The 230,686-nt window shown below is 54.2% G+C and carries 205 protein-coding genes, 4 tRNA genes and 1 pseudogene (1 of these 210 cut by a window edge); 100 read left to right on the forward strand and 110 right to left on the reverse strand.

Features of this window, described 5'->3' with window-relative positions:
• The first annotated feature begins 100 nt into the window (after window positions 1–100).
• Window positions 101–550, forward strand: coding sequence for a hypothetical protein (locus tag IT971_RS12040; RefSeq protein ID WP_223305123.1), 450 nt, complete (start codon window positions 101–103; stop codon window positions 548–550).
• An 82-nt stretch (window positions 551–632) separates the two neighbouring features.
• Here IT971_RS12040 and upp read toward each other — a convergent pair whose 3' ends face one another.
• Together upp and IT971_RS12050 are read right to left on the reverse strand one after the other, a co-directional pair.
• Window positions 633–1,283, reverse strand: coding sequence for a uracil phosphoribosyltransferase (gene upp / locus IT971_RS12045; protein WP_007092206.1), 651 nt, complete (start codon window positions 1,281–1,283; stop codon window positions 633–635).
• Window positions 1,284–1,505: 222 nt separating this feature from the next.
• A complete protein-coding gene (locus tag IT971_RS12050) occupies window positions 1,506–2,594 on the reverse strand; it encodes an SPOR domain-containing protein (protein ID WP_063094928.1) in 1,089 nt (362 codons plus the stop codon).
• A gap of 677 nt (window positions 2,595–3,271) precedes the next feature.
• On the opposite strand from IT971_RS12050, the gene IT971_RS12055 reads away from it, so the two are divergent.
• Window positions 3,272–5,557: a methyl-accepting chemotaxis protein gene (locus IT971_RS12055; protein WP_223305125.1), complete on the forward strand. Its 2,286-nt coding sequence runs from the start codon at window positions 3,272–3,274 to the stop codon at window positions 5,555–5,557.
• 73 nt (window positions 5,558–5,630) lie between these two features.
• Here IT971_RS12055 and IT971_RS12060 read toward each other — a convergent pair whose 3' ends face one another.
• Both IT971_RS12060 and IT971_RS12065 read right to left on the reverse strand, forming a co-directional pair.
• The gene (locus IT971_RS12060) at window positions 5,631–6,779 is read right to left on the reverse strand and encodes an alpha-hydroxy acid oxidase (RefSeq protein WP_063094932.1); all 1,149 of its coding nucleotides are present in this window, start codon (window positions 6,777–6,779) and stop codon (window positions 5,631–5,633) included.
• A 4-nt stretch (window positions 6,780–6,783) separates the two neighbouring features.
• On the reverse strand, window positions 6,784–7,401 hold the full coding sequence (locus IT971_RS12065) for a helix-turn-helix domain-containing protein (RefSeq protein ID WP_065702207.1): 618 nt from the start codon (window positions 7,399–7,401) through the stop codon (window positions 6,784–6,786).
• 413 nt (window positions 7,402–7,814) lie between these two features.
• On the opposite strand from IT971_RS12065, the gene IT971_RS12070 reads away from it, so the two are divergent.
• The 5 genes from IT971_RS12070 (at window position 7,815) to IT971_RS12090 (ending at window position 13,202) form a co-directional block, all read left to right on the forward strand.
• A complete protein-coding gene (locus tag IT971_RS12070; RefSeq protein ID WP_063094936.1) occupies window positions 7,815–8,849 on the forward strand; it encodes a TRAP transporter substrate-binding protein in 1,035 nt (344 codons plus the stop codon).
• Window positions 8,850–8,980: 131 nt separating this feature from the next.
• Window positions 8,981–9,499: a TRAP transporter small permease gene (locus IT971_RS12075; RefSeq protein WP_063094938.1), complete on the forward strand. Its 519-nt coding sequence runs from the start codon at window positions 8,981–8,983 to the stop codon at window positions 9,497–9,499.
• Between the two features lie 8 nt (window positions 9,500–9,507).
• Window positions 9,508–10,812: a TRAP transporter large permease gene (locus IT971_RS12080; protein WP_063094941.1), complete on the forward strand. Its 1,305-nt coding sequence runs from the start codon at window positions 9,508–9,510 to the stop codon at window positions 10,810–10,812.
• 30 nt (window positions 10,813–10,842) lie between these two features.
• Complete coding sequence (gene dapA / locus IT971_RS12085) at window positions 10,843–11,742, forward strand: 4-hydroxy-tetrahydrodipicolinate synthase (protein ID WP_063094943.1); 900 nt, start codon at window positions 10,843–10,845, stop codon at window positions 11,740–11,742.
• A gap of 23 nt (window positions 11,743–11,765) precedes the next feature.
• On the forward strand, window positions 11,766–13,202 hold the full coding sequence (locus IT971_RS12090) for an FAD-binding oxidoreductase (RefSeq protein WP_063094945.1): 1,437 nt from the start codon (window positions 11,766–11,768) through the stop codon (window positions 13,200–13,202).
• A gap of 72 nt (window positions 13,203–13,274) precedes the next feature.
• Here IT971_RS12090 and IT971_RS12095 read toward each other — a convergent pair whose 3' ends face one another.
• Together IT971_RS12095 and pepN are read right to left on the reverse strand one after the other, a co-directional pair.
• Complete coding sequence (locus IT971_RS12095; protein WP_063094947.1) at window positions 13,275–13,577, reverse strand: cupin domain-containing protein; 303 nt, start codon at window positions 13,575–13,577, stop codon at window positions 13,275–13,277.
• Window positions 13,578–13,676: 99 nt separating this feature from the next.
• The gene (gene pepN / locus IT971_RS12100; protein ID WP_063094949.1) at window positions 13,677–16,304 is read right to left on the reverse strand and encodes an aminopeptidase N; all 2,628 of its coding nucleotides are present in this window, start codon (window positions 16,302–16,304) and stop codon (window positions 13,677–13,679) included.
• Between the two features lie 420 nt (window positions 16,305–16,724).
• Between pepN and IT971_RS12105 the strand changes: the two genes are divergently transcribed.
• The 4 genes from IT971_RS12105 to IT971_RS12120 all read left to right on the forward strand — a co-directional run bounded on the left by IT971_RS12105 (window position 16,725) and on the right by IT971_RS12120 (window position 20,559).
• Window positions 16,725–17,396 carry a response regulator transcription factor gene (locus IT971_RS12105; protein WP_063094951.1) on the forward strand — a complete coding sequence of 224 codons (672 nt, stop codon included), beginning with the start codon at window positions 16,725–16,727 and terminating at the stop codon, window positions 17,394–17,396.
• Window positions 17,397–17,529: 133 nt separating this feature from the next.
• Window positions 17,530–18,300, forward strand: a complete 771-nt coding sequence (locus IT971_RS12110) for an outer membrane protein (protein ID WP_063094953.1) — start codon at window positions 17,530–17,532, stop codon at window positions 18,298–18,300.
• Window positions 18,301–18,471: 171 nt separating this feature from the next.
• Window positions 18,472–19,644, forward strand: a complete 1,173-nt coding sequence (locus tag IT971_RS12115) for an AI-2E family transporter (RefSeq protein ID WP_063094955.1) — start codon at window positions 18,472–18,474, stop codon at window positions 19,642–19,644.
• Between the two features lie 57 nt (window positions 19,645–19,701).
• The gene (locus tag IT971_RS12120) at window positions 19,702–20,559 is read left to right on the forward strand and encodes an AraC family transcriptional regulator (protein WP_063094957.1); all 858 of its coding nucleotides are present in this window, start codon (window positions 19,702–19,704) and stop codon (window positions 20,557–20,559) included.
• 12 nt (window positions 20,560–20,571) lie between these two features.
• On the opposite strand, the gene IT971_RS12125 is transcribed toward IT971_RS12120, so the two are convergent.
• The gene (locus IT971_RS12125) at window positions 20,572–21,597 is read right to left on the reverse strand and encodes a sulfotransferase (protein WP_158526676.1); all 1,026 of its coding nucleotides are present in this window, start codon (window positions 21,595–21,597) and stop codon (window positions 20,572–20,574) included.
• 165 nt (window positions 21,598–21,762) lie between these two features.
• On the opposite strand from IT971_RS12125, the gene IT971_RS12130 reads away from it, so the two are divergent.
• The 3 genes from IT971_RS12130 to IT971_RS12140 all read left to right on the forward strand — a co-directional run bounded on the left by IT971_RS12130 (window position 21,763) and on the right by IT971_RS12140 (window position 23,191).
• Window positions 21,763–22,377 carry a LysE family translocator gene (locus tag IT971_RS12130; RefSeq protein ID WP_110252641.1) on the forward strand — a complete coding sequence of 205 codons (615 nt, stop codon included), beginning with the start codon at window positions 21,763–21,765 and terminating at the stop codon, window positions 22,375–22,377.
• 112 nt (window positions 22,378–22,489) lie between these two features.
• A complete protein-coding gene (locus IT971_RS12135) occupies window positions 22,490–22,792 on the forward strand; it encodes a type II toxin-antitoxin system HigB family toxin (protein WP_063094960.1) in 303 nt (100 codons plus the stop codon).
• Window positions 22,793–22,816: 24 nt separating this feature from the next.
• Entirely contained in the window at window positions 22,817–23,191 is a 375-nt protein-coding gene (locus tag IT971_RS12140; protein ID WP_063094962.1) for a type II toxin-antitoxin system HigA family antitoxin, read from the forward strand.
• A gap of 671 nt (window positions 23,192–23,862) precedes the next feature.
• Here IT971_RS12140 and IT971_RS12145 read toward each other — a convergent pair.
• Window positions 23,863–27,849 (reverse strand): NahK/ErcS family hybrid sensor histidine kinase/response regulator, encoded by a 3,987-nt coding sequence (locus tag IT971_RS12145; RefSeq protein ID WP_063114490.1) that lies wholly within the window; start codon window positions 27,847–27,849, stop codon window positions 23,863–23,865.
• 134 nt (window positions 27,850–27,983) lie between these two features.
• Here IT971_RS12145 and IT971_RS12150 point away from each other — a divergent pair, with 134 nt between their 5' ends.
• On the forward strand, window positions 27,984–28,376 hold the full coding sequence (locus IT971_RS12150) for a hypothetical protein (RefSeq protein WP_063096110.1): 393 nt from the start codon (window positions 27,984–27,986) through the stop codon (window positions 28,374–28,376).
• Between the two features lie 92 nt (window positions 28,377–28,468).
• Here the strand turns inward: IT971_RS12150 and IT971_RS12155 are convergent, their stop codons facing one another.
• The 3 genes from IT971_RS12155 to IT971_RS12165 all read right to left on the reverse strand — a co-directional run bounded on the left by IT971_RS12155 (window position 28,469) and on the right by IT971_RS12165 (window position 31,527).
• Window positions 28,469–29,563, reverse strand: coding sequence for a TRAP transporter substrate-binding protein (locus IT971_RS12155; protein ID WP_063096108.1), 1,095 nt, complete (start codon window positions 29,561–29,563; stop codon window positions 28,469–28,471).
• Window positions 29,564–29,814: 251 nt separating this feature from the next.
• Window positions 29,815–30,909, reverse strand: a complete 1,095-nt coding sequence (locus IT971_RS12160) for a TRAP transporter substrate-binding protein (protein ID WP_037989637.1) — start codon at window positions 30,907–30,909, stop codon at window positions 29,815–29,817.
• Window positions 30,910–31,050: 141 nt separating this feature from the next.
• A complete protein-coding gene (locus tag IT971_RS12165) occupies window positions 31,051–31,527 on the reverse strand; it encodes a hypothetical protein (RefSeq protein WP_037989678.1) in 477 nt (158 codons plus the stop codon).
• A 288-nt stretch (window positions 31,528–31,815) separates the two neighbouring features.
• On the opposite strand from IT971_RS12165, the gene IT971_RS12170 reads away from it, so the two are divergent.
• Window positions 31,816–33,141: a globin-coupled sensor protein gene (locus IT971_RS12170; protein WP_063114491.1), complete on the forward strand. Its 1,326-nt coding sequence runs from the start codon at window positions 31,816–31,818 to the stop codon at window positions 33,139–33,141.
• 10 nt (window positions 33,142–33,151) lie between these two features.
• On the opposite strand, the gene IT971_RS12175 is transcribed toward IT971_RS12170, so the two are convergent.
• Complete coding sequence (locus IT971_RS12175; RefSeq protein ID WP_223305127.1) at window positions 33,152–34,159, reverse strand: helix-turn-helix transcriptional regulator; 1,008 nt, start codon at window positions 34,157–34,159, stop codon at window positions 33,152–33,154.
• Between the two features lie 162 nt (window positions 34,160–34,321).
• Between IT971_RS12175 and IT971_RS12180 the strand changes: the two genes are divergently transcribed.
• The 3 genes from IT971_RS12180 to IT971_RS12190 all read left to right on the forward strand — a co-directional run bounded on the left by IT971_RS12180 (window position 34,322) and on the right by IT971_RS12190 (window position 37,925).
• Window positions 34,322–36,340 carry a TonB-dependent siderophore receptor gene (locus IT971_RS12180; protein WP_063095383.1) on the forward strand — a complete coding sequence of 673 codons (2,019 nt, stop codon included), beginning with the start codon at window positions 34,322–34,324 and terminating at the stop codon, window positions 36,338–36,340.
• Window positions 36,341–36,452: 112 nt separating this feature from the next.
• Entirely contained in the window at window positions 36,453–37,589 is a 1,137-nt protein-coding gene (locus tag IT971_RS12185; protein WP_063095384.1) for an ABC transporter substrate-binding protein, read from the forward strand.
• Window positions 37,590–37,634: 45 nt separating this feature from the next.
• Window positions 37,635–37,925: a DUF2218 domain-containing protein gene (locus IT971_RS12190; protein WP_063095386.1), complete on the forward strand. Its 291-nt coding sequence runs from the start codon at window positions 37,635–37,637 to the stop codon at window positions 37,923–37,925.
• A gap of 54 nt (window positions 37,926–37,979) precedes the next feature.
• On the opposite strand, the gene IT971_RS12195 is transcribed toward IT971_RS12190, so the two are convergent.
• The 10 genes from IT971_RS12195 to IT971_RS12240 all read right to left on the reverse strand — a co-directional run bounded on the left by IT971_RS12195 (window position 37,980) and on the right by IT971_RS12240 (window position 46,523).
• Window positions 37,980–38,921: an energy transducer TonB gene (locus IT971_RS12195; RefSeq protein ID WP_063095388.1), complete on the reverse strand. Its 942-nt coding sequence runs from the start codon at window positions 38,919–38,921 to the stop codon at window positions 37,980–37,982.
• 3 nt (window positions 38,922–38,924) lie between these two features.
• Window positions 38,925–39,341: a biopolymer transporter ExbD gene (locus IT971_RS12200; RefSeq protein WP_063095392.1), complete on the reverse strand. Its 417-nt coding sequence runs from the start codon at window positions 39,339–39,341 to the stop codon at window positions 38,925–38,927.
• Entirely contained in the window at window positions 39,338–39,727 is a 390-nt protein-coding gene (locus IT971_RS12205; RefSeq protein WP_063095394.1) for a biopolymer transporter ExbD, read from the reverse strand. Before IT971_RS12205 ends, IT971_RS12200 begins: the two co-directional genes overlap by 4 nt.
• A gap of 26 nt (window positions 39,728–39,753) precedes the next feature.
• On the reverse strand, window positions 39,754–40,635 hold the full coding sequence (locus IT971_RS12210) for a MotA/TolQ/ExbB proton channel family protein (protein ID WP_063095396.1): 882 nt from the start codon (window positions 40,633–40,635) through the stop codon (window positions 39,754–39,756).
• A gap of 266 nt (window positions 40,636–40,901) precedes the next feature.
• Window positions 40,902–40,977, reverse strand: a tRNA-Lys gene (locus tag IT971_RS12215).
• 229 nt (window positions 40,978–41,206) lie between these two features.
• Window positions 41,207–41,282, reverse strand: a tRNA-Lys gene (locus IT971_RS12220).
• A gap of 152 nt (window positions 41,283–41,434) precedes the next feature.
• Entirely contained in the window at window positions 41,435–41,965 is a 531-nt protein-coding gene (locus IT971_RS12225) for a peptidylprolyl isomerase (RefSeq protein ID WP_007091877.1), read from the reverse strand.
• 61 nt (window positions 41,966–42,026) lie between these two features.
• Window positions 42,027–42,554: a pantetheine-phosphate adenylyltransferase gene (coaD, locus tag IT971_RS12230; protein WP_007091878.1), complete on the reverse strand. Its 528-nt coding sequence runs from the start codon at window positions 42,552–42,554 to the stop codon at window positions 42,027–42,029.
• Between the two features lie 12 nt (window positions 42,555–42,566).
• Complete coding sequence (gene gyrA, locus IT971_RS12235) at window positions 42,567–45,368, reverse strand: DNA gyrase subunit A (RefSeq protein WP_063095874.1); 2,802 nt, start codon at window positions 45,366–45,368, stop codon at window positions 42,567–42,569.
• A gap of 192 nt (window positions 45,369–45,560) precedes the next feature.
• Window positions 45,561–46,523: a DMT family transporter gene (locus IT971_RS12240; RefSeq protein WP_063095872.1), complete on the reverse strand. Its 963-nt coding sequence runs from the start codon at window positions 46,521–46,523 to the stop codon at window positions 45,561–45,563.
• A 119-nt stretch (window positions 46,524–46,642) separates the two neighbouring features.
• On the opposite strand from IT971_RS12240, the gene IT971_RS12245 reads away from it, so the two are divergent.
• Window positions 46,643–47,038 (forward strand): hypothetical protein, encoded by a 396-nt coding sequence (locus IT971_RS12245; protein ID WP_063095870.1) that lies wholly within the window; start codon window positions 46,643–46,645, stop codon window positions 47,036–47,038.
• An 11-nt stretch (window positions 47,039–47,049) separates the two neighbouring features.
• On the opposite strand, the gene IT971_RS12250 is transcribed toward IT971_RS12245, so the two are convergent.
• Window positions 47,050–47,907 carry a DUF547 domain-containing protein gene (locus IT971_RS12250; RefSeq protein ID WP_063095868.1) on the reverse strand — a complete coding sequence of 286 codons (858 nt, stop codon included), beginning with the start codon at window positions 47,905–47,907 and terminating at the stop codon, window positions 47,050–47,052.
• A gap of 139 nt (window positions 47,908–48,046) precedes the next feature.
• Between IT971_RS12250 and IT971_RS12255 the strand changes: the two genes are divergently transcribed.
• The gene (locus IT971_RS12255) at window positions 48,047–48,841 is read left to right on the forward strand and encodes a putative metalloprotease CJM1_0395 family protein (RefSeq protein ID WP_223305129.1); all 795 of its coding nucleotides are present in this window, start codon (window positions 48,047–48,049) and stop codon (window positions 48,839–48,841) included.
• Window positions 48,842–48,874: 33 nt separating this feature from the next.
• Here IT971_RS12255 and IT971_RS12260 read toward each other — a convergent pair whose 3' ends face one another.
• Complete coding sequence (locus tag IT971_RS12260) at window positions 48,875–49,261, reverse strand: ester cyclase (RefSeq protein ID WP_063095864.1); 387 nt, start codon at window positions 49,259–49,261, stop codon at window positions 48,875–48,877.
• Window positions 49,262–49,338: 77 nt separating this feature from the next.
• Window positions 49,339–50,382, reverse strand: a complete 1,044-nt coding sequence (pyrC, locus tag IT971_RS12265; RefSeq protein WP_063095862.1) for a dihydroorotase — start codon at window positions 50,380–50,382, stop codon at window positions 49,339–49,341.
• 244 nt (window positions 50,383–50,626) lie between these two features.
• On the opposite strand from pyrC, the gene IT971_RS12270 reads away from it, so the two are divergent.
• Together IT971_RS12270 and IT971_RS12275 are read left to right on the forward strand one after the other, a co-directional pair.
• Window positions 50,627–52,087: an AAA family ATPase gene (locus IT971_RS12270; RefSeq protein WP_063095860.1), complete on the forward strand. Its 1,461-nt coding sequence runs from the start codon at window positions 50,627–50,629 to the stop codon at window positions 52,085–52,087.
• Complete coding sequence (locus IT971_RS12275; RefSeq protein WP_063095858.1) at window positions 52,065–52,646, forward strand: DUF4276 family protein; 582 nt, start codon at window positions 52,065–52,067, stop codon at window positions 52,644–52,646. Before IT971_RS12270 ends, IT971_RS12275 begins: the two co-directional genes overlap by 23 nt.
• A 41-nt stretch (window positions 52,647–52,687) precedes the next feature.
• Here the strand turns inward: IT971_RS12275 and IT971_RS12280 are convergent.
• Window positions 52,688–52,764 (reverse strand) — tRNA-His (locus tag IT971_RS12280).
• Window positions 52,765–53,082: 318 nt separating this feature from the next.
• Between IT971_RS12280 and IT971_RS12285 the strand changes: the two genes are divergently transcribed.
• Entirely contained in the window at window positions 53,083–54,084 is a 1,002-nt protein-coding gene (locus tag IT971_RS12285) for a Gfo/Idh/MocA family protein (protein ID WP_063095856.1), read from the forward strand.
• A 77-nt stretch (window positions 54,085–54,161) separates the two neighbouring features.
• Here the strand turns inward: IT971_RS12285 and IT971_RS12290 are convergent, their stop codons facing one another.
• Window positions 54,162–55,334 (reverse strand): aminotransferase, encoded by a 1,173-nt coding sequence (locus IT971_RS12290; protein WP_063095855.1) that lies wholly within the window; start codon window positions 55,332–55,334, stop codon window positions 54,162–54,164.
• Window positions 55,335–55,753: 419 nt separating this feature from the next.
• Between IT971_RS12290 and IT971_RS12295 the strand changes: the two genes are divergently transcribed.
• Window positions 55,754–56,092, forward strand: a complete 339-nt coding sequence (locus tag IT971_RS12295) for a P-II family nitrogen regulator (RefSeq protein ID WP_007091888.1) — start codon at window positions 55,754–55,756, stop codon at window positions 56,090–56,092.
• A 64-nt stretch (window positions 56,093–56,156) separates the two neighbouring features.
• Window positions 56,157–57,566, forward strand: a complete 1,410-nt coding sequence (gene glnA / locus IT971_RS12300; RefSeq protein ID WP_007091889.1) for a type I glutamate--ammonia ligase — start codon at window positions 56,157–56,159, stop codon at window positions 57,564–57,566.
• A gap of 237 nt (window positions 57,567–57,803) precedes the next feature.
• On the opposite strand, the gene IT971_RS12305 is transcribed toward glnA, so the two are convergent.
• The gene (locus tag IT971_RS12305) at window positions 57,804–59,480 is read right to left on the reverse strand and encodes a bifunctional diguanylate cyclase/phosphodiesterase (protein WP_063095853.1); all 1,677 of its coding nucleotides are present in this window, start codon (window positions 59,478–59,480) and stop codon (window positions 57,804–57,806) included.
• 156 nt (window positions 59,481–59,636) lie between these two features.
• Window positions 59,637–59,978 carry a hypothetical protein gene (locus tag IT971_RS12310; protein WP_007091891.1) on the reverse strand — a complete coding sequence of 114 codons (342 nt, stop codon included), beginning with the start codon at window positions 59,976–59,978 and terminating at the stop codon, window positions 59,637–59,639.
• A 197-nt stretch (window positions 59,979–60,175) separates the two neighbouring features.
• On the opposite strand from IT971_RS12310, the gene IT971_RS12315 reads away from it, so the two are divergent.
• The 3 genes from IT971_RS12315 (at window position 60,176) to IT971_RS12325 (ending at window position 63,021) form a co-directional block, all read left to right on the forward strand.
• Window positions 60,176–60,580 (forward strand): OsmC family protein, encoded by a 405-nt coding sequence (locus IT971_RS12315; RefSeq protein WP_063095851.1) that lies wholly within the window; start codon window positions 60,176–60,178, stop codon window positions 60,578–60,580.
• A gap of 140 nt (window positions 60,581–60,720) precedes the next feature.
• Window positions 60,721–62,025 (forward strand): carboxylesterase, encoded by a 1,305-nt coding sequence (locus tag IT971_RS12320; protein WP_063095849.1) that lies wholly within the window; start codon window positions 60,721–60,723, stop codon window positions 62,023–62,025.
• A 54-nt stretch (window positions 62,026–62,079) separates the two neighbouring features.
• Window positions 62,080–63,021 carry an alpha/beta fold hydrolase gene (locus IT971_RS12325; RefSeq protein ID WP_063095848.1) on the forward strand — a complete coding sequence of 314 codons (942 nt, stop codon included), beginning with the start codon at window positions 62,080–62,082 and terminating at the stop codon, window positions 63,019–63,021.
• A gap of 17 nt (window positions 63,022–63,038) precedes the next feature.
• Here the strand turns inward: IT971_RS12325 and IT971_RS12330 are convergent, their stop codons facing one another.
• Window positions 63,039–63,977, reverse strand: a complete 939-nt coding sequence (locus tag IT971_RS12330) for an AraC family transcriptional regulator (protein WP_063095846.1) — start codon at window positions 63,975–63,977, stop codon at window positions 63,039–63,041.
• Window positions 63,978–64,117: 140 nt separating this feature from the next.
• Between IT971_RS12330 and IT971_RS12335 the strand changes: the two genes are divergently transcribed.
• On the forward strand, window positions 64,118–65,101 hold the full coding sequence (locus IT971_RS12335) for a phytanoyl-CoA dioxygenase family protein (RefSeq protein ID WP_063095844.1): 984 nt from the start codon (window positions 64,118–64,120) through the stop codon (window positions 65,099–65,101).
• A gap of 40 nt (window positions 65,102–65,141) precedes the next feature.
• Here the strand turns inward: IT971_RS12335 and IT971_RS12340 are convergent, their stop codons facing one another.
• From IT971_RS12340 to IT971_RS12370, 7 genes are all read right to left on the reverse strand, one after another.
• Window positions 65,142–66,125 (reverse strand): adenosine deaminase, encoded by a 984-nt coding sequence (locus IT971_RS12340; RefSeq protein ID WP_063095842.1) that lies wholly within the window; start codon window positions 66,123–66,125, stop codon window positions 65,142–65,144.
• 65 nt (window positions 66,126–66,190) lie between these two features.
• Complete coding sequence (locus IT971_RS12345; protein ID WP_063095840.1) at window positions 66,191–67,084, reverse strand: DMT family transporter; 894 nt, start codon at window positions 67,082–67,084, stop codon at window positions 66,191–66,193.
• A gap of 110 nt (window positions 67,085–67,194) precedes the next feature.
• Window positions 67,195–68,061, reverse strand: coding sequence for an AraC family transcriptional regulator (locus tag IT971_RS12350; protein ID WP_063095838.1), 867 nt, complete (start codon window positions 68,059–68,061; stop codon window positions 67,195–67,197).
• A 146-nt stretch (window positions 68,062–68,207) separates the two neighbouring features.
• Window positions 68,208–68,924 carry a GntR family transcriptional regulator gene (locus IT971_RS12355; protein WP_007091900.1) on the reverse strand — a complete coding sequence of 239 codons (717 nt, stop codon included), beginning with the start codon at window positions 68,922–68,924 and terminating at the stop codon, window positions 68,208–68,210.
• A gap of 53 nt (window positions 68,925–68,977) precedes the next feature.
• Window positions 68,978–70,258, reverse strand: a complete 1,281-nt coding sequence (locus IT971_RS12360) for a TRAP transporter large permease (protein WP_063095836.1) — start codon at window positions 70,256–70,258, stop codon at window positions 68,978–68,980.
• The gene (locus IT971_RS12365; RefSeq protein WP_063095834.1) at window positions 70,258–70,710 is read right to left on the reverse strand and encodes a TRAP transporter small permease; all 453 of its coding nucleotides are present in this window, start codon (window positions 70,708–70,710) and stop codon (window positions 70,258–70,260) included. The genes IT971_RS12360 and IT971_RS12365 overlap by 1 nt, the downstream gene beginning before the upstream one ends.
• 89 nt (window positions 70,711–70,799) lie before the next feature.
• Window positions 70,800–71,780, reverse strand: a complete 981-nt coding sequence (locus IT971_RS12370; protein ID WP_063095832.1) for a C4-dicarboxylate TRAP transporter substrate-binding protein — start codon at window positions 71,778–71,780, stop codon at window positions 70,800–70,802.
• 444 nt (window positions 71,781–72,224) lie between these two features.
• On the opposite strand from IT971_RS12370, the gene IT971_RS12375 reads away from it, so the two are divergent.
• Window positions 72,225–73,256 (forward strand): EAL domain-containing protein, encoded by a 1,032-nt coding sequence (locus tag IT971_RS12375; RefSeq protein ID WP_065702210.1) that lies wholly within the window; start codon window positions 72,225–72,227, stop codon window positions 73,254–73,256.
• A gap of 321 nt (window positions 73,257–73,577) precedes the next feature.
• On the opposite strand, the gene IT971_RS12380 is transcribed toward IT971_RS12375, so the two are convergent.
• Window positions 73,578–74,186 (reverse strand): TetR/AcrR family transcriptional regulator, encoded by a 609-nt coding sequence (locus tag IT971_RS12380; protein WP_063095827.1) that lies wholly within the window; start codon window positions 74,184–74,186, stop codon window positions 73,578–73,580.
• 183 nt (window positions 74,187–74,369) lie between these two features.
• On the opposite strand from IT971_RS12380, the gene IT971_RS12385 reads away from it, so the two are divergent.
• Window positions 74,370–75,206, forward strand: a complete 837-nt coding sequence (locus IT971_RS12385; protein WP_063095825.1) for an NAD(P)H-binding protein — start codon at window positions 74,370–74,372, stop codon at window positions 75,204–75,206.
• A gap of 55 nt (window positions 75,207–75,261) precedes the next feature.
• Here IT971_RS12385 and IT971_RS12390 read toward each other — a convergent pair whose 3' ends face one another.
• On the reverse strand, window positions 75,262–76,155 hold the full coding sequence (locus IT971_RS12390; protein ID WP_065702211.1) for a helix-turn-helix domain-containing protein: 894 nt from the start codon (window positions 76,153–76,155) through the stop codon (window positions 75,262–75,264).
• A 210-nt stretch (window positions 76,156–76,365) separates the two neighbouring features.
• On the opposite strand from IT971_RS12390, the gene IT971_RS12395 reads away from it, so the two are divergent.
• Window positions 76,366–77,274 carry a DMT family transporter gene (locus IT971_RS12395; protein ID WP_063095821.1) on the forward strand — a complete coding sequence of 303 codons (909 nt, stop codon included), beginning with the start codon at window positions 76,366–76,368 and terminating at the stop codon, window positions 77,272–77,274.
• A 48-nt stretch (window positions 77,275–77,322) separates the two neighbouring features.
• Here the strand turns inward: IT971_RS12395 and IT971_RS12400 are convergent, their stop codons facing one another.
• Window positions 77,323–78,318 carry a D-2-hydroxyacid dehydrogenase family protein gene (locus IT971_RS12400; RefSeq protein ID WP_063095819.1) on the reverse strand — a complete coding sequence of 332 codons (996 nt, stop codon included), beginning with the start codon at window positions 78,316–78,318 and terminating at the stop codon, window positions 77,323–77,325.
• A gap of 161 nt (window positions 78,319–78,479) precedes the next feature.
• The gene (locus IT971_RS12405) at window positions 78,480–80,309 is read right to left on the reverse strand and encodes a GSCFA domain-containing protein (protein WP_063095817.1); all 1,830 of its coding nucleotides are present in this window, start codon (window positions 80,307–80,309) and stop codon (window positions 78,480–78,482) included.
• A gap of 1,214 nt (window positions 80,310–81,523) precedes the next feature.
• Here IT971_RS12405 and IT971_RS12410 point away from each other — a divergent pair.
• Complete coding sequence (locus IT971_RS12410) at window positions 81,524–82,000, forward strand: hypothetical protein (RefSeq protein ID WP_063095815.1); 477 nt, start codon at window positions 81,524–81,526, stop codon at window positions 81,998–82,000.
• A 60-nt stretch (window positions 82,001–82,060) separates the two neighbouring features.
• On the opposite strand, the gene IT971_RS12415 is transcribed toward IT971_RS12410, so the two are convergent.
• On the reverse strand, window positions 82,061–82,957 hold the full coding sequence (locus IT971_RS12415) for an SDR family oxidoreductase (RefSeq protein WP_063095813.1): 897 nt from the start codon (window positions 82,955–82,957) through the stop codon (window positions 82,061–82,063).
• 124 nt (window positions 82,958–83,081) lie between these two features.
• On the opposite strand from IT971_RS12415, the gene IT971_RS12420 reads away from it, so the two are divergent.
• Complete coding sequence (locus IT971_RS12420) at window positions 83,082–84,032, forward strand: AraC family transcriptional regulator (RefSeq protein WP_063095811.1); 951 nt, start codon at window positions 83,082–83,084, stop codon at window positions 84,030–84,032.
• Window positions 84,033–84,048: 16 nt separating this feature from the next.
• Here IT971_RS12420 and IT971_RS12425 read toward each other — a convergent pair whose 3' ends face one another.
• Window positions 84,049–84,504 (reverse strand): GNAT family N-acetyltransferase, encoded by a 456-nt coding sequence (locus IT971_RS12425; RefSeq protein WP_063095809.1) that lies wholly within the window; start codon window positions 84,502–84,504, stop codon window positions 84,049–84,051.
• A complete protein-coding gene (locus IT971_RS12430) occupies window positions 84,504–85,823 on the reverse strand; it encodes a diguanylate cyclase domain-containing protein (RefSeq protein ID WP_110252640.1) in 1,320 nt (439 codons plus the stop codon). Before IT971_RS12430 ends, IT971_RS12425 begins: the two co-directional genes overlap by 1 nt.
• Window positions 85,824–86,156: 333 nt before the next feature.
• On the opposite strand from IT971_RS12430, the gene IT971_RS12440 reads away from it, so the two are divergent.
• From IT971_RS12440 to IT971_RS12465, 6 genes are all read left to right on the forward strand, one after another.
• On the forward strand, window positions 86,157–86,345 hold the full coding sequence (locus IT971_RS12440; RefSeq protein ID WP_063095807.1) for a type II toxin-antitoxin system HicA family toxin: 189 nt from the start codon (window positions 86,157–86,159) through the stop codon (window positions 86,343–86,345).
• Window positions 86,346–86,406: 61 nt separating this feature from the next.
• The gene (locus tag IT971_RS12445) at window positions 86,407–86,775 is read left to right on the forward strand and encodes a type II toxin-antitoxin system HicB family antitoxin (RefSeq protein ID WP_063095805.1); all 369 of its coding nucleotides are present in this window, start codon (window positions 86,407–86,409) and stop codon (window positions 86,773–86,775) included.
• A 216-nt stretch (window positions 86,776–86,991) separates the two neighbouring features.
• Window positions 86,992–88,101, forward strand: a complete 1,110-nt coding sequence (locus IT971_RS12450) for a DUF4238 domain-containing protein (RefSeq protein ID WP_082822718.1) — start codon at window positions 86,992–86,994, stop codon at window positions 88,099–88,101.
• A gap of 215 nt (window positions 88,102–88,316) precedes the next feature.
• Entirely contained in the window at window positions 88,317–88,529 is a 213-nt protein-coding gene (locus IT971_RS12455) for a type II toxin-antitoxin system HicA family toxin (RefSeq protein ID WP_063095801.1), read from the forward strand.
• 39 nt (window positions 88,530–88,568) lie between these two features.
• Entirely contained in the window at window positions 88,569–88,994 is a 426-nt protein-coding gene (locus IT971_RS12460) for a type II toxin-antitoxin system HicB family antitoxin (RefSeq protein ID WP_063095798.1), read from the forward strand.
• A gap of 181 nt (window positions 88,995–89,175) precedes the next feature.
• Entirely contained in the window at window positions 89,176–90,351 is a 1,176-nt protein-coding gene (locus IT971_RS12465) for a hypothetical protein (RefSeq protein ID WP_063095796.1), read from the forward strand.
• Window positions 90,352–90,625: 274 nt separating this feature from the next.
• Here the strand turns inward: IT971_RS12465 and IT971_RS12470 are convergent.
• The 13 genes from IT971_RS12470 to cysE form a co-directional block, all read right to left on the reverse strand.
• A tRNA-Met gene (locus IT971_RS12470) sits at window positions 90,626–90,702 on the reverse strand.
• Window positions 90,703–90,884: 182 nt separating this feature from the next.
• Window positions 90,885–92,033, reverse strand: a complete 1,149-nt coding sequence (mnmA, locus tag IT971_RS12475; protein WP_063095794.1) for a tRNA 2-thiouridine(34) synthase MnmA — start codon at window positions 92,031–92,033, stop codon at window positions 90,885–90,887.
• A gap of 290 nt (window positions 92,034–92,323) precedes the next feature.
• Window positions 92,324–93,022: a thiaminase II gene (gene tenA, locus IT971_RS12480; RefSeq protein WP_063095792.1), complete on the reverse strand. Its 699-nt coding sequence runs from the start codon at window positions 93,020–93,022 to the stop codon at window positions 92,324–92,326.
• A 315-nt stretch (window positions 93,023–93,337) separates the two neighbouring features.
• The gene (gene iscX, locus IT971_RS12485) at window positions 93,338–93,535 is read right to left on the reverse strand and encodes a Fe-S cluster assembly protein IscX (RefSeq protein ID WP_007091921.1); all 198 of its coding nucleotides are present in this window, start codon (window positions 93,533–93,535) and stop codon (window positions 93,338–93,340) included.
• A 36-nt stretch (window positions 93,536–93,571) separates the two neighbouring features.
• Window positions 93,572–93,907, reverse strand: coding sequence for a ferredoxin family 2Fe-2S iron-sulfur cluster binding protein (locus tag IT971_RS12490; RefSeq protein WP_007091922.1), 336 nt, complete (start codon window positions 93,905–93,907; stop codon window positions 93,572–93,574).
• Window positions 93,908–94,022: 115 nt separating this feature from the next.
• On the reverse strand, window positions 94,023–95,924 hold the full coding sequence (gene hscA / locus IT971_RS12495) for a Fe-S protein assembly chaperone HscA (RefSeq protein ID WP_063095788.1): 1,902 nt from the start codon (window positions 95,922–95,924) through the stop codon (window positions 94,023–94,025).
• 26 nt (window positions 95,925–95,950) lie between these two features.
• Window positions 95,951–96,595: a Fe-S protein assembly co-chaperone HscB gene (hscB, locus tag IT971_RS12500; RefSeq protein ID WP_007091924.1), complete on the reverse strand. Its 645-nt coding sequence runs from the start codon at window positions 96,593–96,595 to the stop codon at window positions 95,951–95,953.
• 158 nt (window positions 96,596–96,753) lie between these two features.
• Entirely contained in the window at window positions 96,754–97,095 is a 342-nt protein-coding gene (locus IT971_RS12505) for an iron-sulfur cluster assembly accessory protein (RefSeq protein WP_007091925.1), read from the reverse strand.
• A 44-nt stretch (window positions 97,096–97,139) separates the two neighbouring features.
• Window positions 97,140–97,544 carry a Fe-S cluster assembly scaffold IscU gene (gene iscU, locus IT971_RS12510; RefSeq protein ID WP_007091926.1) on the reverse strand — a complete coding sequence of 135 codons (405 nt, stop codon included), beginning with the start codon at window positions 97,542–97,544 and terminating at the stop codon, window positions 97,140–97,142.
• 59 nt (window positions 97,545–97,603) lie between these two features.
• Window positions 97,604–98,827: an IscS subfamily cysteine desulfurase gene (locus IT971_RS12515; RefSeq protein WP_007091927.1), complete on the reverse strand. Its 1,224-nt coding sequence runs from the start codon at window positions 98,825–98,827 to the stop codon at window positions 97,604–97,606.
• A gap of 27 nt (window positions 98,828–98,854) precedes the next feature.
• Entirely contained in the window at window positions 98,855–99,985 is a 1,131-nt protein-coding gene (locus IT971_RS12520; RefSeq protein ID WP_063095785.1) for a cysteine desulfurase family protein, read from the reverse strand.
• A 57-nt stretch (window positions 99,986–100,042) separates the two neighbouring features.
• Window positions 100,043–100,525 (reverse strand): Rrf2 family transcriptional regulator, encoded by a 483-nt coding sequence (locus IT971_RS12525; protein WP_063095783.1) that lies wholly within the window; start codon window positions 100,523–100,525, stop codon window positions 100,043–100,045.
• Between the two features lie 135 nt (window positions 100,526–100,660).
• Entirely contained in the window at window positions 100,661–101,389 is a 729-nt protein-coding gene (cysE, locus tag IT971_RS12530) for a serine O-acetyltransferase (protein ID WP_040059877.1), read from the reverse strand.
• Window positions 101,390–101,633: 244 nt separating this feature from the next.
• Between cysE and IT971_RS12535 the strand changes: the two genes are divergently transcribed.
• Complete coding sequence (locus tag IT971_RS12535; RefSeq protein WP_007091931.1) at window positions 101,634–102,272, forward strand: alpha/beta hydrolase; 639 nt, start codon at window positions 101,634–101,636, stop codon at window positions 102,270–102,272.
• A gap of 38 nt (window positions 102,273–102,310) precedes the next feature.
• On the opposite strand, the gene IT971_RS12540 is transcribed toward IT971_RS12535, so the two are convergent.
• Window positions 102,311–103,426, reverse strand: a complete 1,116-nt coding sequence (locus tag IT971_RS12540) for an anhydro-N-acetylmuramic acid kinase (protein WP_063095781.1) — start codon at window positions 103,424–103,426, stop codon at window positions 102,311–102,313.
• 205 nt (window positions 103,427–103,631) lie between these two features.
• Between IT971_RS12540 and tyrS the strand changes: the two genes are divergently transcribed.
• The gene (tyrS, locus tag IT971_RS12545; RefSeq protein ID WP_007090264.1) at window positions 103,632–104,885 is read left to right on the forward strand and encodes a tyrosine--tRNA ligase; all 1,254 of its coding nucleotides are present in this window, start codon (window positions 103,632–103,634) and stop codon (window positions 104,883–104,885) included.
• 70 nt (window positions 104,886–104,955) lie between these two features.
• On the opposite strand, the gene IT971_RS12550 is transcribed toward tyrS, so the two are convergent.
• The gene (locus IT971_RS12550; RefSeq protein ID WP_063095779.1) at window positions 104,956–108,492 is read right to left on the reverse strand and encodes an AsmA-like C-terminal domain-containing protein; all 3,537 of its coding nucleotides are present in this window, start codon (window positions 108,490–108,492) and stop codon (window positions 104,956–104,958) included.
• A gap of 284 nt (window positions 108,493–108,776) precedes the next feature.
• Between IT971_RS12550 and IT971_RS12555 the strand changes: the two genes are divergently transcribed.
• The 5 genes from IT971_RS12555 to adhP all read left to right on the forward strand — a co-directional run bounded on the left by IT971_RS12555 (window position 108,777) and on the right by adhP (window position 115,479).
• Window positions 108,777–111,746 carry a bifunctional [glutamine synthetase] adenylyltransferase/[glutamine synthetase]-adenylyl-L-tyrosine phosphorylase gene (locus tag IT971_RS12555; protein WP_063095777.1) on the forward strand — a complete coding sequence of 990 codons (2,970 nt, stop codon included), beginning with the start codon at window positions 108,777–108,779 and terminating at the stop codon, window positions 111,744–111,746.
• Between the two features lie 130 nt (window positions 111,747–111,876).
• Entirely contained in the window at window positions 111,877–112,341 is a 465-nt protein-coding gene (bcp, locus tag IT971_RS12560) for a thioredoxin-dependent thiol peroxidase (RefSeq protein WP_007090267.1), read from the forward strand.
• A 241-nt stretch (window positions 112,342–112,582) separates the two neighbouring features.
• Window positions 112,583–113,353 (forward strand): hypothetical protein, encoded by a 771-nt coding sequence (locus IT971_RS12565; protein WP_007090268.1) that lies wholly within the window; start codon window positions 112,583–112,585, stop codon window positions 113,351–113,353.
• Window positions 113,354–113,497: 144 nt separating this feature from the next.
• Window positions 113,498–114,316 (forward strand): ferritin-like domain-containing protein, encoded by an 819-nt coding sequence (locus tag IT971_RS12570; protein WP_007090269.1) that lies wholly within the window; start codon window positions 113,498–113,500, stop codon window positions 114,314–114,316.
• 140 nt (window positions 114,317–114,456) lie between these two features.
• The gene (adhP, locus tag IT971_RS12575) at window positions 114,457–115,479 is read left to right on the forward strand and encodes an alcohol dehydrogenase AdhP (RefSeq protein ID WP_007090270.1); all 1,023 of its coding nucleotides are present in this window, start codon (window positions 114,457–114,459) and stop codon (window positions 115,477–115,479) included.
• A gap of 71 nt (window positions 115,480–115,550) precedes the next feature.
• Here the strand turns inward: adhP and IT971_RS12580 are convergent, their stop codons facing one another.
• From IT971_RS12580 to IT971_RS12620, 9 genes are all read right to left on the reverse strand, one after another.
• Complete coding sequence (locus tag IT971_RS12580; protein ID WP_196871063.1) at window positions 115,551–116,186, reverse strand: glutathione S-transferase family protein; 636 nt, start codon at window positions 116,184–116,186, stop codon at window positions 115,551–115,553.
• A gap of 85 nt (window positions 116,187–116,271) precedes the next feature.
• Window positions 116,272–116,799, reverse strand: coding sequence for a methylated-DNA--[protein]-cysteine S-methyltransferase (locus IT971_RS12585; protein ID WP_063095773.1), 528 nt, complete (start codon window positions 116,797–116,799; stop codon window positions 116,272–116,274).
• Window positions 116,796–118,325, reverse strand: coding sequence for a DNA-3-methyladenine glycosylase 2 family protein (locus tag IT971_RS12590; protein ID WP_063095771.1), 1,530 nt, complete (start codon window positions 118,323–118,325; stop codon window positions 116,796–116,798). Before IT971_RS12590 ends, IT971_RS12585 begins: the two co-directional genes overlap by 4 nt.
• An 82-nt stretch (window positions 118,326–118,407) precedes the next feature.
• Window positions 118,408–119,010 carry a nucleoside deaminase gene (locus IT971_RS12595; RefSeq protein ID WP_063095769.1) on the reverse strand — a complete coding sequence of 201 codons (603 nt, stop codon included), beginning with the start codon at window positions 119,008–119,010 and terminating at the stop codon, window positions 118,408–118,410.
• Between the two features lie 156 nt (window positions 119,011–119,166).
• Window positions 119,167–119,418, reverse strand: a complete 252-nt coding sequence (locus IT971_RS12600; RefSeq protein ID WP_007090275.1) for a hypothetical protein — start codon at window positions 119,416–119,418, stop codon at window positions 119,167–119,169.
• A gap of 242 nt (window positions 119,419–119,660) precedes the next feature.
• A protein-coding gene (gene prfB, locus IT971_RS12605) for a peptide chain release factor 2 (RefSeq protein ID WP_110252639.1) occupies window positions 119,661–120,789 on the reverse strand; the annotation gives its coding sequence in 2 pieces (ribosomal slippage) (window positions 119,661–120,719 and window positions 120,721–120,789; 1,128 coding nt in all).
• Between the two features lie 171 nt (window positions 120,790–120,960).
• Entirely contained in the window at window positions 120,961–122,544 is a 1,584-nt protein-coding gene (locus IT971_RS12610) for an alkaline phosphatase (RefSeq protein ID WP_063095765.1), read from the reverse strand.
• 213 nt (window positions 122,545–122,757) lie between these two features.
• Complete coding sequence (locus IT971_RS12615; RefSeq protein ID WP_063095889.1) at window positions 122,758–125,187, reverse strand: penicillin-binding protein 1A; 2,430 nt, start codon at window positions 125,185–125,187, stop codon at window positions 122,758–122,760.
• Between the two features lie 276 nt (window positions 125,188–125,463).
• On the reverse strand, window positions 125,464–126,759 hold the full coding sequence (locus IT971_RS12620) for an N-acetylmuramoyl-L-alanine amidase (RefSeq protein ID WP_007090279.1): 1,296 nt from the start codon (window positions 126,757–126,759) through the stop codon (window positions 125,464–125,466).
• Window positions 126,760–127,415: 656 nt separating this feature from the next.
• Between IT971_RS12620 and IT971_RS12625 the strand changes: the two genes are divergently transcribed.
• Window positions 127,416–130,424, forward strand: coding sequence for a ribonuclease E/G (locus IT971_RS12625; protein ID WP_063095761.1), 3,009 nt, complete (start codon window positions 127,416–127,418; stop codon window positions 130,422–130,424).
• 80 nt (window positions 130,425–130,504) lie between these two features.
• Here IT971_RS12625 and IT971_RS12630 read toward each other — a convergent pair whose 3' ends face one another.
• Both IT971_RS12630 and IT971_RS12635 read right to left on the reverse strand, forming a co-directional pair.
• Window positions 130,505–131,656, reverse strand: coding sequence for a pyridoxal phosphate-dependent aminotransferase (locus tag IT971_RS12630; RefSeq protein ID WP_063095759.1), 1,152 nt, complete (start codon window positions 131,654–131,656; stop codon window positions 130,505–130,507).
• Between the two features lie 75 nt (window positions 131,657–131,731).
• A complete protein-coding gene (locus IT971_RS12635; protein ID WP_063095757.1) occupies window positions 131,732–133,135 on the reverse strand; it encodes a gamma-glutamyltransferase in 1,404 nt (467 codons plus the stop codon).
• Here IT971_RS12635 and IT971_RS12640 point away from each other — a divergent pair.
• The 3 genes from IT971_RS12640 to IT971_RS12650 all read left to right on the forward strand — a co-directional run bounded on the left by IT971_RS12640 (window position 133,122) and on the right by IT971_RS12650 (window position 136,003).
• Window positions 133,122–134,468, forward strand: coding sequence for a M48 family metalloprotease (locus IT971_RS12640; RefSeq protein WP_007090284.1), 1,347 nt, complete (start codon window positions 133,122–133,124; stop codon window positions 134,466–134,468). The two genes, IT971_RS12635 and IT971_RS12640, sit on opposite strands and share 14 nt — an antisense overlap.
• Window positions 134,469–134,506: 38 nt before the next feature.
• Entirely contained in the window at window positions 134,507–135,154 is a 648-nt protein-coding gene (locus IT971_RS12645) for a hypothetical protein (RefSeq protein WP_223305131.1), read from the forward strand.
• Window positions 135,155–135,241: 87 nt separating this feature from the next.
• Window positions 135,242–136,003, forward strand: a complete 762-nt coding sequence (locus tag IT971_RS12650) for a DsbA family protein (RefSeq protein WP_063095753.1) — start codon at window positions 135,242–135,244, stop codon at window positions 136,001–136,003.
• Between the two features lie 112 nt (window positions 136,004–136,115).
• Here IT971_RS12650 and thiS read toward each other — a convergent pair whose 3' ends face one another.
• A complete protein-coding gene (gene thiS, locus IT971_RS12655) occupies window positions 136,116–137,111 on the reverse strand; it encodes a sulfur carrier protein ThiS (RefSeq protein ID WP_063095751.1) in 996 nt (331 codons plus the stop codon).
• A 243-nt stretch (window positions 137,112–137,354) separates the two neighbouring features.
• Here thiS and aroQ point away from each other — a divergent pair, with 243 nt between their 5' ends.
• Genes aroQ through accC form a run of 3 tightly spaced genes read left to right on the forward strand, consistent with a single transcriptional unit; the run spans window position 137,355 to window position 139,620 of the window.
• Window positions 137,355–137,801, forward strand: coding sequence for a type II 3-dehydroquinate dehydratase (aroQ, locus tag IT971_RS12660; RefSeq protein ID WP_037988093.1), 447 nt, complete (start codon window positions 137,355–137,357; stop codon window positions 137,799–137,801).
• An 11-nt stretch (window positions 137,802–137,812) separates the two neighbouring features.
• The gene (accB, locus tag IT971_RS12665; protein WP_007090289.1) at window positions 137,813–138,259 is read left to right on the forward strand and encodes an acetyl-CoA carboxylase biotin carboxyl carrier protein; all 447 of its coding nucleotides are present in this window, start codon (window positions 137,813–137,815) and stop codon (window positions 138,257–138,259) included.
• Between the two features lie 17 nt (window positions 138,260–138,276).
• The gene (accC, locus tag IT971_RS12670; protein WP_007090290.1) at window positions 138,277–139,620 is read left to right on the forward strand and encodes an acetyl-CoA carboxylase biotin carboxylase subunit; all 1,344 of its coding nucleotides are present in this window, start codon (window positions 138,277–138,279) and stop codon (window positions 139,618–139,620) included.
• Between the two features lie 84 nt (window positions 139,621–139,704).
• Here accC and IT971_RS12675 read toward each other — a convergent pair whose 3' ends face one another.
• Window positions 139,705–140,319 (reverse strand): LysE family translocator, encoded by a 615-nt coding sequence (locus IT971_RS12675; protein WP_063095749.1) that lies wholly within the window; start codon window positions 140,317–140,319, stop codon window positions 139,705–139,707.
• A gap of 156 nt (window positions 140,320–140,475) precedes the next feature.
• Between IT971_RS12675 and aat the strand changes: the two genes are divergently transcribed.
• The gene (gene aat, locus IT971_RS12680; RefSeq protein ID WP_007090292.1) at window positions 140,476–141,123 is read left to right on the forward strand and encodes a leucyl/phenylalanyl-tRNA--protein transferase; all 648 of its coding nucleotides are present in this window, start codon (window positions 140,476–140,478) and stop codon (window positions 141,121–141,123) included.
• Window positions 141,124–141,191: 68 nt separating this feature from the next.
• On the forward strand, window positions 141,192–141,674 hold the full coding sequence (locus IT971_RS12685) for a GNAT family N-acetyltransferase (protein WP_063095748.1): 483 nt from the start codon (window positions 141,192–141,194) through the stop codon (window positions 141,672–141,674).
• A gap of 67 nt (window positions 141,675–141,741) precedes the next feature.
• Here IT971_RS12685 and serA read toward each other — a convergent pair whose 3' ends face one another.
• Complete coding sequence (gene serA, locus IT971_RS12690) at window positions 141,742–142,983, reverse strand: phosphoglycerate dehydrogenase (RefSeq protein WP_007090294.1); 1,242 nt, start codon at window positions 142,981–142,983, stop codon at window positions 141,742–141,744.
• Window positions 142,984–143,211: 228 nt separating this feature from the next.
• Here serA and IT971_RS12695 point away from each other — a divergent pair, with 228 nt between their 5' ends.
• The gene (locus IT971_RS12695; protein ID WP_063095746.1) at window positions 143,212–144,360 is read left to right on the forward strand and encodes a GNAT family N-acetyltransferase; all 1,149 of its coding nucleotides are present in this window, start codon (window positions 143,212–143,214) and stop codon (window positions 144,358–144,360) included.
• 81 nt (window positions 144,361–144,441) lie between these two features.
• On the opposite strand, the gene IT971_RS12700 is transcribed toward IT971_RS12695, so the two are convergent.
• The 7 genes from IT971_RS12700 to IT971_RS12730 form a co-directional block, all read right to left on the reverse strand.
• Entirely contained in the window at window positions 144,442–146,124 is a 1,683-nt protein-coding gene (locus IT971_RS12700; protein ID WP_037988022.1) for a methyl-accepting chemotaxis protein, read from the reverse strand.
• Window positions 146,125–146,136: 12 nt separating this feature from the next.
• The gene (locus IT971_RS12705) at window positions 146,137–146,754 is read right to left on the reverse strand and encodes a hypothetical protein (RefSeq protein ID WP_007090297.1); all 618 of its coding nucleotides are present in this window, start codon (window positions 146,752–146,754) and stop codon (window positions 146,137–146,139) included.
• Between the two features lie 506 nt (window positions 146,755–147,260).
• Window positions 147,261–147,815, reverse strand: coding sequence for a hypothetical protein (locus IT971_RS12710; protein ID WP_007090298.1), 555 nt, complete (start codon window positions 147,813–147,815; stop codon window positions 147,261–147,263).
• Window positions 147,816–147,916: 101 nt separating this feature from the next.
• Window positions 147,917–150,238 carry an ATP-dependent Clp protease ATP-binding subunit ClpA gene (gene clpA, locus IT971_RS12715; protein ID WP_037988020.1) on the reverse strand — a complete coding sequence of 774 codons (2,322 nt, stop codon included), beginning with the start codon at window positions 150,236–150,238 and terminating at the stop codon, window positions 147,917–147,919.
• 3 nt (window positions 150,239–150,241) lie between these two features.
• The gene (gene clpS, locus IT971_RS12720) at window positions 150,242–150,568 is read right to left on the reverse strand and encodes an ATP-dependent Clp protease adapter ClpS (RefSeq protein WP_037988091.1); all 327 of its coding nucleotides are present in this window, start codon (window positions 150,566–150,568) and stop codon (window positions 150,242–150,244) included.
• Window positions 150,569–150,829: 261 nt separating this feature from the next.
• Window positions 150,830–152,038, reverse strand: coding sequence for a phasin family protein (locus tag IT971_RS12725; protein WP_063095744.1), 1,209 nt, complete (start codon window positions 152,036–152,038; stop codon window positions 150,830–150,832).
• Window positions 152,039–152,342: 304 nt separating this feature from the next.
• The gene (locus IT971_RS12730; protein ID WP_252724151.1) at window positions 152,343–153,221 is read right to left on the reverse strand and encodes a hypothetical protein; all 879 of its coding nucleotides are present in this window, start codon (window positions 153,219–153,221) and stop codon (window positions 152,343–152,345) included.
• Window positions 153,222–153,267: 46 nt separating this feature from the next.
• On the opposite strand from IT971_RS12730, the gene IT971_RS12735 reads away from it, so the two are divergent.
• A complete protein-coding gene (locus IT971_RS12735; RefSeq protein WP_223305133.1) occupies window positions 153,268–154,578 on the forward strand; it encodes a D-alanyl-D-alanine carboxypeptidase in 1,311 nt (436 codons plus the stop codon).
• 72 nt (window positions 154,579–154,650) lie between these two features.
• Here the strand turns inward: IT971_RS12735 and pgmG are convergent, their stop codons facing one another.
• The 6 genes from pgmG to IT971_RS12765 form a co-directional block, all read right to left on the reverse strand.
• Complete coding sequence (gene pgmG, locus IT971_RS12740; protein ID WP_063095735.1) at window positions 154,651–156,066, reverse strand: phosphoglucomutase/phosphomannomutase PgmG; 1,416 nt, start codon at window positions 156,064–156,066, stop codon at window positions 154,651–154,653.
• 9 nt (window positions 156,067–156,075) lie between these two features.
• Entirely contained in the window at window positions 156,076–157,392 is a 1,317-nt protein-coding gene (locus tag IT971_RS12745) for a UDP-glucose/GDP-mannose dehydrogenase family protein (protein WP_063095731.1), read from the reverse strand.
• Window positions 157,393–157,467: 75 nt separating this feature from the next.
• Window positions 157,468–158,355 (reverse strand): UTP--glucose-1-phosphate uridylyltransferase GalU, encoded by an 888-nt coding sequence (gene galU / locus IT971_RS12750; protein WP_063095727.1) that lies wholly within the window; start codon window positions 158,353–158,355, stop codon window positions 157,468–157,470.
• A 114-nt stretch (window positions 158,356–158,469) separates the two neighbouring features.
• Entirely contained in the window at window positions 158,470–159,180 is a 711-nt protein-coding gene (locus IT971_RS12755; RefSeq protein ID WP_063095887.1) for a DnaJ domain-containing protein, read from the reverse strand.
• A gap of 98 nt (window positions 159,181–159,278) precedes the next feature.
• A complete protein-coding gene (locus tag IT971_RS12760; RefSeq protein ID WP_223305134.1) occupies window positions 159,279–160,040 on the reverse strand; it encodes a VWA domain-containing protein in 762 nt (253 codons plus the stop codon).
• A gap of 52 nt (window positions 160,041–160,092) precedes the next feature.
• Window positions 160,093–160,992 carry a division plane positioning ATPase MipZ gene (locus IT971_RS12765; RefSeq protein ID WP_007090309.1) on the reverse strand — a complete coding sequence of 300 codons (900 nt, stop codon included), beginning with the start codon at window positions 160,990–160,992 and terminating at the stop codon, window positions 160,093–160,095.
• Window positions 160,993–161,201: 209 nt separating this feature from the next.
• On the opposite strand from IT971_RS12765, the gene IT971_RS12770 reads away from it, so the two are divergent.
• From IT971_RS12770 to IT971_RS12785, 4 genes are all read left to right on the forward strand, one after another.
• On the forward strand, window positions 161,202–162,236 hold the full coding sequence (locus IT971_RS12770; RefSeq protein ID WP_223305136.1) for a hypothetical protein: 1,035 nt from the start codon (window positions 161,202–161,204) through the stop codon (window positions 162,234–162,236).
• A 21-nt stretch (window positions 162,237–162,257) separates the two neighbouring features.
• The gene (locus tag IT971_RS12775) at window positions 162,258–163,391 is read left to right on the forward strand and encodes an NAD(P)/FAD-dependent oxidoreductase (protein ID WP_063095719.1); all 1,134 of its coding nucleotides are present in this window, start codon (window positions 162,258–162,260) and stop codon (window positions 163,389–163,391) included.
• Entirely contained in the window at window positions 163,388–164,578 is a 1,191-nt protein-coding gene (locus IT971_RS12780; protein WP_223305138.1) for a hypothetical protein, read from the forward strand. The genes IT971_RS12775 and IT971_RS12780 overlap by 4 nt, the downstream gene beginning before the upstream one ends.
• A 140-nt stretch (window positions 164,579–164,718) precedes the next feature.
• On the forward strand, window positions 164,719–165,312 hold the full coding sequence (locus IT971_RS12785; RefSeq protein WP_063095712.1) for a 2-hydroxychromene-2-carboxylate isomerase: 594 nt from the start codon (window positions 164,719–164,721) through the stop codon (window positions 165,310–165,312).
• Window positions 165,313–165,401: 89 nt separating this feature from the next.
• On the opposite strand, the gene IT971_RS12790 is transcribed toward IT971_RS12785, so the two are convergent.
• Window positions 165,402–165,635, reverse strand: a complete 234-nt coding sequence (locus IT971_RS12790; protein ID WP_007090314.1) for a hypothetical protein — start codon at window positions 165,633–165,635, stop codon at window positions 165,402–165,404.
• A 576-nt stretch (window positions 165,636–166,211) separates the two neighbouring features.
• Here IT971_RS12790 and IT971_RS12795 point away from each other — a divergent pair.
• A complete protein-coding gene (locus IT971_RS12795; protein WP_063095705.1) occupies window positions 166,212–167,258 on the forward strand; it encodes a Glu/Leu/Phe/Val dehydrogenase dimerization domain-containing protein in 1,047 nt (348 codons plus the stop codon).
• A gap of 109 nt (window positions 167,259–167,367) precedes the next feature.
• On the opposite strand, the gene IT971_RS12800 is transcribed toward IT971_RS12795, so the two are convergent.
• The 3 genes from IT971_RS12800 to putA all read right to left on the reverse strand — a co-directional run bounded on the left by IT971_RS12800 (window position 167,368) and on the right by putA (window position 172,460).
• A complete protein-coding gene (locus tag IT971_RS12800) occupies window positions 167,368–167,601 on the reverse strand; it encodes a bacterioferritin-associated ferredoxin (protein WP_065702021.1) in 234 nt (77 codons plus the stop codon).
• A 156-nt stretch (window positions 167,602–167,757) separates the two neighbouring features.
• Window positions 167,758–168,387: a BON domain-containing protein gene (locus IT971_RS12805; RefSeq protein ID WP_063095702.1), complete on the reverse strand. Its 630-nt coding sequence runs from the start codon at window positions 168,385–168,387 to the stop codon at window positions 167,758–167,760.
• 263 nt (window positions 168,388–168,650) lie between these two features.
• On the reverse strand, window positions 168,651–172,460 hold the full coding sequence (gene putA / locus IT971_RS12810; RefSeq protein WP_063095697.1) for a bifunctional proline dehydrogenase/L-glutamate gamma-semialdehyde dehydrogenase PutA: 3,810 nt from the start codon (window positions 172,458–172,460) through the stop codon (window positions 168,651–168,653).
• Window positions 172,461–172,645: 185 nt separating this feature from the next.
• Between putA and IT971_RS12815 the strand changes: the two genes are divergently transcribed.
• The 7 genes from IT971_RS12815 (at window position 172,646) to IT971_RS12845 (ending at window position 180,000) form a co-directional block, all read left to right on the forward strand.
• Window positions 172,646–173,119, forward strand: coding sequence for an Lrp/AsnC ligand binding domain-containing protein (locus IT971_RS12815; protein ID WP_007090318.1), 474 nt, complete (start codon window positions 172,646–172,648; stop codon window positions 173,117–173,119).
• A gap of 126 nt (window positions 173,120–173,245) precedes the next feature.
• Window positions 173,246–173,854, forward strand: coding sequence for a 2-hydroxychromene-2-carboxylate isomerase (locus IT971_RS12820; RefSeq protein WP_007090319.1), 609 nt, complete (start codon window positions 173,246–173,248; stop codon window positions 173,852–173,854).
• 261 nt (window positions 173,855–174,115) lie between these two features.
• Entirely contained in the window at window positions 174,116–175,726 is a 1,611-nt protein-coding gene (locus tag IT971_RS12825) for a carboxyl transferase domain-containing protein (RefSeq protein ID WP_063095692.1), read from the forward strand.
• Between the two features lie 7 nt (window positions 175,727–175,733).
• A complete protein-coding gene (locus IT971_RS12830) occupies window positions 175,734–176,555 on the forward strand; it encodes an enoyl-CoA hydratase/isomerase family protein (protein WP_063095687.1) in 822 nt (273 codons plus the stop codon).
• Window positions 176,556–176,557: 2 nt separating this feature from the next.
• The gene (locus tag IT971_RS12835; RefSeq protein WP_063095682.1) at window positions 176,558–178,561 is read left to right on the forward strand and encodes an acetyl/propionyl/methylcrotonyl-CoA carboxylase subunit alpha; all 2,004 of its coding nucleotides are present in this window, start codon (window positions 176,558–176,560) and stop codon (window positions 178,559–178,561) included.
• Between the two features lies 1 nt (window position 178,562).
• The gene (locus tag IT971_RS12840) at window positions 178,563–179,492 is read left to right on the forward strand and encodes a hydroxymethylglutaryl-CoA lyase (RefSeq protein WP_063095677.1); all 930 of its coding nucleotides are present in this window, start codon (window positions 178,563–178,565) and stop codon (window positions 179,490–179,492) included.
• A gap of 4 nt (window positions 179,493–179,496) precedes the next feature.
• Entirely contained in the window at window positions 179,497–180,000 is a 504-nt protein-coding gene (locus IT971_RS12845; RefSeq protein ID WP_037987999.1) for a GNAT family N-acetyltransferase, read from the forward strand.
• Here IT971_RS12845 and IT971_RS12850 read toward each other — a convergent pair.
• The 6 genes from IT971_RS12850 to IT971_RS12875 all read right to left on the reverse strand — a co-directional run bounded on the left by IT971_RS12850 (window position 179,997) and on the right by IT971_RS12875 (window position 187,509).
• The gene (locus tag IT971_RS12850) at window positions 179,997–181,664 is read right to left on the reverse strand and encodes a methyl-accepting chemotaxis protein (protein ID WP_063095667.1); all 1,668 of its coding nucleotides are present in this window, start codon (window positions 181,662–181,664) and stop codon (window positions 179,997–179,999) included. The genes IT971_RS12845 and IT971_RS12850 overlap by 4 nt on opposite strands.
• A gap of 150 nt (window positions 181,665–181,814) precedes the next feature.
• A complete protein-coding gene (locus IT971_RS12855; RefSeq protein ID WP_223305142.1) occupies window positions 181,815–183,194 on the reverse strand; it encodes an MATE family efflux transporter in 1,380 nt (459 codons plus the stop codon).
• A 34-nt stretch (window positions 183,195–183,228) separates the two neighbouring features.
• Window positions 183,229–184,578 (reverse strand): hypothetical protein, encoded by a 1,350-nt coding sequence (locus IT971_RS12860; RefSeq protein ID WP_063095665.1) that lies wholly within the window; start codon window positions 184,576–184,578, stop codon window positions 183,229–183,231.
• A 456-nt stretch (window positions 184,579–185,034) separates the two neighbouring features.
• Window positions 185,035–185,559 (reverse strand): DUF934 domain-containing protein, encoded by a 525-nt coding sequence (locus IT971_RS12865; RefSeq protein WP_063095663.1) that lies wholly within the window; start codon window positions 185,557–185,559, stop codon window positions 185,035–185,037.
• Window positions 185,546–187,201 carry a nitrite/sulfite reductase gene (locus IT971_RS12870; protein WP_063095662.1) on the reverse strand — a complete coding sequence of 552 codons (1,656 nt, stop codon included), beginning with the start codon at window positions 187,199–187,201 and terminating at the stop codon, window positions 185,546–185,548. The genes IT971_RS12865 and IT971_RS12870 overlap by 14 nt, the downstream gene beginning before the upstream one ends.
• Before the next feature lie 14 nt (window positions 187,202–187,215).
• Window positions 187,216–187,509 (reverse strand): DUF2849 domain-containing protein, encoded by a 294-nt coding sequence (locus tag IT971_RS12875; RefSeq protein ID WP_037987987.1) that lies wholly within the window; start codon window positions 187,507–187,509, stop codon window positions 187,216–187,218.
• A 163-nt stretch (window positions 187,510–187,672) separates the two neighbouring features.
• Here IT971_RS12875 and IT971_RS12880 point away from each other — a divergent pair, with 163 nt between their 5' ends.
• On the forward strand, window positions 187,673–188,143 hold the full coding sequence (locus IT971_RS12880) for a DUF1489 family protein (RefSeq protein WP_223305144.1): 471 nt from the start codon (window positions 187,673–187,675) through the stop codon (window positions 188,141–188,143).
• A 6-nt stretch (window positions 188,144–188,149) separates the two neighbouring features.
• Here the strand turns inward: IT971_RS12880 and IT971_RS12885 are convergent, their stop codons facing one another.
• Window positions 188,150–189,115, reverse strand: a complete 966-nt coding sequence (locus IT971_RS12885) for a transcriptional regulator GcvA (protein ID WP_007090334.1) — start codon at window positions 189,113–189,115, stop codon at window positions 188,150–188,152.
• Between the two features lie 139 nt (window positions 189,116–189,254).
• Between IT971_RS12885 and IT971_RS12890 the strand changes: the two genes are divergently transcribed.
• The 3 genes from IT971_RS12890 to IT971_RS12900 all read left to right on the forward strand — a co-directional run bounded on the left by IT971_RS12890 (window position 189,255) and on the right by IT971_RS12900 (window position 191,645).
• Window positions 189,255–189,488 carry a DUF1127 domain-containing protein gene (locus IT971_RS12890; protein ID WP_007090335.1) on the forward strand — a complete coding sequence of 78 codons (234 nt, stop codon included), beginning with the start codon at window positions 189,255–189,257 and terminating at the stop codon, window positions 189,486–189,488.
• Window positions 189,489–189,620: 132 nt separating this feature from the next.
• The gene (gene ppk2 / locus IT971_RS12895) at window positions 189,621–190,658 is read left to right on the forward strand and encodes a polyphosphate kinase 2 (protein WP_063095658.1); all 1,038 of its coding nucleotides are present in this window, start codon (window positions 189,621–189,623) and stop codon (window positions 190,656–190,658) included.
• Between the two features lie 117 nt (window positions 190,659–190,775).
• Entirely contained in the window at window positions 190,776–191,645 is an 870-nt protein-coding gene (locus tag IT971_RS12900) for an NAD(P)-dependent oxidoreductase (RefSeq protein WP_063095657.1), read from the forward strand.
• A 77-nt stretch (window positions 191,646–191,722) separates the two neighbouring features.
• Here the strand turns inward: IT971_RS12900 and IT971_RS12905 are convergent, their stop codons facing one another.
• The gene (locus IT971_RS12905) at window positions 191,723–193,240 is read right to left on the reverse strand and encodes a S41 family peptidase (RefSeq protein WP_063095656.1); all 1,518 of its coding nucleotides are present in this window, start codon (window positions 193,238–193,240) and stop codon (window positions 191,723–191,725) included.
• A 323-nt stretch (window positions 193,241–193,563) separates the two neighbouring features.
• Here IT971_RS12905 and IT971_RS12910 point away from each other — a divergent pair, with 323 nt between their 5' ends.
• The 7 genes from IT971_RS12910 (at window position 193,564) to rsmA (ending at window position 203,148) form a co-directional block, all read left to right on the forward strand.
• Entirely contained in the window at window positions 193,564–195,339 is a 1,776-nt protein-coding gene (locus IT971_RS12910) for an acyl-CoA dehydrogenase (protein ID WP_063095654.1), read from the forward strand.
• 195 nt (window positions 195,340–195,534) lie between these two features.
• A complete protein-coding gene (gene lptF / locus IT971_RS12915) occupies window positions 195,535–196,653 on the forward strand; it encodes an LPS export ABC transporter permease LptF (protein ID WP_223305145.1) in 1,119 nt (372 codons plus the stop codon).
• Entirely contained in the window at window positions 196,650–197,753 is a 1,104-nt protein-coding gene (gene lptG / locus IT971_RS12920; RefSeq protein WP_063095650.1) for an LPS export ABC transporter permease LptG, read from the forward strand. Before lptF ends, lptG begins: the two co-directional genes overlap by 4 nt.
• Before the next feature lie 4 nt (window positions 197,754–197,757).
• Entirely contained in the window at window positions 197,758–199,941 is a 2,184-nt protein-coding gene (locus tag IT971_RS12925) for an LPS-assembly protein LptD (protein ID WP_223305147.1), read from the forward strand.
• Window positions 199,942–199,953: 12 nt separating this feature from the next.
• Window positions 199,954–201,225: a peptidylprolyl isomerase gene (locus IT971_RS12930; protein ID WP_223305149.1), complete on the forward strand. Its 1,272-nt coding sequence runs from the start codon at window positions 199,954–199,956 to the stop codon at window positions 201,223–201,225.
• A gap of 20 nt (window positions 201,226–201,245) precedes the next feature.
• Window positions 201,246–202,277, forward strand: a complete 1,032-nt coding sequence (pdxA, locus tag IT971_RS12935; protein ID WP_063095644.1) for a 4-hydroxythreonine-4-phosphate dehydrogenase PdxA — start codon at window positions 201,246–201,248, stop codon at window positions 202,275–202,277.
• 4 nt (window positions 202,278–202,281) lie between these two features.
• Complete coding sequence (rsmA, locus tag IT971_RS12940) at window positions 202,282–203,148, forward strand: 16S rRNA (adenine(1518)-N(6)/adenine(1519)-N(6))-dimethyltransferase RsmA (RefSeq protein ID WP_063095642.1); 867 nt, start codon at window positions 202,282–202,284, stop codon at window positions 203,146–203,148.
• A gap of 21 nt (window positions 203,149–203,169) precedes the next feature.
• Here rsmA and gmk read toward each other — a convergent pair whose 3' ends face one another.
• Together gmk and IT971_RS12950 are read right to left on the reverse strand one after the other, a co-directional pair.
• Entirely contained in the window at window positions 203,170–203,802 is a 633-nt protein-coding gene (gene gmk / locus IT971_RS12945; RefSeq protein ID WP_063095640.1) for a guanylate kinase, read from the reverse strand.
• Between the two features lie 10 nt (window positions 203,803–203,812).
• Entirely contained in the window at window positions 203,813–204,697 is an 885-nt protein-coding gene (locus IT971_RS12950) for a YicC/YloC family endoribonuclease (protein WP_063095638.1), read from the reverse strand.
• Window positions 204,698–204,885: 188 nt separating this feature from the next.
• On the opposite strand from IT971_RS12950, the gene IT971_RS12955 reads away from it, so the two are divergent.
• A complete protein-coding gene (locus IT971_RS12955; protein WP_063095636.1) occupies window positions 204,886–205,710 on the forward strand; it encodes an SDR family oxidoreductase in 825 nt (274 codons plus the stop codon).
• Between the two features lie 19 nt (window positions 205,711–205,729).
• Here IT971_RS12955 and mltG read toward each other — a convergent pair whose 3' ends face one another.
• The 5 genes and pseudogenes from mltG to fabD form a co-directional block, all read right to left on the reverse strand.
• Window positions 205,730–206,704, reverse strand: a complete 975-nt coding sequence (gene mltG / locus IT971_RS12960) for an endolytic transglycosylase MltG (RefSeq protein WP_063095634.1) — start codon at window positions 206,702–206,704, stop codon at window positions 205,730–205,732.
• Between the two features lie 33 nt (window positions 206,705–206,737).
• Complete coding sequence (fabF, locus tag IT971_RS12965) at window positions 206,738–207,997, reverse strand: beta-ketoacyl-ACP synthase II (protein WP_037990093.1); 1,260 nt, start codon at window positions 207,995–207,997, stop codon at window positions 206,738–206,740.
• Between the two features lie 87 nt (window positions 207,998–208,084).
• On the reverse strand, window positions 208,085–208,321 hold the full coding sequence (locus tag IT971_RS12970; protein ID WP_007090351.1) for an acyl carrier protein: 237 nt from the start codon (window positions 208,319–208,321) through the stop codon (window positions 208,085–208,087).
• Between the two features lie 169 nt (window positions 208,322–208,490).
• Window positions 208,491–209,231 carry a 3-oxoacyl-[acyl-carrier-protein] reductase gene (fabG, locus tag IT971_RS12975; RefSeq protein ID WP_063095632.1) on the reverse strand — a complete coding sequence of 247 codons (741 nt, stop codon included), beginning with the start codon at window positions 209,229–209,231 and terminating at the stop codon, window positions 208,491–208,493.
• Between the two features lie 38 nt (window positions 209,232–209,269).
• A pseudogene (fabD, locus tag IT971_RS12980) lies at window positions 209,270–210,212 on the reverse strand (ACP S-malonyltransferase).
• Between the two features lie 531 nt (window positions 210,213–210,743).
• Here fabD and rpsF point away from each other — a divergent pair.
• The 12 genes from rpsF to IT971_RS13040 all read left to right on the forward strand — a co-directional run bounded on the left by rpsF (window position 210,744) and on the right by IT971_RS13040 (window position 221,926).
• Window positions 210,744–211,121 carry a 30S ribosomal protein S6 gene (gene rpsF, locus IT971_RS12985; RefSeq protein ID WP_007090354.1) on the forward strand — a complete coding sequence of 126 codons (378 nt, stop codon included), beginning with the start codon at window positions 210,744–210,746 and terminating at the stop codon, window positions 211,119–211,121.
• A gap of 22 nt (window positions 211,122–211,143) precedes the next feature.
• The gene (gene rpsR, locus IT971_RS12990) at window positions 211,144–211,377 is read left to right on the forward strand and encodes a 30S ribosomal protein S18 (RefSeq protein ID WP_007090355.1); all 234 of its coding nucleotides are present in this window, start codon (window positions 211,144–211,146) and stop codon (window positions 211,375–211,377) included.
• 47 nt (window positions 211,378–211,424) lie between these two features.
• Window positions 211,425–212,363 carry a DUF2232 domain-containing protein gene (locus IT971_RS12995; RefSeq protein ID WP_037990085.1) on the forward strand — a complete coding sequence of 313 codons (939 nt, stop codon included), beginning with the start codon at window positions 211,425–211,427 and terminating at the stop codon, window positions 212,361–212,363.
• On the forward strand, window positions 212,363–212,968 hold the full coding sequence (gene rplI, locus IT971_RS13000) for a 50S ribosomal protein L9 (protein WP_007090357.1): 606 nt from the start codon (window positions 212,363–212,365) through the stop codon (window positions 212,966–212,968). The genes IT971_RS12995 and rplI overlap by 1 nt, the downstream gene beginning before the upstream one ends.
• A 187-nt stretch (window positions 212,969–213,155) precedes the next feature.
• Complete coding sequence (locus IT971_RS13005; protein ID WP_007090358.1) at window positions 213,156–214,694, forward strand: replicative DNA helicase; 1,539 nt, start codon at window positions 213,156–213,158, stop codon at window positions 214,692–214,694.
• A gap of 43 nt (window positions 214,695–214,737) precedes the next feature.
• Window positions 214,738–215,859 (forward strand): alanine racemase, encoded by a 1,122-nt coding sequence (gene alr / locus IT971_RS13010; RefSeq protein ID WP_063095628.1) that lies wholly within the window; start codon window positions 214,738–214,740, stop codon window positions 215,857–215,859.
• 59 nt (window positions 215,860–215,918) lie between these two features.
• Complete coding sequence (locus tag IT971_RS13015; RefSeq protein WP_007090360.1) at window positions 215,919–216,692, forward strand: ABC transporter permease; 774 nt, start codon at window positions 215,919–215,921, stop codon at window positions 216,690–216,692.
• A gap of 9 nt (window positions 216,693–216,701) precedes the next feature.
• Window positions 216,702–217,478: an ABC transporter ATP-binding protein gene (locus tag IT971_RS13020; RefSeq protein ID WP_063095626.1), complete on the forward strand. Its 777-nt coding sequence runs from the start codon at window positions 216,702–216,704 to the stop codon at window positions 217,476–217,478.
• A 53-nt stretch (window positions 217,479–217,531) separates the two neighbouring features.
• Window positions 217,532–218,944 carry a DNA repair protein RadA gene (gene radA / locus IT971_RS13025; RefSeq protein ID WP_063095624.1) on the forward strand — a complete coding sequence of 471 codons (1,413 nt, stop codon included), beginning with the start codon at window positions 217,532–217,534 and terminating at the stop codon, window positions 218,942–218,944.
• Window positions 218,945–219,006: 62 nt separating this feature from the next.
• Window positions 219,007–219,693 (forward strand): CvpA family protein, encoded by a 687-nt coding sequence (locus tag IT971_RS13030; RefSeq protein WP_063095623.1) that lies wholly within the window; start codon window positions 219,007–219,009, stop codon window positions 219,691–219,693.
• Window positions 219,694–219,755: 62 nt separating this feature from the next.
• Window positions 219,756–221,216 (forward strand): amidophosphoribosyltransferase, encoded by a 1,461-nt coding sequence (gene purF / locus IT971_RS13035; protein WP_007090364.1) that lies wholly within the window; start codon window positions 219,756–219,758, stop codon window positions 221,214–221,216.
• Complete coding sequence (locus tag IT971_RS13040) at window positions 221,213–221,926, forward strand: SDR family NAD(P)-dependent oxidoreductase (RefSeq protein ID WP_063095622.1); 714 nt, start codon at window positions 221,213–221,215, stop codon at window positions 221,924–221,926. Before purF ends, IT971_RS13040 begins: the two co-directional genes overlap by 4 nt.
• A 74-nt stretch (window positions 221,927–222,000) precedes the next feature.
• On the opposite strand, the gene IT971_RS13045 is transcribed toward IT971_RS13040, so the two are convergent.
• Window positions 222,001–222,429 carry a c-type cytochrome gene (locus IT971_RS13045; RefSeq protein WP_230729418.1) on the reverse strand — a complete coding sequence of 143 codons (429 nt, stop codon included), beginning with the start codon at window positions 222,427–222,429 and terminating at the stop codon, window positions 222,001–222,003.
• 261 nt (window positions 222,430–222,690) lie between these two features.
• On the reverse strand, window positions 222,691–223,596 hold the full coding sequence (locus IT971_RS13050) for a LysR family transcriptional regulator (protein WP_063095619.1): 906 nt from the start codon (window positions 223,594–223,596) through the stop codon (window positions 222,691–222,693).
• 103 nt (window positions 223,597–223,699) lie between these two features.
• Here IT971_RS13050 and IT971_RS13055 point away from each other — a divergent pair, with 103 nt between their 5' ends.
• Together IT971_RS13055 and IT971_RS13060 are read left to right on the forward strand one after the other, a co-directional pair.
• Window positions 223,700–224,737 (forward strand): aldo/keto reductase, encoded by a 1,038-nt coding sequence (locus IT971_RS13055; RefSeq protein ID WP_063095617.1) that lies wholly within the window; start codon window positions 223,700–223,702, stop codon window positions 224,735–224,737.
• Window positions 224,738–224,866: 129 nt separating this feature from the next.
• The gene (locus tag IT971_RS13060) at window positions 224,867–225,451 is read left to right on the forward strand and encodes a TlpA disulfide reductase family protein (protein ID WP_063095615.1); all 585 of its coding nucleotides are present in this window, start codon (window positions 224,867–224,869) and stop codon (window positions 225,449–225,451) included.
• Between the two features lie 45 nt (window positions 225,452–225,496).
• Here IT971_RS13060 and der read toward each other — a convergent pair whose 3' ends face one another.
• The 3 genes from der to IT971_RS13075 all read right to left on the reverse strand — a co-directional run bounded on the left by der (window position 225,497) and on the right by IT971_RS13075 (window position 229,141).
• On the reverse strand, window positions 225,497–226,978 hold the full coding sequence (gene der / locus IT971_RS13065) for a ribosome biogenesis GTPase Der (protein ID WP_007090370.1): 1,482 nt from the start codon (window positions 226,976–226,978) through the stop codon (window positions 225,497–225,499).
• Between the two features lie 121 nt (window positions 226,979–227,099).
• Entirely contained in the window at window positions 227,100–228,440 is a 1,341-nt protein-coding gene (locus IT971_RS13070; protein ID WP_065702023.1) for a PQQ-like beta-propeller repeat protein, read from the reverse strand.
• Between the two features lie 50 nt (window positions 228,441–228,490).
• The gene (locus tag IT971_RS13075; RefSeq protein ID WP_007090372.1) at window positions 228,491–229,141 is read right to left on the reverse strand and encodes a tetratricopeptide repeat protein; all 651 of its coding nucleotides are present in this window, start codon (window positions 229,139–229,141) and stop codon (window positions 228,491–228,493) included.
• Window positions 229,142–229,595: 454 nt separating this feature from the next.
• On the opposite strand from IT971_RS13075, the gene IT971_RS13080 reads away from it, so the two are divergent.
• The 3 genes from IT971_RS13080 to IT971_RS13090 form a co-directional block, all read left to right on the forward strand.
• Window positions 229,596–230,021, forward strand: a complete 426-nt coding sequence (locus tag IT971_RS13080) for a hypothetical protein (protein ID WP_063095613.1) — start codon at window positions 229,596–229,598, stop codon at window positions 230,019–230,021.
• A 154-nt stretch (window positions 230,022–230,175) separates the two neighbouring features.
• Window positions 230,176–230,529 (forward strand): DUF2794 domain-containing protein, encoded by a 354-nt coding sequence (locus tag IT971_RS13085; RefSeq protein WP_063095611.1) that lies wholly within the window; start codon window positions 230,176–230,178, stop codon window positions 230,527–230,529.
• Between the two features lie 16 nt (window positions 230,530–230,545).
• Window positions 230,546–230,686: the beginning of a tetratricopeptide repeat protein gene (locus IT971_RS13090; RefSeq protein ID WP_007090375.1), read on the forward strand. It continues 621 nt past the right edge of the window; 141 of the gene's 762 nt are visible here — the first part of the coding sequence; it begins with the start codon at window positions 230,546–230,548; its stop codon lies beyond the right edge, outside the window.

Here is a 230,686-nt window from a genome sequence, read left to right on the forward strand (position 1 = left end):
AAGATGGACAAAAGGCAATATGTGAACCTTTCCTTTACATAATGACCTGATTATGGGGCGAGATAACAGTGCCTGAACGGCATTAGGGGACCGAAGGAAGATGATGAAACTGCGACATTCATTTATTTGTGCAGCCGCACTGGCAAGCCTTGCGCTTGCGGGGTGCTCCGGTTCGAACCTTGTTCCGAATGCTTCGTCAAACAACGGGTCGGATAGCAAGGGCGGCGGTCAGCCGATCCCGTCCTTTACCCAGTTCACCGACATTCCGATGCCGTCCAATTCCTCGCTGGATATGGATCGCAGCATCATTTTCGGGGCATCCGACGCGTGGCACGGGCGTCTTGTGATCAATGCCGGTGGCACACCCGCCCAGATGTATGATTTCTATGAACGTGAAATGCCCAATTTCGGCTGGAGCAAAGTCACCGTGGTCCGCGCCGATATATCGGTGATGGTTTATGACCGCGAAAGCCGCGTTGCCACGATCAAGCTGCAAGGCGGATCGTTTGCCGGATCAACGGTTGATATCACGGTATCGCCAAAAGGCTGATCACGGCACCGACGAAATCCGAATAGACCATACGAAAGGGCGCCGACGGCGCCCTTTCGTATTACGGTATCATGCGATCAGATCAGCGGGTGCCAAACAGACGGTCACCGGCATCGCCAAGGCCCGGCACGATATAGGCCTTTTCATTCAGCTTCTCGTCAAGGCCCGCAGTATAGACCGGTACATTCGGATGCGCGTCATGGAAGACCTTGACCCCTTCGGGGGCCGCGACCAGCGCCATGAAGCGAATGTCTTCGTCCTTAACGCCATATTTGTTCAGCGTATCAACTGCCGCCACTGCCGAATTCCCGGTTGCCAGCATCGGATCGACCAGGATGAAGGTCCGGCCTTCAACCTCGGGCAGCTTCACCAGATATTCGACCGGCATGTGGGTTTCGGGATCACGATACAGGCCGATATGGCCGATGCGCGCGGACGGCATCAGTTCGATCAGGCCATCGGCCATGCCAAGACCGGCCCGCAGGATCGGCACGACGGCCAGTTTGCGGCCCTGGATCATCGGTGCCTTCATCGGGCAGATCGGGGTGACGATATCTTCATAGCTGACCGGCAATTCGCGGGTGATCTCGTAGCCCATCAGCAGCGCAATTTCCTTCAGCAGCTGGCGGAAGGTCTTGGTCGAGGTATCAACCTTGCGCATATGCGTCAGTTTGTGCTGGATCAGCGGGTGATCGAGAATATGAAGATTGGGAAAATCGTTCTGTGTGGTCATGTTTCTGCCAACCATCCTGATGTGCAAAGCTGCCCGCGTGGCACGTCACGGCTTTGCTTTCCGAAAAACTCTGGCGTACCGCCTAAAGCCTTTGCCCTGTGAAGGCAAGTAGAATGCCGCAAAGATGGCGCAAAAACAAACCCGTTCATCAGAAAACAGAAAGGGCCGATGCAGCATCTGCACCGGCCCCGGTATCATATTGAGCGACACTATATATATGTGTCAGTTGACTTCGCGGTCATTGGGCTCGGCCCGGACCGGGAAACCGTCAAGATTCTGGTCCTTCTTGACCGCACTTGCCTTGTCGCGCGCTTCCTTCATGGTCGTAAATCTGCCAACCCGGACATAATACCAGGTGGCATCCCCTTCGGGGCCACGCGCAACAACCGCGACCTCAAGGCCAAGCTTGCGCAGTTCTTCGGCGCGCTGGCTGGCATTTTCATGCACCTTGAAGGCCCCCACCTGAACCGAGAACGGGGCGGCCGCCCCGGACGCGGTTGCTTTGGGCGCAGACGTCGCTGCCGGTTCGGTTTTCTTGACAACCGTCGTGTTTTCCGCCGCGGCGGCCGGAGCTTCGGGGATCGCGGGTGCCGCCGGTGCGGATGTAGATGCGGATGTGGTTTCTGATGACTTGGCTGCGGCATCATCGGATGATTTGATTTCCGGTGCCTGAAGCTTGCGCGGGGCATTCGCGCCCTGATCGGCCTGTTCCGCACGGGCCGCAGCCTTTTCGGCGTCGCTCATTTCCGGGGCGATCGGGGCATCCTTTGCGTCGGTCGTACCTTCATTGGCCGCCTCACCGTTTTCCGCGGCATTGCCCGCATCCTCGCCCTCGATCACGGCACTGCGTTCGGCAATCAGATCCCCCACCGGATCATCGGTCACAGCCGGTGCCGCCGGGGTTGAGGATGACGTTTCAGTCCCCGACAGAGTACCGGCATCGGGCATTTCGGCTGTCGGTGCCGGGTTTGATGTCGGACTTTCGGGCAGCGTTGCCAGAATTTCGGCCTGCCCTGCCGGTTTTTCGTTGGCTGCCATCTGTTCGTCAGGGTCCATGAACAGCCCAGCGCCGACCAGCATGCCGACAAAGAACAAGACCAGACCGAGCATGCCGGCACCGGTTGCGAGACCCAGTAAGGTTTTGCGATCCATTTCTGCTATCCGCCCATTTTGTGACTGTCGATGACGCCCGCCGTCCTCACCATGGCCATTGCGGCCATAAATAAACGCCGGTAAGGGCGCGTCTTTCTGCGGTTCCGGTTTCGGGTCCGCATGCAGGTCGGTGCGGTTGTTTTCGTCTTCGCCAGCCATTTTCTGCCGGTCCTTTACGACTGATTATCTGTAAATATCGCGCGTATCCGTCATGGCGATTGACCCCCGCCACAGGCTACCCTGCTTCTTTTAGGGCACAGGCCGTTTATAAAACGCTAAAAACGCTGGCCCGGTCGCACCCAAAATCGCGCGCCGATATGCAGATTGCAGATGTCATGAAACTTTGGCGATTTCAAAGCAGGACAAAAAAAGGGAGGCTGGTATATAGCCCGGAATTGTCCCGCACAATTTCCGGATACCAGCCCCCTCGAGTGAGAGAGATCGACCTTCGGGGAGAGAGAGTCCCGAAGAACAGTGACCATCAGGTACGCCATGTCAGCCTGATGGCCCGTCGCAAACGACGTTGCCGTCTGCATTTGACAAACACAGTCATAGATCATCAGAAATCTAATTGCAAACGATTATCACACTCGTTCGCAAGTTTTTTTGTGTTTTTTCAATAGCCATCCGAAATTCACGGGATTCCCGGCCCGGATTTCGCGCCCGTCACGAATATATAGAATACTGTATACCGCGAAAAACATGGGGTTTGGGGCAATAGCGCTATTGTGTTTGCCGCCAAGCTCTGTTTGGATCAAACCAATTACCCCCCAAGAGGTAGACCGGGAACGAAGCACCAAAAGAACCATAAAAAAACTGGCTCTGGAGTGTAATGAATGACGGGAGACAAAGCCGCGAAGACGGCTATTGCAGGGGGCGCTACGGGCCTCCTGACGTTACGACGCATCCTGCTTGTAACAGGTTTGCTTTTATCGGGTGCAGTCACATGGATGTTGCTGTGGACCGGTGACACCTATCGGAACTTTGCCGTTGATACGCTGAACAATTCGGTCGGCGGCACAGTCAATTTCTTTGTCCGTTCACGCGTGGCACAGGATTACGCAGACAAGGTCACACCGATTGTCAATGAATGGTCGCGCCTTGGCAGTCTGGTCAAAAGCTATCAGGATAACGATCGGGCCCGCATGAAGGCCGAACTTAACATCCTTTCCAATGCCAGCCAGGTCGTTCAGGGCGAACTGGTTCTGGTCGAAACCATCGCCTATGACACCGATTTCAACCAGCTTGCAACCTCGGATGCCAATCTGGGGGCCAGTGTCACCGATGATGCGGCGGTGATGGATTACCTTAAAACACGCGACAAGGCCGATGCCCGCAAACCGGTGACCTATATGTGGGCAACCCCAACCGGCAAACCGGTTTTCAGCACCATCGTTCCGGTTGGCGGTTTTCGTGCTGTCGGCTTTATGGAAGTCATCACCGATCCCCTGCCTACCCTTACAGGTATCGGCAAGGTGCTTGGCGGTAATTTCCGCATTCTTGGCAGCGACGGCAATGTGCTGTTTGAAAGCCTTGAAGACGGGGAAGCCAGCGAAGGCGGCGAAGCCCTGGCCCCAACGGCCGATAGCGAAGCCCCTGCCCCGGCGGAAGCAAAACCCACCGAAGCAGCGGGCGGCACCCATCGTGCCACGGTCGATATCGAAATCGGCAATGACCGTGGTGGGGTCTGGGCCACCGCCACGTTTGATCGCGATATTACCGACTTCTATTCCCAGACCGACGATCTTCGAACGCTCTCGATCGAAATTCTGGTCGCCGTCCTTCTGGTTGGCTGGATCGCTGGCTGGATATTGCTTCGAACCACGGTATTTCGCAATCTGCGCGCCTTTGCCGGGGCAATGACTTCGATCTCGAACGGGGATACCAATGTCCGCCTACCCCGGGTCGGGTCCGATGAAATCGGCGAAATGCGCAAGGCGCTGGTCGGCCTGCGCGAAGCCGTGCGCCAGGCCATGATCCTGCAAAACATGGTCGAAAATACCCCGACCATGACCGCCCTGATCACGCCTGAAGGCGAACTGACATATCTGAATGCCAGTGCGCAAACCTATGTCGGTGGTGATGCGGCTTCGGTTTCGGGCGACTTCCTCAAGGTCGGTGCGGAATTCCAGAACCGGCTTTCCAATCCGGCCAACCTGCCCTTTACCGAAGTGGTCAAAACCGAACGCGATCACCTTGAACTTCTGGCAGCCCCGGTGCGCGACAAGGACAATGTCCTTGTGGGCACCATGCTGGCCTGGAACGTCGTGACCGAACGCGAAGAAAGCCGCATCGCGGTCAGCGAAATGATGGCCGAGGTCGCCCGCGTGGCGCAATCGGTCACCGAACAGTCCGAAGGGCTTCTTGGCCTTGCCCGTGATCTAACCAGCCAGTCGGAAAACACGGTCGATCAGTCAGGCAGCGCGCTTGACGTCTCGCGCGAGGCGGCAAGCAACACCCAGAACGTCGCCACCGCGGTCGAGGAACTGTCATCCTCGATTGCCGAAATCAACCGTCAGGCATCCGAGGCCGCAAACGTGACCAACCGGGCACGTACCGAGGCAGAGGAAAGCCAGCGCAATATCGTATCGCTTGAAAAGGCAAGCTCGGAAATCGGATCGATCATTGATCTGATCAACGATATCGCGCATCGCACCAAGCTTCTGTCGCTTAATGCGACCATCGAAGCCGAACGGGCGGGCGAACTGGGGCGCGGCTTTGCCGTTGTCGCAAACGAAGTCAAATCGCTTGCCGATCAGACCGCGAGTGCGACCGGCCAGATAGGCGATCTGACTACTGCAATCCAGCAGGAAGTCCAGAAAGCCGCCCATTCCATCAGCACGGTGGGCGACGTTATTCATCAGGTCAACGATATCCAGTCGACCATCACCCATTCGGTGGATGAACAGCGCCGTGCCACCAGCGAGATTTCGGAAAACGTGCAACGCATTGCATCAGGCGCCGGATCGATGGACCAGATGATCCGGTTCGTGAATGACGGTGCACAAAGCACGGGCCGCTCGGCCCATGACCTCAACACTGCCAGCCGCGAACTTTCCGACATGGCACGCAATCTTTCCGAACGCATGAAGGAATTCAGCGAACGGATGAAACTGACCTGATCGTACCTGCCTGAAACAGGCCACGACACAAAAAGGCGGCACATATCGCGTGCCGCCTTTTCATTTGCCACCATCAGACAATTGCATTCCCTTTGAATTCTTCCACCCGGCCAATGCCAGCAAAGATCATATTGCTTTGCATTTCTTCGACAAGCATCGCAAGGACATCAATCGCGCCCTGCTCTCCGCCGGCGGCCAAGCCATAAAGCGGCAATCGGCCAATCAGAACCGAACGGCTGCCCAGCGCCAGATATTTAAGAACGTCACTGCCGCGACGAACGCCACTATCGGCCATAATTTCAAGCCTGCCACCGACCTTGGCTACAATTTCCGGAAGAACCGTCGCCGGTGCTGGCGCAAGATCAAAGTTCCGCCCTCCATGCGCGGACACCACAATGCCATCAGCACCGATCTGGGCGGCACGTTCGGCATCAACCGTCGACAATATGCCTTTAAGGATAAGCCGCCCCTGCCAGCGATCCCGGATTTCCGCAATGTCATCCCAGCTCAGGGTCTTTTCGATTTTGATATCGTGCGCCGCCGTTTGGCTGGTAATCGCAGTCCGATATTCGGGCGGGTAGTGCGCATAGCTCGGCATGCCCGTCGTCATCAGATACCGCAACATGACCGAACATAACCAGCCCGGATGACGCAGCACATCGGAAATGCCACGCACGGTTGGGACAAAGGGAATGGCAAATCCGTTGCGCTGGTTATAGTCGCGCTTGGGCCCCTGCGGCGTATCAACCGTCACAATCAGGGTTTCCGCATTACAGCCCTGTGCCCGATCCAGCAAATTCCACGTCAAAGCCCGGTTCTGCCACACGTAAAGCTGAAGCCACAATTCCGCATCGGGCGCCCCTTTGCGAATGTCTTCGATGGTCATCACGGACTGGGTCGAAACGCAGAAAGGTATGCCAAACGTTCCGGCAGCCCGGGCAAGCTTCGCCTCCCCGTCATGCGACACCAGACCGGCCAAAGCCGTCGGCGCAATGATCAGCGGGCAGGAATACTTGCGATCAAACAGCGAAACCGACAGGTCGACATTGTCATGCCCCGCCAGAACAGCCTGCTGCAATTTAATACGGTCAAGGGATTGGCGGATATCGGCCAAGGCCAGCTCGGCCTCGGTCCCGCGATCAATATATTCAAACAGCCCTTTGGGAAGCCGTTTGCGTGCTACCGCACGATAATCGTCGCCATTCAATAGCCCTGCTGCCATGCGCTCAACTCGTCAGAACCCAAAGGACAACCGCTTCTTCTGGGCCGCTTCGGGTCCAGACATGCTCTGCACTGGCGTCGTAATACATCGAATCGCCTTCATGAAGCTCCAGCGGTTCATAGATTTTGCTATGCACGATGACCGTTCCGCTCAGCACGGTCATGAAAATCTCGGCATCCGTCTTGGGCCAGACATCGTATTCCTCGACATCCCTGGCAACGACACGGGTTTTGATCGGCGTCATGCGCTTGTTTTTCAGATCAGAACACAGAAGCTTGTTATCGCAGCTTCCCGAAAGATGCGGTTTACCTTCGTTCGCACGTGTAACACTTCGACGTCCCAACAGGGATGGCTGTTCATCCGGATCAGCCAGAAGACTGATGACATCCATATCAAAGCCCCTCGCGATCCGCTGGATCGTCGAGATGGTCGGCGACAGTTCGCTACGTTCAATCTTTGAGAAAGCGGATGCCGAAATCCCAGAAGCCTTGCTGGCATCCTGTAATGTCCAGTTGCGCGCCTTGCGCAATTGATGCAATCGCGGACCAAACGCATCAGGCCGGTTACCCGAAGAACTCGTTTGTCGGCGGTTGGACTGGAAATCTTCCAGATCGACGTTCATGCCTTGATATTCCCCTTGTTCATAATCAATGCCCTTTCGTGTCAGAAGCAGCTGCCTGTTGAACAACCGAAGCCTGAACACCCCCTTCGCTTTTTACAGCATCAGTAGCATATACCATATCAGAAAATATGCCATATTTGACAAAAAATATACTATAGGAAATTTTTTATCGTATTTTATTGACTTCGATTGTATCGGATATATTCTGAATTCACCGGATGCATTTCGAACCTTGCGAAAACTTCTCGCCCAATCTTCGCAGCACAACCTTTCGCGATGCGTCCGGCACCAAACCGACTTTGCGGCCAATAAGAAACTCAACCAAACGCAAGTGTCTGAAAATTTATCAGGGAAATACCAGGCCGACATCAAAGCACCATTGCTCTGTGCGCTGCCCGGTATAAGGAGAAAATATGAACATCACTCGAAAGCTTCGGCATGTCACCCTCGCCGCCACCGTTGGCCTGAGTGCATTATTTTCTATATCTGCGCATGCTCAAACGATCGTCAAATTTGCCCATGTCGATGGCGAAGGCGACCTTCTTGATAACCCGTACTGGACCTTTACCGAGGTTTTTGACAACGTCCTTCAGACCCAGTCGGGCGGCCGTTTCAAGCTCGAAGTTTATCCAAACGGCCAGCTTGGGGACCTTGAATCCCTTGCCGAACAGAACTCCATCGGCCTTGTTGACATGGTTGGCGGTCTGAATGCCGGGCACCTTGCCGCATACTACCCGCCCGCCCAGATCCTCGAAATGCCCTACACCTTCCCGACCACCGAAGTCGCGCGCAAGGTGCTGAACGAAGGGCCATTTGGTAAAAAACTGTCCGACATGATTGCCGAAGGCAGCGGCGTGCGCGTGCTCAGCTATCTGACCGGCGCGTTCCGCAACTTCTCGAACTCGGTCCGCCCGATCCGCACCCCCGAAGACATGAAGGGTCTGAAAATCCGAACCCAGACCGTCCCGCTGCATATGGAAATGGTCAAGGCCCTTGGCGCATCCCCGACCCCGATTGCATGGGCCGAACTTTACAGCGCCTTGCAGACCGGCGTGGTCGACGGCCAGGAAAATGCGCCCTACACCATGCTTCTGACCAATCTGCAAGAAGTCCAAAAGTACTACACACTTGATCATCACCTGATCAACATGCCGCTCATCACCATTAATGATGACTTCTATCAAGGCCTGAATGCCGAGGATAAAGTCATCTTTGACACCGCGACGGCCAAGGCGACTTTCGCGATGCTCGGCATCATCGCCGCCAAGGAATCACAGGACCTCAAGGTCATTCGTGACGCTGGCGTCGAGATTTATCAGCCGACCCCGGCAGAATTCCAGAAATTCGTCGACGCCACCAAGGAACCGATTCGTGCCTTCATGGAAGAAAAGGTTGGTGCCCAGTTGATCGATGAACTCGAAGCTGCTGTCAAAGAAGCACAGAAATAAGATTACGGGCCCGGCTGGCTTCCGCCGGGCCTTTCTTTTCCTGCTTGTTCTGCGAATGCCATCTGGTCCATTCGCGTGACGTTCCGCGATCCGTGTCTCCCTTCCGAACACGATCCGAGAGAGGATTCTTCATGCTTCAGACCCTCGATAAACTCTCATCGACTGTCGCCCATACAACCTCGGTCCTGGCCCGATTGATGCTTGCATCCGTTGCGGTCATCCTGTTCGTACAGGTCGTTTTGCGATTTGGCTTCAACTTCTCCCTGCCGTGGCCCGAAGAAGCCGCACGCTTCCTGATGGTCTGGGTGGTGATGCTGGGCGGCAGCCTGCTTGTTCGTGATGAACAGCTCGTTTGTGTCGACTTCTTTGACAGCTTCTGGCCACGCCGCTGGCTGGGCTATCGCAATGCTTTCTTCCGTTTGCTGCTTGCTCTGCTGCTTGGCGTTCTTCTGGTCAAAGGCATTGATTCCGCCATCTTCGGTCTGCGACGCACATCTGCGGCACTGAACCTGTCATGGTTCTGGATCTATCTCTCTGTCCCGGTCGGCGCCGCCCTGATGCTGTTCCACATGGTCGTCCTTGCCATTCGCGACCTGTTCAGAGGCCCCGACACCGAACAGGAAGCCTCACTTCTGCGTGCCGAGCTCTAGGGGTTATTATGGATTACGCACTTCTTACCATGATCGGTCTGCTGCTGTTGCTGATGTTCCTTGGCAGCCCCGTGATCTTTGCGATTGGCTTTGCCGGCCTTTCCTATTTCTTCGTCAAGCCCGGCATGACCGACATGCTGCACATGTATTCCCACAAATTCTTCACCGGGATGGATGTGTTTATCTGGCTTTCGATCCCGCTATTTATCATTGCCGGTGAAATCATGACATCGGTGGGCATGACAGAACGGCTGGTGCAATTTTCCCGCCTTCTGGTCGGTCGCTGGCGCGGCGGGCTGGCCTATGTCAACGTTGTCGGCTCCATGATGTTTTCCGGCGTGTCCGGTTCGGCGCTGGCCGATATCTCCGCCCTTGGCCCTGTCGAAATCGACATGATGAAAAAGGACGGATACCGTGCGGACTTTGCCGCCGCTGTCACCGTCAGCTCAGCCATTCAGGGGCCGATCATTCCGCCCTCGATCCCGCTGATCATTTTCTCAAGCCTGACCAACACATCGGTTGCCGCTCTGTTCCTTGGCGGTGCCGTGCCCGGTGCGATGATGGGAATTGCACAGATCATCGTGATCTATTTCATCGCACGCAAAAACAACTTTCCGGCAAACCCGATCAAGGCCCTGACGCTCGGCCTGGCATTCAGGATTTTCTACAACGCCTTCTGGGCGCTGTTCATGCCGCTGATCATTATCGGCGGGATCATTTCGGGCATCTTCACCGCAACAGAAGCAGCATCAATCGCCGTTGCCTACGCCATTCTGGTCGGCATCTGTGCCTATCGCACCCTGTCGCTCAAACAGATATGGGGCATTCTTGATCGTGCGGTCCGCACATCGGCGTCGGTCTATCTGATTGTCGGTTTTGCCAGCGTGATCAGTTGGATTCTGGCTACCGAACGTGTGCCGTCCGAACTGACCATGCTGGTTGAAACGCTTGATATGCAGCCCTGGATGCTGCTGCTGTGCCTGAACATTTTCTTCCTGATCAACGGTCTTTGGATCGGCGATTCCGTTCAGCTTCTTCTGTTTGCGCCGCTTTTCACCCCGATTGTGGCTGCCATGGGTGTCGACCCGGTACAATTCGGTGTCATCATGGTGGTTAACGTGATGATCGGGCTCATGACACCGCCCTACGGGCTGGGGCTTTACCTTGGCTCGGCCATAAGCGGCCAACCGCTTGCCGCGATTGTCCGCAAAAGCTTCCCGTTCCTGATTTCCAATATCGTCGTTCTGTTGATCGTAACCTACGTGCCTGCTGTCTCCCTGACACTGCCGCGCATGTTCGGTTTCCTGAACTGATCGCCACCACCCAAAAGACACGAGACGAATATGACTCTTACAAAAAACGATATCACCGGCCTTTACACCGCGATTGTCACACCGTTTAACAGTGACAAGTCCGTTGATCACAAGGCTCTTGCCGATCTCGTCACCCGACAGCTTGCTGCGGGTGCAACCGGCATCGTTCCGATTGGCGGTACGGGTGAATATCCCGCGCTGTCACGTCAGGAACGCAAGGACATTGTCAAAACCTGTGTGGATGCCGCCGGAACTGCCCCCGTTATCCCCGGCGTTCTTTCTACCGGTTTTCAGGATGCGCTCGAAGCCGGCAGGGACTTCGCCCAAGCCGGGGCTGCCGGGGTCATGACCGTAACCCCCTATTACGCGGCCGGCACCCAGGACGGCATGCGCGAATATTTTGCCAACTATCGTAACGAAGTTGGCGTCCCGGTTCTGCTTTATGAAATCCCCCGCCGCACAACCGTTTCAACCAAGGCCGAAACCATTCAGGCAATGGCCGAAGACGGTTCGATCATCGGCATGAAATGTTCAAACTATGACATGCCCGAATTCATCAAGACGATGAAACTGGCCGGCGATAAAATGGCCATTCTCAGCGGTGAAGAACCGCTCTTTGCCACACATGTCACCCTTGGTGCCAAGGGCGGTGTTCTGGCGTCCGCAAATGTGTATCCGAAAATCTGGATCGAGATTTTCAACCTTGCGCGTAACGGCAAACTGCACGAGGCGCTTAACCTTCAGAAGCAGCTCGATAACGCCATCGATGCCATTTTCCGCGAAACCAACCCCGGCCCCTTGAAAAAATACATGGAAATGGCCGGACACCCGGTTGGTGGTGTGCGCCTGCCCCTTGAAGACCCGTCAGAAGTAACCATCAACGCGCTGAAATCCGCTTTTGATGTCGCTTCTCTTGCCAATGTAGCCTGATCTCTTCTTTCCAAGGACCTGCCATGATTGATCGTCTCCACCAAATCCTCGGCGATAAAGGTTTGATCACCGATCCACAGGATATGCACCCTTATCTGATAGATTGGCGTGATCGAAGGAAAGGCAAAGCCCTGTGCGTTGCCCTTCCAGCCAATGTCGAGGAGGTCTCCCGGACGATGAAAGTGGCGGCCGAGGAAAGACAGCCAGTATTCCCCCTCGGGGGGAATACTGGCCTCTGCTACGGCGGCGTCCCCGAAAGCCCCTTCCCCGAAGACAAACCGGGCATCGTGATTAGCCTGCAACGCATGAAGCAGATCCGCGAATTTGACGCGGCGGCAAATATCGTCACCGTCGATGCCGGCGTCATCCTTGCCGACCTCCATGAAAAGAGCAAACCCTACAAACGCCAGTTCCCGCTCTATCTCGGCAGCGAAGGTAGTGCCCAGATCGGCGGCCTGATCTCGACCAATGCCGGTGGCACCGGCGTTGTCAAATATGGCCCGATGCGTGATCTCGTCTGCGGCATCGAAGTCGTTCTGGCCGATGGCCGGATTCTAAGCGACCTCGAAGGGCTCAAGAAAAACAATACCGGCTATGATCTCAAACATCTGTTCATCGGGGCCGAAGGCACACTTGGCATTGTCACCGGTGCGGCATTGCGCCTGCATCCGGAAAACACCAATGATGCGCATGCCTGGGTGTCAGTTGATTCTCCCGAAACCGCCGTCCGCCTGTTTACCGAATTTCAGGATAAATGCGGTCCCTATATCGAAGCCTTCGAACTGGTTTCCGGCACCGAAATTGACGCCGTGCTGCGACACATCGAACGCATCACAATGCCTTTCGATACCGTTCCCGACTGGTCCCTGATGATCGAACTGACCGCAACCGATATATCGGTCGATCTCAACAGCATTTTTGAAGAAATTCTTGGCGCAAATTTTGAAAACGGATCGGTCCTTGATGCCTTCATCGCCAGCAACGCCCAACAGGCAAAACAGATATGGCATGTGCGCCATTCTGTGACCGAGGCCAACAAGCTCGAAGGCATGGGTCTTGTTCACGATGTTGCCGTTCGCGTCTCAAAAGTCCCGGCCTTCATCGCCAAAGCCAAGGAAGTCACCGCCGAGAAATTCCCGATGGCAACACCGCTTCTGGTCAACCATCTGGGCGATGGCAATGTGCATTACATCCTGATGTTCCCGCACGATTACTGGAAACAGCTTTCCGACCCGGATCAGGTCACGCATGATGTCCAAAGCTGTGTCCACGACATCGCGGCAAGCTTTGGCGGAACCTTCAGCGCCGAACACGGCGTTGGTCGCAAGCTGACCGACGAACTCGAACGCCTGTGCGATCCGTTGCGCTATGAACTGATGATCGGCATAAAGAAAAGCCTTGATCCGGAAAACAGAATGAATCCCGGCGTTCTTTTCAGGAACCTGACCACAGGCTGCTAAATACCAGTCCGAAACAAAAAAAAGGCGGCACATCTCGCGTGCCGCCTTTCGCGTTTTCCACTGGTCGCCTGTTTAAGCCAGCGGTTCAGGATCAAGCAATATGAACGATCCGCGGCAACCGGGCAAAATGCGGTGCTGAACCCCGCGTGGGATCAGGTGAAAATCACCAGCCTTAAGGTGCATCGGCACCTGATCAAGCTCCAGCACCAGTTCACCCTCCAGCATCAGGATCGCTTCATCCCAATCCGAATGCATTTCCTCGGCAAGGCCGACGGCATCTGCCTTGAAAAGTTTCATCCGGACACAGCCAAAATCGGCAAGAACCCGGCCCTTCCATCCGTCGGAAAGCTGTGCTGCAACGGCGGCCAAATTCATATTCTATCCCTTTCCATTCGCAACAACCCCCATCGCAAATCATGCATATCGGGCGCATGGGCCTGATGAAGAAAGGCGTTCACGCAATGCCCCACGGCCTCATACCGCCCGCGATTTCGATGCGATTTCATACAGATCGCGCGAAATGTCCGGTTTCGCGAGGATACGGTCAAGTGCTGCCTTCATCAGGTCAGCCCGCGCCTCGTCATATTTCGCCCATTTGCCAAGCGGCGCGCAAAGACGTGCCGCGACCTGCGGGTTGATATCGTCAAGCTCGATCAGGCGGTCGGTATAAAACGCATATCCGCTGCCATCCGCCGCATGGAAATGGCGCGGATTGGTCATGGCAAACGCACCGATAAGCGACCGCACCTTGTTCGGATTGCGCATGGTAAAGAGCGGATGGCTCATAAGGTCCTTCACGCGCGACAGCGTATCATCGCGTGATGACATCGCCTGCAGGCCAAACCATTTATCCATCACCACAGTGTCTTTGCCAAAGCGTGCCTCGAAATCGGCAAGTGCTTCGGCCCGGCCCGGATGATCCAGATGGTTCAGCACCGAAAGGGCCGCCATCCGATCCGTCATGTTATCGGCGCTGCGATATTGCTCGGCTGCCAGATCGGCAAATTCGCCCTCTCCGCTTGCCACCAGATAGGCCAATGCGGTTGCGCGCAAGGCCCGCTGCCCGGCCGATTCCGCATCCGGGGTAAAGGCCGCGTTTGACGCGTTCTGGTGATAGGCATTGCCAAATTCGGCCCGCAAATCCGATCCGATCCGCTTGCGCAACGCATTGCGCACCTGATGGATCGCGTCCGGGTTGGCCGGTTTGCGCTGCTCGGACAGGAATTCTTCGCCCGGCAGGACAAGCGCATCGGCCCGAAACGCCTTATCGAGATCGTCATTGATCAGGGTCGCACGCATCGCCGCCACAAATTCAGTCACATCGCCCAATGCCGCATCCGCATCGCCGCCATTCTTTTCAAATTCGGCAATGGCCGAAAGCATCAGCGCGGTCGCATATTTCTGCCCCGCTTCCCAGCGATTGAACGCATCGCTGTCATGGCCCATCAGGAAGACAAGCTCCTCATGCGGCTGTTCGGTCGCGATATTCACCGGGGCGGAAAAACCACGGTTGAACGACACGACCGGCACCTGATCGATATTATCAAACACGAATGTCTGTTCGGCCTCGGTCAGTTGCACGGTGCGCGAAACAAGCTCCCGGCCATCCCGGCCCAGAAGGCCAATCGCGATTGGCATATGAAGGGCCACCTTGTCCGGCTGCCCCGGTGTCGGTGCGGTTTTCTGGGAAACCGTCAGGCGGAACTGCTTGGCCTCCGTATCATGTTCGCCCCGCCAGCTAAGGCTCGGCGTCCCCGCCTGCGAATACCAGATTTTAAGCTGGCTCAGGTCAACATCATTGGCATCTTCCATCGCCCTGGCAAAATCATCACAGGTCACCGCCTGCCCGTCATGGCGGTCGAAATAAAGATCTATCCCCTTGCGATAGCCCTCTGCCCCCAACAGGGTATGCATCATGCGGATCAGCTCCGCGCCCTTTTCATAGACCGTGGCGGTATAGAAATTGTTGATTTCCATATAGCTGTCCGGGCGGACGGGGTGGGCCAGCGGCCCGCCATCTTCGGGGAACTGGCGCGCACGAAGTTGGGCTACATCCTTGATGCGCTGCACCGGGCGGGACCGCTGATCAGCCGAAAATTCCTGATCGCGGAAAACCGTCAGGCCTTCCTTAAGCGATAACTGGAACCAGTCCCGACATGTCACCCGGTTGCCCGACCAGTTGTGGAAATATTCATGCGCAACAATCGATTCGATCAATTCATAATCCGTATCGGTCGCGGTATCGGGCTTGGCCAGGATGTATTTGGCGTTAAACACATTCAGGCTCTTGTTTTCCATCGCCCCCATATTGAAGTCGGAAACCGCGACGATATTAAACAGGTCCAGATCGTATTCGAGGCCATAAACCTCCTCATCCCACTTCATCGACCGTTTCAGGCTGTCCATCGCGTAATCGCACCGGTCTTCATTGCCATGCTCGACAAAAATGCGCAGCGCAACATTGCGGCCCGACATGGTCTTGAAGCTGTCCTCAACGCATGCAAGGTCCCCCGCTACCAGCGCAAACAGGTAACTCGGCTTCGGGAACGGATCTTCCCACACCGCGTAATGCCGGTTGCCGTCAAGATCACCGCTATCGATCAGATTGCCGTTGGATAACAGAACCGGGCAGCTCGCCTTGTCGGCATGGATCGTGACCTTATAGGTCGCCATCACATCCGGGCGATCCGGGAAATAGGTAATGCGGCGGAATCCTTCCGCCTCGCACTGCGTGCAGAACGCGCTTTGCGATACATAAAGCCCTTCAAGCCGCGTATTGGCCGCGGGCGATATCTGGGTTTCGATATCCACCACAAATGTCTCGCCCGGCGCGCTAAAGCTTAAGCCCGATGGATCGACACTATATTCATCAACACCAAGCCTGCGATCATCAACCGCAATCGACACCAGCTTCATGTCTTCGCCGTCAAGATGGACCATGTCGCCGCCGCCGGTCCCACGCACAGGATTCGCATGCACGAACAGCCGCGATTTCACATTTGTAACATCCCGATCAAGCTCGAACACCAGTTCGACCTTCTCGACCAGAAAGGCCGGTGCGGTGTAATCTTCGCGGCGGATGACTTGCGGTTGATCAGACATCAGACAGTCCTTTTTCCCTTGGTCTGCGCGGCCTTGCCGGTGATTGTATAAAATCGCCAATGTTGCAGCGCGGCGCAGTTCTTCAAAACTGAATTTCGTTCATTAACCCAACAGATAAGGTAAATTTCACTTTCCGACAAATGCAGAGTTTACGAGCCCGATTTTAGTCGTCATAATCATCAGTGGTGGCGCGAGGGGGGCCGAAGTTTCACATTTCGTGGGGCGAGAGTGATCTTTGGTTTCCCTCACTCCTTTCTGCCAAAGCAGCAAGGACGCATCAGGGTCGCACCACACCAGACAAACAATGTCATCCCGGGTTATCGTCCCCTCACCTTAATATTATCGTGAGACGCCGTTAAAAAATAACGGGATGGAATAATCGCGACCTTTCAAGGGAAATGACTTCCGGGGAAATCGCCAATGGCTGACAGCTTCCAGATTCTGATCGCAGACGACCACCCGCTTGTGCGCGGTGCCCTCAAACAGGCCCTGTCATCAGAATTGGAAAACGTCACGCTGTATGAAGCCGGAAGCCTGTCTGAAGCCATCGAACAGATCGAATCCCATAACGGCGATATCGACCTTGTCCTGCTGGACCTGCACATGCCCGGCATGAACGGCTTTACCGGCCTGTTCACCTTACGCGCTTCCTATCCCGACATCCCGGTTTCCATCGTCTCGGCCAGTCAGGAACTGCCGGTTGTCAGACGCTCCATTGAATATGGCGCATCGGCCTTCGTTCCGAAATCGGCACCGGTTGATCAGATCGGAACGGCCATCCGCACCGTTCTGAACGGTGATATGTGGATGCCCGACTGGGCGCGTGACGCGATTGAAAACGGCCCGGCCGATGACGAAGCCACCGGCCTTGCCGAAAAAATCGGCCAACTGACGCCACAGCAATTGCGCGTGCTCAACATGCTGACCGAAGGCAAACTGAACAAACAGATCGCCTACGAGCTTGACGTGACAGAGGCCACCGTAAAGGCCCACGTTTCCGCCATCCTGCGCAAACTCTCGGTCCATAGCCGCACACAGGCTGTCATCATGGCCCGCGAACTGCAATTGCAGGAACCGGCCATCGACGCCTGACGGGGCGCTGCGGCAATCTCCTGACCAATTAATTCTATTTCGCGTTGAATCTGGCTATGCTATTGAATAATCATTCATTATTCACCTCGTCGCCTAGTCGACAGACTGCGATAGCAAACAGAGCCACAAGATCATGCGCTTTCCTCTAAAATCACGTATTTCGTGTACCGGTATCGCAGCCGTCATCCTGTGTGCTGCTACCTCCCACGCCTCTGCTGAAACAGACTGGTCGGGCTTTTATGGCGGTCTGGCACTTGGCGGCGCATACAGTGCGGCAAAGCCGGACACCGACATCCTGTATACCGGTCATTTCTCAGGCAGTGACAGAAACCAACTCACCCCGATCCTCAATGAAACGATCGAGGGTTTTGACGTCACCGGCTCTGCCCTGTTCGGATACGACCATCAGGACCGTAATATGATTTACGGGGTGGAAGGCGATCTGACATTCATGCCGTTTTCTGAATCAGAAAACACTGGCCGGACAACATATGCTTCTTCTACGGCCAACAGCTTTACATCCCAAACCACCGTTGAATCGGATTTCACCTTTAGCATCCGCCCCAAAATCGGCTATGCGACCGGGGAATGGCAGGTCTATTTCGCGGCAGGTCCATCAATCAGCCGGTTCAAAACCACACATAAATTCACCGATACTTTAACTACAGGTACAAATCATACATTTACAGATACGAAAACGGCATTCGGCGTGTCGGGCAGCATCGGGGCCGGGTACCTGATCGGCAATGGCTGGTCCCTTCGCGGGGACTATGTCCTGACCTATTTCCCGTCCATTGTAGACGGCGACAGAGACATTGGCCAAGGCGGTCCTGCCTCAGACTTTTCTTATGACGGCGACTTCCAGTCACACAATGTCCGCTTTGCATTGATCAAACGCTTCTGATCTTCTTACATATGTCTGGCTCAAAACGGCGTCCAATTCGGGCGCCGTTTTGCTTTACCAGCCACTTACATTCATCCCGGCGGAACATCACCCTGTCACAAGACGTTAAAGTCAGGTCACCCTCCTGCCGCCTGCATCATGCCCGGCAGGATCCCGCCCGGAGCAGATTGCATGACCGATCCGATCAAGGCATCCGACACCCCCGCCATTGAAAGCGGTGCTGCGGATGCCCCTACCGAAATCGATGAAGCCGAACAACGCGCCTTAAGCGCGCGTGCACGCGCCTATCGCCGGGCGCGCACGGTATCGGTGATCGGCACCTTCGTCATTCTGGCCTTTGGCTGTTTTTACGTCGCCCAAAGCCTGATCCTGCCGGTGATACTGGCCTTCCTGCTGGCGCTGGTATTCTCGCCGGTGGTGCGCACACTGGCGCGCTATCGCATCCCGCAAAGCCTGACCGCGCTTGCGATTGTCCTGACCCTGACCGCATCGGTGCTTGCCGGGATTTATGGCCTCAGCGAACCGGTATCAAAATGGATCGATGACGCCCCCAAAATCGAACGTCAGTTGCGCCTGCGTCTGGCCGATCTTGGCGGGCCGCTTGAAAAACTGCGCGATGTGCAAAAGCAGGTCGAAGAAGCCACCAACCAGAATGATCAGGCCGACACGCAAAAGGTCGTGGTCCAGGAACCCACCATGATCAGCCAGGCCGCCCGGGGCGCACCGGAAATTGTTGCCGGTATTGCGCTCATGCTCGTGCTGCTGCTGTTCATTCTCTCGTCGGGGGATATGGTCTATGAAAAAATGGTCCGTGCCCTGCCAACCTTTGGCGACCGGCGAAAGGGTCTACGCATCGCGCACGATATCGAACGCGAAGTCTCGCGCTATCTCCTGACCATATCGGCAATCAATATCGGGCTTGGCATCATCATCGGAAGCCTCCTTGCCATTGTTGGCATGCCCAATCCGGTTTTATGGGGCATTGTCGCCGCGATCCTGAATTTCGTGCCGCTTCTGGGGGCGGTTGTCGGCATCGGCATTGTCGGCATGGTCGCACTGGTTTCCATGCCGACCACAACCGCGGCCCTGCTGCCACCCGCGATCTATCTCACCTGCACCGCCCTTGAAGGCCAGTTCCTCACCCCGGCACTTGTCGGCAACCGGCTGCGCATCAATTCGGTCGCGATCATCCTCGCCATTGCATTCTGGGGCTGGATATGGGGCTTCATCGGTGTGCTTGTCGCCGTCCCGCTTCTGATCGTCATGAGCGTCTTTGCCAAAAATGTCGAAGGATTGGGGGGCTTGCGCGAAATGCTCGGCCCTAACAACGATAACGGCAACTGATTTCGACCCGATGGCAACCCGATTGCGAAACAACGCAAAAACTGCCAGTCTTCTGGCATGTCAGACGCATCAAACGAACCGTTTCACATCCTGTCTCATGACTGCACCGGGGTCGAGGCCATTATGGCCAGGACACGCCACAGCTTTGCCAGACACAGCCATGAACAGTTCGGCATCGGCTTCATGTTTGAGGGCGCACAAAAATCGCTTTCGGGGCGCGGGATGGTCGAAGCAGGGGCGGGCAACATCATCACGGTCAATCCGCGCGAAGTCCATGACGGCACCCCGATTGGCCAAAGCCCGCGAGGCTGGAACATGCTGTATTTCGATCCGGACCTGATCAGTTACGCCGCCCACGACATGTCCGATGGCAAATCAGGCGAATACGAATTCACCAACCCGGTCATGACATCCCCCGATGTCGCAAAATGCTTCGCCGCCCTTTTTAACGCCATCACTCAGGGCAACAGCCAGACCGCAGCCCTCCGGCGCGAAGAAATGCTGTTTCTTCTGCTCCATCACGCCATCATTGTACCCGGCATCAAACCGGGCCAATTCGACCCTGCCCGCAATCAGGCCTCCAACCGTGCCGATCAAAACATCGCGCGCGCCAAGGCCATGATTGATGATGCCCCGGACGAAAATCTCTCGCTTGCCGATCTCGCCAATGCCGCCGGGCTAAGCCGCTTTCAGACCGTCCGCCATTTCACCCGCGCAACGGGCCTCACTCCGCATGCCTATATCATCCAGCGCCGCCTTGACTTCGCCCGCCGCCTGATCACAACCGGCACCCCACTGGCCGAGGTCGCCGCCACCGCAGGCTTTGCCGATCAAAGCCACCTGAACCGGCATTTCATCCGCGCCTATGGCCTCTCGCCGGGGCGGTTCAAAAGGGCAGTTTCGTCGGGATCATAAACTCTGCGTGCTCTAAGACGCGTAACCGTGGCGCTCTTTCCAGCCGCCAAGAAGGTTGTTGACCGCATCCTCAATCTCCGGATTTTCATCCGCACGGCCGATATTGGCCGCCTCGCTGCTGACGAAACTATGATTGAACCGGTTTTCAACCCCAATAAACGCGGCAACCTTTGCAACTGTCGCCTCGGTCTCGCCAACCAGATCTTCCATCCGAACCGTCATGGAGCTTCCGGCCGGAAGCGACTTTTCAAGCGCCTCGGTCTTCAGCAGCATCGATGAAATCTGCTTGGCGGCCAATCCGACATCGCTTGGGAACCAGACCTGTTTGACATAGGAACTGACAACATCGGCCGGATTGCGGACCATATGGATGAATTTCATCTTGGGGAAAAGTTCATGCAGGAAATCGATATGCAATGCATTTGTCGGCGTATCATCGACCCAGCGCACCGGGCCGGATTTGGCATAAAGCGCAAAAAGAAACTCGCGGCACATCGCCAGAACTTCCACCCGCTCCAAATCCTTGCCAAGGAAGAACGGCTTCAAAAGACCATCGGTATCGACAATCCCGTCCTGATCCACATGGGCGACAAGCTGATTGAGAAATACTTTTACGCATTTCTCGAAATACTCGGCACCAAAAGCCTGTCCGATAGAATGAATGGCCCCGTTTGCCTGAGGATTTTCCCGTTGGACCAGCTCGAACGCCTGCTGAAAGCCCATACCCTTGTTTTTGCAAAGATCGGAGAGCTTCTGGTTAAGCGTGGCATCGCGAAACCCGAAACGGGTCATGGATGCGGCACGGCCAAAGAAATTGACGATAGCAAAATGGCGACGAATGATATCGGATTTGTGGGAAAACACATCGGCAACATCGCGCAGGCCATTATATTCCGAAATCAGCTTGTTCTCGTGGCAGGCAAAGTAAAGCGAGTTATGCGTTCCCAGAATGCCGGCAAGAATGGATGTCCCGCTACGACCCGTTCCACCGATAAAAACCGGCGCATTGAATTTCACATCGTTTTGCGCATCCGACACGTTCACATTCTCCCCGAAATCACTGATCATCCTGAACTTTATGCCCTAAACTATTTCCTGCGACGACGCTTTGACAAGTCTCTTGCAATTCCGTTCAAGAATACCCGATCAAAACACGCTTAACTGCGCGGATCATGTCAAACCACAAAACGGAACCGCGCTATCATGATCAGCCCCGACTATCTCCTGACCTCGCTTATTGTCGTCCTGCTGCCCGGCACGGGAGTGATCTATACCCTTGCCATCGGGCTGGGCCGGGGCATGCGCGCCAGCATCTTTGCGGCATTCGGCTGCACGCTCGGCATCCTGCCCGCCATGGGCGCAAGCATCCTTGGCCTCGCGGCCCTGCTGCATACCAGTGCGCTCGCCTTTGAAATCCTGCGCTACCTTGGCGTCGCGTGGCTGCTTTATATGGCGTGGGGCATGTGGCGCGGCACGGGTGCGATGAAAGTCACCGCCAAGTCCGATCCGGTCAATGCCACAAAAATCATCCGCGACGGCATCCTGCTCAACGCGCTCAACCCGAAACTCTCGCTCTTCTTCCTGGCCTTCCTGCCGCAATTCATAACCACCAACGCGACTGGAACCACCGCGCAAATGACCCTGCTCGGCCTGATCTTCATGGCAATCACCTTCGCAGTGTTCATCCTCTACGGCTTCTTCGCCAGCACCCTGCGCCGCCACGTCATCGAACGGCCAAGGATCATGAACTGGCTTGGGAAAAGTTTTGCGGGGGTGTTTGTGTTGCTTGGTGCCAAATTAGCATTGTCGGCAAAATAGGGCGCAGCGGTCAGTTTGAATATTCTATTGTTCCAATTTTTGGAACATGATATCTTGCAACTAGGTTTGGAACTTTCGGACGACAGAATGAGGCACAGGAAAGCAAGAGAATATGCGCGTCATCGCCCGGAAAGTGCTCGTTGATTTCTGGAAACAGCACCCGGAAACGGAACAACCACTCAAAGCGTGGTTTGATCGAACGCAAAAGGCAAACTGGCAATCATCTCAAGAGGTCTTGGGTGCCTTTGGCACCGCAAAAGTGATCAATGCCGAACGGATCAGGTTCAAAATACACGGCAATGATTATCGCCTGATTGTCGCCTATCGCTTCGACGTTCAGATTGCATGGATCAAGTTTATCGGCACCCATGCGGAATATGACAGGATTGATGCCAAAACCGTCAGCAAGTTTTAGCCGGGCACCGGCAGGAGCAACAGAATGAACGCCCCCCTTAAACCGATCAGGACCAAAGCCGATTATGAAGCGGCGATGCAGTTGATCGAAACCCTTTGGGAGTCCGCCCCCGGCAGCCCCGAAGCCGATCAGCTTGAAATCCTCGGCATCCTGATTGACCAATACGAAACGGCACAGTTTCCAATCTCGTCGCCCGATCCGGTCGAAGCGGTTCTGTTCCATATGGAGCAAAATGGCCTGGAGCGCAAAGAACTCGGCGAACTGCTCGGCAGTCGGTCCCGCGCATCCGAATTCCTCAATCACAAAACCAGCCTGTCCCTGACGCAAATTCGCAAACTGCACGAAGTCTGGAAAATCCCGGCGGATATCCTGATCCAGCCGGTGAGGGAAAGTGCATGAGCACGAAGAACAAATAATTCCCCTGTCATCCAGACGCCGATCCGCGACCAAACGCCACCTTCCTGCATCGACAGACCAAACACCCGTTCCACCTGGCGATGCTACAGGATGGTCGCACCAGTGGCGGTCGATAAACGCAAGGCAGGCGCACTTCGCGCCGTCGGTGACTGGCTTTCCGGCATTTCCAAACGCAGCCATCGCCCCCGTCGCAGAGCTAGGCCGGATCATCCCCGGCATTGCATCGCCTCGCCCCGGCTCCCTCACCCCGAACGGCTCGCCCTCACCCAAAGGGCACATCTCTCCCGTCATGATTCACACCAATTTTCTGCAAATTCTCCACGGGCTCATCACCCGGACGCAATACCGCCGTAATGACTTTTCCACGCGCCATTGATGGCCCTTTGGTGATGTCGCCGTCGTCCTTTCGGTCTGTCGGATCGCGGCCCTGGCATCGTCATTTCCAGCATCATCTTGCTCCTGTCTTTCCGGCTCGAATACGCAAAAACCCGCGAAAGCGAATCACGCTTTGCGGGTTTTGGGTCCGGGTGCATTTCCCCCGTTGACTTTTCTTTTATGCCACAAAAAAAAGAACAAATCAAGAACAATTTTCAGGTAATTTGCAAAAAATCCTAATCCCTTGAAAAGATGTTATCTTTCAAAACCATATGCCCCTATTCCGCCGCATCGGAACTTTGCCGGGTCACTGCCCGCGTCATAAGGGCGCGCAATTTGGCCGGGCGCAGCGGCTTGTTCAGCAACGCGAATCGCTGTGCCTTGATCAGTTCCGCCGTCTCGGTACTGCGGTCCGCCGTGATCACCACACCGGGAATATCAAGCCCGCGTTGATCCCGCAGCCGGATCAGCACATCCAGCCCGGTCTCCCCGGAACTGAGGTGATAATCGGCCAGAATGATGTCGGGGACAAAACCGATGTTATCATTGTTATCATCCTCATCTCCAAGCAGGATTTTCTCGGCTTCCACGCCCGAGCGTGCGGTCGCCACCACACAATCCCAGTTTTCCAGCATGGCCCGCATGCCATCAAGGATATCGGGTTCGTTATCAAGGCACAGCACACGCAAACCGCCCAGTTCGCCGGCCATCCGGCGGCGCGGTTTGGGCAATGCGGTTTCGCCCATCTGGCCAATCGGCACATCGACCGAAAAAACCGTTCCCCGCCCCGGGCGCGAACGCACCGAAACCGTGTGATCAAGCGACCGGCCAAGCCGCTCGACAATCGCAAGACCAAGGCCAAGGCCCTTCACATCGGTGGTTTCCGGCCCCTCAAGGCGATGGAATTCGCGGAAGATGATTTTAAGCTTGTCCTCGGGGATGCCCGGCCCGCTATCCCAGACCTCGATCCTGATCTTGTCACCGCGCATCCGGCAACCGACCACCGCCCCGCCATGGCGGGTATAGCGCAGCGCGTTGGAGATGAAGTTTTGCAGGATACGGCGCAAAAGCCTGCTATCGCTTTTGACCCAGACATCACGCGGATGCACCGCAAAACGAAGCCCGGCCTTTTCGGCCACCGGCGTAAATTCGGTCTTAAGGGCATTGAGCACATCCGAAACCCGGAAATCGCGAATGGTGGGTTGCATGGCGCCCGCATCAAGCTTGCAGATATCCAAAAGCTCGTTAAGCAGTTCCTCAACACCCTTAAGCGACAGATCAACCTTGTTGACCAGATCATGGATATCGTCGCGAAGCTCCTTGCCCCCCAGTGCTAAGGTAAACAGGCGCGCGGCATTTAACGGCTGCAACAAATCATGGCTGGCCGCGGCAAAGAACCGGGTCTTGGTATCGTTCGCCGTTTCGGCCTGCTCCTTGGCGACCGACAGCTCCGAGTTCAGTTCCTCAAGCGCGTGCGTGCGCTCCGTCACGCGCGCTTCCAGCCCCTCGTTGGCATCCTTAAGCGCCCGTTCGGCATTCCGCCGTTCGGTAATGTCGTGATAGATACAGAAATAGCCAAGCACCTCGCCGGTTTCGTCAAAGTGCGGGATATATGTCCCCTCGGCATAGCGGTCCTCGCGTTCACTGCGCTGATCCCGTTCGCTGCCATCACTCGCCCCCCAGCCTTCCTTGGGGGCGGGGAAATCGATCTCGAAACTCTGGCGGTAGCCTTCAAGCACCGCGCGGATCATCGGCTCCAGCCGGACATAGCGTTCCTCGCCCACCGCTTCGCGCACCGCCATGCCATGCGCCTCGATCCGGCGGATGCCAAACATCCGCTCATACGGGCGGTTGGTAAAACGCAGCCGCTGATTTTTGTCGGCATAGGCGATCATGACCGGGATGTTATCGGTATAAATGCGAATATTGCGCTCGCTTTCGCGCAATGCTTCCTCGGTCCGCACGCGCGCGGTAATGTCGGCGATGGTCGCGACAAACCCGCCATCGGGCATCGGGTTGGTCCGCATTTCAAGCACCATGCCATCCGCCCGCTTGCGCTCATAGGTATGCGGCAATCGTCGCATCTGCGGGGCGGCATTGCGCCCCAGAAGGATATCGATATCGACCGCCCGCGCCCCATTGTCACGGCAGATATCGACCAGTTCCGCAAGCGGCATCGTGACCTGAATATCGCTTGCAGTGATGCCCAACAGATCGATAAAGCGATGGTTCCATGTCGCCAGTCGCAAATTCTGGTCAAACACCCCGACCCCTTGCGAAATATTTTCCAGCGTATTGAGCAAAAGGTCCCGGTTGAATTTGATCGCCTCGGACGCTTCATCCAGAAGCTCCATCGCATCGCGCCGCGACACCGCCTTGTCGGGCAGCAAAAGCGCCATCACCACGCGCGATGACGCCGCACCGACAGCACCCGAAAGCAGATGTTCGGTAAAATTCGCCGCATCAAAATCGGCAATGTCGGATCGTTTGCAATCATCGCCGCGCTGGCTAAGGTAGGTGCGAAACGCGCGCTCTGCCCAATGTTTGCCAAGGAACCGCGCGGCAAGGTCTTCAAGGTCGCCAATCGTCACGCGCCCCGGCCACGTGTCATTTCTGGCCTTGGTATCCTTGCGATAGATATCGACAAAAAGCTGGGCCTGGCGGCGCTGGGTCACGCCTTGCACGCCAATCGCCGATCCGACAAACATCAGAACGAAATTAACCCCAAGCGACCAGACAACCCCGTGCGTCAGATGGTCCTCGATTCCCACACCCAGCAACGCCTGCGGCCGCAGGATACCAATGCCAAGCGGCCCGTCCGTCAGGATCGACATCGGCAAAAGCCCGCTTTGGATAAAGCTTGGCAGCAACAGGGTATAGCTCCACAGCACAAACCCTGAAATCAGGCCAAGCCGCACGCCCGTCCGGTTGATCGATTTAAGGTAAATCGCCGCCAGAACCGCCGGGCCGAACTGCGCCACCGCGGCAAAGGACAAAAGCCCGATATCAGCCAGCGCGTATTTTTCCGATAAAAACCGGTAAAAGCCATAGGCCAGAAACAGGATGGCAATGATTGCCGCACGCCGGATTTTCAGAAGAACCTGGCTGACATCGCCTGCGAACCGCCCCTGCAATTTCTGCGACCGCAGCAAAAGCGGCATGACCAGATCGTTACACACCATCGTCGATACCGCCACACACGATACGATCACCATGCCGGTACTGGCCGAAAGCCCCCCGACAAAGGCAAACACCGCCAGCCAATTTTCCCCGCCCAGCAACGGCAGCGTCAGAACAAACGTATCGGGATTGACCGCCGGGTCCCCCCCAAACAGCAGGATCCCCGCAATCGCAATCGGCACGACGAAAATATTGATCGCAATCAGATAGCCGGGAAACAGCCAGCGTGCGGATTTCAAATTCCGGCTGTCATCATTTTCAACGAATGTCACATGAAACTGGCGCGGCAGACAGAAAATCGCAAACAGTGCCAGCAACGTCGAGATGAAGAAATGCGATGACAGCCACGCATCGGGCTTGAACATCTCGGTAATATCGGGGTCGGCCGCGGCCCGGATGCGCATGTCGCCAAAGCCGTCAAACAGCCCGTAAACCACAAACAGCCCGACAAACAAAAGCGCCACCAGCTTGACCATGCTTTCGAACGCCACCGCAAGGATCAGCCCGTCATGATGTTCGGACGCGTGGATATAGCGCACCCCGAACAGGATCGCGAAAACCGCCATCAGGATCGTGACGTAAAACGCGGTATCCTTGGAAAAATCGGTCGCACTGTGGCGCACGATCTGCTCGCCGACCTCGCCGATCAGCACATCAAATGACAGCGACACGGCCTTAAGCTGAAGCGCGATATAGGCCAGAACCCCAATCACGGCAATGATCGCTACAAGGGCGGCCAGGCTTTGGCTTTTGCCATAGCGCGAGCCAAGAAAATCAGCAATCGAGGTAATATTCTGTTCGCGGCAAACGGTCGCGATTTTGGTCATGATACCAAAACCGACAATCATCATGATGATCGGGCCGATATAGATCGGCAAAAACGCCCAGCCGCGCGTCGCCGCCGTCCCGACCGAGCCGAAAAACGTCCAGCTCGTGCAATAGACCGCCATCGACAGCGCATAGATGCTGGGCTTCAGGCGCGACGCCCGCCATTTTTCGGCATATTTGTCGCCATAATGCGCAATCGCAAACAGAAGCCCGATATAGGCCATGGCAACAATGAAAATAAGTCCGCCCTGAAGCATCCGGCTTATGGCTCCGCGTATCGATCATGCCGCCAAAACAGTTTGTTGGCGTTTGGACTATACCACGACGCGCTTATGGACTAAAACGGCGCAAATCCAAACCCGACCAAAGACCAAGAACGATCAGGATTGTCATGTCTTCCGATTACGGCTTTTACGCAGGAATCCTGCGCTTTGTGGCAAAGAAAACCGAAAGCGACGACCGCGAGATAAAGGTCATGATGGGCCATCTTTCCGGCATCGCCACCGCCATCGAACAGTCCGGGCGCTTTGTCGTCGAACGCGCCAATTGCGAAAGTGCCGCCCGTGCCTTCGCCGGGGTCGCCAAATTCCTTCAGGAACGCATCCTGCCCGAGGCCTTGGCAGCGGGCAATGAAGGTGCGGTAAATCAGCTCAAATGGGCGATTGAAACCTCGCTCGCACTGGGCTCGGAACTGGTCAAACGCATCGCGCTTGAAGAATATGAAGGCCAGGAAAAATTCACCTTAGACCTGCCCCTGCCCCCCGGCGCGCCGACCATGCATTGAAAATGCTGCCGGACCGGACACCATTCACACAAAAAAAAGCGGCACCCGAAGATGCCGCTTTTTCCTTATCCGGTCATATTGGCCGAAAGTTCTCAGGCGTCGGCCCAGACATTGGCACGCTGCAGAAGCCCGGTTGCCTCGAACTCTTTGCCATACGGCGCGGCCTTTTTCACGAAATCCATATAGGACGCATAGATACGGCCGTTCAGTTCGTTCTGATCGGCGATTTCCTTGACCGCTGCCTTGACCTCGGTGGCAAGGGCTGCAATCACATCGTCGCTGAAATGACGGATTTCCGCCCCCTTGGCCAAGACGGCCTGATAGGACTGGATGTTGTGGAAGGTGAAATCTGCCAGTGTCTGTTCCAGATTGGCCTGTGCGGCGACGGCAAAGATTTCCTGAAGGTCCTCGGGCAATTCCGCGAATTTGTCCTTGTTGACAAACACTTCAATCCCCGTCCCCGGCTCGGCAAATGCCGGGGTGTAATAATATTTGCCAACCTGGGTCAGACCAAACGCATAATCGTTCCACGGGCCAACCCATTCGGCGGCATCAATCGCGCCGGACTGCATTGCCGGCAGGATTTCGGCTGCGGGCAACATCGTCACATTGGCACCCAGACGGCGCATCGCTTCGCCACCGATTCCGGCATAGCGCATCTTGATGCCCTTGATGTCGTCGACGGTGTTGATTTCCTTGTTGAACCAGCCACCGGCCTGCAAACCGGTATTCCCGGCCGCGAACGGCTTGACGTTGAACTGGGCATAAAGCTCGTCCCAAAGTTCCTGCCCGCCGCCAAAACGCAGCCAGCCCGACAGTTCCCAGCCCATTAGACCGAACGGAATGGTCGAGAAGAAGTTTACACCCGCATCCTTGCCCGCCCAGTAATAAGGGGTGCCATGCGCCAGTTCGGCCACGCCCTGCTCGACCGCATCCATGCATTCGAATGCCGGAACAAGTTCGCCTGCGCCGTAAACGGTGATTTTAAGACGACCGCCCGACATTTTGGTCACGCGCTCGGCGAATTTTTCACCATTGGCACCAAGGCCCGGCGTGCCTTTCGGCCATGGCATGACCATGCGCCAGTGGATCTGTTCATCGGCTTTGGCAATTGAAGGTGCGGCACTGCTGGCGACAAAGGCACCGGCGGCCATGCTGGCACCCGTCAGGAACTGACGACGTTTCATTGTGGGGCTCCCAAATTCATATTGGCAATTTTTTGCGCAAATCTGCTTCTAAAATAGCATTCGTAACTTTGCAAGGGATTGAAGTTGCGGCTTTTGCTGTCTGTGACACGTCATATTCAAAGTTCCCAACATCCCGTAACGTCGATGACATCGCGCAAAGTTTGCTTGAACTTTGCCAGAAAACAAAAAAACGGGGCCGCCCGAAAGCAGCCCCGAATTTCCAGCATGTCGCTTTCCGGATTTCGCGGGACTTAATATCCCCACACTTTCGCACGATGCAAAAGTCCGGTTGCCTCGAATTCCTTGCCATAGCGCGCCGCCTTCTTGACCAGAGCAAGATAGCTATCGGCGATCCTGCCGCTCAGGTCGTTCTTCGCAGCAATTTCCTGGACCGCGGCATTCGACTGTTCGGCCAGCGCCAGAATGACATCATCCGAGAACTGGCGCACTTCAACACCCTTGTCGATCAGCGGCTGGTAGGATTGCAGGTTGTTGAAGGTAAAATCAGCCAGTGTATTTTCGGCAATCGCCTGCGCGGCATAACGAATGATCGCCTGCATATCCTTGCCAAGCGCGTCGAATTTTTCCTTGGAAATAAAGATTTCAAGGCCCGGTCCGGGCTCATGGAATGCCGGGGTATAATAGAATTTGGCAACCTGATAGAGACCAAATGCAAGGTCATTCCAAGGACCGACCCATTCGGCGGCATCAATCGCACCGGACTGCATCGCAGGCAGGATTTCGCCCGGCGGCAACATGGTGATGTTGGCACCAAGGCGACGCATGGCTTCGCCACCAAGACCGGCATAACGGGCTTTCAGGCCCTTAAGGTCCTCAACCGAATTGATTTCCTTGTTGAACCAGCCACCAGCCTGCATGCCCGAGTTACCGGCATAAAACGGCACAACGTTAAATTCGGCATAGGCTTCTTCCCAAAGCTCCTGCCCGCCGCCAAAGCGAAGCCAGGCGGAAAGCTCCCACGCGGTCAAACCAAACGGAATGGTCGAAAAGAAGTTCAGCGCCGGGTTCTTGCCCTGCCAGTAATAAGGGGTACCATGCGCCATTTCGACCACGCCCTGTTCGACCGCATCCATGCATTCAAACGGCGGAACGATTTCACCGGCGCCAAAAACCGAAATATTCAGGCGGCCATTGGACATTTCCTTGACCATGGCAGCGAACTTTTCGGCATTGGTGCCAAGGCCCGGCGTTCCTTTGGGCCACGGCATGACCATCCGCCAATTCAGGCTTTCCTGCGCGGATACGATGGCCGGTGCGGCAACCGTAGCCGCAACCGCAGCACCGGCACCAATACCGGCCCCTTTAAGGAACTGACGACGTTTCATTGTAACCCCCTAAACTCTTTTACTTTGGTGATTTTTTGCGCAATCACCAGCATGCGTTGGGGGATTTTGGCGAAAAGATCGCGCATATGCCACAATTTTTGCGCATGGCGATGCGGATTTTTTCGCCGACGCTACGGCAGCTTAGCTATTGCCAACATATCGATTGTAATTGGCAACGAATTCATCCGTTTCGCCCTTGCCCCCGGCGGTATTGTAATATTGCTTCCAATAGGCCGCGAGCCCCGCGATATCGCTGGCATCGGGCAACGGGGCACTGACCCGCATATATCGCACCCGGCACATGGCAGCCGCATAGGCATTATTGGTTGCAAGCTGGGTGGCCTTGTCAGGCTGCGGTGCGAGATAGGCATCAATCTTGGCTTTCAGATCCGCGCGGTAATCGAGAAAATTGACATAGCAATCATTCAGAGTTGCCGGTTCCATCTGAAAAATACCGCGGGCCGGGCCGCCGCCAAGTTGTTCCACATAGGTCCCCAACCCGCTTTCCTGGGCGGCGGTCCCCATAAGCAGGTTTTCAGCGGCCTGCGACCACAGACCAAGGTTTTGCAAAACCGGTCGAATGATGGACAGGCGCAATTGGCTGGCATTGATGGGCATGATGTTTCCTTTGTGTGCATCGAAACTGAGTTGATCAGCCTGACGACGCACGAGGACCACATTCGTGATCACAGTCACATCCAACACATCCTATACTTGTACAACACCCATCTATCCGTTTGATAAAAGGAACAAGTATCTGGCAGAAAACGGTATATCTTGATATCTGTCCAACGGACGGCAGTCATTCCTACCCTTAAGGATAGTTAACATCATAATATCTTTAACCAACCTAAGGTAATGCCCCGCCAAACAACCTTTAATGACAGACATCGACGAGGGACCCGCATGCATCAGGAAATTAAACGCCGTCTTGAATTCATTGATTTTAATGAAAAGAAGGCAGCCAACCTCAAAAAGGCGTGGCCGATAATCGAGAAAAACCTCGCCCCGATACTGGATGAATTTTATCGAAAGGTGATGGCGCGTGACGATTTGGCCAAAATCATTGGCGATCCGTCCGGTATCGAGCGTTTGAAAAATGCCCAGCGCAAACACTGGGCAAAGCTGTTCGACGGTACATTTGACCAAGCATATTACGACGATGTCCGCCGGATCGGTAAAGCGCACGAAATCATCGGCCTAACACCAGAGGCCTATGTTTCGGCCTACAATTTCCTCATGGCCAAGCTTTGCGATATTCTTTTTGCCCATTTCCGCAAGGACTCATCAGTTTCGCAAATTGTAACCGCCGCGACCAATGCCATTCTGATCGATATGGAAATGGCGATAACGGTCTATTACGAAGAAACCCAGAAAACATACAGCAACCGACTGGTGAAAATGTCGGGTGAGTTCGAAGCAACCGTTTCAAAGGTTGTCGACGCACTGGCAAGTTCCGCAGAAGACATGTCGAGCGCCTCAGAAACACTGATCAGCAGCATGAGCCAAACCACCGAACAGGTGGAAAGTGCGAAATCCGCTGCCGAGATTTCGGCGGAAAACGCGTCAACCGTGGCAGGGTCTGCCGAGGAGCTCGATAGTTCGATCCGCGAAATTTCAAGCCAGATTTCACGCGCGTCAAGCGTCTCAAACGAAGTTGAAAGTTCCGTACAATCGACATCGGATGTTATTGCATCGCTGAATGTTTCCGCCGAAGAAATCGGCACAGTCGTTGACCTGATCGACAAGATCGCCAACCAAACCAACCTTCTGGCACTGAACGCAACCATCGAGGCAGCACGTGCAGGTGATGCGGGCAAGGGCTTTGCGGTTGTCGCAAGCGAGGTCAAAAACCTTGCCAATCAAACGGCCAAGGCCACCGGCGACATCACAGCCCAGATCAACAATGTCCAGCAAAACACCTCCGCCGCCGTGACCGCCATCCGCGAGGTTGCTGGTCAGATCAGTTCGATTGTTGATTCCATCACCGCCATTTCAGCCGCCGTTGAACAACAGGCCGCGGCAACCACGGAAATCAGCTCCAATATCACGGCGGTTTCATCGGCCAACAGCAACGTGAACAGCAATCTGGAATCAGTTAGCGGCACCGCGCATCGCACAGGTTCGGTCGCAGAAGAGGTTTATAAGGTTTCAAAGGTCTTAAAAGAGCATTCCCGTCAGCTTAAGACGGATGTGAATGCCTTTGTATCACGCCTGACCGAACCCAATTGATCCTGAGCCCCTAACGCCCCCGTGCTTCAGAGGGCGAAATGCCAAAGACCCGCTTGAACGCGGTTGCAAAGTTGGCGGGACTTGAATAACCGGCCATCCAGGCGGCCTGTCCAATCGTCAGGCCGTCTTTTTCCATAGCATCACGCGCGGCAATCAGGCGACTTTCGCGGATGAAATCCTTGACCGTCGTGCCATAGGCATTTTTGAAAATACGTTGCAGGCTGGCAATGCTCATCCCGCACTTTTCCGCCAGGCCAGACAATGTCAGGTCATCAAAAATATGTTCCAGAACATAGTTGCGAATTTCCTGCGCCTTCTGATGCTGGTCAAGCGCATCCGGCTCGACACTTGCCTCCCCGGCCTTAGGACCAAGTGCCCCAAGCGCCTCGGCGAAAATTTCCAACCCGCGACTTTCGGCATAAAGATCACGAAATAGCGGATCATCGGTCGGTGGATAGAGCAACTGGTCCGCCAGTGCTATGGCACGACGTGACGGTTGCCACCTCCGAACAGAGATCCCGGCATGAATAAAATCATCAATTGCGACATGACGGCTATCAGTGTGATTGACCCGACTGGCAACCCAATCGAATTTCGCGGAAATCATCACTTTGCTGACATCGTCACCCTGTTTGAGTTGCCGATGCAACATAACCGGTTGCGATAGGGCCCAAATAAACCCCACTGGTTGATCCCGTGCATCCAGATCAAACGGAACATCATCGAATGCCCCGCAAACGCGCCCTCGCAACACAATCGCAACCGTGACGGCGGCTTTGACGGGAAACTTCACGTCCGCATCTTGCATGCTGACAGTATCGGTCGTGTGGATATTCAAAAATGACTGAAGGTTGTCGTTTGACAGTCGCCCGCTCATCACCGGACGACGTCGAATACCCTCGGCTGCATTGCGCGGTAGCGCTGTTCCGAAATCTTCAAGCTGCTGACCGGTGATGGTTTCCCGCCGCGTCACATTGCGCCGTAAACGTTGCGGCGCATACTGCCGATCAAACGCCATATGGGTGCCCTTCCAAGCCTGAATATCCCGTCAAAAGCAAAATTTGCGTTTTCGCAAACATCATTGGCGATCTCGCAAACGGTATTCCGATTGCTCGAACCATTACGATAATAATATTCAAAATCATTCGCATTTGGCAATTTATTTGATAAGGAAATCAGCATGCCGCAGCCATCAAGACCGGTCTTGCTCGAAAAATACCGCCAACCGTTTCATGGCCTGTGCCGCGCAACCCTGCTCGCCGGTGTCGCCCTAACGGTACTTCCGGTAGCAGCCGTCGCACAAGAAGCCAAAGACGAAACCGTTCTGGCACCAATCGAAGTCACAGCAAGCCAGAATAGCGGCCCAACTACGGCCGGGAGTGTAACGGTTACGCAGGACGAGCTTGATCGCATCAATCCGCAAACCATCAAGGATGTGTTTGCGAACGAACCATCGGTTCAGGTTGGCGGCCCGACCGCCATCGCGCAAAAGGTTTATGTGCAGGGCATCGAAAACACCAAGCTGAACGTTCAGGTAGACGGCACCCGGCAGGTTGATTCCACCTATCATCATATAGGCACCGCGATCATTGATCCGGGAATGCTGAAATCGGTAAAGGTTGAGTCCGGCATCGCCCCCGCCGATGCCGGACCAAATGCATTGGGCGGCTCAATGGCTTACGAAACCAAGGATGCCCGCGACATTCTCGACCCGAATGATCCGTTCGGCGGCTTTGCCAAAATCCAGTATAACAGCAATACCAAAGGCCTTACCGAATGGCTGACTTTGGCCGGTCAGCATGACGGCTTCGAAGCTCTTGCCTATATCCAGAACAGCAATCAGGGCAATTACAAGGACGGCGATGACAACGAAGTTGCTGGCACGGCAGATGGCAGCGAAAACGGACTTGGCAAAATAGCCTTCACCGGCACCGAAGGTTCACGGATTGAAGCATTTGCAAGCCATTTTGAAGACGAAGGTGTGCGCCCTGCCCGGCCAAACTTTGGAACCCTTACCAGCGGCGCCTCGCCGCAGTGGATTTCATACAAAGATACCTCGCTTGGCATCAGTTATGTCGATGAACAGCCAACCGATCTTCTGGCACCGGAACTGAGCCTCAATTACAGCAAAACCCATCTTGATGTTCCCAAACTGAACGGCAACACACACCTTGAGGCAGAAATTGAAACCCTGAACGGTAAGGCTGCCAATACTTTTGACGTCGGAATGGGCGGGATAACAACTGGCGTCGATTTCTATCATGATCAAGCAACCGGCGGCGGCGACACGGCACGCCCGGCTGGACGTGCCGGGCGATTTACCGAAGAAACAACCAATATCGGCGTCTTTTCACAGGCACGCCTTTCGCTGACCGATCGCTGGCGCGTCTCGTTCGGCGGGCGGGGCGATCAACAATGGTTCGAAGGCATTGACGGAACCGATTTCAGCGAATTCGGACTTAGCGGTAACGCCAATACCGAATATGACCTGACCGATGACCTGATGATCTATGGCGGATTAGGTACAAGCTTTGGTGGACTGCCGCTGGGTGAGTCTGCGATTTACAACTACACCGGCATCTGGACCTATGACGGTTTCAAACCGTCCCGGTCGCATAACTACAAGGCAGGCGCACGCTATCAGTTGGCGCAATGGGATTTCGATGGAAACCTGTTCTACAACAAGATCAACGGTTCCCATTCGCTTGAATATACAACACGAAATACGACCAGCGATCTTGCAACACGTGGTGTCAATCTGTCCGTCACCTGGACATACGGCCCCGGCTTTGTCCGCGCTGCCTATACCCATACCGATGTAGAAAGAAATGGCAAAGTCCCGCTGAGCAACGATGCGTCCTATCAAGGCGTCATCGTCGGTGACATTGCAAACTTTGAAGTCGCCCACCGGTTTGATGACCTTGGCATTCAGGTCGGCTCGACATCTGAACTGGCCCTGTCGGACGACGATCCCGAAAAGAACGGCAATGCCAAGCTCGACACTTACTTTGTTGCCAACCTGTATGGTGAATGGACGCCAGAGACATTGTCGAATGCGGTAACCCTACGCGTCGATGCGCTGAATATTTTTGATCGTGACTATGTCGCCCGGACCACGCCGGGCTACGACAGCAGTGCAATTGAACCCTATCACGAGCCGGGTCGCACCTTCCTTGTTTCAGCAAAGGTGACGTTCTGATCAGACCATCTTCCAACAGATCCTCTATCCGCGATGGGTGGCATGCCGTGCCACCCATTTCGGCGTTTCTGACTTTCCTGCAATTCTTGCCTATTTCAACAGGACTTTCGCAATGACATTCAAACGCGTTTTAACGCTGGCCGCCGTCGCTTCAATGATCACCTGTCAGGCTCATGCTGGCGAAACCATTACCCTGACCGATGTTTCCGGTCGCGAAGTCACGGTCGAAGTACCGGTCAAGCATATGATCCTTGGCGAAGGGCGTTTTTTGCCAAGTCTTGGCATCCTTGATCCTGAAAATCCGGTCCGCTGGGTAGCCGGTATGATGGGGGAATTCAAGAAACTTGATCCGGCAACCTTCGCACAATACCAGGCAAAATTCCCCGAGATTGACGACATCCCGCTGGTCGGCCGCAGTGGCGAGGCAACATTCAGCGTCGAAAAGGCGATTACAGTTGAACCCGATGTCGCAATTTTCGGCATTGATGGCGGTCATGGTCCGGGATCAGACAGCCATGAAGTCCTGAGGCAATTTGGCGCAGCTCACATTCCGGTTGTCATGATCGATTTTCGCAGTGACCCATTTGGAAACACCCCAAAAAGCATTCGTATCCTTGGCAAATTGATGGGCAAGGAAGATCAGGCAGAGGCTTTCGTCAAATTCTATGAAGACAATCTGACGAAGGTCAGAACAGGTCTGGAGGGTTTAACGCATAAACCCAAAGTCTTCCTCGAAAGCCGGGTTGGTCTGCATGGCACCTGCTGCGAGGCGATGGGCAACCAAATGATCGGAAGGTTTGTGGAGCTTGCCGGTGGCGAAAATATCCTTGCCGACCGGATTCCGGGCGTCATCAGCCAGATTTCAGTTGAACAACTGCTCGTCGATCAGCCCGATATTTATGTCGCAACCGCAATTGGCGGGGCAACAATGACGGCCGAACAGAATGTCGGCCGCATCATACTTGGAACCTACGCCGATGCCGAATCATCACGCGCGTCTTTGGCCAAAAGCATGGAACGCACCGGCTTGCCCGAGCTCGACGCCATTAAAAACGGCAAAGTCTATTCCGCGTGGCACCACTTCTATAACACGCCCATGAATGTGACGCTGTTACAGGCCATGGCGAAATGGTTCCATCCCGATCATTTTGCCGATCTTGATCCAGACGCAACCCTTGCCGAATTCTTTGACCGGTTCCAGCCGGTAGCACTGAATGGTGTTTACTGGATCGACCTTGATCGGCCATGACTGGCCCGAACATCCCCCAAGAAACCATCAGAGATCGATAAATCAATGTTCAAAACCACAGGATCGGTTCAGACCGGGCAGGCCAGTAAATACCTGCAACAACTCTGCAAGCACTTTGCCCACAAGGTAGAAGTCGATTTCACGCCCCATGAGGCCCTTGTGAGCTTTCCGATGGGCCCATGCATCATTCTGGCCGATGACGTTACCCTGCGCTTTCAGGGACAGTCTGAGAAAGCCGAGGGGATTGAAGCCATGAAGGGAGTTATTGTCTCGCATCTCGATAAATTCGCATGGCGCGAGCAGATCGAATATGTCTGGGAAGACAGTTCGGATTAAACCTGCCCGCCCCGTAAAACAAAGAAGCCAGCCTTTCGGAGCTGGCCTCTTTGTCTAGCGCAAGTCGTAGATCACAGGGATCGTCAGGTTCATCTCTGTGCGCGCCATATCTTCGGGGAATGGCGGGAAACGTTTAACCCGCTCGATCATATCCTGGGTCGCACGATCAAGAATAGACGAACCACTCGGGCTGGTCATTTCAAAGAAGGAAACAGTACCGTCACGCTGGATGACCAGCCGGACCATGTTCTGCCCCTCTATACCGCGGCGTTTGGCACGATCCGGATATTCGCGATAACGCATCAACATCTGAACCACAGCTGCTTGATAGTCGGTAAAGGCCGCACTGCTCATTGCCGCACCTCCGCCACTTCCCGATGCGGAACTTGCGGCCTGGCTTTGGGTTGCTTCGCCGACCGTGCCTTCTGATTTTACTGAATCGACGGGGCCGCCGGATGGTTGCACGACCGGTTCGGCTTCAGACTTTTCAACAGGTTTGGGGGCCTTTGCCGGTTCCGGTGTTGCTTTGGGGGGCTCCGGCTTTCTGCGGACCGGCATGACATCGGCCAAAAGCGGACTGATTTCCGGTTCCGGCTCTGGTTCCGGTTCAACCGCTTCCTCAACCACCGGCTCAGGAACAGGTTCCGGCTCAACGATCGGTTCGGGATCGGGTTCAGGCACGGTTTCAACAGCCGGTTCAGGATCGGGTTCGGGTTCCGGCTCAACAACCGGCTCGGGGACCGGTTCTGGTTGGGGTTCGACTTCCTCGACGGGTTTTTCACCCTGCTTACTGTCTTCAGAATCAGCACTTTCTTCGGGTGTTTCGGCCTCGCCCTGGGTCGCCTGACCGCTGCCCAGCGAGATGCTGATACTTTGAACGGCCCCTGCCCCGCCCCAACCGGCAGGTTGCGGTTCAGGCATGGCAAGAACGATCCCACCGACAAGAACAATACCGGTCAGCCCGGTCGCAATCAGGAAATCAATGCGTTTCGACATATTCTATCCGTCTTGGTCCTGATCTGCTTGCATCGCGGTCATCAGTTGCACCTTTTCGACGCCCAGTTCCTGCAACCGTTTCAAAAGGGCAACAACGCTGGCACCTTCTGTGGTGCGGTCAGCACGAATTTCGACTGGACGACCGGCATAATCAGCCGGTAGCAACCCCGCAAGATTCGCAAGGTCTCCCTGCCGGTCTTCAATCCCGATTTCGGCATTTTTGCCAAACCAAAGGACAATCGTGTCTTCTGGCTGGCCTTCGGCCGTGCTGCTTGCGGGCGGATCCACGTCAAATGGCCCCAGCTTTTGCAGACTTCCGGCTATCATGAAGAAAATCAGCAGAAGAAAGACGATGTTGATCAATGGCAACATCGGTTCCTGAGCCGGGCTGTCATCGGTGATCTGGATGCGACGCTTCATTCGATCAGATCCACATCAGTCACACCGCCACGTCCCAGCGCATCCATCACAACAATAAGATGCTGCAAATCGGCACCATTGACGGGCCGCAGATGAACACTGGCACCGGCATGGTTACGCAAAATAGTCACGGCAAGATTGGAAACAGCGACGGCTTCACCATTCAGCGACAAACCACCATTGGCATCGACATTGACCGTTACCGGGCGAATATCGCTGCTGGCCCGTGCCTGACCGTCCGTAACAGTCACCGACATTTCAAACCCCTTCCAGTCAAGAAAACTGGAAGCCAGCATGAAAAAGATCAGCAGGATGAAGACAACATCAATCAGCGGCGTCAGGCCGATCATCGGCGAAGCACCACGACTTCGATCACGCAATTGCATAAGGCGTATTCCGACCTTGTTCGGGCTTATTCCGCAGCCTGGCGCAGTTCAGCGATGTTTGACGCGCGAAGCGCACCCTTCCGAGCCAACTCACCACGATTGATCACCATGGTGCAGACATCTTCCATCACGGCCGCAGCACGCGCGATAACGCCCTGCATCCACATATGGAACGCGGTTGCCGGGATCGCGACGACAAGGCCGATTGCCGTCGTCAGAAGTGCTAGCCAGATACCGCCCGAAAGGACAGAAGGATCAATACGGCTTCCGGCACCTTCCATCTTCTGGAAAGCTTCAATCATGCCCATAACGGTTCCAAGCAACCCCAAAAGTGGGCTCAAGACCGCAATTGCCGACATAATCCGCAAACCGCTGTTCAGGCCATCGATTTCCTTGCGTGCATGGGAAGCAATGATATCGGACGCCGCTTCACGGTTTTCCGGGTTGGCAACGGACAAGGTCATGCCAAACAGACCGATGCGAGCAGCCGGATGACGGCGGCGCGACAGAATCTGCGCGACCTGCTTATCATCACCATTGGAAAGATGACGTTCGACATCCTTGGCAAAACCATCCGCGAAAATTCCACGCCGGATAAAGCCGACCAGCTTGTAGAAGAATATCAGCATCCCAACCAATGCGAGCGCGGCCAGAACCCAACCGACAACACCGGCACGATCCACAAGATCAAAAACCGGCAAGCCACTGATGGCATCCGGAACGATTGTGCTTTCGGTGATGGCAGCTGCGTCATCCGCCATCGGCAAGCCGGTTTGCGGATCAAGGGTTACCGCCCCACCTTCTGTTTGCGTGATCGCACCGTTGGCGGCATCCGTGGTTACACCGTCAAGGCCAAGCGGAGTCTGCGCATCTGGCGATGCGGACATCGGATTTACGGGTTCAGGCATGTAACTCTTCCGATCCAAAATTCGATCAGCACCGGACGTCCTGCTCCGGTGCATTTGAAACTGATTTGCATTACTTACAAGAAATCACATTGCGATGCAATCGCAACAGCGAAAAGACGAGCATTTTTCGTGCATGGCCGCATTGCATCGCACGTAAAACAGCGCCCGTCGCAGGCGCTCAAACCGGATGGAATCGGTTTTTGAAAACAGAAAAGACCACGGAAAAGCAAAACCCCCGGAACATCTGGGTTCCGGGGGTTTTGAAATGGTGAGCCCGACAGGATTCGAACCTGTGGCCAACTGATTAAAAGTCAGTTGCTCTACCAACTGAGCTACGGGCCCTCAACGTTGGTGAGCGGCCTTTTAATGTGCTGATCGCAAAGGGTCAACCCCCCTTTTTCGATCAAACTGCATGACAGCCATTCAAATGGTAAAAAATATCAAAAACAGGCCCGTTTCAAATCCGCCCCAAATTGACATTCGCATCGGCTGGAAAGCAGTATGACAGTGATCGCAATAAAATCATGAAAAAGAAAAAGCCCCCGAAACCGATTGGGTTTCAGGGGCTTATTGGTGAGCCCGACAGGATTCGAACCTGTGGCCAACTGATTAAAAGTCAGTTGCTCTACCAACTGAGCTACGGGCCCTCAACGTTGGTGAAGCGCGTTTTAATGGGACTGGCGGCTGCGGTCAACACCTGTTTTCCATATTTTCCCGGTTTTTGCACTTTCAGCCCCCAAAACGCGAAAGCCGCCCTGATCAAGGACGGCTTTCGGTTGCATTATAGGCGTCAAAGCGCTTATTGCGCGTCAGCCGCGACCTGCATTTTTACAATATGGTCCGGGTCTGCAACCCGGCCATTGGCCCAAGGTGCCCCCTTTTTCAGGCCATCGACATATTCCATACCCGATACGACCTGCCCCCATATGGTATATTGTCCATCAAGATGCGGCGCATCGGCAAAGACGATGAAGAACTGCGAATCAGCGCTGTTCGGGTTGGACGAACGTGCCATCGAAACCGTACCGCGCACATGATTCTCGTTCGAAAACTCCGCCGGAAGTTTCTGGCCCGAACCACCGGTACCGTCCCCTTTGGGGTCACCGCCCTGCGCCATGAAGCCTTCGATCACACGATGGAAAGTCAGACCATCATAGAAACCTTCACGAGTCAGTTCCTTGATACGCTCGACATGCTTGGGCGCCAGATCCGGACGCAGCTTGATCACAACGCGACCTGCTTCAAGATCCAGATACAGGGTGTTTTCCAGATCCTGCGATGCATCGGCCGACTGGGCCTGAGCACCGCCGCCGATACCACCGTTCGACATGGTCACTATTCCTAATACGAGTACAAAAAGAGATGCGAGACGAATAAGACGCATGGGTGCGCTATTCCTTTTCTTCGGCCAGCTTTTCGTGCAGTCGCTTCAGCACGTTTGCCGGCACAAATTCGGTAACATTACCGCCCAGACGGGCGATTTCCTTCACAAAGCGCGAAGACACGAATTGCTGTTTGTCGGATGCCATCAGAAAGACCGTCTCTACCTTTGGGGCAAGACGGGCATTCATTCCGGCCATCTGGAATTCATATTCAAAGTCAGACACAGCCCTCAGACCACGAATAATGATGCTCGACCCGTTTTCCTGGGCAAACTGCATCAGAAGTGACCCGAACGGCTTTACTATGGTGCGGGCAGCAACTTCGCCGCCCGCAGCCTTAAGAGCCTCTTCGACCAGAGCGCAACGTTCTTCGACCCCAAACATCGGGCCCTTTCCCGCATTGACCGCAACGCCGACAATAAGCTTGTCGACGATGCGGGTCGCGCGACGAATAATGTCCATATGCCCCTGGGTTACCGGATCAAAAGTGCCCGGATAAATCCCGATACGCGAGGCGTTTGAAGACTGTTCGTTCATTGATCTTCCGTTTTATTCGTCGGTGTCGTCTGAACCGGTTTCCACTGCCTCGCTGCTATCCTCGGCAACGGTCGGTGCATCTTCGCCTGATGTGATTTCGGTGCCTTCTACACCTTCGTCGCCTTCAAGCTCTTCTTCACCATTGTCACCCAGATTGGACAGACGTTCGACAGCAACAACCTGTTCGTCTTCGGCCGTACGGAACAGGGTAACACCCTGTGTCTTACGCCCGGCAATGCGGATATCGTGTGTCGGCATACGAATGACCTTGCCACCATTGGTGACCATCATCAGTTCGTCGCCTTCCTCAATCACGAAGGATGCCGCGACATTGCCATTGCGTTCCGACATCTCGATATTGGCAAAGCCCTGCCCGCCACGACCGGTTACGCGGTATTCATAGGCAGACGTACGTTTGCCATAACCATTTTCTGTAACCGAAAGGATCAGCTGATCGCCTGCCAACAGTTCGTCGTAACGTTCCTGAGAAAGGATTTCCAACGGCAGACTATCATCGGCCGAGATTTCCTCGCGACGCAGCTTGCTTGCGATCGACAGATACTCGTCACGTTCTTCCATAGAGGCATGATTGCCAAACAGGACGGACATCGCAATGACCGCATCCTCGTCAGCCAGACGAATACCGCGTACACCGACCGAGTTACGGCCAGTAAAGACACGAACATCTGCAACACGGAAACGAATGCATTTACCCAGACGGGTCGTCAGCAGAATATCGTCATCGTCCGAGCAGGTCTGAACCGCAATCAGCTTGTCACCACGATCTTCTTCAAGCTTCATGGCGATCTTGCCGTTTGATTTCACATTCACGAAATCGGCAAGGCTGTTACGGCGGACGTTACCCGTCGAAGTCGCAAACATCACGTGCAGGTTCGGCCATTCTTCCTCGTCGGGAAGCGGCAGAACCGTTGTGATATATTCGCCTTCTGAGAGCGGCAGCAGGTTCACAAGCGCCTTGCCACGCGATTGCGGCGTGCCCAGCGGCAGGCGCCAGACTTTCATCTTGTAGACCATCCCCTCGGAACTGAAGAACAGAACCGGGGTGTGGGTGTTGGCGACGAACAGTTTGGATACGAAATCCTCTTCGCGCGTTGCCATGCCCGAACGGCCTTTGCCGCCACGACGCTGTGCGCGATAGGTCGACAGCGGAACACGCTGGATATACCCGGTGTGCGATACGGTCACGACCATATCTTCACGGGCAATCAGGTCTTCGATGTCATGTTCGAATTCGGCTTCAAGGATTTCACTGCGACGTTCATTGGCGAACTCGTTCCGCATTTCCGTCAGCTCATCCTTCAGGATGATCATCTTGCGTTCGCGTGAACCAAGGATATCAAGGAAATCTTTGATCTTCTCGCCCAATTCGGTCAATTCGGACGCGATTTTATCGCGTTCCAGACCGGTCAGGCGATGCAGACGCAGTTCAAGGATTGCGCGCGCCTGCGCTTCGGACAGGCGATAATTGCCATCGTCCGAACCAACCTGGTTCGGGTCGGCGATCAGCTCGATCAACGGAACAATATCGCCCGCCGGCCAGCTACGTTCCATCAGTTGTTCACGTGCAATCTGCGGGTCTGCCGCAGCACGGATCAAGCGGATGACTTCGTCGATATTGGCCACCGCAATGCCAAGGCCGACTACCAGATGGGCGCGCTCACGTGCCTTTTTCAGCAGGTGAATGGTCCGGCGCGTAATGACTTCTTCGCGGAATTCGACAAAGGCCTGAATGATTTCTTTCAGGTTCATCAATTCCGGCTTGCCACGATTAAGCGCCAGCATATTGACGCCAAACGAAGTCTGAAGCGCGGTAAAGCGGAACAACTGGTTCAGAACGACATCGGCAACCGCATCACGTTTGATTTCGATCACCATGCGAACGCCCGAACGGTCGGACTCGTCACGCAGATCAGAAATACCTTCGATCTTCTTGTCACGGACCAGTTCGGCGATCTTTTCCATCAGGGTTGCCTTGTTCACCTGGAAGGGAACTTCGGTAACAATGATGGCTTCACGGTTGGCACGGATTTCCTCGACATGGGTACGTGCGCGCATGACGACAGAACCGCGACCGGTTTTAAAGGCCGAATGAATGCCCGAACGGCCCAGAATCAATGCACCGGTCGGAAAATCCGGACCATGCACGAATTCCATCAGGCCTTCGACGGTAATGGCCGGATTATCGACATAGGCCATGCAGCCATCGATAACTTCGCCAAGGTTATGCGGCGGAATATTGGTGGCCATACCAACAGCAATACCACCTGCACCATTGACCAGCATGTTCGGAAAACGTGCTGGCAGAACCGATGGCTCCTTGGTGGTTTCGTCGTAGTTATCCCGGAAATCGATGGTTTCCTTATCGATATCATCGAGCAGATAATGGGCTGACTTAGCCATGCGGGCTTCGGTGTAACGCATGGCGGCGGCCTTGTCGCCGTCCATCGAGCCGAAGTTGCCCTGCCCGTCAATCAGTGGCAGGCGCATGGAGAATCCCTGCGCCATACGAACCATCGCGTCGTAAATCGCGCTGTCGCCATGCGGGTGGTATTTACCCATAACATCCCCGACCACGCGGGCCGATTTACGGAATGGTTTGTTCCATTCAAAGCCGTTTTCATGCATTGCATAAAGGATGCGTCGATGCACGGGCTTCAAACCGTCGCGGACGTCGGGCAGCGCACGGCTGACGATCACGCTCATCGCGTAATCGAGGTAGCTGCGGCGCATTTCTTGTTCGATGGATACCGGGATAATATCGCGGCTATCTGGATTGGTCTCTTTGGTGGACAAAAGCCGTGACCTCTTAAACGCTTGATCAGAAATGCTTCAATCGGCGTGACATATGGACATATGCCTGACCAGTGAGCCGGAAAGTATCAGGTTTGTCCGGCACAAACAATATTGACAAATCTGCCTGTCCCGGCATTCGGCACAAACGGCGGAAATAATCGTAATTTACGCAAAAATGCCCACCACGAAGAGCTATTTTTTGGTCCCGGGTGCGGTCATGATCGGTGTTACCGGGTCACATTCCATTTCGGCAACATCACCAGCCCTGACAGGCTTTCGTCCGAAACGCAGCTGGGAAACGGCAATCCCGGCCAAAATAACGCCAAGCGCAATCACGCTGGTCGGTTTGGGAACTTCGTGCAGAACAAGAAAACCGATCATCACACCGACTGCTGGCACAAGGTAATTGTTAAACACCACAAAGCTCGCTCCGGCGCGCGCAATCAGATACAGGATCAGGAACATGGCAATGCCAGTCGGAAAAATCCCCAGATACAATATCGAAAGCGCCCCTTCGACGTCCCACCCCATATTCCAGGGCCGATCAACAAACAGTGCAAAGGGTGCAAGCATCAGCGCGGCAAAAGTCAGGATCACCGCGGCTGATCCAACACGCGGCTGATCACGCAGATTGCGCGCCACCAGTGATGAAATCGCGTAGCACACGGCCGCGATCAAAACTGCCAACTGAAAAACAAGCTGCCCGCCAAGCCCGGTCAGGGTTTCCGGCCCCACCAGAACAATCACGCCAATGGTGCCAAGCACCACACCAAGCGCCTTCCCCGTCGAAAGTTTTTCATCATTCGTAACAAAATGCGCCAGCGCCACCGTTGTCAGCGGCACGACAGACATCAGAATTGCCGCTAGCCCGGCATCGATTTCCGTTTCGCCATAGCTGATCAGGAAAAAGGGCACAGAATTCCCCAACAACGCAACAAAGAAGGTCGACCACCACGCGCGCCGTCCCTTGGGAAGGTCACTTTTGCGAATAAAGGCAAAGGCCCATAGCACCAGTGCGGCGACAGCCAATCGCCCGGCTGCGACCACCAGCGGCGAATAGGCATGCACACCAATCTTGATGAAGGTGAATGAACTGCCCCACATCAGCGCCAGTAAAAACAGCAACGCAAATTCACGAATTCCCGGACGTGTCATCTTCCCAGCCTATTCTTGCCACAGTTATTGGGCTTTATCGGATTTCGAAAGCCAGATGACAGCGTTAGAGCCAGAAAACACGAGAATCAAGAAAATAGCTGAAAATCAGCCACCGCAGGATGTGGTCCGTTATCAGCAGCGCCCCAGCACAAGAAACACCTTATCTAGCGTCAAATCGCCCGTCTGACTTTGACGCAGCACAACGCGGCTACAGCGAAAAGATGAAAAAAGACAATGGATACAACTTAATTGTTGCGAATGATTTTCAATCGCTTTATCTTGGGCGCAACAATATGAATGGGATGCGAGCAATGAAATATGTGGATCAGGAACTGACCATCGACGAAATGCTGGCCGATCCGATCGTCCAGACATTAATGCGCTATGATGGCGTCTCGGCCAGTGACGTCCGTCACACGATTGATCAGGTTTTGCAAAATCGCCTGCCATCACCCCCTGTTCGCGCCCGAAGCAGCCGCGCGCCCCACCATAACTGGCGCATGACAGCGGCGTAAACAACGCGACCTCAGGGATGGCTATCGTTCAATGACCAGTCATAATGATAGAAGCTGATGGGCAGGTCCTCGCCGTGAACGCTCAGCCATGTTGCAAGCTCCAATCCGGCATAACGCGCCAGATGATCGGAAAATGCCGCATCGCTTTTGCCAAAATCGGACCGATACCAGTCAAAAATCGAAGACAGTTCGATCTCTGATCCGTCTTCGGCCAATCTCACCGCCCGTTCATCCTGAATGAAAGCAAGAGCCGCCTTATCAAGCTGCTCTTCGAGCCGGGTTCCGTCATAGGCCGTCGCTGCCAGTGCAGGACAACCAATTGACGCACAATTAAGGGCATAGTGAATACGCGCATCCTGCCAGATGGGCCGCAGGATACGATGTTCGATATCGTTCAGGCTCAAAGACCTGCCTTCGACGGTCAAAAGTTTTTTGTCCCAAGGGCCTGACGAAAATAATCCAAGCGAAAAAAGCCCCGGTGAAATGTCAATATCCCGAATGCTGTCAACCGGGTAATGATCCATGACCACCGCAACAGTCTGCGCATTGTAAAGATTGATCCAGAAGGCCATTTGCTGATCGCGGTTATATGCGTCAATTTTAACCGCCTGCATGGCATTAAGATAATCCGAGAGATGCGTAAGGCTTGAAGATTTGGCACCGGCATAATCAAATGCCGTGACGCCAGACGAAACCACCACCAGATGATGGTCAAGGATCGTCTGCCAGACAGAATGATCAATGATGGCGTCGTTCGAATCATCATGCGCCTGCCAATCGGGCCATAGATCAGCATCAGGTGCGGCAATTGCAGGTACCGACACTATCACCCAAAGCGTGATCAAAACAGGCATAAGCAGGTGTTTCAAACGGCTATTTCCCCTACACCATATCGACTGCGTTCCTGCATTCTATGATCGATCAGCAATTCAAGATCACATCAAACTGCCGTGATTGCAGTGATGCCAATCATATACACTTAACCATAAGTTGATATATAATACTCCCATGACACAGGATGGTGCAATTCAGCTTATTCCGGGCAGTGGTGGGCAACTTGGGCAAGTCATTGCCACCCGTGCCCTTCCCGGTGCCGGGCAACAATCTGCAGGATCAGGTTCTGCTGAGGGGGGCTCTGTTGCAACACCTTTAAGGCCCGCTGCCGTGTCAATCCGACCGATTGGCAATGCGAGCACCACAACACCGCTATCAGATCCGGCGCCAAACGCCCCCTCCACACCGGTTAACAGTGCGGCATCAATTGTTACCATTATTCAACAACTTGACCCTCGCGCCCTGCCCGGTGCGTCCGTACCCGACATCCGGGGCAGCACCGCGCAACAACGCGAAGTACGCGAAACAACACCGGAAAGTGCACGCCTGCCAACAAGCAATCCCGCCCTTTTGACGGACCGGGAACGCGACATTGTTCGGGAATTGCAGGCGCGTGACGCCAACGTCAGGACCGAGGAAGAAAGCCATCAGACCCTTGCTGGTGCGAATGCAGGTATGATCAGTTACAGCTATACCGCCGGTCCCGACGGGCGGCTTTATGCCACGGGCGGCAAGGTCAGCATCCATCCGCTTCAGGGCCTTGACGGGATTGTAGCGATTGCCAATCAGGCCGCCATATCGCGGGCCGCCTCTATGCCCGGCACATCATCGGCCGATTTCAATGTTGCAAAGGGTGCGTCACGCAACATCAGTGCGATGATCGCAACACAGGCGATTGCGGCAGCCGAAAGCTATCGCATGTCTCTCGGACTGGGCAGCGCCACCAATCATTTGGATATCAGCGGCTGAATTCGCACGCAAACCGGTCGGCATCGGATTAAATCAAGTCTGGGTCTCGACCGCGGTCTTATCGATAACCGACCAGACATCAAAAATTTTTCCATCCCGGGATTCGTAAAAAACGTTCTCCGAAAACGAAATTCTTTTCCCGTTCACGTTAACACCAAGGAATTTTCCTTGGGGAGAACAGTGGAAGTCAAGGCGACTGCCAACACGCTTTTCATCAGACACCAAGAATTTGATATTGAACCGAAGATCCGGGATCTCTCGGAAATCGCGCTCAAGCATTGCCCGATACCCGGACAACCCGACATACTCGCCGTTGTACTGCACATCATCGTCAACAAATGTGCCAAGATTGTCCCAATCCTGACGGTTCAGACAATCAATGTATCTGCGGTAAATCTCAGCAAGATCAGGAATGCTCACACGCGTTCTCCCGTTGGCTATTTGTCATGGGGTCGTATCCCGAGAAGCCATACAGATACGACAACAAAGCCTATTCCTTACGCATAGTGCCAGTAAATCGGGAAGCCCGGATCAAACACCGTCACCGGACCGTCACCGGTATCAATCTTGGCCGGGAATGTTGCCGCCTCGCTGCGCTTTTCCAGCGTGATCTTGTCGGCATTCAGCGGCAAACCATAGAATTGCGGGCCATTGACGGATGCAAAGCCTTCAAGCTTGTCCAACGCCCCTTCTTCCTCGAACACATGTGCCAGAAGTTGGACAGTATTATTGGCGGTAAAGATACCGGCACAACCACACGCGCTTTCCTTGCGGTCATCGGTATGCGGGGCGGAGTCAGTACCCAGGAAGAAACGCACATCACCGCTGGTTGCTGCCTTGCGCAGTGCGAGGCGATGTTTTTCACGCTTCGCCACCGGCAGGCAGTAGAAATGCGGATGAATGCCTCCGACCAGAATGGCATTGCGGTTGATGATCAGGTGATGGGTCGTGATGGTCGCGCCAAGGTTCCTGTCATTGGCTTTGACATATTCGACACCGTCTTCGGTGGTGATATGCTCCATGATCACACGCAATTCCGGCAAACGCTTACGCAGCGGATCAAGAACGCGGTCGATGAACACGGCCTCGCGGTCGAAAATATCAATCTCAGGATCGGTGACTTCACCGTGCACGCAAAGCGGAATACCAAGACTTGCCATGCGCTCCAGCACCGGCATCGCCTTGTCGAAATCGCGCACACCACTTGCCGAATTGGTCGTTGCCCCGGCCGGATACAGCTTCAGTGCGGTAATCACACCGGACTTGTAGCCTTCCTCGACATCGTCGGGGTTGGTGCCTTCGGTCAGGTAAAGCGTCATCAGCGGCGTAAAATCATGCCCCTGCGGGATGACTGCGTTAATCCGGTCACGATAGGCAATCGCATCCGCAGTCTTGACCACCGGCGGCACAAGGTTTGGCATAATGATCGCACGCGCAAAATGTTCGCTGGTTTCACCAATGACCCCTTCAAGCATCGCGCCATCGCGCAGATGCAAATGCCAGTCATCAGGACGGCGAAGAGTAATGCGATTTGTCGACATGTGGCGATCTCCTGGCAACCAATGAGCCCCATCCGGGATATTCAGAGGGCTACCACGTAGCAGATTGGCCTGAGATTGGGAATGTTAAACCGTTTTTTCAGAAAGACACGGCTCTGTAGCCCGATGCACCAACACCGCAGCAATCATCGATGACTTGAAAAGTTGGCGTTCACCCATTCAATATAAAGTTGATATGGATTATCCTTTCGTGATCAAAAATAGAACAACCTTTGGGACAAATACAATGCCCACGAATGAATCAAGCAATGACATCAACGAACCCGAATATGAAATCACGTTCGAGCCTGATTTTAACACTCGTTATTCCGTGAGCGGGTTTCGCTCACTTGTTGATTTTGAAATTGAGCTAACCCCCGGCATAAATGTTCTTGTAGGGCCGAACGGGTCTGGGAAAACAAATTTCATTGAGTTCCAAGATTTCATCAGCGATGTAACTACATTCGGCTGCTCGAAAGCAGTATTCTCCGCAGGAGGCATATCGCGTGTCTTTAGCCAAGAAACGACAAAGAGAAGTTCTTCAAAGCTTCAAGCTACAATTAGAGGAATTGCCGATATATCAGACAGTTTAGATGCTGAGGATACTAACCATAGATTTTTCCGCTATGAGTATCATATTGAAATTAGATACAGCAAAAAACACTCATCAATCTTTGTTCACAAAGAAAACTTAAGAATATTTAAGATGCACAATGCGGATGAATGGTGGCCATCTTATTCGCCAGTTGGAAATATTAGTGTAAGAAGACGATCTCCAGCTGATAATGGAGACTCTATTTGGGCTCTAGGCTCTCGGTTATTCACGCAGAACTACCGAAATCCATTTCACGTTCTAAGTAGATTTTACAGCATGAGGCAATCGCAGAGCCACAAGAGGCACCGCGACATACTGCAGTCAATTAGGGATCGCATCGAAAGCACTCCGATCATGTCTGACGAGAGCTTCCTGTCAGCCATTCACTCAATTCCAGCTCTGGACGCAATCAGAAAGTCAATTTCCAGAGGGCACTCGTTTAACGCTATTCCTGAAAAAACGCGGGAAGCAGATGACTTGGCATCTCGCCCGGGGATTTCCTTCGATGGGTCTGGGCTATCTGCGACACTCTATCACTTACAGCAACTGAAGAGACAAGATCACACATTGCGGCGGCGACCAAGAGGAGCGATTAATGTCGTTCGTGCGAACAAAGAGACACTAGACATGATTGTAGAGTGGACAAAACTTGTAATACCCGAGCTAGTAAGTATCAGCGTCACCCCAGACCCGCACTCTGGAAAATACCAAGGCTACCTAACAATCAACGAAAACGAACCAATTAAGTTTCCATTACAGAGCGCCAGTGACGGCACATTGAAATGGCTAGCACTGTGTTGCCTGATCCTAACCTACAATGGAGTGTTTTCTATTGAAGAACCCGAAAATTTTTTGCACCCAAAGATGCAGCAGTCTCTGATCAGCCTAATAAGGGAGACAATCGAGGATTCTTCACCGACGAAACACTTCACTCTATCCACTCACAGCGAATCACTTATAAACCAGTGCAAACCCAATGAGATAGTGACTTTCAAATACACATCCAAGGGAACCACATGCGCAAAGATAAAAAACCCAGCGCGCGTACAAGAAGAAATCAACAGAACTGGATTTGGTCTGGGGAATTATTATGCAAGCAATGCCATTTCCTAATATATTAGCGTTCGTTGAAGGCAACATGGAACGAATGTTTATCAATAACAACTTCCATTACGTCGAACTTATCACCGTAATGAATGGAGATAGCTGGTCTGAAGAGGCAATGTCAGAACAGATACTCACAAAATTCATTACAAAGGATGCAAATCCAGATCTGATTTGGATATGGCTTGATCGAGAAGATCAAAATCGGTGTGTCAAGACTTTAAAGGGTCTAATATGCAAAAAACTCGCGAGCCTCGGTGTTACCAAAGATAAAATTAAGTTCCTAATACCAGATAAAATGACCGAAAATTTGATCTTAGCAGACGAAGAAGCAATGAAAGAAGCCTTCGAAAACGAAGAGTACCGGTACGAAATGGAAGGCGAGAATGGAAAATCAATTCTTAAGCAACTCCACAAGAGAAATGGGGTCAACTACAAAGAAACCTTCCATGGCTTACAATTATTAAAAAAGATTCGGATTGCCAACTGCGCCAAAACTAGCCCCAGCGCAAAGGACTTCTTCGATGAGACCGACTTACCGTGTTGGTGGCTAGAAAATCAGATCTAAAAACGCGAAAAGGCCAGGCATTTCTGCCTGACCTTTTCACATGGGGCGAGTGATGGGACTTGAACCCACGGCCCCCAGAGCCACAATCTGGTGCTCTAACCACCTGAGCTACACCCGCCGTCGTGTGGCGCGGTTTTTATCGCCGGGAGCCCCGGACGTCAAGCGCATATTTTTACTTTTTTATCCTGTTTTCCCCGGAACTTCGCAAAGTCGCACAATCCGGGGGACTGCGGGTTTTAACATCGGGTATCTCATTTCATCCAATCCAACCGAACAGGCATCCCATCCGTTTGAACATCTTGCGTGATCACGCAAGTGGCCTAATTAAATCAATTCAATATCTTGAACACGCCCGCCATTCCGGGCGAAATTAACACGGCGCACCGGCCTGAACCGTCTTGTGCGCCATAAAGAGAAAACAATACGGAGTATCGGAATGAAGTGGGGCGTCATCAGCACGGCAAAGATCGGCACGGAAAAGGTCATTCCGGCCATGCAGGAAAGCGACAAGCTTGAAATCCTTGCCATTGCCGGACGTGATCTGGAAAAAACGCGTGAAACCGCCCAAAGTCTGCGCATTCCGCGCGCCTATGGCTCCTATGAGGAACTGCTGGCCGATCCGTCAATCGGAGCAATCTACAATCCCCTGCCCAACCACTTGCATGTCGAATGGACAATCAAGGCGCTGGAAGCCGGAAAACACGTGCTGTGCGAAAAGCCCATCGGTTTGGACACCGAAGACGCCAAACGCCTGATCGCGGCCCGCGATAAAAGCGGCAAACACGTGCTTGAGGCCTTTATGGTTCGTCATCATCCGCAATGGCAGGAAGCACGTCGGCTCGTCGAAAGCGGTCAGATCGGCACGATCAGCACGGTGCAAAGCATCTTTACCTATTTCAATGCCGATCCGAACAATGTGCGCAACAAAAAGGATATCGGCGGTGGCGGTTTACTTGATATCGGCTGCTACTGCATTGTCGGCCCACGCTATATCACGGGCAAGGAACCGGTGCGTGTGGTTTCCCTGATGGACAAGGATCCGAAATTCGGTACTGACCGTCTGGTTTCAGGCATACTCGATTTCGGAAGCGGCGTTCAGGCAAGCTTTGTTTGCGGCACACAGTCGGCCGCAGTGCAGCGTGTTCATATCCTTGGCACTGAAGGCCGGATTGAAATCATCATGCCATTCAACCCGTTGCCGGAAAATCCGGCGGTGATCAGGGTCGGCACGCAAAAACAACCGGGTTTTGACGAAGCACGCGAAATCAAATTCCCGATTGGCAACCACTATACCCTGCAAGGCGAGAACGCGACGGCAATATTTAAAGGCGAAAGCCCGGTCGACTACCCGATTGAAGACGGGATTGCCAACATGCAGATTCTGGATGCGTTGGCCCGTTCGGCCCGCACCGGGAGTTGGGAAATGGTCAATTCCTGATCACGGTTGACAGCGCCCATAAAAAACAGGCCGAAGGCTAAAGTTCTCGGCCTGTTTCCCTTAAATGCCTTGCTTTGCTACCTTGCAAACGCCTTCTTCATCCGCTCAATCGCCTCGGACATTTTGGCTTCTTCCTTGCAGAAGCAGAACCGCACAAAATTGCGAACGCCGCCATCCTTGCCCTGATAGAACGCCGAAACAGGGATCGCCACAACACCGGCTTCCTTGATCATGATCTGGCAGAACTCGACATCATCGCAATCATAGCCCAGCGGACGGAAATCGCAGGTGATGAAATAAGTACCCTGCGAGTCCAGAACACCAAAGCCAACCTCTTTCAAACCCTTCATCAGGAAATCGCGCTTTGCCTGCATTTCAGCAGTAAAACCTTCGAAGTAATCATCACCTTTGTTAAGGCCGTAGGCCACACCATGCTGCAGCCCTGGCGGCACGGTGAAAACAAGGAACTGATGCGCTTTTTTGATCGGCTCCATCAATTTTGCACATGCTGTGATGTATCCGATCTTCCACCCCGTCAGTGAGAATGTCTTGCCTGCTGATCCGATGCGTACGGTGCGATCATGCATACCGGGAAAAGTCATCAGCGGTTTGTGTTTGCGCCCGTCAAAGACAAGATGTTCATAAACCTCGTCACATAGTGCGATCACATCATGCTTGATGCACAGATCAGCAATGAATTGCAGTTCATCATCGCCATAGACCTTTGAACAGGGGTTCTGCGGCGAGTTTATCAGGATCAACTTGGTTTTTTCCGAGAAGGCCGCTGCAAGTTCTTCGCGTGGCAGATCCCAGCTTGGCGGTGTGACACGTACCAGTTTGGGGATACCGCCCGCAAGCTTCACCATAGGAAGGTAGCTGTCATAAAGGGGTTCGATCAGGATCACTTCATCGCCGGGCGCAACAAGACCAAGGATCACATCAGCCAGCGCCTCGGTCGCACCGACCGCGACAAGGACTTCTTTCTTCGGATCAACCTCGATATCATAGAAACGCTTGTTATGGTCGGCGACCGCCTGAAGCAATTCCGGAACACCTGCCAACGGCGGATATTGATTGGACAGTTCCATCGTAGCCTTGGCCGCAGCTTCGCGAATATCAGCCGGACCGTCAGTATCGGGCGCTCCCTGCCCCAGATTGATGGCATTATGTTTCTGGGCCAGTTCGTTCATCACTTCAAAAATCGTGATGCCGCCCGAAGCGAAAAGAGGATTGCCGACAAATTCGGTCATGAGGCGTCCTTCTCTGAGTTTCAGTACCGGTCGGTGGAAACCGGCTTTTATCTGTCTGGTGGCGCAAATTATAAATCAGACAGGCAGATTATATGATCCATGCCCTGTCGTCATGATACGTGTTTTATGTATTTTCTGTCGCACGACGCAGGCAGATCAGGCAAGCACGGATCGCGGAGAACCTCGTTGCCCCCTGCCATCTCACAATGTTTGCATAAATTTTAAACATTCTGCCTAAAAGACAATCAGATGCGATCAAGAAAATCTTAAAAACTTCATGGGTTTTGCTGGGTTTTCACGCAGAGACTCCTTAGAATGACCGCGCGGGCCAAAACTGGCACGGCCCGTGCAATTAACGCGGCAAAGCAATGGAGCTTTCCGAGTTCTACGCAACTCTCGCAAAAAGCAGAGGGCGCTTAATGAAAAAGATTGAAGCCATCATCAAGCCATTCAAGCTTGACGAGGTTAAAGAGGCCCTTCAAGAGATTGGCCTCAAAGGGATTACCGTTACCGAAGCCAAAGGCTTCGGCCGACAGAAAGGCCATACGGAGCTGTATCGCGGCGCCGAATATGTTGTGGACTTTCTGCCGAAGGTAAAGTTGGAAATCGTCGTTGAGGACACGCTTGTCGAGCGTGCGATTGAGGCAATCCAGCAAGCCGCTCACACCGGTCGTATCGGTGACGGTAAAATCTTCGTTTCCTCGCTTGAGGACGCGATCCGCATTCGTACCGGTGAACGGGGCAACGACGCGATCTAATCGGTCCGTTACCTGACATTGAACATCGTACGATCACTAATTTTGAGTTTTAAAGGGTTGCATCATGTCTGACGCTGCTTCTGTACTTAAGCTTATCAAAGAAAAAGGCATCCAGTTTGTCGATCTGCGCTTTACCGATTCCAAAGGTAAATGGCAGCACACCGCGCAGGACATCTGCACAATCGACGAAGACGTTTTTGTTGACGGCATCATGTTCGACGGTTCGTCGATCGCTGGCTGGAAAGAAATCAACGAATCCGACATGATCCTTATGCCGGATCCGTCGACCGCTGTTGTTGACCCGTTCACTGCGCAGCCGACCCTGATCATCGTTTGCGACGTTATCGAACCGGCCACTGGCCAGGGTTACGAGCGTTGCCCGCGTTCGACCGCAAAACGCGCACTCGCATACATGAAATCGGCCGGTATCGGCGACACCGCATATTTCGGTGCAGAGCCGGAATTCTTCATGTTTGATGACGTTCGCTGGACCACCGCTGGCGAAGGCATGGGTTATCAGCTGGACTCCGAAGAAGGTCCGTACAACACCGGCACCGAATTCGAAGGCGGCAACCGCGGCCACCGTCCGGGTCCGAAGGGCGGCTATTTCCCGGTACAGCCGGTTGACTCGGCCAACGACATCCGCGCCGAAATGGTCAACTACATCAACGAAATGGGCGTGCGTTGCGAAAAGCACCACCACGAAGTTGCACCGTCGCAGCACGAACTGGGTATCGCTTTCGGCACCCTGATCGAACATGCTGACGCCGTTCAGGTTTACAAATACTGCATCCACATGGTTGCACATCAGTATGGCAAAACCGCAACCTTCATGCCGAAGCCGGTCTTTGGCGACAACGGCTCGGGCATGCACGTTCACCAGTCGATCTGGCACGAAGGCAAACCGCTGTTCGCAGGTAACGGCTATGCTGACCTGTCTGACACAGCCCTGTACTATATCGGCGGCATCATCAAACACGCCAAAGCACTGAACGCTTTCACCAACCCGACAACCAACTCTTACAAGCGTCTGGTCCCGGGCTTCGAAGCACCGGTTCTTCTGGCATACTCGGCTCGCAACCGTTCTGCTTCCTGCCGTATCCCCTACACCGCATCCCCGAAGGGCAAGCGCGTCGAGATTCGCTTCCCTGATCCGCTTGCCAACCCGTATCTCGCATTCACCGCAATGCTGATGGCTGGCCTTGACGGTATCGAGAACAAGATCCACCCGGGCGATGCAATGGACAAAAACCTCTATGACCTTCCGCCGGAAGAGCTCAAAGAAGTTCCGACCGTTTGCCGCTCGCTGCACGAAGCACTTGATAGCCTCGACGCAGACCGCGACTTCCTGAAAAAAGGCGATGTGATGAGCGACGACCTGATCGACGCTTACATCGCCCTGAAAATGGAAGAAGTTATCCGCTTCGAACAGTCGCCGCACCCGGTCGAATTCGACATGTACTACAGCGGCTGATCCTTTCACCAGAAAGGACGACCATCGAACACGAAACGCCCGGCCATGTGCCGGGCGTTTTTGTTTGTGCCAACCACCAGATTCCCGGCAAAAATGCGCCTGATTAGACCTATTGGCTAATTGAAAATCTCGGCAAAACCGCAGTACAGGCGGATGCAACTGATCAAATCAGCAAAGGAAAAAGGCGGGATGATCACATCACCCCACCCAAATTCCACTTGAGCAAACCAATCAGACCTAGACAGTATCATCCCTGTGCAAATCGGGTTCAAGCTCTGGCCGATAGAGACAGGCCCGCCCCTTGCCGGCTTCTTTGGCCTCGTACATGGCCTTGTCAGCACGGCGCAATTGCTCGGTCACGTCGCAATAGCCTGCGTCGAAAACGGTAAAGCCAATCGATGCACCAATATCACAACGATTCCCTTCCCACATATAGGGTTTGGAAATCTCGGCAATAATGTCATCGGCCAGTGCCGCCATTTCCTTTTCATCACCTTTATTAATGAAAAATAGCGTAAATTCATCACCGCCCAGACGCGCCACTTCCTCCGCCCGACGGGCAACACGCTTGAGCCGCTTTGCCGTTTCAACCAGAACCCAGTCGCCAGCACCATGCCCCAATGTATCGTTCACGGTCTTGAAGCCATCAAGATCAAGAAGGAAGATTGACGCTGGCGTATCCGTACCGCGCAAGACAGTTTCACATTGTGAAAGCTTCTGCATGTAACGCGCACGGTTTGCCAGGCCGGTCAGTTCGTCGTTATTTGCCTTGTTCTGCAGCTCACGTGCAGCAAGCTTCTGCTTGGTGATATCACTTATCCACCAGAGCACAGATTCCTGCCCCTCGAATGTCAGCGGTTCCATGGATGCCTTCAACCACCGCGCATCTGAATCTGCCGGACGGCGAATGCGTAATTCCACATCCTGCAATTCGCCAAGCATATCCATATCCTGAAGACTTTTTTCTCGGTATCGCTCCGAAAGAAGCACTGTGTCCGTTGGCACCGTTCCATCACTATCAAGAGACAGAAGAGTCTCGAACATCTTGTTATAAAACTGGAATTCCCCGCCATCCCGGTTGGAAATGCCAACACCGATTGGTGCCTTTTCCAAAAGCCCTGTCAGACGTTGTGCTGCCGCGGCGACTTCGGCCTGTGCCTGTTTTAGCGATGTCACATCAATCAACGAGCCAATCGTACCGGCAATTGCGCCACTTGGCCCCTTCAGGCTAGCGGCTGCAAACAATGCGGATTTTTCGACACCGTCCATTTCGAAATCAATTTCATGACGCACATTGCCTTCTGATTTCAGCAACGGCGCCTCGTAATCGAAAATGCGGCTAACAAGCGGCGCCGGGGCCACATCGGCGAATTTGCCGCCAATCACCTTTTTGGGATCCTGCCCCAGCAACTCGGCAAAAGCATCATTGCAACGGTTGATCACACCATCCAGATTCTTGAGGTAAACCGGGATAGGCAACACATCGATTAGATGCTGGATGAAAAGCTTGTGATCGGCCAATGCCTTGGCAAGTTCTTCTGCCTTGCCAGCCTCGCGAAAGACCAGTGCTGTCACACCTTCGGGACCTTCGGCCTTACGCCACGTAACTTTTCTGCCATTCATTTGAAAGGCTGGCAAATCGGCCTTGGCATCCTTACCAGAAATGAGGCTAAGCGCTTCGCGTGCCGCACCGACACTGTCGCCAGACGAAAATTCCGCATTTTTGGCAAGAAAAGCAAGGAACTGCTTGATTTCGGTTCCGTCTCGCAAGGCCGACTTCGATGCGTTAAAAAGGTTAACCGCAACCAAATTGGCATGGGCGATTTTCAAATCGGACGAACCGATGAATATAATGCCGTCACGCGATAGTGCTGCTGTGGCGACAATGTCTGGAGCAATTGACAATACACGCACGCGCCGCTTTGCGACGCACTCCCTTTCCCGTGTTATCTATAATGCCCCAAAACCATCGGATTTTATTACCAAGGCCGCTTAGCAGGCCCTTTTTCAAAGCTCTTATTCCATACGTAAGTATATGACAAGCTTAGTCTTGCGACCAGAGCCAATGCGTCACGATTTTTTATCGCCGACCGGCAGGTCAATATATCCCCGATCAATGCAATGTTCGAGTTCACGCGCAGCCGCAAGCATTTCCTGATAGCTCTCGCGAAGAAGTTTAAGCTTCGCCAGTTCTTCGGCCGTCGGATGATTGTCGTTGCGATCTGCACTGAGCTTGAAGGCATATTTCAGATAGTCGGCACGCAACTTGGCAACATTGATAATAAGCGGCAAAGCCGTATCGACGCTCATATCAGGGATCGCAGGACTGATGACTTCATGGTTCACTTCACGCAAAACATGCTCCATAGCCATCATGAAACGGCTTTTGCTGCGTCCGGCATCCTGCGTCATGATTTACCCTCCTTGGCGATAACGGTCTGGAATGACATACATTATCTCCTGTTAAGGTAAAAACTCCTATAACAGTTTTACACCCCTGCACTTGATGTTTTTCAACCTTTAACTGCCTTATGTGATCACGGCTTGCGCGAACCGGTCAGGCAGGCTAGACGATGAAGCATGCAATTCTCGAGACAAGGAACCCGATCATGGAAGCACACGTAAAGTGGCTTGAAAATCTGACCTTCACCGGCACCAGCGGCTCTGGCCACGGCGTTGTCATGGATGGCAACCGTGACACCGGCTTTGGTCCGAGCCCGATGGAGATGCTGCTTCTCGGTCTGGCAGGATGCTCGTCGATTGATGTCGTGCATATCCTTCAGAAAGGCCGCGAGAAAATCATTGATGTCCAAGCCGATGTCAAAGCCGAACGTGCGGAAACCGACCCCAAGGTCTTCACGAAAATCCACCTGCATTTCAAGGCCAAGGGTGAAAACCTGAACGAAGCCAAACTGGCCCGTGCGGTTGAACTTTCAGCCGAGAAATATTGCTCGGCCTCAATCATGCTGTCGAAGGCGGCCGAAATCACGCATAGCTGGGAAATCATGGAATAAGCCAGCTTTCGGGCGTGTTCTGCCACCGATTTCAAAGCGGTCCGTTACGGGCCGCTTTTTTGTTGGTCGCGTCATAATGCAGCCTGAGTTAGAGTTTATCGGACAAGCCACCACACCGAAACGAAACGGGGAAGCTTTCCATGTCCGCAAACGGCCTTTTGCGTTCGACACTTGTCGCTATGACCATTCCGGCGACGATTGCACTGTCGGGATGCATTTTCGAAGACCCGCAACATGATCCGTCCGGCCTTGCCATTGGTGCCCCCGCCGAGAACCAATCATTTGACGATTATGTCAAGAAAACCCGCGAACAGCTTCGCACGGCACTTAAAGCAAAGCGCTTTGACAAGGAAGCCGCGCCATTTGGCCAATACGATCTTGACCAGGTGGTCGCGATGCGTGCCCCTTTCGCATCAGGTCCGAACAAAGCGGCCTGCGATGCGGCGGGCAATGACACGGCACATGGCAAAGATGTCGGTTTCCTGATGGTACATGGCCTGACAGACAGTCCGTTTCTGATGACCGATGTGCGCGATACGTTGCAATCCAAATTCCCATGCGCGACCTTCCATGGCCTGCTTCTTCCGGGGCATGGCACCGTCCCAGGTGATTTGGTTGACGTCAGTTACGAGGACTGGATCAAAACAGTGCGTTATGGCATGGACGGGTTCGCAAACGGCACCGACCATGTCATCACCATTGGCTATTCGATGGGGGCGGCCCTGATCGGGCGCGAATTTGATGCCCGTCGCCGCGATCCGCGGATGACGGCAATGGTTTTACTATCGCCGGGCTTTGCTGCCAAAAGCGATCAGGCATGGCTGACACCCTATGCCCGTTATGTCCAAAGCTGGGTTGGCAAAGGAGAAAACAGTGATGCTGCCAAATATGGTTCGATGGCAATGAATGCCGCAGCGGAATTTCATCTGCTGACTGAACCTTATCGCGATGGCACCATGGATACGTTCGATATCCCCGTCTTCATGGTGGCCAGTTCCGATGACCACACGGTTGATCCCTTACTGGCGGCCGACTTTTTCTGCAACAAGGTCACAAATGATAACAAGCGCCTGATCTGGTATCAGGGCGAAGAACACCTGATTGACGAACATCCTTTGTGTGAGGGTGTCGACATTGTCAAATCTGCGGCTCCGGACTGGCGGACGCTTAATCATGCCCATACTGCCATTACCATGCATCCCGATAACCAGCATTACGGTATGGATGGCATTATCCGTCGATGCGACCATTACGACGAGCAAAGCGCCAACAGTAAATGCCAGACCAGCAGCGATGCGGTTTATGGTGAATTGAATCTGTCGGATTCCGCGTCCCCGGGCAGTCTGCGGCGCGGAACCTTCAACCCCGATTTTGTCAGCATGCTCGACAAAATGACCCATTTCATCGAAGTGTCACTGGAAGTCCCGGGAAAGACCGCAAATTGATGAACAGTTTGCACAACTGATCATCGCCTGCCGCCATAAGAAGCACGCACAGACATGACCTTTGCCATTGATCGATTTACCGGACGAAGCGGCCTGACATTTCGTTATGCCTTGCATTCGCCTGAAAATGCCATTGGTCATGTCCTGATCCTTCAGGGGCGCGGCGAGTTCATCGAACGCTACGGCGAAACAGCACATGAACTTGCCGAACGCGGGCTTGGCTGTGTCACTTTCGATTTCCGCGGACAGGGCGGATCAACCCGCGAAGTCACCGAAAGCCATATGGGTTATGTCCGCGATATCGCCCATTATATCGAAGATACGCATGATGTGCTTTCGCACCTGGCCGATCACTACAATATCCACTGTGATCTGCTTCTGACCCACTCGACTGGCGGGCTGGTGGGCATGCACATGCTGCTTGAAAAACCGTCCCTGTTTGAAAGCAGCGTCATGATCGCCCCATTTTTCGGGCTTGGTGGGCCGGACTGGATCGCACTTGCCGCGCAGTTTTTGTCAGCCGGACTGTGCCGATATGGTTTCGACAAGCAATTCCTGCCAGGACAAAAGCTGCTGTCACCACTGCAACCCTTTGGCGATGATAATCTGCTGACGTCGGATAGGGCGCGCTACGAACGCAACGTCACCTGCCTGCAAGATAACCCTGATCTGGTGGTTGGTGGCGTTTCGGCGGGATGGCTTGATGCCTGTTTCAGGGCACAGGCGGAATTATCCCAGCGTATTGTACCGGATAATAATTTTGTGACCTCGCCCCTGCCCCCGATTACGATGATTCTGTCAGGAAACGATCAGGTGGTCAGCAACCGCACCACACAGGAACTGTTTGGCGATCATCCATCGGTTGCAATGGTCGAGATACCCGAAGCCCGTCATGAAGTCCTTCAGGAACGCGATGTTTTCCGAAACCTTTTCTGGCAGGCATTTGACCAGCATCTGGCAACCAATCATACAGACTGGCCCCTGCCTCGTTTCTAATAGGCGCGTCTACCTTCTCAAACCGACTGCAACATTCTCTTTTCAAACCGTTCACGTCGGAACCGGCTGGGCGACATGCCGCGATGACGGTCAAATTGCCGATTGAAATGCGACAGGTTCTGAAACCCGGATTCCTCCGCCACCCGATAAATCGGCAAATCGGACGACAGCAGCAACGACACCGCCCGCCCCAACCGCAATCCCATTAGATAGTCCTGAATGCTTGACCCTGTATGACGTTTGAAAAAACGGCGCAGGGTCCGCTCGCTCATGCCGGTCTGCTCGGCAATTTCAGCACTTCCGGTTTGTTCGACATAGTGCGAATGCAAAATATCCAGAACCCGACCAAGCCGGGTTGCCTCATGATAATCGGGCACCGTCGCGTCAAACCGTTCGGACGCAAGCGGTATCCGTTCCTGCGCATCCAGCAAAATCCGCAATACTTCTATCAGCAACAATAACCGGTCGGCCGGATCGCCTATATCAAACCGGTGTGTGAAAGCCGCAACCTTTCGTGCTGATAGGGTATCGAACTTCACACCCCGCCGTGCATCTGTCAGGACAGGTCGCAGCCGCGCAAATTCCGGAATGGTTTCACAAACATTATTGATCCAATCGGCCGTAAACCAGAACACAAAGGCCTGATGTGGCCGTTCGCCCGGCTTTGCCTGCAAATCAAGATCATAGGCTCCCATATCGATTTTCCCGGATGCGGGCGGGGCGGCATTGTGCGAATGCCATGTATGGGGCAGGTTCGGGCCCAGCAAGACCAGATCATCGTCACCGTAAGAACCGATATGATCCCCGACATAGCGTTGCCCCTCACTTCCAAGCGTCAGGGTCAGTTCATATTCCGGATGAAAATGCCACTCGAACGGGATCGCACGCAGGTTCCGGTGCAGGCCGCGCCATGACCGATCCGGTGCAATTTTCACATGTTCGAACAGCAGTTTCATTCAAACACCCGCTTATACGGCTATCAAAATCGATTAATTTGGCCGAATAGTATCATATTATGTCCGCCCTGTCAGTGGGCGCGACCATCGCGGCCCTCTAGAATGGTTCCAACATCATGAACCATGCGGGAGGAAAAATCATGAGCATGCTGGCAAACACAACCATGGCAACAATGGCCGCGACCGGCCCGAATGCGAACCGGCCGGGCAATGCCTCGGTCAAGGAAGTCACCGGCACGCAATTGCGTGATCTCGAAAAATCGCTGCCGCTCCGCGTGCTATCGGATGCGGACTTCAAACACTGGCAAACCTATGGCTTTGTTGTCGTAAAAAATGCCGTCCCGCAGGAACAGGTCAAAGCCACCGTCGATTTCCTCTGGGAATTTCAGGAAATGGATCCGAATGATCCGGCAAGCTGGGCCCGGCCGCAAATGCGCGACCATGCCATGACCGAACTGAACAATTCCGGCATGGTCGAAGCCTATCATCATCAATCAATGTGGGATAACCGCCAGACGCCGCGGATTTATGACGCGTTTGTCGATATCTGGGATCGGACCGATCTTTGGGTATCGATTGATCGCGCCAACCTTAATACGCCCAATGTCGGCACGCGTGCCTTTGACGGTTTCATTCATTGGGACGCCGATACCAGTCAGGTCCCGCTGCCGATCAATGTGCAGGGCGTTTTATCGTTGGTCGACACCAATGATGATATGGGTGGGTTCCAGTGTGTACCGGATCTGTTTGCCAATTTCGCCGAATGGCTTGCCACCGCGCCAAAGGACCGAGACCCGTTCCGGCCGGACATCGCCAATATTCCGTATGAACCCAAACGCATCCCGATGCAGGCGGGCGATCTTCTGATTTTCAATAGCCTGCTTGCACATGGCATTCGCGCCAACCGGTCCAACCAGACCCGCGTTGCGCAATATATATCCATGACCCCGGCAACGCCCGAGGAACAGGAACTTGTTGATTGGCGGACCAAAAGCTGGTCGGAACGCCTGCCGGCACGCGGTCACGCCTTCCCGGGTGACCCGCGCAATTGGGAACAGACGCGCTATGAACGCGCAAAGCTGACACCACTTGGTGAAAAGCTTCTGGGTAAAGTTGCCTGGTAACAGAACAAAAAAACGCCCCGGATTTCTGGGGCGTTTTGTATTAGTTCGCATCAAGCTTTGCGATCAGTATGGCTTTAGTGTCAGCATCCACAAAGGCCGCCTCAAGGGCGGTACGCGTTATACCGCGAAGCTCATTCTCGCTAAAACCAAACACATCTTTAGCGCGCTGATACTCCTCGGCCAATGTTGTGTGGAAGAAAGGCGGATCATCTGATCCCAACGTCACCTTAACCCCGGAATCATAAAGCCTGCGCAGGGGGTGGGATGCGTAATCCGGATATACAGACAGGGCAATATTCGATCCGGGGCACACTTCCAGAACAATGCCGCGTTTCACCAGTTCTTCGACCAGTTTCGGGTCTTCGATGGATCGCACACCATGCCCTATTCGGGTCACCGGCAATTTGTCGATTGCATCCCAGACACTTTGTGGACCCTCAACTTCACCGGCATGCGTTGTACATCCAAGCCCGGCATCGGCGGCAATTTTATAGGCCGGGTAAAACGCTTCCTGCGAAAACATGCTTTCATTCCCGCCCATGCCAAACCCGACAATATAGGGATGACCACACGCAACCGTATCAGTCGCCACACCAATCGCCTTTTCCGGGCCGATATGGCGAACGCAGGTCATGATGATCCGTCCGATAATTCCGGTTTCCTTCCCGGCACGGTCAATCCCCTCGGCAACACCATTCAGATGATCATCAAAGGAAATACCACATTCCAGTGCATGTGACGGCGAACAGAAAATCTCGACATAAAGCGCCCCCGCTTTGGCCTGTTCGCAAAGATACCAATGCGTCAGATCGGCATAATCCTTACCAGTACGGATTGCCGCACTCGCCCTGTCAAAACTGCCCAGAAATTCGGGGAAGTTTGACCAGATATACCGATCCTGATCATCATAAATCCCGTCCGGAAGGCTAATACCGTTGCGGGCGGCGAATTTCCGCACCAATGCAGGCGTCAACGCACCTTCCATATGCAGATGCAATTCGGCCTTGGGAATATGCTGTGTCATTTCTGGCGCTCCGGATTTTCTTATTTTCTTTCCTGATCCAGTTCTAGCGCCAACAAGACCCTAGGTCACGCAACAACCGTTTTCCGTCGCAGCATTTTTATCGAAGCCAAAAGCGCGCCACCAACAATCAAAAGGCAACCCGCGATCACGGTCGGGCTTGCTTCGGCTTTGCCAAAACCGATCAGCAGGATCGTGCTGAGTAACGGTGCACCATAAGACGCGACACCCAGAACCTGAATATCGCCATGCTTGGTGCCATAATCCCAGACAAAGAAAGCAACCCCGACCGGGCCAAGACCAAGCCCGATAATCGCAAGCCATTGCCCGGCATCCGGCATCACCCAGATTTCAGTCACGCCGTGTGTTATGAAACCCAATAACGCCGCACCGGCACAAAATCCGCAAACGGCTTCAACTGGGACATCGCGATAGCGCCGGTTCAAAACCGAATATCCCGACCACAGGATAGAGCAAACCATTGCCGCACCATAGCCAAGGCCATAGGCCGGATCAAAATCAAACCCATGCCCTTTGGTCACCAGAACCGCAGCCCCGCAAAGTCCCAGAACCGCACCGGCAATGTGATACCAGCGCAATCGTTCGCCGGGCAGAAGTGCAGAAAACAGGACAATAAAAAGTGGCCACAGATAGGCAATCAGACTGGCATCAACCGCGGGCGCATTGGCCAAGGCTACGAAATAGAAAAAGTGATACCCAAACAACCCGCCAACCCCAAGCACCCAGGCACCAACCGGTTGCCTCAAGGCCTGAAATGCCGCCAACCCGCCGCGCGCGATCCAGATAAAGCTGAAAATGGCCGCAACGGAGAAACAAAGACTGACCAGTTGAAAAGGCGGGATGGCACTGACTTCTGTCGTAAATAACGCCAGCAAGGCCCAAAGCACAATGGCAATACCACCAATCATGGTGGCCTTTGTACGGTGATCAAGCAAAGTCATGAAACCATCCCGAAGTTCAACTAATCGCAGCGGTGATCAAAGCAGGTCGGGATGAAGACGTCTTTGCCGAAACTCCGGATTTCATTCGAATGAGATAAACCCGGAGGCCTTTAAGTTCGGCGGCGAAGCGCAATCGGCGCATGTCCGAACCGCCGGGAAAAGGCACGGGAAAATGCACTTTGATCGGTAAAACCGACCTCGCGCGCGATATCGCCAAGCGGCATTGTATTTTTCGGATCATTCAGCATTGCATAGGCACGCTGTAATCGTTGTTCGCCAAGCCAGCGCATCGGCGTTGTACCCAGATGCTTTTGAAACGCCGCAAATAACGCGCTTTCCGATTGCGCGGTAATCTTCGCCATTTCAGTAACCCCGATCGGTTCGGAAAGGCGCAGCTCAATCCAGGCAAGCAGGCGCTGCAAGCGCATCGGGATCATGCTGCCTGCGTCGGCTTTGTCAGTTTGCATGGCTGCTGAATGGCACAGGACTTCGCCTAAAGTTTTGCAAACAAACGCGTCATCGGCAAAGGTGTTTTCACACACAGCAATTCCCGCCACATGACGCAATGACAGATTTTCAGATTGCAGTCTCCCCTGCCCATCCGGCGAAAATCGCCGTATGCGCGATATCACACGCTTTTGCTCAAGTCCTTGCAAAAGACCTGTCAAATGCCCGGCATAGCCAGCCCCGACTTCAAGATAGGGTGACGCGCCCGCCTGATACCAAAACCGTTCAAGCCCGGTTTGCGCCGCAAGGTCGATATCGACATCAAGCACAAGAAAACGGTTCATCCCCAACGCCCGATAGGCATGGGTATCGCCCGCCGGAACAAACGCCAGCCTGCGGCCCGAAACACAGCCACCGCGCCCCTCGACCTCAAGCTCGAGCATGCCAAGATCGGCAATGATGATCTGGTGGAAATCGTCGTGACTGTGGCTGGCGGCTTCAGACCGATACTGGCGAAAACTTGTTTGCATTTCTGTTCCTGTTCAAGAGCCACAGGATATGCGATTGCCGCAGTTCCGCAAAGCCCCTCGACAGCCGATACCGGCACAAACAAAATCAGCAAGACGTTTATTAAGAACGCCTTGCTGATTGGCCGCCCGGGAGGAAGGCTAAAACCTTATGAAAACAGTTCCCTGTTTTCTTCAACGATCTGTGGCAAACGTTCCATGGTTCCCGAAAGATGCTGCCGCATTTCCGAACTGGCCAAATTGCCATCACCGGACTGGATCGCAGCAATTACCGCCTTGTGACCTTCAAGCACCGAAAGCATTTTACCCGCACGCGGCAGATCAAGCATGCGAACACGTGCGAGATGGCCACTGCGCGCCGTCACCTGCACATGCAGGTTTGATTGATTGACCCCATTGAAAAGAGCCGCATGGAACGTCTCATCCAGCTGCTTGAACAGATCAATCTGTTCGATATCACCCGCAAGGGCTTCCTGCATTTTGATGATGCCCTTGGCTTTGACAACGGCGGCAGTTTCCCCCATTTCCGCCAATTGCCGCACCACTTCGCATTCCGCCGCAACACGCAGAAAATGCTCCTCGCGGATACGGGCAACATCAATCTTGGTCACCACGGTTCGCGACTGGGGATAGGATGCGACCAACCCATCCTGTTCCAGACGCATGATGGCTTCACGCACCGGTGACTGGCTGACTTTGAAACTGTCCGCCAGTTCTGCCCGAACCAGTGTTGTTTCAGGCGGAAGGACAAGCGAGATGATCCGGCTTCTCAGTTCCTCATAAACAAGTGCCGAAGCAGGAACATGCGCATTGGCTTTCATCGCGCTATCATAAACAGGCATAAGACCGCCCATGAATGTATTCATTTTCACTCAACTCCCGGCAATTGCGCATGTGCCTGCATCCCTTCGTCCCTTCATTACATCAATGCGTTGGGCAATAACAACGTCAAGCTTGGCACTGCCGCCATCAAAACGAAAAATACCACCATCGCAATGAAGAACGGGATCGATGCCCGGGTATAAGCCCCGGTTTTGACATCCAGAATGCCACAAACCGTAAACATGATGACCCCGACCGGTGGCGTCAGACCGCCAAAATTGATCAGGGTCACGATCAAAATGCCCATATGGACCGGGTCATATCCGGCATTAACCAGAACCGGCATGACAATCGGCGTGACCAGAAGGATGTTGGCCGCTCCTTCAAGGAACATGCCGCTGATCACAAGAACCGCGACGACAAGCGTCAGGATCAGAACCGGATTTTCGGTAAGCGTTGTGACAAACTCGGTAATCTGCTGGGGTGCGCGTTCAATGGTCATGGCATAACCCAGAACCGCCGCCATAATGATCAGCAACATCACCATTCCAAGGTCGGAAACAGAGCCGGTCACCGCTTCGTAAAGCTTTTTGCGGTCCAGTTCCCGATAAACAAAAAATCCGACACAAAGCGCATAGAAAACAAGGAACGCGCCCGCCTCGGTCGCGGTAAACAGACCAAAGCGGAAGCCGACAATCAGAATGACCGGAAATGCCAGCGCCCAGATGCTTTCCGAAAAGCTCGACCAAAGCTCTTTTCCACTCGGCACCTTTGGCAGGTCGGGTTTATAGCCGTTCTTATGCGCGACAAACCAGGATGTGATCATCAGGACAATCGTCAGGAAAATACCGGGCAGAACGCCGGCCAAAAACAGGCGACCGATCGAAACTTCATTCACAAACCCGAACAGGATCAGTCCGATGCTTGGTGGAATGGTTGCGGTGATAACCGACCCGAAGGCCAGAACCGCAGCCGTTGATGCCTTGGAATAGCCCTGCTTGATCATGCTGGGCCCCAGAAGGCGCGCTTCCATCGAGGCATCAGCAACGGCCGACCCCGAAATCCCGCCCATCATGAAGCTTAGAACGATGGATACCTGTGCCAGCCCCCCGGCCATCCAGCCGGTTAGCAAACGGGCAAACTTGACCAGACGGAACGTAATCCCCGTCACATTCATCAGATTTCCGGCAAGGATGAAGAACGGCACAGCCAAAAGCGGAAAGCTTTGTGTTGCCGTTACCATTTTCTGGATCACCACGGTTGGCGGCATGGCCCCGGTCAGAATAAAGACCGGCACCGAAGCAAGCGCCAGGGCAAAGGCAACAGGCATTCCGATGACCAGAAAAACCGTAAATAGTACCGCAATCAGTATGAGCATCAGAACTGCCCCCTGCTTCGAATTCGTTCGATAAGCTTAAACACCATGGTCCGCATCAAAAGGATCAGACCGACAACCATCGAAGCATGGATGTAAGAGGCATGGATTTGCGTTGCGCCAACAAGACGGGGATGCATCAAAATCATGTTGCCCCACGCGTAATACAGCAGAAACGCAAGGAACCCGATGATCACGACGATATTGAACAATTCGACGAGATCGCGTGCTTTGGGGGATATGTTGTCCTGCAGGATCTGAAGACCGAAATGCCGGTTTTCCTGCATGCCAATGTCAGCTGCCAGCATGCAAAGCCAGACGAAAACAAGCTGGGCCATTTCAATTGACCAGATAATCGGGGATCCCACCGCCCTGGCAATTGACGCAACGCCTACCAGAACGACAATTGCAACAAGCAGAATCCCGGCACAGGCAAACTCAATTTGCTTGAGCATGTATTCCATTCCATCTTGAAGATTGATGTGCGTTGCCCCGCATGCGGAACAACGCACATTCGCAAGGCACGTTTACCGTTACCGGAAAATCAGCGACCGAGAACTTTATTGACGATGGCCGCCTCGGCTTCGAGATCAAGCTGCTTGTAAACCGGCTTTACAGCTTCCTTGAATGGCGCAAGGTCAACTTCGCTGACCTCAACCCCGCTTGCGGCAACATCTTCAAGCGCCTTTTCGCCAAGCTCGATGGTTAGCTGCGACGCATAACGACCGTCCTCGACCGCAAGATCACGTACAATCTTCTGATTTTCAGGAGAGATTTCATCCCACGCCTCGGCACCAACAACCAGCGCGGTCACGAGCTGGATATGGCCGGTTTTGGTCACATTCTTGATCACTTCGTAAAGTTTGGCATTCCAGATTGCGGTCGGCTGGGCTTCGGCACCGTCAATCGTGCCAAGCTGAAGGGCAGTGTATACTTCGCCCCATGCAATCGGGGTCGGTTCGGCACCCATTGCGCGGATGGTTTCAATCCAGACAGGCGCACCGATTGTCCGCATGCGAACACCGGCAAGATCAGCCGGACTTTTCACCGGTTTCTGTGTCAGGGCGTGGCGCGCCCCCTGATACCAGTTCGATGCAATCATCACGAGGCCAGATTTCTCGCGAAGTTCATCACCCCAGGCGATATATTCATCTGAAAGGGCAAATTTGTCGGCCTGTTCATAGGTATCAAACAGGAACGGTGCCGACATGATCGCCAGCGACGGAACGAAGCTTGAAAGACGGGCGACATCCGTGACCGTACCGATACCGGCACCCGCACGCGCCTGATCGATCATTTCGGTGGTATCACCCAACTGGGAATTGTGGAAAACCTCGATAATAACGTCGCCATTGGTGGCTTTTTCGACATCAAGTTTGAACTTCTCAAGCCCCTGCCCCATCGGATCATTCGGCGCCAGAACCGTTCCGATACGAAGCGTCGTTGCAGCCGTCACAGGCATGCCTGCAGCAAGCGCCCCGGCAAGTACAGCACAGATTCCGAGTGTTTTCGCAGTAAATTTCATTATGGAAGTCCTCCCGTTGGATTGGCATTTTGCCATTAATTGATATTTTAGTTTGTTTGAAATTTTAGATACCTCTGATCAATCTTGTCAATCGATTTTTCAACTTGTAAAAATTATTAAAAATCAAAAGCCTAATTGAAAATTTTAATTCCAGACGCTGAAACTTGTAATCAACCGGGAAATGATCTTTGACCTATCGGGGACGCAAAATCAGAAATTGGCCGCCGTCGAATGTGCGTAAAATCCGATCACATTTGCCGGTCATATTTGGCAGGCAGGTACGATCTCGCCCGACGTTCAGGCTTTTTTTGCCACACCCAAATCCCATATGCTTTAATGAAGGAAGTCATTATCTTACAAGATGATGGACCTTCGGGTGATCTGGAAAACCAAAAAGCGGAGACGATTTTGACCTTCTGCGAGAAGTGCGACCAAATACCGGAAATGGCCCCAAATGAAGGCCGCCTTTACCTTTGGCCTCCTGTTGCACATACAACGGGGAAAATTCTTACCAATATCAAGAAGTCCGGGCACTCCGCAGAAAAAAGCACATCCGTTGCAACGCTTTATCTTGATTATGTCCGTCCGGGTCTGCGCCCGCTGATTGACGCGATTTCCGAAAATCTGCTGCCCGAAGAAATCACTGACACCAAGGCGCTGATCATGCCCGGCAATAGGGAACCCCAACTTGACGACATTGCGCGCGTCACGTCGCTTGGCGCCATACGCGCACAGATCGGCGCGGAATGGCTTGGCGACATGCTGCGGGAAAATCGCCTGAATTCCGTTTTCCAACCGATTTTTGCCGTTGGAAACATCACAAAACCCTATGCCCATGAATGCCTGATCCGCGGGACCGATAAAACCGGCAATGTCATCACACCAGATAAACTATTCGGCGCGGCCCAATCAGCCGATCTGCTGTTCCAGCTTGACCGGGCAGCCCGGGCTGCAAATGTCCGTAACGCGCACAAAGCAGGGATTTCGGGAAATCTGTTTATCAACTTCACGCCAAGTTCGATCTACGATCCGGATTCCTGCCTGCGCACAACGATTGATGTGGTGTCGGAATGCGGGTTGGATCGCAACAATGTTGTCTTTGAAGTTATCGAAACTGAAAAAGTCCGCAGTATTGAACATCTTGGTGCGATCCTGAAATCCTATCGCGATTCTGGTTTTCGGGTTGCACTGGACGATGTTGGATCGGGCTATTCGACCCTGAACATGTTGCCGCAACTGCAACCCGACATCATTAAAATCGACCGTGAACTGATCGACCATGTTGATCAGGATAAATACAAACAGGCCATTGTCAGCAAGCTGATCGATCTGGCCAAGCAACTCGACATTGACGTCGTCGCAGAAGGGATAGAACGCCAGGGCGAACTTGATTTCCTGACCAATCACGGCGTGGATTATGTTCAGGGATATCTGCTTGGTCGCCCTGAAGCTTTGCCCTTTGTCGCCAGCGCGTAACCAATACTCGCTGCCATACCCGGTTTCCGATTGCCAAAGCGGCTTTGCAAGCTGGTGGGTCCTGCAAAAGCCGGATCAGAACTGCTTCTCATTCTGTCGCAGAATCTGATTATTCCCTGGTCGGAATCACCATCGGCGAAGGGGCCGGAGGGCGAGATCGCCATATATGCGGCAAACAGCCTAATTGAAACGCCAAATAGCCGCCGCGATGTTGCTGCATATTACGGCAACTGGCTAAGCCTAGAATTTTCTGCATCACCTGACGGGCTGATCCCGCCCTGATCCGGAACTCTACCCCCAAAGATATGACACCGAGCGTTCTCAGAGGTTCAGCATCGCCTCTAACTCGCGTCGTGTCATGGCCTTGTAACCCGCTACAACCCGTTTTCCTTCATCTCTGGAAACCGAAATTGCCAGACGCATGGTAGATTCGCACATATACATGATCAAAAGGCATCGTGCCGCGATATCCTCTTTATGTGCACGGGCTGCCGGTGCCAGTCGAAAGATGGTTTGGCACAGGAAATCGGCATGGGATCGGCTGACTTCAAGCTCCATATCGCGCAGGGTTTTGTCGGCCTGGGTGCCCGACCAGATGTCGCAAATTACCGGCTCCGCCAGAAACAGTTCGTAATAAATATCAACCAGCCGTTCAAACGCCGGAACCAGCGCGTCTGCACTGGTAACCACGCCAAGACCGTCTTCAATACAATGGCGCGATTCCGCATTATAGCGATCAGCCAATGCGTGAATGATCGCCGCCTTGTCGGGAAAATACTGATATAGCGACCCAATCGAGACTCCGGCGCGTTCCGCTAGTTCCCCCATCTTCATCAGGTCACTTCCCTGCACCGAAATCAGCTCGCACGCGGCATTGAGGATATTTTCCACCCGTTCGCGGCTGCGTTTCTGCGTCGGTGCCCGGCGCATGGATTTTGCGTTTTCCGGCAATATCTTGACCCTTTATTCATTCGCTGGCTCACGCCCGTTTTCCGATTGGCTTTCGGCATCTTTGCAACATTAGCCTCTTGACGAACAAAATACGAGGATTTATCACATTTACAAATATGAGGATTATTCACGTTTAAAACCCGACAACAGGAGCCGAAAGTGATGGACCCAAACCGCTATCTTATCCTTGGTGCCACCGCCAAAACCGGTCGGCGTGTTGCCGCCAAACTCGACAAGATGGGCTGCTATACCCGCGCCTTATCGCGCAGCACCACCCCGTCCTTCGACTGGACCCGCCCCGAAACCTGGGATGCCGCCCTTGAGGGTGTTAGTGCTGCCTACATTACCTTCCAGCCCGATCTCGCCGTCCCGGGATCGGTCGACATCATTACCGACTTTTCCAAACGCGCTCTCAAACATGGTGCGAAACGACTGGTGATGTTATCGGGCCGTGGCGAGTATGAAGCCCATCGGGCAGAAGATGCATTGCGCCAATCGGGTGCGGACTGGACCGTGCTGCGTGCCAACTGGTTTTTCCAGAATTTCGACGAGGATCTGTTCCTACCCTATTTGCAACAGGGCACTCTGGCGCTGCCGGCCGGTGACGTGCTCGAACCGTTTATCGATGCTAACGATATTGCCGATTGTGCCGTCGCGGCACTCGTCGAACCTGTTCACATTGGCAAAACATATGAATTGTCCGGTCCAAAGGCACTGACCTTTGCCGAGGTCACGACGCTGATCGCCGACGCAACCGGACGCGACATTGTCTTTGCCCCAATCACACTTGACGAACTTGATGCGGGCCTTGCCGCAGATGGTATCCCGGATGACTTCCGTCATCTGATCCGCTATCTGTTTTCCGAGGTCCTTGATGGCCGCAACAGCGCGACCACAGGCGATGTCGAAAAAATCCTTGGCCGCCCACCGCGCGACTTTGCCGACTATGTTCGCGAAACGGCCCGGACCGGCATCTGGAATCAGGTTTCAGATACCTGATAACCCCGCCCGTATTTATGCAATGATTGCGATATAAAAATAAGGCAGGCGCGCCCTACCCGGCGACGGAGCGGAACCTGGCCGGGGTCAGGCCGGTAAAGCTGCTGAACCGCGTGGTCAGATGGGCCTGGCTTGAAAAACCGGTGGCGAGCGCGATATCGGCAACCGACAATGCCGGATCGCGCAGCATCCGTTTGGCGGCCTCAATCCGGCGGCGCAGAACATATTTATGCGGTGCCTCGCCCACCGACTGGCGGAACATGCGCGCAAAGTGATAGGGCGAAAGCCCTGCCTCGGATGAAATCTGTTCGAGTGACAACGGCTGATCCAAATTGGCCTCGATAAAATCAAACACCCGGCGTCTGATTTGCGGAGACAGGCCGCCGCGCACCCGGAATTCCAGATCGCGTTTCGACGAATAGCTGCGCAGCATATGCCCCATCAGCATCTGCCCAGCGCTCGACATTGCCATACGATCGGCCGGGGCACTCCAGTCCAGCGGCAACATCGCATGGCGGATTGTCTGCTCGATCAGCGTATCAAGGAAGAATGTCTTTTCAGGGACCTCAACGGCGTTGGGTTCAATATCAAACGCCTCGACCACCGCGCGTTCCCACGCGGAATGCGGGATATAGAGGTGGAACAGTTCGACCTCGCCATTGACCACCCAGTCCGATGTCAGATGGGCCGGCATCAGGCAACAGCGCCCCGGCCCGCCACCGGTTAGCGGATCAGGTCCGATCTGGCGTTTAATGCCCGTACCACCATTGACATAAAGGCTGATGGTGTGATGGTCAGGGTCGGTATAGCGGGTCATGACATCGGCATTACGCCGCCAGTGTGCCGCCGAAATGCTGTCGCCAAAATCACCCGCATTCAGCAGTTCGGCATCACCGATCAGCTGATTGTAGACTTCAAAATTCTGGTATCGGCCATTGGGCACAAACATCGGCACGTCCTGTTTCCAAGGCACAATCATCGCATTGCAGCACCATATTGCAAAGCCCAGCGTGCGAAGGACTGCATTGATTTGCGCAAGATTGTGAAAAACACCGCAAGTTCGTGAAAGCCCGTCCCCCTCAAAACGGTCTATAAACTGGCTTCGGATATGCCCCACATATCATTCTCTCCCTCTCGCCACCGGAGTTACCGCTTTATCATGACCGCATTGCTTTTTCTGATCGTCACGGCCTGCTGGGGATTTACCTGGTATGCGATCAAGCTTCAGATCGGGCCGATCCCGATTGAAATGTCGATCTTCTATCGCTTTTTGCTGGCTGCTGTCGTGCTGTGCGGTTTCCTGATCCTGTCGCGTAAATGGCGGCCGGTTCCGTGGCGGGCCCATCCGTGGATCGTGCTGCTGGGATGCGGGCTGTTTGGCATCAACTTTATCCTGATGTATTCGGCGACCGGCTATATCGCATCGGGGATCGTTGCGGTGATCTTTACCACATCGACCATTTTCAATGCGCTGGGCAATTGGGCGTTCTATGGCCAACGGCCGGGTCTTCGCTTTGTTTTCGGGGCGGCGTTTGGCCTTGGCGGCATTGCGTGCCTGTTTGCCAATCAGATTTATGCCCTGTCGCATAATCCGCATGCCATCACCGGCCTTTTGTTTGCGCTTGGCGGGACGGCGGTGTTTAGCATGGGCAACATGGTTTCGGTCAAACTGAACGCGATGGGTATTCCCAACCGCGATGCGGTCGCGCGTGGCATGGCTTATGGTGCGGTCATGCTTCTGATCTTTGCCCTGCTGCGCGGTCAGACGCCGATCCTGCCGACCGACCCGGTTTATATTGGCGGGCTTCTGTATCTGGCCATTCCGGGGTCGGTCGTTGCCTTCATTGCCTATCTGGCACTGGTGCACCGGGTCGGTGCGGGGCGTGCGGCTTATGTCACCGTCCTGTTCCCGGTGGTGGCCCTTACGGTTTCGACCTTCCTTGAAGGCTATGTCTGGACGCCGATTGGGGCGACGGGGCTTGTGATGATCTTTCTTGGCAACATCACGATATTTGCCCGCCTGCCCGGAGCAAAAGCCAGAGCCGCCAAAGCCGCCGCCAAGGCATGAACAAAAAACGGTCGCCTGACGATATCGCAGGCGACCGTTTGCATTTTCCTATGCCGGTTTGGCTTTGCGACCGTGCCAGACCTCGGGATTGATCATGTGGATCGGATCGCCGTTGGCATAAGCCACCACCTGATCGAAAATATCGCCAAACTGCATGTCCAGTTCATCCTCGGTCACGAAGCCGACATGCGGGGTTGCCAGAACGTTTGGATGGTTGGCAAAACGGTCATCGGCGTCGATCAGGGGTTCGGTATCAAGCACATCGACCGCCGCCTTCCCCGGACGTCCGGCATCAAGGGCCGCCAGAAGCGCGCCCGGTGCCACCAACCCGGCCCGCGATGTGTTGACAAACAGGCTGCCGGGCCGCATCCGGGCGAGATCATCGGCGGTAATCGTCCCGCGGGTTTCCGGCGTCAGACGCATATGCACCGTAATGATATCGGGCGTGGCAAAGAATGCCTCGCGCGATGCGGCGACATCAAGGCCGTCCTCAGCCGCAGCCTTGCGCGATGCCTCTGACGCCCAGACCAGCACATTCATCCCGAACGCCCTGGCATAGCCCGCCACCACGCGCGAAATCTTGCCATATCCAAGGATACCGAGGGTTCGCCCGCGCAATGTCTTGCCGATTCCCATCTGCCATTGGCCTGCTTTGAGCGATGCATTCTGTTCGACGATCTGGCGGGCGGATGCCATGATCAGCGCCCATGTCATTTCCGCCGCCGCATAGGATGGCGCCTTGCCCGCCCCCTGTTTCGAACACAGCAACACGCCGCGTTTGGTGCAGGCATCAACATCGATATGCGGATAGGCACTGCGCTGACTGATCAGTTTTACGCCTGGCAAATGTGCCAGCAATTCATCGGTGATTTTGGTGCGTTCGCGAAACAGCACGACCGCCTCCGCATCGCCAATTGCGCCCGCCAGATCGGCCGGATCATCATATTTCTGCGTGAGGATGGTCACGTCATGCCCGGCCAGTTTTTCATAGCACGGCAGATGAAAAATGCTGTCGAGATAGTCGTCAAGAATTGCGATCTTCATTCCAAATCCCGCGTCGTTTGCGAATGCGTCCGTGATACTCGCATCACAGGAATACCGGCACAAGCCAGATCGGCGCAAATATCTGAAACCATCCTTGCCGTGACTGACGGGTGGCTGATCGCACGCCACACACGCCACGCACGCCAGCGAAAGCCCCGAACCTAATCCGCTTTCATCAATTCCATTAACCGTGTGACCGCATATTCGTAATAATCCTTGTTAACGTGAATATTGGTCAGATTGTCACTCCCAGCGAACTCGTTTTTGGTAAAGCCGGTTTCGTTGCAAAGGTCCGGCCAGGGATGGAGAATGAATTTTGTCCTGCCCAGATTATGGGCGAGCATTTTAAATGCCTCTGTGTATGCCCGTTTGTGGACATTGTAATAACCACCATCGACAAAGTGATCCCCCAACCGAAAGCGTGCAGTTTGTTCGGGCATGTCGGGCGAAACGATCCAGAATATCCGTTTATAGGCGGTCAGCTTTTCAAGCTGCATGCCGAAGACGAGATTGGGCGTGATTTTCTGGACATACATCTTTACCAGCTCAGGCGTGACTGCATCCAGACACGGCAGGGACGGTGTAATATCGCTGCCGCCCGCGCCCTTGATTTCAGGTTTCATCTCCCCGTGCGCACGGATGATGTTATCGCCAAACAAACCCACCCCGACCAGAACCAGATCCTGCGGATTCTGGACAAAAAAATCTTTGAAGTTGAAATGTTCCTTTCGGAACACAAATGTCCTGAAACGATGGATATTTATTTCGCGATGAGGATTGTTGGCAAGAAGCCGGATCGGGGCAAAGGCAAATTTTCCCTGCCGATCATATTGATCGATCATCTGGCTGCATGCCGTCAAATGGCTGTCACCGAACGCGACAATAACGTCCCTGCCATCCCCCCCGTTTTCATATTGCCGGTTGGCAAACCCTTCGAGCATTTCTTCCTCGCAATCGGCATCCATTGATTTTGGAACCGTTGTTGAGGCGCGCTTGTTATTTACGGGCGGCAATTCTTCTTTGGCGGCGGTGCTGTCCTGATTTCGCACGATGCCATCGGGAAAGTAGCATGTCATGAAATGGGTCATGACAGTTTCGACCGCATCGGATTTTACGGATCGGAGATTGTCTTCGAAAAAACTGCTTCTGGCGGCCGGATTATTGATGATCTCGAACGACGGGAAATAATCGGCAAACCCGTTTTCCGATGCAAAATCCCCGGCAACAGCACGCAACACTGCCTTGGAATAGGTTGTGGATTGCAGGATGTGCCTTTCTTCATAGGTCGCGGTCAAAGGTACTGGCGACACCGTCAGGATCAGCCTGAAATCCCGCCCCCCGCGCATTTCCCGGATTGCCGTGCAAAACTGTTCAAGGTCGGCACGTATTTCAGGATAGGTGAAGTTTACAAAACTGTATTTGAGCGGATCAAAATCTCCGCCCGCAACGCCGGGCGCGACCGGAAGAACCGTGCCACAGGCATTCACCTGCCATGCCTCGGTCAGACCAAGGGTGAAAACGAGAATATCAAGATCGGTAAATGCCTTCTCGACCGCCTTGAGATGGGCTTTGCGCAATTCACCAATCGCATCACCGCTGGCCACCGGTGCCGCAAACACATTGGGGCGCAGCGGATCGACAAAACCATCTTGCGCCTGCCAGGCCGTATCGGAGCAGACCCGCAGCCCGGCGATTTCCGCAGTCAGTTGCAGGGCCTGCCTGACCGTATAGATATTGCCGTAATTGGCCGAGAAATTCCGCGATTTGATATTGTCATCGGTATCAAAGAACGGAACATTCAGATCACGTTCGCGCAGCCATGTTGCAATATGCTGGGCAAAGCAACTGCCCATCGTCACAACCGTATCGTCCGGCGCAATTCCCCATTTCGGCGCATGAATATTGGCAACATTGCGCGGGTCAGAAAGCGCAACCCCGTACCGCCAGAAACGTTCCTGTTTCAAATCTTTATAAGGGTTGATCAATGTCATTTCTCGCTGCAAAAGCCATGTAACGCAATATTGGAAACAGTTTTTATCGGATGGTCGATAAAATCAAATCCTTTCCCCCAGATTCCCGTTTCCAGCCGCATATAAAATTTCATGAAAAAGTTCTTGATTTGTTCTTTTAACTATGTCATAAGATAAAAGTCAACGGGAGAAATGCACCCGGACCGAAACCCGCAAGGCCTTGTGCCTAGCGGGTTTTTTGCGTTTGGGGCTGGATGAAAGAGGTGATCGGGATGCAGGGACAAAGACACAAAACGGGCGGCGGGGTGCCCCGCAGGATGTTGATTGGCGGATGGCGGAGCCGTTACGGCGGCGTTCTGCCCGAGGATTAAGGGAACTAACCCGGTCATTTGTCATGACGGGAGAGGTGCGTCTTTTTGGCAAGGGAGCGTTAAATTCGCCGGGAGCGGCGGCAATGGCAGCATGAGCGGCAGCGGGCGATCACCCGCCGACGATGGACAGGTGGGGGCCGTACGCCCGAAATCCGTCTTCGGGGCAAACTGGCGAAGGCCCGAAATGTGTCCGGGCTTCACCGGTTGCCGGAAATGTCGCCAAGGCCGGAAGGATGGCAATGGCAGCAGCAAGCCATGCCCCGTCGAAGATGGACAGGGCTGACAAGTGCGAGGACCGTGTGCCCGAAAACCGTTTGTGGGTGAGTTTGGCGCAAGCCCGAGGTTTGTCTGGAGGCCAGAGCGGCACGTTGTTGCCGGGACCGGAAAGTGATCGAGGTGGACGGAGAGCCCGATGGTGGTCCGTCGGCGGGGCTGGTGAAGGCCTGAGGTTTGCCTGAGCACCGGAGAGGCAGGTTGCCGCCACCGCCCGAAAGTGAGCGACGTAGCCGAGAACCCGATAGCCGTCCGTCGGCGAGGTTGGCAATGGCCCTTGGTCTGTTCGGGCGTCGGTGGTTGCAGCACGTCGGGTTTGGGGGGCCGGTTTTGGGGTGGCGTGCGCGGCCCTTTCGGGGTCGTTTGCCGATCTGCGGATGGCGACCCTGCCGCCGAATAGGCGCATCGAAAATGATCAGCACGAAGCCAGCCTGTGCGGGCCGCCGAACCGATGATGCCGGAAGCAGGCAATCCCGGCCGGGCGGCTTTCTGGTGCTGTGCGGCAACCTCCTGCCCCCGTCCCTCATCACAAGCCAGTTTCAAAACCGTCTTTGCAGATCAGCATAAATACCATCGGCAAAGAGGTAACCAATGAAATTCAAAACAGATGACGATGCACATAGTTTTGACATCTCGCCAGAAGGTGCAGGTCTGGAAGGAATATATGATGGCGACAGCACACAGAAATCATCGCTTGAATTCACCAATACCCTGCCAACAAGCGACGGTAAATTCAGCAAAGTTCCCAGCGGATGGATTGCACAGGACGGCTATATGACAACCAACCCCAAACAACAGGGACTTGGTTACATGATGTCATTTGCCGGTGCGACCATGGCCGCGCAAGGCGGCATCGAACATGTGTTTGTGTCTTCTGGCAGTGTGGGGGGCGGCGGACAGGCCGTTATTGCCGCACTGGGTGGTGCAAAATACGACCTTTCCGTCACCATGCAGGACGGCAAGACTGAAATCTTTGGCGGTTATGCGATCCCGGTCGCCAGCATGCTGGAAAAATCCGCACAGGGATGGAAGGCAAAAGGCTGGGTGCTCACGGACGAGACGCTTTAATCGACCGATCCCAGATATTTCAGCCCCGGGCAGTTCAAGCTGACCGGGGCGACAACATCCTTACTGGTCGAAATAACAATCCTGATCGATATCGGCGAGCAATCCGGCCTCTGTCGGGGACCAGTCCAATTGCCGACGCGTGATGACACTTGCCGCCGGGCAATCGAGTTTGGCGAAATGGGTGAACCAGCCGAAATGATCGGTGGCGGCGTCTGGGCTTTTGGAAACGACCGGAACGCCCAGCCGTTTGCCGATCACCCCGGCGATCTCGTGAAAGGCGATGCCGGTTTCGGCAACGGCGTGATAGACGCTTCCCGGCATCGCGACCTCGACCGCGCGGACATAGGCGCGTGCGGCGTCAAAGCGATGCACGGCGGGCCAGGCATTGTTGCCATCGCCGATATAGGCCGAAACGCCGGTTTCGCGTGCGATGCCAATCAGGATCGGCACAAAGCCATGATCGCCCCTTCCATGTACCGAGGGCGGCAGGCGCATGAGCGAAACGTTAAGCCCCTGCCCGACAAGCTCGGCCACGGCGCGTTCGGTCGCAACACGCGGCATGGCGTTTGGCCCGAAATCGGGCATGTCCTGCTCCGTCACCTGTATCCCGCCGGCCAGAAGCCCGAGGCCAGAGGTCACGACAAGCGGCTTTTGCGTGCCCGCAATCGCATCACCAAGGGCGGCGATGACCTCCGCATCCTCGGCACAGCTTTGGGCGTAGCGTGAAAAGTCGTGATTGAACGCGGTGTGAATGATCCCGTCGGCCTCAAGCGCCCCGGCGCGCAGGCTTTGACGATCATCAAGATCACCGCGATGCACCAAAGCCCCGGCCGCCAGAAGCGCACCTGCCGACGCATCAGACCGCGCGAGCCCCAAAACCTCATGCCCGGCCGCGATCAGATTTTCCACCACCGCCGATCCGACAAAGCCACTCGCCCCGGTTACAAAAATACGCAATTCCGTTCTCCACTTCACATTGCACATGATCAATGAGCAAACGATAGGCGATGGCGATTGGACGATCCATGCGCTATGATCCATATTACTTTCGCAATCGTCCAGAAGAAGGCTCCCCCACCCCATGGATCCGCTTTCCGATATCCTGTCGCTGCTTAAGCCGCGCAATTACATGTCGGCCGGGTTTGATGCCGCCGGTCCCTGGGCGATCCGTTTTGCCGATCAGGCCAATTCCATCAAATGCGGCACCATCGTTTCCGGGCAATGTTATGTCAGCGTCGAAGACCTTGCGGGTCCGGTGCTGTTGACGTCGGGAAGTTCTTTTGTCCTGCCGCGCGGGCGGACCTTCTTTCTGGCAAGCGATCCAGATTGCCCGCCCGTTGATGCGCCGCACATCTTTGCCAAGGCCCAAAGCGGCGGGATCGTTAAGCATAATGGCGGCGGCGAATGCTTTATCGTCAGCAGCCGCTTTGTCCTTTCAGGGCCGCATGCCGATATGCTGATGGCGGCCCTGCCGCCGATTGTGCGGATTGAAAATGATCAGGATGAAGCCAGCCTGCGCTGGCTGGTCGAACGGATCATGCAGGAATTGCGCAATCCGCAACCGGGCGGTTTTCTGGTGCTGCAACATCTGGCGCATACGGTGCTGGTGCAGGCCCTTCGGCTGCATCTGAGCAATGCGCAGCAAGCCAGCGGCCAAAGTGATAGGACCGGGCAAAACGCGCCTGACGTCCCCGACTGGTTCGCCGCCCTATCGGATAAACAGATAGCAACCGCGATTGCCTGCATCCATGAGGACCCCGCCCATCCCTGGACGCTTAAGGAACTGGCCCGCCATGCAGGCATGTCACGCTCGGCCTTTGCCGCGCGGTTCCGCGATGTCGTTAGCGTCCCGCCGATGGCCTATCTGACCCGCTGGCGGATGCTGCTTGCGGGGGATCGCCTGACCCATTCGGGACTGCCGATTTCGGAAATTGCCCTGTCGGTGGGGTATGAGTCTGAAAGTGCGTTCAGTACGGCGTTTAAACGGGTGATGGGGTGTGCGCCGCGAAGGTTTGGGAAAGACACCCTTTAAGACCGCCCGCTCGTGCTCAGTCCTTGATCGGTCGTTCGTAAACCACCCAGCTTGAGGCTTTGCCGATCTGATCGTAAAGCCGTTGCGCCGTAGCGTTATCATCTGCGGTGATCCAGCTCAGCTTGAACCATCCCCTGTCCCGCGCGATATCGTCCAGCCGTGTCATCAGGGCCTGTGCCACGCCATCGCGGCGGGCTTTTGGTGCCACGAAAAGATCGTCAAGCTGGCCAAACCACCCCCCTGTGAGGGTTTCGGGCACAGCACGGTATTGGGCAAATCCAACGACCCTATCCCCCTTCACGGCCAGAAGGCATTCCATCGGTCCGTCGGGATCGATAATCCAGCCCCACGTCGTATCGAGTACGGCATCAGACGGTGTGACGCCATAAAACACCATATAATCCCGAAACAAAGCGGCCCATGCGGCGCGATCCGATTGGATGACAGGGCGTATTTCGATCATTTCCGCCATCAGTTTGCGAATTCCTGACCGATTTGGCAAAGGTTCGTTCCCTTCGCCTTGGCGGCATACATCGCCTGATCAGCGATGTGGATCAGGGTATCAAGCGTTCTGGCATGTTCCGGATAGATGGAAACCCCAAGGCTTGCCCCCACCTGACAGGTCCCGCCGTCATGCCTGAGCGGTTCCGATACAGCATGCAGGATTTTGTCGGCAACCCGATGGACTTCGGCATCGGTATCAAGGTCTTCGAGAATAACCGTGAACTCATCCCCCCCGATGCGGGCCACCGTATCAGATGCCCTGACGGCGTTCTGCAAGCGCTTCCCGGTTTCAATGAGAATGCAGTCTCCGGCAACGTGGCCGAGCTCGTCATTGATTTGTTTAAAACCGTCCAGATCAATGAAGATTAAGGCAACCCGCGTCTTATGGCGCTTGGCGCGATCAATCGCCTTCGATAGCCGGTCCTCGAAGATGATCCTGTTTGGCAAACGGGTAAGCGGATCATTGAACGCCAGCTCGCGAATTTGATCGGCTTCTGCGCGTTCCTCGGTAATGTCACGCACAACCCCCATCATTTTGAGGGCGTCACCGTTTTCATCCTTGATGATATTGCCGGTTTCGCGCAGCCAGCGGATGGAGCCATCGGGCCAGACAACGCGATATTCCTCGTCATGATTTTCACCGGTTTCAACACAGCGGATTTCGCCTTGGCGGACCCGCTCCCTGTCGTCTGGATGCACGGCATCACAGAACAGGGAATAGGACGGCGTCACCTCGCCCGGTTTATAACCGAACATGCCATAAATCGCATCCGACCAGTAAAGCTCGTCAGTGTTAACGCACCAATCCCAGGTCCCGATACGGGCAAAATACTGGCTTTGCTTGAAGCGTTGTTCTTCCTCGGTCGCATCCAGCCGAACCCGCGACAGATCGCGGATGATCAATATGCTGTCACGTTGGTTGCGGCGCGCCAAAAGCTTTACCTCAACCGGGAAAAATGTGCCGTTCGACCGGATGGCTTCGGTGCGGTATTCGGTGTCCTGCGGCTCATGACCGATTTCGGGCGCGTCAGGCAAAAGGTCAGAAAGACGAAGCCCGGACACCGCACCATCAAACCGACCAAACATCTTGGTTGCCGCCGTGTTCAGGCTTCGAACCGATCTGTCCGCGTCCAGCGTCACGACACCGTCGGAAATATTCGCCATCACGCTTTTAAACAGGTTCGTTTGCGCACACGCCTGCCACCACCGCCAGATGACATAAGCCAAGGCAACAATAGCAATGACGACAAGGGATATAGAAATGAACACAGGAACGGCGTGAGGCATCGGTAGGCGTGGTTTTCCGAAACAGGGTGCGGCTCAGACTATAACTATACGTTGGTAGAATAGAAAGCCAGAAGAACAAGGGGCGGTAGGAAAACCTTAACTTTCGGGGGCTGGGGAATGCCTTTGGGTGGGATATGAGTCTGAAAGTGCGTTCAGTACGGCGTTCAAGCGGGTGATGGGGTGTGCGCCGAGGCAGTTTGGGCAGCAGGGTGTTTGAAACTCAAAGGCCCCACCCTAACCCCGCCCTATAATCATGCGCATGATGCGCATCATTCCATTGACTGCTGCACCTCAAATGCGCATAATGCGCATACACTCTGATGGAAGGAGCCTATGGACAGCAAAACCATCCTGAAAAGGCTTCAGGCGGACGGTTGGGAAATCGTGCGCACGAAGGGCAGCCACCATCAATTGAGCCACCCGACTAAGCCGGGGAAAGTGACGGTCCCGCATCCGAAACGTGATTTGCCGATTGGCACCGTCAAAAACATTGAAAAGCAATCCGGCGTAAAGCTGCTTTAGGCGGCCTTCGGAAAGCACCGCAAAATTGATGAAGCTTGGGCATCCAAGTGGAGAGAGCGAAATGAAACAGACCTATTGGGGTTTGGTCCACAAAGACGGCGGCAGCGATTTCGGAATTTCCTTTCCGGATTTTCCGGGCTGCGTCAGTGCGGCATCATCCATGACCGAACTGGTGGAAATGGGCACCGAGGCCCTGACCCTGCATATCGATGGCATGCATGAGGACGGCGAACCCATCCCCGCCCCGTCGCCGATGGTCGAACTGCCGAAAGACGCCGACGGGATCGTTGCGATTACCGTCGCCGTGCCGGGCAAGAAACGCCGGATCAACCTGACCATTGACGCCAATCTGATTGACCAGATTGAAGCGAAGCACGGCAAGGGGGCGGTTTCGGGGTTTCTGGAGGATGCGGCGCGGAAGGCGCTTTGACCCGCAACCGTTGTTCCGCTCTTAACCCCATGTCGGGGGTTCAAGTCCATCCGGGCCCATCAAATACATAAAATTTCACAATAAAATCAAAACTTATATCAAATTCGTACTGTGTGAGAACGTGGCGCAGTACACATTATCATTCCATCCCCCGCAATTTCGCCATTGCGGTTCTGGCCAGTTTGCGGCGATTGATGGTTTTGGTGCAGATGTCCGATGTTTTTGAATCGCTGTGCCCCTGCACAGACATCACGTCATGTCCCCTTTCTTCCAATCAAAGTGAGTTGGCAGATCAAATCAGCCCCGCCATTGGACAATGACCTGGTGTTCAGGTTTAATTCAGGCTTTCTCGTGCTGCGGAGGACTTGGCTGTTGGCTCTATCTCGAAATCATCACTTCATTCCCCAGTGCTATTTGAGAATGTTTGCGCAAGGAAAAGGTAAGAAATCGAAAATCTATTGCTGCGATTTGCTGGATGGTAAAACGTATACCACTCTTGTTCGAAACGTGGGAGCAAGACGAGATTTTAACAAAATAGAAGCCGAGGGGCAGAGCCCAGATGCGCTGGAAACAGCATACTCTAAATTTGAGACGCCCTTGTCAGAAGCACTGAGGCGCATAGATGCTCGCCAAAATATTGAAGACTTCGAAGACCTTGTCTACGTATTGAATTTAATGGCGTTGATGGCGACCAGACACCCAAGAAACAGGTCATCCATATCGCAATTCCTTGAGCAAGTTTACCGCGTGCAGGCTCAGAATTTGACGGCCTCAAAGCAGCGGTATGAAAATGCCTTCCGAAATGCTGAAGCGATGGGGCACATTACTAAATCCTCGGCGGATGTCAGCTATGAACGTGCAAGAGACTTCGTTGAGAAAGGCAACTACTCAATAGAAGTTCATCAAAACATGTTGATTGAACTCGAACTTGAAGGAATGAATGATGTGTTGGACACGATGGCGCTCCGCAAGTGGAGTTTACTGATAGCTTCCGACCAAAGTGGGTACTTCGTCACATCAGATAATCCGGTTTGTCTCATTCCGGTGAGGCCGCTTAAAGCGCCTTTCACCAGCGTTGGCCATGGTATGAGCGATACGTCAGTTCTTTTCCCGTTATCCAAGCATTTGGTTCTAGTTGGATTGTATGCTGGGAAAAGGGAAGTTCGTTCACTTGATAAACTTGAAGTTGCCAACATTAATGCTGCGATAATCGCACATGCACAAAGACAGGTTTACAGTTATAGCGAGTCCTTTTCCTATACGAAAAATGGTGAAATTGAATTTGGAACCAGCTTACACAGTGATCCAGAAGAGCGTCGCTCGTGAAGTCGTGTAACTCCTTGTCGCTAGTGTATTGATCCATTTAGGGCTGTTGCAGCGTCTGCATGGGACATTATGCCTTTGATTTTGACATATTAACTCTTCTTTTATTCGTCCCTCCTCGACTACCAATTCCTTATCGTCACCCCAAATCCCGCCGCCTTGACATTCGAACAAATTTGTTCGAATATATTGCCATCAGCACATTTGGGGGAGGCTGAATGAATGGCAATGAACTGATGCGCAAGCTCAGGAAATACGCCAAGGCGCATGGGCTGGACCTCGCATTCGAGGCACATCGCGGCAAGGGATCACACGGTACGCTGTATCTGGGAGATCACCGTACCACGCTCAAAGACCGCAAAAAGGAAATCAGCCCCGGCCTTCTGAACAGTATGCTGAAAGATTTGGGCGTCGATCCCAAGGATATTTGATATCCGGTGATGACGCCCATCCGGAACGGAGCAACAGAAATGCGGTTTATTTATCCCGTGGATTTAAGCGACGATGGCGCGGGTGGCTTTCTTGCCGTTGTGCCCGATGTCACCGGCTGCGCAACGGATGGCGCAACAGAGCACGAAGCCTTACGCGAAATCGCCGATGCGCTTGATGAAGCCATTGCGGCGGCCATGATCGCCAAGGAAGACATTCCCCTGCCCTCTGCCGCCAAGGGTCGCCCTACGGTGACGCTGGGCACGCTTATGGCCGCCAAAGCAGCCCTTTACATCACCATGCGCGAGACGGGTACGAACAATACCGCCCTTGCGGCAAAGATGGGACTGGCTGAAACCGAAATCCGCCGGATGCTTGATCCGCGTCATGCGACGAAGATCGGGCGGTTGGAGAAAGCGCTTGCCTTATTGGGACGGAGGATTTCGGTGGTGGTGGAGGCGGCTTAGGTGTGGGATGATATTCCGGAAAGTAAATCTGTCCCCTTTTATCCCAAAAGACGAAATCAAATTAAAACAGCAAAGAAAATGGGGCAAACTCAGCCTCACCAAACTCTTCTAATATACCAGTTGCCTTCACATATGGACCATGTATCATTGCATAAATAACAGGAGAAATGGAGGATAACCAATGAATAAAGAATCTCAAATTCCTCAAGATAATAGCATATTCCCCTCAGCAAATAAGATACTTAAAACTCCTACCGAACAAATAATATTTAACAAAAACTGGCCTGACGGCTTCGATTATTCAGAATGCCGAACAAACATAGAAAACACAAAATTCTATGTTACAATACTACTTCAGTCCTCATATCAAGACATACCTGACAATGCAGTTTCTCAAATAAACCAAAACTTGGATCGGTATGAAAAATTACTAACACAAATAAAGTCTCAAAAATTTAATGAAAACTTTGTCAAGTCAAAGCAAAGTATAATTTCCAATTTGAACATATCATACCAGCACATATTTTCACATTTGTCCAATAACATCCCTATGACTTACATTAAATCAATTGTAGAAAAAAATGGAGCAATAAACCACTTCGAAGAAGAGACAAAAAATTTCCAAAATCATATTTCACAACTTCGAAAAGAATACCAAGAACATATAACATCCATAAAGAATATAAATGAAACACTCACAAACAAAATAAACGAAGCAGAGCAACAAATATCTGCAATAAAAAAATCCAGATCCGAATTAACAGAGAACCATATCAGCGAACTAGAAAACATACTTCAATCTGACAAAGAAAAAATAGAAGAAACATTACACAATGCACAGACAAGTCTCGAAAAAATTAATGCAGATAGCGCATTAAAAGTAATTCGCCCATACTCTTTGGACTTCAAATCTGCATCAGACACGCATCTATCATCTTCTAAAATTTGGCTAACATGCAGTATAATATCAATTGTTTTATGTTTATCATGGGGAATTTACTGCTTAAAATCAAACATTTCCGTTGGGTCCGACATTCCACTTTTAGTAAACTACATAACATCAAAAGTAATTATTACAATTATCCTAGCATCATCACTGATATGGTGTGCGAGAAGATATAAGATCGCACTGCACTTGCACACAATTAATCTTCATAAAGCGAATGCTCTGAATTCATTCGAGGCATTTATTGCAGCATCGGACTCACAGAGTGTTCGCGATGCAGTGATCCTTCAAACAACCCAAACAATATTCTCGAATGAAAACTCTGGATATCTTGACATTGAGGGTAACAACACCTCCCTCCCAGCCCTTCAGAGCGCCCTAGAACTTATAGCAAAGAGAGCGAACCAGTAATCATCGCATCATAAAACCAACGAAGCAGAAACAGAGACACACAATCTTTAAAGGCTCAAATCACCGCTCAGGTAAACAAACCGGAGGGAATTGTAAAAACCAGCCTTTGGGCTGCTTTTTATCCTTGGGCTTTGCCCGGCGGACCGTTGCGCGTTTCGCGCAACGTCTCTCGAAAGCTGCGTGCCTCGCTTTCTCGCGAACCAGGGGGGTTAAAGCCCTCTCCGAGGGTGCCAATTAAAAACCCCGCAAGGCTTTGCCTGACGGGGTTTTTAATTGGTAGCCGAGGAGGGACTTGAACCCCCGACACGCGGATTATGATTCCGCTGCTCTAACCAGCTGAGCTACTCGGCCACAGAGTATATATAGCGTATGTATTCTGCGGGTTCCGTAAGCGCCGGAACGGGGCGGTTTTTACGTCAGGGAACCGCCCCCGTCAAGCGCCTTTTTGGTGTTTTGCGGAAAAAAGATATCCGCAAAACCAGCAGGTGAGCAAATGCCCCGCCTGCCCGCCTTATTGATGATCGAGCCGCCGATCAGGCCGCCGTCGGGGCGTGTGCTGCCAGAAGTTCCTGACGGGTGATCCAGCCGCCGCCCATTACCCGGTCGCCAGAATAGAAAACGCCCGCCTGCCCCGGTGCGATGCCGAACTGCGGGTCGTGCAGTTCGATGCGGGCCGCGCCCGTCCCTTCGGGGTAGATGGTGGCCGGAGCCGGTGCCATGGCGGAGCGCAGTTTGACTTCGACCTCGACCCCGTTCGGGTCAATCGCGTCACCATCAAGCCAGTTCAGTTCCTTGACATAGACCATCTGGATCGCAAGCGCCGATTTCGGGCCGACCACGACCTGCCGGGTTTCGGGCAGGAGTTTGACGACATAAAGCGGTTCTGCGGTGCCGCCGATGTTAAGACCGCGCCGCTGGCCGATGGTGTAATGGATCAGGCCGCGATGATCGCCCAGCACATTGCCATCAAGATCAACGATCTGGCCCGGTTCACCGGCTTCGGGGCGGAGCTTTTCGACCAGACGGGCATATTTGCCATCCGGGACAAAGCAGATATCCTGACTGTCGGGCTTATCAGCCACTTCAAGGCCGAATTTGGCGGCAAGCGCGCGGGTTTCGGCCTTGCTCATCAAATGGCCCAGCGGGAAGCGCAGGAAATCGAGCTGTTCCTGGGTCGTGGTGAACAGGAAATAGCTTTGATCGCGATTGGGGTCGGCCGCACGGTGCAGTTCGGCATGGCCGTTGGCACCCAGTTTGCGCTGCACGTAATGGCCCGTCGCCATGCAATCCGCACCTAGGTCATGTGCGGTTTCGAGCAGATCGCGGAATTTGACCGTCTGATTGCATTTCACGCACGGGATCGGGGTTTCGCCGCGCATATAGCTGTCGGCAAAATCATCGATCACTTCTTCGCGGAAGCGTGATTCGTAATCGAGCACGTAATAGGGAATGTCGATATCCTCGGCCACCTTGCGCGCATCATAGATATCGCGCCCGGCACAGCAGGATTTGGCGCGTGACGGCGCATTCGCCCCCATATCGTAAAGCTGAAGGGTAATGCCGACCACGTCATAGCCTTCGGATTTCAGAAGGGCCGCAACGGCGGAGCTATCGACCCCGCCCGACATGGCAACAACCACGCGGGTATCTTTCGGGGCTTTGTCAAAGCCAAGAGAGTTCATTTTTCCCACCCATCCGCGGGTCAAGGCCGCGGCGACAAGAAGTTGATGTAAAATAGCGGCAGACCGAGACCAGTATCGGCGTCCGGTCCATGATCCCTGCCCCGCGTCATTCCCGCGAAGGCGGGAATCCAGCCTTACCCGGTATGCCGCGACGTGCGGCAAGATGGATTCCGGGTCTGCGCTTCGCTTCGCCCGGAATGACGGGAGGAGCAAAGCGGGAAGAGATCAACAAACCGGGCGGTTTTAACCAGCCCAGAAAGCATGTTCGCACTCATATAAGGCATCTGCGCCTATTTTGCCAGATCAAGCCCCATCTGCCAGAAATCGGCTTCAAGGCGGCTTGCCTTGGCGAAGATTTCCGTCAACCCCGCGATCCGTGCATCCCCCCCGCGGGTTTGCGCGGTATGTTCCAGAAGATCGATTTCGGCCTTTGCCACGTCCTGGAATTCGGTCGAGGCATACATCTCGATCCAGGGGCGGTACGGATTACCATCCAGCCTTGTATCAGAACTTGCCATCAGGCGGTTTGCGATTTCGGCATAGCCAACCATACAGGGCATCAGGGCGACCTGAAGATCAACCACATCACCCCGCGCGCCACAATCGAGCACATAGCGGGTATAGGTGATGCAGGCGCGGGATTCTGGCTGTGCCACGATGTCGGCCTCAGACAGGCCCCAGCCTTTGCAGAAGTCGAGATGCAGGCTCATTTCCATATCAAGGATCGCGTGGACCGTGCCGGAAAACTGGCGCATGGCGTGCAGATCATCGGCCTTATAGGTCGCAAGCGCATAGGCGCGCGCGAACTGGATCAGAAACAGGTAATCCTGAATGAGGTAGTGCCTGAACGCGGCTTCGGGCAGGGTTCCGTTGCCGAGCTGTTTGACGAAGTCGTGGCAGACATAGCTTTGCCATGCATCGGGGGCATTGGCACGCAGTCGGCCAAACAGGCTTTGGGCCGGGATGATATCGGTGAAGGTGTCAGTCATGGTTGTCAAAGCCCCTGCCCGTGGTGATGTCGAAATACGGATAAAACAAAGCCAGCCTGCGGAAGGGTCCGGGCTGGCTTGTATCGATGCGGGTTCTGCTGTCTGGATTCCCGCTTTCGCGGGAATGACGAGCGGATGGATAGACCTCCCCCTGAAAATCGTCATACCCGCGAACGCGGGTATCCAGACCTTCGTGCCACAGCCTCAAAACCAGCCACCGAACCCGCAGCACCATGGACTCCCGCTTTCGCGGGAGTGACGAAAGGCTGGAAAGCCCCTCACGGCGCAGGCGGGAATGACGGCAAGGCAGAAATCCTAATCGTCGCGTTCATCGATCCATGCCATCTGGATGGCTTCGAGGATCTTCTCGTTTGATTTCGCGGGATCGTCGTCGAAGCCGTCAAGTTCACAGATCCATTTATGCAGATCGGTATAACGCAGATTGACGTTATCCTTGTCGGGATGGGCTTCTTCAAGCTCGATCGCGATATCCTGAATATCTGTCCAGCGCATGGGTGTCCCCCTTTGGGCTTGGGCGGAATTTCGGTGTTACTTGTCGACCATCATGTTGCGCGTGGCAGACGGCAGCATGACACGCAGGCCGTCGAGCTCGTCGCTCATGATGATCTGGCAGCCAAGGCGCGAGGTCTCGGTCAGGCCGAATGCGAGGTCGAGCATGTCTTCCTCGTCTTCGCTTGGCTCGTCGAGCCTGTCAAACCAGCTATCGTCAACAACGACATGGCAGGTCGAGCAAGCGAGTGATCCTTCGCAGGCACCTTCAAGGTCGATGCCATTCTTGTGGGCAGCTTCCAGAACGGACAGACCGTCGGCAACGTCAAATTCCTTTTCGGTGCCATCGGGTTCAACAAAAACGATCTTAGGCATCTGTGCCTTTCTCCTCGGTAATACTTTTTCGTTCGATCTCTGGTCCGACCTGACCTTGGCGGTTGCACGGGACAATCGCCGCAGTTGGCCGGTTTGTCAATTATGTCTGGTCCGTTTAATGCACCTGATCGACATTGCGACCGGCAAGGGCCTGACGGATGCGGGCGTCCATACGGGCCTCGGCAAAGGGACGCGATGCGTCTTCCAGGGCCTCGGCCTGTTCGTTGATAAGGTCGCGATCCGTGCCCGACATGGCGGCTTCGAGTTTGGCAATCGCGGCTGCAATATTGTCTTCGTCATCGGATGTCAGAAGTGCTCTGTCGGCATTCATTGCGGCCTGAACGGCCAGAACATTGCGGCGTGCTTCGACCCGTGCCTCGGTCAGGAGGCGCATTTCCATATCCTCGCGGGCATGAACCATGCTTTCGCGCAGCATGTTGGACATTTCAAGTTCATTGATGCCATAGGTCGGCTTGACCGCGACTTCCTGTTCGGTGCCCGTCGTTTCCTCGCGCGCCGATACGGTCAGAAGACCGTCGGCATCGACATTGAAGGTCACCTTGATGCGCGCGGCACCAGCCGCCATTGACGGGATACCGGTCAGCGCGAAGCGCGCCAGCGAACGGCACTGATCGACCATTTCGCGTTCGCCCTGCACCACATGGATCATCATGGCCGACTGGCCATCCTGATAGGTGGTGAATTCCTGTGCCTTGGCGACCGGGATCGGGGTGTTGCGGTCAATGACCTTTTCGACAATCCCGCCCATGGTTTCAAGACCGAGCGACAGCGGCGTGACATCGAGCAGAAGGTTGTCGGAGCCACCCGTCAAAGCCTCTGCCTGAAGGGCAGCGCCAAGGGCGACGACTTCGTCCGGGTCGATATCGGAAAGCGGGTCCTGTTCGAACAGATCGGCCACGGCCTTGCGTACGGCGGGCACACGGGTCGAGCCGCCGACCAGCACCACACCCTTGACGTCGTCGGCCAGAATATCGGCGTCATCAAGGACCTGTTCGGTAATCGCAATCGTGCGCGAGACCAGCTTGGCGATCATGGCATCGAATGCGGCACGGGTGACGGTGTGGGTGGTTTCCGCACCACCGAGCGAGACGGTGATTTCCGTCTGGTCGCTATCGGTAAGTGCTTCTTTGACCTTGCGTGCGGTTTTAAGCAGGCGTTTGGCATCCGACGCATCAAGATCATCGGTGGTGCCGCCGTCTTTACGTTCGGCCAGAAGATATTCGGCAATGGCGTGATCGAAATCATCCCCGCCAAGGGCGGCATCGCCGCCGGTTGCCTTCACCTGGAAGACGCCCTTCTGCATTTTAAGCAAGGAAATATCGAACGTGCCGCCGCCAAGGTCGTAGACGGCATAAAGACCTTCTGCGCCGTTATCAAGGCCATAGGCGAGTGCGGCGGCAGTTGGTTCATTGACCAGACGCAGGACTTCGATCCCGGCCAGACGGGCGGCGTCCTTGGTTGCGGTACGCGCACCATCATCGAAATAGGCCGGAACGGTGATGACGGCCTTTTCGACCGGCTTGCCAAGGCTTTCCTCGGCCCGTGCACGCAATGCACGCAGGATATCGGCGGAAACTTCGACCGGGGTCAGGACGCGGTCGCCGACATTAAGGCGCACCATCATCGGTTCGCCCGATGGGGTGGCGTCCTCGGCCGGGACTTCGACATGATAGGGCAGCGTGCCGGCAATCGATTTGACATCGGCAATGCCGCGCCCCATCAGGCGTTTGACCGACGATACGACGCGATCCGCATTATCGTTGATCTGATCACGCGCGGCCTCGCCCACCACCGGATCGGCATCCGCGCCATAATAGACGACGGAGGGCACGATGGCATTGCCGCCGGATGTATCGCGAAGCACCTCGGGTTTTTCATCGTTCGAGATCGCGACGACGGAGTTCGTCGTACCCAGATCGATACCAACCGCAAGCTGGCGTTCATCTTCGTGGGGCAGCGGCGTCTGGCCCGGTTCGTGAATCTTTAGCAAAGCCATGAATTCTATCCGTTCTTTTTAAATGATCAGGCGGCGGCAAGACGCGATTTCTTCGCGCGCGCTTCCTCGGTCATTTTCATCAGGTATCTGAGCCGGGTTGTCAGTTTTCTGGCCCGGTCATATGCGTTCTGGTCAAGTGCCTCGGCAACGTCCTGCTCACACGCACGGGCGGCCTTTCGGGTATCCTTGATCATGGCGTCGACCGTATTGCGATCATCGGCATCATGCAGGGCTTCGCGCATTTCCATGGCTTCCATCAGAAGGGCGGGATCGTTGACCGTATGCCCCTCGCCGCCTTCGGGTTCGTGACCGGCCAGACGCAGAAGATATTCGGCCCGCGCGACCGGGTTTTTAAGGGTTTCGAACGCGCCATTCAGGGTTGCCGCCTGCTGTGACGACAGGGCCTGTTCACGGGCGGATTTCGATGCGAAGCGGTCGGGATGGAGCAGTTGCTGCTGCTTAAGGTAGGTTGCCTCTATCGCATCGACATCGATGATGAAGGTGCGTTCCAGGCCAAAGCGCGTGAAATGGTCAAGCTGGCCGGGGGGCTGGATGGCATTGCAGGTATCGCAAAACAGGGCTGATGCCTCGACCGGGCCCTTGCAGGACCAGCAGACTTTATGCTGCGGCTGTTCTGCGGTGCGCGTTTCTGAGGTACCGGTATTGCTCACGCTATGCACTTTCAAGATTTAAAAACAAATGACAGAACGACAAAATAACGACGACCGGGGCTGCTTTCAGTCGATGGCCCCGGTGATCGGAACGTCCATCAGAACATCCATCACCGGGGCCATGACCGATCAAGAAGCAGGGAAAACCCGGCAGACCGTCAGACGTGGAAGGATTCCCCGCAGCCGCAACGCCCCTTTTCATTGGGGTTACGGAAGACGAAACCTTCTTCCAGACTGGTGACCTCGTAATCCATCTCGGTGCCGAGCACGAACATGATGGCTTTGGGGTCAATCAGAAGCTTAACGCCGTCCTCAAGCTCGACGACTTCTTCGAAGCCCGATGCATCATCTGCATATTCAAGCGTGTAGGACAGACCCGAGCACCCTTTGCTGCGCACGCCAAGGCGGATGCCTTCGGATGGTTTTCCGCGGCTATCAAGCAACGCCTTGATATGAACAAGCGCCTCAGGGGTGACACTGATCGGGGACGGTAATGCCATAGTCTTCTCCTGAATTCCCTAAAACGAAGGGGGGTAGAAGCTGCTTATTCAGCAGCTTCGACTTCGCCCTGACCGTTTTTGGTCTTGTAGTCGGCAATCGCTGCCTTGATGGCATCTTCTGCCAGGATCGAGCAGTGAATTTTCACCGGCGGCAGAGCCAGTTCTTCGGCGATCTGCGAGTTCTTGATCGAACCGGCTTCGTCAAGCGACTTGCCCTTGACCCATTCGGTGATCAGCGAGCTTGACGCGATGGCCGAACCGCAACCGAACGTCTTGAACTTTGCATCTTCGATGATCCCGTCGGCGGTCACCTTGATCTGCAATTTCATGACGTCGCCACAGGCCGGGGCACCGACCAGACCGGTACCGACAGACGTTTCGTTCTTGTCCATCGAACCGACATTGCGCGGGTTTTCGTAATGGTCGATCAGCTTTTCACTATAAGCCATGGTAAAAGTCCTCCTAAAAGTCCTGTTTCTCTCTCACGAGAAGGAATAGTTCGTTACGCTTAGTGTTCGGCCCACTCGATCGACTTGATGTCGATGCCTTCCTGGGCCATTTCCCAAAGCGGGCTCATTTCGCGAAGGCGTTCGACAGCGACACAGATCGAATCAATCGCCTGATCGAGCTCTTCACGGGTCGTATAACGGCCAATACCGATGCGAAGCGAGGTATGGGCGAGTTCTTCGTCAACACCGAGCGCACGCAGAACATAAGACGGTTCCAGCGATGCCGAGGTGCAGGCCGAACCGGACGAAACCGCAATGTTCTTGATGTCCATCAGAAGGCTTTCGCCTTCGACATAGGCAAAGGAAACATTGAGGTTGCCCGCAACGCGCTGTTGCTCGTCGCCATTGACATAGATATCGGCCAGGCGATCCCGGAAACGTTTCATGGTGTAGTCCCGCAGCTCCATGATGCGGGCATTTTCTTCGGCCATTTCGTTCATGGCGATGTCGCATGCCTTGCCCAGACCGACGATCAGCGGGGTCGGCAGCGTACCGGAACGCATGCCGCGTTCCTGACCACCACCGGTGATCTGTGCGATGACGCGAACGCGCGGACGACGGCGGACATAAAGCGCACCAATGCCTTTCGGGCCATAAATCTTGTGGCCGGAAATCGACATCAGGTCGATTTTCATATCATCGACATCAAGCGGAATCTTGCCAACCGCCTGTGCGCAATCGGTGTGGAAGAACACACCGCGTTCGCGGCAGATTTCGCCGATTTCTTTCAGCGGCTGGATCACGCCGATTTCGTTGTTCACCGCCATGACCGACACAATCGCGGTTTCATCGGTGATCGCGGCTTTCAGCTGTTCAAGGTCGATCAGGCCGTTATCCTTGACGCCAAGATAGGTTACTTTGAAACCTTCCTGTTCAAGGTGACGGGCACTGTCGAGCACGCATTTATGTTCGGTCACGACCGTGATCAGGTGCGGCTTTTTCTTGCCGTAGAACTTCATCACGCCCTTGAGCGCAAGGTTGTTCGATTCCGTCGCACCCGAGGTGAAAATGATCTCTTTGGACGAGGCGCCAATGATCTTGGCGACCTGGTCGCGTGCGACCTCGACCGCGTCTTCCGCTTCCCAGCCAAAGCTGTGGTTGCGCGAATGCGGGTTACCGAACTTCTCGGTGAAGTAGGGCAGCATGGCATCCACCACACGCGGATCGGTCGGCGTCGTTGCCTGGTAATCCAGATAGATCGGCTTTGCTTTAAGCTCGTTCATAATTAAGGCTTCCTCACTCACTCTTTTTCAGGCCGCGTGGCGCGCACTTTTCTTACGCACTGCATTGCCCCGCATCCGGCTCCAAACGCGGATAAATGTATCAATCTCGTCGTCGGTGGTTTCCAGTCCCAGACTGACCCTTATGGCCGATCCGGCATCCGTAACCCCCATTTCCTTCAATACGTGGCTTTCACGTACCTTGCCTGATGAACAGGCTGATCCCGAACTGATCGCAACCCCTGCAAGATCAAGCGCCATCACCTGGGTTTCCCCTGGCATGCCCGGCAGGATCAGGCAGCTGGTATTGACCAGTCGATCCGTTCCTTTTCCGGCAATCAGAAGTTCGGGGGCTTCTGATGCCAAAACCGTTTCCAGACGGTCGCGCAACGCACGGACATCGTCCATTTTCGCCCGGCTGGTGTCGGCGCGTTCGGCCGCAGCACCAAAGCCTGCGATACCGATCACGTTTTCCGTGCCGCCACGGCGGTATTTTTCCTGACCGCCACCGCGGATCTGCGGCACCAGCATCACGCCGGGCGCAATCGCCAAGGCACCAATCCCTTTGGGGCCGCCGATCTTGTGGGCCGAAATCGACACCATATCGACCAGAAGCTGGCCCATATCGACAGGCAAACGACCCAAGGCCTGAACCGCGTCACAATGGACCTTTGCGCCATATTCGCGGGCCAGAAGGCCGACTTTGGCGACCGGCTGAATAACGCCGGTTTCATTGTTGGCCAGCATCACCGAAACCAGCACCTTCTGCCCGGCATCGGATGCCGCACGCAGCATGGTTTCAAGGGCGGCCAGATCAATGACACCATTGGCATCAACCGGAATACGTTTCGCATCCGACCGGGCTTCGATCACCGACGGATGTTCGACCGCACTGGTAAATACGGTGACATCTTCCAAACCGTTCAGGGCCAGATTGTTGGCCTCGGTACCGCCGCTTGTGAAAATCACACGTTCGGCATCACCACCGATCAGATCGGCAATTTTACGACGGGCATGATCGACAATCTTGCGGGCCGCACGACCGGATGCATGAACAGATGACGGGTTGCCCGCGATTTCCATCGCCACAAGCATCGCCTGCCGTGCTTCGTGGCACAGTGGCGCGCTGGCGTTGTAATCAAGGTAAACCGGGTTGGTCATCTGTTTATAATCATCCTTATTCGCATTTTCTGATCTGCCCTCGATATAGAGGACAAGTTACTGGGCCGCAACCTGGCTCGGCTCTTTGATTTTCGTGGTTCTGGGCTCGAACATGCGTGCCCCGCCCGGAACACGACGATCCACAACATCAGCCAGACTGACAGAGGCCAGATAAAGATAAATCTGGTTGCCGAGTTCTTCCCACAATTCATGGGTCAGACAGCGGCCCTGATTGGCCTTGCAGCCCTTTGGCGAGCCCGATTTGCAGCGGGTTGCGCGGATCGGTTCGTCAACAGCCAGAATAACATCGGCAACGCGGGTTTCCTCGGCCGTGCGGGCCAGAAGATAACCACCACCCGGACCCCGGACAGATCGGACAAGTCCGCCTTTGCGCAATTTGCCAAAAAGCTGTTCCAGATAGGACAGGGATATTTCCTGACGGTCCGCAATATCGGCAAGCGCGACCGGCCGGTCCCTGCTGCTATCAGCGAGATCGACCATCGCCATGACGGCATAGCGGCCTTTTGTACTCAGCTTCACGGTTCGTCCTCCTACCTGTTGATCAGACCCCGAACTGTCGGGAAATGATCACAAGCTCTGTATTTCCTTTATGGGCGATCAACATGTCTATTTGATGCCCGACCTGTATCCGCCCGATTGGGACGGTTACAAATATTACTCTGACGCGGCGACAATCCGCGGCTTTGCCGGTGTATCCGCACCGGCGGCTGTACCTGCCCTGTCGGCTTCAAGGGCGGCAACCTGACTGCGCAACGTCTGGACTTCGCGGCCCAGTTCTTCAAGCGCGCGCGCAACCGGATCGGGCAGATCGCCCAGCGGCGTACCATAGGCACAGAAACGGTCGTCCTTTTCCCGACGGACGATCTTGGCCGGAATACCGACCACGGTTGCGCCTTCGGGGACTTCGGACAGCACGACGGCGTTACCGCCAACACGTGCATTCTTGCGGACAATGAACGGACCAAGGATCTGCGCGCCAGAACCGACAATCACCCCATCTTCAAGCGTCGGGTGACGTTTCAGGCCACGCTGGCCATCGCTATTGACGCTGGGCGATGTCCCACCAAGGGTAACCCCCTGATAGAGGGTAACGTCATCGCCGATTTCGGCGGTTTCGCCAATCACAACACCCATGCCATGATCAATAAAGAACCGTTTGCCAATCGTCGCACCGGGGTGAATTTCAATCCCGGTCAGCCAGCGCAAAATCTGTGACAGGAAGCGTGCGGTTATACGAAAACCGCGCTTCCACAGCCAGTTTGTGCCGCGATATCCCATGATTGCATGGAACGCCGGATAACAGAGCGCGATCTCCCAGCGGGAGCGTGCCGCTGGATCGCGGGCGATCATCGCGTCTATTTCCTGACGAATTAGCTTGAACATCGGGCTGTCCACTGTGTAATTAGTAGCTTCGATTCCCGGCAGCCGACATCGTTGCCCGCAGCGCGAACCGCGCAAAACGGACAGCAATGATGCCATCGGGTTAGCCGGAATATAGGATAACCGAGTAACCTGGTCAAGTATTTGCCCAAAGCAATTTATGCACAAGAACGAAAAAACCTACAAAAATACTCGGATATATTCTTTACTCACCCCATTCCATTCGTGGACAGGAGCAGTCTGATCCATGCCTGAGGTCATTTTTAACGGCCCTGAAGGCCGCCTTGAAGGTCGCTATCACCACAATGGCGCAGACGATTCGCCCATTGCGCTTATTCTTCATCCGCACCCCCAGCAGGGCGGCACCATGAACAACAAGCTGTGCTTTAACATGTTCAACATGTTCAAGGATCGCGGCTATTCGGTCATGCGTTTCAATTTCCGCGGTGTCGGACGCTCGCAGGGCGTTTATGATCAGGGAATTGGTGAATTGTCGGATGCGGCATCCGCCCTTGACTGGATGCAGACCTATAACGCCAATGCGCGCGCAACCTGGGTTGCGGGCTATTCATTCGGTTCGTGGATCGGCATGCAGCTTTTGATGCGCCGCCCGGAAATTGACGGTTTCATTTCGGTTGCAGCCCCGGCCAGCGACTATGATTTCACCTTCCTGGCCCCCTGCCCGTCATCGGGCATCATGATCCACGGGTCGCACGACACCAACATCCCGCTGGCGTCTGTCAACAAGCTTGCCGACAAGCTGAATGCCCAGAAAGGCATCGAAGTTGATATGTGCGTCATCGAAGGTGCCGATCATTACTTTGCCAAGCAGCAGGACGACGTGATCAAGCATACGGCTGCTTATCTGGACAAGCGCAGCGCGTAAGCACTGCCAGCCGGACAAAAAGACCAAAGGCCGCCTGATCAGGCGGCCTTTTTGCTGTGATAGAGCTTTCCGCCCCGGCATGGTTCGGGAACGCCGGTTGTGCCGGGAAAACTAAGCGGCAGATCGCAAAGATGACGGACAGCAAGATAGCCGAAGCATTCGGCCTCGACCGCATCACCGTCCCAGTCCAGATCGTCAACGGATCGTACTGGCACACCCAGCCGATCATTCAAATGTGCCATCAGATAATCATTGTGACGCCCGCCGCCACAGACAAACCATTGCAGGGGAGCCGCAGGCAGGTGATTTACCCCGGCAACAACCGCCGCCACGGTGCATTGCGCCAGTGTTGCCGCCCCGTCGGCAACCCCCAGCTTTGCCTCTGCCACCAGCCCATCAATGCGGAGTGCCATATCTTCGCGATCAAGCGATTTGGGCGGGATGCGGTCGAAATACGGGTCTTCAAGGAATTTGACCTCGATCATCGGGTCTGGCAGGCCGGATGCGGCGGTTGCACCGTTCAGATCGACCGGATTGCCGGTATGGCGCAACATCCAGTCATCGATACGTGCATTGCCCGGCCCGCAATCAAAAGCCAGCAATTCTTCATCGGCACCGATCCATGTGACATTGGAAACGCCGCCGATATTCAGGACAGCCACCGGCATATCAACACCGGCACTTTTCATCAGGGCGGCATGATAAACCGGGGCCAAGGGCGCGCCTTCGCCCCCGGCGGCAACATCGGCCAGCCGGAAATCGGCAACAACCGGAATGCCGGTTTTTTCGGCCAGCATATCGGGCGTTCCGATCTGGCGCGTGATCCCCGATGCCGGTTCATGAAACACGGTCTGGCCGTGAAACCCAATCACACCAATTTCGGATGGGGAAATCGCCGCACGATCCAGCAACATGTTAACAGCATCCACATGCACCAGCGTCAGATCATCGGCCACAACATGTTCGCTGTTGGTGGCAGCACGATTGCCAAAGCAGGCGCGCATGCGTTCGCGTAAGTCAGGGCTATACGGCACGAAAACGGCATGACCGGTACGCCGGACATCGACGCCGTCGGTTTCAATCAATGCCGCATCCACCCCGTCAAGGGATGTGCCGCTCATCATGCCGATGGCCTTGATCCAGCCGGTTGTCATTTTGTACTCCGTTCCCGTATGCGTTTTTGCGTTTGTCCGTGCCGCAAGAGCGCAGATTAAGCCCGATTTATCGCGAAATCGTTACCATGCATTGCAAACAGGGCGTCGATGCGTTGCCGAGGGGATATTTTCTGTGCTAGATCATCGCCTCCGCCCTTTGGGGTGCTCGTATTTTTACACTCACAACCAACATAGCGCAAAAACCATGACTGAACTGAAGTCTGATTTTCTCCGCGTCATGAATGACCGCGGTTACATCCACCAATGTACTGATCTTGAAGGGCTTGATGCCTATGCGTCAGAAAAAAAGGTGGTGTGCTATGTGGGCTATGATTGCACCGCAGACAGCCTGCATGTCGGGTCGCTTGTTTCGATCATGATGCTGCGCTGGTTGCAGAAAACCGGCCACAAGCCGATTGTCCTGATGGGCGGCGGTACGACCCGTGTTGGTGATCCGACCGGCCGTGATGATGCCCGCCCGGTTCTGACCGATGAAATCATTGCCGCCAACATGGCCGGTATCAAAAAGGTGTTTCAGCAGTTCCTGACATTTGGCGATGGCCCGACCGATGCGGTCATGGTCAATAACGCCGACTGGCTCGATAAAATCAATTACATCGAATTCCTGCGTGATTTCGGGCGTCATTTCTCGGTCAACCGGATGCTGAGCTTTGATTCCGTCAAGCTGCGTCTGGAACGTGAACAGTCGCTGAGCTTCCTTGAATTCAACTACATGATCCTGCAGGCCTATGACTTTGTCGAACTGCAGCGCAAATATGGCTGCGTCCTTCAGATGGGCGGTTCGGACCAGTGGGGCAATATCGTCAATGGTGTCGAGCTTGGCCGTCGTGTGGATGACAGTGCATTGTTTGGCCTGACCACGCCGCTTATGACCACCGCATCAGGTGCGAAGATGGGCAAGACGGCATCGGGTGCGGTGTGGCTGAACGAGGAACGCCTGTCGGCGTATGATTATTACCAGTTCTGGCGCAACAGCGAAGACGCCGACGTGATCAAGTTCATGCGTCTGTTCACCGAGCTGTCGCTTGAGCAGATTGCCGAATATGAAAAGTTCGAAGGGGCCGAGATTAACGAAGCCAAGAAAATCCTGGCGTTCGAAGCGGTCAAGCTGTGCCGTGGGGAGGAAGCCGCCCTTGCGGCAGCAGAAACCGCGCGCAAGACCTTTGAGGAAGGCGTTCTGGCCGACGACCTTCCGACTGTCGAAGTTCCGAAATCGGAAATTGATGCGGGCATCGCGGCATTTGATCTGTTCCGTCGGGCCGACCTTGCCAAATCGGGCGGTGAAGCGCGCCGCCTGATCAAGGGTGGTGGGGCCAAGATCAATGACGAGAAAGTCGATGATGAAAACATCATCATTGGCGGTGATGCGGTCAATTCTGATGGCGTGATCAAGCTTTCGGCGGGTAAAAAACGCCACGTTCTGATCAAGCCGGTTTAATCAGGCTATCGCGTCTTTATCGGATTGAAAATCAAAGGCCCCGGGCATGCGTCCGGGGCCTTTGTTTATTTCATCCCGGTTCAGCGCCGGTTATCAGATTGCGGAACACGCCCGGCACAAAGGTCGATAACGGATTGACCGTGACTTCCGGGTCTTCAAGTGCGCCTTCGATGGTGTAGGTCGGGGCGAAAATACCGCCGCCTTCCTCGCCCACCAGCAAATCCCCCAGAAGCGGTATCGCACCAAGGGCGGAATTAAGCGCATAGATCGGCACAATCGAGCCTGCCAGCCGGATTTCGGCCTTTGCCATGTCAATCGAGCCATTGCTGGTCACGCCAACCGCCGAGCCGTTGGCGGCAAATTTGCTGAGCGCGAGCACATCATTGGCATAGGTGAAATCGCCGTTCAGTTCGTCAAAGGCGATGCCGTTTCCGCCCAGCACATCGGCAAGACCGGTGAGCGATGCCGCGCCCAGAACACGGGCGGCAAGCGGTGCATTCACCGCCCGGAAAGCCGTGATATTGACCTTGCCCGTGAAGGGTTGCGACCATGTGCTATCATCAACCGTCCCCTCGATGGCAAGCGCGCCCCCCAGAAGATTCTCGTACAAATCCACCGCACGCAGGAACTTGCCGGCATCTTCGCTGGTCAGGCGGACATTTCGCGTTTTCGCATCCTTGCGTTCGACCTGGACAAAGACGTTTGACCGATCCCCCAATGTGCCGTTCAGAACCAGTCCGTCCCATTCATCGCCAACGACGTGAATGGAACCTTCAAGATCGCCAAGCAATTCGGAATTGGCCATGATCACCTGATCGATCGACAGGAAGATATCGGTCTTCCCGCCAACGCGCGAGGCATTCTGGCCGATGCCACCACTATTGGGGCTTTCGACCGGGCCGGGATCACGCGGCGCATCGTCATCGGCGATCCATGGCTGCGCATCGGCCTGACGGGCGGCGATTTCAACCTCGCGGTTTTCGCCGGTCTGGTTAAGCAGGATCGATCCATCGCGCAGAACGGGACGGTCCCCCTTGATCAGAAATTCGGAGGCTTCGAGCCGGATATCCATCGCATCGAAATCCCCCGCCGGGCTGGCCGGTTTTTGCGCGCCGTCCTTTGGGCTGTCTTCGACGAAGGAACGCAGATCAAACTGCTTGCCCTTGAGATCGACCAGAAGCTTGCCCCCCTGATCAACCGTGATGGCCCCGGATACGGCAAGGTTTTCGCGGAACCGGGTATCATTCAGATTGATGGTGAACTTATCGGCAATCGGGCTGTCGCCGCGCCAGCGCCCCTTGGCCTTGGCGACCAGTTCAGGTGCCATCAGATCAAACGACCGGACTTCACCCGCCCCATTGGCCTTGACGGTCAGGTCAAACGCAAGGCTGGCATCCTGCCCCGGTGTTTTGTGATAATCGACCATATCAAGCTTAATGTCGGCGGCAGACAGGCTGGTTTGCGCCTTGATAACGACATCGCGGCTGCGCAGATGTTCGATGGTGACCTTGCCGGTGGCGACACCGCTTGCATAGGGATCGGCGGCAAAGCCGACCTGTTCCAACGCGGCAAGATCAAGATCGCCTTCAAGGTCATAGTGGCTGATGACGGGCGTATCATCGGCAAAGCTTTCGATCCATTTGATGTTTGTTCGGCCCTTGCCAATCGCGGCCTCGCCCGACAGTTCGAGCCCCTTGGTATTGACCTGCAATTCAAAGGTGCCATCGGAAAGATCAAGTTCACGGAACGCATCGGTAATCGCGGCATTTTCGATGCGCGATGCAGCGGCGACCTCGACATCATCGAAAGACAGGTCTTTGAGCAATGGGAAATGCAGCTTGACGCGGGTTGCCTGTTCGCCATCGACCTGTGCGGGATCGATGCCAAGCTTGGTTGCGAAACCAAGCGGTTCTTCATCGATCATTTCAAGCACATTGCGCGCGCCGCCGTGGGCGACAACCTCGATATCGGCCATTTCGGTGTCGGTATCAAGCTGCGAGAAGACAAGCGTTGCCTCGTCAACCACGATCCCGTCAGCTTCGCCTTCATTAACGAAAATGCTGAAACTCGACTGATCAAACTCCGCCCGTCCGCCGGCACCCAGAACCGATGGCATATCGCCAAGATAATGCACGGTAACACCGGTCATGTTCATTTCGCCGTCCAGATGATCGACAACGATGTTTCCGGTTTCGTCCTGATGCAGTCTGGTGCGCAGTTCGGCCTGATGAACGATCCCGTCTGTCAGGTTTTCAACCACCCAGGTGCGTGCATTATGGCCAATGGTTTCGGGCCACAATTGCGGCAGGTCATTGGTCCGCACATCGGTTGCCGTCGCCGTGATATCGATGGCCCACTGGCCCAGCGGGTTTAGCGCAACACCTTTGAGCACCACGGCGGTTTCCCCGGCTTCGATCCGGACGTCATCAAAGCTCAGCCGACCGGGTACGAAGCTCAGATCCGCCTTGCCACCGGTGACATGATAGGAAGCGGTCATGGGGGCGGGAAAATCAACCCGCCCGACCCCAAGATCAAGATCGGTGCCAAGTTCGATCACGCTGCCATCCGCGCCAAGTTTTGCGGTGACACGTCCGGTTACCGGCACCTCGATCCCGGCCAGATCGGCAAACATATCGGAAATGCTGGTCAGTTGTGATGGAACGACTTCGCCCAGATCGACCGCCATATCGATTTCTTCGATCCGGCTGTCATATTCGGCGGTGACATTCACATCGGTCGAGACCGTCCCGGCATTGACCTTCATCGTCGCATCCGCGTGGATACCCATGGGTTTACGCGACAGTCGGATATCGGCAGACGGTGCAGACCAGACGATATCAAGCGCTTCGTCACGTACTTGAAGATCCGCGCCAGACACCCCGAACGATTCAAAATAGGCTGCTGCCGGGAAATCGGCGGCCTCGCCCGACAGGATCGCAACGATTTCGCGCATTGCACTGCTGCCGTCGCGGATGCCGCGCTGTGCATCGCTTAACGGTTGATCGTGTTCGGGCGATGGGTTTTCCGAGGCGGTTGGCATCGGCATGGTTACGACGGGTTGATCGGGATTGTTCTGGGCCGGTGCCGTACCTGCAACGTCATCTGCGCTATCGGTTTCTGCCGCAGGCACAGGTACCGTATCAGATTTCACCGCATCCGTGGTTTCGCGGCTTGCCTGTTCGTTCGCGGTATAACCGATATCGATCTTGCCATCGGCACGGCGCACAAGGCGTAATTTGGGGCCGATCAGGTTGAGTTCGCGCAGCGCCAGAACGCCGTCAAACAATGCGCGGCTGGAAAACACCACGTCGGCCTCTGGAACATGCAGCATTTCATTGTCCGCACCGTCGCGGACCGAAACATCGCGCAATCGGATATCGAACCGTTCCTGCCATCCGCGCCAGAACAGGACCATATCGCCAACATCGAAACGGGTATCGCCGCTGCTTTCGTTCAGCTCGGCCACGACATACGGTACGAGACGATGCAGGGAAACCGGGCCTTGCGAGATGCGCCAGACCAGTACACCAAGGAAAACGCCGACAAACAGGACCACGGCAGCAAGAAGCAGCCCACACCAGCCGGTAAAGATTTTGATGCGACGCACCTGCCTAAAGATCCCGAATTTACGATGCCATGAATGACTTTTCAATCAATGCAATAACGCCGTCAAGCCAATGAAGTTTCGCGGATGGCGAAAAACCTAATAAATGTAAACTGATACTGTTTCCCTGTCGCCTTTTTGGTATCGTCGGAAACAAAGGAAACAATCTGTGTCATGTCCTGCCCCTGACCGGATGCCGGAAATAGCCAGCAAAGCACGACAAGCCAAGGGATAGCCCGGTTCGACGTCCAAGAGCAATAACAAGAGCAACACAAGGAAAGCAAAAAGTGTCTCTTTCCTGGATTACACCTGATCTGCCGAAACCCTTCGATGCGGATCGCTGCAATAACGGTTTCGAAAGATGGTCAGCACTTGCCGATCGTCCCGTCTTTGAACATCTGGCACAACAGATTGGCGACATTGCGGCCAACAGCCCGAAAAAAGATGTTCTGGCGGCAATGTTTGGCAATAGCCCATACCTGACAAACCTGTGCCTGCGCGATCCCGATATCGTCTGTCTGACCTTTGATCAGGGACTTGATGCCGCCTTTGACGCCGCCCTTGATCCGGTGCACAAAAGTGCGAATGCCAGCGCCCTGGATCAGGCAAACACCATGGCCGAAGTGCGCAAGGCGAAACGCCGGGCGGCTTTGGTTATTGCGATGGCCGATATCTGCAAGGCCTGGACGCTTGATAAAATCACGAGCGCGATTAGCACCACAGCCGAGGTCACGCTTGAGTTCGCCTTGGCGCATTGCCTTTCGGCAACGGCCAGACAGCGCAAATTCGACCTGCCCCATCCCGATGATCCGTTGCGCGATTGCGGGATATTTGCGATTGGCATGGGAAAGCTTGGCGCCAAAGAGCTTAACTATTCATCCGATATCGACCTGATCTTCCTTTATGATCACGAGGTCGTCACCTATATCGACCCGGATCGTTTGCAGCAGGATCTGGTGCGGATGGTGCGCGATGTTACGCGCATCATGGAAGAACGCACGGGTGATGGTTATGTTTTCCGCACCGATCTGCGCCTGCGCCCCGATCCGGCATCCACCCCGCCGATCCTGTCGATGCTGGCGGCTGAAACCTATTACGAGACGGTTGGTCAGAACTGGGAACGTGCGGCAATGATCAAGGCACGCATCGTTGCAGGCGACAAAAAATCAGGGGATATATTCCTTGAAATATTGCGCCCTTATGTCTGGCGCAAGCATCTTGATTTCCTTGCCATTCAGGACATTCATTCGATCAAACGCCAGATCAACGCCCACAAAGGCGGCAGCAAGGTCGTGATTCCGGGCCACAATATCAAGCTTGGCCGCGGCGGCATTCGCGAGATCGAATTTTTCGCCCAGACCCAGCAACTGATCTGGGGCGGGCGCGAGGTTGCGCTCCGCTGCAAGGCGACCTGTGATGCGCTGCGCGAATTGACCGAATTTGGCCAGATTACCGAACAGGTTCGCGACGAAATGCTTGTCGCCTATGAGTTTTTGCGCACCGTCGAACATCGTTTGCAAATGACAAACGACCAGCAGACGCAGACATTGCCCGACAATGACGAAGGACTGCACTGGCTTGCGACCTTCCTTGGCTATGCCACGCTTGATGGTTTCAAAGCCGATCTTCTGCATCATCTGCGTAAGGTCGAAAGCAATTATGCCGAACTTTTCGAAGATGATATTCCCCTGGTCGCATCCGACGGCAATCTTGTCTTTACCGGAACGGAAGACGATCCTGATACAATTGAAAATCTGCGCCAGATGGGGTTCGAGAACCCGACCAATGTTTCGGTTACCGTGCGCGGATGGCATCACGGGCGTTATCGTGCCACCCGGTCAAGGCGGGCACGTGAAATCCTGACCGAGCTGATGCCGACCCTGTTGAAGGCATTGTCGCAAACCACCAACCCGGACATGGCGTTTCGCGCCTTTGATGAATTCCTCAAAGGGCTGCCTGCTGGCGTTCAGCTTTTCTCGTTGCTGACGGCAAATCCGGAACTGCTTGAGCTTCTGGCGCAGATTGCCGGTACGGCACCGCGCATGGCCAAATATCTGGGGCGCAATGCCGGGGTGCTTGATTATGTTCTGATGTCGGGCTTCCACGACGAACTGCCCGATGCCGATACGATGCTTGAGGAACTCAACAGCCTTCTTTCGCGCGAGGATATGGTCGAAGACTGGCTTGATACCGCACGGCGCTGGGCGAACGATCAGAAGTTCCGCATTGATGTGCAAACCATCCAGAACCGCCATACCCCGCATCAGGCAGGCCGGGCATTGGCCGATGTCGCCGATGTGGCCATTCGCGCGCTTTTCCCGCGCATTGCCGATGATTTTGCGCAAAAGCATGGCAAGTTTGACGATGGCGGGCTTGCGGTCTTTGCGCTTGGCAAACATGGCGGGCAGGAACTGTCGCCCGGTTCCGATCTTGATATGATCTTTGTCTATGAAGTGCCCGAGGATGCCGAAGAATCAAATGGCGAAAAGCCGCTTAGCCCCGGCCATTATTACATCCGGCTCAGCCAGCGTTACATCAACGCCCTTTCGGCACCGACGGCCGAGGGGGTCCTGTTTGAAACCGACCTTCGCCTGCGCCCCAGTGGCAACAAGGGACCACTTGCCACCCATTTCAAAAGTTTCGAGGCCTATCAGCTTAACGAGGCCTGGACGTGGGAGCATATGGCACTGACCCGGTTACGTCCGGTTTATGGCCCGCAGGCCCTGTGCGACAGGGTCATGGAAACCACCAATTCGGTGTTGCAGAAAAAGCGCAATCCCGATGATCTTCTGCGCGATGTTTATGACATGCGCAACCGCATGGATGCCGGCAAGGGGGATAGCCACCCCTGGGCGATCAAGATGCGGCGCGGCGGGTTGGTTGATCTGGAATTCATTGCGCAATATCTGCAACTGGCGCATGCCCATACCCATCCCGAAATCCTGTCGCCCACCACGCGCGAGGTTTTCAAAAACCTGTCATCCGCCGGGATACTGGAGGCAGAAGAAGCAACCTTCCTTGCCAATGCAGGATCATTCTGGCTGGCGTTGCAGGCAATGCTGCGCCTGACGACCGAAGGGCCGTTTGATCCCGCAAATGCCAGTACCGATTTGCGCCGTATGCTCGCACGCGCCGGGCAATGCGATGATTTCGATGCCCTTCAGGCCAAGCTTGACGAAACAGCAGGCCGGATCAAGGCGATCTATGATCGTCTGATTACCGAACCGGCCGAAAAACTTCCGCCCCGTTCGGAATGAGCAGAGTGATCCGGAACAATTTGCAATGCTTATAAGGTTTTGTATTTTCGCAAGCACGGTCTGGAGAAACTTCCTGACATGGCTTTCCGAAGCTGGTCAGGGATGTGCAACTTTGAACAAGGATAGAACAATGGCACTTGATGTTGGTGACAAAGCCCCTGATTTCGACCTGCCGACCGACGGCGGCGGTTCGGTCAAATTATCGGACCTTAAGGGCAAACCGGTTGTGATCTATTTCTATCCCAAGGATATGACGCCGGGCTGCACGACGGAATCGTGCGAATTCCGCGATGCCGAACCCGATTTCAGCGCGGTCAACGCCCAGATCATCGGTATTTCCAAGGACAGTGCCAACAGTCACGACAAGTTCAAGGCCAAACATGACCTGAACTTTATTCTTGCATCGGATGAAAACAGCACGACCTGCGAGGATTACGGCACCTGGACCGAAAAAAGCATGTATGGCAAAAAATTCATGGGAATCGAGCGCAGCACATTCGTCATTGATGGTGATGGCGTGATCCGGAATGTCTGGCGCAAGGTAAAGGTCAAGAACCACGTGGCAGAGGTTCTTGCCGCGGTCAAAGCACTGTAATTTACCGCCCCAGTCTTACGAATAGGGACCGGTCGGATGAGAATCCGGCCGGTTTTGCATTTTTATAACAATTAAAAACGGATATTTTTCAGGCACCTAATAAACCCTACCCTTATTCAATATGTTGCCTTGCCTTGTTTGTCGGGCTAAGAATCCGGATATGGGAGTATAAGGTGTATCGATTTTTACACTTCCTGGTGTATGGCGAACGACCGGGGAACCGGCAAGGCAGGGTAAAACAATGAACAAGAATGTTATCGATCTCGACGATCAGATGCTCGCCGATTTCCGTGATGAGGCGAACGACATCGTCAACAGCATCGGCGTGCATCTTCAGAATGCGCGCAGCAAGGCCGATCCGGCGATCCTGACATCGATCCAGCGCGAAATTTTCAACCTTCGATACAAGGGCAAGTCGGTTAACGCGCCGCTGGTCAATCTGACCAGCCACCGTCTTGCAGATTATGTCACGACATGCCGCGAGCTGACCGAGGACGCGATTGCCGATATTCAGGCCTTTATCGACAAGATCGAGGGGCTGCTGGATGGTGACATGTCCGGTGGCGGTGCCGATTCAGCCGAATTCGTGCGCGAACTGCCGTCCAAACGTGCCCCTGACATTGATCCGAACTGGCTTAAAAAGACCAATGTCGAAGCCCTTCTGGTCATTCCGCAACGTTCCATGTCAGCCATTGTCGAACGCGAACTGGCGGCTTGCGGTTATCGCTGTTCGGTCACGCAAAGCTCGTTTGAGGCGATTGAACTTGCCGTGCGCACCCGCCCGGATTTCATCATCGTTGCCAAAACCATTGATGAGCTTGGCGGTGTTGACGTTGCCAGTGCGTTGCAGGCCATGCCGAAAACCCGCAGCATTCCGACCGCGGTTCTGACATCGGACGCCCCGAACCACCCGTCCCTTCAGGACCTGCCATGCCGAACCGCGATCATCCGTAAAGGCCCGGCCTTTGGCGAAGATCTGGCCGAAGCACTGGCGCGCTTCAACATTACCTGAGACATCATCGATATATCCGGGTTTGACAGGGCGGCCGTGATTTTTCCGGTCGCCCTTTTTCGTACCATCACCACGCCGGGATTGACCCGTTATCCTGCACATGGCACAGAATGCCGGTAATCCTTCATGTTCCGGAAAAGCCTCATGTCCCGCCTGACCCTTGCCGAAGCAGCCAAACGCGCCCTTCTGACGGCGGATGCCACGGAAAAAGCCGATGTCACCGCCGAAATGGCGGCGATGTGGCGCAATGGCGAGATTACCGAGGTGGGTTCAACCGATCTTCCAGATCGCCCCGGACGCCCGGCAAAACCGGAACTGCTGCCGCCCAACAAAATGCCCAAACGCAAAAAAGGCAGCGTTCAGGGCCGCATCGGGCTTCTGCATGCACTGGCCCATATCGAACTTAATGCCATCGATCTGGCGTGGGATCTTTGCGTGCGGTTTCCCGAAGCCGACATGCCCAAGCATTTTCACGATGCCTGGGTTCAGGTTGCCGACGACGAAGCCCGTCATTTCAAGATGATCAACAAACGTCTGGGTGAAATGGATGCGGCCTATGGCGATTTGCCTGCCCATGATGGCCTGTGGCAAACATCGATGGACACGGCCTATGACATTCTGCCGCGTCTGGCGGTCGTTCCGATGGTGTTCGAGGCACGCGGCCTTGATGCCACCCCGCCGACCATCGAACGGTTGCTGTCGCATGGGGATACCGAAAGTGCGCGCATCCTTAAAATCATCGCCCATGATGAAATCGCCCATGTTGCGGCGGGGCGTAAATATTATGAATATGTCTGCGATCAGCGCGGCCTGCCCTATTACACGACATGGCATGACATGCTGCGCAAACATTTTCGCGGGCCGCTTAAACCGCCCTTTAACGACGAAGCCCGATACGAAGCCGGAATGCCGCCCGATTATTATCAGGACTATGTTCTGGAACTGCCGGGCGAGGATGAATAGGGGCAGGGCCGATGCGGTTTTTATCCCGTTCCTTGATACATCGCAAAGTTTAGAACCATATTATCCTATACCCTTCCTGCGCGCTTAATGCATGCCCGCTACCGGTGGGCATAAAATCATTCCGCAAGGAGGATATGAGCATGCCTGCTACCATGAAGGCCGCCGTTGTGCGGGAATTCGGCAAGCCATTGTCGATTGAGGAAGTCACCGTCCCCAAAGTCACGCCCGGCAAAATTCTTGTAAAGATCACGGCATCCGGCGTTTGCCATACCGATCTTCACGCTGCCGAAGGCGACTGGCCGGTCAAGCCGAACCCGCCCTTTATCCCCGGCCATGAAGGTGTGGGCATCGTTGCAGAAGTTGGCGAAGGCGTCACATCGGTCAAGGAAGGCGACCGGGTTGGTGTGCCGTGGCTGCATTCGGCCTGCGGGCATTGCCATCATTGCATTACCGGTTGGGAAACACTTTGCGGCGAACAGCTTAATACCGGTTATTCGGTCAATGGCGGTTTTGCCGAATATGTTCTTGCCGATCCGAACTATGTCGGCCACCTGCCCGATCCGCTTGAATTTGGCAATGCCGCACCGGTGCTTTGCGCCGGGGTCACGGTTTACAAGGGGCTTAAGGAAACCGAATGCAAACCGGGTGAAACCGTTGTCATTTCCGGTGTCGGCGGGCTTGGTCACATGGCCGTGCAATATGCCAAGGCGATGGGCATGAAGGTGATCGCGGTTGATATCAGCCCGGAAAAACTGAAACTTGCCAAGGACCTTGGCGCTGATTGGGTTCTGAATGCCAAGGAAACCGACGTGGTTGCCGAAGTGCAAAAACAGATGGGCGGTGCGAACGGGGTTCTGGTAACTGCCGTTTCCAAATCCGCCTTTGCGCAAGGTGTTGGCATGCTGGGCCGTCATGGCACCATGGCATTGTGCGGCCTGCCGCCCGGCAAGTTCGAGCTTGATATCTTTGATACCGTGCTGTCGCGCAAAACCATTCGCGGCTCCATCGTCGGCACGCGTGCCGACCTTCAGGAAGCATTGGAATTTGCGGGCGATGGCAAGGTGCATTCGCACTTCACCACCGAACCGATGGAAAACATCAATTCGATCTTTGATCGCATGCGGGCCGGAACCATTGATGGCCGTATCGTGATGTCGATCTGATCAACCCGATTTATCGCTGAAATAGCCAAAGGGCCGCCCTGAAAAGACGGCCCTTTGGCATTTGACCACATTTATTTCAAATCCTGCCCGCTTAGCGGATCTTCGCTGTAATAACGCACCGGCACCGCATCGCCAACGATGTTGCCCACCCGCCTAATCCAAGCGGCAAGCCCATCGTAAGGCACCATATCCAGATCGGCTTCATGCGCCAGATGCGTGTAGGCATAAACGGCGATATCCGCGACGGAATAGCGCGAATTTGCAAGAAAATCCTGATCACTTAAGTGACGGTCAAGCATCGCCAGCACATTTTTGGCGCTAGCACGTCGGTTTGGTAGCTGTGCATGATTGGCGTCATTTTTTCCCGTCAAATTCCAGTATCGTAAGCTTGCGATAGTTGCCTGGACATAGTCAGCTTCGAAAAACAGCCACTGGCAGACCTTGGCGCGCTCAAAGGCGTCCGAGGGCAAATAATCCGTTCCATCCGCCAGATAAAGCAGGATGGCATTGGATTCAGCAATAAAGCGCCCATCATCAAGTTCAAGCACCGGCACCGCCCCCGCCGGGTTCATTTTATAGAACGCATCGGTATGGCTTTCACCGGCAAAAATCGAAACCCATTGTGTTTGGTATTCACGGCTCAGATGGGCGCAAAGCTGTCGTATCTTCCACGCATTTTGTGATCCGGCGTAATCATAAAGCTTCATCAGATGAGACCTTTCAGGCAAAGAAATAGCGTTCCGGCACATGGACCGCCGGTCGTTACTCAGGAAAATTCAGGATTATCGGGGATCAGGCGGCTTTTCGGGCCATCCTCGCCTCGTGATCAAGCAGCCAGCGTTTGCGATCAAGCCCGCCGGCATAGCCGGTCAAAGTCCCGTCCGATCCGATCACCCGATGGCAGGGCACAATGATCGAAACCGGGTTAAGTGCATTGGCACGTGCCACCGCGCGGACCGCTTTGGGGTTGCCAAGGATATCGGCCTGCCCGGCATAGGATCGGCTTTCACCGCTGGGTATGGCGATCAGGGCATCCCAAGCCGATTTCTGAAAATCGGTGCCGATCATCCGGACATCATGCATCGGCAAGGGCATGAGACGACCGGCAAAATAACTGTCCAGCCAGTCCGTGACCGATTTGGGCGCAGTGCCGCCTTCGTGCCAATCGAGATTTTTGAAACGTCGGGTCTGGATGGTGTGCAGGCGGTCATCGTTGTTTTCAAAATCCAGATGCACCAGTTTGCCATCCACCATCGCAAGGCTGAGTTTGCCAATCGGGCTTTGATAGCGGGCAATGTCGATGCGGGTTGTCATGGTCATTTCCCTTTCCTTGGAGGCTGGGGCTTTGGCTTTGGCGCATGTTCCTGTTCAAGTGCCGACCACAGATATTGCGCGGCATAGGCACGCCACGGACGCCAGCGTTCGGCATGCTGTTCCAATGGTTTGGGCTTTGCTGGTCCCCCACCGATTTCAGATGCCTTCAGGATGCCAAGATCAGCCGCCGGGAAGGCATCCGGGTCGCCAAGCCCGCGCAGGCCGAAATAATTCAACGTCCACGGGCCGATCCCCTTGGTCGCGGTCATTGCCGCCAGGATGTCATCGCCCGATTGTCGGTCACATTGCGGATCGGCAAACAGATCGATGATATCGGCAAGTGTCTGGGCGCGGCGGGTCGTAAGCCCGATTGATATCAAATCCTGTTGTTGCAGCGTGGCGGGTTTCGGAAACAGATGGGTGATGCCGGTTCCGGCGATCAGGTTTTCAGGCAAAACCTGGCCAAAGCGGGCCACCAGTCGCCCGGCCAAGGTACGGGCGGCGGCAACCGAAACCTGTTGACCCAGTACCGCCCGGATCGCCAGTTCGAACCGGTCCCAGCATCCGGGCACACGCAAGCCCGGGCGTTTATCGACCAAGGGACGTAGCAATTCATCATCGGCAAACAGCGCCGTGATTGAGGGCACATCGGCATCCAGATCAAACAACCGCCGCACCCGGCCCCCGATTTCAAGCACGGCGTCACGCGCCGGACCGCGCAGGATGACGTCCACCCCGCCCTGATCGCTCGCAAACCGGCAAATCATCAGACCGACGGCATCATGGATGCGAAAGCCGCGGGCATAGGTGCGGTCGCCCACCGCCTCCAGCCCCGGAATGGCGCGTGCCCGGAAGAATGTCAGAAGGTAGTCGGCATCAAAGGGTTGGCGGGCGCGCAGGCGCAGGATCAGATCGTCGCTTTTGGGCGCGAAGGGATCATTATCGTTTTTGTCTGACACGGGTTCGGCCTTTATGCCGCGCCGGAACGCGGTCGGTGCGTGGCCATAGGCGGTTTTCATGGCGTCATTGAACCGGCGCAAACTGCCAAACCCGGCAATGTCGGCAATTTCCGTCATTGACAGGTTGCTGTCGACAATCAGTTGCCGGGCACGCAGCAGACGCCTTGCCTTGGCATGGTCTTGCGGGGTGACGCCGGTATGTTCCTTGAAGATACGGCGCAGATGACGGTCCCCGACGCCAAGCCGGTCGGCAAGCTGTTCGACCGATCCGGTTTCAAGGGCGCCTTCTTCGATCAGCCTTACCGCACGGGCAACGGTGGCGTGAACCCCGGCACTGGCCGGTGATCCGGGGGCGGCTTCGGGGCGGCAGCGCAGGCACGGGCGGAACCCGTGGGCAATTGCCGCCTCGGCACTGGGATAAAATTGCACATTCACGCGCTTTGGCGTGACGGCCGGGCATATCGGACGGCAGAAAATCCCGGTGGTCAGAACGGCGGTGTAAAACCGACCGTCAAACCGGCGATCCCGGGCCTTTAATGCGTGATAGCAGATATCATCATTGAGCTGTTCCATGCCCGGCAGCTTAGCAGATCGCGCAGATAAAACTCGCCAGATTCGGACTCAAACGTGAAAGGGCCGGATCACGCCGGCAATCTCAGTTCAGCGGAATATCGTTTGCGCCCTTGCCGTCCTGATACTGATCGGAGAGCGCGTCATATTGCGCGGCAATCGATTTTGCCTTTTCAAGCCACGCTGCACGGTCGGCTTCGGGCAGTTCGGCAATCATACCCATCATGGAATGACTTTGCCAGAATGCGTTGGATTTGTTGTATTCCCCGGCATCAAGGGTGAAGACTTCCTTGAGGATTTTAAGGTCATGGGGGATTTCAAACGCGTCGCGGGAATCCTCGTGGCTGAAGAAATAATAGAAATTATCAAACCCGGCCCAGGTGATCGCCGACAGGCACATCGAACAGGGTTCGTGCGTTGACAGGAAAATAAGATCCGACGTTGCAGGGCGCGCATCGGCAGGCATTTCGTAAAACCGTTTCAGGCAATGGACCTCGCCATGCCAAAGCGGGTTTTCGGTTTCATTGTTGGTTTCGGCCAGCACCAGCGAATGATCGGATTTGCGCAACAGGGCCGCCCCGAAAATCTTGTTACCGGCGGCGACACCCATGCGGGTTTTGGGCAGGATGTCATTTTCAAGTGTGGCAAACAGGGTGGCAAGAAGGGCGTTTCTGTCGTCGCGTGGCATAAGGGCGGTTCCCGATGAAATGTTTGATGCTTTTTGATGGCTTCCATTTCATCGTCAATGAACCGCCCTGCCAACAGAATTTATTGCAGGTTTTGTGACCGGACGGGAGAAACACTATGTGCGGCATATTGATAGCGGCAGGAACCGGATGGTTTCCTAACCACGCAGGATGCCATCATTGATGTCTTCGTAACGCTGATCGGCGGGAACAGGGCGATAGAAATCCGGGTCCAGCAAGGTCGTAACCGCGATAAGCGTCGGCGATTTTCGATCCCGAACCTTGGTGATCAGGGCATGATCAACCGGTCTCATTTCGCGGATTTTGATGACCTCGAAAATGGGACCATTCGGGGTGGCAAGTTTGAACTGGTCGCCAACAGCGACCTGGCCATGGGACTGACGCGGCATTTTTGGACTTCACCTGACTGATAGACGTTTACTCAAGATGCAAAACCCGCCGAGGCCCTATTTTTCAAAGACTTGGCCCTTTCGTTTTTCAACGGATTTTGCTTATCGGCAACACACTGCCACACATATCAGGCGAGACTATGACAGAAGCGGGATTTTTACGGGCAATCGGCGACCCTTTTGCATAAAAACACCCCGCCAGTTTCCTGTGCGGGGTGTTTTGTTTAGCAATCCGGTTCGGATCAATCGATGTCTTCGACTTCACCGGCAGAGCCGGTGACCTTGGCGGCCAGGGCGGCGGCCATGAAGGCATCAAGATCGCCGTTCAGAACGCCCTGGGTGTCGGATGTTTCGACACCGGTGCGCAGGTCCTTGATCATCTGATAGGGCTGCAACACGTAGGAGCGGATCTGATGGCCCCAGCCGATATCGGATTTGGTATCCTCAAGCGCCTGGGCTTCGGCTTCGCGTTTCTGAAGTTCGGCCTCGTACAGGCGGGCTTTGAGCATCTTCATCGCGGTATCGCGGTTTTTGTGCTGTGAACGGTCGTTCTGGCACTGGGCGACGATACCGGTCGGAATATGCGTGATACGCACCGCCGAGTCCGTTCTGTTAACGTGCTGACCACCGGCACCCGATGCGCGGTAGGTATCAATCCGAAGGTCCTTGTCGAGCACCTCGATATTGATGTCGTCATCAATCACCGGATAGACCCAACAGGACGAGAAGCTGGTATGGCGGCGCGCGGCACTGTCATAGGGCGAAATACGCACCAGACGATGCACACCGACCTCGTTTTTAAGCCAGCCATAGGCATTATGACCGGTGACTTTATAGGTCACAGATTTGATGCCGGCTTCCTCGCCATCGCTTTCTTCGAGCATTTCAAGCTTGTAGCCCTTGGACTCCGCCCAGCGCACATACATGCGCGCCAGCATGCTGGCCCAGTCCTGTGCCTCGGTCCCGCCGGCACCGGCGTGGATTTCGAGATAGGCGTCATTGGCATCCGCCTCGCCCGAAAGCAGGCTTTCAAGTTCGCGCTTGGCGGCGATTTCGCGGATATCGCGCAGGCCCTGCTCGGCCTCGGCAACGGTTTCGTCATCACCTTCGGCTTCGCCAAGTTCGATCAGACCGATATTGTCTTCGAGTTCCTGGGCAAGGGCCTTGTAACCATTGATGGCATCGTCAAGCCGGGTACGTTCCTGCATGACTTTCTGCGCGTTTTCCGGCTTGTCCCACAATGTGGGATCTTCGGCCAGCGCGTTCAGTTCGTCGAGGCGTCTAAGAGCGTTATCCCAGTCAAAGATGCCTCCTCAGCAGTGCCATCGACTGCTTGATTTCATCGACCAATGCCTGTGCTTCGGCGCGCATTGATGTCTCCGTTATTCATATGAAATTCTGTAAGGCCGCGAAGGATCGCAGCAACTTCGGCGGCGCTTATAGCAGTTTTTGCCCCGATTGAAACCCCCGCGGGGACGCACGGCAGGCATGGAAAAACCCGGCACATCAAATGCGCCGGGTTTAAAGGGGGTATTGCGTGGGTTAGCTGTAAACCGGATCAAGCGTCACGGTATAGAGTTCTTCGTCCGCCACATCACGAAGCGACACGCGGAACTGTTCGTTTTCGGCGTCGATATCGACAAGGCCAAAGAATTGCAGGCCAAAGGATGGCGGCAGATTAACGCCCTGTTCCTCAGTTGGATGTTTGGTATACATCACCTGCGGACCGAATGTATTATCCATGTCATTCGGGCCAAACGTTCCGGCATGCAGCGGGCCGGAAACGAACTCCCAGAACGGATCGAAATCCTGGAACCGGGCCTTGTTCGGGTCATAGTAGTGGGCGGCGGTATAATGCACATCCGCTGTCAGCCAGACGGTGTTGAGAATGCGGGCCGATTTGATGAAACGCAGCAATTCAACAATTTCAAGTTCGCGCCCGGCCGGTGCACCATCACCATTGGCCAGATTTTCAAAGGTGCTTTTGTTTTTCCAGTCATCATAGACAATCATGCCAATTGGCATATCCGCAGCAATAACTTTCCAGGTTGCCTTGGAATTCAGCAGGCTGCGTTTAAGCCATTCGATCTGCTCCCGGCCAAGGAAGGTTGTCTTGTCATTGGGTTCCGGGCTGTTATTGGCATCGTTCGCAGCGCGGTAGGTACGCATATCAAGGAAGAATATCTCAAGCGACGGACCATAGGACACCTTGCGATATACCCGCCCCGGTTCGCTTGCATGTTCGGTGATTGGCAGCATTTCACGAAATGCCCGGTTGGCACGTGCGGCCAATAGGGATACCGATTTTTCGCTGTAACGATCATCCCCGGTCAGCATTTCACCGGGATACCAGTTGTTGGTCACTTCGTGGTCGTCCCACTGGTAATAGACCGGGATCAGGCGGTTGAATTCGCGGACATTCTTATCAAGCATGTTGTATTTGTAATTGCCGCGAAACTCGGCAAGGGTTTCGGCGACCTTGCCGGTATCCTCGGTCGTGATGTTTTTCCAGATATCACCATCGGGCATTTTTGCCTGTTCGGCAAACGGGCCATCGGCATAGATGGTATCGCCGGAATGGATGAAGAAATCCGGGTTGTGTTTTGTGATCGTGGCATAGGTTTTCATGCCGCCGCGATCCTCGTCAATGCCCCAGCCCTGCCCGGCCGTATCGCCCGACCAGCCAAACCGGATATTGCGTTTTGCCGCCGGTGCGGTGCGGAAATGACCGATCACCGGTTCGGACGATGCCCGTCCATCATCAAGATTTTCGAAATGGATTTTATAAAACACGTCCTGCCCGGCTGGCAGATCATTCAGGGCAAGCTTGCCGGCAAAATCACGTTCCGGCAGAACATCGACATGCGGAATTCTGACGGATCGTGAAAAGTTTTCCGTTGTGGCAATTTCGGTAATCATCCGTGACGCACGATCCGCACGGCCCCAGATACAAGCGGAATTGGCGGTGACGTCACCACTTTGCACCCCATGGGTGATCATTGGACGATCTGCCGCACGCGAAATGGACGGCATGAAAAATCCACCCATCGCCGATGCCGCACCGGCCGTGGCGGTTACAGAGGCGGTCGTGGTCAGGAATTTTCGGCGGGAAAGACGAAAAGACATTGAAAGAACCCCTTCAAAATTTGAAGTAACACCTTGAAGAGTATGACAAATTCAAATGACAGGACCGTTGCGGCCTCTTGATGGTTTTATCAACATTTGATGACACTGGCGCGCGCAATACGACGTTTGCAGCCCCGCCTCGTTTTCAAATGAAAAAGACCGGATGCGATTGCATCCGGCCCCTTAAACATTCCCGCAAAAGCGCGGCAAAGATCAGTAAATACCACCCGGGCTTGAAACGCCGCCGGTATTGCCTTCGGCACCGACACCGCTGTAACCGGCATCGCCACCATCAATGACGTTGTCATTCGATGACGGAATGGTGCCGGGTTTGAAAGCTTCCCAGATCACATTCTGATCCCCTGGACGGGCCGGAAGGCCGGAACGGGCTTCAACGCGGACCATGCGAATGCCCGGCGGTGTACGGAATGGCACGGCCTTTGTGCCCTTTAATGCATCGCCCATGAACTGCTTGAAGATCGGGGCGGCGGCACTGGCCCCCTGCTCCTGATCGCCAAGCGAGCGGTTATCGTCAAAGCCGACATAAACACCAACCGCAAGATCGGGCGAGAAGCCGACAAACCATGCATCGCGGCTATCGTTCGTGGTACCGGTTTTACCCGCCAGCGGATAACCGAGTTCGCGAATGCGACGACCGGTTCCGCGTTCAACCACACCTTCAAGCATCGATACCATCTGGAACGCGCTTGCCGGGTCGGTAAGCTGTTCACGGGTATCGGGCAGTTCAGGGGGCATCTGATTGCGGAAATCGACATCCTGACATTCCGCACACTGGCGTTCGTCACGACGATAGATCACTTCACCGCGACGGTTCTGAATGCGGTCAATCAGGGTCGGGGTGATTTTCTTGCCGCCATTGACAAATTCCGCATAGGCCGCCGTCATGCGCATGACGGTGGTTTCCGCCGCACCAAGCGCCATCGAAAGAACCTGTGGCATATCATCGACAACACCGAAACGTTGCGCGTAATCGGCAACCTTGTCCATGCCGATTGTCTGCGCCAGACGTACCGTCATCAGGTTACGCGACAGTTCGATCCCCAGACGCATGGTCGAAGGACCATAGAACTTGCCGCTATAGTTGCCCGGCTTCCATTTACCAAGCCCTGGCCCCTGATCAATCACGAATGGCGCATCAAGCACCAGGGTCGACGGGGTAAAGCCCTGATCAAGGGCGGCCAGGTAAACAAACGGCTTGAAGGCAGAACCGGGCTGACGACGGGCCTGGGTCGCGCGGTTGAATTTCGACATGTCATGCGAAAAACCGCCCGACATTGCCAAAACACGCCCGGTATGCGGGTCCATCGCGACAAGCGCCCCATTGACCGCAGGAATCTGGCGCAGGCCATAGGTATTGGGCGGCAGTTCTTCGCCATCAAGTTCCGCAAAATGCCGCACATAGATCACATCACCCGGCGACAGAACATCTGATGGGCTGTTGACCGCAGCACCAAGCTTCTGGCCTTCTTTCCACGGACGCGCCCATGTCAGGAAGCGAAGCGGAATGCGGCCCTGCTTGCCCGACAGAAGGCCAAGGGTTGCTTCTTCGGCACTGACACGCAGAACAACGGCCTTGTCCCATGGCAAATCATTGGGTGTTTCGACTTCGCGCAGTTTCTGCTGCCAGTCATCGGCCAGATCGATATTGGTGATCGGACCGCGCCAGCCATGACGACGGTCGTATTCCACAAGCCCTTCGATCAGCGCCTGATCGGCAATGGTCTGCAGGCGCGGATCAACCGTCGAGCGGACCGACAGCCCGCCATCATAAAGCATGTTTTCGCCGTAACGGTCGACCAGCTGGCGGCGGACTTCCTCGGCGAAGAAATCAGCACGATAGGTATCGACAGACTGGCGTTCCTTGGCAATCAGCGGGCTTGCCCACGCGTTCTGGGCTTCGGCCTCGGTGATGAATTTTTCTTCGAGCATCCGGCCAATCACCCAGTTACGGCGCGCTTTGGCTTCGTCATGATTGCGGACCGGATGATAATTCGACGGTGCCTTTGGCAGGGCGGCAAGATAGGCCGCTTCCTCGATATTGATTTCATCAAGAGATTTATCGAAGTAACGCAAGGCTGCGGCGGCAACACCATAGCTGCCATTGCCGAGGTAAATTTCGTTCAGATACAGTTCAAGGATATGTTCCTTGGAAAAGGCACGCTCGATCCGGAAGGAAAGAATTGCTTCCTTGACCTTGCGTTCATAGGAAACTTCGCTGGTCAGAAGGAAGTTTTTGGCAACCTGCTGGGTGATGGTCGATGCACCGACCGGACGCTTACCCGTGCCCATATTGACAACGTTGGTCACGGCTGCGCGCAGCACGGATGCGAAATCAATGCCCGGATGGCTGAAAAAGTTTTTATCCTCGGCCGCGACAAACGCATCGACAACAACATGCGGGATCGAGGTGATCGGCACGAAAACACGTTTTTCACGCGCATATTCGGCGATCAATGCCCCGTCACTGGCATGGACGCGTGTCATGACTTCGGGTTCGTAGTTTTCAAGCTGGGTGTAATCGGGCAAGTCCTGACCGAAATGCCAGAAGATCGCCAGAACGCCGATCCCGCCAGCAATTGCCATCAGGAAAAGCACACCGAAAATACTTAGTAAAATACGCATAAACAGGTCTTTATCATTTTGCTGTTTTGGCCTGATCCGGTTTGGCGCGCACCAAAGCGCACATTTCGGAGAATTGCAATCAGCCTTATCATAGCGGCAAAAAAGTGACGGCGTTGTGACACTGCGCACGGCCACCGTATTTTCTGTTCCGACCGGGCAAAGATTATAGCCCTACCGCCCCATCAAAGCGAGAGTCGGAAATTCCATTGCACGGAAAAGTTATGCAAATTGCCAATATGCTTTTCGAAATCCGGGGACGAAGCCGTTGAACCCGGCCTAGAATTTATGTTTTTCGAAATAGATATCGATGGCACGCAGTATAGCTTCGGCGACCTTGCGCCGATGTGCCGGGCTTTGCAACAGCTTGGCATCCGTCGCGTTCGATAAATAGCCCATTTCAAACAGGGCTGAGGGGATATCAGGGGCCTTGAGCACGGCAAAGCCCGCGAACCGATGGGTCCGGCGTTGCAGTTCGATGCTTTTGCCCAGTTCGGTGACCATATTGGCCGCAAGGGTCGCCGACAGGTTCATGGTTTCGCGCTGTGCCAGATCGATCAGGATGCTTTGCACCAGCGAATTTTCTTCCGACAGGTCAATACCGGCAATCACGTCGGCCTTGTTTTCCTTTGACGCCAGTGCGGCGGCTTCTTTGTCCGATGCGTTTTCAGACAGGGTATAGACCGATGCACCGCGATGCTTGGAATTGCCAATCGAGTCTGCGTGCAGCGAAATAAACAGATCGGCCCCGTTTTTACGCGCGATTTCGGTTCGCTGGCGCAATTTCAGGAACACGTCCTTGTCGCGTGTCAGAAGCACGCGATACCGACCGGAATCGGTCAGAACCTTTTCAACTTCGCGGGCGGCGGCAAGTGTCAGGTCCTTTTCATAGACCCCGCCAACCCCGATTGCGCCGGGATCAACCCCGCCGTGACCGGCATCAATCGCAATCAGCGGCTTTTCCGAACCACCACGACCGGACTCAACCGCGACATCGGCACTTTGTTCGGTGGCACTGGTGTCGTTGCGGCTGCGTGCGGAATAGGCGACCATGCTTTCGCGTGATGCCGCCATAAAGGCATCACGCTTGGCGGGCGACAGATCAACGACAAGACGATGGGGCTTGCCATCGGATGCAGGCAGCGTGAAGATTTTTGAAACAAGTGCCGGTTCGGCAACGTCAAGAACCACACGGAAGGTGCCCGGTTTGAACAGGCCGTAACGCAATCCCGAAATCAGGCCCCCGCCCGACGTTACCTTGCCCGGGGGGGCGGTCCATTCGATTTCGGGCATGTCGATGATGACGCGATATGGATCGGGCAGCAGAAAGTAGCTGAACTCGACACTGCGATCGAGATCAATGACAAAGCGGGTATAGTCGGGATAAACGCCAAGGCGCGCGCCAAGAACCTTGGTTTCCTGCGCATTTGCCGTGGCAGAACCGCCGACACAGATCATCATCGCCAGAAAAAGCGACAAACAGAGTGCAGCAACAATCCGGGCCGGTTTTTGCCCGACCAAGAACAGCGTTTCTGCCGTCGCATTCACCTGCGAACCCGTTTGAACTGATACCATCGTCCTGCTGCGTTTATCCTGAGAATGCGGAGTAATTTTAGACTGGTTGCCTGCGTTTATAACAATGCGTTGGTTAACGGGCAATTGACTGCCCGTGAAACACGCGACGCGAACAACATTCTTCGTTTTGATGTCCATTACATTAATGTAAACGGTAAAAACATTGCAGGATCATGGATTTGGCAGATGGCATCCGTGATTGGCGCAATCGGGCGAAAAACTTCGCGATTTTGAATTCAACCACAACAAAGTCATCGGACAACGTAACAAAACTGTTTGTCGCGGGACTTCAAAAGGGATATGTTGCACCCGAGATTCCTATGCCTTGCGGTGTGAACCTTATTAATCCGCCAGGCTGAGGACGCGACGAGGCCAGTTCTCGGGTCGGTGTCTCGGTGACGCGGCAATTCCCGCTCCCGATAGAGCCCTCCCATTCAAGGCTGTCTTGGCGCGCTCGAGATTACGCAACCAATTTTTGTTTCAACACCAAAACCAGGTCCGAACCGGAAGAGCAGCCGAAACGCGATGAACCAGATATATACAGGACATATCGCGACCTTTATGGACGGCGCCTCCGGATACGCCGGTTTATTTGCATACCAGCGCAACATCGCTTTACGCAGGAAACTGGCGGGACCTTTAGGAACAGGTTCCGAATGGTCAAACGCATGCTCATCGATGCAACGCACACGGAAGAAAGCCGTGTCGTTGTTATTAATGGAAATCGCCTAGAAGAATACGACGTCGAAACTTCGACCAAGAAGCAGATAAAAGGAAATATCTATCTCGCGAAAGTGACGCGTGTAGAACCGTCCCTGCAGGCGGCCTTCGTCGATTACGGCGGAAACCGCCATGGTTTCCTCGCCTTTAGCGAAATTCATTCCGACTATTACCAGATCCCGGTCGCAGATCGCGAAGCCCTTTCGCGTAGTCACAGTGACGTCAAGGATGCCGACATCGTCGAAGACAATATCGGCGACGCATCCGAGGGTAACGATACCCCGAAAAAAGAAAAGAAACCGGCCCGCACCCGCAATCGCCGCAAACCGCGTGCGAAAGCATCGGACGAAACCGCGGTTGAAACCGATGCAGAAGCACCGGCAACCGACGAAAACGCCGATAGTGCGGAAACTGTTGCGGCCGACGCACCGCAGGAAAATGACGCTGCGGCAAGTGATGATGCGAACGATGAAGACGCAAAACCGCGCCGTCGTCGCCCCCGCAACCGTCGCAAGAAATCCGACGAGGTCGAGGCATCTGGTGATGGCACCGCCGACGCATCGTCGAACGATGGTGATGATACCGATGGTTCGGGCGGCGGAAATGCAGCCATGTCAGCAGAAATTGCCGAACTGACCGTCGATATCGAAACAGAGCCGGCCGGTGCCGCCGAAGAAGAAGACATTGATGATCTGGGCGGCGATGACGGGGATGAATTCTCCGACAGCCATCGCCCGCAGATGCAGAAGCGCTACAAGATTCAGGAAGTGATCAAGCGCCGCCAGATCCTGCTTGTGCAGGTGGTCAAGGAAGAACGCGGTAACAAGGGTGCTGCGCTTTCGACCTTCCTGTCGCTGGCGGGTCGTTATTGCGTTCTGATGCCAAATACCCCGCGCGGTGGCGGCATTTCGCGCAAGATCACCAATGCACAGGATCGCAAGCGCCTGAAATCCATTCTGGCCGAACTGGAAATTCCGGATGGCATGGCCGTTATCGTGCGTACCGCAGGTTCGGAACGCACCAAGGCCGAAATTAAACGCGACTTCGATTATCTGATGCGTTTGTGGGATCGTATTCGCGAAACCACCCTTCAGAGCCAGGCACCGTGCCTGATTTATGAAGAAGCTGATCTGATCAAACGGTCCATCCGTGACCTTTATGCACGCGATGTTGACGAAGTTCTGGTCGAAGGTGACGAAGGTTACCGGATCGCCAAAGACTTCATGAAGATGCTGATGCCGTCGCATGCAAAGCGCGTGCAGCCTTACAAAGATCAGGGTGTTCCGCTGTTCCACCGCTTCCAGGTGGAAAGCCAGCTTGATGCGATGCTCAATCCGGTCGTGCAGCTTAAATCGGGTGGCTATATCGTCATCAACCCGACCGAGGCACTGGTCGCGATTGACGTGAACTCGGGCCGTTCGACCCGTGAACGCAACATCGAAGAAACCGCATACAAGACCAACCTTGAAGCCGCCGAAGAACTCGCACGTCAGTTGCGCCTGCGCGATCTGGCCGGTTTGATTGTGGTCGATTTCATCGACATGGAAGACCACCGCAACCAGGGGGCGGTTGAACGCAAGCTTAAAGAAGCCATGCGCAATGACCGGGCCCGCCTTCAGATCGGCCGTATCAGCCCATTCGGCTTGCTTGAAATGTCGCGCCAACGCCTGCGCCCGTCGCTTGTTGAAAGCGCGTTCGAGGTTTGCGCACATTGCCGCGGTGTCGGCCTTGTCCGTTCGATCGAAAGTGCCGCCCTTCACCTTCTGCGTGTGCTTGAAGAAGAAGGCATGCGTCGTCGTTCCGGCGCGCTTACCGTTCATGTTGCAAGCGAAGTCGCGCTTTATATCCTGAACCGCAAACGTGACACGCTGGCCGAAATCGAACAGCGTTACGGCTTCACCGTGATGATCTTTGGCGATGACAGCCTGATTTCGCCAGATCACCGGATTGAACGGTCACGTGCGAAAAAGGGTGACGAAGAAGAAGCCCTGCCGGTTCTGAACACCGACAGCGTATCTTTGACCGCGATTGAAAGCCCGGTTGAACCGGACGAAGACGAAGAAGAAGAAGACGTTGCAGAGGTACGTGATACCCGTGATCAGCGCGACGACGATGATCACGGCAATAAACGCCGCCGTCGCCGTCGCCGCCGTCGTGGCCGCAATGATGAACGTGATGACCGTGATGATCAGCACGAAGCCGATGCATCAGATGATGCGGCCGGTTCGTCGGATCGCGGTGATCAGGACGATAACGAAGATGACGACGACGACGAAGCACAGCGTAAACGCCGCCGTCGCGGCAAACGTGGTGGACGCCGTCGTTCACGCCGTCAGGAATTTGAAAACGCGCCGCGTGTCAAATCGCCTGCCGATGATGCACAGGCAACTGCCCTTCGTCGGGATCGTGATCACAGCGCGCCGGAAGGCCAGGTCGAGGATCGGGTTATTGATGCCGACAGCGAAGGTCAGGATGCCGACAGCTTCGATCAGGAAGGTGTCCGTGTCGGCCGTGAGCGCAGCGCAACCGCCCCGGCCCCGGCACGGCCGCGCCGCGAACGTCGTGATCGCAATGACAATCGCCGCAACAGGCGGGATCGCAATGACCGGGGTGATGTGAAAAACATCCCGATCCAGAGCGGCCCGGCCCCCGAGACTGCGGAAGAAATCGCCAAGGAAACCGTTTCGGCACCAGCACAGAGCCCAGCCGAAACACCCGTAGCAAGCCCAGCGGAAATCGTGGCGGAAAAACCGGCAAGCCCGGCCCCTGCCCCCGCAGCAGCACCGGCAGCGGAGAAATCGGAACCGAAGGCAGAGCCGAAAAAACCGGCACCAAAAGCCGAAAAGGCACCGGAACCGGTGGCGAGTGAACCCGCTTCTGCCGAACCGGCAAAAGACGAAAAACCCAAGTCGAAGAAACGCGGCTGGTGGAGCCTTGGTCGTTAAGATCAGGACCCGATAAAATCCAAAAGGGCTGCCGAACATTCGGCAGCCCTTTTCGTTGCGATCTGTTTGAGGTCAAGGGCTTATCGCTGCCAGTTCTTCAATGCCTTTACCGCACCCAGCATGGTCGCCTCGCTATGTGCAAATGAGAATCGGACATAGTGTTTGCCGCGAAGCCGATCAAAATCCGTGCCCGGCGTGGTGGCAACACCGGTTTCGTCAAGCATGCGACGGCAGAATGCCTCGCTATCATCCGTCAGATCGCGGACATCGGCATAGAGATAGAATGCACCATCCGCCGGGGCGAAGTTGCCAAATCCGGCTTTGGGCAGTTCATTGAGCAGGATTTCACGATTGCGGGCATAGGCCGCGACATTGGCCTGCAATTCGTCCTCGCAATCAAATGCGGCGACGGCGGCGATCTGTGATAATGCCGGGGCCGAAATAAACAGGTTCTGTTGCAGGCATTCGACCGCGCGCATCAGATCAGGCGGCACCACCGCCCAGCCCAGACGCCAGCCGGTCATCGAGAAATATTTCGAGAAGCTGTTGATGATGATCGCATCATCGCCGAATTCAAGTGCGGTGCATTCGCGGACATCGCCAAACGAAATGCCCTGATAAATCTCGTCACTGATCAGGCGAATACCGTTTTCCCGGCAATAGGTCGCCAGTTCGCGGTAAGTTTCAACGTCAATCATGCTGCCCGCCGGGTTGGACGGGCTTGCAACAATCAGACCGTCAATCGGGTCCTCAAGATCACGCAGCATGGCCACGGTTGGCTGATAATGGCTTTCGGGACCGGCAGGCAGATTGACGGTTTCAATGCCGAGTGCGGTCAGGATGTTGTGATAGGCCGGATAGCCTGGTGCCGCCATCGCCACCCGATCCCCGGCATCAAAGGCCGCCAAAAACGCCAGCACGAAGATCGAGGAAGAACCGCTGGCGACACAGATGCGTGACGGATCAACCGATGCGTTGAATTTACGCTGATAATGCCCGGCGATGGCTTCGCGCAGGGGATCAATCCCCATGGCATTGGTATAACCGATCAGATCGTTATCAAGGGCGCGGGCCGCGGCCTCGCGGACCTTGCGTGGGGCCGGTGTGCCCGGCTGCCCGACTTCAAGGTGAAAAACCGCCTTGCCGTCAAGTTCGCGCGCGTTGGCAGCACGCATGACATCCATAACAATAAACGGCGAAATGGCACCGCGGCGCGATTGTTTCAAAGCCATTTGTGGGGTCCTGCTTTGTATCGTGAAAATCGGGGCAGGAAATCCTGCCCCGATGAAATGTCTGTAAAGGGTGGCTTACTGGGTGCCCGCCATACCGCCGCCCGCAGGATCGGCAATGAACTGGCAGCTTTCAGGATGCGGCGGGATCCCTTCAAGGCAACGCACGATATTGACCGCCGGTTTGCCCGCCGAATTCATCGGGACATTGGCAGCCGCCCCCTTTTCGATCAGATCTTCGGCCATGGTGGCAATCTGTTTGGTGGCACCGGCCGGAGTCCCGGTGCCAGCGATCCCATAGTAATATTCCCAGACAAACGGGTTGACCATAAGTGCTGGGCCCATCAGCGGGGTCTGGGCATAACCCGCATCCCCGGCGGCAAGGTTAAGGCCGAACGCATCGGCACCAAGCCCCGCACCAAACGGTTTGTTCATCGTGGTCATGCAGGCAACCGCATTGGCCTTGCGGTCCAGCACGACAAAGCCGCTGCGCCCGGTATTGGCTTGAATGTTGCTGTCAGCAGCTTCGATATCGGCCAGATAGCGGTTCAGGATCGCACCAAGTTCCGTTTCCGCGTCAATAACAGAACGCCCGTTATCGGAACGCGGCGGATAGGCAAGGTAAAGCGTTTCGTTGCCAACCTTGACCTCAGTCGCGGCTTTCCATTGCGGTTTATAGGAACGCATGTCTTCGGCCGTCAGCGTGCCACCGGCATTCTGAACCGCGGTTGCAATCTGGGTGCCAAGGGCACCGTTATAAAACTCGCCCGGTCCCTTGACCCGAAGAGAGGTCAGAAGTGCGCCAAGATTGACGGAACGAATCCGGTCACCGACCTGCAAGGTTTTGCCATCTGGCATGAAAACATCGCGCAGGATCGGGCTTGCTTCGATCCGGTCGCGATTGGCTTCGATATCATCAACCATCGAACGCGATACCGGAACACCAAGGCGAGCATACTGTTCGGCGGCCGAAAGAAGCTGCGGCCATTGCAGACGACCATAACGCGCACTAAGTGCGTAAAGGCCGCGCGGGACACCCGGAACGGTCGTTGCGACCTGGCCATCTGCGGTGCGGGTCCCCGGACGTGGCCAGAAATCAAGGACTTCGACCTTTTTCGATTCCCGATCATGGACAACGCAAACCCCGCCGCCACCGATACCGGCAACCGAGGATTTGGTCACCGTCATGGTGGCATAAAGCGCAACAGCCGCATCGGCCGCCGTGCCGCCAGCCGAAAGAACATCGCGCGCAATACGGACCGCACGGGGTTCGTCGGCAACCACGCCACCAAGGAAACCACTGACGGCCCCGATTTGGCCAAGATTATCAGTATTATCAGTACCGCAGGCAGCAAGACCGGCAGTCATTGCGATTGCCGCCATGATCCGCCATGATGGCTTGCGCGTCGGGAACCTGTCCGCACGGGTCGGGTCGACATAAGATGAACGAGAACACGGAACGCACATTTTGCTCAGACGCATTATTACTCTCACTGCCATTTTCCTTGTTGCCCTGCCCAGCACAGTTTTTGCGCAGGGTCGTTCTTTTATCCGGGATACCGAGATTGAGGAAACCCTTCATCTCTATGCGACCCCGATATTCAAGGCTGCCGGGCTCGATCCGCGCGGCGTTACTGTCTATATCGTCTCAGATCCCAGCCTGAACGCATTCGTTGCAGGTGGCCAAAAGCTTTTTATCAATACTGGCCTCTTGTTGAAAGCCCAGACTCCCGAACAGGTTATGGGTGTGATGGCCCACGAGACCGGCCACATTGCGGGCGGGCATCTTTCACGTGTTCATGATCAGCTTCGAAATGCATCGGCGATCTCGATTCTGTCAACCATCGTCGGTGTTGCTGCCGGTGTTGCCGCCGGACGTTCCGATGTCGGCACGGCGGCCGTTCTTGGCGGCCAGAACGTGGCGGAACGCAATTTTCTGGCCTATTCACGAACACAGGAAAGCAGTGCCGATCAGGCCGGCGTCAAATTCCTGAGCGAAGCAGGCATATCATCGCGCGGCCTGATGGAATTCATGGAAACGCTTGAAGGTCAGGAATTGCTGAGCACCGCGCGTCAGGACCCGTATCTGCGCAGTCACCCGTTGACGACCGAACGTGTTGATTTCCTTGAAAACTATACCGCGAATTCACCGTTAAAAGACGCCAAAGTCGATCCGGTTCTGTATGAACGCCATGACCGTATGCGCGCCAAGCTGTATGCGTTTACCAACCATATCCAGCATACTTTGCGCACCTATCCCGAGTCTGATACCAGCGTTTCGGGGCGCTATGCGCGCGCCATCGCCTATTACCGGGACTCGCAAATCGAACCGGCGATGAAACTGATTGACGGGCTGATCGCCGAAGAACCCGAAAATCCGTATTTCGAAGAGCTTAAGGGTCAGGTCCTGCTGGAATTCGGCAAGGCCAAGGAAGCCACCGATCCGCTGCGCAAATCCGTCGAATTGTCCAATGGTGCCCCTTTGATCCGCCTTCTGCTGGCGCATGCCCTGATTGAAAGCGGCGATGATGCGGTTCTGGGCGAAGCCAAGGAAAACCTTCTGGGGGTTCTTTCGGTGGAACGAGGCAATGCATCGGCATGGCGTTTCCGGGCGATCATTGAAAACCGTCTTGGCAATGAAGGCGAAGCATCGCTGTCGCAGGCGGAATACAGCCTTTTGACCGGGGACCGGGAAGCGGCAAAATATCATGCGGTGCAAGCCGACCGGAAACTTGAAAAAGGTACTGCAACCTGGCAGCGCGCACAGGACATCATCCGGGCGACCGACCCGGAAGGCAAGGACAAGCCCAATTGATATCGGTTCTGCCGCCACGGGCGGGCGTCATTTCGATAATGTCGCGCCGTCTCGGCGTTGCTTTTATCGCGGTTTACGTCCTGGCCGGATGCAGCCTGCCCGATGCCGGGGTCAGCGTCGAGGGAGACCTGAAGCTTCTTTACGCCCCCTTCTCGCTTGGCAATCCGCCGCGCTACTGGCATTACGCCGACCGCCCGGCAAAGCTTGATCAGGGTGAACAGTCAAAGGCCAACAGCCTTTACTGGGACGATATTGATGGGCGCATCGCCCTTGCCATGCGCCCGGCCATTGCCCCGTTTGAACTTGGCCGTCGAACCAATATTTCGGTTCTTGCATCCCCCTATCTGTCTTTTGACTGGTTGATGAACGCATCCGCCCTGCCCGGCGATACCGAGCTTGTGCTTGGTTTCCGGTCGCAGTCACAAGGGGATTGGGGCGAAAGTGATCTGGGGGTTGGCAAACCGCCGATTGATCACGTAATCCGCCTGCCGATCGGGGGCGATATTTCGGGCACTGTCGGCTGGCAGCGGGATTATTTCGATCTTTCGACCCTGCATCGACGATACTGGCCCGACACAGACACTGTCGATGTTCGTCTGGTATGGATCGGCGTCGCATCGTCACATGATCAGCGCCCCGATGTGGCCGGTGTCACATATCTCTCGCATATTTTACTTTCCCGTTAGGGTACCCGTCTCGTATCAATGATCTAGAGAAATCAGGTCCTGCGCGATGTCAGAAACATCCGGGACGAAGACAACAAGGGATTTTCGATGAATTCGCATATGATCAAACGCCTTCTGGGCGGTGCCGCCATTATGCTTTCGCTGGGTTTTGCCATGGGGGTCCCGGCACAGGCAGCAGACCTTAGCGACGCGCAGAAGGCCGAGATCGAAGGCGTGATCGAGCAGTATCTGATGGAAAACCCGGATGTTCTGCTGCGCGCCATCCAGAATGTTCAGGTCTGGCAGACAACCGAACAGACCCGTCAGCAGGCCGAAGCCATTCAGCCGGTCTGGGATGCGCTGGTGGCTGACAGCTCCGTGCCATCGGTTGGCCCGCTTGATGCACCGGTTACCGTGATCGAATTTTTTGATTATCACTGCGGTTATTGCAAACGCGCCTTTGACGGTGTGAAGGAACTTGCGGAAAATTCCGACGGCAAAATCCGCACCATGTTTGTTGAATTCCCGATCCTGCGCGAAGAAAGTGCCATTGCGGCACGTGCCGCACTGGCCGCTGCCAAGCAGGGCAAATACATGGAAATCCACGCGGCCTTCATGGAAAGCCGTGGTGTGCTTGACGAAGCACAGATCAATAAGCTGGCCGAAGATGCCGGTGTTGACGTTGATCAGATGCGCAAGGACATGCAGTCGCCGGAAATCAACGGCATGTTGCAGCAATATTCCGCCATGGCGCGCAGCATCGGGGTTAATGGCACCCCCGCCTTCCTGATCAATGGTCAGATGGTGTCGGGGGCGGATATGGAACGGGTCAATGCGCTGGTCAAAGCCGGACTTGAAGAAGCGTCCTGATTTTTAAATCACCTGCGACTACGGATGCAGTCAATCCGTTTCGCAGCCTTAATAAAACAAAAGCCCCCGTTTCGGTATCGAAACGGGGGCTTTTTATCGGGCGTTTGCGCGATCAGATCAAACCGGCCAGCGGCGAGGACGGATCGGCATATTTTTTCTTGGGCATACGACCGGCAAGGAACGATTCACGCCCGGCGATGATTGCGTGTTTCATGGCGCGCGCCATACGGATCGGGTCCTTGGCACCGGCAATCGCGGTATTCATCAGAACACCGTCACAGCCCAGTTCCATGGCAAATGCCGCATCGGATGCGGTGCCGACACCGGCATCGACGATCACGGGCACCTTGGCGTTTTCCTTGATGAGTGCGATATTGACCGGATTCAGAATCCCCATGCCCGATCCGATCAGGGAGCCCAGCGGCATGATCGCGACACAGCCCATATCTTCAAGCATCTTGGCCTGAATAGGATCGTCGCTGCAATAAACCATCACGTCGAAACCGTCCTTGATCAGGGCTTCGGCCGCCTTGAGGGTTTCGGGCATGTTGGGATACAGCGTTTTCTGATCGCCCAGAACTTCAAGCTTCACCAGGTTCCAGCCGCCGGCTTCGCGGGCCAGACGCAGGGTGCGAACCGAATCATCGGCCGTAAAGCAACCCGCCGTATTGGGCAGATAAACGTATTTTTTCGGATCGACATAATCGACCAGCATTGGCTGCGACGGGTCGGTCAGGTTAACACGACGCACCGCAACCGTAACCATTTCGGCACCCGAGGCATCAATCGCGATACGGGTTTCTTCGAAATCCTTGTATTTGCCGGTACCGACGATCAGACGCGACTTGAATTTGTGACCGGCAACAACAAAGCCCGCGTCATCGGCCGATGCAAGATCGGCATCCGATGAACCGCCACCAATGAAATGAACGATTTCAAGTTTATCGCCATCGGCAAGGGCGGTATCGCCATAGGCCGTTTTCGGCACGATTTCGAGATTGCGTTCCACCGCGACCTTGGTCGCCGTGATCCCGAGTTCGCCGAGAAGATCGGCAACGGTTGCTGCGGTATCGATGGTGCGGTCTTCACCGTTGATGGTCAGGCGCATCTGTTCGTCTTGTCCTTGTGGTATCAAAATATTCATCTATTGGCGCGCAGTATGCGCAGCTGCCGGGCGAGAGGCAAGCTGTGATCGGCGGATTCTGCCATGCGGGGCACACAAAGCTGTCCCGATGGCGATGATGCCAGCATGATCTTGCGGCTACAGTCATAGCCTCGTCCGAATGCAACGTTGCGTCAGACTTTGGTCGTGCTATAAACGCATCACTATATGTTGGGCATGTGGGAACGGATGACAAAACCCGTCTACATTCTGAATGGGCCGAATTTGAACCTGCTGGGACAGCGTCAGCCGGAAATTTACGGTTCGACCACCTTGCGGGATATCGACAGCATGTGTTCGGCACATGGGTCGCAAATAGGCCTGCCCGTCGTCTTTCGCCAAAGCAATCATGAAGGCGAACTGGTTGACTGGATTCAGGAAGCCCGGCAAGAAGCTGCTGGTATTATTATCAATGCTGGGGCATATACGCACACATCGGTTGCGATCCTTGACGCCTTGCTGGCATCCGATTTGCCGGTCGTCGAGGTGCATCTTTCAAATATTCATCAGCGGGACGCATTCAGACATCATTCTTACGTCTCAAAAGCTGCAAAAGGCATGATCTGTGGTTTTGGCGCGCAGGGTTACATTCTTGGCCTTGATGCCATCAGATCACTGATCCACACACCATCATAAAAGATATCGAAATGAGCAAGTTCAACATCGACAACGATACCATTCGCCAGCTCGCCGAGCTGCTGGACGAGACCAACCTGACCGAGATCGAAGTTGCCGCAGGCGACAATCGCATTCGCGTCGCCCGTCAGGGCACCATGGTTGCAGCCGCTCCGGCTGCTGCACCGGTTGCGGCTCCTGCTGCGGCGGCTGCTCCGGCGGCACCTGCTGATGCAGGTTCCCATCCGGGTGCTGTAAAATCGCCGATGGTTGGCGTGGTCTATTTCGCACCGGAACCCGGCGCTGCACCGTTTATTTCGGTCGGTTCCAGCGTTTCCGAAGGCCAGACCCTGATGCTGATCGAAGCAATGAAGACCTTCAACCCGATCCGCGCGCCGAAATCTGGCAAAATCAGCCAGATCATCGCAACCGACGGCCATCCGGTCGAGTATGACGAGCCGCTGGTCATTATTGAATAAGCCGGGGTAAACACCGCATGTTCGACAAACTACTGATTGCCAACCGTGGCGAAATCGCGCTGCGTATTCAGCGCGCCTGCCGCGAAATGGGCATCAAAACTGTCGCGGTGCATTCCACCGCCGATGCCGATGCCATGCATGTCCGCCTGGCAGACGAAGCCGTCTGCATCGGCCCGGCCGCATCGAAAGACAGCTATCTGAATATTCCGGCGATCCTGTCGGCGGCCGAAATCACCGGGGCGGAAGCCATCCATCCGGGTTACGGCTTCCTGTCGGAAAATGCCGACTTTGCCGCCATGGTCGAAGAACACGGCTTTGCCTTTGTCGGTCCGTCGGCGGAACATATCCGCATGATGGGTGACAAGATCACCGCCAAACTGACCGCAGCAAAACTGGGCATTCCGGTTGTTCCGGGGTCGGACGGGGAAATCACCACCGTTGCCGAAGCCCAGAAATGCGCCAAGGAAATCGGCTATCCGGTTCTGATCAAGGCATCGGGCGGCGGCGGCGGCCGCGGCATGAAAGTGGTCGAGCGCGACGAAGACCTTGCCGAAGCCTTTTCCATGACCCGCAAGGAAGCATTGCAGAACTTTGGCAATGCCGCGGTTTATATGGAAAAGTACCTTGGCAAACCGCGCCATATCGAACTTCAGGTTATCGGCGATTCCCACGGAAATGCCGTCCATCTGTTCGAACGTGACTGTTCGTTGCAGCGCCGTCACCAGAAAGTGCTTGAAGAAGCCCCTTCGCCGACGCTGACACCGGAAGAACGCGAACGTATCGGATCGACCGTTGCCAACGCGATGCGTGGCATGGGATATCGCAATGCCGGTACGATTGAATTCCTGTATGAAAATGGCGAGTTCTATTTCATTGAAATGAACACCCGCCTGCAGGTCGAACATCCGGTGACCGAAGCCATTTCGGGCGTTGACCTTGTGCGTGAACAGATTCGCGTTGCCGCAGGCCTTGAACTGTCCTTTACACAGGAAGATCTGGAAATTCACGGCCATGCGATTGAATGCCGCATCAATGCCGAAGATCCGGAAACCTTTGTGCCGTCACCGGGCAAGATCAAGGAATATCATGCACCGGGCGGTTTGGGCGTGCGTGTCGATAGCGGTATCTATACCGGTTATTCGATCCCGCCCTATTACGACAGCATGATTGCAAAGCTGATCGTGCATGGACGTGACCGCGAAGAATGCATGATGCGCCTGCGCCGTGCCTTGGCCGAATATGCGATTGGCGGGATCAAAACCACCATTCCGCTGCATCAGAAGCTTCTGGCGCAGCCTGACATCCAGAAAGGTGATTACGACATTCACTGGCTGGAAAAATTCATGGGCATGAAGAAGTAACCTTCTATATCCCGATCAAAAAACGGGGCTTCCTTTCGGGAGTCCCGTTTTTGTTTGGGAATTTCCGTTAGCCCAGCAACGCCCCTAGCGAGACGCGATGGCAACCGCCGCCCCGGCCATCACCGTTGCACTGGTGCGGTTGGCGATTTTCATAGCACGTCGGCTGCGGATCAGGTGGCGCAGACGCGACGCCATGAAAACCCATGTCAGGTCAACCGCGACCAGAACCACCATCAGGGCGACGGAAAGTTCGAACCAACCAAACAGCGACACGGATGCCAGATCAATCACGGTTGGAACCAGCGCCATATAGAACAGCATGATTTTCGGATTGCCCATAGTCACCGTCATGCCCGCGATGAACATCCGGACACCGGATTTTGTATCGGGGATGGTTTCAGCATCGACATCAACAGGCGCGTGCCACATCTTCCACGCCAGATACAGAAGATAGACCACACCAACATATTTGATGATGGTGAACAGAAGATGGAAGCTGTTTGCGATGGCCGACAGGCCAAGTACGGCAAAGCTGAGCCAGATCAGTTCGCCAATCCACAATGCGGCCAGAAACGGCAGGATATCCCGGTATCCGCGTGCAAGAACCCGGGCCACCAGTGCCGCAACACTTGGTCCCGGCGATCCCGATGCCACCAGCAACGCCCCGGCAAAAATAATCAGCGAAGAAATTTCGAGCATTTTACAATTCCGGCGCGAAAGAATTAATCATACATTTCGATTATCATGCCAAACATAGTCGATGGACTGCAAGCTGCTATCTTGTCAGAACAGTGCGCGTTCACATATGTAAACAGACGATTTGCAAACAGGACCGAAACCATTATCACCGCGATCATGTCGAACCAACTGACCCCTGATCTGTTGATCCGTGCCTATTCGGTCGGCCTGTTTCCCATGGCCGAAAGCCATGATGACCCGACCCTTTACTGGATTGACCCGGAATGGCGTGGCGTATTGCCGCTTGACGGCTTCCACGTGCCCAGAAGCCTGCGCAAAGCGGTGCGCAAGGGGACATTCAAGGTCCATGTAAACAAAGCCTTTCCCGATGTCATTCGTGCCTGTGCGGAGCCAACCGACAGCCGGGATGATACCTGGATCAATGACAATATCCTTGATGCCTATTGCGCGCTTCACAAGATGGGGTGCGCCCATTCGATCGAGGCATGGCTTGATGGCAAGCTGGTTGGCGGTCTTTATGGCGTCAGCCTGGGTCAGGCGTTTTTTGGCGAAAGCATGTTTTCGCGTGCGACCAATGCATCAAAGGTGGCATTGGTGCATCTTGTCGCCCTTTTGCGGCAAGGCGGCTATACCCTGCTTGATACCCAGTTCGTCAATGATCACTTAAAACAGTTCGGGGTGGTCGAAATCCCACGGGAACGTTATCGTTCCGAACTTGCCCGCGCGCTTGCCGGACGTGCGAGTCTGCCGTTTGAAGCGGACCCCGAATTTATCGAACAGGTCTTGCAACAGGGCGACCGCTAACACCTGCCCGCGCCGTGTTATCCCCTGCCCCGCGCGGGCTTGTCCCCCACGAAAGACTGATCGTTACAATGCAGATACGCCCCGCCACCCAGAATGATGTCGCGAAAATCCTTGAAATCGTTGCACCGGTCCTTCGGGCCGGTGAAACCTATGTCGTGCCCACCGACATGACCGACACGGAAGTGTTGGCCTATTGGATGGGCGCGGACAGGGAAACCTTCGTTGCCGAGGAAGACGGCCAGATTGTTGGCACCTATTACCTGAAGGCCAATCAGCCGGGCAATGGTGCCCATGTCGCCAATTGCGGCTATATGACCGCCCCCGATGCGGGCGGGCGCGGGATTGCGCGGCGAATGTGCGAAGACTCGCTGATCCGTGCAAGGGATCGGGGCTTCAAGGCAATGCAGTTCAATTTCGTCATCGCCAGCAACAAGGCCGCGGTGCATCTTTGGCCGCAGCTTGGCTTTGAAATTGTCGGGCGTTTGCCCGGTGCCTATATGCACCCGACACACGGCGAAACCGACGCACTGATCATGTATCGCAAACTATAAGAAAAGGGCGGAAACAATGATGTTTCCGCCCTTCTCAGTTTGATTGCATTGCGCAACTATAGATAGATCAGAACAGGAAGCGAACCCGAAGCGTACCGTCGATGGCTTCGAGTTCCTTGCGGATGCCAAGCCCCGGCTGGATTTCCTCGTCGACTTCGACAACCACGTAACCCACGCCGCCTTCGGAACGCAGATACTGACCGCTGATATTCATGCCACGCGTTGCAAACACGTCGTTGATTTTCGACAGAACGCCCGGAACGTTGCGATGAATATGCATGAAGCGGGTGTGCTTGCGATCCTTGACCGGCAGCGAAACTTCCGGGAAGTTGACCGCACCCAGCGTCGACCCGTTATCGGAATAGGTGATCAGCTTGTCGGCAACTTCGACACCGATATTTTCCTGTGCTTCCTGGGTGGAACCACCGATATGCGGGGTCAGGATCACGTTCGGCATACCGCGAAGCGGGCTCTGGAATTCCTCGTCCTTGCCCGCAGGCTCGACCGGGAACACGTCAAGGGCTGCACCGGCCAGATGGCCGCGTTCCAAGGCCGCAGCAAGGTCTTCGATCACGATGACATTGCCACGTGCCGCGTTGATCAGGTGCGCCCCCGGCTTCATCTTGGCGATTTCGGTCGCGGTGATCATGTTTTTGGTCTGTTCGTTGGCCGGAACATGCAACGAAACGACATCAGATTTCGCCAGCAATTCATCCATCGAACTGCACGAGGTTGCGTTACCCATCGCAAGCTTGTTGATCACATCATAATAAATGACGTTCATGCCAAGCGATTCCGCCAGAACCGACAGCTGCGATCCGATATGACCATAGCCGATGATGCCCAAAGTCTTGCCGCGCGCCTCGTACGAGCCCTTGGCATTTTTAAGCCAGCCACCAGCATGGGCAGCCTTGTCACGCTGCGGGATACCGCGCATCAGCATGATGATCTGGCCCAGAACCAGTTCGGCGACCGAACGTGTATTGGAATAGGGCGCATTGAAGACCGGAATACCGCGCATCGCAGCGGCTTTCAGATCAACCTGATTGGTGCCGATACAGAAACAACCGATAGAGGTCAGCTTGGGTGCAGCGTCGATGACTTCTTCGGTCAGTTTGGTGCGGGAACGGATGCCCAGAAAATGCGCTTCGGAGACGACGGATTTCAGTTCATCCGCATCCAGAGCAGCAGGGTAGTGGTCGACATTTGAGTAGCCGGCCTCTTTGAACATCTTTACAGCGTTTTCATGGATACCTTCGAGCAGGACGATCTTGATCTTGTCCTTCTCCAACGAAAGCTTGCTGTTCACGGCGCACCATCCTTTTCTTTGCGAGGGCGACACGGGCATTTCCCGAGCCGTAGGGCCGTAACGTTACGCGCCCTTGGCCCAATGAAATAGGGCCTAAGGCAACGTCCGTCAAAGGCTTTCCCTTGCGCAAACATGCAATGCGCCTATCTTCTGAACGCATATACCGGCTATTGCGTATAGAATGCAGGCCCGAACGGCGACCAAGGATTGAACACAGGGGACCCCATCTTGCCTGCTGAGATAAGAACCGTTACCGATATCCATGAAATCGGCGAAACCGACTGGGACAAATGCGCAGGCACGGCCAACCCGTTTGTCAGCTTTGCCTTTCTTTCCGCAATGGAAGATAGCGGCTCGGCCAATGCCGATACCGGTTGGCAACCGTTTCATCTGGTGGTTACCGATGATGACGATACGGTTGCCGGGATTGTGCCGCTTTATGTCAAATCGCATTCCTATGGCGAATATGTCTTCGACTGGAGCTGGGCGGAAGCCTATGAGCGGGCGGGTGGACGGTATTATCCGAAATTACAGGCCGCCGTACCCTTTTCACCGGTTCCGGGCCCACGGCTTCTGATACGGTCCGATCATCCGGACACCGACCGCGTTCGCACACTTCTGATTGGTGCGCTTTGTGCCCTGCCCGAACGGCTTGGCATTGCCAGCCTGCATGTAACGTTTTGCAGTGGCGATGAAAGCCGGGCGATGGAAGATGCCGGATTTCTTCCGCGAACCGGCATTCAATATCACTGGTACAATCGTGGTTACGACAGTTTTGACGATTTCCTTGGCGCGCTGAATTCGCGCAAACGCAAAAATCTGCGCAAGGAACGCAAACAGGTGCGCGATGCGGGATACAGCTTTGAAGTTCTATCGGGTGATGACCTTAAAGCCGCCCATTGGGACCGGTTTTATGCCTTTTATCACGACACATCGGATCGCAAATGGGGCCAGGCCTATTTAACGCGGGAGTTTTTTGATCTTCTGCATGAACGGGTCCGGGACCGGACCGTTTTGGTAGCTGCCTTTCGTGACGGCGACATGGTTGCCGGGGCGCTCAACCTGATCGGCACGGAAACCTTATACGGACGCAACTGGGGCACGGTTGACCGGACCCCGCTTTTGCATTTCGAGACCTGTTACTATCAGGCGATCGATATCGCGATTGAACGCGGCCTTAAAACGGTTGAGGCCGGGGCACAGGGTGAGCATAAAATCCAGCGTGGCTATGAACCGGTTCTGACCCATTCGGCACATCTGATTGTCGATGCCGGTTTACGCAATGCCGTGGCCCGTTTTCTGGATCAGGAACGCCATCATATTGCGCAAGACCGCGAATTTATCGTCGCCGAACACAGCCCGTTCAAACAGGAATGAACCGGCAGCTCCGACAAGCAAAAAGGAGCACGATGCATCAGCATCGCGCCCCTTCCTGACTGCCCAACCAACTCGTTATTTTTAGACGGCTCTGACGTCGTTCAGGAAGCCATTTACATGGCTTCTCAGTTCATCATTGGCGGCCGCAAGACGGCCGACACAGTCAAGCTGACCATTCGAAAGATCGCCGCTTTCGGTTGTGGCCAGGGCAACACTTTTCACCGCATTTGAAATCGCGACGTTGCCATTGGCAGCCCCTTCGACACTGCGTGAAATTTCTTCGGTTGCAGCGCCCTGCTCTTCCACCGCACTGGCAACAACCGACATCAGTTCATCAATTTGATGAATGGTTTCGGCAAAGCCGCGAACGGCTTCGGCGGCGGCACCGGTTTCACCCTGCATTTCGGTAATTTTCGCAGTGATCTGTTCGGTTGCCTTCACCGTCTGGGCAGCAAGGTTTTTGACTTCCCCCGCCACCACTGCAAAGCCCTTGCCTGCATCGCCGGCACGTGCGGATTCAATTGTCGCGTTAAGTGCCAGCAGGTTTGTCTGATCGGCAATGTCGCTGATCAGGCTGACAACTTCACCAACACTTTGTGCCGCTTCGTTCAGCATTTCGACACGCTGATTGGTGCGTTCGGTTTCCGCAACGGCATGCTGGGTGATTTCGGTAACACGTGCGATCTGCGATGCGATTTCAGAAATCGACGCGGAAAGCTGCGCGGTTGCCGATGCAACGGTTTCGATGTCTCCCGATGATTCTTCGGCCTGCTCTGCCACACTTTTCGCATCCTGATTGGCGCGAACCGAATGTGACGAAAGCGTTTCCGATGCACTGCGGACTTCGTCAAGCGCAACATTAACCGCCGAAAGAACTTCCTGGATTTTATGATCGAAACCGGCAGTCAGCGTGCCCATGCGCTTGCTGCGTTCGATCTGGCGTTCGGCTTCAATCCGTTCCTGTTCGGCCATCCGGGCACGTTCACGGGCGTTTTCACGGAACACTTCAAGCGATTTGGCCATCGCCCCCACTTCGTCGGCGCGCTTCATATCAAGGATTTCGATATCAAGGTTGCCAGATGCCAGGCTTCCCATCGCATCCGTCATCTTGCGGATTGGTGTCGCAATAAGGCGCGACAACGTGCCACCAAACAATGCCGCCATGGCGATCAGCAAAACAACACCAATGCCCAGTGTGGTCTGAAACAGCATCATGGCCCGTTCGACACGGTTTTCGACATCCAGGTTCATCTGGTCGATATTTTCTGCCAGTTCCAGGGCAATCTTCGATACGCTGTCGGACAGTTCGCGCGGTTCGCCGGAAGCTTCAATCGCACGCGCATGGTTGACGGTCAGATAATGACGCATCAGTTTCGCCTGCTCGCTGGCGATCTCTTCCCAGCGATCAATTGCGCTGTCCATCTGTTCGATAAGATCGGCAATTGTCGGGTTAATCGTCGCGTAGGCTTTCAGAACATCGGTGCGGGTATCGATTTCAGCCAGCGATTCCTGATAACTTTCAAGTCCGGTCCGGTCACCGGTTGTCAGGAAATAAACCAGTTCCTGACGCGCCATCAGATAAGAGCGGTCCAGGTTGCGATAGTCGCGTTCGAAATCAGAAAGATAATCACGTTGATCATTGGCAGACTTGACCTGGAAAGTCGCAAACATCCCGGCCCCCGCAACCATCAGGATGACCACAATCATCACAGCAAAGCAGGTCGTCAGCTTGGCTGGTATGGAAAGGTTTTTGAAGAAGTTCATTGTCCGTCTCCCTTACAACTGCTGACGACGCGCGAGTTCATTAAGATTGACCTCGATCGTGACGGCACCGATTGGTGCCCCTTGCTGATCGCTCATGGTCATATTGAGCTGCGAACGCCAGGTGTCGGATTCTTCGTTATATTCAGCTTCATCAATGAAGACGGCGTTGGCTCCGTTGGGGAAGGTGTTTTTGAACTTGGCCTCGTCCCCCTGCCAGAAATCGGAAGTGATCGAGCTTTGCCCGACATTGAGGCCGACAGCGTCCATGACAAATATTTCGGCAAACAATCCGCCGGAACGCGCCTGGATCTGCGTCAGATAACTGGAAAGAGGATTGGTCAGAATGGCTGCGACCAGCGGCTGGTCCTCGGCTTCGCGTTCCGCCACCCATTGTTTGTCGGCAGCATCGATCTGATCCTGCGTCATACCTTTGCGCAACCGGTTCTGCGACGAGATTGAAAGTTCGACCACCGGATTTGCAAGCCATTCCCGAACATCACGGATCGTGTCATCCGTAATCAACTGGTCCGGTGCCCCGGGCAAATCTGACTTGGCATTGGCGGCAGTGACACCAAACGAAGTGCCAATCATCAGACCCGTCACCAGAACAAGGTGTTTTGTTATCTTCATAACCCTTCCTACCCCTCCGTATGCAAATACTATCCCTTGGTATAGATTATACAGAGAAAAATCTGTTCATCAACTACTTTTAGACGCAGGAAAATATATACAAACACGCATACATTATCCGATATCCCCATATGGGGATGCCAGTTAAGCCATTGGAGGGCTGGATGATAAGAAAAGGGGGACAAAAGAAAAAAGCGGCGGAAAAACCGCCGCTGAGTTTGGTTGGGACACGAGCAAACTGCAGAAGATTACGTTGTTCCAGGCGCAAGATGCGCCCCTGCAAAGAACAACTGTCCGATCACACATATGCATAGGGTGTGCCAGTTTTTGGCATCATCTTAAAATCGCAGAATTTGGCCGATTATTGATTGAAAAAACTCTGATAAGACAACTACTTCAAAATTAATTCGCAATTTGCGACAGAAATATTTGCAAAATGCGATAACCATTCTTTGCATTTTGCAAAACGCAATTTAAGTCAAATGACAGCAGGATTGATCTGCAGATCAACCGGCGTTGCGGCGTGCCGGCTTACGCTTTTTCCGATTTCCGAAATTCAGCAAAGCAGGAGCGTTTTCAATGATTTCCTGAAGAATTTCCTTGGCAATCTCAAGGTCATCCTTGGCACCTTCATCAAGGTGGCTGATATATCGCGGATTGGAAATCATGCGCTCTGCCTCATAAAGCGTGCGAAGCTCGCTTTGAAACATCTCGCGCGCACCAAGCGGCAGAACCGGCTTGGCACTCATCACAAAGAAGAATTTCAGGCTGGTTTTGATCACGATGCGCAGCATCAGAATCTGCAATTTATGGAATTGCTCTTCAAGCTCGTCCTTTTTCGGATGCTTTTCAAGCTTTGCAAGGCGGTCGGTGATCACCAGCGAAAGCGCCTTGAAATTATCGACTTCCTCGCGGAAAGGCCGGTAACCTGTCACTTCCGTTGTATCGACCGTCTTCTCGATCACATCTGCCAAAGCCACAAGCCTGCGCGCCTGCGATTCAAGTTTGGACAGAAACTTCTCGACCTCATCACGGTATTTTCGCTGTGTCGCCTGGTTCATTGTTTTTATATGCCACCAAAAGCAATTGCCCGAAACAACTGTTCCGGGCAATCACAATAACGCGCCAAAACTTAATGACAAGGTAATCGATCACAGGGCAATCAGTTTGCCATTTCCGGATCTTTTTCCTTTTTCGACCCGCCACCATTTTCTTCCGGATAACGGAAGATAACGGCATCGTCTTCGATATCGACCAGAACGGCCCCGCCCTTTTCGAGTTTGCCAAACAGCAATTCCTCGGCCAGCGGCTTTTTGACGTGTTCCTGAATGACACGCCCCAATGGACGCGCCCCAAAGGCCGCATCATAGCCCCGTTCGCCCAGCCAGGTCCGCGCTGCTTCGGTCAGTTCGATCGAAACATTGCGATCTGCAAGCTGGACTTCAAGCTGCAGTATGAACTTGTCCACCACCATCTTAACGACCTCCGGCTTGAGGTTTTCAAACGGAATGACCGCGTCCAGACGATTACGGAATTCTGGCGAGAAAGTTCGCTTGATCGCCTCTGCATCCTCGCCGGTACGCATTTCACGTTTGAAACCGATGGGCGGCTTTGCCATATCCGATGCGCCCGCGTTGGTCGTCATCACCAGCACAATATTACGGAAATCAACGGTCTTGCCGTTATTATCCGTAAGCTTGCCGTGGTCCATCACCTGCAAAAGAATATTGAACAGGTCCGGATGGGCTTTCTCGATCTCGTCAAGCAGGACAACCGCATGCGGATGCTGATCGACGGAATCGGTCAGAAGCCCTCCCTGATCGAAACCGACATAGCCGGGCGGCGCACCAATCAGGCGAGAAACGCTGTGGCGTTCCATATATTCCGACATGTCGAACCGTATGAATTCGATCCCCATGACATGCGCCAGCTGCTTGGTCACCTCGGTCTTACCAACACCTGTCGGGCCGGAGAACAGATAGCTGCCAATCGGCTTTTCCGGTTCGCGCAGACCGGCACGTGCGAGCTTGATCGCGCTGGCAACAGCCTCAATCGCCTTGTCCTGCCCAAATACAACGGTCTTGAGATCACGTTCCAGATTGGCCAATGCCTTACGGTCATCCGTCGACACCGATTTTGGTGGTATGCGGGCAATCTTGGCGACGATTTCCTCGACATCGCGTTTGGAAATCGTGCGCTTACGCTTGCTTGGCGCCACCAGCATCCGGGATGCCCCGACTTCGTCAATCACATCAATCGCGCTATCAGGTCGCTTGCGGTCATTGATATAGCGTGATGCCAGCTCGACCGCCGACCGAATGGCCTCGTTGGTGTATTTGACGTGATGATGTTCCTCGTAATAGGGCTTGAGCCCCTTGAGGATTTTAATGGTATCTTCGGGAGACGGTTCTTCAACATCGATTTTCTGGAAACGACGCACAAGGGCGCGGTCCTTTTCGAAATGACCGCGGAATTCCTTGTAAGTCGTGGAACCGATGCATCGAAGCGAACCGCTGGCCAAGGCCGGTTTCAACAGGTTCGAGGCATCCATTGCCCCGCCCGATGTCGCGCCCGCGCCAATCACCGTGTGAATTTCATCAATGAACAGAACCGCGCCATCAAACTCTTCAAGTTCCTTGACGACCGCCTTCAGGCGCTCTTCGAAGTCACCACGATACCGTGTCCCGGCCAGAAGCGCGCCCATATCAAGAGAGAAAATGGTGGCATCCGCAAGAACCTCGGGGACATCACCATCAACAATGCGACGCGCCAAGCCTTCGGCGATGGCGGTTTTACCAACCCCCGGATCGCCAACATAAAGCGGGTTGTTCTTGGTGCGACGGCACAGGACCTGAATGGTGCGTTCAATTTCGCTTTGGCGGCCGATCAACGGATCAATCTTGCCATTCTGCGCCTTGACATTAAGGTTCACGCAATAAGCCTTGAGCGCCTCGCCCTCGCCAGCGGCGGCACCTTCTTCAGCGTCGGTTGTCGCACCGGGTGCAACTTCTTCTTCGGCACCACGCGGAATGCGGCGTTCGTTCAGTTCGGGCGCCTTGGCAATTCCATGGGAAATGTAATTGACCGCATCCAGACGGGTCATGTCCTGCAATTGCAGGTAATAGACCGCGTGCGATTCACGTTCGGAGAACAGTGCAACCAGCACATTCGCCCCCGTTACCTCTTCTCGCCCGGAAGACTGAACATGAATGGCTGCGCGCTGTATCACGCGCTGGAAACCAGCCGTCGGTTTGGGGTCCACCAGACGCGCACTGATCAGGCCGGAAAGCTCGCTATCAGCAAACTCCAGCAGATCCGAACGCAGACGATCAACATCCACCCGGCACGCTTTCAGAACAGACAACGCGTCCTGATCTTCGGTCAATGACAACAGAAGATGTTCCAGCGTTGCATATTCATGACGCCGCTCAGAGGCATATGCCAGCGCACGATGTAAGCTTTCTTCAAGGTTACGTGAGAGCATGTTTCACTCCTTCTCTAACGTGCACTGCAGCGGATGCTGATTTTGCCGCGCCAGATCCATGACCTGGTTGACCTTGGTTTCCGCGATCTCGTAGGTGAAAACCCCACAAATTCCGACCCCCTTTCGGTGGACCTGAAGCATGATCGCGGTCGCCTCTTCCCGGCCCTTTTCAAAGAACCGTTCAAGCACATGGACAACGAATTCCATGGGGGTGTAGTCGTCATTTAGCAACAACACCTTGTACATGGACGGCTTCTTCGTCTTTGGCCGTGTCTTCGTTACGATCCCCGTATTCGGGAGACCACCACCGTCATTGTCCTGATCACTCATAATCTGCTTACCGGAACCCTTTTGTTCTGCATTGTCTCCATGATAGGTCATTGAACATCTGTTTCAAAGTCCGCAGCGACAAAACGTTTCTAACCTCATCCCAAATTCATGTAGGCCGAGAATGCCGTGCTGCAAGATCATTGACCAAACTTCGTCATCTTTGCCGTAAATATCGGTAAAAAAAATAAAAACGGACATGGCTGCCAGCCATGTCCGTCCCGATACATTCATTACGGCAAAATCCTAAGTGCGTCGGGTTGCTTACTTGAGCGGAACACCAGCAGCCTTGGACATTGCAGCAAATCCGTCCGTGAAAGCAGCGAACATCATTTTCTGAATTTTTTCGCCTTCGGACATGCCGGACTCGACATAGCGCTTCAGTATACGCTCGTTCAGTTCCTGCAGTTCAGAAAGGCTTTCGACCTTTGAAAGCGCCTCGAAATCAGCTTGGGATGCATCAACTTCCCGCTGCGCCCAGGATGCCAGCTCAGCACCGAAGGAACCGCTTTTTTCCATCAGTTCAGATGAAACCTGCCATACGCCTTCGAAACTTTTTTGCTGCGTTTCGATCAGTTCTTCGTATCTGGCCATCATTTGCGTTCCAGCATCGGAGAATATGTCAGCCTGCTCGGTAATCTTTTCTGTCACCTGAGCAAGAACATCATTGACCGCCGTTAGACTTCCTTCGAGAGCATTCTGGGTTGCTGCAACCATGGTATCGACTTCCGGTGCTTTCCAAAGCTCTGTGAACGGTTCAAGGCTTACCGCACCAAACGCAGCCACATCACCGGCGGCCGTCGGCTGGGCTGCAACCTTAACCTCGACATCAGTTTTTTGGGTGTCTTTAGCTTTCGTCTCGGCCTTCGCTGCCGCTGTCACTTTGGCCGGAGCTGCCGCTTTCTCTTGCTCTGTCACGATGGAAGCCTTCTTTGCTGGGGGAGGCGTTTCGGAAATCGCACCAGATGCCTTATCGCTGGAAACCGAAACTTTGGGTTCGCTGACGGCTTTGGAGGCAGGCATAACCGTATTCTTTTTCGATGTGGTTGCCGCCTTCGGACGGCTTGCCGGTTTGGGGCCTGCCGTTGTCTTCTCTCTGGCTTGTTCGGGCGCAGGTTTGCTTTCCGCTGCTTCTGCTTTTACCGGGTCATCAGCCTTGGCCGGAGCCTCAGCCCCTTTAGCGGCAACAGGTTCTTTCTTCGCCTCCGGTACTACAGCATCCGGTTTTGATAGCTCCGCAGGAGGATGACGCAATGCCTCTGCTTCAAGCGCGCTTGCGGTTGTGACGACACGCTTCGGCCGCTCTGTTGCAGCCTCGGAAATTTCAGCTGTCGCGGCCTTTGCCGGGGAAGCAGCCGACTTTTTACCGCCATCAGAAGCTGTTTTTTGAGTCACCGCCTTTGGGCGAGAAGAGACCTTTGCCGGATTAGCATTTGTTGAAGCGGGCGCAGATTTTTTGCGAGGAGTCACCATGTGCCGACCTCCTTGAATTGGGCTTGGCATTCAGAAATTATGCTGCATCGCAACATAACCCTAGATGGAATAGCGGTGTGCCGTCAAGATTGCTTTGGTGACATTTTAAAAGTCGTGAATGGGTCAAGCACGTCTGGGAGAACGGATTATCTTGAGTCCCGGAAACCGATTGTAAAAAACCGGCATACGTTCAACCGCTTAGGCGGGAAATTACGTTAATCCTGATATTCAGGATGCTAAAAAAACAAAAATGGCACGGGTTATGCCGTGCCATTTTCATCGAAGATTCCTGAAACGGATCAGCTTATTTCAGCTGATTTCCGCGCACGGTGCGATAGAAATGGCGAGACTCGGCTTTCTTGTCATTCTTGCTGAAAAACGGATCAGGCTGCTTTGGCGCACCGAAAGCCGGCGGCTGAGGAAGTGTTTTTTCCAAACCTGACAGGTTTTCGAGCACATTCGGGAAAGTCAAAGCGCGCAGATCATCCTTGGTAGATGCCCAAGCAGCAAGCGTGATGCTTTGCGATGAGCAGCCAATCGCAACCCAGTAATAATCGTCAGAATGCAGGCGCAATCCGTCGCGGCTTTGATATCCGAAACCATCGGCCTGAAGCGCATCGGTCAGTGCAAGATATTGTCCGCGCGACAGGTTTTCCCGCGATTCCGTCCCGCCGAAAGCACCAAGGGGGGCTGTGACCTCGACATTGACCTCGCTTACGTCAAGCGGACCAAATATCCGCGACACCATCTCAAACTGCTCCGCACCGTTCCTGGGAATAAGGTCGTAGCTGCGCGTTTCTTTATAATAATCAGCATTATAGACGATGCGAATCCGTCCTTCTGCATCCCCGGCAGAACATGCGGTTCGAATGTCATCCGCATTGATAAACGAGAACCAGCTACCCTTGCGCACCAGCGGATTTTCGATATCGCTTGTACCGGTAAAACTGCATGCAGAAAGCGCCATCAAACCTGCGGCACACAGCGCGCCACTACTTAAAATTGATGATTTTGTTCTTATGTTACTGACAACAGACATTATTTTTTTACGCATTCGATCCTCGATTTTTAACCTTCTGGCGGATATAAATTGAGTCTGACGAAAAAATGAGACCGCAACAAGGCGGCAACTCAGATTATCTGAACAAGCGTTAAGCATTTTTTTAATGCCGCGATGAGACACTGACCATATTTCGTCTTGGGGATCACCGTAAAGCCGAGCCCGTCAAATGCGTTTTAAGACCCGTCTTGGGCCAAAAGCGATGGCCACCGTTAGTACTGATCAAAGTCGACCGATGTGGCAATCGCAGGGTCGCAGGATTTACTGCGTCCTGTCCGTGATGCTGCTGATCATCGCTGCTGTTGTATTCACAACACCGGCAGCAATGGCACGCACCTATACAGCGATGGTTATCGACGCCGAAACCGGCGATGTCCTTCATGAATATCGCGCCGACCACAAAGTTTACCCTGCGTCACTGACCAAGATCATGACGCTTTACATGCTGTTTGATGCGCTGGATTCCGGTAAGGTATCGCTTTCGACACGCATGGAAGTTTCCAAACGCGCCTGGGGACAGGCCCCTTCGAAATTAGGCCTTCAGCCTGGCGAAAAGATTTCGGTCGAGGATGCCATTCTGGCACTCGTTACGAAATCGGCAAACGACATTGCCGTTGTGGTCGCCGAGCATCTTGGCGGAACCGAGGTGAAATTCGCGCAGATGATGACCGCGAAAGCGCGCCAGATCGGCATGAAGAACACCACCTTTCGCAATGCATCAGGCCTTCCGAACCGTGGCCAGTTGACCACAGCCCGCGATATGATCCGGCTTGCGGTTTCGTTGCGCAAGGATTACGGCAACTACTACCATTATTTCAGCACCCAGAAGTTCAGCTATGGCAAGCGCACCTATGGCAACCATAACAATCTTCTGGCGTCCTATTACGGTACGGACGGCATCAAGACCGGCTATATCAATGCGTCGGGCTTTAACCTTGTCGCATCGGTCAACCGCAATGGTCGCCGTTTGATCGGCGTTGTCTTTGGTGGCCGGACAGCGCGGTCACGCGATGACCAGATGAAAAAGCTTCTTGATCAGGCCTATCTTGAACTGAAAAAAGACGGCGAAATCATCGCGCCACGTCCGCGCATCAGCCCGGATGGCAAAATTCTTCCGGCTGATACCCAGCTTCTGATGGCCAAGCAGAACAACGCCAATGAAGTCGAACAGCCCGGCCGCATTGATACCGAAACCGTTGTCGCCCGCCTGTCGCCGGAAACCGGCGGATGGGGCATTCAGGTTGGTGCGTTCAGCGATCAGCGTCGCGCACAGGAAGCCGTCCTTGCCGCAGCACGCACAGCGCCGGAAGTCCTTCGACTGACCCGTGCCGCTGTCGAGCAGCAAAGCAACGGATCGGGTGTTGTTTATCGAGCCCGCCTGCTTGGGTTTGGTGGTGAACAGGAAGCACGCAGTGCCTGTGCTGCGCTGCGCAAGGAAAAGGTCGCCTGTATCCCGGTTAATGCCGGTGATGCCGGGTAAACAGCCTGCCTCAAATCAAAAAAGCCCGCTGAAGCAATTCAGCGGGCTTTTTTGTACCTTCCAGAAAACGGCCTAGTGACCGCCACCGGGTGCAAAGAAATCATCCGAAGTCAGACCGCTTTTTTGCAGCTGTGCGGTTACCTCTGCTTTCAACCGCAACAAACCGCTTTCATCAGCGGCCTCGCAACGGGCCACGATCGCAGGCTGGGTATTGGAAGCACGCAGCAACCACCAGCCGTCATCCGTGCTGACACGCACACCATCAATTCCACTGACTTCAGCACCAGCTTCGGACAAACGACCACGTACTTCTTCGATCAAGGCGAACTTGCGGTCATCCGGGCAGTCGATGCGGGTTTCCGGGGTATTAACGGCCACCGGCATCGCATCACGCCAGTCATCAAGGCTTTTGCCACTCTGAACCAGAATGCGATACAGCCGAACCGCGGCATACATTGCATCGTCATAGCCATAGTAGCGTTCGGCAAAGAAGATATGACCGCTCATTTCACCGGCAATCGGTGCCTTTGACTCAACCATTTTGGTCTTGATCAGCGAATGGCCGGTTTTCCACATGATGGCATTGCCGCCAAGACGGGTGACCTCGTCAAACAGCGTCTGGCTGGCTTTGACATCGGCAATGATCGATGCGCCCGGCAGACGCCCGAGAACGTCGGCAGCATAAATCTGCAGCAGCTGATCGCCCCACAAGACACGCCCCTGCCCGTCAACAACACCGATACGGTCGCCATCGCCGTCAAAGGCGACACCCCAGTCGGCATTCAGCGATGCCACCTTGGCCTTAAGATCGACCAGATTGGCCTCGACCGTCGGGTCCGGGTGATGGTTTGGGAAAGTGCCATCGATCTCGTCAAACAGCAGATGGTGGTTGCCCGGAAGCTTTGCAGTCAGTTTGCGAACCACATCGCCCGCGGCACCATTGCCGCAGTCCCATACAATCGTCATCGGCTTGGCAACATCACAATCAAGTTCAGTCAGCAACCGTTCGACATAGTGGTCTTCGATATCAATGTCGGTAACCGAACCAGTACCGGTTTCGAAATCACCCGATGCAGCAATACGGCCCAGCTCCTGAATGGCTTCGCCAAATACCGACTTTCCGGCATTGAGCATCTTGAAACCATTGTAATTCGACGGATTATGCGACCCGGTCACCATGATGCCAGCATCGGTTTTCTGGTCATAAACCGTGAAATAGAGCATCGGAGTTGGCCCACGCCCGATCCGGACAACATCACAACCGGTCGAAACGATCCCTTCGACAAGCGCACTTGCCAGTTCGGGCGAACTCAGCCGTCCGTCCCGGCCAACGGCAACCCGTTTTCCGCCAGACTGGCGCACTTTCGTACCAAATGCCTTGCCAAGAGCAAGCGCATCGGCCGCATGCAGGGTTTTGCCCACGATACCGCGCACATCATATTCGCGCAGCACGGAAGGATCAAAATTGTGTCCGGCAGAGATGGTCATAGTTCTAACTTAGCCTCCGATTGATGCACGCCCGATGCAGGAATAGCTGAAACCCTGTTCTGCCATCTCGCCGGGGTCATATACATTTCGCAAATCCACCACGATCGGGTGTTTCAGCGCAGATTTGATGCGATCCAGATCCATCCCGCGGAACTCGTTCCATTCGGTCAGAACCACCATCGCATCGGCACCTTCAAGGGTGTCAAAGGCGGTATCGCAATAAATTATGTCTTCAAGAAGCTTTTTTGCTTCTGTCATGGCTTCCGGGTCATAGGCCTTGACCGTTGCGCCCGCCGCAATCAGGGCCGGCACGATGTCAAGGCTTGGCGCATCGCGCATATCATCGGTATTAGGCTTGAACGCCAGCCCGAGGATACCGATGGTTTTGCCCGAAACCGAGCCACCACAGGCCGAAATGATGCGATCAGCCATAGCCTTTTTGCGCTGCGCATTTACATCGACCACAGTTTCAATAATGCGCAGCGGGCTGTTATGTTCCTGTGCGGTGCGTACCAGCGCCAAAGTATCTTTCGGGAAGCATGACCCGCCATAACCCGGCCCGGGATGCAGGAATTTCTTTCCGATACGTCCGTCAAGCCCGATACCGCGCGCAACATCATGAACGTCGGCACCAACCTTTTCACAAAGATCGGCGATTTCGTTGATGAAGGTGATTTTGGCTGCAAGGAAGGTATTGGCCGCGTATTTGATCATTTCCGACGTTTCGCGCGAGGTGAAGACAATCGGTGTTTCAATCAGATAAAGCGGACGATAAAGATCACGCATCACGTCACGGGCGCGTTCGTCGGTCGTTCCGATCACAACACGATCCGGCCGCATGAAATCACCAATTGCGGACCCTTCGCGCAGGAATTCGGGGTTGGAAACCACCGCGAATTCCGCATCCGGTCGCCGTTCACGAATAATGCGTTCGACTTCGCGCCCCGTGCCGACCGGTACGGTCGATTTGGTCACGATGACAGTAAAGCCTTCCATTGCGTCTGCAATTTCTTCGGCTGCGGCATAAACGTAGCTGAGATCGGCGTGACCATCACCACGACGGGTCGGCGTGCCAACGGCAATAAAGATCGCCTCGGCACCTTTCACGCCTTCCTTAAGGTCGGTCGTGAATGTCAGACGCCCCGCCTTGACGTTATTTTCAACAAGAACATCAAGGCCCGGTTCGTAGATCGGCATGATGCCGTCTTCAAGACGGGCAATCTTTGCTTCGTCCTTATCAACACAGATAACGTCAGTGCCAAATTCCGAGAAACAGGCACCGGAGACAAGCCCCACATATCCGGTCCCGATCATTGCTATGCGCATGGATGCTTTACCCCAATAGTCGTCATTGGCAGGAGTCTGTCCCGGCTCCTGCCAAAATATATTAAGTGAATTCTATTATTCCGCGGCTTCGCCAGCGGCGAATTCGTGAATAAGATTGCGAACGTCATCACGCATGTCTTCGCGTGCCAGCGCGAAAGACATGGTGGCCTTCAGGAAACCGATCTTGTTGCCGCAGTCAAAACGACGACCTTCGAAGCGATAGCCGTAAAACGGAACTTTTCCAATCATGGCCGCCAGAGCATCCGTAAGCTGGATTTCATTGCCCGCACCGCGCGGAATATTCTCAAGGATTTCAAAGATACCCGGATCAAGGATGTAGCGGCCAATCGCCGACAAGGTCGATGGCGCGTCTTCGGGCTTGGGCTTTTCAACCATGCCGCAGGCGCTGACCAGTCGGCCATTGGTGCCTTCGACTTCAAGCACGCCGTAACGCTGGGTTTCCTCGCGTGGGACGTCCATAACGGCAACCATATTGCCACCCGTCCGGCCATAGCTTTCGACCATCTGCTTCATGCAAGGCACTTTTGACTGGATCAGGTCATCGGCCAGAAGAACGACGAAGGGCTCGTCACCGACAAGAGATTTGGCGCACAATACGGCATGACCAAGCCCCAGAGGGTTGCCCTGACGGGTATAGGTCACACGACCATTTTCCGGGATCATCGCAAGCGAGGTTTCAAGCGCATCATGTTTGCCGCGCTCCATCAGGATCGCTTCGAGTTCGGCAGAACGGTCGAAATGGTCTTCGATTGCGGTTTTGCCACGACCGGTTACGAAGATGAATTCTTCGATGCCCGCCGCGATTGCCTCTTCAACAGCATATTGAATAAGCGGCTTGTCTACCACTGGCAGCATTTCCTTGGGCATTGCCTTGGTTGCTGGCAAAAAACGGGTTCCCATACCCGCAACCGGGAATACAGCCTTTTTGATTCGCTTCGACATGCCTTTTTTCCTCTGTTTTGACCGCGTCATACCCGCCTCATTCGCATTCGGCCAATCTTATGCTTCTGCCACATTTCAAGAACGCGGATCAAGCGAGTGCGCTGTTTGTTCAGTTCAATCTTTAAAAAGCTGTAACAGGAGGCTCCGGGCCGCATTGATTTTGGATGCAAGATAATCTGATCCGCCATGATCCGGGTGAACTGCCTTGATCAGGACCTGATAGGCCCGATTAATCTCCTCGCGCGTCGCCTGTTCGGAAACACCAAGGATTCTTCGGGCCTCACCTGCATTCATCTCTCCGCTGCGAAATCCACTGTCAGCTTGCTCGTAATCGTTTCCGGCACGGCCGTTTCCATTATCATTTTCATCCCGGGACGCCTGCCAGTTCTGCCATCCTGAACAATCCGGTCGGCGTTCCAGATAGGTTTCCAGAACAGTCTGGCTTTGATCTTGTGCGCCGCAACATTCAACATAAAGCACGCGCATCTCGTCAACCCCGAGCGTATCCAGATCCCGCCCAATCATCGAGCCGCGCACGATTGTGCCAGCCAGTTGACCGCTGTCGTGATCAAGATACATGTGCAGATAATCCGTTTTTATCTCCGATACCCGTCCTGAACCGGCAGACGCACGCCCGGAAGGCCTGCCGCCGCCAGAGCGGGCAAAACCGAACATCCTGCGCAATAATGGCCACAATAAGCCAATTTTGAGGATTCTAGAGAGGAAGGGTATGGCAGCAACAAGGGCGGCAACCATGGCCGCAAGCTTTCCGGTCAGAAGCAACCACGCTGCCAGCACGCCCAGCGACAGAACGACGACCCACATACCGATCTTTCTGACGTGCTTTGGCTCGGCTGACGATAACCATCTGATGATAAATCCGGCAGCAACGAAAAGCCCTATCCCCAACAAGAACCATTGCATTATCGGGGTTTCCGCAGTTGGGAGCCCAGCAATTTGACATCCTGCGATGATGTTTTGTGGCCGTATTCCTCGAGCGCGTTGATCCCGCCAACCGCATAACTCGCAACCGCGCCAAGCAAATCGCGTAAACGGCCTGCTGCACTGGCATCAAAACGGGCAAAAGCACCACCGGTGATCCGGGCAATTTCGCGGAAGGCAGTCTCGGCTTTCACGTCATATCCTTCCTGAAACATGAATGCCTTGATCCCCTTTAACGCCAGTTGCCCCGCCAGTCCGGCAAGATTATCGATATCTTCCTCGAAGCAATCCCCGACATAAATCAAGGCGTTGATCTTTTTATCCTTCGCCTGCCCTTCAACATGACCAAGCACCCGGGCAAGCTGTGTATGCCCCGCACGACAGGTGACTTTTGTCATGGAGTCACGCAACCTTGCCGCATCCCGATACCAGGCACTGGCCTTGCATTCCGAAATACCACGGAAGAAAACAAGCTGAATATCCAGTGTGCTGCCAATGCCTGCGACGGCATCAAACATTTCAGCCTGCAGAACTGCGGCACTGTCCCAGCTTGGCTGACGGCTGGCCGTTGCATCCATCGCAAAGATCAAACGCCCCTGCGCAGGACCAGAAGCCGGTGCAACAGCAGCCAAAGTGCGCGCCTGCTTCACAAAGGCGGTCACGTCTGTATGGTTTGAAACATCAGACGCAACACGGCTTTGCTGTTTGGCTTGTGTTTCGGGTGTCGATTTGTTTCCGGGCACGGGCACCAACCATTTTTCAGGGCACTATCACCCTGATATAGGGGCGCTTATATCAGATCGGCAACTCTTCGCCATCTGCCGGTGTGAAGCCGATTATTTCAAGCAACGCACGAACTTCCTGCCGGGCTGCCATGTGTGACATGCTAAGCGGGATTCCCACCCCCTTCTCGCGAAGGTCAAGCAGGGTCAGACCTTTCAGGAACAATTCCCGGTAGATCACGCGTTCGCCAAAGCCGGGCGCCACACGGAACCTGATACGCGCTGCCAGCTTGTCAACGATTTCGGCGATATCACGTTTATTGCGTGCATCAAGATGTGACAGACGATTACGCATGACGATCCAGTCAATGGTACCGCCATCTACCGCTGCACGGCGTTTACGTGCATCCCAGACCATTTCGGCATAGATACTTGGTCCTTTGATATCAAGGGTGTCCGGATCGATCCGGGCGAGCATATCAAGATCGATATAGCTGTCATTAATCGGGGTTACCAGCGTATCGGCGCAGGAATGCGCAAGACGCGACAGGTAATTGTCACTGCCCGGGCAATCCATCACCACAAAATTGCAGCCCATCACCAGTTCGCCAAGTGCATTGGTGAAACGCTCCCGCTCGTCAAGCTTGGCGGCATTGCCATCATCAAGCTCGCTGCGGTAAATCGGACGATGATCCGGAACAGGCAGTTTCAGCTTTTTCTGTTCGTTAAATGAAATTCGGTTTTCAACATATCGGGTCAGTGTCCCCTGACGGGCGTCAATATCGAGCGAACCAACGGAAAATCCCATTTTCATCAACGATACGATCAAATGCATCGCCGTTGTCGACTTTCCGGATCCACCTTTTTCGTTGCCAATCACGATCACATGGGCGCGCTTCGCGCCTGGCTGCTTGGCGGTAGCGATCTGTTGGCCTGCGCTTTCCCCGGTTGCGCTGGTCTCGTGCACCGTCATTGAAGTTTGCTCCGTTATTCAGGCAATTTTCTGTCCCCAGGGCCGAAACCCTGCTTCCAATGAGCGTCTTTGCCCGTAAAAATCAAGAACAAAGAATTTCATTGAAGGCAAGTTGTCTACTGGCCCCTAGCCAATCTATCACCGTACAGGTAAAGATAGGAGTAGGGAAAAATGATTTCACCAGCAATAACATGAAGGAAGGACGCAAAGTGACCAATCGGGGGGCCCTTTGGGGTGGCGTAATTGCCAGCACTTTGATGATGACCGGAATGTCGTCTGCGAACGCGCAGGATGTTGGCGGGTTTGAGCAGATTCCAGCGGATCAGAGCCCGCTTTCATTTAAATCCGATATACCGGTTACAACGGTCTTTCTGCGACAATATCGCGAAAACAGTACCGTTTTTGTTGGTCGCTGGCTGTCGCCTGCGGCGGAAGGCAGTATCAAAGGCGCAAGCGATGATCTGTTTGTTGAAAGCGTTTTTTCGACTTCCGCCCCGGGCTTTGCCTTTAACAATCAAATGTCGTCCGAACAGCTTTTGGAGATGTTTGACGGATTACGCGGACGAAGTACCACCAATGGCATGAATTTCATACAAGATACCCGATACGGGCCGATTGCAATGACCCCCTTCATTCGCGCCGGTTCACAATGCGTGTCGTTTGTCGGTCAATGGAACCCGGATAAACCAACGGTGCGTGGCAGTCGCCTGCTTGGTTACTATTGTGACCCGGTCGCGCGCCAGACCATGACAGATTTCACAGCCCCGCCTAAACAGCTTGATGCGGTTGATGCGCAGCTGTTCGGGGCTAATTTCTTTGCACGGTTTGACGTGCAGCTTCCCGACGGTGTCGTGATCCCGTCAACGCAAGCAACCCCGGAAATTGTCGAAACACCGTCGCCAGCGGCACTTCCAGATAGCAATACGACAGACACGCCGTCCGAAGGATTACCGATCAGTACCAACTGGCAAGGATCACGCGGACAGGGAATGCTGAAATTTGATCAGCCCTCCGGCGAAGGCACGATGATTATCGATAGTGACCTTCGCCATTGTGAAGGCATCTGGCGGCATGATGGCGGCGCTTATCAAAGCAACACATTGCCGTTTGGCAGCTGGTACGTGTTCTGTGACGACGGGGCATCTGCACGTGGCCATTACACAAGCGAAGACCCCGGCAGTGTGACCGGCGAAGGTCAGGATAATCAGGGACAGGCCGTTTATTTCCGTCAGATCAACTCTTAAGCCCCGGACAATTTTTTCAACATGACCACCGATATTCAAACCGTCATTATCGGCGCCGGCGTTGTCGGCCTTGCCTGCGCACGCGCCCTGGCCAAAGCAGGTCGGGAAGTTCTGATTATCGAACGTCACGATGCAATCGGAACCGAAACCAGCGCACGCAATAGCGAAGTCATCCATGCCGGCATTTACTATCCGCAAAACAGTCTGAAGGCGAGGTTCTGCGTGGCAGGACGCGATATGCTGTATCGCTATTGCGCAGAAAACGGCATTGATCATAAACGAACCGGCAAACTGATTGTCGCAACCCACAATGATCAGATCCCCGCCCTGCGCGACATTGAAAAACGGGCACGTGAAAATGGGGTCCATGACCTTGTCTGGCTTGACGGACATGACGCGATTGCGCGCGAACCGGCCCTGAATTGCGTGGCAGCACTTGAAAGCCCGTCAACCGGCATTATTGATTCCCATCAGCTGATGGTGACCCTATTGGGCGAGGCAGAGGCAAACGGGGCAACTTTGGCACTTAATACCGATGTTGTGTCCGCGAAATTTGAAAACGGTATTTTTGCCATCGAAACGCTTGACCGCGACGGTCAGGAGATGAGCCTGACCTGTGCCGAGCTTCTGATCGCCGGGGGCCTGCATAGTCAAACATTGGCGCATAATTTTACCGGCCTGCCAGACCAGAGCATTCCGCCACAGCATTATGCACGCGGATGCTATTTCACGCTTTCGGGCAAGGCCCCCTTCTCCACCCTGATTTATCCGGCCCCCGAACAGGCGGGGCTTGGCATTCATCTGACCCTTGATCTGGGGGGGCAGGCGCGTTTTGGCCCGGATGTGACCTGGGTTGAAGAACCGAACTATGACGTGCCCGAAGAAAAACGTGCGGGATTTGCAGCTGCCATTCGCAAATACTATCCGTCACTGGACGAAAATGCCCTTCAAACCGGTTATGCCGGCGTCCGACCAAAAATTCAGGCACCGGGCGAAGCCGCCCGCGACTTTCTGATTTCGGATCGCGAAGCCCATGGCATTGATGGCCTGGTGATACTCTATGGCATTGAATCACCGGGATTGACGGCATGCCTTGCAATAGCGGACCATGTCGAAAATGTCCTTTCACGACCGCAGGCAAAGGCAGCGTCATGATGGCAGAAGCAAACTGGCAAAAAGTACGCGATTTGAGCCGGGGAAAAGTTTCGGGCAAATTGACCAGAAATCCGCAAAGCAGATTTCGCTGGAAACGCAGCCTTGTCGCCTTTGGTTTGGTAGTTGGCAGCCTTTGCGCGCCTGTCACGTTGACAGCTCCGGTAAACGCCCAGCAGTTGGAACCTTTCGTTCCGCCCCCCAACAGTCTTAGTTCACCGAGCAAACGAAGCGAGGCAACCGGAACGGAAAAGCCGGATGTTCAGTTTGCCGATGAAATGCGAGATTTCGTCATTCAGCTTAGCCGGTGGGCGAAATCCTATCGCAGCGATTTTTCGATCATTGCCCTTAATGGTCTGGAACTGACGGAATATCTTGAAACCACACTGTTTGCATCGCGCGGGACGGCAGAGCCTGCACGCAATTATCTGCGTGCGCTTGACGGTATCATGATCGAAGCCCCGTTTTACGGTTTCGACAAATATGGCGAGCCCACAGATAGCGAGGAAACCAAATATATCCTTGGCTATCTGGATCGTATGAAATCATCCGGGCTTGAATATTTCGCGCTGGACTACACCGATAAAAGCGATGCACAGCAGGCCGCACGCCAGAAGTTGCGGGACCTTAACGCACTTTATTACGCGGCTCCGCCGCCCGATAAGCAGCTTTCGACATTGGCGAAAGTACCGCGCACACCAATTGGTGCGAACCCGCATATCATCGATAATATTCGCGAAGCCAAAAATTACGCGATCGTGCTCGACAGCTCACCTTATGGAACCAAGGACGCATTTATCGACGCAATGATCGATACCAATTACGATGTCCTGATCATTGATCCGTTCCATCGCGGCACAATCCCGCTGACCTATGACGACATGAAGCGTCTGCGTTATAAAAAAGTCGGCACGCCGCGCACCATCCTTGCCTATCTGAATATCGGAACGGCTGAAACATATCGCTACTACTGGCAGAATAACTGGCGTGCGGGCAGCCCGGAATTCATCGGCGAAGGCAACCTTGACGCGCGCTGGGGGCAGGAACACCATGTCTATTACTGGTCACAGGCATGGCAGAATATTATGTTCGGCAGCGAAAACAGCTATCTGGGCGGTATCATGAAGCTTGGGTTTGATGGTGTGGTGCTGGGCGGGCTGAATGAATATAGCTGGTGGCTGGATTACTAGATCCTGATCATGGCCACCTGCGAATTCATCACAAATCCGGGATATGCCGTCAGACCATTTGACGGTGACAGAGCAGATCGGGCAATCTTGCATCATTCCAAAACAATATGCCGCTGACAGGCAGCCCCCGGAGGTTTTGAATGTCTACGCCCATCATCCATTATTTCTTTGTTCAGTCCCCCTGGTCGTTCTTCGGGTTTAACCGCGTTGTCGAAATCGCACGCAAACATGATACACCGATCATCCATAAGCCATGCCGGGCAGCGGATGTCTGGCAACATGGCGGCGGTGTTCCCTTGGCGCAACGCCCCAAACCGCGCCAGGAATATCGCATGGTCGAAATGAAGCGCTGGGCAGACTTTTTGAACATTCCGGTCAATCTGACCCCTGCCGCGTTTCCCGTGGACGAAACACTGGCCGCGCGCACCATTATCGCGGTTCAGGACGAAGGCAAGGATCCGACCGGACTGATCCATACGCTGATGGGGGATGTCTGGCTTCGAGATCGCAATATTGCCGAGCCACAGGTCGTCCGCGATGCGCTTGTGACGAACGGATTGTCGGGCGAATACATCGAACATGCCGATTATCCGGCGATTGCCAAAATTTATGATGCCAACAGCGAAGCTGCAAAAGCAGACAATATCTTTGGCGTTCCAACATATTTTGCCAATGGCGAAATGTTCTGGGGACAGGACCGGCTCGATTTTCTTGATCGCGCACTTGCGAAGTAAGACATTCCGATCATTACAGAAAACAACAAGGGCGGGTTGAAACCCGCCCTTGTTGTTTTGGCCGCTGGCCGGAAATCCCGTTGTGCCGGTTAGTCACGGCGTTTGACGTGATCGACAACAAAACCGTCGCAAGACGGGTAGGTGTTTTCGATCATGGCAAGTGCCTTGTATTCGTCCTTGGCAGCAACTTCGTGGGTCTGCACATCGGCCCAGCGATCATCAAAAACCTCGTGGGAACGATTCTCTTTGACGCATTCACGAACGGCCTGGTTGTGCAGTTCAACCTGATAAACGGTTTGGCGTGGGTCTGTGAAAGCAGACATGTCCACCCGGTCTCCTTACTTTTGCCTGCGGCGCCCGCCCGACGCCGCCTGTGTCCTGAACCGGGAATTTCATAAAAATGAAACGCCCAACCACGAGTGTGTAACAAGTGGCTTAACGAGCCGTAAATCATCCGGCTGGATTCCATATTTAAATGAATTGATCCGGATTGAAGTGTGACGGTTTTGCATGGCTGGGTCCAAAATGGCGTAATTCTGCGGTGCAGCACGAATTCCTATCGCAGCGCAACTTGTCTCTTTCAGTGTACCCTTATGTCTGGATTTCGACCTTTCAAGCGCCGTTTGAACGACAAAAACGGGATCGCGACGCGCAACGCCAAATGCACAAGATAACCATAAATCGCAAAATACGCATTTCAGTACGCGAAAGATTATTTCAAAGCATTCTCCTCACGATCACAAAATTCCATCTTTTGTCGCGCGTTTTACCGAAACGGTCTTTTTTAACCCAAAGGTGATTTTGAAATTGATCAAAAGCCCGAAGCATCAAACATAAAGGAATAATCAAGGGACCGCCCCTTGCAGAATAACGAGCTTGCGCCAGGAGGCGACACCAGGATGAACGTTTTTTCCGACACCGCATTTGACGGCCATGAACAGGTTGTTTTCGCCAGTGATCCCGACACCGGCCTCAAGGCCATTATTGCCGTGCACAATACCAATCTTGGCCCGTCGCTGGGCGGATGCCGTATGTGGCCTTATGCGTCGGAACAGGAGGCCATTCACGATGTGCTGCGACTGTCCCGTGGCATGACCTATAAATCAGCGCTTGCAAATCTGCCGCTTGGTGGCGGCAAATCGGTTATTATCGGTGATCCGCGCAGTCAGAAAACGCCCGAGCTGTTTCGCGCAGTAGGTCGGGCTGTTGAACGGGTTGGCGGTCGCTACATCGTGGCCGAAGATGTTGGCACCAGCCCGGCTGACATGGAACAGATCGCCAGCCAGACCAAGCATGTCGGTGGTATTAATGACGGCAAAGATCCAGCACGGACCGGTGATCCGTCACCCTTCACCGCCTACGGCGTTTTTATCGGCCTGAAAGAAGCGGTTCGCTTTAAAAACGGTCATGACGATCTTGCGGGGTTGCGTGTTGCCGTTCAGGGGCTTGGTAATGTCGGCTATCACCTGTGTCGCATGCTGCATTCGGCGGGTGCACGACTGGTTGTGTCGGACCTGAATGCCAACAGCGTTAACCGGGCGGTCGAAGAATTCGGTGCTACTGCGGTTTCAACCGACGAAATCCTGTTCATTGATGCCGATATTCTGGCCCCCTGCGCGTTGGGGGGGGTCGTTAACGACCGCAGCATCGATAAAATCCGCGCCCGCATCATTGCCGGTGCCGCCAACAACCAGCTTGAAGCCGACCGACACGGCGAAATGCTGCGCGAGGCGGGCATTCTTTATGCGCCGGATTATGTGATCAATGCGGGTGGCGTTGTCGAAGTCTATTATTGCCGCGAAGGCAGGCCGGTGAGCGAAACCAACAAGCATATCGAAGGTATCGCCGCCACCGTGCGCGAAATCTTTGAACGTGCAGACCGCCAAAACCTGTCGACCGGTTTTGTTGCAGACCGCCTGGCCGAGGAACGTTTCGGGAAGCGCTGATTTTCAAACCTGCCTGCATTCCCGGAACGCAGGCAGGTTTCCGGGTCTGAAAACAACAAAGCCCCCGCTTGCGGAGGCTTCATCAAAATTTCCCGATCTATATTGGAGCTTATTCGGCCGCAACAGGCATCGCGTTTGCCGTAACCGCCGCCGCATCATCGCAATCGCAGTTGCCGCATGTTTTCGCCTGAAGCAATTCCGCACGCATGTGGCAGGCGCATTTCCCGCATTGCGGGGCACAGCCATGAAAACGGAATACGTCCGCAGGGCGCGTTGCGCCACCTTCCTCGGCGGCACGACGAACATCGCGTTCTTTTATGGCGTTACAAATGCAAACATACATCGGCGTAATTGCAATCAGTTATTAATGACAGCAACCTACCTGTAATCCACATGCGAATAGTTTTCAAACACTTTTGCAACACGCAGATAAAAAAGATCCCCCGCAAACCGGCAGATTTGCAGGGGATCACGAGAAAATCTTTTAATCACAAGGTGATCAGACAGTTGCGATATGGCTGACGACGCGCTTGACACCCTTGATACGACGAACGATTGACAGCACTTTGTCGAGCTCTTCGCTGCTTTGGGCATCACCCATGATGTAGACGATATTGTTCACGGACTGCCAACGGTAGTTCACCGAACTGACACCTTTTTCGGCCAATAACAATGCCTTGATCTGGCTTTCGATCCAAACGTCTGACCCTGTCTGTGTCGCCGAATCCGCCGGCACGGCATTTTTGCCATATTCGTCTTCTGCCTTGTGATAGGCCTTGATGGTTGCCGCATCTGCGACTTCAAGATGGTCATAGACAGTCTTGATGCGGCTGTCCTGTTTGACCAGCGACATCACATCAAAATATTTGCCTTTGGAATCGACCATGCCGGTGACCATCACCTGCTGTTTCCAGATATCGACATTCACGTCGATAAGGTAGGTATGGTCGACCTTAGAGAACTCGCCAAGGATGCCTGACTTGATCTGGGTATCAAGCCACTGGTCATTCCCGGTCCGGTCTTCCAGCGGCATCTGTAACGGCCCACAGGCCGCAAGCGGCGTCGCCAGCAAGGCACATACCGAAACAGCTTTCATCGCGTTGCGCCAGCCTCGGGAAATCGTGATCATCTTTTAGCTCCTTCTCATGCCGATGGATCGACATATCCAAATTCTTTCGAACCACTAATACAGCAGATCGCAATAAAGCTTTAACGCCCTGAACTGCCCGTAGTTCCGGCACATCTTGTGGCAGGCGATTATGACGAAAAAAAGCCCGCGCACAATGGCCTGGGCATGTTTCGTCGCAACACAAAGACACAATATCGCCCCCAAAGAAAAAGACCGGGGCGATATACCCCGGTCTCTGGTGACGGATATAGCGATCCGTAAGATCAGTTTTCTTCCATCGACATCAGTGATGCGTTGCCGCCCGCCGCCGTCGTATTGATGGTAATGGTTTTTTCGGTCGCAAAACGATGCAGGAATGTTTCGTCAGGCAACGCACCGTCATCGTCAGCACCGCTATCGGAAATCAGCGACAGGATCGCGCCGTCACGTTTTGCCAGAAGCTGCTTGAAAGCCGTTACACGATCAAGCGGCGCAACACAGGACACACCGGCGACATCGCCATCATACATCACGGCAACGCCGACCTTAGATGACACAACGCCGATAAGCTTTATCGGGAGGCCTGCTTCGAGCGCAAATACCGGAAGATCACCAAGCCATTTCTGATCGCCTGCCACAATTACCGCATTGCCCGCAGCAAGGGCTGCGGCGATATGACGGATAATCCGGGATGGCTCGGCATCCTTTTCGGCCTGAACCAGATAGACACCACGTCCTAGCATATAAAGGTCGTTGGTTTCACCGGTCGGCCCGGGCATCCGGGTCGGCGCAACAAAGCCGTTTTCCGAAATTGCGGCAAAATTCGCGATCAGTTCGGCATTTTCCGACAATTCGCTGACCGGGGCGGCTGCCAGTTTGGCCGCGAAATTTTCCAGAAGACGAACACGTTCATTGCCATCCGTCGCCTGCCATTTGACCTGTGCTGCCTGCAGGAAGCGGTATTCCTCGTCTGCCAGCGATGCCTTGATCACGATTGGCGAACGGTCATCGGCAATGGCAGCACTACCAACGGCCTTTTGACCGGCTTCAGTCACCGGCTTGGCAAAGCGTTCGACATAGTGCGGACCGCCTGCTTTCGGGCCGGTACCAGATTTACCCTGACCGCCGAACGGCTGCACGCCAACAACAGCCCCAATCATGTTGCGGTTCACATAGCAGTTGCCAACACGCAGCTTTTGCGAAATCTGGCGCACGGTGCTGTCGATACGCGAATGGATGCCCATCGTCAGGCCATAACCGGACGCATTGATCTGATCGAGAACCTTGTCCAGATCGCGCGCCTTGAAGCGAACAACGTGAACAACCGGGCCAAACACCTCACGTTCAAGAACATCAAGCGACGGAATTTCAAAGCAATGCGGCGCAAAGAATGTGCCGTCCTTGCATTCGGGCAAGATGTCACAGGCATGCAGCAGCTTGGCTTCCTTGGTCATGCGTTCGGCATGCGCGACAAGGGTTTTGCGCGATTTTTCGTCAATCACCGGTCCGACGTCGATATCAAGGAATTTCGGGTCACCAACGCGCAGTTCCTTCATCGCCCCGACCAGCATGTGGCAAAGTTTATCGGCGATGTCTTCCTGAACGAACAGGACGCGCAGGGCCGAGCAACGCTGCCCGGCGGACTGGAATCCGGAAATGATCGCATCCTGAACAACCTGTTCCGGCAATGCGGTTGAATCGACAATCATCGCATTCTGGCCACCGGTTTCGGCGATCAAAGGCAACGGAACACCCGGGCGCTTTGCCAGCGCCTGATTTATGACCTGTGCCGTTTCAGTCGAACCGGTAAAAGCCACCCCGGCAATACGCGGGTCATTGATCAGGATGTTGCCAATCACCCGCCCCGGCCCCGGCAACAGCGTGAATGCCCCCCCCGGCACGCCCGCAGCAAGAATAAGTTCGGCGGCCTTAGCCGCGACAAGCGACGTCTGTTCGGCCGGTTTGGCAATCACGGCATTCCCGGCGGCAAGTGCCGCACTGACCTGGCCCAGGAAAATCGCAAGCGGGAAGTTCCACGGACTGATGCAGACGAAAATGCCGCGCCCTTCAAGGATGCTGCCCTCGCGGAAGCTTTCTTCTGCCCTGTTGGCATAATAACGGCAGAAATCGACAGCTTCGCGTACTTCGGCAACACCGTCGGAATAGAGCTTTCCTGCTTCGCGCTGACAGAGCGCGATGAATTCGTCCATGTTGTCTTCAAGAAGATCACCAAGACGGCGCAGGCACGCGGCACGCTCAGTCGCCGCGGTCTTGTTCCAGATTTCATAACCTTTGGCGGCGGCAACAATCGCGGCCTCGACATCGGCTTCACCGGCCTGAACCAGTTCGCCGACTTTTTCGTTCCGGTTTGACGGATTGAAGACATCAATAGCCTCGCCCGAGACAAGCTTGCCATCAATCAGCGGCGCAACATGCCAGATTTTACCCTGAATCGAGGCCAGCTTTTCCGCCAGCGGCAGAAGCTTGGTCGTATCGGTCAGATCAATGCCCTTGGAATTGACGCGCCCCACACCATAAAGATCAATCGGTGCAGGAATTTTCGGATGGGCCTTGCGTGGCAGGGCGGCCATCTTTTCCACCGGATCGGCAATCATTTCCTCAATCGGGAGCTGCTCGTCCTGAATGCGGTTTACAAAGCTGGTATTGGCACCGTTTTCAAGCAAACGGCGAACAAGATAGGCCAGCAAATCCTCGTGCGTGCCAACCGGTGCATAAACACGGCACGGCACGTTTTCACCGTTCCTATCGACGATCTGTTCGTAAAGGGCTTCGCCCATGCCATGCAGCCGCTGGAATTCAAATGTCCGGTCATTGCCGGCCATTTCCAGAACCGATGCCACCGTGTGGGCATTGTGGCTGGCGAACTGGCAATAAAATGCATCACGACGCGAAAGCATGAAACGCGCGCACGCCAGATAGGAAACATCGGTTGCTGCCTTGCGGGTAAAGACCGGATAACCTTCGAATCCGTTTTCCTGACTGTTTTTGACCTCGGTATCCCAATAGGCCCCTTTGACAAGGCGCACCATCATTTTGCGGCCAACCTTGACCGACAGGTCGGCAAGCCATTCAAGCACGTGATACGCCCGTTTCTGATAGGCCTGCACCGCCAAACCATAGCCTTCCCAGCCATCAAGATCAGGGTCGGCAAAGACCGCCCCGATCACATCAAGTGACAGATCCAGGCGATTGGCTTCCTCGGCATCGACGGTGAAACCGATGTCATATTTCTTGGCCAGTAGCGCAAGCTGTTTGAGGCGCGGCACAAGTTCATTCATGACACGGTCATAATTTGCGAAATCGTAACGCGGATGGATCGCGGAAAGTTTTACCGAGATACCCGGGCTGTTGATCGGGCCACGGTTATTGGCGACCTTGCCAATATCGTTGATCGCATCAACATAGGATTTGAAATAGCGATCAGCATCTTCCATGGTGCGGGCGGCCTCGCCCAGCATGTCATAGGAATAACGATAGCCTTTTTCTTCGTTTGCTTTTGCCCGTTCGGCGGCCTCTGCGATTGTGCGGCCCATAACGAACTGACGCCCCATAATGCGCATGGCATGGTTGAATGCCTTACGGATGACCGGTTCACCCGAACGTGCGATCATGCGCTTAAGCAATGCGCCCGGATCGGCCTTTTCCGCCTTGCCGAACTTGATCACCTTCCCCGTCAGCATCAGTCCCCAGGTCGATGCATTGACAAAGAAGCTGTCGGAATGGCCCAGATGGCTTTGCCAGTTGGCGTCAAACAGCTTGTCCTGAATAAGTTTATCAGCGGTGACCGCATCGGGAACGCGCAAAAGTGCCTCTGCAAGGCACATCAGGATGACGCCTTCCTTGCTGGATAGCTCATATTCATGAAGCAGTGCATCGATGCCGCTTTTGCCATTGTCGGCTTTGCGGACACGGGCGACCAACTGATAGGCGCGATCCTGAACACGGGCTGACTGCTCGGGTGCCAGTCGGGCGGCATTGATCATGCGCTCGACAACGGCTTCTTCGTCAGTGCGGTAGGTTTCGCGAATTTTGGCGCGGATTTCGTTAGCCTGGGGCATATCAATGCGAAACATGGCGATGGCTTCTCCCTGCGAATGCGATCCTCCGGTTCCTTATGGGAACGCAGAGTTTTCTCCTCATGTGGCCTCAGACAATATATATGCACTCAAAAAATGTGCTGCCATTTTCGCTAAAAATACGATATATCATCCACAGAAAAACTTTTAGTGCAGTCATTATCACTGGTTAATAGATAGAAATGCAGAAGAATCATAAAAGCCTGGACAAGATCGACAAACAGATCCTGCGCGAACTTCAGAACGACGGACGCATGTCGAATGTCGAACTGTCACGCCGCGTCAATCTTAGCCCGACACCTTGCCTTGAACGTGTCCGTCGCCTTGAACAACACGGCTTCATCACCGGCTATATGGCCCTGCTCGATCCCCGTAAGCTTAACCAGTCGCTGGTGGTTTTCGTCGAAATCACGCTTGATCGAACAACCCCGGACGTGTTTGACGTTTTCGCAACCGCGATCCGCAAATTGCCGGAAATCGAAGAATGCCACATGGTGGCAGGTGGTTTTGATTACCTGATGAAACTGCGGGTTGCTGATATGTATGCCTATCGTGAATTCCTTGAACGCCTGTCTTCGGTTCAGGGCGTGAGCCAGACTCATACATATGTCGTCATGGAAGAAGTAAAAGTCCGCCCCGGCATAACGATCCCGTAAATTCGATCATTTTGATTGCAATACAAATGCTTAGTGGCACACTATGACCAAGCCATCCTGCCGATGGCTTTGCCGGTATCGCCACGTGGCACACCGTTTCGCGTCATTATTTACGGGCCCCACAACATGTCGGAAGTCACTTTCTATTTCGATTTCTCGTCACCTTATGGTTACCTTGCGGCGGAGCGCATAGAGGCCTTTGAGGCCAGAACCGGCGTTACGGTCAATTGGTATCCGTTCATGATCGGGGCAGCCTTCAAGCAAACCGGGCAAAGCCCGCTGCTGGACCAGCCAATCCGCGGCGACTATTTCAGGCACGACATGGAACGCTGCGCAAAGATGCAGAACACGCCATTCTGCATCCCCGAAAAATTCCCCTATGCCGCACTGGTCCCGACCCGCGCCTATTACTGGATTGCGTCAACCAAGCCCGCATTGGCGATCAAGTTCGCCAAGGATGTCTATCGCGGATATTTTGCCGACGGGCTTGATATGTCGGACCCGGAAGTTGTCTTTGCCACAGCCACCCGGCACTCCATCAATGCCGGAGAAATCCGCGCTGCCGTCGAAAACCCGAAATGGAAACAACACGTCCGCGAAGTTACCGACGAAGCCATCGCACGCGGCGCCTTCGGGTCGCCGTTCTTTTTCTATGAAGACGAGGCATTTTTCGGCAATGACCGGCTTGAACATCTTGAACGCTGGATCAAACTACGCAAGCAGATCGACGACTGATCCGATCAGAAAACGCGCCCATCGAAAATCCATAACCAATTAAAATATATACGAATTTTGCGACACCTTCCCTCACTCGAAATATCATTTCGCGATCCCAATATACTGTCCATTTTTGATATACGTAAATTCGGTACTGGATTACCTATTTAATCTTGACGTTTACGTAAACTTCCACCATAACAGCAGTCATAAACGCCATTCACCACGGGGCCGTTTCCTTGCATAAACAGCCCCGGCAACAAACGGTGTCAATTGACGATGACGGTTCTGAAATCTGCGATAAATCCCCGCTCGGAAGATTTCCGCAACAATGCCGAACAGATGGAAAAACTGGTTGCCGATCTGCGTGATCAGATCACGCAGATCAAACTTGGCGGCGGTGAACGCGCGCGCGACCGCCACACAGGGCGCGGCAAACTTCTGCCCCGTGAACGTATCCGTCAATTGCTGGATATCGGGTCCCCGTTCCTTGAACTGTCACAGCTTGCCGCCTATGGCATGTATGAGGATGAAGACGTTCCTGCTGCGGGCATCATCACCGGGATTGGTCGGGTTTCAGGCGTTGAATGCGTCATCGTTGCCAATGATGCCACGGTCAAAGGCGGCTCCTATTATCCGATGACGGTGAAGAAGCACCTTCGCGCGCAGGAAATCGCGCTCGAAAACAATCTGCCCTGCATTTATCTGGTCGATAGCGGCGGGGCGAACCTGCCACGGCAGGATGATGTTTTCCCGGATCGCGACCATTTCGGCCGCATCTTTTTCAATCAGGCAACCATGTCTTCCAAAGGCATTCCGCAAATCGCGGTTGTCATGGGGTCCTGTACGGCGGGTGGTGCTTATGTACCGGCCATGTCCGATGAAAGCATTATCGTTCGTAAACAGGGCACGATCTTTTTGGGGGGCCCGCCCCTGGTGAAGGCCGCAACCGGCGAAGTTGTCTCGGCCGAGGACCTTGGCGGTGCGGATGTTCATTGCAAGACATCGGGCGTGACCGATCACTATGCACAGGACGATGCCCACGCATTGTCGATTGCGCGCAATATCGTCAAGAACCTGAACTGGACGAAAAATCCCGGTTTGACCCTGACCACGCCGCGCGACCCCGCCTATGACCCGCGCGAAATTTATGGCGTTATTCCAAGCGATTCCAAGAAACCCTACGACGTGCGCGAAGTCATTGCCCGCATCGTAGACGGATCAGACTTTGATGAATTCAAGGCCCAGTATGGTACGACACTGGTTACCGGCTTTGCCCGCATTTTCGGCTATCCGGTCGGGATCATTGCCAATAATGGCATCCTGTTTTCCGAGAGTGCACTTAAAGGTGCACACTTCATTGAACTCTGTTGCCAACGCGGTATTCCACTCGTGTTCTTGCAGAACATCACCGGTTTCATGATCGGGCGCAAATATGAAAGTGGCGGCATTGCCAAGGATGGCGCGAAGTTGGTCACCGCCGTTGCAACGGCCAATGTTCCCAAATTCACGGTCCTGATCGGCGGGTCATTTGGCGCAGGCAACTATGGCATGTGCGGTCGCGCCTATAGCCCCCGCTTCCTTTGGATGTGGCCAAATGCAAGAATTTCAGTCATGGGCGGCGAACAGGCGGCAAACGTTTTGACCCAAATCCGCGCCGATGCACAGGAAAAGCGCGGTGAAACATGGCCCGTCGAAGAACAGGAAGCCTTCAAACGCCCGATCCGCGACCAGTATGAAGAACAGGGTCATCCCTATTACGCGTCTGCGCGACTTTGGGACGATGGGGTGATTGATCCGGCCGATACCCGCATGGTTCTTGGGCTTGGTCTTTCGGCAGCACTTAACAAACCGGTCGAGGAAACGCGCTTTGGCGTGTTCCGGATGTGAGGCTGGCATGAGTAATGTAAGCACCGATAACACCAATCCATCAACCGATGCCGTGATGTGCCAGATCAGCGCATCGGGCGTTGCCCGCATCACGCTGAACCGTCCGGAAATCCACAACGCGTTTGACGATATCCTGATCGGCGATCTGACGGCCAAGCTGGAATCGCTGAATGCCGATCCGCTTGTGCGGGTAATCCTTCTGTCCGGCGCTGGCAAAAGCTTTTCTGCCGGGGCCGACCTGAATTGGATGAAGCGCATGGCCGGTTACAGCCATGACGAAAATCTTGAAGATTCCCGCAAGCTTGCAAAACTGATGAAGGTTTTGAACTTTGCGTCAAAACCAACCATCGGGCTCATCAACGGGGCGGCCTTTGGTGGTGGGGTTGGGCTGGCAGCATGTTGCGACATTGTGATTGCGTCTGATCGCGCCAGTTTCTGCCTGTCAGAGGTCAAACTGGGCCTGATCCCAGCGGTTATTTCTCCCTATGTGGTTGAGGCCATTGGCGTCTCGCACGCCCGTCGTTATTTTCTGACAGCGGAGCGTTTTGATGCCGCTACCGCCCACGCCATCGGATTGGTCCATGAAATTGTTTCAGGTGACGATCTGATAGCGCGTGGCGACGCCATGGCAAAGCTTTTGCTGGCGAATGGCCCGGGTGCCATGGATGCAGCAAAATCGCTGATTTATGCGGTTGCCAACAAACCGATTGACGATGATGTCATTGACGATACCGCACGACGTATTGCCGATCAGCGCGCAAGTGCCGAAGGCCGTGAAGGTGTCAGTGCATTTCTTGAAAAACGCCCCGCGAAGTGGAGTGAGAATTAATCATGCTGCGCAAAATACTGATCGCCAACCGTGGTGAAATTGCCTGCCGCGTGATTGAAACCGCACGCAGCATGGGCATCCAAACCGTCGCGGTTTATTCCGACGCGGATGCCAATGCCCTGCATGTCCGACGGGCCGACGAGGCCTATCACATAGGCGGTCCAGCCCCGAAAGACAGCTATTTGCGCGTTGATCGTTTGCTTGATGTCATTGCACAATCGGGGGCAGATGCGGTTCACCCGGGTTATGGTTTCCTGTCGGAAAATGCAGGGTTTGCAGATGCCCTTGAAAAAGCGGGCTGTGTCTTTGTTGGCCCACCGGCAAGTGCGATCCGCGCGATGGGATCGAAATCCGAAGCCAAGAAAATCATGGGCAAGGCGGGTGTTCCGCTGGTTCCCGGTTATCACGCCGAAGATCAGGACCCGGATCTTCTGGCCGCAGAAGCAGACAAGATCGGATATCCGGTTCTGATCAAGGCATCGGCGGGTGGCGGCGGCAAAGGCATGCGCGCGGTTGAAAAATCCGCCGATTTCAAGGATGCCCTTGTCAGTTGCAAACGAGAAGCCGCCAGCAGCTTTGGCGACGATCATTGCCTGATTGAAAAGCTGATCGTCAAGCCGCGCCATGTCGAAATTCAGGTCTTTGCCGATAGTCATGGCAATGCGGTTTACCTCTTTGAACGCGACTGTTCCCTGCAACGTCGCCACCAGAAAGTCATTGAAGAGGCCCCGGCCCCGAACATGCCCGAAGATCTTCGGGCACAGATGGGCAAGGCCGCCGTTGATGCCGCAAAGGCGATTGGTTATCAGGGGGCTGGTACGGTCGAATTCCTGCTAGATGCGTCTGGTGCGTTCTATTTCATGGAAATGAACACACGCCTTCAGGTCGAACATCCAGTGACCGAGATGATCACCGGCGAAGACCTTGTCGAATGGCAATTGCGTGTTGCTGACGGTGAAAAGCTGCCCAAGGCACAGGAAGAACTGACCATTAACGGTCATGCCTTCGAAGTCCGACTGTATGCCGAAGACCCGCACAATGATTTCCTGCCCGCCACCGGCACACTTGTGCATATGCGCATGCCCGCGGCCAATGATCACGTGCGGATAGATACCGGCGTTTACGAAGGCGGTGAGGTTTCCATTCATTATGACCCGATGATCGCAAAGCTGATCACCTGGGATACGGATCGCACATCAGCACTGCGCCGGATGGCAACCGCACTTAACGATGTACAGATTGTCGGCGTGACAACCAATACCGGTTTTCTTGCCAATATTGCGCGTCATCCGGCCTTTGAACGCGGCGAAGTCGAAACCGGTTTCATCGGCCAGTATCTTGACGATCTGATCCCTGCCCCGGCGGTGCCTGATAATGACGCATTGGCCTTTGCCACCCTTGATATTCTGATGCGTCGCGATGCCGAGGCCAAAAGCCATGCAGCGCAAAGCAGCGACCCCTATTCCCCGTGGCACAGCACATCGGGATGGCGGATGAATGATGACAACCACCATAATCTGATCCTGCGCCATGACGGTGCAGAACTGAAAATCAGGGTGCATTACCGCACGCACGGTTATGTCATCGATATGCCTGACGGCAATTCGGTTACGGCCCATGCCGAATTCGGCGGTAATGGGACCATTCATGCAACACTTGATCAGGTGCGCAAACGCGCAAGTGTCCTTCACGATGGCAATCGACTGACGATCTTCCGCGATGGACGTTCTGACCGGTTGGAGATTTTTGATCCGGTTGCCGCCGCAGGCGGGCAGGAAGGTGCCGGTGGCGGGTTAACAGCGCCGATGCCCGGTAAAATCATTGCCGTTCTGACGGAACCGGGGCAATCTGTTGCTGCAGGCGACAAGCTTGTGGTGATGGAAGCAATGAAAATGGAACACACTATTTCAGCACCGGTTTCGGGCTCGGTCCGCGAGATATTCTTTGCCGTTGGCGATCAGGTTGATGATGGCGCGGAATTGATCGCCATAGAGGAGGCCGAATAGAATGCCCCGCCTTTCGGTTTTGCCCGCGCGTGTCAAAATCGTCGAAGTCGGTCCGCGTGACGGGTTGCAGAACGAAAAGGCGATGGTTGCGACCGACATCAAGGTCGAACTGATACACCGCCTTTGCAATGCAGGCCTTTCGGTGATCGAAGCCACCGCCTTTGTCAGCTCGAAATGGGTCCCGCAAATGGCCGATGCATCCGACGTCATGGCCCGTATTTTGCGTAAACCGGGCGTCACCTATCCGGTTCTGGCCCCCAACCTCAAAGGGCTTGAAGCCGCCATCGCAGCAGGTGCAACCGAAGTTGCAGTTTTTGGTGCGGCATCGGAGAGCTTTTCGCAGAAGAATATCAATTGTTCCATCGCTGAGAGCCTTGATCGGTTCCGTCCGGTGGTCGCCGCAGCGCGTGATGCCAACATCGCCGTGCGCGGGTATGTTTCCTGTGTTCTTGGATGCCCTTACGAGGGTGAAATTGCCCCACAGAAGGTTACAGACGTCGCCAAAGCCCTGTTTGATATGGGGGCTTATGAAATCAGTCTGGGCGATACCATCGGCACTGGCACACCCGGCAAAGCACAGGCCATGATCGAAGCCGTTGCAAATCAGGTTGCCATCGAAAAACTTGCCGCCCACTTCCATGATACATATGGCCAGGCATTGGCAAATCTTCTGGCCGTATTGCAGATGGGGGTTGCCACGATTGATAGCTCCGTCGCCGGTCTTGGCGGATGCCCCTATGCCAAAGGGGCCAGTGGCAATGTTGCGACCGAAGACGTCGTCTATATGCTGAACGGTCTTGGCATCGAAACCGGTGTCGACCTTGAAAAGCTTGCAGAAACAGGTAGCTGGATTACCGGAAAAATCGGCCGCCAGTCCGGATCAAAGGCCAATCTGGCGCTTGCCGCCAAACGCGACACTGTCGGGATCTGATCGCATGGCCGCCGCCGAGACATATCGTTTCCGGCGGGCCGTCCCCAGCGATTTGCCCATGATACGACGCTGGTTGCGGGTACCCGAAGTGGCGCGATGGTGGGGTGCACCGGACGAGCAGATCGAACTGATCACCGAAGATATCGAGCTGCCGGAAATGGCAACGCTGATTGTATCCTATCGCAATCGACCATTTGCCTTTGCCCAGCATTATGACGCGCATCAGTGGCCGCAGCCCCATTTTGCTCACCTTCCCAAGGGCACACGATGCATTGATGCCTTTATTGGCGTGCCCGACATGATGGGATGCGGCCACGGCAAAATGTTTTTGCGATTATTGGCGCAAATGCTGATCGAACGCGGCGCACCAATGGTCGCGATTGACCCGGATCCGGAAAATGTGCGGGCGCGAAAAAGTTACGAGGCCGCCGGTTTCATCGGTAATACCGAATATGAAACCGGCGATGGTCCGTGTGTGTTGATGCAGTTTAAACAAAACGAAGATTAAGCTGCCTTGACCGCTGTCAGGAAAGATTCAACTTTCAGACGCAAGGTTTCTGCCTGCTCAGACAGCTCACCCGATGCATTCAACACTTGCTCGGCAGCGGCACCGGTTGATGTCGCCGCCTCGTTAACACCATGAATGTTTTCGGTTACCTCGCTTGTTCCGGCTGACGCCTGCTGAACATTTCGGGTGATTTCTTCGGTGGCAGCCCCCTGCTGTTCCACAGCACTTGCAATCGTTGCTGCAATTTCGCTGATCTCAGCAATCGTACCGCCAATAGAGTCAATCGCAACCACCGCACCTTCTGTTTCCGCCTGAATTCCTGTGATCTGGGCAGTAATCTCTTCGGTTGCTTTTGATGTCGCGTTTGCGAGATTTTTGACCTCGGCAGCAACAACAGCAAAACCTTTCCCTGCCTCACCTGCCCGCGCAGCTTCAATCGTTGCATTCAATGCCAAAAGGTTGGTCTGCGCAGCAATATCGCTAATCAACCCGACCACATCACCAATCTTCTGGGCAGCTTCCGCAAGCCCGCGGACCTGAGCGTTGGTATTTTCCGCCTCGGAAACAGCCTTGTTTGCGACTTGCGATGATTGATTGACCTGATGACTGATCTCCGAAATCGAAGCACTCAATTCCTCGGATGCACTCGCAACGGTTTGAACATTGTTGGATGCCTGTTCAGCCGCCGCTGCAACCACAGTTGACTGACGATTGGTTTCTTCTGCCGTTGCTGTCATCGATGAAGCTGTTGCCTGCATTTCTGTTGCCGCAGATGATACGCTTTTCAGCACCAGAGACATGTCGGCATCGAAATCATTGGTAAGCTTCTCGATGACTTTCACGCGGGCTTCTCTTCGCTTTTGTGCCTCGGCCTCCTGTGCGGCAAGCTGTTCAGCCCGGATCATGTTTTCTTTGAAAACCAGCACGGCTTTGGCCATATCGCCGATTTCATCCTTATGATCCTGCCCGGGGATTGGTGTTTGTTTATCGCCGGCGGCAAGAACCGTCATGGCTTCCGTAATATTCCGGATAGGATTGGATATTCCCGTCCCAATCAGCCAAGCAGCACCAATACCGCAAACCACCGCAGCAACTGAAATTGACGTCACAAGCATGATGGTATTCTGGATATCCTCGGTAACCATCGGCCCGAGCTTATCCTGCTCTTGCCTGATTTCAAGTTTCAGGTTTTCAAGATTGGATGCAACCTCTGGACCGATACGGTCCAGACCTTCAATAACAAGCTGGTCTCTTTGAGGATCACCAGCCGGAATTTTGACAACTGATTGAAAGACTTGAAGATAGTCAGCCAAATCATCGTTCGTTTCCTCGATCAGGGCTTTTCGCGCACCCTGATCAACCAGCGTGCCGAGTTTTTCATTCAATTCAGATGCTGTTTGCAGACGCGTAAGCACAGTGCTGATGGCTGTCTGCCGCCCGGTCAGCAGATAGTCCCTAACGCCAACCCTGGCTTCGAGCATGTTGGCCTGTACCCGGCCTGCCTCGTTAGACTGTATTGCAATAGATCGGTATCTATCAAAATCGCTACCTATCCCGGTTAACGTGACGAACCCCAGTATGGATATCGACACCAGAAGCAAAAGAACGAGCCCGAAGCCACCAAAGATTTTAGGCGCTATTTTAAGTCTTTTTAAAATTGACATGTTTCCCTCCAAAGATGCAAACGCACTCCTTTATGTTGTTTGGCAGGGAATAAATTCAACCAGAACAGCTGTGTTCAGACAGCAAAAGAAAACCGCACTTTAGCGGGCCATTTTCAGGGCATTGAGCGCCGTCAGCGGAATATTCTTTGGTTATAAAATCTTAGAACTACCATAAGCTGTCTGCAAGCCACCCTCCCTATCAGATGCCCCCATCCGGCGGGCCAGACGGTAACTGACAATTCCGGTAATGGTTCCAAAAAGAACAATTCCGGCGGCCTGCCCGAACAAAACACCGGTTGCGCCCAAATAATAACTGCCAAGCCATACCAGCGGGATCACCCCCAGCAGTTCCTTCGCAAGATCGAAGACCATCGCGAGATTGGGACGCCCGGTAACGTTAAAAAAGGTATGTGATGAAAATTGCAGACCGAGGAACATATAAAAGGGTGCTGTAAAACTGCAAAAAATCGATAGATACGCCGTTGTTTGATCGGTCGCGCTGAAAAGCATCGCAATCTGGCTTTGAAACAGGAACAGGGCAGCGCAGACAGTAACCCCGTAAACCGCCACCAATCCCCAGACATTATGCCAGATGCTGCGCACCCGTTCGGCCTTTGCCGCAGCAAAATTCTGGCCGATGATCGGGCCGATTGCCTGGGGTAACGCCATGTAGCCAACAAAGACGAATGGCGCGATACGTTCAATGATCGCCATGGCGGCCACCGCATCGGGCCCATACTTTGCCATGCTGGACATGATAAAGGCGCTGGCAATTGGCGGGCCAACCTTTGCCAATCCGACTGGTACGGTTACACGGGCAATATCACGGATGTCCTTGCGGAAAAGATTTGCATCAAACTGGCCAAGCATGTGATGAACGTTTCGAACACCGTAAAAGGCAACTGCCATGATTACGATCCGTGACACGACGGTTGCCCATGCCGCCCCTTCGACACCCCAATCAAAACCAAAGATGAAAATCGGATCGAGGACTGCATTGACCGCCGCCCCGGCCATTTTCGACCACATGGCACGCTGCTTTGCCCCGATGGCACGCAACAACGCGCCCGATGACATGCTAAGCACCAGAACCGGCAAGCACAGGATCACGATCTGCACATAAGTGATGCCGATATCACGGGCCTTGCCGGTCGCCCCGAACATATCAAGCATCCAAGGTGCCGACAGCCACAAGACGACCGTCATCACGCCCGATAGCACAAAACCGAATACCAGAACATGTGTGGCATAGACTTTTGCCCTGTCCCGATCACCTAGCCCCTCAGCACGGGAAACAAGTGCTGTCATTGCGGTCGATATGCCAAGCGACACGGCAAGTGTGAAAAAGATAATCGGCCATGCAAAGCCAAGACCGGCAATGATTTCCACATCCCTCAGAAGGCTCAGGAAAAACAGATCAAGCGCATCAACCAGAACCATCGCCACCAGCGCAAGCATGCTGGTATGCGCCATTGAAAAGATGTGACGCAGGATTGAACCAGAGACAAAATATTGCGACTGCATAGCCATCGAATTTCACACTATGCAGAGCTGAGAAGCGCGTTCAGCCATCATTATTTGGCCGCAGGATAAATTCAAATTCGCGTTCTTCGGTGGTTGCACAATCATCCCCGGAAAGCAGCGGCATGCGTGAAAGTCCTTCGCGGTTCACTGACGATGCCGATATTCTGGCGGCATCCGGGCCGATTTTCCATTTGGCGGCAATCACGCTGGGATTTTCGGCATCGAACTCGTCCAGCTTGCGCCCGATGCGAGACTGCAAAACCGGCGCATAAGGAAATTTCTGCTGGGTCCAGAAACGTTTAGAAGGCTGAAAATATCCAACTTCGTCCAGAAACGAGACACCAAAATAATAACAGGACTCAAGCGAGTTATAGAAACGACTGTCAGGGACGAAGCTGCCATCGCGCTTAAGGGAATGCCCAACACACCAATCAAGCATGGCGGCAATCTGTTCGCGCGCCAAGGCCCGTTCTGCCGACTGCATATGCGGCCACCCATAGCGAAAGATTTTCGCGACATCATAGTTGTTGTGATTATTAAATTCACCGCGGCTGAGCCATCCTTGCGGATATTCCATCTGGCGGCTTTCAAGAGTGGTGCGGATGATATCGGACCAATGCCCGACGCGCCCCTTGCGATATGACACGATATGAAAAGTATAGCTGAGATCATCGTAACGATGGGTTTTGCCATCCGAAATGTACCAAGGGCCCCAGTAACCGGTTTCGGGGTTCTGGATTTCATCAAGGAATTCGCGGAAGGCATCAACATAGCTTTGATCAAGATCGATGCCGCGCACATGTTTCTGCGCATAGCGTCGCAAGGACGGCTTGAAACAAAGCTGCGCCAGACAGCAGATCACACTGCCGAATTCATCGCGCTGATTGCGCCCGGTGGTGGCAATATCGGAAACAAGAAGCTTTTCCAGATAGTTTCGCATTGCCGGAGCCGTTGCAATCGGTTCGAGGAAATGCAGCGGATAACGCGGCGCGCGGCCTTCATTGGACAATTCATGCAAACGCACGATGGTTGCATCAAATTTGTGGTGGAATTCGTTATATTTCCAACCCCACGAACCATCAACCGAAGACTGAGTTGCGACATAGCTTTGGTCAACATCGTCAAAGCTGTTTTCCAGTCTGTCGACAAGTTGGTCAAGTTCCGGCCAGTATGCCGTGTATCGCGCCAGCCATTTGGCGTAGATATACAATTGCTGGGACGCCAGCATTGTCCGGCTATATTCGGAAAATTTACGCAACGCCAGCGATAGCGCCCCCAGATAATCGATATATTTGAGCGCCTTGTCCTGATAGCCGTGATCGTAACGCGTAAAATCCCGCGTAATCACGCAGCTATCACCAATCCCTGCCAGGCTTTGCTCAATCGACATTGGTTGCCTTTTCCTGTTGAACCCAGAAATGCGAACCTGCTTCCTTGCATCGGCCGTTACCGATGCCAACTGTCAGGAGACGCGTGAATTCCCCAATCCGCTTGGCAGGATTGCATCCTGTTGTTGGGACTGATGTTTTCGGGCTCTCCTTTTTAGCCTGAAGGACAACCAAGCATTTTACAATGGTTGCCACGCAAAGGCACTTAAACAGCTAATAAGTGTATAGCTTGAAACCGATCAAAACACCACTCTAAAGGTGAACTCTGGACGGATTTTCATATACAAAGGAATAATCATTGAGCCGCCAATATCAATTCCCTGCCCAGAAATGACGACTGGGGTACCGCGATCAATGACAGAAAATACCGGCATTATAAGGGCAAAAGAAAAGACGCCCGCAACGGGCGCCTTAACGGAAATGCTATTTAAAGCTTGGCTTGATCAAATCAGATGAAATCAGGACGCCGATTTAAGAGCCGTCCGACGCCGTTCACGAAGCGATCCAGCCGTAACCCGCCCATCCCCTGTCGGTTGATAATAAACCGTCATTTCCTTTAATGCGGCGCGCACTTTTGTCAGCGATACATCGTCGTCATTTTTCAACTCATATGCGTCAAATCCGCAGCGATGCATGTAAAGAATCTGGTCGCGCAACACGTCACCGATTGCACGAAGTTCACCCTTGAAACCAAGACGTTCGCGCAGAACACGTGCATAGGAATATCCACGCCCGTCGGTATAGGCCGGGAAATTGACGGCGATGATCGAAAGACGATCCAGATCGTTTGCCAGATCTTCCGGCGCATCGCCGGGGTTAAGCTGCACGCCAAGACCACCATTGCGGCCGATCAGCGTTTCGCGTTCTTCCTTGAAACGCGCAAGAGGCACGATAATGTTTTCCTCCCCCGGCGGAAGGTCGGCTTCGGCGTCAATCGTGATCCATTCCTGATCAATCACACTGTCATTCTTAACGATCGCCATAAAGCACCTCCTTGAACGGGTCCATGCCGACACGGCGATAGGTATCGATAAAACGTTCGCCGGTTTCGCGAATGCCAAGATATTTGGTCACCAGACTTTCAATGGCATCGACGACTTCGGCCTCGGAGAAACCGGCACCGGCGATTTTACCGATTTCGGCATTCTCACTGGCGTCGCCGCCAAGGGTGATCTGATAGAATTCCTTGCCACGTTTATCGAGGCCCAGAATCCCGATATGACCAACATGGTGATGTCCGCAGGCATTGATGCAACCGGAAATCTTGATCTTGAGTTCGCCAATATCATGCTGGCGGTCCAGATCGGAAAAACGTTCCGAAATGCGCTGTGACAGGGGGATCGAACGCGCCGTTGCCAGCGCACAATAATCCAGCCCCGGGCAGGAAATGATGTCGGTAACATAGCCAAGGTTTGCCGTCGCCAGATTGGCATTTTTCAGCTCCGCCCAAAGCGAGAACAAATCGGCTTTTTTCACGTGCGGCAAAACCAGATTCTGTTCGTGGGTTACACGGACATCACCAAAGCTGTATTGTTCGGACAGATCGGCAACCAGTTCCATCTGGGTATCGGTTGCATCGCCCGGAATACCACCAATCGGCTTCAGCGATACGTTGGCAATCGCATAACCCGGTTGCTTGTGCGCAATGACGTTCGAACGCACCCAGTTGAAGAATTCCCGGTTTTCGGCCTTACGACGTTCAAACTCGGCATCATCGTCAGAAAGGGTTTCAAATGCCGGCGGTGCAAACTGTTCGATATAATGCGCAATTTCGGCATCATCGACTCGCAGTGATCCGTCCTTGATCTGCGCCCATTCTTCCTCGACCAGGCGCTGCATTTCCTCGACCCCGATTTCATGGACGAGGATTTTGATGCGTGCCTTGTACTTATTGTCACGACGGCCAAAGCGGTTATAAACCCGCAGGATCGCCTCAAGATACGAAAACAGATCGTTCTTGCCGATAAAGTCACGCACGGTTTTACCAACGAATGGCGTGCGACCAAGACCACCGCCCACGATGACCTCGAACCCGACCTCGCCCGCATCATTCTGATGCATGCGAAGTCCGATATCATGGACCTTTACTGCGGCACGGTCATTTGGCGACCCGGTCACCGCGATTTTGAATTTGCGCGGCAGATAGGTGAATTCCGGATGGAACGTTGACCACTGGCGGATCAGTTCGCAATAGGGCCGCGGATCTTCGATCTCGTCGGCGGCTGCCCCTGCGTACTGGTCGGTTGTCGTGTTGCGGATGCAGTTGCCCGATGTTTGAATCGCATGCATTTCGACCTTGGCAAGATCAAGCAATGCATCGGGAATTTCATCAAGCTTCGGCCAGTTATACTGGATATTCTGCCGGGTCGTGAAATGTCCGTATCCCTTGTCATAACGACGCGCGATATAGCCAAGCTGGCGCAATTGCTCCGCGCGCAACGTTCCATAGGGAACAGCAACGCGCAGCATGTAGGCATGCAGTTGAAGGTAAACACCGTTCATCAGGCGCAGTGGGCGAAACTGGTCTTCGGTAATATCGCCCGAAAGACGACGTTTTACCTGTTCACGGAACTGCTCGGTACGTTCCAGCACCAGCTGGCGGTCAAAATCATCATAGCGATACATGACGTATCCTCTCCTTACCCGGCCTGATAGCCGAGATCCTGCCGCACACTGGGACCCTTGGTGCGCAGAACTTCACGGTATTTTGTCGGAACCAGTCCACCGTCCTGTTGTTCCACCTCAATCAGATAAGGTCCGACAATGACAGTATCGAGCTCAGGTGCACTGGCCTCTGCCAGCAAGGCGTCACCCGCCTCTTTTCCGTCGGCAACGCGAGACTGATTGATGTCTTCACTCCAACCGCCTTCCGCGGTCAGGAAAACCACCAACCCGTCACCAAGACGGTTTGCCGTGACAACTTGCAGGGACATTCGGTTCTCTCAGCCTGTAAATCTCTCTGGTGATGCCCTGTCTACGGACATTTTCTGCACCAGAATTTGGATGATTACCGACTATTGGTCAAGTTTTTTTGTGAAATACATAAAAATACAAATTATTAGTGTTATTAATACTCAGCACTTGACCAAATTCCCCATGACTTCTAGGTCAGATAACATCCTGTCTCGCCTGAAAGAACATGACCAAGCCATGCCCCTCCATCTGATCAAACTAAGTGTTGGTACGGAAAGCCCCGAAACCCTGCGCCAATGGCAGGCCTATTTCGGGAACCTTCATGGACGAATTTATCATACCACCCGAATGACTCCGAAACGCAAAGCGGAAATACTGGCCGGCGGATCGATCTATTGGGTGATCAAGGGGGCAATTCGCGCACGTCAGCGCATTGTCGATCTGGAAGAATTCATTGACGATGAAGGCATCAAGCATTGCCGCATCGTCCTGGACCCGGAACTTTTCGAAACTCGCACATGGCCGCATCGCGCCTTTCAGGGGTGGCGTTACCTTTCAGAAGACAAATGTCCGCCGGATGAAAAGCAGGCCGATGGCGCAGAAGCACTTCCCGAAGACATGGCAGATGAATTGCGCGAGCTCGGCCTTCTCTGAGCCGGATTACGATTTTCCCGGATCGGGGGTGATGACAGTCAAGGCCGGCTGGTTTTCCTCGATATCCTTGAGGGTTGCGGCAACTTCGTCCTTCAGCCAGCGAATAAAGGATTGTACACGCGGCCGGTTCAGGTTTTCCTCGGGACAGGTCAGATAATAGGCGTAACTTGACGCAACAGTTTGCGGAAATGGGCGAACAAGCAAACCGGCTTTCAGGTCCTGCGCGGCAAGACTGGTTCGCGCCATGCCAACCCCGTGCCCCATCAGTGCTGCCTGAATGACCATGTCGCCGGAATTGAAACGAAGCCCGCGTCGCAAATCAATTCCCTTAACCCCGACACCTTCCAGCCAGAATTGCCAATCCGCAGCGCGCGGTTGCTCAATATGCGATGTGGCGTCATGCAGAAGCTGATGACCGGCAATATCCGCAGGCCGGTTCAGCGGCGGACTTGATGCCAGATAATCCGGGCTGCAAACCGGGAAAACTTCATCACGCATCAGCAGTTCGGTATAAAGATTGGGATACCGGCCTCGGCCGAAACGAACAGCAAGATCAATACCTTCATTGCGGAAATCAACCAATCGATCATCAGCGTGGATGCGAACATCAATATCAGGATGTGCTTCACGAAAATGCCCAAGCCGCGGCACCAGCCATTTGACAGCGAAAGATTGCAATACGCTGACGGTAACAACACCGGCTTCTTCCACAGCGCGAAGGCTGTCGATTTCGCCTGCGATGCGTGAAAAGCCTTCAAACGTTGCCCGCGCCAGACGATCCCCCTCCTCGGTCAGTTGCAACCGCCTTGGCAAACGGAAAAACAAACGAAATCCAAGATATTCTTCGAGCTGACGGATCTGCTGACTGATCGCCCCTTGGGTAACAAAAAGTTCCTCGGCAGCGCGGGTAAAGTTCAAATGTCGCGCAGCGGCATCGAAGGCACGCAAAGACTGCAATGGGGGTAAGCGCATGTTCACCTCAAATCCACAATCATTAGATAATCTAATACATAACCCGAGAAATACTCGTTTGTCACCTACCTGATTTAAGAGGAGTATGGCTTCAACAAACGTAACCTCCATTAGAAGAACTCAATTCAGGAGAACGATTATGGCACATGCATATTGCCAGACGCCTTCTGGCCATACCAACACCAGAGCCACAAACCCGCCAACCACATCGCTGCAAAACGTTATCAACACAGTATTCAGCACAATCGCGGATACGCTTGCCAAACGCGCACAGCGCCGTGCTCTCATGCGGCTAAGTGACGCCCAGCTTTCTGATATCGGTCTGTCGCGAAGTGATGCCGAGGCCGAATACCGGAAATCCTATCCGCTTTGACATCGCCCCACCTGCGCCATGATCGAAATCCTATCCGTGAACCGGATTTGATCTACCTCCTTGCGCCCCCTTTCGATCATGGCGCATTTATGCCACTGTAATTTCCCATTAAAGTTGCAGGGCATCTCCAGTATGGCGGCGAAACAGAAAGACAACCCGACGAAAAAGACGGAAAGCGGTGACAATTCGATCCGCAAGGCGGTGAAAAATACGGCGCGCAGCCGCAGGGCTTCGAAACAGCATCCCGATCTTTCCAGCCTTGATAGCGAAGCCCGCGATCGTTTTTTACTTGATGCTGAAAGCATGACGATGGATCGCCTTGATGATCGCCCGTCAAAGAAAAGCATTTCCCCGCAATCAGATACCCCCGGAGAGTATGTCCCGCCTGACATCGACGCCGATCCCAAAGCACGCGTGAAAAAGATGCATGGCAAACAGTATCTTGAACTCATTGCGCCATTGCATATCGAACTTCTCAAGCTGCAAAACTGGGTTAAGGCTGAGAACATCAAATCACTGGTGATTTTCGAAGGCCGTGATGCCGCTGGAAAAGGTGGCACGATAAAACGCTTCACAGAACATCTGAACCCGCGTGGCGCACGTGTGGTTGCGCTCGGGAAACCGAATGACCGGGAACTGACTCAATGGTATTTCCAGCGCTACGTTGAACATCTGCCATCTGGCGGCGAAATCGTCCTGTTTGACCGGTCCTGGTATAACCGGGCGATGGTTGAACGTGTCATGGGATTCTGCAACATGTTCGAAGTCAGCGAATTCCTGCAATCGGTCCCGGCGCTCGAGCGCATGCTGATCCGTTCCGACATTCACATGACCAAGTTCTATTTTTCGGTCAGTAAAAAAGAACAGGCGCGCCGGTTTGATCAGCGCAAACAAGACCCGCTTAAACAATGGAAACTAAGCCCCGTTGATCTGGCATCGCAAAATCTTTGGGATGCCTACACCGAAGCAAAGACCGAGATGTTTTTCCATACCTCGACCACCGACAGTCCTTGGATCATTGTCAAATCCGATGACAAGAAACGTGCGCGCGTCAATGCCATCCGGTATTACCTGTCCCAGTTCGAATATCCGGGGAAACGATCAGAACTTCTGACCTATGATCGCCGGATCATCCACACCGTAAGCGAGGAACTGGCACTCGACGACTGAGATATGACCGATATGTATTCCGGATCGTGGAAACATTGTCTCCGTGACATTCCCTTGCATTGACATTCGGAAGGCTGCCTCCTTTACTGGTAACACCAATTACACGGGAGGCACGAAATGGCAAAATGTGCATTTATCGGGCTGGGCGTCATGGGCTATCCCATGGCCGGCCACCTGCAAAAGGCAGGGCACGACGTTACTGTTTTCAACCGTACCGCCGCAAAGGCAGATAAATGGGCGGGCGAATATGGCGGAAAATCCGCCCCTACCCCGGCCGAAGCCGCCAACGGGGCAGAATTTGTTTTTATTTGCGTTGGCAATGACGACGATCTGCGAAGCGTCGTCCTCGGCGATACCGGAGCTCTTGCCGGGGCGGCAAAAAATGCTGTGATGATTGACAACACAACAGCATCAGCCGATGTCGCCCGCGAACTATATGCCGCCGCCAAAGATGCCGGTGTTTCCTTTATCGATGCCCCCGTATCGGGCGGACAGGCGGGTGCTGAAAACGGCATTCTTACCGTCATGTGCGGCGGTGATCAGGCGGCATTTGACCGCGCGGCACCGGTTATTGACGCGTTTGCGCGCTCCTGCAAACTGATGGGTGAAAGCGGATCGGGCCAACTGACCAAGATGGTGAATCAGATTTGCATCGCAGGCCTTGTTCAGGGTCTTTCCGAAGGTGTGAATTTCGGTCGCAAGGCTGGCCTTGATATGGAAAAGGTTCTTGATGTGATTTCGAAAGGTGCCGCTGGCAGCTGGCAGATGGAAAACCGAGGCAAGACAATGGTCGAAGACAAGTTTGACTTTGGCTTTGCCGTTGACTGGATGCGTAAAGATCTTGGCATCTGCCTTGAAGAATCGAAGCGCAATGGCGCGCGCCTGCCGGTAACCGCGCTTGTTGATCAATTCTATGCGCAGGTTCAGGAGCGTGGAGGAAACCGTTGGGATACATCCAGCCTGATTGATCTTCTGGCGCGTGGATAAGCAGCACCGCAGACCTTTCAAAACACACAAAAAACGCGGCCTTTTGCAGGGCCGCGTTTTTTGACAATTTATCGCAATTAGAGCCCCGCGCGCAAAAGTGGCTCCACCTGATCCCTATACACAGCAAGCTTACCGTCACTGAAATAGCCCACGGCGCATTCAAGAACAGTATCACGCTGCAATTCCTTGGCTTTGGCCTCGCCATCGCCTTCGGCGTCCAACGGATTATCATTTGTTGCAGATTTGCCGATACGGGTAACCTCTATATCGCGTTCGCAACTTGCTGCATCCATTGATGCAAGAACCTTGCGCGGATCGCGGCGACGCGGCGGCAAGGCGTGCTCAAGGTCAACCTCCCGCTCGAACTCTTCGGCATCAGGAAGTTTGACTTCGATATCCGGGACAACACCATTGCCCTGCACGATGTGGTTTTCCGGCGTCGTGTAATAACCAGTCGTGATTTTAAGACCACCGCCAGAAGTCAGCGGCATGATGCGTTGCATTGAACCTTTACCAAACGACTGTTCGCCGATGATGACACCTCGCCCGTTTTCACGCAGGGCGGCCGCCATCAATTCGGCGCCCGACGCCGATCCACGGTCAAGCAGAATAGCCATGGGCGCACCGTCAAAATAATCGCTGCTGTCTGCTTCATAGCTGCGTAATTTACGTTCGCCCCGCCCTTCGGTCGCAACAATCAGCCCCTTGCTCAGGAATTGATCGGCGATATCAGCGGCACTATCAAGCAATCCACCCGGGTTGCGTCGCAAATCAACGATTACGCCCCGCGGTGCCCCGATCCTGTTTTCCAGCATTTCAAGATATTCGCGTGTCTGATCCAATGTGCTGGCATCAAAACGCGACACACGGATGTAGGCCAGATCGTTATCGATGATTGATGCGGTAACCGACGGCACCTCGATCCGTGCACGTTTCACGGTGACGTCAAAGTTTTCCTGCTTGCGCTGTATCGACAGTGTCACCGGGTCTCCGATGCGACCGCGCATAAGACGGACAGCCTCGGCAATGGGCTCGCCCTTCATTTCATGACCATCAATATGCGTGATCCGGTCATTGGGTTGCAGGCCAGCCCGTGCGGCAGGTGTATCGTCAATCGGTGACACGATACGGATCAGCTTGTCCTCGTCCTGCGAAATCACGATGCCAACACCGGCAAAACTTCCCTCGGTACTTTCCTGTAAACGGCGGAACATATCGTCGGTCATATATGCGCTATGCGGGTCCAGGTCGTGCAGGCTTTCGTCGAGTACTGCACCAACGATGCCGTCTGGCGTGTGATCATCAGTTTCAAGATTTGGCAAACTGGCAATCGCACGCTCGACAAACGCCGGGCGATCAATATTTTCCACATAGGTATCGGAGAGAACCTGAACCGCTTCGACGAACAGTTTATCGGCGCGATCATATTGGTCGCTGGTCGCACTTTCGTCGACATAGTCGCGGTAGGCATCCAGAAACTGCTGTTCATCATCGCTTGGCCAAACCGGACCGGCACACGCCACCAACCTCGTTCCGGCAAATGAAATCACCACCGCAAGCAAAATTGGTAATATTCCTTTGCGCAGCACCGCCATACTCCTGTGTTTTCTTGTTCTTCAGATCGTGTCCCGATCACCGGAAGGGCAGTCTAGCTTGCCAAAGCCCGAATGGCGACCCTGCAACGGTTTTCACACCTGATTTATATCGGAACCATTATATATTACCGCCAGTAGTGCGGCGCAACACTCACTGGTTTTCCAGAAGAACATCCAACTAATAGCTTAGAGTAATTTGGTACTTTCAGAAGGAAACAGACTCGATCTTCTCCCGCCTTGTGATTATGCTATATAGCAACAAAGCCCCGAAACGAGGGCGATACCGAGCGGGCGCCTCACAATTCAGGGAGACGTCTTTTTCCATGAGCGACTATACGCCACCACTCCATGATCTGCGGTTCCTGATCCACAATGTGATCGGTTTGCAAACCGTTTCGGATATCCCGGCCTTCGCAGAAACCAGTCCGGACCTTGTCGATGCCATTCTTGAAGAAGCAGGTAAACTGGCTTCTGGCGTACTGGCTCCCTTAAACCGTATTGGGGATCAGGAAGGTTCGGTTCTTCAAACTGATGGCCATGTTAGAACTCCGACCGGCTGGAAGGATGCCTATGATAAATTCTGTGAAGGCGGCTGGCAGGGCATAAGCGCCCCGCAGGCCGAGGGCGGCATGGGGTTGCCGTTGCTTTTGGGTGCCGCCGTAGGAGAGCTTTGGCATTCAGCGAATATGGCCTTTGCCCTGTGCCCCATGCTTACCGCCGGCGCCATTGAACTTCTGACCGCACATGGATCGGACGAGCAACGCGCAATTTATCTGTCACGCATGATAAGTGGCGAATGGACCGGCACGATGAACCTTACCGAACCGCAGGCCGGTTCCGACCTTTCAAAGGTTCGCAGCACGGCCGAGCCAGAAGATGACGGTTCGTACCGGATTACCGGACAAAAGATTTTTATCACCTATGGCGATCACGAGATGACAAGCAACATTGTCCATCTTGTGCTTGCCCGGACACCGGATGCGCCAGACGGGATCAAAGGTATATCGCTATTCATTGTGCCGAAGTTCGTTGTGAACGCCGATGGCACACCAGGTGAGCGCAACGATGTGAAATGTGTATCACTCGAACATAAGCTTGGTATTCATGGAAGCCCGACCGCTGTTCTTTCCTTTGGAGACAACGGGGGCGCCAAGGGCTATCTGGTCGGACACAAAGGCCACGGTTTGGCTTGCATGTTCACAATGATGAACAACGCCCGTCTCGCTGTCGGGCAACAGGGCGTCGCGATTTCAGAACGCGCCTATCAGCAAGCTGTATCCTACGCACGTGATCGCAAACAGGGAAAATCTCCGACAACCGGGCAGGATGAAAGCATCATTCATCACGGCGATGTCCAGCGCATGCTGATCCGAATGCGCTCAACCGCCGAAGCCGCCCGCGCGCTTTCACTTTATGCCGCGGCGCAACTTGATATTGCTCACCATCATGAAGACGAAAATGAACGCACGAAGGCGCAAACGCGCGCAAACCTTCTGATCCCAATGGTCAAGGGATGGTCAACGGATCTGGGCGTGGAAAACGCATCCCTTGGCATTCAGGTTCATGGCGGTATGGGCTTTATCGAGGAAACAGGCGCAGCCCAGCATCTGCGTGACGCGAGAATTGCGCCAATTTACGAAGGCACAAATGGCATTCAGGCACTGGATCTGATCGGCCGGAAGCTCCTTCGTGATAACGGAGCCGCGATGCGGTCACTGATTACCGAAATGCGTATGTCTGTATCCAAGCCGCATCTTGATGACAATTTGTCTAAAGCGGCGCGGATGTTCGGCCATGCCATCGATCAACTGGAACAAACCACAGAAGATATCCTCTCCAGGTGCAAAAACTCATCTGGCCTCGCTCAGGCTATCGCCTCCCCCTACCTCCGGCAGACTTCGATTTGTGCGGCAGGTTGGTTAATGTTCCGCTCTTTGGAAAAACTGACCGATAGCGACATTGAAGAGGGCTTTGCCAAAGCAAAGGGCCTAAGCTGTAACTTCTTTTTGGCGCAAATCGTTCCCGAAGCCGATTTCATGGCACAGCAGATCGCCAATACACGACACGAATTGCTGCATGAAACCGCGCCATTATTCTGACACAGCGTTGACGTTGAAATCCCCGAACCTCTTCCGGAACAGATTCTCCAGAAGAGGTTGCTTTCGCCTTTAACGGCAATCGTTTGCAGCATACTCCACCGCAATCAGCCAGCCCCGTCGCGTAACAGTGTAATTGCCGGGATTTACCCCTAATTTCCTGTTTCGGTTTTTGAACGCTTCTCTATAATCCGGCCAATGAATCGTTTAACCCGATATATGCTGAAACAGCAGTTCATCATGATGGTGTTTGTGACACTTGGCTTGCTATGTGTCATTTGGCTGTCGCAAAGCCTGCGTTTCATTGAAATGATTGTGAACCGCGGCCTTTCGGTATCGGTATTTTTGCAGCTAACATCTCTGCTGCTTCCAAGCTTTTTGGCGATTATTTTACCGATCTCGCTCTTTTTCGTTGTAGTTTTCACATATAACAAACTTATTCAGGACCGCGAGTTGATCGTTATGCGATCCGCCGGGTTAAGCCAGTGGGCTCTTGCAAAACCGACACTCATACTAGCATTGCTGACCGCCGCTTTCGGTTATTTCCTGACGCTGTTTTATCTGCCTTACAGCTACCAGCAATTCAAAGAACTGCAGTTCTCAATCCGCAACGATTTCTCATCCGTTTTGCTGCAGGAAGGCAGCTTTACCGACCTTGACGGTCTGACAGTCTATATCCGGGAAGTCGGGCAGGATAACGAGCTACTTGGCATTCTTGTCCATGACGCCAGAGATCCAAACAAACAGGCCACAATGATGGCCAAAAATGGTGCGCTCGTTCGCACGGAAAATGGTCCGCGGATCGTATTGCTTGATGGAAACCGCCAGGAAGTCAACACGAAGGACGGCACGATGTCGATCCTCTATTTTGACCGCTATGCTGTCGATATTGCGCATAATGCAGAAGATCCGGCCCTTCGTTACAAAGAAGCGCGTGAACGAAGCGTATCCAATCTTCTAACAACCATGCCGCCTGATGTTTTGCCGAATGACATTGGCTCATTTCGCGCTGAAGGACATGATCGGCTACTTTCACCGCTATACTCCATCGGCTTTGCAAGCATTGCACTGGCAGTTCTGGTTTCAAGCAGCTTCTCTCGCAGGGGGCAGACCGGGCGCCTTTTATTTGCGATTGCAATTATGATCGTCTTCCAGGTGATCAGCATCACAATGAAGAACCTTGCAGCAAAGAATCCCGACCTTGTCCCCCTTATGTATTTGAATGCGCTTCTTCCAATCGCAGGGGGCCTCTACTGGACATTCCGCGGACCGCAAATCCGTGCGAAGGCAGGAAGCCGGGACGAGGTTCCAGCATGAGAATCTCCCCGACCCTCACCTGGTATTTCGGCAAACATGTTCTGATATCGATTCTGGGAATTCTCGCCCTTTTGATCGGATTGATCCTGATCGGCGATACAATCGAGTTGCTGCGTCGCGCCGGTGGACGCCCAGATGCGACGGTTGGTATCGTGTTTCAAATGGCAACCAGTCGAATTCCATTCATGACAGAGAAGGTCCTGCCGTTTGCTGTCTTGTTCGGATCGATGTTTTCGTTCTGGAAGCTTACTGGCAATCAGGAGCTTGTCGTCACACGTGCAGCAGGTGTTTCTGCCTGGCAATTCCTACTTCCGCCAATCATGTGCGCGATTTTACTAGGCTCCATTCAGGTTATGGCGCTTAATCCGCTATCTTCAATTTTGCTACAAAGATACGAAACGCTCGAGGCCCGATATCTTCAGGGCAACAGCAGTGTCATGAATCTCTCGTCAAACGGATTATGGCTGCGTCAGGGCACGCAGGATGGACAGGCCGTAATATATGCCCGCGAAGTTCGTGGGCAGGCAACAGATAGAGTTGACTTGCGGAACGTCACCGTTTTCCGTTTTCAGAATGCGGATGATTTCACAACCAGAATTGATGCGCAGCGTGCAGTTCTCGAGCCCGGCACATGGCGTTTCTATGACGCATGGACCTTCCATCCGGGACAGGCTAGTGAGTTTTCATCCGAATTGATGTTGCCCACAAATCTGACTGCACGAAAAATCCAGGACAGTTTTGCATCTCCCGAAACGATGTCGTTCTGGGACCTGAAGCCGTTTATCAACCTTCTGGAACGCGCCGGCTTCAACGCAACCCGCCATCGCATCCATTTTCACAGCTTGCTGTCGCGTCCATTGCTGCTTTGCGCAATGGTTCTAATTGCCGCTGCATTCTGTCTTAAATTTTCTCGACGTCGCCGCGCATCTCTTGTTATCGGTGGGGGTGTCGCGACCGGTTTCATTCTTTATTTTTGTACCGATGTCATTTCAGCACTTGGCGTTTCAGGCGGAATCCCGCCCGTCTTGTCGGCTTGGGCACCTGCAGGTATATCTTTGCTATTGGGAGTTTCCACCTTGCTTCATCTGGAGGACGGCTAGCTGAATGGCTCATACAGGGGGAATGATAAAAAGACTGGCAACGGGGACCATCCTGGGCTGTGCATTTGCACTGGCCGGAACGTATTCGATTGCCGCCAAGGCACAGCAGTCCGATGAAGTGACCACTGCAAACGACGAACAGCCCAAGATTCTTTTCAGTGCGGATGAAGTTGACTATAACCGGGAACTTCAAACGGTAACAGCGCGCGGCAATGTCGAAATCTCGCGGGATGGTCGTATTTTGCTGGCCGATACCGTCAGCTATGACAGATCACAGGACGTGCTTACGGCGTCTGGCAATGTCAGTATTACCGAACCAACCGGTGAAGTGACGTTTGCAAGTCATGTCGAACTCTCGGGTGATTTCAAGGAAGGCATTGTTGAAGACATTTATGTTCTTCTTGATGAAAACACTCGAATTGCCGGTACCGGCGCGCGCAGAAGCGGCGGGAATTTTACCGAAATTGCCAAGGCGGTTTACTCTCCTTGCAAGGTTTGCGAAGACGATCCGGAAACACCACCGCTTTGGCGCATCAAAGCAGCCCGTGTTCTTCACGATGCCAAAGAAAAAACCGTGGAATACGAAGATGCCCGACTGGAATTTGCAGGAATTCCGGTTCTTTATTCGCCGTATTTCCAGCATCCTGATCCAACAGTTAAACGTCAATCAGGTTTTTTGGCACCATCTTTTGGTAGCACGAGTTATGTCGGATCGTTCTTCGAATTGCCCTATTACTGGGCTATTGATCAAAGCAAGGATCTAACCCTTCGTCCTATCTACACAACGGACGAAGGCCCGGTTCTCGCCAGTGAGTATCGCCAACGCTTTGACAGCGGTGAAATGGAAGTTGTCAGTAGTGTTACCAGTGACGATACGGACGACTTTCAGGGGCACATTGATGCAAAAGGCCGCTTTGACATCGATAAAACATGGCGGTGGGGATTTGATGCAGAACAGGCTTCTGAAAAGACCTATATGAGCCGATATGGTTTTGGCTCACCATCTGTTTTGACCTCCAACCTGTTTACCGAGGGTTTCAGAGGGGCCAGTTATAGCCGTGTCGACGGCTATTATTTCCAAGGGCTAAAAGCCGAAGATGATCGGGATACGACACCCATCATTTTGCCACACGCACAATTCCACGGTCAAACGGCTCCGGCGAAATATGGCAGTTACACCACCCTTGATTTGGATGCCTTGTCGCTCACCCGGGAAGAAGGGGCGGACTCTCATCGCCTTTCCGCCAAAGCAGGCTGGGCTCTGCCCTATATCGGATCACTTGGGGACGTAACAAAGCTGTCGATGTCCATTCGCACCGACAATTACATGGTTTCGGATGTATCGAGAGACGGTCAACAGGATTACAACGGATATGCAGGCCGAATTCTTCCATTGGTAGCCGTCGACTGGAACATGCCATTTGTGAACAACCAGGGCAGCTACCATCATATCGTCAAACCGATTGTTATGGCCGCATGGTCGCCAAACGGCGGAAACCCGAACGAGATTCCGAATGAAGACTCCCAGTCATTCGAGTTTGATGACATCAATATTTTCTCACATGACAGATATAGCGGTATCGACCGTGCAGAAGACGGTTTTAGAACCAGCTACGGCCTTGAATGGGGGGTCTACGGCGAGGAAGGAGGATATACCAGTGCCATGTTCGGCCAAAGCTATCGCGCCAACAAGGGCGATACCTTTGAAGAAGGCTCTGGCCTCGAAGACCATCTGTCGGATTATGTTGGCAGAGTAACCGCCTCTCCAAACAAATATGTCGACCTGACCTATCGCTTCAGGCTTGATAATGAAGATTTCTCGACACGCCGAAATCAGGTATCAGCAGGTTTGGGTGAAAAGGAAACGTTACGCCTTAATCTGGATTACGTTCACTTTGCAGAAGATGCTGGCAGTGATGAGTTCGGGCAACGAGAAGAATTTTATTTCCGCGCGGAGCGCCAGTTCAGCGAATTCTGGTCGGGGATGGCATATAGTCGCTATGATCTTGATCAGAACGACCCTCTTGAATACGGTTTCGGCTTTGTTTACGAAGACGAATGCTTCGTGTTTGACGGACGGGTCAGAAGAACATTCTACGAAGATCAGGACCTTGGTCAGTCGGATGAGATTCTTTTCCGACTTGTATTCAAAACACTTGGCGAATTTGCGTCAGCAGCCGGATTATAAGGCAGTATAACCTTGCATAGCACCAGACTTTCTCATCTCGTCGCAGCAATTGCTGTCATGCTTTTTGCTGCTGTTTCGATATCGACAGCAAGAGCTCAAAGCACGATCGGCGTCGCAGCTGTCGTCAATGATGCCCCGATTTCGGTGGTCGATCTGGTAGAACGTATCAAGCTTGTCGCTGCCTCTTCCAATATTCCGATGAGCCCGCAACGAAGCCAGGAGATGGCACCACAGATTTTACAGCAGTTGATCAATGAAAAGCTGCAACTGCAGGAATCTGAACGTCGCGGCTTTGAGGTGACGGACGCAGATATTGATCGCGCCAAAACCCTGATTGAGCAAAATTCAGGATTGCCAACGGGTGGGCTTGACCAGTTTCTGGCTCAGAATGGTATCGCACCAGAAACCATAAGAAACCAGATCCGTCCCCAAATTGCATGGCAGAAACTTTTGGGTTCCATGCGTCGCGAAATCGAGATTTCCGATACAGAAATTGATGACAACCTCGAACGTATTCGCAGCAACCAGGGCAAGCCACGTAACAATGTTCAGGAAATTTTCCTGCCTGTCGATAATCCGCAGGACGAAACCAAAGTTTACCAGAATGCCCGCGAGGTAATCCGGGCCCTTGAACAGGGGGCTAATTTCGGCGGCCTGGCGAGACAGTTTTCGGCAAGCTCAAGTGCAGCAAACGGTGGTAACCTTGGCTGGCTTTATTCCGGTGAAATGGCCGGAGAATTGCAGCAGGCCATTAACCAGATGCAGCCGGGCGATGTAAGTGATCCTATCAGAACCATTCGCGGATATTACATCCTGAAACTGCTTGAACGCCGTCGGGGAGATGCCAACGCCCTGACAGATGTCCGGCTTGATCTATATCAGCTCTTTGTTCCGATTGCAGCCAACACGCCTCAAGATGAGGTCAACTCCAAACTTGGTATCCTGCAAAATGCCAAAGAAACTGCCGACAGTTGCCAATCATTGGCAAATGTTGCGGTTGACCTTGGTTCGGACATGAGCGGAAAGACTGAAGGCATATCACCAAACGATCTTGCAGGGCCTGTACGCAATGCCGTCGCAAATCTGGATAAAGGCGGTATTTCCGATCTGATCAAGGTTGATGGCGGTGCCCTGCTTGTCATGGTTTGCGACAAAACCGAAGAAAGTACTCTTCCGGATCGGGAAAGCATCCGCCAACGTATTGAAATGGAACGCCTCGAAATTCTGGCGCGCCGTAAACTGCGTGAATTGCGCCGCAATGCGTTTATCGATATCCGGATGTAATCCGGAAAGGACGCTAGCCGATGAGCAACATCAAGCCGATTGCAATGACACTGGGAGAACCGGGCGGCATCGGCCCGGAGCTCGCCCTCAAGGCGTGGCTGTCGCGCAAAGACCATGTACTGCCTCCATTTTTCATTCTCAGTCCCAAGACAATCATGGATCAAACCATCGAAAGTCTTGGGCTACGGGTAAAAACCAAGGTGATAAACGAGGTCAGCCAAACAGGTAAGTTCTTTGAGGACGCCCTTCCGGTTTTTGAAATTCCCGGCACTGCACAAGATATCGAACATGGAACTGCATCCAGCAAAACCGCATCTATTGTAATAGACAGCATAACCCATGCCGTTAACTTGACGCGATCAGGAACAGCAAGTGCTGTGGTAACCAACCCGATTCAGAAGAGCGCGCTTTATCAAGCCGGGTTCAAACATCCCGGCCATACCGAATTTCTGGCAGAGCTTTCTGGTCCGGGCACCATCCCGGTTATGATGTTGGCCAATAGTCAATTGCGCGTCGTACCGATGACAATCCACATCGCCCTTTCGGAAGTGCCAAAGCAACTTACCCGTGAAATGATCAAACAATTGGTCCGCATCACGTCAAAGTCGTTGCAACGGGATTTTGGTTTGGAAAAACCAAGGCTTGCGATTGCCGGATTAAACCCGCATGCCGGTGAAGATGGATCAATGGGCGACGAAGAAATCAGGATAATGCGCCCTGCCATAAAGGCATTGCAGAATGACGGGTTTGATGTCGTTGGGCCCCTCCCCGCCGATACCATGTTCCATGCCGAGGCACGTGCAAACTACGATGTCGCCCTATGTTCCTATCATGATCAGGCTCTGATTCCGGTCAAAACACTTGATTTCCATGGCGGTGTGAACGTCACGCTAGGATTGCCCTTTATCAGAACGTCCCCTGATCACGGGACGGCTCTTGATATCGCAGGTAAAGGCATCGCACGGCCTGACAGCCTGATCGCGGCCATCAAAATGGCGGCTGAGATGGCACATAAACGAGTAGCCGGCAACGCTGCCTCACAAGGAGCCTGACATCGTGTCAGACCAGAACAACGAAACCACCAGCCTTGCCAATGATGGGCTTCCCCCCTTGCGCGACGTCATTGCAACGCATGAACTGTCCGCGCAGAAGAAGTTTGGCCAGAATTTCCTTTTTGATCTGAACCTGACCGGGCGGATCGCGCGCGCGGCTGCACCACTGGATGACGCAACCGTAATTGAAATCGGTCCAGGCCCCGGTGGTCTGACACGCGCCTTGCTTTATCATGGCGCAAAGAACTTGACGGTTATCGAACGTGATCCCCGTTGCCAACCGGTTCTTGAACAAATCAGCAATCACTATCCGGGGGCGCTTCATGTGATCGATGGGGATGCGCTTGACGTTGATGTTACGTCACTCGGCTCGGCTCCGCGAAAGATTGTCGCCAACCTTCCCTATAACGTGGGCACGCAACTTTTGCTGGGTTGGCTGATGCAGATTGATCAGTTTGCCAGCCTGACCCTGATGTTCCAGAAAGAAGTCGCAGAGCGCGTTGTCGCCGCCCCGAAAAGCAAGGCCTATGGCCGCCTTTCGGTCCTGTGCCAGTATTTATGTGACTGCCAGATACTTTTTGATGTGCACCGTAGTGCCTTCACCCCACCGCCCAAGGTAACCTCAGCTGTCGTTCAACTGCGTCCCAAAACAGATCGCGGCGAAGCTGTAAATCTTGTCAGTCTGGGCAAGATAACACAGGCAGCCTTTGGCCAAAGGCGCAAGATGCTGCGCGCTAGCCTGAAGACATTGAACATGGATGTCGGAATGTTGTTGGAACGTGCACAAATTACAGAGACAGCACGTGCAGAAGAATTAAGTGTAGCCGATTTCGTTCGACTAACACTTGTTCATGACGAAATGGTCGCCTGATTAGGCGGCCATTTCGGATCATCAATCTGTCAAAAGCTTTTTAACGAACCCCGGCAGTTGGGATTGGCGTTCGCGTTTAACGCGTTCTGCACCAATGATATGTTGTACATCGGCAAGACAACGTTCAAGGTCATCATTGATCAGAACATAGTCAAATTCTTCCCAATGGCTGATTTCGGCACCGGCTTTTGCCATACGCTTCATGATCACATCATCAGCATCCTGTCCCCGATCACGAAGACGGCGTTCAAGCTCGGCCGACGAGGGCGGCAGGATGAAGACAGAAACAACATCATCCCCACCCTTCTCGCGTATTTGCCGCGCGCCTTGCCAGTCAATGTCAAACAGAACATCGTGGCCTTCGGAAAGCGCCTTTTCGACCGGGCCGCTAGGCGTGCCATAATAGTTGCCAAACACTTCCGCCCATTCCAGTAATTCATCATCGGCGATCATATGCTTGAAGGCATCAACGGATTTGAAGAAGTAGTGTATCCCCTCTTCCTCGCCCGGACGCGCTGCACGTGTTGTCGCAGAAACCGAAAGAGAAATCTGGCTGTCTTTTTCCAAAATCTGGCGTGTGATCGTGGTTTTCCCTGCCCCTGAAGGGGCACAGAATACCAGCATAACACCACGACGTTTTGCCTGATCCGTCATCGGATTGTCCTTATTCAACGTTCTGAACCTGCTCGCGCAGTTGATCGATTATGACCTTAAGCTCCATACCACAATTGGTCAGTTCGATATCATTCGCCTTGGAACAGAGCGTATTGGCTTCACGATTGAATTCCTGACATTGGAAATCAAGTTTACGGCCAATCGCACCGCCTTTTTGGACCATGTCGCGTGCGGCGATAATATGGGCTTTAAGTCGATCAATTTCCTCCCGAACATCCGCCTTGGTCGCAAGCAAAGCTGCTTCCTGATGAAGCCGTTCGGGATCGAACTTGCCTGTTTCCATCAGCTCATCGATCTGACGCTTGAGCTTTGCCTTGATCGCATCGCTTCGAACGGACGCGCAATTTTCAGCACTCAGGACGGTTTCCTCGATACGATCAATATGACCGCGCAGCATTTCGTCAAGCTTCGCTCCTTCTTCGGCGCGATGGGCTGCCAGTTGATCAAGCGCCTCGCCAAAGCTTTCAAGGATCGCGGCATCCAGATTTTCGCGACTGTCGTCGTCTTCCTGCTGTTCGACCGCTTCGAGAACGCCACGCACATTCATCAAATCTGCAATCGTCCCGGCCGAAAGGCTGCTGGCGCGATCAAATTCCTCGGCTAGCGCAACCAATTCGCCAAGTAAATCGCGGTTAATGCGATAGGCACTGTTTTCCCCGGGGCGGACAACATTTAACGTGACCCCCATATTGCCTCGCTTGAACCGTTTGACGACGGCGTCTCGTACAACAGGCTCCAGACGTTCAAAGCCGCCGCTAAGGCGCGTACGAACGTCCAATCCCTTGCCATTGACACTGCGAAGCTCCCAGGTCCAGCCAAAGCCTTCTGCACCGCCGTCGGTGCGGGCGAACCCGGTCATGCTTGATACGGTCATATTCTTATCCAGTCTGAATTGTCGGTTGCCCGTTTATAACGGTTGTTCCTCGGCGCGCCAAGGATTGTCGTTTGATGATCAATCATCAAGACAGACAGTTATTGCCCGCATTTCATAATGCTGCCCTAATGCTGTCCCATGTTCCGCGCGAACAATTCGGAACACGTCCAACGGGATCACGAGCAACCATGTCACTGCAATACCACGCCATCCTGATTACCGGTGCCAGCTCGGGCATCGGGGCCGCCCTTGCGCGTCACTATGCCCGCACCGGGGTCACCCTGTTTATCAGCGGCCGGGACCAAACACGTTTGAAACTGGTCGAAAATGAATGCCGCGCGGCAGGGGCAAATGTATTTGCCGATGTGCTTGATGTGACCGAACGCGAAACGATGGCTGAATATGTTACCAAATGCGACCAGATTACACCGCTGAGCCTGATTATCGCCAATGCGGGTATTTCAGCCGGAACCGGCAGCGAGGGCGAAGCCCCCGATCAGGTACGCGATATTTTTGCAACCAATGTTGCGGGGGTTCTCAACACGATTGATCCTGCCATCGCCTTCATGTCCGCACGTGGGCACGGCCAGATCGCAATGGTTTCATCGCAGGCATCTTGGCGTGGTCTTCCGTCCGCCCCGGCTTACTGTGCCAGCAAGGCCGCCGTAAGGACGTATGGCGAAGGACTCCGGGGTGCCCTTGCCCCCTTCGGGATAAAGGTGAATGTGATTTGTCCGGGATTTGTCAAAAGCCGCATTACCGATGCCAACGACTTCCCCATGCCATTCTTCATGCAGGCCAACAAGGCAGCAATCAAGATTGATAAAGGCCTGTCGAAGAACAAGGGAATGATCGCGTTTCCCTGGCAAATGAACATTCTGGTTGGTGTTCTGAAAATGGTCCCGCAATCACTGCTGGACATGGCGGCATCGCGTATCCCGCGAAAGGCATCGAAAAGCCAAACGCGCCAAAGACTGGCATCAACTTCCGAACATATACAGCCGCGTCAATAAAACGGGGATAATCAGTTACTTATTGGCGATCCCGGATGCGGCGCCAACGCGCGACATTGCGGTTATGCTCGTCCAAAGTCCGGGCAAAGGCATGACCGCCCGTTCCATCCGCGACGAAATAAACCTCGTCAGTTTCGGCAGGATGCAAAACGGCATAGATCGCGTCACGTCCGGGATTTGTGATCGGTCCCGGTGGTAACCCGGATGACACATAAGTATTGTAGGGACTATCGAATTTCAAATCAGCGCGTGTCAAGGCACGGTCAAGCGGTTTATCCGGGCTGATTGCATAAGCAACCGTCGGATCGGACTGCAAACGCATATTCATTCTGAGCCGATTGACAAAAACCCCCGCAACACGTGGACGTTCCGCCGCAACACCGGTTTCCCGTTCCACAATCGATGCCAGAACAATCGCTTCTTCGATGGTATCATATGGCAGATTGGCTTCTCGTCCCGGCCATAACTGGGTTACCAGCGCATCATGTGCTGCTGCCATACGATCAATGATGCTTTGTTTCGTATCACCGAACGAAAACTGATAGGTCTCTGGCAGAAGCATACCATCAGGCGGAACATCAGAAATTTCACCAATGAGCCCATCTACAAGATTGATACGGGTGACGATCTCGCTTGAGCGAAGCCCTTCAGGGATCGTCACAAACCGTTTTACAGTATCACCGGTCGCAAGAATTTCTGCGGCCTGTTTGGGGCTGACACGCGCAGGAAAATGATATTCTCCTGCGCGCAATGCCCGATCAAGCCCGGCGATGCGGACGCCAAGCAGAAACACAAGCGGTTCCTGAATAATATTTTGGCGGCGAAAGATGTCCGCAATCCCGCGAACACCGGTACCCTGCGGAATGACAATATCACTGCCCTGTGCCAGCTTGCTGGGCGATGTATACTGCACATAAACATACACCGCCGCCCCACCAATGGTGAGCGCGGCGGTGATGCATAAAAAGCCAAGAACAAGCAGAAAACGCTTCAAGGGGTTTCCCTCTGTCAGGTTGAATCTGCTGTCTTAAACGCCTTTGAAGACCAGCGAAGCATTGGTACCGCCAAAGCCGAACGAGTTCGACAGGGCGACATTGACCTTGCGTTTCTTCGCTTCAAGCGGAACCAGATCAATTCCGAGGCAAGCTTCGGAAGGATTACGCAGGTTAAGGGTCGGCGGAACAATACCTTCATGGATTGCAAGGATCGAGAACACAGCCTCGATCGCACCTGCTGCGCCAAGAAGATGGCCGGTTGCCGATTTGGTCGAGGACATCGAAAGTTTCGATACCGAATCCCCGAACAGACGTTTTACCGCACCGAGTTCGATTTCATCACCCAACGGAGTCGACGTACCATGTGCGTTCACATAATCGACGTCTTCCGGGTTAACGCCCGCATTGCGAAGGGCATTGCGCATCGAACGGAAACCACCATTGCCGTCTTCGGCAGGTGCCGTGATGTGATAAGCGTCACCCGACATGCCATAACCGGCAACTTCGGCATAGATTCTAGCGCCACGGGCTTTGGCGTGCTCGTATTCTTCAAGCACCACACAACCGGCACCTTCCCCCATGACAAAACCGTCACGGCCCTGATCCCAGGGGCGCGATGCTTCGGTCGGGGTATCGTTGTAACCGGTGGACAAGGCACGCGCCGCAGCAAAGCCCGCCATACCCAACCGGCAAACAGCGGCTTCAGCCCCCCCGGCAACCATAACATCGGCATCGCCCAGCATGATCATGCGCGATGCGTCGCCAATGGCGTGCGCACCGGTTGAACATGCCGTAACGACAGCATGGTTAGGACCTTTAAGGCCATGTTTGATCGAAACCTGGCCGGAAACCAGATTGATCAGGCAGGACGGAATGAAAAATGGGCTGACACGGCGGGTTTTGCCGTTATTCACCAGCTCCGTGGCTTCGGAGATCTTCGGCAAACCACCAATACCCGAACCGATCAAAACACCAGTATTTTCCTGGTCTTCATCAGTTTCGGGCTTCCAGCCGGAATCGGCCAGTGCCTGATCGGCAGCGGCAACACCATAGACGATGAAATCGTCCATTTTTTTCATGTCTTTGATCGAGACATGATCTTCCGCGTTGAAAAGTCCGTCACCCACACCGCGCGGCACAAGGCCAGCGATCTTGGCCGGGATATCGGACACATCGAAAGTGTCGATGCTTTTGATTCCGGATTGGCCGTCCAGCAATTTCTGCCAGGTGTTCTGTGCGCCGCTGGCAAGCGGAGTAACAGCACCAATACCGGTAACAACTACGCGTCTCATCCCGCACTACGCCTTTATTTTATGAATACAGCAAAGACGAAAAGGGCGCCTGAGGATGCCCTCTGGCGCCCATGTCTCACGGCAAGATTAGCCGTTCGCCTTTTCGATGAAGTCGATCGCGTCTTTAACGGTCAGAATTTTTTCTGCTGCGTCATCAGGAATTTCGCAACCAAATTCTTCTTCAAACGCCATGACCAGCTCGACAGTGTCCAGGCTGTCGGCGCCCAGATCGTCGATGAAGCTTGCGTTTTCGGTGACCTTGTCTTCCTCGACACCGAGGTGCTCGACAACGATCTTCTTCACGCGATCTGCGACATCACTCATAGCTCAAATCCTTCAATAGGTTTTCTGTCAGTTGGTTTTGATTGGTTCTTCGCGCCTTCCCCCTATTGAAGGAATTTGCGAGGACCGGAATCCGACAACCGCAATTGCCGGTTTCGTGATTTTCTATAGCGGCCTCTTTTAAACAGAAAAGCAAGCAACCCGCAACGGGTTAAATCATCGCCATTCCGCCATTCACATGCAAGGTCTGCCCCGTGACATAAGCGGCTTCGTCGCTTGCCAGATACAGAACCGCTGCTGCGATCTCTTTGCTTTCCCCCATGCGCCCGGCAGGAACATTGGTCAGAAGCTTTTCTTTCTGTCCGTCATCAAGCTCGTCAGTCATCGCCGTGGTAATGAACCCCGGTGCAACACAGTTAACAGTAATTCCGCGCGATGCAACTTCCTGTGCCAAGGATTTTGACCATCCGATCATTCCGGCCTTCGCTGCCGAATAGTTGGTCTGGCCCGGATTCCCTGTCACACCAACGATCGAGGTAATATTGATAATACGGCCATGACGGCGTTTCATCATCCCGCGCAACGAGTTCCGCGCAAGCTTGAAAGCAGCCGTCAAGTTCACATCGAGAACCGCCTGCCAGTCTTCGTCTTTCATGCGCATCGCGAGCTGATCACGGGTAATACCAGCATTATTGACCAGAATGTCAAGCTGACCGCCAAGGGCTTCTTCGGCATCCTTGATCAGACCGGCAACCGATTCCGGGTCAGAAAGGTTACCCGGAACGACAACAGCATTTTCACCAATTTCCGCAGCAACAGCCTGAAGGCGTTCTACGCGCGTGCCCGAAAGAGCAACCTTTGCACCGGCCGCAGCCAGAATTTTGGCAATTTCACCGCCGATACCACCAGTCGCGCCGGTTACAAGTGCGGTCTTGCCTGCAAGATCAAACATCAATCTATCCCTTTGGGTTCGTCTGTTTCGAGCAACGCTTAAAGCGTGCCGAGGAAGCTTTCGATATCGGCCGGGCCGTTAACGGCCAAACCGGTAAGATCACGGTCGATACGGCGAACCATACCACTCAAAACTTTTACCCGCGCCCAGCTCCACCAGATCGGTGATACCCTGCTCTTTCATATAAAGAACAGACTCACGCCAGCGCACGGTTCCGCAAACCTGCTCCACAAGGAGTTTACGAATGGTTTCCGGATCAGCAGTTTTTTCCGCAATCACGTTTGCGACAACCGGTTTACCGGGGGCATTCATCGCCACAGACGCCAGTGCTTCGGCCATACGGTCTGCAGCCGGTTGCATCAACGGGCAATGGAACGGTGCCGATACCGGCAGCAAAATAGCGCGTTTTGCACCCTTTTCCTTGGCTATCTCGATCGCGCGCTCAACGGCCGCCTTATGGCCCGAAACAACAACCTGTCCGTCGGCATTGTCATTTGCAGCGGTACAGACATCACCTTGCGCAGCTTCTTCGGCAACAGCAACGGCGTCGACATAGTTAAGCCCAAGAAGAGCTGCCATCGCGCCGACACCAACCGGCACAGCGGCCTGCATCGCCTGCCCGCGAATTTTCAGAAGGCGAGCTGCATCTGCAATCCCAAAGGTGCCTGCAGCTGCAAGGGCCGAATATTCACCCAGCGAATGGCCCGCAACCAGATCACATTTATCTGCAAGCTTGAAACCGCCTTCGGATTCAAGAACACGGGTAACCGCAAGACTGACAGCCATCAGAGCAGGCTGCGCATTCTCCGTCAGCGTCAATTCGTTTTCAGGACCTTCGAACATCAGGGTGCTGAGTTTCTGCGAAAGAGCGTCATCAACTTCCTGAAAAACTTCGCGGGCAACCGGAAATGCATCTGCCAGTTCCTTGCCCATACCTACCGCTTGCGACCCCTGACCGGGGAAAACGAATGCGCGTGTCATTATGTGTAATTTACCCTTGTCTGCTTTCGTAAGGACCCGGTTCGGTCAGATCCCTTTTTTCGAGCTAACCTTGATACTGCCCGCAAGCCCTGTGTCAAGAACAGACGACATTGTCATGCGACTTTCCGTCGCTTTGTTGCCCGAAAGGTAACAGACTTGCCAAACGCCGAAAACAAAACCTTGTTGCGCAGTGCAACGTGGCCTGTTTGCTTCCGGCGCGTTCTTGCCCGCAAAGCATCAAGCATCCAACCTGATATATACAAGTGCTATTCAATTCTGCACTGAATGACACAAAAGGCCGGTTTTCTGCGGTTTACCACTATTAAAGAACGATCAATACCCATACCGTTCATGATGGCAGGTTTCGCGCGGTTTTCAGCAGAAGTTTGATGGGGCATTTACGGTTGCATGCCCTGTGGAAAAGTGTATATTCCGCCGTCTCACGGCTCCTTGCCGGGGTTGCCCGGCTATGCCTGCATGGCACGAGGTCATGCGAGGAAGAGACAAGCCAAAAGGAGTAATAGGAGTATTATGAATAAGTACGAGAGCGTGTTTATCGCACGTCAGGACTTCTCGACCGCACAGGTCGAAGCCCTGAATGAAAAACTGGCCCAGACCGTTGAAGGTCTTGGTGGCAAAATTGCCAAAACCGAATATTGGGGCCTGCGTTCCCTGACATACCGTGTCAAGAAGAACCGCAAAGGTCACTATACTCTCTTCCAGATCGAAGCCGACAACGCCACGATCGCGGAATACGAGCGTCAGATGCGCCTGAACGAGGACGTTCTGCGTCAGATGACTGTCAAGGTTGAAGAGTTCGAAGAAGAACAGTCAGCCATTCTGCGTAACCGCGACGAGCGCGGCGGCCGTGGCGGTAATCGCCGTGGCGGTCCCCGTCAGCACGGCTAACAGATAGCGAGGAGAATTTATTATGGCTGGACGTCGTCTGTTTTTCCGTCGCCGCAAAACCTGCCCGTTCTCGGGTGCGGATGCGCCGAAGATTGACTACAAAGATGTCAAACTGCTGCAGCGTTTCGTTTCCGAACGCGGCAAAATCGTTCCGAGCCGTATCACTGCGGTTTCGGCCAAGAAACAGCGCGAACTGGCGAAAGCCATTAAACGTGCCCGTTTCCTGGCGCTGCTGCCGTATTCAGATCAGGTCTGAGGCAGTCGGCAAGAGACCCTCTTGCGGTCTCGGGCCTGGAGTAACTGATGTCGCGTAACATTTTAATGGCAGTCGGTGCAGGTTTGGGCAGTTCTGTCCTGTTCCTGCTTGTATTGTCAGGTAATCCGCTGGCTCTGTTGCTTTCATATTTCGGGCACCTGCCACTTTTTCTTATCGGATTGTGGCAAGGTCCAAAACGCCTGCTGGTTGCGGCAATTGCCGCATGTAGTGCCCTTGTTCTACTGGGGGGACTGCTGCCTTTCACGGTCTTTATGGTCGTGTTTGCCGGACCGGCGATGTTGTTGACCCGCATGGCGCTGGTCATCCGCAAGGACGAAACCGGGAAACCGGGCTTTGTTCCGACCGGAATAGTGGTAAGCGCCATGGCCGTCATGATTGCAATGGTGATGATTGTCATCACCGGCAGCGTAACGGCGGAAGGTTTGGACATCCAGGAATTCATTTCGCAGTTCCTGGGTCAGATGTATTCAGAAATGGGGGTCCCTATGACGCCCGAACTTCAGAATATCATCGACATGTTCCAAACGTATTTCCCGGCGATTGTGGCGGTAAGCTGGCTTCTTATGCTGTTTGCCAATGCTGCGATCGCACAGGCAATTCTGGTGCGGTCCGGTCGCAATTTGCGTCCGTCGCCCGATCTGGCCTCGATGGCCTTGCCTGGATGGTCACTGTTTGCGTTCGCCCTGGCTGGATTTCTGGTCGGCTTTGCCGATGGATCTTTGGCCTATGTGGCGCGAAACGTCGCGGTGGTGCTGGCAGTGCCGTTCCTGATGCAGGGATTGGCACTGGTGCACGGGCAGGCAGCCCGTTGGCCGCAAAAACGTATGATACTGACGGTATTCTATATCGTCGCGGTTCTGTCCACATGGTCGTTTATCGCGATCACCGGACTTGGAATTGTTGAGCATTTAATCAGGCTGCGGGGGAAACAACCGATGACCCGCAGCAATGAGGAGGATCGGTGATGGAAGTTATTCTGCTCCAGCGGGTAGAAAAACTCGGTCAGATGGGTGACGTAGTCACCGTCAAGCCGGGCCATGCCCGCAACCGTTTGCTTCCGAAGGGCATGGCCCTTCGCGCAAACAAAGCAAATCTGGCAGTTTTCGAAGCTAAAAAAGCACAGCTCGAAGCTGACAACCTTGACCGCCGCAAAGAAGCCGAAGCGGTTGCCGAGAACATGGGCGACGTTGCTGTCACCCTCGTTCGTCAGGCATCCGATGTTGGTCACCTTTACGGTTCGGTTACCGCACGTGATATCTCGAACGCGGTTACCGAAGCAGGCTTTACCGTTGCGCGCACCCAGGTCGTTCTTGATCAGCCGATCAAGACCCTTGGTCTGCACCAGGTCAAAATCAACCTGCACCCGGAAGTTTCCGTTGAAGTGACCGCCAACGTCGCACGTTCCGAAGAAGATGCCGTCGAGCAGCTTCGTAAGGGCGGCGCCGTTCTGGGCACCATCGACGAAATGGAAGCCGAAGAAGCTCTGGAAGCTGCTGAAGAACTCTTCGAAGAAGACGTTCCGGAAGACTTTGCTGACGAAGCTGAAGGCGAAGAAGAAGCCAACGTTTAATCGTTGCCTTTCATTCAAAGCCAGTTTGGAAACGGCGTATCCGCAAGGATGCGCCGTTTTCTTATGGTTTTGTAATATATTTCAGCTTTTTACACCGAAGGCGACCTCTGCGCTTGCGGAATACCGGCTATGAGTTATACCGATTAGCCCTTTCAGCCCAACAAGATGACTGATACCTTTTTACGCCATGACTGATCCCCAGCTAGATGCCCTGTTCGCACCCCTCGAAGAAAACCACGGTGGCAACACTGAAATGGTGCTCGAACGGACTCCGCCTCATAACTTCGAGGCAGAGGCAGCACTGCTTGGCGCCATCCTGAACAATAACGCCGCTTACGAACGCGTTTCAGATATACTGCGTCCCGAACATTTCGCGGACGCCCGCCATGGCCGTATTTTTGAAGCCTGCGGCAAATTGATCGAACGCGGTCAGCTAGCCAACCCGGTGACCCTGTCGGCGTTCTTTCGGCAGGACGAACATCTGGCTGAAATCGGTGGCGCGCAATATCTGGCCGAACTGTCAAACAACCTTGTCTCGGTTATCAATGCCGGCGATTACGGCAAACTGGTATACGACCTGTATCTGCGCCGCGAACTGATTGAAATCGGCGAAGACACCGTCAACGAAGCCTATCGCTACGAAATCGAAACTGACGCCGCCAACCAGATCGAGAAAGCCGAACAGAAACTTTTCTCTCTGGCGACGGCGGGTGCTGCTGAATCCGGTTTCGTTGCATTCGGCCCTGCCCTGACCAAGGCATACGAAAACATTGAACACGCCTATAAAAATGCCGGAAAGGTTGTTGGTGTAACCACTGGCCTGCGCGATATCGACCGTAAGCTTGGCGGTCTGCACGCTTCTGACTTGCTGATCCTTGCCGGACGTCCATCAATGGGTAAAACCGCGCTTGCAATGAACGTGGCATTTAACGCCGCCATTGCATCGCATCAGAACCGAAAAACCGGTGCCGAGGCGGGCGACGAACTCAAGACCGGCGCTGTCGCGGTTTTTTCGCTCGAGATGGCGGCAGAACAGCTGGCTGGGCGACTTCTGTCCCAGGCGGCCGAGGTTTCGGGCGACAACATGCGCCGCGGCGATTTGAACGAAGACGATTTCCAGCGTCTTGTGGTTGCCACTCAGGAACTCAATACCGTTCCGCTTTATATCGATGATACGCCGGCTCTTCCGGTTTCGACCCTGCGCACACGTTGCCGCCGCCTGAAACGTCAGCACGGCCTTGCGATGATCGTCGTCGATTACCTGCAACTTCTGGCACCGCCAACCAACTTCCGCGGCGATGGCCGCGTACAGGAAGTTTCCGAAATCACCCGGATGCTAAAGGCAATCGCCAAGGAACTCGAAGTTCCGGTTCTAGCCCTGTCGCAGCTTTCACGTGCCGTCGAACAGCGCGAAGACAAACGTCCGCAGTTGTCGGATTTGCGTGAATCGGGCTCGATCGAGCAGGACGCCGACGTTGTGATGTTCATTTACCGTGAACAATATTATCTCGAACGTGCAGAACCGGCACAACGTCCGGAAGAAGCTACCGACAAGTTCGGCGAACGTTACTCCCAGTGGCAGGATCGCCTGAATCACGTCTATAACACCGCAGAAGTCATTATCGCTAAACAGCGTCACGGCCCGGTGGGCAACGTACGCCTGTTCTTTGACGGGAACTACACCAAGTTTGGCGACCTTGACCATATCGAAGAAGAATATGAATAGGCCTTGAGCCTGAAACCGAAACGGACTCCACGGGGTATTGCGAATGAGCGTTCTTCCCGCCGCCGGCCGTGCTGCTGAGTGTGCCGAACTTCAGATCAATCTGAAGGCGATTGCTGACAACTACCAGATCATCAAGAAACGCTACAAAGGGCGGACTTGTGGCGCGGTTGTCAAAGCAGATGCATATGGCCTTGGCGCACAAACCATTGTGCCTGTTCTCAAAAAGCAGGGTTGTCGTCTTTTCTTTGTCGCACAGGCAAACGAAGCAGCCGACCTGTTCCCGCTTCTGCGTGGCGGCGGTCGCATTGCGGTTCTCAATGGCGTTCTGCCCGGTGACGAAGAATTCTTTATCGAAAATGACGTCATTCCGGTGCTTAATGACCTAGGTCAGATCGAACGCTGGTCAAATCTTTGCCGTGAACATGAACGCCCCGCACCGGCCTTCATTCATCTTGATACCGGGATGAACCGTTTGGGTCTTGCCCCGCGCGAGATCGGCGAACTGGTGGATCGTTATTCGTCTCTTTTATACGGCTTCGAAAAAGCGGGATATATGACCCACCCGGTCGCCGCCGACGAGCTTGAAAATCCGGTCACGGCCGAACAGTACGAACTGTTCATGAAATGGTATCGCCGCCTGCCGCCTGCTCCGCGCGGTTTCTGCAATTCCTCGGCGATTTTCCGTAACAACGATTATCACCTCGAATTCTGCCGTCCGGGCTTTGCGCTTTGGGGTGGAAACCCGACCCCCGAAACCACCAACCCGATGCGTCCGGTGGTAAAACTGACCGCAAAGGTACTTCAGGTGCGTCAGATCGTCGCTGGCGAGGCGGTTGGTTATGGCAGCACCTGGCGCGCGGAACGAGCCAGCCGCATTGCGACAGTTGCCGTTGGTTATGCCGATGGATGGCTGCGTTCGCTTTCGAATTCAGGAAAACTGCGCATCAAAGGGCATGAAGTCCCGTATGTCGGACGGGTTTCGATGGATGCAATCAGTATTGATATCACCGATCTTCCGGGCAAGCCGTTGCAGCCGGGCGATATGATTCCGTTGATTGATGACAAAATGACAGTTGACGACATCGCAAGTGCTGCGGGTACAATCGGTTATGAAATACTGACTTCTCTTGGACATCGCTATCGGCGGGTCTATACAGAAAGCTGACTTGAAGAAATCGGCCAACAGTCAATGACTGGCCTGCAACAGGGGAAATAATAATTCCAATGCCGATCTTTGCGCCGGTTGGCCGTATGTTCCTTGCCTTTTTGGCTCTCGTTGGTCGCGTAACGGTATTTGCCGGGCGCACCATTGGCCATATGGTAACGCCGCCATTCTATTTCCGACTGATTTTCAAACAGATGCGCGAGATTGGCTATTTCTCGTTGCCGGTCGTCGCCATGACGACCCTGTTTGCCGGGATGGTTCTGGCCCTGCAATCCTATTCAGGCTTTTCACGCTTTTCTGCCGAAAGTGCGGTTGCCACGGTTGTCGTCATTTCGATGACCCGCGAACTGGGCCCGGTTTTGGCCGGCCTGATGGTGGCCGGTCGTGTCGGGGCGGCGATTGCGGCTGAAATCGGTACCATGCGCGTCACCGAACAGATCGACGCATTGGTGACCCTGTCGACCAACCCGTTCAAATATCTGGTGGTCCCACGTGTCATTGCCGGGCTGCTGACCCTGCCCGTGCTGGTCCTGATCGGGGATATCATCGGGGTGCTGGGCGGATATCTTGTCGGGGTGAACAAGCTCGGCTTCAATGACGGTTCCTATATCCGCAACACCTTCCAGTATCTTGAACAGCTTGATGTGGTTTCGGGTCTGGTCAAGGCGGCGGTCTTCGGCTTCCTGATCACGCTTATGGGTTGCTATCACGGATATCATTCGCGTGGTGGCGCACAAGGCGTCGGGCAAGCCACAACCAATGCTGTGGTTTCAAGCTCTATCCTGATTCTGATATCGAACTACATCGTCACCGAACTTTTCTTCACACGCTAAGGTCGGGATATGAGCGACACAGCCAAAATCTCGCTTCGTGATGTACACAAGTCCTTTGGCCCCAAAAAGGTGCTCCAGGGGGTCAATCTTGATGTCGGCCCGGGAGAATCCGTTGCCATCATCGGCGGCTCTGGTACTGGTAAGTCCGTTACACTGAAATGCGTTCTGGGTTTGCTGACACCTGAACAAGGATCCATCAAGGTCAACGGTGTTGAAATGGTCGGGGCATCGCAGTCCGCCCGTGAAGACATGCTTGATCATACCGGCATGCTGTTTCAGGGGGCCGCGTTGTTTGACTCCCTGCCTGTTTGGGAAAATGTCGCCTTCGGTCTGATCGAAGGCCGCGGCATGAAACGCAAACAGGCCCGTGACATTGCCATAGCAAGACTTTCCGATGTCGGCCTTGGCCCCGAAGTCGCCAATATGTCCCCGGCATCTCTTTCGGGCGGCATGCAAAAACGTGTCGGCTTGGCACGCGCCATTGCCACCGAACCGGAAATCCTGTTTTTTGATGAACCGACCACTGGCATCGACCCGATCATGGGTGACGTGATCAATGATCTGATCGTCAAATGCACCCGCGAGCTTGGTGCCTGTGCGATGACCATCACCCATGACATGGCAAGCGCGCGCAAAATCGCTGATCGCGTTGCCATGCTGTATCAGGGCAAGATCATCTGGGATGGTCCGGTTTCTGAAATCGACAATGCCGATAACCCCTATTTGCAACAGTTCGTTTCGGGTGATATCGAAGGTCCGCTGGATCTTGATCTGAAGCATCTCTGATCAAGATCAGCCCCTTCGCCTGTTTCGTTCCATCCTCATGCGCGGAGCCACCTGTGGCCAAAACCCAAAGTCGTTTCATCTGCCAGAATTGCGGTGCAGAATACCGGAAATGGACCGGACGTTGCGATGCCTGCGGCGAATGGAATTCGATCGAGGAAGAACGCATTGAAGCCAGCCCCAAGGCAACCGGTGGCATCGCGACCGGGTCGAAGGGCAAACAGCTTGATTTCGTCGCCCTTGAAGGTGAAAGTGCAAGCCCGCCTCGTATTATAACCGGCATTGCCGAACTTGACCGTGCGGTTGGTGGCGGTCTTGTTCCTGGCTCTGCCCTTTTGGTTGGCGGCGATCCTGGGATCGGTAAATCAACGATCCTGTTGCAGGCCGTTGGCGTCCTGTCGGCCAGACATAAATGCGCCTATATCTCCGGCGAGGAAGCGATTGATCAGGTACGCATGCGTGCCGCCCGTCTTGGACTTGAAAAATCAAAGGTCGATTTTGCCGCCGCAACCAGCCTGCGCGATATCATTGCGACACTGGATCAAAGTTCACATGAAGTCGTGGTCATCGATTCCATTCAAACGATGTATGCCGATACGCTCGACAGTGCCCCGGGTACTGTATCGCAGGTCCGCGCCTGTGCACTTGAACTGATCCGCCTTGCCAAGCGCAAGGGTTTTGCCGTGATCCTTGTCGGTCACGTCACCAAGGAAGGCCAGATTGCCGGTCCCCGTGTTCTGGAACACATGGTCGACACGGTTCTATATTTCGAAGGCGAACGCGGCCATCAGTTCCGCATTCTGCGCGCGGTTAAAAACCGTTTTGGTGCGACCGATGAAATTGGCGTGTTTGAAATGGGCGATGCGGGCCTTGTCGAAGTCCCGAACCCGTCCGCCCTTTTCCTTGCCGACCGTGAAGCCCCGGTATCGGGCACCGCCGTGTTTGCCGGACTTGAAGGCACCCGCCCGATGCTGGTGGAAATTCAGGCGCTGGTTGCGCAATCAGCACTCGCCACGCCACGTCGGGCGGTTGTCGGCTGGGATTCGGCCCGTATGAACATGATCCTTGCGGTTCTGGATGCGCGCTGTGGCTTACCACTTAGCCAATTTGACGTTTACCTGAACGTTGCCGGTGGTATGCGTGTGGGCGAACCCGCCGCCGACCTTGCCGTGGCGGCTGCCCTTATATCTGCCGTCGCAGATGCGCCGGTTCCTGCCGAAACCGTTATTGTCGGCGAAGTCGGCCTTTCGGGCGAAGTCCGCCCTGTCGGTCAAATCGAATCACGCCTTAAAGAAGCCGCCAAACTCGGCTTTGTAAATGCCTATAGCCCGCGAACCGGTGGCAACGGCAAGAAGAAGATCACGATCAAGGGCCTTAACCAGCGTGAAATCGGCCATCTTCAGGATTTGGTAAATCTCTTCGGCGATGATGTTCGTGACAAGGTGCGTCCGCGCGAAGGCATGTATTGATCGTTGCCCGGCTTTTTTGTGCGCTTACTGCGAACTGACTGACCAACAGGATTTACGAAATTATGGACTTTTCCAGCCTGCCCGATCTTGGTGCACGGGACGTATTCGATCTGGTGATAGTAGGCATTGTCCTGATCTCCGGTCTGTTTGCATTTTTCCGCGGCTTTATCCATGAAACCCTGTCGATGATGGGCTGGGTCGGAGCTGGTATTTGCGCATTGTATGGTTATCCGGTCGCGCGCCCCTATGTGCGTGATCTGATTCCTTCCGAACTGATTGCCGATCTGGCCACCGGGGTTGGCTTGTTTCTGATAAGCTTCCTTATATTTTCCTTCATCAGCGGGCGTATTGGTCGTGCCGTTCAGAATTCCGGTCTTGATAGCCTCGATAGCACGCTTGGCTTTGTCTTCGGGCTTCTGCGTGGCGGGCTTATCGCCTGTATCGGCTTTCTGGCTCTGTCATGGCTTTTGCCGGCAACCTCGCAGCCAGACTGGGTTCGAGACGCCCGTACCCGCCCGGTTCTAGAAGAAGGTGCGTTTCTGCTGATGCGCGCAATGCCCAATGAAATCTTTGACACAACCGCCGAAGAAATGGCCCGTGCGCAACGTGATGCGGAAATCAACGACCAGACATACCGTCAACTTCTGGGTCCTGAGCCAAAAGGTGCTGGACCCAAGCCCCTAAACGGGTATACAAGGCCCTCGCGCGATGATTTGGATCGTCTGATTGAGGCGACCACCAACGAGTGAGGCGATAGGGTTTCGCATGGGTGCGGTATCCTGCGCCACCGGCGAGAGAGCGGAACCCACTCATGCTGACCACCAATCCATTTGACGACGACAAGCTGCGTGAAGAATGCGGTGTTTTCGGTGTTTTCGGATCGCCCGATGCGGCGGCCCTGACGGCCCTTGGCCTGCATGCGCTTCAGCATCGCGGACAGGAAGCCGCCGGCATCGTTTCCTATGACGGCGAAGATTTCCCTGCGCACCGGGCATCCGGTCAGGTCGGCGATATCTTCGGTTCTGAAGACGTAATAAAAAGCCTGCAAGGCCACCGTGCCATCGGCCATGTGCGCTATTCCACGGCCGGGGGCAAAGGCCTTCGCAACGTGCAGCCACTCTTTGCAGATTTCGAATTCGGCGGTCTGGCGATTGCCCATAACGGAAACCTGACCAACGCACTTGCCGTGCGGGAGCGTCTTGTAAAACGTGGTTCGATCTTCCAGTCGACCTCGGATACCGAAACATTCATTCATCTGATCGCAACCAGCCTGTATGAAAAAATCGTGGATCGCCTGATTGATGCCATTCGTCAGGTCGAAGGCGCATACAGCCTTGTGGTCATGACCCAGAAAAAGCTGATCGGTGTACGTGATCCCTTGGGTGTACGTCCGCTGGTTCTGGGCAAGCTGAATGACAGCTATATTCTGTCATCGGAAACGGTTGGCCTTGATATCGTTGGCGCGGAATTCATTCGCGACGTCGAGCCGGGCGAAATCGTTGAAATCACGGATGACGGCCTCAAATCGATCAAGCCGTTCAAACCGGTCAAATCGCGTTTCTGCATTTTCGAACATGTCTATTTCGCCCGCCCCGACAGCATCGTCGAAGGCACAAGCGTTTATGACGTGCGCAAAAATATCGGTCGCGAACTGGCACTGGAATCCGGTGTTGATGCCGATGTGGTCGTACCGATCCCCGATTCAGGTGTCCCGTCCGCGCTTGGCTATGCCGAGGCAAGTGGCGTCCCGTTCGAACTGGGCATCATCCGCAACCACTATGTCGGTCGTACCTTCATCGAGCCGACCGATCAGATCCGCCACCTTGGCGTGAAGCTGAAACACAACGCCAACCCCGGCAAGCTTAAGGGCAAACGCGTTATTCTGGTCGACGATTCCATTGTTCGCGGTACCACCTCGACCAAGATTGTCGATCTGGTCCGTCAGGCTGGTGCTGCCGAAGTGCATATGCGCATCGCAAGCCCGCCGACCACCAATCCGTGCTTCTATGGAGTTGATACACCGTCGAAGGAAAAACTGATGGCGGCCAATCACGACATCGAAAGCATGGCAAAGATCATTGGTGTCGACAGCCTTGCCTTTGTCACCATTGACGGCCTTTATCGCGCAGCCGGTCTCACGGGACGCGACAATGACAGTCCGGCCTTCTGCGATGCCTGCTTCACCGGTGATTATCCGATCCGTCTGGTCGATCATCAGGCCGAAAACAAGGACCGCAAACTTAGCCAGCTTGTCGAAAGGCAGTCCGCATGAGTGATGCTAAGCGCCTTGAAGGCCGCGTTGCCCTGATCACAGGGGCCTCGCACGGGATCGGTCGCGCGGTCGCAAAACGTTTTGCTGCCGAAGGTGCCACTGTTATTGCGCTGGGTCGTAATGTCGGTGCGCTCGAAGAACTTGATGATGAAATCCGGGCTGATGGCGGCAAACTTGTTTTGCTGCCCATGGATTTGACCATGTATGAAAAGATCGATGCCATGGGAGCATCGATCTATGAACGCTTTGGCAAGCTTGATATCGTCGTTGGCAATGCCGGTCTTCTGGGGGAACTTGCCCCGGTCGGCCATATCGATACACAGGTTTTTGAAAACACTTATGCGACGAATGTCACGGCGAATTTTCGCCTGATCCGCAGTGTCGATAAACTTCTGCGTCTTTCCGATGCCGGTAGAGCGATCTTTGTGACCTCGAATGCCTCGTCCAAGGGACGTGCTTTCTGGGGCCTTTATGCGTCGACCAAGGCCGCGCTGGAAAGTCTGGTGCTGTCCTATGCCCAGGAAGTCGAAGAAACGCCCCTGCGTGTTAATCTGGTCAATCCGGGCCGCATCCGCACAAAGATGCGCGCAGAGGCCTATCCGGGTGAAGACCCGGAAACCCTTCCGACAGCTGAAAGCATCACCGATGTGTTTGTCGATCTGGCCGCAACCGATTGCACAAAACATGCCGAGGTCGTCAACGCATACTAAGCCAAAGTGACCTGAAATGACAAAGGCCGGGCATATGTCCGGCCTTTTTGGTATTTGCGTAATCCGGGGACTTACTATTCAAATGTGACCGACGGACCATTATCGATGATCTCACGAATACGGTCGCTCAGATCATCCTCGGTGAAGCTTTCCTGTGCCTCTCTGTCATGCGCGAAAGCATAGATATCGGCCAGATCCTGACCGTTGAAATCAATCTGATAGCCAAGATCAGCGCGCTGCAAATGCAGCATCTCATCCGCGCCATGCCACATCCGCGCAAAAAAATCGAACGGGTTTAATGACTGATCGATATTGCTGGCATCAAACCCCGGTCCGATATCTCCGCCGACATTATTCACGGCGTGGCAAACAACACAACCACGCTCGGCAAACAGCTTTTTACCTCGCAGGGCATCCATTTCCGGATAAACAATATTAGCAGCGCCGGCGTTGGTGTCATTCTGCGCCCAAACCACACCGAAACCCCAAAATCCTACCGCCAATGCGATTCCAACGGCAAAGGATAGCCCCAAAGGGCGAGTAAAAGAAAAATGCTGGTGCATATAAAGTCCTTAGGTTGCTTGCTTGGCTCCAAACGGTGCAGCGTTGCGACTGTAAAGAAGCCTATGCCACGAGACAAGCGTATCAACGAAACTGCAAACCGTTTTGCACGACCCCATGTGCGAAAAGGAGCACCGACATCTCATCGGCCTTGTCCTGCAACGCGCCCCACTTGTTCACCGCAATAATCAACGCGTGTTTTTTCAATTCAGACGGATGTTTTCGGCGCAGAAATCCAAAAATGCCCGAACACGGGCGGGTAAATGCCCTCGCCCGCCAATATAAACGGCGTTAATATCGACACCGCCGCCGGGATAAAATTCATCCAGTAAAACCTCAAGCCTGCCATCCGCGACTTCCGCATCGATGTGGAACCTTGCAAGCCGCACGATACCGCCCCCTGCAAGGGCCAACTGACGCGCACTTTCGGCATCCGCAACGTCAAACACACCCCCCGGGGTTACCGAAACGTCCTGCCCGTTTACCCGAAACGGCCAGTCAGGAAGAACACGCTGAAAATTGTATCCGATCAATGTATGGCTTTGCAGCGCATCCACGGTCGTTGGTCGTCCGTGTTTTTCAAGATATGACGGTGAGGCGGCAATTGCCATCCGGCATTGCCCAAGCTTGCGCGCAATCAGTCCGGATGACTGTAGCGGACCACTTCGGATCGCCACATCGGCACGTTCCTCATACAGGTCCATCACCTTGTCGCTGACTGTCACGTCCAGCGTGATATCGGGATACCGTTCCCGAAACAGCGGCACCAACGGTAAAAGACGATGCAACCCGACAGGCACGTTGGCCGTTACGCGCAACCGCCCGCGCGGTGCCATTGCGGTCGCGACTTCCTGTTCTGCCTCATTAATATCCGCAATGATATCAAGCGCGCGCTCATAAAAACGCTGCCCTTCGGATGTCAGATGCAGCTTGCGGGTTGATCGATTGAACAACCGCGTTCCCAGCCGATCTTCCAACCGGCCGACAAGCTTGCTGACGGCCGATGGAGTCATGTTGAAATCTCGGGACGCAGACGAAAACCCGCCGCGTTCGACGACACGCACAAAGACTTCCATCTCTCCAGATCGGTTGGCTTCAAGTCGCGCCATATGGAATTCAACTCACAAATCTTCTTCTTAAGATACTACTAGTTGAAAATAAATCCTTTGTCCATATTCCCCCCATGAACCATTTCCAGTGAAGGAGAAAACAATGGAATACAGACAATTGGGGAATTCCGGTTTGCGTGTCCCGGCACTCAGCTTTGGGGCCGGTACCTTTGGCGGCCAGGGTCCCCTGTTCGGTGCATGGGGTACAATTGACGCCCGCGAAGCCAGCCGCATGATCGATATCAGCCTGGAAGCAGGCTTGAACATGTTCGACAGTGCCGACGTCTATTCCGACGGTGCGTCCGAACAGGTTCTGGGCGAAGCCATTAAAGGACGCCGCGACAAAATCATCCTGTCGACCAAACTGGCCTTGCCGGTTGGCGATGGCCCGAATGACTTTGGCACCTCGCGCCACCGCCTGATCATGGCAACCGATGCCGCCCTGAAACGATTGGAGACCGATTACATTGATCTGCTGCAACTTCACGCCTTTGACGCCTTCACCCCGGTCGAGGAAGTCCTGTCAACGCTGGATGACCTCGTACGCGCCGGGAAGCTGCGTTATATCGGCGTTTCAAATTTTGCCGGGTGGCAGATCATGAAATCACTCGCCGTATCTGATCACCTTGGTTACAGCCGCTATGTCGCCCATCAGGTTTACTATTCACTGGTCGGGCGCGATTACGAATGGGACCTGATGCCGCTGGCGCAGGATCAGGGACTTGGCGCACTGGTCTGGAGCCCCTTGGGCTGGGGCCGGTTGACCGGTAAAATCCGCCGCGGCACGCCGATCCCTGATGGCAGCCGCCTGCATGAAACCGCACAATTCGGCCCGCCGGTTGATGAAGACCATCTCTATGACATTGTCGATGTGCTTGATGAACTAAGTGCCGAAACCGGCAAAACCGTCCCACAGATTGCCATCAACTGGCTGCTGCACCGCCCTACGGTGGCATCTTTGATTATCGGGGCACGCAATGAACAGCAATTGCGCGACAATCTGGGTGCGGTTGGCTGGTCTCTTTCCAGCGAACAAATTGCCCGCCTTGATGCCGTCAGCAAAAGGCAACCACCCTACCCGCATTACCCTTATTACATCCAGGAAGGCTTCGCCCGACTAAACCCGCCATTATTTGCATAAGGATTACAAATACCTGCAACAGGGCCGATCACCCGGTATTGATCACAACGGATTGATCGGCTCTGTCTTGTCTTTGCCAACATCAACGGTTAGTCGGAACATCCGGTTTAATCATGCCACGGATACCCGATGCGATTTTTGCGCTGCCTCATCGTTTCTGTAATATTTACTATCACGGCACCTGCCATCGGGGGGACTGAAACGTCCCCCCTGTCGCTGATTGGCGAAAGCAGCCAGTTTGTCGAACTTGATCCAAAACGGATTGCGCGCAACACCCGATTTTATGACCGGCGAAATCAGCAGACCAGTATCACGACCTATCGCGGCAAGGTGGTACTGGTAAATTTCTGGGCCAGCTGGTGCCTGCCCTGTATGGCTGAAATGCCGTCGCTTGATCAGTTGGCCTATGACCATTCCAATGATGACCTTGTCATCATTCCGGTCTCGATAGATGAAGACGGGTTGTTGGCGGCCATTCCCTTTTACCGCCGTTTGGGCCTTGAAAATCTTGATCTTTTCGTCGATCCGAACGGCGAAACCGCTTATAGCAACCGTGACAATCCAAAGAATGCCGAGTTTGCCCTTTATGGTCTGCCGATCACATATGCCCTTGATCGTGATGGCCGTATTCTTGGCTATGTAACCGGGTTGGTCGACTGGCAGTCAGACAATGCTGCCGATTTCATTGACCGTCTTTTAGAGCCTGCCAAATAAAAACGGAGGCATTCCTGCCCCCGTTGATGCTTCTGCACTCAGGCCCTATCGTTTTTTCTTCTTGTTGCCATAGGGGTTGTCACTGCTACGCAGATAAATGCGGATCGGAACACCCGGCATGTCGAAATCCTCGCGCAGACCATTAATCAGGTAGCGCGTATAGCTTTCGGGCAGCTCGGCGGCCTTGGAGCAGTTGATAAAGAAGCTTGGTGGACGCGATTTCGCTTGGGTCATATACCGCAGACGGATACGACGGCCGGAAATAACCGGCGGCAGATGGCGTTCGGTAATGGCTTCAAGCCAGCGGTTCAGCTGCGAGGTCGGAATACGGCGGCTCCAGATATCATAGATATCAAGGACTGTCGGCATCAAGGTGTCTGTCCCGCGACCGGTAAGGGCCGAGAATGTCAGGATCGGAATACCCTTGGCCTGCGCAAAGGACGTATCAAGCTTGTCGCGCAAAGCCGACATCACACCGGATTTGTCTTTGACCGCGTCCCACTTGTTCACCGCAATGATAAGCGCACGACCTTCTTCCAGGACCATACGCGCAATCGTCAGGTCCTGTTTATCAAGCGTATTGGTCGCATCGAGCATAATGACAACCACCTGCGCATAGCGGATCACGCGCAAGGTATCGGTCACAGACAGCTTTTCAACCCGATCATCAATCTTCTTCTTGCGGCGCATTCCGGCGGTATCGACCAGACGGATCGGACGGCCTTCATAGGACCAGTCAACGGCAATCGAGTCACGGGTCAAACCAGCCTGCGGACCGGTCATTACCCGGTTTTCACCCAAAAGCTGGTTCAGAAGGGTTGATTTACCCACATTTGGACGGCCGACAATCGCAAGCTGGATTTTCGAATTGTCCTTGCGAACAACTTCTTCCTCGCCTTCATCGTCTTCGTCATATTCGATTTCAAAGGACGGGAAAGAACCATCGTCCTCGTCCATCTCGTCATCTTCGAAATCGTCATCGATGGCAGCAATATCGCCTTCCTTGCGCGCCTTGCGCTGCTTGTCGCGATATTCTTCCCAATGGGGGCGCATGATATCTATCAGCAATTCCATGCCAAGGCCATGCTCGGCTGAAATCGGCGCAACATCGCCAAGACCAAGGCCATAAGCCTCGTACAGACCTGCATCCTGATCCCTGCCCTCGTGCTTGTTGGCAATCACATAAACCGGCTTCTTGCGTTTGCGCAGCCAATCGGCAAAGTGATTGTCAAGCGGGGTCAGGCCCGCACGTGCATCGATCAGGAAAAACGCAATATCACATTCTTCAAAGGCCATTTCGCTTTGCTGGCGCATTTTGCCTTCGATTGAATCGTCAAATGCCTCTTCCAGACCGGCGGTATCGATAATATCGAAACCCATATGGCCAAGACGCGCCCTGCCATAACGGCGATCACGTGTGACGCCCGGCTGGTCATCAACCAGCGCCAGCTTCTTGCCGACCAGACGGTTAAACAAGGTCGACTTCCCGACATTGGGGCGACCGATAATGGCTACTTTCAGCGACATCTGACTTTCAGACTCATTGTTATAAAACGGCGATGTGCGCCGAGGGGCAGTTTACCCCGTTCCGGCGCACGCGCATATCAGGCAAAAGATCGGATCTTTCGCAAAAACTGTGTTCTACCTGTTAGCGATACGCGATTAGATCGGCATCCGCAGTCAGGAAGTAAAGACTGTCACCCGCAACAGAAGGCGGCAAGGTGATCGGGCCGGAAACTTCATCCTTGCCAATGATCTCGCCACTATACGGGGAAACAGTCATGATTTCGCCCTGCTCGTTTCCAACGATCAACCGGTCACCAACCAGAACCGGACCGGTCCATACCATCGGGCCTTCCTGATCTTCGGGATCGACAAAACGCGGCAAAGCAGTCACCCATTTAACCTGTCCGGTGTCTCGACGCAAGGCTATCAGGTCATTTGTGTTGGTAAGGATGAAAACATAATCGCCCGCAACCCACGGCGACTGGATGCCTCCGGCTTCCAGTTCCCAGACGCGGTACCCGGTGCGAAGGTCAATCGCAACCGTCAAACCGGCATTACTGGTGGCGATCACCAGATTATTGTCAATAACCGGAAGACCGCGAATATCGGCAATCGCCGAAACCGCATCGGTGCGACCCGCCGATGCCAGCGCATCGGACCAGATCACCTGACCGTTTTCAACACGAAGCGCGTACATTTCACCGGTCGTGTAAGCCGAAATAACAACCCCTTGATCAACCGCCGGGCTTGCTCCACCGATAAAGGAAGCACCTTCAGATGCACCGCGATGGCTCCAAAGTGTCTCGCCGGTCATTGCGTTCAGTGCGACAGTCTGGTTATCAACCGTCACAACGAACACGCGCCCGCCACGAACCGTCGGCGCGCCGCGCATCGGGGCGGTTACCTGTGAGCGCCACATCACGGTTGCACTGGGAGCATCAATCGCAATTACTTCTGCAAAGCCGGTGGTTGCATAAAGAATACCATTCTCATAGGCCAGACCGCCCCCCAGAAGCGTGCTGTCTTCGTCCTCGTCCTTCGCCAGTTCAAGCGACCAGATACGTTTGCCCGATTTGGCACTGAACGCACGAACGACGGCGTCGGCATCAATGGTAAACACCACACCCCGCGCCACAATCGCCTGATTGAGCAGAAGATTGTCATCCATCGATCCTTCGCCGATACCAACAGACCAATCCTGACGCAGCACATCGTTGTCCAGACCAACATGATGCAGGGCATGACTTGGCAGACCACCGTTCTGCGGCCAGTCTTCCATTGGCTCCGGTTCCGGCAGGATCACGCGTTGATCGCTCAATTCGGCATCCGGCTGAACCGTGCTTTCAAGTGATAGAACCGCAAGGCGTTCACCGGGAAGCGGCGGATCTTCGGATTCTCCAAGCCAGCTTGAGCATGCCGAAACGGCAACCGACATGCCCATGACGCACAAAAGGGATTTAATGTTGCGTGGTCTCAAAACCATATCCTCTGATCCAGTCCCTGTGAACAGGTTGCCTGTGCCATTCCCGCCAATCAGGCGCCAACGGCTTTCAGAATTTCACTTGCGCGGGCGCGCATGCCTGACGGTGCTTCGCTGTCATCGGCAATCTCGGTCAGCAGCGGCTTTGCTGCCTCTACCTCGCCTGCTGCGATATGAAGCATCGCGATCATTTCACGTGCCGAGTAGTACCAGGGATTTTCAGGCACAGCGATCGGTTCCAAACGCGAAACCAAATCCTTGGCATTTGATGCGTCGGCGTTGTTCATCGCAATCTGAACCACGGCAAGATCGCGATAGATCTTTTCGACGTCGCTGTTACCCGCAATTGCCTCAAGCTCGGCGACCGCGGAATCTTTCGCCCCGGCGCGAAGATAAATTGCCGCCTTCTGGAAATGACCAAGGGCGACAAAACCGGCATCGCCATCGGCAATGATCGCATCAAGCGCACCCAGTGCCGCATCCTGCTTTTCTTCACCAGCCTGTGCCAGTTCAATGGCATTTGCCATGCGCGTGCCGTTTTCGATGCGCGAATTTTCCTCGTAGCTTTTCCAGCCTTCACGTCCGGCAACACCCAGCACGATCACGGCCGCCACACCCACGATGTATTTGCCGTATTTGCGCCACAGCGCTTCATTGCGCTCGCGCTTGAGGTCTTCTTCGACTTCCTGGAAAATATCAACCACGAAAACCGCTCCAATCCGATCAAAAGAAAGCGGGCAACCTGCCCGCTTGTCAGAATTAATTCCGGCAAGGATTTAACGCGCCAGTACGCAAGGGGTCAAGTCCGCTGCACATCAGGAGCCGCCAATATCGCAATTAAATCCCGCAATGCTGTATTTCACGCGCAAAACTGCCACCCATCACGTTGTTTTTGATCCAGTGAACAACCATCAAAGGAAAGAATTGCCGCCTGCGATGCAGGATCAGACCTTAACCCGAACGAAAATCTGCCGCCAAAATCATAATCTGCCGTCCGGTTAATTGCCAAACCCGGCTGAAATGTGGCCAATCCGTCCCAACATCAAAAACAGTATCTGCTTCACCCAAAACGGCACATGGATTGCATTTGTAAATTCGGGAAACGGAATTTTAATCGCTGCCGGGCAAATACTGACCGGTCGATGCACGGAGATCAGGATGAAAAGCTTGCACAAGGCCCAAAGCCGACAAGAGGCGAAACGAATAATCCGTCAGCGCGTTCTGGCTGGATTATTCGCAACGCTGCTTGGTGCCGGGGTCTCAGGCTGCGATACCACCGCATCCGACATTGCAGGTACACACATCTTCACCGGTGTTGAATGGTATATCGCGCTCGACGTTGTCAGCATCATCAACACCGACAAAACCCTGATTGACCACGTCGTTTCCCTTTCGACTGGCCGCGATTGTTCGACCATCCGCAAGATCGATGGCAAATCATACTGCAAAAAGGACCCGGTCCCGGAACCGCCACTTTATTGCTATCGCACCTTGGCCGCCGTCAGCTGCTATCGCACACCCGATCCTTATAACACCGGTGCACAAACCGTTGACTGGCCGCCAACACGCTCACGCAGCCTGTAATCACCTCAACCAACTGAAATCACACATATATTTGTAAAAATTTTCATATCCCGGCCCTTTCAAACTTGAGGCTGCGGATAAACCGCGCTACCGTGTCATCAGAGCGTCATAAACGCCCTACCCCGGCCTTTTGAAATTACGTCCGGAGAAAGACATGGGTACATTGTTCAATCTGGCTCAGTACCGCAAAGCCAAAAGCGTTGTGCATTTCGACCGGACTGAATTGATGCAGCTCATGAACACCTATTCCAGACAAGTCGCAAGTGGCGCATGGCGCGACTATGCCATTGATCATCTTGATGGCATGGCCATGTTCTCCATCTTCCGCTCCTCACACGAAACAGCCATCTTCACCGTCATCAAACTTGGTGCGGATCACAAGAATGCCGGGCATTTCGTAGCACTTCACAGCGGTGAAAAAATAAAACAAAGCTCGGAAATCCAGAACGTTCTTGATGCCGTTGAAAAACGTGCACGCAAAGTCGTCCCGCTGTTCAAATCCCGTTAAAGATCGGTTTCGCCTTTTGCCCCTTTCCATACTTGCTTTCTTCTCGCCCAATCGCGGCAATCGCACCATCCTGTGTGGTTTTCTTGTTCTGGCGGCATATACGTTTCATGCTCCACCGGCACAGGCCGACTACACCAGTGGTTACAAGGCCTATCAG

It is taken from the genome of Thalassospira sp. B30-1, from assembly GCF_015767575.1.
Classification (GTDB): Bacteria; Pseudomonadota; Alphaproteobacteria; order Rhodospirillales; family Thalassospiraceae; genus Thalassospira; species Thalassospira xiamenensis.

Excerpts from the sequence above, each read along its gene's own strand:
- IT971_RS12040 (WP_223305123.1), top strand. The coding sequence starts at position 101 with ATGATGAAACTGCGACATTCATTTATTTGTGCAGCCGCACTGGCAAGC.
- upp (WP_007092206.1), bottom strand. The coding sequence starts at position 1,283 with ATGACCACACAGAACGATTTTCCCAATCTTCATATTCTCGATCACCCG.
- IT971_RS12050 (WP_063094928.1), bottom strand. The coding sequence starts at position 2,594 with ATGGCTGGCGAAGACGAAAACAACCGCACCGACCTGCATGCGGACCCG.
- IT971_RS12055 (WP_223305125.1), top strand. The coding sequence starts at position 3,272 with ATGACGGGAGACAAAGCCGCGAAGACGGCTATTGCAGGGGGCGCTACG.
- IT971_RS12060 (WP_063094932.1), bottom strand. The coding sequence starts at position 6,779 with ATGGCAGCAGGGCTATTGAATGGCGACGATTATCGTGCGGTAGCACGC.
- IT971_RS12065 (WP_065702207.1), bottom strand. The coding sequence starts at position 7,401 with ATGAACGTCGATCTGGAAGATTTCCAGTCCAACCGCCGACAAACGAGT.
- IT971_RS12070 (WP_063094936.1), top strand. The coding sequence starts at position 7,815 with ATGAACATCACTCGAAAGCTTCGGCATGTCACCCTCGCCGCCACCGTT.
- IT971_RS12075 (WP_063094938.1), top strand. The coding sequence starts at position 8,981 with ATGCTTCAGACCCTCGATAAACTCTCATCGACTGTCGCCCATACAACC.
- IT971_RS12080 (WP_063094941.1), top strand. The coding sequence starts at position 9,508 with ATGGATTACGCACTTCTTACCATGATCGGTCTGCTGCTGTTGCTGATG.
- dapA (WP_063094943.1), top strand. The coding sequence starts at position 10,843 with ATGACTCTTACAAAAAACGATATCACCGGCCTTTACACCGCGATTGTC.
- IT971_RS12090 (WP_063094945.1), top strand. The coding sequence starts at position 11,766 with ATGATTGATCGTCTCCACCAAATCCTCGGCGATAAAGGTTTGATCACC.
- IT971_RS12095 (WP_063094947.1), bottom strand. The coding sequence starts at position 13,577 with ATGAATTTGGCCGCCGTTGCAGCACAGCTTTCCGACGGATGGAAGGGC.
- pepN (WP_063094949.1), bottom strand. The coding sequence starts at position 16,304 with ATGTCTGATCAACCGCAAGTCATCCGCCGCGAAGATTACACCGCACCG.
- IT971_RS12105 (WP_063094951.1), top strand. The coding sequence starts at position 16,725 with ATGGCTGACAGCTTCCAGATTCTGATCGCAGACGACCACCCGCTTGTG.
- IT971_RS12110 (WP_063094953.1), top strand. The coding sequence starts at position 17,530 with ATGCGCTTTCCTCTAAAATCACGTATTTCGTGTACCGGTATCGCAGCC.
- IT971_RS12115 (WP_063094955.1), top strand. The coding sequence starts at position 18,472 with ATGACCGATCCGATCAAGGCATCCGACACCCCCGCCATTGAAAGCGGT.
- IT971_RS12120 (WP_063094957.1), top strand. The coding sequence starts at position 19,702 with ATGTCAGACGCATCAAACGAACCGTTTCACATCCTGTCTCATGACTGC.
- IT971_RS12130 (WP_110252641.1), top strand. The coding sequence starts at position 21,763 with ATGATCAGCCCCGACTATCTCCTGACCTCGCTTATTGTCGTCCTGCTG.
- IT971_RS12135 (WP_063094960.1), top strand. The coding sequence starts at position 22,490 with ATGCGCGTCATCGCCCGGAAAGTGCTCGTTGATTTCTGGAAACAGCAC.
- IT971_RS12140 (WP_063094962.1), top strand. The coding sequence starts at position 22,817 with ATGAACGCCCCCCTTAAACCGATCAGGACCAAAGCCGATTATGAAGCG.
- IT971_RS12145 (WP_063114490.1), bottom strand. The coding sequence starts at position 27,849 with ATGCTTCAGGGCGGACTTATTTTCATTGTTGCCATGGCCTATATCGGG.
- IT971_RS12150 (WP_063096110.1), top strand. The coding sequence starts at position 27,984 with ATGTCTTCCGATTACGGCTTTTACGCAGGAATCCTGCGCTTTGTGGCA.
- IT971_RS12155 (WP_063096108.1), bottom strand. The coding sequence starts at position 29,563 with ATGAAACGTCGTCAGTTCCTGACGGGTGCCAGCATGGCCGCCGGTGCC.
- IT971_RS12160 (WP_037989637.1), bottom strand. The coding sequence starts at position 30,909 with ATGAAACGTCGTCAGTTCCTTAAAGGGGCCGGTATTGGTGCCGGTGCT.
- IT971_RS12165 (WP_037989678.1), bottom strand. The coding sequence starts at position 31,527 with ATGCCCATCAATGCCAGCCAATTGCGCCTGTCCATCATTCGACCGGTT.
- IT971_RS12170 (WP_063114491.1), top strand. The coding sequence starts at position 31,816 with ATGCATCAGGAAATTAAACGCCGTCTTGAATTCATTGATTTTAATGAA.
- IT971_RS12175 (WP_223305127.1), bottom strand. The coding sequence starts at position 34,159 with ATGGCGTTTGATCGGCAGTATGCGCCGCAACGTTTACGGCGCAATGTG.
- IT971_RS12180 (WP_063095383.1), top strand. The coding sequence starts at position 34,322 with ATGCCGCAGCCATCAAGACCGGTCTTGCTCGAAAAATACCGCCAACCG.
- IT971_RS12185 (WP_063095384.1), top strand. The coding sequence starts at position 36,453 with ATGACATTCAAACGCGTTTTAACGCTGGCCGCCGTCGCTTCAATGATC.
- IT971_RS12190 (WP_063095386.1), top strand. The coding sequence starts at position 37,635 with ATGTTCAAAACCACAGGATCGGTTCAGACCGGGCAGGCCAGTAAATAC.
- IT971_RS12195 (WP_063095388.1), bottom strand. The coding sequence starts at position 38,921 with ATGTCGAAACGCATTGATTTCCTGATTGCGACCGGGCTGACCGGTATT.
- IT971_RS12200 (WP_063095392.1), bottom strand. The coding sequence starts at position 39,341 with ATGAAGCGTCGCATCCAGATCACCGATGACAGCCCGGCTCAGGAACCG.
- IT971_RS12205 (WP_063095394.1), bottom strand. The coding sequence starts at position 39,727 with ATGCAATTGCGTGATCGAAGTCGTGGTGCTTCGCCGATGATCGGCCTG.
- IT971_RS12210 (WP_063095396.1), bottom strand. The coding sequence starts at position 40,635 with ATGCCTGAACCCGTAAATCCGATGTCCGCATCGCCAGATGCGCAGACT.
- IT971_RS12225 (WP_007091877.1), bottom strand. The coding sequence starts at position 41,965 with ATGTCGAACGGTGGTATCGGCGGCGGTGCTCAGGCCCAGTCGGCCGAT.
- coaD (WP_007091878.1), bottom strand. The coding sequence starts at position 42,554 with ATGAACGAACAGTCTTCAAACGCCTCGCGTATCGGGATTTATCCGGGC.
- IT971_RS12240 (WP_063095872.1), bottom strand. The coding sequence starts at position 46,523 with ATGACACGTCCGGGAATTCGTGAATTTGCGTTGCTGTTTTTACTGGCG.
- IT971_RS12245 (WP_063095870.1), top strand. The coding sequence starts at position 46,643 with ATGTGGTCCGTTATCAGCAGCGCCCCAGCACAAGAAACACCTTATCTA.
- IT971_RS12255 (WP_223305129.1), top strand. The coding sequence starts at position 48,047 with ATGACACAGGATGGTGCAATTCAGCTTATTCCGGGCAGTGGTGGGCAA.
- pyrC (WP_063095862.1), bottom strand. The coding sequence starts at position 50,382 with ATGTCGACAAATCGCATTACTCTTCGCCGTCCTGATGACTGGCATTTG.
- IT971_RS12270 (WP_063095860.1), top strand. The coding sequence starts at position 50,627 with ATGCCCACGAATGAATCAAGCAATGACATCAACGAACCCGAATATGAA.
- IT971_RS12275 (WP_063095858.1), top strand. The coding sequence starts at position 52,065 with ATGCAAGCAATGCCATTTCCTAATATATTAGCGTTCGTTGAAGGCAAC.
- IT971_RS12285 (WP_063095856.1), top strand. The coding sequence starts at position 53,083 with ATGAAGTGGGGCGTCATCAGCACGGCAAAGATCGGCACGGAAAAGGTC.
- IT971_RS12290 (WP_063095855.1), bottom strand. The coding sequence starts at position 55,334 with ATGACCGAATTTGTCGGCAATCCTCTTTTCGCTTCGGGCGGCATCACG.
- IT971_RS12295 (WP_007091888.1), top strand. The coding sequence starts at position 55,754 with ATGAAAAAGATTGAAGCCATCATCAAGCCATTCAAGCTTGACGAGGTT.
- glnA (WP_007091889.1), top strand. The coding sequence starts at position 56,157 with ATGTCTGACGCTGCTTCTGTACTTAAGCTTATCAAAGAAAAAGGCATC.
- IT971_RS12310 (WP_007091891.1), bottom strand. The coding sequence starts at position 59,978 with ATGACGCAGGATGCCGGACGCAGCAAAAGCCGTTTCATGATGGCTATG.
- IT971_RS12315 (WP_063095851.1), top strand. The coding sequence starts at position 60,176 with ATGGAAGCACACGTAAAGTGGCTTGAAAATCTGACCTTCACCGGCACC.
- IT971_RS12320 (WP_063095849.1), top strand. The coding sequence starts at position 60,721 with ATGTCCGCAAACGGCCTTTTGCGTTCGACACTTGTCGCTATGACCATT.
- IT971_RS12325 (WP_063095848.1), top strand. The coding sequence starts at position 62,080 with ATGACCTTTGCCATTGATCGATTTACCGGACGAAGCGGCCTGACATTT.
- IT971_RS12330 (WP_063095846.1), bottom strand. The coding sequence starts at position 63,977 with ATGAAACTGCTGTTCGAACATGTGAAAATTGCACCGGATCGGTCATGG.
- IT971_RS12335 (WP_063095844.1), top strand. The coding sequence starts at position 64,118 with ATGAGCATGCTGGCAAACACAACCATGGCAACAATGGCCGCGACCGGC.
- IT971_RS12340 (WP_063095842.1), bottom strand. The coding sequence starts at position 66,125 with ATGACACAGCATATTCCCAAGGCCGAATTGCATCTGCATATGGAAGGT.
- IT971_RS12345 (WP_063095840.1), bottom strand. The coding sequence starts at position 67,084 with ATGACTTTGCTTGATCACCGTACAAAGGCCACCATGATTGGTGGTATT.
- IT971_RS12350 (WP_063095838.1), bottom strand. The coding sequence starts at position 68,061 with ATGCAAACAAGTTTTCGCCAGTATCGGTCTGAAGCCGCCAGCCACAGT.
- IT971_RS12355 (WP_007091900.1), bottom strand. The coding sequence starts at position 68,924 with ATGAATACATTCATGGGCGGTCTTATGCCTGTTTATGATAGCGCGATG.
- IT971_RS12360 (WP_063095836.1), bottom strand. The coding sequence starts at position 70,258 with ATGCTCATACTGATTGCGGTACTATTTACGGTTTTTCTGGTCATCGGA.
- IT971_RS12365 (WP_063095834.1), bottom strand. The coding sequence starts at position 70,710 with ATGCTCAAGCAAATTGAGTTTGCCTGTGCCGGGATTCTGCTTGTTGCA.
- IT971_RS12370 (WP_063095832.1), bottom strand. The coding sequence starts at position 71,780 with ATGAAATTTACTGCGAAAACACTCGGAATCTGTGCTGTACTTGCCGGG.
- IT971_RS12375 (WP_065702210.1), top strand. The coding sequence starts at position 72,225 with ATGGCCCCAAATGAAGGCCGCCTTTACCTTTGGCCTCCTGTTGCACAT.
- IT971_RS12380 (WP_063095827.1), bottom strand. The coding sequence starts at position 74,186 with ATGCGCCGGGCACCGACGCAGAAACGCAGCCGCGAACGGGTGGAAAAT.
- IT971_RS12385 (WP_063095825.1), top strand. The coding sequence starts at position 74,370 with ATGGACCCAAACCGCTATCTTATCCTTGGTGCCACCGCCAAAACCGGT.
- IT971_RS12390 (WP_065702211.1), bottom strand. The coding sequence starts at position 76,155 with ATGTTTGTGCCCAATGGCCGATACCAGAATTTTGAAGTCTACAATCAG.
- IT971_RS12395 (WP_063095821.1), top strand. The coding sequence starts at position 76,366 with ATGACCGCATTGCTTTTTCTGATCGTCACGGCCTGCTGGGGATTTACC.
- IT971_RS12400 (WP_063095819.1), bottom strand. The coding sequence starts at position 78,318 with ATGAAGATCGCAATTCTTGACGACTATCTCGACAGCATTTTTCATCTG.
- IT971_RS12405 (WP_063095817.1), bottom strand. The coding sequence starts at position 80,309 with ATGACATTGATCAACCCTTATAAAGATTTGAAACAGGAACGTTTCTGG.
- IT971_RS12410 (WP_063095815.1), top strand. The coding sequence starts at position 81,524 with ATGAAATTCAAAACAGATGACGATGCACATAGTTTTGACATCTCGCCA.
- IT971_RS12420 (WP_063095811.1), top strand. The coding sequence starts at position 83,082 with ATGGATCCGCTTTCCGATATCCTGTCGCTGCTTAAGCCGCGCAATTAC.
- IT971_RS12425 (WP_063095809.1), bottom strand. The coding sequence starts at position 84,504 with ATGGCGGAAATGATCGAAATACGCCCTGTCATCCAATCGGATCGCGCC.
- IT971_RS12430 (WP_110252640.1), bottom strand. The coding sequence starts at position 85,823 with ATGCCTCACGCCGTTCCTGTGTTCATTTCTATATCCCTTGTCGTCATT.
- IT971_RS12440 (WP_063095807.1), top strand. The coding sequence starts at position 86,157 with ATGGACAGCAAAACCATCCTGAAAAGGCTTCAGGCGGACGGTTGGGAA.
- IT971_RS12445 (WP_063095805.1), top strand. The coding sequence starts at position 86,407 with ATGAAACAGACCTATTGGGGTTTGGTCCACAAAGACGGCGGCAGCGAT.
- IT971_RS12450 (WP_082822718.1), top strand. The coding sequence starts at position 86,992 with ATGTTTTTGAATCGCTGTGCCCCTGCACAGACATCACGTCATGTCCCC.
- IT971_RS12455 (WP_063095801.1), top strand. The coding sequence starts at position 88,317 with ATGAATGGCAATGAACTGATGCGCAAGCTCAGGAAATACGCCAAGGCG.
- IT971_RS12460 (WP_063095798.1), top strand. The coding sequence starts at position 88,569 with ATGCGGTTTATTTATCCCGTGGATTTAAGCGACGATGGCGCGGGTGGC.
- IT971_RS12465 (WP_063095796.1), top strand. The coding sequence starts at position 89,176 with ATGAATAAAGAATCTCAAATTCCTCAAGATAATAGCATATTCCCCTCA.
- mnmA (WP_063095794.1), bottom strand. The coding sequence starts at position 92,033 with ATGAACTCTCTTGGCTTTGACAAAGCCCCGAAAGATACCCGCGTGGTT.
- tenA (WP_063095792.1), bottom strand. The coding sequence starts at position 93,022 with ATGACTGACACCTTCACCGATATCATCCCGGCCCAAAGCCTGTTTGGC.
- iscX (WP_007091921.1), bottom strand. The coding sequence starts at position 93,535 with ATGCGCTGGACAGATATTCAGGATATCGCGATCGAGCTTGAAGAAGCC.
- IT971_RS12490 (WP_007091922.1), bottom strand. The coding sequence starts at position 93,907 with ATGCCTAAGATCGTTTTTGTTGAACCCGATGGCACCGAAAAGGAATTT.
- hscA (WP_063095788.1), bottom strand. The coding sequence starts at position 95,924 with ATGGCTTTGCTAAAGATTCACGAACCGGGCCAGACGCCGCTGCCCCAC.
- IT971_RS12505 (WP_007091925.1), bottom strand. The coding sequence starts at position 97,095 with ATGGCATTACCGTCCCCGATCAGTGTCACCCCTGAGGCGCTTGTTCAT.
- iscU (WP_007091926.1), bottom strand. The coding sequence starts at position 97,544 with ATGGCTTATAGTGAAAAGCTGATCGACCATTACGAAAACCCGCGCAAT.
- IT971_RS12515 (WP_007091927.1), bottom strand. The coding sequence starts at position 98,827 with ATGAACGAGCTTAAAGCAAAGCCGATCTATCTGGATTACCAGGCAACG.
- IT971_RS12520 (WP_063095785.1), bottom strand. The coding sequence starts at position 99,985 with ATGACCAACCCGGTTTACCTTGATTACAACGCCAGCGCGCCACTGTGC.
- cysE (WP_040059877.1), bottom strand. The coding sequence starts at position 101,389 with ATGTTCAAGCTAATTCGTCAGGAAATAGACGCGATGATCGCCCGCGAT.
- IT971_RS12535 (WP_007091931.1), top strand. The coding sequence starts at position 101,634 with ATGCCTGAGGTCATTTTTAACGGCCCTGAAGGCCGCCTTGAAGGTCGC.
- IT971_RS12540 (WP_063095781.1), bottom strand. The coding sequence starts at position 103,426 with ATGACAACCGGCTGGATCAAGGCCATCGGCATGATGAGCGGCACATCC.
- tyrS (WP_007090264.1), top strand. The coding sequence starts at position 103,632 with ATGACTGAACTGAAGTCTGATTTTCTCCGCGTCATGAATGACCGCGGT.
- bcp (WP_007090267.1), top strand. The coding sequence starts at position 111,877 with ATGGCACTTGATGTTGGTGACAAAGCCCCTGATTTCGACCTGCCGACC.
- IT971_RS12565 (WP_007090268.1), top strand. The coding sequence starts at position 112,583 with ATGAACAAGAATGTTATCGATCTCGACGATCAGATGCTCGCCGATTTC.
- IT971_RS12570 (WP_007090269.1), top strand. The coding sequence starts at position 113,498 with ATGTCCCGCCTGACCCTTGCCGAAGCAGCCAAACGCGCCCTTCTGACG.
- adhP (WP_007090270.1), top strand. The coding sequence starts at position 114,457 with ATGCCTGCTACCATGAAGGCCGCCGTTGTGCGGGAATTCGGCAAGCCA.
- IT971_RS12580 (WP_196871063.1), bottom strand. The coding sequence starts at position 116,186 with ATGAAGCTTTATGATTACGCCGGATCACAAAATGCGTGGAAGATACGA.
- IT971_RS12585 (WP_063095773.1), bottom strand. The coding sequence starts at position 116,799 with ATGACCATGACAACCCGCATCGACATTGCCCGCTATCAAAGCCCGATT.
- IT971_RS12590 (WP_063095771.1), bottom strand. The coding sequence starts at position 118,325 with ATGGAACAGCTCAATGATGATATCTGCTATCACGCATTAAAGGCCCGG.
- IT971_RS12595 (WP_063095769.1), bottom strand. The coding sequence starts at position 119,010 with ATGCCACGCGACGACAGAAACGCCCTTCTTGCCACCCTGTTTGCCACA.
- IT971_RS12600 (WP_007090275.1), bottom strand. The coding sequence starts at position 119,418 with ATGCCGCGTCAGTCCCATGGCCAGGTCGCTGTTGGCGACCAGTTCAAA.
- IT971_RS12610 (WP_063095765.1), bottom strand. The coding sequence starts at position 122,544 with ATGTCTTTTCGTCTTTCCCGCCGAAAATTCCTGACCACGACCGCCTCT.
- IT971_RS12615 (WP_063095889.1), bottom strand. The coding sequence starts at position 125,187 with ATGCGTATTTTACTAAGTATTTTCGGTGTGCTTTTCCTGATGGCAATT.
- IT971_RS12620 (WP_007090279.1), bottom strand. The coding sequence starts at position 126,759 with ATGGTATCAGTTCAAACGGGTTCGCAGGTGAATGCGACGGCAGAAACG.
- IT971_RS12625 (WP_063095761.1), top strand. The coding sequence starts at position 127,416 with ATGGTCAAACGCATGCTCATCGATGCAACGCACACGGAAGAAAGCCGT.
- IT971_RS12630 (WP_063095759.1), bottom strand. The coding sequence starts at position 131,656 with ATGGCTTTGAAACAATCGCGCCGCGGTGCCATTTCGCCGTTTATTGTT.
- IT971_RS12635 (WP_063095757.1), bottom strand. The coding sequence starts at position 133,135 with ATGCGTCTGAGCAAAATGTGCGTTCCGTGTTCTCGTTCATCTTATGTC.
- IT971_RS12645 (WP_223305131.1), top strand. The coding sequence starts at position 134,507 with ATGTCGCGCCGTCTCGGCGTTGCTTTTATCGCGGTTTACGTCCTGGCC.
- IT971_RS12650 (WP_063095753.1), top strand. The coding sequence starts at position 135,242 with ATGAATTCGCATATGATCAAACGCCTTCTGGGCGGTGCCGCCATTATG.
- thiS (WP_063095751.1), bottom strand. The coding sequence starts at position 137,111 with ATGCGCCTGACCATCAACGGTGAAGACCGCACCATCGATACCGCAGCA.
- aroQ (WP_037988093.1), top strand. The coding sequence starts at position 137,355 with ATGACAAAACCCGTCTACATTCTGAATGGGCCGAATTTGAACCTGCTG.
- accB (WP_007090289.1), top strand. The coding sequence starts at position 137,813 with ATGAGCAAGTTCAACATCGACAACGATACCATTCGCCAGCTCGCCGAG.
- accC (WP_007090290.1), top strand. The coding sequence starts at position 138,277 with ATGTTCGACAAACTACTGATTGCCAACCGTGGCGAAATCGCGCTGCGT.
- IT971_RS12675 (WP_063095749.1), bottom strand. The coding sequence starts at position 140,319 with ATGCTCGAAATTTCTTCGCTGATTATTTTTGCCGGGGCGTTGCTGGTG.
- aat (WP_007090292.1), top strand. The coding sequence starts at position 140,476 with ATGTCGAACCAACTGACCCCTGATCTGTTGATCCGTGCCTATTCGGTC.
- IT971_RS12685 (WP_063095748.1), top strand. The coding sequence starts at position 141,192 with ATGCAGATACGCCCCGCCACCCAGAATGATGTCGCGAAAATCCTTGAA.
- IT971_RS12700 (WP_037988022.1), bottom strand. The coding sequence starts at position 146,124 with ATGAACTTCTTCAAAAACCTTTCCATACCAGCCAAGCTGACGACCTGC.
- IT971_RS12705 (WP_007090297.1), bottom strand. The coding sequence starts at position 146,754 with ATGAAGATAACAAAACACCTTGTTCTGGTGACGGGTCTGATGATTGGC.
- IT971_RS12710 (WP_007090298.1), bottom strand. The coding sequence starts at position 147,815 with ATGAACCAGGCGACACAGCGAAAATACCGTGATGAGGTCGAGAAGTTT.
- clpA (WP_037988020.1), bottom strand. The coding sequence starts at position 150,238 with ATGCTCTCACGTAACCTTGAAGAAAGCTTACATCGTGCGCTGGCATAT.
- clpS (WP_037988091.1), bottom strand. The coding sequence starts at position 150,568 with ATGAGTGATCAGGACAATGACGGTGGTGGTCTCCCGAATACGGGGATC.
- IT971_RS12725 (WP_063095744.1), bottom strand. The coding sequence starts at position 152,038 with ATGGTGACTCCTCGCAAAAAATCTGCGCCCGCTTCAACAAATGCTAAT.
- IT971_RS12735 (WP_223305133.1), top strand. The coding sequence starts at position 153,268 with ATGCGTTTTAAGACCCGTCTTGGGCCAAAAGCGATGGCCACCGTTAGT.
- pgmG (WP_063095735.1), bottom strand. The coding sequence starts at position 156,066 with ATGACCATCTCTGCCGGACACAATTTTGATCCTTCCGTGCTGCGCGAA.
- IT971_RS12745 (WP_063095731.1), bottom strand. The coding sequence starts at position 157,392 with ATGCGCATAGCAATGATCGGGACCGGATATGTGGGGCTTGTCTCCGGT.
- galU (WP_063095727.1), bottom strand. The coding sequence starts at position 158,355 with ATGTCGAAGCGAATCAAAAAGGCTGTATTCCCGGTTGCGGGTATGGGA.
- IT971_RS12755 (WP_063095887.1), bottom strand. The coding sequence starts at position 159,180 with ATGTGGGTCGTCGTTCTGTCGCTGGGCGTGCTGGCAGCGTGGTTGCTT.
- IT971_RS12765 (WP_007090309.1), bottom strand. The coding sequence starts at position 160,992 with ATGACGGTGCACGAGACCAGCGCAACCGGGGAAAGCGCAGGCCAACAG.
- IT971_RS12775 (WP_063095719.1), top strand. The coding sequence starts at position 162,258 with ATGACCACCGATATTCAAACCGTCATTATCGGCGCCGGCGTTGTCGGC.
- IT971_RS12780 (WP_223305138.1), top strand. The coding sequence starts at position 163,388 with ATGATGGCAGAAGCAAACTGGCAAAAAGTACGCGATTTGAGCCGGGGA.
- IT971_RS12785 (WP_063095712.1), top strand. The coding sequence starts at position 164,719 with ATGTCTACGCCCATCATCCATTATTTCTTTGTTCAGTCCCCCTGGTCG.
- IT971_RS12790 (WP_007090314.1), bottom strand. The coding sequence starts at position 165,635 with ATGTCTGCTTTCACAGACCCACGCCAAACCGTTTATCAGGTTGAACTG.
- IT971_RS12795 (WP_063095705.1), top strand. The coding sequence starts at position 166,212 with ATGAACGTTTTTTCCGACACCGCATTTGACGGCCATGAACAGGTTGTT.
- IT971_RS12800 (WP_065702021.1), bottom strand. The coding sequence starts at position 167,601 with ATGTATGTTTGCATTTGTAACGCCATAAAAGAACGCGATGTTCGTCGT.
- IT971_RS12805 (WP_063095702.1), bottom strand. The coding sequence starts at position 168,387 with ATGATCACGATTTCCCGAGGCTGGCGCAACGCGATGAAAGCTGTTTCG.
- putA (WP_063095697.1), bottom strand. The coding sequence starts at position 172,460 with ATGTTTCGCATTGATATGCCCCAGGCTAACGAAATCCGCGCCAAAATT.
- IT971_RS12815 (WP_007090318.1), top strand. The coding sequence starts at position 172,646 with ATGCAGAAGAATCATAAAAGCCTGGACAAGATCGACAAACAGATCCTG.
- IT971_RS12820 (WP_007090319.1), top strand. The coding sequence starts at position 173,246 with ATGTCGGAAGTCACTTTCTATTTCGATTTCTCGTCACCTTATGGTTAC.
- IT971_RS12825 (WP_063095692.1), top strand. The coding sequence starts at position 174,116 with ATGACGGTTCTGAAATCTGCGATAAATCCCCGCTCGGAAGATTTCCGC.
- IT971_RS12830 (WP_063095687.1), top strand. The coding sequence starts at position 175,734 with ATGAGTAATGTAAGCACCGATAACACCAATCCATCAACCGATGCCGTG.
- IT971_RS12835 (WP_063095682.1), top strand. The coding sequence starts at position 176,558 with ATGCTGCGCAAAATACTGATCGCCAACCGTGGTGAAATTGCCTGCCGC.
- IT971_RS12840 (WP_063095677.1), top strand. The coding sequence starts at position 178,563 with ATGCCCCGCCTTTCGGTTTTGCCCGCGCGTGTCAAAATCGTCGAAGTC.
- IT971_RS12845 (WP_037987999.1), top strand. The coding sequence starts at position 179,497 with ATGGCCGCCGCCGAGACATATCGTTTCCGGCGGGCCGTCCCCAGCGAT.
- IT971_RS12850 (WP_063095667.1), bottom strand. The coding sequence starts at position 181,664 with ATGTCAATTTTAAAAAGACTTAAAATAGCGCCTAAAATCTTTGGTGGC.
- IT971_RS12855 (WP_223305142.1), bottom strand. The coding sequence starts at position 183,194 with ATGGCTATGCAGTCGCAATATTTTGTCTCTGGTTCAATCCTGCGTCAC.
- IT971_RS12860 (WP_063095665.1), bottom strand. The coding sequence starts at position 184,578 with ATGTCGATTGAGCAAAGCCTGGCAGGGATTGGTGATAGCTGCGTGATT.
- IT971_RS12865 (WP_063095663.1), bottom strand. The coding sequence starts at position 185,559 with ATGGCGATCGTTAAGAATGACAGTGTGATTGATCAGGAATGGATCACG.
- IT971_RS12870 (WP_063095662.1), bottom strand. The coding sequence starts at position 187,201 with ATGTATCGCTATGATGATTTTGACCGCCAGCTGGTGCTGGAACGTACC.
- IT971_RS12875 (WP_037987987.1), bottom strand. The coding sequence starts at position 187,509 with ATGTCCCTGCAAGTTGTCACGGCAAACCGTCTTGGTGACGGGTTGGTG.
- IT971_RS12880 (WP_223305144.1), top strand. The coding sequence starts at position 187,673 with ATGACTTCTAGGTCAGATAACATCCTGTCTCGCCTGAAAGAACATGAC.
- IT971_RS12885 (WP_007090334.1), bottom strand. The coding sequence starts at position 189,115 with ATGCGCTTACCCCCATTGCAGTCTTTGCGTGCCTTCGATGCCGCTGCG.
- IT971_RS12890 (WP_007090335.1), top strand. The coding sequence starts at position 189,255 with ATGGCACATGCATATTGCCAGACGCCTTCTGGCCATACCAACACCAGA.
- ppk2 (WP_063095658.1), top strand. The coding sequence starts at position 189,621 with ATGGCGGCGAAACAGAAAGACAACCCGACGAAAAAGACGGAAAGCGGT.
- IT971_RS12900 (WP_063095657.1), top strand. The coding sequence starts at position 190,776 with ATGGCAAAATGTGCATTTATCGGGCTGGGCGTCATGGGCTATCCCATG.
- IT971_RS12905 (WP_063095656.1), bottom strand. The coding sequence starts at position 193,240 with ATGGCGGTGCTGCGCAAAGGAATATTACCAATTTTGCTTGCGGTGGTG.
- IT971_RS12910 (WP_063095654.1), top strand. The coding sequence starts at position 193,564 with ATGAGCGACTATACGCCACCACTCCATGATCTGCGGTTCCTGATCCAC.
- lptF (WP_223305145.1), top strand. The coding sequence starts at position 195,535 with ATGAATCGTTTAACCCGATATATGCTGAAACAGCAGTTCATCATGATG.
- lptG (WP_063095650.1), top strand. The coding sequence starts at position 196,650 with ATGAGAATCTCCCCGACCCTCACCTGGTATTTCGGCAAACATGTTCTG.
- IT971_RS12925 (WP_223305147.1), top strand. The coding sequence starts at position 197,758 with ATGGCTCATACAGGGGGAATGATAAAAAGACTGGCAACGGGGACCATC.
- pdxA (WP_063095644.1), top strand. The coding sequence starts at position 201,246 with ATGAGCAACATCAAGCCGATTGCAATGACACTGGGAGAACCGGGCGGC.
- gmk (WP_063095640.1), bottom strand. The coding sequence starts at position 203,802 with ATGACGGATCAGGCAAAACGTCGTGGTGTTATGCTGGTATTCTGTGCC.
- IT971_RS12950 (WP_063095638.1), bottom strand. The coding sequence starts at position 204,697 with ATGACCGTATCAAGCATGACCGGGTTCGCCCGCACCGACGGCGGTGCA.
- IT971_RS12955 (WP_063095636.1), top strand. The coding sequence starts at position 204,886 with ATGTCACTGCAATACCACGCCATCCTGATTACCGGTGCCAGCTCGGGC.
- fabF (WP_037990093.1), bottom strand. The coding sequence starts at position 207,997 with ATGAGACGCGTAGTTGTTACCGGTATTGGTGCTGTTACTCCGCTTGCC.
- IT971_RS12970 (WP_007090351.1), bottom strand. The coding sequence starts at position 208,321 with ATGAGTGATGTCGCAGATCGCGTGAAGAAGATCGTTGTCGAGCACCTC.
- fabG (WP_063095632.1), bottom strand. The coding sequence starts at position 209,231 with ATGTTTGATCTTGCAGGCAAGACCGCACTTGTAACCGGCGCGACTGGT.
- rpsF (WP_007090354.1), top strand. The coding sequence starts at position 210,744 with ATGAATAAGTACGAGAGCGTGTTTATCGCACGTCAGGACTTCTCGACC.
- rpsR (WP_007090355.1), top strand. The coding sequence starts at position 211,144 with ATGGCTGGACGTCGTCTGTTTTTCCGTCGCCGCAAAACCTGCCCGTTC.
- IT971_RS12995 (WP_037990085.1), top strand. The coding sequence starts at position 211,425 with ATGTCGCGTAACATTTTAATGGCAGTCGGTGCAGGTTTGGGCAGTTCT.
- rplI (WP_007090357.1), top strand. The coding sequence starts at position 212,363 with ATGGAAGTTATTCTGCTCCAGCGGGTAGAAAAACTCGGTCAGATGGGT.
- IT971_RS13005 (WP_007090358.1), top strand. The coding sequence starts at position 213,156 with ATGACTGATCCCCAGCTAGATGCCCTGTTCGCACCCCTCGAAGAAAAC.
- alr (WP_063095628.1), top strand. The coding sequence starts at position 214,738 with ATGAGCGTTCTTCCCGCCGCCGGCCGTGCTGCTGAGTGTGCCGAACTT.
- IT971_RS13015 (WP_007090360.1), top strand. The coding sequence starts at position 215,919 with ATGCCGATCTTTGCGCCGGTTGGCCGTATGTTCCTTGCCTTTTTGGCT.
- IT971_RS13020 (WP_063095626.1), top strand. The coding sequence starts at position 216,702 with ATGAGCGACACAGCCAAAATCTCGCTTCGTGATGTACACAAGTCCTTT.
- IT971_RS13030 (WP_063095623.1), top strand. The coding sequence starts at position 219,007 with ATGGACTTTTCCAGCCTGCCCGATCTTGGTGCACGGGACGTATTCGAT.
- purF (WP_007090364.1), top strand. The coding sequence starts at position 219,756 with ATGCTGACCACCAATCCATTTGACGACGACAAGCTGCGTGAAGAATGC.
- IT971_RS13040 (WP_063095622.1), top strand. The coding sequence starts at position 221,213 with ATGAGTGATGCTAAGCGCCTTGAAGGCCGCGTTGCCCTGATCACAGGG.
- IT971_RS13050 (WP_063095619.1), bottom strand. The coding sequence starts at position 223,596 with ATGGCGCGACTTGAAGCCAACCGATCTGGAGAGATGGAAGTCTTTGTG.
- IT971_RS13055 (WP_063095617.1), top strand. The coding sequence starts at position 223,700 with ATGGAATACAGACAATTGGGGAATTCCGGTTTGCGTGTCCCGGCACTC.
- IT971_RS13060 (WP_063095615.1), top strand. The coding sequence starts at position 224,867 with ATGCGATTTTTGCGCTGCCTCATCGTTTCTGTAATATTTACTATCACG.
- der (WP_007090370.1), bottom strand. The coding sequence starts at position 226,978 with ATGTCGCTGAAAGTAGCCATTATCGGTCGCCCCAATGTCGGGAAGTCG.
- IT971_RS13070 (WP_065702023.1), bottom strand. The coding sequence starts at position 228,440 with ATGGTTTTGAGACCACGCAACATTAAATCCCTTTTGTGCGTCATGGGC.
- IT971_RS13080 (WP_063095613.1), top strand. The coding sequence starts at position 229,596 with ATGAAAAGCTTGCACAAGGCCCAAAGCCGACAAGAGGCGAAACGAATA.
- IT971_RS13085 (WP_063095611.1), top strand. The coding sequence starts at position 230,176 with ATGGGTACATTGTTCAATCTGGCTCAGTACCGCAAAGCCAAAAGCGTT.